This window comes from Streptomyces sp. NPDC021012 (assembly GCF_044333355.1).
GTDB lineage: Bacteria > Actinomycetota > Actinomycetes > Streptomycetales > Streptomycetaceae > Streptomyces.
In genome coordinates this window covers 247,443-476,057 of record NZ_JBIRQU010000001.1, presented here as the reverse complement: position 1 = coordinate 476,057, position 228,615 = coordinate 247,443, and the positions used below count along the sequence as shown (strand labels likewise).

Here is a 228,615-nt window from a genome sequence, read left to right as displayed (position 1 = left end):
CCGGACGTACTTAATAGTTGGCTCCATTGAGCTCGGGTCAATGGGTCACGCACTGTGGGGAGTGCCGACTCACGAGCACACTCGGGGCACTTGAGTCCAAAGCCGTCAGGGGTGTCGGCGAAACTCGAAGTGCCCCTCTTGTAGTGACAAAGTGGACTCATGAGGAGGAACCCATGCGCGGTGCCAAGAGCGCCAAGTGGGTAACGGGCGCGATCATCGTCGCCCTTGCTGCGACCGCCTGTGGCGGGGGTAAGAGCGACGGCGGCAGCGACGCCAAGGCTGTTGACCCGAACGGAATCTTCTCCATCGAGCTGGGCGAGCCCGAGAAGCCCCTGCTCACCGGCGACACGATGGAGTCCAACGGCTCCGCCGTCATGGCCGGCCTGTTCTCGACCCTGGTCGACTACAAGGCCGACGGCTCGCTGACGATGGTCAACGCCGAGTCGGTCACCACGACGGACTCGAAGACCTGGACCGTCAAGCTCAAGCCGGGCTGGACCTTCCACGACGGCACCCCCGTCACCGCCAAGTCCTACGTGGACGCGTGGAACTGGAACGCCAGCCTGAAGAACGCCCAGGGCCTCGCGTCCTGGTTCGCGGACATCAAGGGCTACGACAAGGTCCACCCGGAGGCCGAGGGCGCCAAGCAGACCTCCGACAAGCTGGACGGTCTGAAGGTCGTCGACGAGAACACCTTCACGATCGAGCTCTCCAAGGCCGTCCCGTACTTCGGCCACAAGCTCGCGTACATCGTCTTCGCGCCGCTCCCGGAGTCCTTCTACAAGCTCGACGCGAAGAGCCGCGGCGCGGCCCCGATCGGCAACGGTCCCTACAAGTTCAAGAGCTGGGACCACAAGAAGAAGATCGAGATCGTCCGCTACGACGGCTACAAGGGCCCGAACAAGGCGAAGAACGGCGGTGTGGTCTTCAAGAACTACACCACCCTCGAGGCCGCGTACGAGGACCTGAAGTCCGGCAACGTCGACGTCCTGCGTCAGATCGCCCCGAAGGACCTCCCGGTCTACCGTCAGGACCTCGGCGACCGCGCCGTGGACCAGGCGTACTCCGCGATCCAGACCCTCGCCGTCGCCTTCTACGCCGACCAGTGGAAGAAGCCGAAGCCGGTCGACCCGCGCGTCATCCAGGGTCTGTCCATGGCGATCGACCGCGCCACCATCACCAAGACGGTGCTGAACGGCACGCGTGAGCCCGCGACCGGCTGGGTCGCCAAGGGCGTCCTGGGCTTCCAGGAGGACGGCGGCGACGGCGTCACCAAGTACGACCCGGCCAAGGCCAAGGAGCTCATCAAGGCCGGCGGCGGCGTCCCCGGCAACAAGATCTCCATCCAGTACAACGCCGACGGTGGCCACAAGGAGTGGGTGGACGCTGTCTGCAACTCCATCCAGCAGGCCACCAGCGTCCAGTGCGTCGGCGACGGCAAGCCGGACTTCCAGGCCGACCTGACCGCTCGTAAGACGAAGCAGGTCAAGTCGTTCTACCGCTCCGGCTGGGTGCTCGACTACCCGGTGAACGCCAACTTCATCTCGGACCTGTTCCGTACGGGTGCCGGCGGCAACCAGGGCGACTTCTCCAACAAGGAGCTGGACGCCAAGATCGCGAAGGCCGACTCCGCCAAGACCCTTGACGAGTCCGTCAAGGCCTACCAGGCGATCGAGAAGGACCTCAAGAACTACATGCCGTCCATCCCGCTCTGGTACTACAAGGTCAACGCGGGCTTCTCCGAGAAGGTTTCGGGTGTCGCCTACGGCCAGGACGGCGACCCGATCCTGACCGGCGTCGAGGTCAAGAAGTAATCACCCAAGCGTAGTCCGCACGCCGTCACGGGACTTGGCGGATCGTCAAGTCCCGTGGGGGCGCCTTACGCAGCGGCTGGGGGGCCCTTCCACGACATCACCGTGCCCGGATCCGGGCATGGTGTCGGGGGAGGGCCCGTCGGTTGCGCTGTCACATCTCAACGGAGGCATGATGGGGCGTTATGTCGCACGACGACTGCTCCAGATGATCCCGGTTTTCCTCGGGACGACCCTGCTGATCTTCGCCATGGTGCACCTTCTGCCCGGTGACCCCGTGCTTGCCATGTTCGGCGACAAGGGCGCCGACCCGGCGACGCTCGCCGCGAAGCGCCATGAACTCGGCCTCGACAAGCCGGAATGGCAGCAGTATCTCTTCTACATGCGGGACATGATCCTGCACCTGGACTTCGGTACCCAGATCCGCAACGGACGACCGGTCACCGAGGTGCTGGGCGACGCGTTCCCCATCACCCTCCAGCTCGCCGCTCTGGCCTTCGCCATCGAGCTGATCTTCGGCATCGGCCTCGGCATCATCGGTGGTCTGCGCGCCGGCCGGCTCGCCGACAACCTGATCCTGATCTTCACCCTGCTGATCATCTCGATCCCGGTCTTCGTCCTCGGCTACATCATCAAGATGGTGTTCGCCTTCAACCTCGGCTGGATCGCCCCGAACGTCAGCACCGAGCCGGTCCTGAGCGAGATGATCGCCCCGGCCGTCGTGCTCGGCGGACTCTCCCTCGCCTACGTGGCGCGCCTCACGCGCACCTCGATGGCGGAGAACCTGCGCGCCGACTACATGCGCACGGCCGTCGCCAAGGGCCTGCCGCGCCGCCGCGTCATCGGCGTCCACCTGATGCGCAACTCGATGATCCCCGTGGTCACCTTCCTCGGCACCGACATCGGCGCCCTCATGGGCGGCGCGGTCGTCACCGAGGCGATCTTCAACATCCACGGAATCGGCGGCGTCATCGCCGACTCGATCTCCCGGCGCGAGGGTTCGACCCTGGTGGGCCTCGTCACCATCCTGGTGATCGTCTACCTCGTCACCAGCCTGCTCATCGACCTGCTGTACGCGGTCCTGGACCCGAGGATCCGGTATGCCTGACGTGACCAAGACCGCTGCCGCCGTCGAGGACGCCGTCGCCACCCCCTCGGTGGACGCCTCCGCGCCCGCGGCCAAGCAGGAGAAGGCCCGCAGCCTCTGGGGCGACGCCTGGGTCGACCTGCGCCGCAACCCGTACTTCATCGTCTCGTCGACGCTGATCGTGCTGCTGCTGCTGATCTCGGCGTGGCCGACCCTCTTCACCAGCGCGTCCCCGACCGCCGGTGACCTGGTCCACCACTTCCTCGGCAAGCCGGAGCTGGGCAAGATCGGCTCGGCCGAGTGGCTGGGCTACGACGGGCAGGGCCGCTCCGTCTACTCCCGCCTGATCCACGGCACCCGCGCCTCCGTCACCGTCGGCATCGCGGTCACCGCGATCGTCACGATCGTCGGCGGCATCACGGGCATGATCGCCGGTTACTTCGGCGGCTGGGTCGACACGGTCGTCTCCCGGATCACCGACATCTTCTTCGGCATCCCGTTCCTGCTCGGCGCCATGGTCGTCCTGCAGTCCTTCACCGACCGGACCGTCCTGGTCGTCGTCTTCGCCCTCGCGTTCCTCGGCTGGACCCAGATCACCCGCGTCATGCGCGGTGCCGTGATCACCGTCAAGCAGGCCGACTACGTCCACGCGGCCAAGGCCCTCGGCGCGGGAACCAACCGGATCCTGTTCAGGCACATCCTGCCGAACGCCATGGCGCCCGTGATCGTCGTCGCCACCATCGCGCTGGGCGGCTACATCTCGGCCGAGGCCACCCTGTCCTTCCTCGGACTCGGCCTCGCCGCCCCGACCGTCTCCTGGGGTGTCGACATCTCCGCGGGCGTCGCCCAGATCCGAGTGGCCCCGCACATCCTGCTGTGGCCCTCGATCATGCTGAGCCTCACCGTTCTGGCGTTCATCATGCTCGGCGAAGCCGTCCGCAACGCCCTCGACCCCAAGCTGCGCTGAGGAGGGCGTAACAGATGAGCATCACTGACAAGACCGCGGCCGTCCCGGCGCCGCGCGGCGGTTCCGACCACACCGGTCCGCTCCTCGAAGTCAAGGACCTGCACGTCGAGTTCCACACCCGTGACGGTGTGGCCAAGGCGGTCAACGGCGTCAACTACTCGGTGAACGCCGGCGAGACCCTCGCCGTCCTCGGCGAGTCCGGCTCCGGCAAGTCCGTCACCGCCCAGGCCATCATGAGCATCCTCGACATGCCTCCCGGCAAGATCCCGCAGGGCGAGATCCTGTTCCGCGGCGAGGACATGCTGAAGATGTCCGAGGAGGAGCGCCGGAAGATCCGCGGCCGGAAGATCGCGATGATCTTCCAGGACGCGCTGTCCTCCCTGAACCCGGTCCTCAACGTCGGCTACCAGCTCGGCGAGATGTTCCGGGTGCACCACGGCATGTCCAAGAAGGACGCCAAGGTCAAGGCCATCGAGCTGATGGACAAGGTCAAGATCCCCGCCGCCAAGGCGCGGGTCGACGACTACCCCCACCAGTTCTCCGGCGGCATGCGCCAGCGCATCATGATCGCCATGGCGCTCGCCCTGGAGCCGGACCTGATCATCGCCGACGAGCCCACCACGGCTCTCGACGTGACCGTCCAGGCCCAGGTCATGGACCTCCTCGCGGAGCTCCAGCAGGAATACAACATGGGCCTGATCCTGATCACCCACGACCTCGGCGTCGTCGCCGACGTCGCGGACAAGATCGCCGTGATGTACGCCGGCCGGATCGTCGAGCAGGCGCCGGTGCACGAGCTGTACAAGCGCCCGGCCCACCCGTACACCCGCGGTCTCCTCGACTCGATCCCGCGCCTGGACCAGAAGGGCCAGGAGCTCTACGCGATCAAGGGCCTCCCGCCCAACCTGCTCAAGGTGCCCACCGGCTGCGCCTTCAACCCGCGCTGCCCCAAGGCCGACGACATCTGCCGCACGGAGATCCCGGCCCTGGTGCCGGTCACCGAGCAGGACGGCGCGGACCTCCCGGGCCGTAAGAGCGCCTGCCACTTCTGGAAGGAGACGATCCATGGCTGACCTCAGCAACAACGACGAGGCCGTGGCCGCCGCCATCGAGGCCCCCGTGGCCGCCGGCGAGCCGATCCTCCAGGTGCGCAACCTGCAGAAGCACTTCCCGCTGACGCAGGGCATCCTCTTCAAGAAGCAGGTCGGCGCGGTCAAGGCCGTGGACGGGGTCTCCTTCGACCTCTTCCAGGGCGAGACCCTCGGCATCGTGGGCGAGTCCGGCTGTGGCAAGTCCACGGTCGCCAAGCTCCTGATGAACCTGGAGCGGGCCACCGCCGGCGAGGTCTTCTACAAGGGCCAGGACATCACCAAGCTGTCCGGGCGCGCGCTGAAGGCCGTCCGCCGCAACATCCAGATGGTGTTCCAGGACCCGTACACCTCGCTGAACCCGCGCATGACGGTCGGCGACATCATCGGCGAGCCCTTCGACATCCACCCCGAGGTGGCCCCGAAGGGCGACCGGCGCCGCAAGGTGCAGGAGCTGCTCGACGTCGTCGGTCTGAACCCGGAGTACATCAACCGGTACCCGCACCAGTTCTCCGGCGGTCAGCGCCAGCGCATCGGCATCGCCCGAGGCCTCGCGCTCAACCCGGAGATCATCATCTGCGACGAGCCGGTCTCGGCCCTGGACGTCTCCGTCCAGGCGCAGGTCATCAACCTGATGGGGAAGCTCCAGGACGAGTTCAACCTCTCCTACATCTTCATCGCGCACGACCTGTCGATCGTCCGGCACATCTCGGACCGCGTCGGCGTCATGTACCTCGGCAAGATGGCCGAGATCGGTACGGACGAGCAGATCTACGAGCACCCGACGCACCCGTACACGCAGGCGCTGCTCTCCGCGGTGCCGGTGCCGGACCCGGAGGCCCGCGCGCACCGCGAGCGGATCATCCTCACCGGTGACGTCCCCTCGCCGGCCAACCCGCCGTCGGGCTGCAGCTTCCGCACCCGCTGCTGGAAGGCGCAGGAGAAGTGCTCGCAGGAGGTCCCGGTCCTCGCGATCCCGCAGCGCTTCCAGGGCCAGGACACCCCGGCCGCCCACTCCTCGGCGTGCCACTTCGCCGAGGAGAAGCAGGTCGTCCCGGTGAGCTGACGCACCGAGCGCGCACCGACCGCAGAAGGGCGCCCCCGTTCCGTACGTACGGAACGGGGGCGCCCTTCTGCATGCCGCCCGGCCGGTGGGCGTCCGTCCGGGCGTCGTAAAAGTGCACCTCCGTCAATATCGGGTGATATTGGGGCCTAAGTAAGACCCAGGACATACGGGAGGCACTCCATGCGCGGAGCCACGCACGCCAAGTGGGCCGCACTGGCCACCGCCGTCGCCCTCGCGGCGACGGCCTGTGGTGGCGGCGACAGCGGCGGTGGTGGTGGAGGGGCCGACGGCATCGTGAGTTCCTCGTGGGGCGACCCGCAGAACCCGCTGGAGCCCGCCAACACCAACGAGGTCCAGGGCGGCAAGGTCCTCTCCATGATCTTCCGCGGGCTCAAGCAGTACGACCCGAAGACCGGCGAGGCCAAGGACATGCTCGCCGAGAAGATCGAGACCACGGACTCGCAGAACTTCACCATCACGGTCAAGTCCGGCTGGACCTTCTCCAACGGCGAGAAGGTCACCGCGAAGTCCTTCGTCGACGCCTGGAACTACGGCGCCAGTCTGAAGAACAACCAGAAGAACGCGTTCTTCTTCGGCCAGATCGAGGGCTACGACAAGGTCCACCCCGACAAGGGCGAGCCCACCGCCGAGACCATGTCCGGCCTCAAGGTGACCGGCGGCCAGACCTTCACGGTGAAGCTCACCCAGAAGTTCTCCACCTGGCCCGTCACCCTCGGCTACGCGGCCTTCTCGCCGCTTCCCCAGGTCTTCTACAGCGACCATGCCGGCTGGCTCTCGAAGCCCGTCGGCAACGGCCCGTACACCGTCGACTCCTACTCCAAGGGCTCCCAGATGTCCCTGAGGAAGTGGGACGCCTACCCCGGCCCCGACAAGGCCCAGAACGGCGGCATCGACCTCAAGGTCTACACCGACAACAACACCGCCTACACGGACCTGACGGCCGGCAACCTCGACCTCGTCGACGACGTGCCCGCCTCCCAGCTCAAGAACGTCCAGGCCGACCTCGGCGGCCGGTACATCAACGTCCCCGCCGGCATCATCCAGACCCTCTCCTTCCCGTTCTACGACCCCGCGTGGAACAAGCCGGGCCAGGAGAAGCTCCGGCAGGGCCTCTCCATGGCGATCAACCGCCAGCAGATCACCGAGACGATCTTCCAGAAGACCCGCACCCCCGCCGTCGACTGGACCTCCCCGGTGCTCGGCAAGGAGGGCGGCTACAAGGACGTCTGCGGCGACTTCTGCAAGTACGACGCGGCCCAGGCGAAGAAGCTGGTCGCCGAGGGCGGCGGCATCCCCGGCGGCACGATGACGATCTCGTACAACGCCGACACCGGCTCCCACAAGGAGTGGGTGGACGCCGTCTGCAACTCCATCAACAACGCACTCGGCAACAACAAGGCCTGCGTCGGCAACCCGATCGGCACCTTCGCCGACTTCCGCAGCCAGGCCAGCACCCAGAAGCTGAAGGGCCCGTTCCGGGCCGGCTGGCAGATGGACTACCCGCTCATCCAGAACTTCCTCCAGCCGCTGTACTACACCGACGCCTCGTCCAACGACGGCAAGTACTCCAACCCCGAGTTCGACAAGCTGGTCAACCAGGCCAACGCCGAGTCCGACATCGGCAAGGCCGTCGGGCTCTTCCAGCAGGCCGAGGGAGTCCTCCGCGACGACATGGGTGCCATCCCGCTCTGGTACCAGAACGGCAGCGCCGGCTACTCGGACCGGGTCACCAACGTGACCCTGAACCCCTTCAGCGTCCCGGTCTACGACCAGATCAAGCTCAAGTGACGCCGTAGCAGTCCGACGGTGCACGGCCCGGGCCGCGGATCCCCGCGCCGGGCCGTACACCGTCCCGCAACCCACCCTGGAGGCCTCCCGTGGGTCGATACGTGATCCGGCGGCTGCTGCAGATGATCCCGGTCTTCTTCGGCGCCACGCTGCTGATCTTCCTGATGGTGAACGTGATGGGCGACCCCATCGCCGGCCTCTGCGGCGACCGCGCCTGCGACCCGGCCACCGCCGCCCAGCTGGAGAAGGAGTACGGCCTCGACAAGCCGGTCTGGCAGCAATACCTGACGTACATGGGCAACGTCTTCACCGGCGACTTCGGCACCGCCTTCAACGGCCAGCCCGTCACCGAGCTGATGGCCGACGCCTTCCCGGTCACCATCCGGCTCACCATCGTGGCGATCCTCTTCGAGATCGTCATCGGCATCACCCTGGGCGTCCTCACCGGCCTCAAGCGCGGCCACCCCGTCGACACCAGCGTCCTGCTGCTGACCCTGGTCGTCCTGTCCGTCCCCACCTTCGTCACCGGCCTGCTCATCCAGTACCTCCTGGGCGTCGAATGGGGCTGGATCAATCCGGCCGTCTCGCCCGAGGCGCCCTTCAACGAACTGATCGTCCCCGGCCTCGTCCTCGCGTCCGTCTCACTCGCGTACGTCACCCGGCTCACCCGGACCTCGATCGCCGAGAACAAGCGCGCCGACTACGTCCGCACCGCCGTCGCCAAGGGCCTGCCCCGCCGCCGGGTCATCAGCCGCCACCTGCTGCGCAACAGCCTCATCCCCGTGGTGACCTTCATCGGCGCCGACGTCGGCGCGCTCATGGGCGGCGCCATCGTCACCGAACGGATCTTCAACATCCACGGCGTCGGCTTCCAGCTCTACCAGGGCATCGTCCGCCAGAACACCCAGACGGTCGTCGGCTTCGTGACCATCCTCGTCCTGGTGTTCCTGCTGGCCAACCTTCTGGTCGACCTCCTGTACGCCGTCCTTGACCCGAGGATTCGCTATGCCTGAGCCGCTTGAACCCCTTGAGTCGTACGGAGAGGAAGGGCGCGCCATCGCCTCCACCGGAGCCGGGGGAGCGGCCGATCTCGGCACCCAGGAGGCCGAGACCCTGGAGAAGACGCCGGGCGGCCCCGAAGGAACCGGAGCCGACAAGAAGCCCCGCTCCCTCTGGTCCGACGCCTGGCACGACCTGCGCCGCAACCCGATCTTCATCATCTCCGCGCTCGTCATCCTCTTCCTGGTGGTCATCTCCATCTGGCCCTCGCTGATCGCCTCCGGAGACCCCCTCGACTGCGACCTGGCCAAGGCCCAGGAGGGCTCCCAGCCCGGCCACCCCTTCGGCTTCAACGGCCAGGGCTGCGACGTCTACACCCGGGTCGTCTACGGTGCCCGGACGTCCGTGACCGTCGGCGTCCTCGCCACCCTCGGCGTCGCGATCCTCGGCAGCGTCCTCGGCGGCCTGGCCGGCTTCTTCGGCGGAGCCTGGGACGGCCTCCTCTCCCGCATCACCGACGTCTTCTTCGCCATCCCCGTCGTCCTCGGCGGCCTGGTCCTGCTGTCCGTGGTCACCAGCGCCACCGTCTGGCCCGTCATCGGCTTCATGGTGCTCCTCGGCTGGCCGCAGGTCTCCCGCATCGCCCGCGGCTCCGTCATCACGGCCAAACAGAACGACTACGTCCAGGCCGCCCGCGCGCTCGGCGCCTCCAACTCCCGGATGCTGCTCCGGCACATCACGCCGAACGCCGTCGCCCCCGTGATCGTCGTCGCCACCATCGCCCTCGGCACGTACATCGCGCTCGAAGCGACCTTGTCGTACCTCGGCGTCGGACTGAAGCCGCCGACCGTCTCCTGGGGCATCGACATCTCCTCGGCGTCGCAGTACATCCGCAACGCGCCCCACATGCTGCTCTGGCCGGCCGGCGCGCTCGCGATCACCGTGCTCGCCTTCATCATGCTCGGCGACGCGGTGCGCGACGCCCTCGACCCGAAGCTGAGGTAGTCGCCCATGCTGCTCGAAGTGAAGGACCTGCACGTCGAGTTCCACACCCGGGACGGGGTGGCCAAGGCGGTCAACGGGGTCAACTACTCCGTCGACGCGGGGGAGACCCTCGCCGTGCTCGGCGAGTCCGGCTCCGGCAAGTCCGTCACCGCCCAGGCCGTCATGGGCATCCTCGACATCCCGCCGGGGAAGATCAGCGGCGGCGAGATCATCTTCCAGGGCCAGGACCTCCTGAAGCTCAAGGAGGACGAGCGGCGCAAGGTCCGCGGCGCCAAGATGGCGATGATCTTCCAGGACGCGCTGTCCTCCCTCAACCCCGTCATCAGCGTCGGCGACCAGCTCGGCGAGATGTTCCAGGTCCACAAGGGGATGTCCCGCAAGGACTCCCGGGCCAAGGCCGTCGAGCTGATGGACCGGGTCCGCATCCCCGCCGCCAAGGAGCGCGTCGGCCAGTACCCCCACCAGTTCTCCGGCGGCATGCGCCAGCGCATCATGATCGCGATGGCGCTCGCCCTCGAACCCGAGCTGATCATCGCGGACGAGCCGACCACCGCCCTCGACGTCACCGTCCAGGCCCAGGTCATGGACCTCCTCGCCGAGCTCCAGCGCGAGCTCAACATGGGCCTCATCCTCATCACCCACGACCTCGGCGTCGTCGCCGACGTCGCCGACAAGATCGCCGTCATGTACGCGGGGAAGATCGTCGAACAGGCCCCCGTGCACGAGATCTACAAGGCGCCCGCCCACCCCTACACCCGGGGCCTGCTCGACTCCATCCCGCGCCTGGACCAGAAGGGCCAGGAGCTCTACGCGATCAAGGGCCTGCCGCCCAACCTGCTCGCCATCCCGCCGGGCTGCTCCTTCAACCCGCGCTGCCCGCTCGCCCGGGACCGGTGCCGCACCGACGTGCCCCCGCTGTACGACGTGACCGAGTCCCCGGTGCCGCGCGCCAGCGCCTGCCACTTCTGGAAGGAGTGCCTCCATGGCTGAGGCGATTCTCGAAGTCCGGGACCTCCACAAGCACTACCCGCTGACCCAGGGCATCCTCTTCAAGAAGCAGGTCGGCGCGGTCAAGGCCGTCGACGGCGTCGACTTCGACCTCGCCGCCGGCGAGACCCTCGGCATCGTCGGCGAGTCCGGCTGCGGCAAGTCGACGGTCGCGAAGATGCTGGTCAACCTGGAGAAGCCGACCTCCGGGACGATCCGCTACAAGGGCGAGGACATCACCAAGCTCTCCCCGCGCGCGCTCAAGTCCGTCCGCCGCAACATCCAGATGGTCTTCCAGGACCCGTACACCTCGCTCAACCCGCGCATGACCGTCGGCGACATCATCGGCGAGCCGTACGAGATCCACCCCGAGGTCGCGCCCAAGGGCGACCGGCGCCGCAAGGTCCAGGACCTCCTGGACGTCGTCGGCCTCAACCCGGAGTACATCAACCGCTATCCGCACCAGTTCTCCGGCGGCCAGCGCCAGCGCATCGGCATCGCCCGCGGCCTCGCCCTCCAGCCCGAGATCATCGTCGCCGACGAGCCGGTCTCGGCGCTCGACGTCTCCGTCCAGGCGCAGGTCGTCAACCTCCTCGACAACCTCCAGTCCGAGTTCTCCCTCTCGTACGTCTTCATCGCCCACGACCTGTCGATCGTCCGGCACATCTCCGACCGCGTGGGCGTCATGTACCTCGGCCGGATCGTCGAGATCGGCACCGACGCCGAGATCTACGACCACCCCACCCACCCCTACACGCAGGCGCTGCTCTCCGCCGTCCCCGTCCCCGACCCGGAGGCGCGCGAGCACCGCGAGCGGATCCTCCTCACCGGCGACGTGCCGTCCCCGGCGAACATCCCCTCCGGCTGCCGTTTCCGCACCCGCTGCTGGAAGGCCCAGGAGCGCTGCACCCTCGAAGTCCCGCTCCTCGCCGTCCCGGCCGTCTTCCGCCTCACGGACAGCCCCGCGAAACACGACTCGGCCTGCCACTTCGCGGAGGAGAAGCAGGTGGTGCCGCCGGAGGAGCCGCAGGAGCCGTAACTCGCGGGCAATCCGCCGGAATTGGATCCGATATACGGACATTGGACAGTGGAGCTTGTACGGCCGTGCGGGTGCCGTGAAGCCGGCCGGGGCGCGCCATGTCGCCCCGGCCGGCTGCCACACTCCGTTCATGCGGAACGGCTTGTTTCGTCGCGTCGCGACCGTGAGTATCGGGGCCGTGACTGTGACACGACCGGCACGTCTCACCGGCGCCGCGCTCTGCGCCGCGCTCGCCCTCATCGCCGCCGTGTGGATCCTCCAGGACCTCGCCGCGCTCGGCTCGCCCGCCGACCTCGCGTGGTACTGGGCCGGGGACCACCACTTCCTGATCCGGGGGCGGTCCACCACCTCCCTGGTCGACCCCGTCCTCCTCGCCGCGTACGCCGCCTGCGCCGTCGCCGCGCTCCGCTCACGGCACGCGGCCTCCGCGCTCGCCGCCGCCGGCACGGTCACCCTCGCCCTGCGGCTGCCCGGGCTCTGGGCGCCCGGGACCGGCGCCCTCGTCACCGCCCTCCTCGGCCTGGCCCTCGGCGCCGGACTCGTCCTCACCGCCGCCGTGGGCCGCCGCCCGGCGGACGCCCCGTACGAGCAGGAGCCCACCCGCCCCCGCACCGGCCCCGCCGTCACCGCCGGGCTCCTCCTCGCGGCCGCCGCGCTCGTCGTGGCCCTGTGGGAGCTGTACTGGGCCGGGGAACTGCCCCTGGACCTCACCGTCGACCGGTTCACCCGGGGCCGCTCCGTCGCCAGACCCCTCCTCGCGCCCCCGCCCGGCTGGCTCTCGGTGATGGTCGTCGGGCTGTACGGCACGGCCGCCGTCTCCTGCTTCGCACGGGCCCGCCACAGCCGGGCCTTCGGGCTCCTCGCCGCCCTGCTCCTGACGGCGGCCGGCCTCGGCGGGGTCGCCCGCGCCGTCCGTTACGAGACCCTCACCCAGCTCGGCGCCCTCGTCGGCAGGGACGCGGCGGACGCCCTCACCTCCGTCTTCGAACTGCTCGCCGGCCTCGCGCTGCTCGTGCTCCTCGCCGGGCGCGGCGCCCCCGCCGCCGCGCCCGGACCGTTACCGCCGGTCCGGGTGCCGGCCCCGCCCCACCCGAAACCGCCCGGCTGGTGACTCAGCCCTTCAGGCCGAGCGACCGCTTCAGGAAGTCCACCTGGAGCAGGAGCAGGTTCTCCGCCACCCGCTCCTGCGGCGTCATGTGCGTCACCCCGGACAGCGGCAGCACCTCGTGCGGCCGGCCCGCCGCGAGCAGCGCCGAGGAGAGCCGCAGCGCGTGCCCCACCACCACGTTGTCGTCCGCGAGGCCGTGCACGACCATCATCGGCCGGGCCGGCTCCTCCGGCGCGGACAGCCCGTCGTCGGTCAGCAGCGACTGCGCCGCGTACACCCCCGGGTCGTCCTGCGGGGTGCCGAGGTACCGCTCCGTGTAGTGCGTGTCGTACAGCCGCCAGTCCGTCACCGGCGCCCCGACCACGGCCGCGTGGAAGACGTCGGGCCGCTGGAGCACCGCCCGCGCCGCCAGGTAGCCGCCGTACGACCAGCCGCGGATCGCCACCCGGTCCAGGTCGAGCGGGAAGCTCCCGGCCAGCGCCCGCAGCGCCTCCACCTGGTCGTCGAGCGTCGGCGTGAGGTCCCGCAGGACCGACTTCTCCCAGGCGGGGGAGCGGCCCGGCATGCCCCGGCCGTCCGCCACGACCACCGCGAAGCCCTGGTCGGCGAACCACTGCGAGGTCAGGTGCGGATTGTGCGCGGCGAGCACCCGCTGCCCGTGCGGGCCGCCGTACGGATCCATCAGGACCGGCAGCGGCCCGTCCCCCTCCGCGTACCCCGAGGGCAGCAGCACCGCGCACGGGACGCGCCGGGCCCCCGCCTCCGTCAGGCGCACGCGCGCGGAGACCACCGGCCGCTGGGCGTACGAGGCCACCACCGCGACCTGTTCGCCGTCCCGCAGCACCCGCGCCACGCTCCCCGGCTCCTCCGGCCGCGCCGACACCAGGACGGTCACCGCCCCCGAGCGCACCGCGCCGTGCACGCCCGTGCCCTCGGACAGCCGCTCGGCGCCCCGCGACGTCACCCGGTACACATGGATCTCGCCGGTCTCCGGCTCCGCCGCCGCCTCACCCGCCGAGGCCGACACCAGGACGTCGTCCGCCCCGATGTCCAGGACCGCCCGGACGTGCAGCTCCGCGCCCGTCCACGCCTCCTCCCCGACGGCGAGGGCCCGCGCCCCGCTCTCGTCCGTGATCCGTACGAGCCCGCCGCCCGGCCCCCGGGCCGGCACCCCGTGGTGCAGCTCCAGCCACGCCGGGTCCGCCTCCGCCCGTACGGTCGAGGTCTTCCCCGACTCCGGGTCCACCGCCAGGACCAGCTGCTCCCGCTGGTCCCGCGCCTGCACGAGCAGCAGCGGCGCCCCGGCCGCCGACCAGTGCACCCGCGCCAGGTACGGATACCGCTCGCGGTCCCACACCACCTCCGTACGGGAGCCGTCGAGGCCGTAGCAGTAGAGCCGCACCTCCGCGTTGGCCGTGCCCGCCGCCGGGTACCCGACCCGCTGCGGCTCCCGCTCCGGGTGCGCCGGGTCCGCGATCCACCAGCGCGTCACCGCGCGGTCGTCCGCCCGCGCCACGAGGAGCCGGTCCGAGGCGGGCGACCACCAGTAGCCGCGCTCCCGGCCCATCTCCTCCGAGGCGATGAATTCGGCCAATCCGTAGGAGACGTGCTCGTCCTCCGGGACGGCCAGCGCGCGGTCGCCCTCGCCGTCCGCGCCCACCACCCGCAGGGCGCCCTCCGCCACGTACGCGACGAACCGCCCGTCCGGCGAGGGACGGGGATCGAGCACCGGCCCCGGAACCGGAAGCTCCCGCGCCGTCCCCGCCCGCAGCTCCGCCGCGAACAGCCGCCCCGACAGCGCGAACGCCGCCAACTCCACGGCCGCGTCCACCGCGTACGCCACGATCCCGGCCGAGCCCTCCCGGCTCCGCTCCCGGCGCGCCCGCTCCTGCGGGGACAACTCCTCCTCCGCGCCCGCGAGCAGCACCGCCGGGTCGGCGGCCGTCCGCTCCCCGGGCTCGCCGTCCCGGGGCAGGTCGAGCACCCAGAGCCGGTGGGAACGGTCCGTCCCCGAACCGGACCTGACGAACACCACGCGCTCCCCGTCCGGGGAGACCGAGAAACCACGCGGGACCCCCAGGGTGAACCGCTGGGTCCGGGCGTGCTGACGGGGGAAGGAGAGCCCGGCCGAGGGTGTGGCCGGCTGCTGCGAAGACAAGGTCATGCGGCTGAAACTAGCGCTGTGCGCCCCCCTCGTGCCTCCGTCCGCCGATCGATGCGGCCGCACGGATAGTTATGATCCGTAGCGCTAGGTGGGTATGCATCGGACTGGCATGCCCTCTGGCACATGCTGATCGACCGAACCGCTCGAATATCCGACCGAAGGTGGAGGTGAACCGCCGTGGCACTCTCGATCTCCGTGGTGGTGCTGCTGGCGATCGTCGTCTTCCTGCTGATCCGGAAATCCGGGCTGAAGGCTGGACATGCGGCGGTCTGCGCGCTCCTGGGGTTCTACCTGGCGAGCTCGTCCATCGCCCCGTCCATCAGCACCCTCACCACGAACGTGGCGGGCATGATCGGCGGTCTCAAGTTCTGACCTCGTAGGGTGGGGGCATGTCCGATCTCCCCGCCCGCCGTCTGCTGCTCGTGCACGCGCACCCGGACGACGAGTCGATCAACAACGGCGCCACCATGGCCAGGTACGCGGCCGAGGGCGCCCTCGTCACCCTGGTCACCTGCACGCTCGGCGAGGAGGGCGAGGTCATCCCGCCCGACCTCGCCCACCTGGCCCCCGACCGGGAGGACCGGCTCGGCCCGCACCGCGTCGGCGAACTCGCCGCCGCGATGGCCGAGCTGGGCGTCACCGACCACCGCTTCCTCGGCGGCCCCGGGCGCTTCCGCGACTCCGGAATGATGGGCGCCGAGCAGAACAAGCGCCCCGGCGCCTTCTGGAGCACCGACGTCGACACCGCCGCGGCCCACCTGGTCGAGGTGATCCGCGAGACCCGCCCGCAGGTCCTGATCACCTACGACCCCGACGGCGGCTACGGCCACCCCGACCACATCCAGGCCCACCGGGTCGCCACCCGCGCCGCCGAACTCGCCGAGGACCCCTCGTACCGCCCCGACCTCGGCCCGGCCCACACGATCGCCAAGGTCTACTGGAACCGCGTCCCGCGCCCCGTCGCCGAGGCCGGATTCGCCCGGCTCCGCGCCGAGGGCTCCGCCTTCCCGGCCGTCGCCGAGATCGACGACGTGCCCGGCGTCGTCGACGAGGACCGGATCACCACCGAGATCGCCGCCGACCCCGCGTACGCGGCCCGCAAGACCGCCGCGATGGCCGCGCACGCCACCCAAGTCGCCGTCGACGGCCCCTTCTTCGCCCTCTCCAACGACCTCGCCCAGCCGATCTTCACCACCGAGTACTACGAACTCGTCCGGGGCACCTCCGGCGCCCCGGCGGGCGAGCGCGAGACGGACCTCTTCGCGGGGGTGACGGCATGAGCGACGCCCCGGTCCCCCCGGGCGCCCGGTACGCCTGGTACGGCGTCCTGCTCGTCCTCGGCGCCCTCGTCGGCACCGCCGGGTCCCTCGTCCAGGCGGCCTGGTTCCCCGGCGGCCTGCTCCTCGCCCTGCTCGCCGTCGCCGGCCTCTGCTACGGGGGGCTCCGCGCCACCGGCACCCAGCTCGGCGTCGCCTGCGCGGGCGGCGGCTGGCTCGTCTCCGTCGTCCTGCTCAGCCTCGGACGCCCCGAGGGCGACGGGGTGTTCGGCGGGGGCGGCGGCGAGCTGCTCTTCCTCTTCGGAGGCATGGCGCTCACTGTGATGTGCGCCACGCTGCCCAGGCTGCCGCGACCGGCCCCGTGAACAGCAGGACTTGAGACCGGGGACGTCCCGACTTCGGCCGGATTGCCCGTCGTCCGCAGCCCGGGGGTCGGGTATGAGCCGTCGGCGTTCAGTATGGTGGTGCGCGCCGCCGAACCGCCCGGGTCAACACGAGCATCAGCAAGAGCGGGCGGTGGAGCCAACCGGGAGATCCTGCTTTGAGTCGTGAAACTGGTCGAGAGACTGACAGTTCGTCCTCCGGCGCCCAGGGGCGCGGTGGAGCCGCCTACCCCTCGGGTACCCCGCCGTACGGATCCCGCCAGTATCCGTCGCTCCACCCCACGCAGGACGCGCCGGAGGAGACCTCCGCGCCCGCGCTGCCGGAGGAGCCCAAGACCGAGACCACGCTGACGACCCGGATCCGGATCAACATCCCGGGTTCGCGTCCGATTCCGCCGGTCGTGGTCCGCAAGACGGTCAACGAGGCGTCCGCCCCGGACCCCGAGCCCGTCGTGGAGCCGGAACCGGAGCCCGAGCCGGTGGCCGTGGCCCCGGAGCCGGTGGCCGCCGCTCCGGAGCCGCCGAAGGCGAAGGAGACGAGCGACTGGTTCGCCCCCCGCAAGGCGGCGGCCCCCAGCCCGTCCCCCGCCCCCGCGCCGTCCCCGGCCCCCGCGGCCGCCAAGCCCGCCCCGGCCGGACCGGACGCCCCGGGCACGGGCTTCGCGGGCTCGGCGACCTCCGGCGTCCCGACGGTCGGCACCACCCCGTCGAGCCGCCCGGTCACCGCGACGGCCCAGACGCCGCCGGGCAACCCGCTGTACGAGACCGGCACCCCGGCGTACGACGGCACGCCCGCGGGCGGCACGCCGATGTACGACGGGACCCCCGCGGGCGGCACCCCGATGTACGACGGGACCCCGGCAGGCGGTACCCCGATGTACGACGGCACGCCCGCCGCCGGCACCCCGATGTACGACGGGACCCCCGCGGGCGGCACCCCGGCGTACGACGGCACGCCCGCCGCAGGCACCCCGATGTACACCGGCACCCCGGCCTCCGGCACGCCCGCGTACCGCGGTCCGGGCCGTCCCGGTGGCCCGGCTGCGCCGACCGGCCCCACCACGGGCCCGGTCACCGGCACCGCCTCCCTCGGCGGCACCACCGCGACCGCCCCCTTCGGCGGCGGCCAGGGCGGCGCGGGCTCCCCGTTCGCGGGCGGCGCGCCCCGCATGTCGGACGACACGGCGGTCCTGACGCCGCAGCAGCCCGCTCCGGCGCCGCAGCCCGGACCGGGCGCGGCGGCCGACGGCGGCGCCCACATCTCCGGGGACACGCTCACCAGCGGCATCCCCGTGGTCCCGCCGAAGGCGGCCCGCCCGGACCTGACCCCGCGCATCGAGGAGCGCGCGACCCCGGCCCCCGCGCCGGCGCCGCGCCAGGCACCGGCGGCCGACCGGGCCCCGGCGAAGAAGGGCCGCTCCAAGCTGGTCCTCGCCGCCGTCGCGGTCGTCGGCCTCGCCGGCGTCGCCTACGGCGCCGGGCTCCTCCTCAACCACTCCGACGTCCCCAAGGGCACCACGGTGCTCGGGGTGGACATCGGCGGCGGTACGAAGGAGGAGGCCGTCGACAAGCTGGACGCGGCGCTCGGCAAGCGGGCCACCGCCCCGCTCCAGCTCAGCGTCGGCGGCAAGAAGGTCCAGCTGGCCCCGGAGAAGGCGGGCCTGGCGCTCGACAGCCAGGAGACCGTCCGCGCCGCCGCGGGCAGCGACTACAACCCGGTGTCGGTCATCGGCTCCCTCTTCGGCGGCGAGCGGGTCGCCAAGCCGGTCTTCCCGGTCGACAAGGAGAAGCTCGCCGTCGCCCTGACCGACCTGGCCGGCTCGTCGGCCTCGGCGACCGAGGGCACGATCCTGTTCGCCCCGAACAAGGTCACCCCGGTCGAGGGCAAGCCCGGACAGGGCCTGGACGTCCAGCGCTCGATGATCTCGGTGCAGGACGCCTTCCGCGCCCAGGTCGAGACGGGCCAGGGCAAGCTGGTCGAGCTGCCGGTCACCACCGTCCGGCCGACGGTCACCAAGGCCGAGCTGGACCGGGCGATGAAGGAGTTCGCGACGCCCGCCATGTCCGGTCTGATCCGGATCCAGGCGGGCGGCCGGCACATCGACTTCGGCCCGGCCCGGTCGCTGCCGCAGATCCTCTCCATGAAGGCCGTCGACGGCCGGCTGGTCGAGGTCTACGACAAGAAGGCGATCGAGCGGCTCCTCGACGGGACCTTCAACGGCGTCATGGTCACCAAGGGCGACGGCAGCAAGCACCAGGTCTCCGCCGACGACGTGGCCTTCGCGATGCGCGACGCCCTGATGGGCAAGACGCTCGCGGAGCGCACGAAGACGATCGACCTCACCGGCCAGGGCTGACGGCCCTCACCGCACGGCCGAGCCCCCGTCCCCGGTGAGGGACGGGGGCTCGCGCGTGCCGCGGGACCGTCAGCGCATGTCGGCGGGGCGGGCCGTGCCCTCGAAGGGGAAGCGGCGGCGGAAGTCGTCGGCGGCGTCCTCCAGGGTGCAGAAGCTGACGCCGGCGTGCCCCGACACGTACTCGATGAACCGTTCCAGCATCAGCAGCACCTGCGGCCGGCCGCTGACGTCCGGGTGCAGGGTCACGGGGATGACCGCGTAGTCCAGCTCCCGGTACACCCAGTCGAACTGGTCGCGCCAGTCCTGCTCCAGGGCCCGGGGGCTGACGTAGCCGTGGCTGTTGTGGGCGTGCTTGTTGAACATCATGGGCGGCAGGTCGTCGACGTACCAGTTGCCGCAGAACTCCACCAGGTCGACCTCGTGGCCGTGGACCAGCGGCTTCATCCAGTCCTTGGCCTCCTTCGAGTAGTCGATCTTCGTCCAGCTGTCGCCCACGCGCGCGTAGAACGGGGTGAAGTCGCGGTAGTTCTGGCTGTGGTCGTACGAGAAGCCGTACTTGTGGAGCAGGGCGGCCGTGTGCGCCGACATCTCCCACCAGGGCGCCACGTAGCCGCGCGGCCTGCGGCCGGTGTACTCCTCGATCAGCTCGACCGAGCGGGCGAGGACGTCCTCCTCCTGCTGCGGGCTCATCGCGATCGGGTTCTCGTGCGAGTAGCCGTGCGCGCCGACCTCGTGGCCCGCCTCCACGACCATCCGGGTCTGCTCGGGGAACGTCTCGATGGAGTGGCCCGGGATGAACCAGCTGGTCCGGATCCCGTACCGCTCGAACAGCCTGAGCATGCGCGGGGTGCCGACCTCGCCCGCGAAGACACCGCGCTGGATGTCGTTGGGGGAGTCCTCGCCGCCGTAGCTACCGAGCCAGCCGGCCACGGCGTCGACGTCGACGCCCAGGGCGATCCTGATGTCCTTCGCGGTCATGCGGAGTGAGCCTTTCCGTACGTGTCGAGCAGGTGGTGCACACGGTCGACGGCGGCGGCCATCACGGCCTGGTCGGCCGCGCCCCACTCCCGCCCGGTGAGGCTGTGGGCGGAGATCCAGCCCGTCATGTCCGCGCCCCGGACGACGGGGAAGAGCAGCTGCGCGCGCACGCCGTAGACGTCGATCAGGGCCTGCGGCGGCTTCGGGTCGTCCCGGAAGTGCGGCTGGACGAGCGGGACGCGGTGCCGCTCCAGCCACTCGACCGTGTTGAGCCGGCGCTGGTCGAGACCGGCGTCGCGGCGGATGGAGCGGACGCCCGGGCCGAGCGCCTCGCCCGCCGTGAGGTCCACGTGCAGCCCGTACGCCGGCAGGTCGAGGCGCAGGGTGGTGCGGTCGGCGCCGATCGCCTCGCGCAGGTCGCCGAGCGCCCGCTGGAAGCCGGCCCGCAGACCGCCGGAGCGCAGCAGGTCGCCGTGGCCTTCGAGGGCGGGGTGCGCGCCGGCCAGGTCGAGAGCCTTCCAGAGCGTCGCGGAGACGCTGTCGAAGACCGGTATGCCGAGGGCGGCTTCGAGTCCGGGGGCGGCGCCCGCCCCGTACACGTTGGTGCAGACGACGGCGACCGCATGCGCGTCACCGGCGCCGGCCTGCTCGACCTGCCGGGCCACCTCGGGCTCGGGGATCCGGGCGAAGGCCTCGTTGTCGTCGATCCCGAACGGCTCGGCGAGCGAGCAGTCCAGGCCCTCGGCGGCGTACGTGGTGACGATCCGCTCGGCGACGTCCCGGGTGTAGGGGACGGCCAGGCCGAGCCGGGTCACGCCGTACGCGGCGCAGGCGTCGAGCAGCGCGAGCGTGGAGGTGGTCGCCGGGATGCCGGTCTCCGCGGTGATCGCGGCGGCGAGCCGCCGGTCGTGGTCGACGCCGAGCCAGGACCCGGAGGTGCCGTTCCAGGCGATGACGTCGACCCGCGCGTCGGCGAGCTGCCGCGCGGCGGCGAGCATCGGCTCGAAGGCGAACTGGGCGTCGGAGCCGCCGTCGAGGGCGATCCGGGTGACGGGTACGCGCGCGAAGTGGGCGCTCGCGAGGTCCCGGGCACCGTCGAGGAGGCGGTAGGTGACCGGCTCCAGACAGGTGTTGGAGGACGGGGTGAGCATGCCGATACGGATCATCGGACGGCGAGCCTCCTGCTGTAGTCGATGACGAGGGACGAGACGGTGAAGAGGACACCCGCGCCGACGAAGTAGAGCAGCGCCCAGGTGTACGAGCCGGTGCCGCCGACGATGTAGCCGACCGCGATCGGGGTGACGATGCCGGCGATGTTGCCGGCGAGGTTCATCGCGCCGCCGACGATGCCGGCGTTGGCCCGGCCGGCCAGGGTCGACGGGAGGGACCAGTAGAGGCCGGCCCAGCGCAGGAAGAACATGACGACGGAGAGCAGGGCGACGGCGGTGATCGGGTCCGGTACGAGGACCACGCCGAGCAGTCCGGCGACGACGGCCGCGCCGGCGACCCCCATCATCGTGCGCATCACGGCGTTGGCGCCCGCGCCGGCGGCCTTGCGCCGGTCGGAGATCCAGCCGCCGGTGAGCTCGCCGACGAAGCCCGCGCCGAAGATGACCAGGGTCGACCAGCCGATGGTCTTGATGTCGAAGCCCTTGGTCTCGGACAGGTACAGCGGGCCCCAGGTGAGCAGTCCGTAGAAGACGCCGTTGAAGCCCGTCCAGCCCAGGCACATCGCCCAGAACGAGCGGTGCCCGAGGTACGGGCGCAGGCCCGTGCGCTCGTCGGCGGGGCCGGCCGCGTCCTCCTCGGCGTGCGCGCTCTCGATGTACGCGGCCTCGGCGTCGTTCACGCCCGGGTGCTCGCGCGGGGTGTCGCGGACGTACCAGGCGGCGAACAGGCCGATGAGGACGGTCAGCACCCCGGCGATGACGAAGCTGGTCCGCCAGCTGCCGGTCCAGGCGATGAGCGCGGAGATGAGGATGCCGCCGAGCGCGGCGCCGAGCGGGGCGCCGCCGTCGAGGAGCACGGCGCCGCGGCCGCGCTCCTTCGCGGGCAGCCACTGGGCGTTGAGCTTGCCGCCCGCGGGCATGACGGGGGCCTCGACGGCGCCGAGGAGCAGGCGGTAGCCGAGCAGGGAGCCCGCGCCGGTGGCGGCGGCGGTGAGGGCCTGGGCCACGCCCCAGCCGACACAGGCGCCGGAGACCATCCTGCGGGGGCCGAAGCGGTCGGCGAGCCAGCCGCCGGGGATCTGCATCAGCGCGTACGTCCAGAAGAACGCGCTGAGGACGAAGCCGGTGGTCTCCTTGGAGAGCCCCAGGTCCTTGGTGATCAGGGGCAGGGCGACGGAGACGGAGCCGCGGTCGATGTAGTTGAGCGCGACGACACCGAGCAGCAGGACGAACATCTTCCAGCGGACCCGGCTGGGACGGCCGCCGGAGGGGGTGGCGGCCTTCGCCTGGGGGACGGTCTCGGGGACCGGTGGGGTACTCACGGACAAACCCTCGATTCACAGATCGCACAGGGTGAGACGTCGAAGCGCGGCGGGGCCCCGAGCCGCGTTTCGGTATACCAAAGCAGTGCACTGGGAGGGCGTCAAGCGTTTGGTATACCGTGATTGCATCGATACGGGGAGGGCGCATGACCGAGACCGAATCCGCCGTCACACCCACGAACGGCGGGGGCTGGCTCCGCGACCAGGTGTGCGAGGCCTTGCGGGACCGCATCATCGACGGCAGGCTGCGGCCGGGGGACCGGCTCGTCGAGCGCGACGTCGCCGAGGAGTTCGGCGTCTCCCGCGTCCCCGTCCGCGAGGCCATCCGCATCCTGCTCGGCGAGGGCTTCCTGTACGCCCTCTCGCCGCGCCGGATCGTGGTCCGGGAGCTCTCCGGGCAGGACGTGGAGAACCTCTTCGACCTGCGCGAGGCCCTGGAGGTACTGGCCGCGCGCAGGGCCGCCGAGCGCCGCACCGAGGCCCAACTCGCCGAACTCCACGCGCTGTTGGAGGAAGCGCGCAAGGTGACCCTGGTCGGCCGTCCGGAGCGCGTCTCGCGCGCCAACGCCGCCTTCCACCACCACATCGTGGAACTCGCGGGCAACGACATGCTCGCCTCGGCCCTGGGGTCCCTGGAGGGCCGGCTCCGCTGGCTCTTCCAGCAGATCGACGACCCCGGCTCCCTCTGGGCCGAGCACCGCACGCTGTACGAGGCGATCGCCGCGGGCGACGCCGACGCGGCGGCCGCCTGCTCGCTCCAGCACATCCGCCACTACCGCGACGTGGCGCTCGGGCTGCTCTTCGACGGCGGCACGGAAAAGGACTCGCCGTCCTGACGGGCTGTCGCCTAGAGTCCCTCGCAAGGGCGGGGTCGTAGCACAGAGGTAATGCGCCGCGATGACATCTCGGAGGACGCCGGTTCGAATCCGGTCGCCCCGCCCCCTTTCTCCTCTCCCCCCCCCCGGGCCCTCAGGCCTGCGGCATCACCGTGATCGCCGCCTCGGAGATCTTCACCGCCTCCTGCTCACAGGTGGCCGCCGGGTGCTGCTCGCCGCCCAGGGACACGTACACCACCAGGTTCCCCTTGCGGACGTCCAGCGTGCACGTGGTGTGCGCGTCGGTGGAGGTGCTCCAGAAGGCCTCGTCGGCGAAGGGGATGCCCGTCGCCGGGCGTCCGTCCTTCGCGTCGTCCGCGAACTCGCTCTTCTGGACCGCGGTGCCGTTCTCCTCGGTGCCGGCGCTGCGGCGCAGGTCCCAACGGACCACCGCGTGGGCGTAGTAGTTCCAGCCGTCCGCCTGCGGTTCGTCCTTGCCGACCCAGAAGCAGGTGGTCTCGGCGTGATCCGTGTTCTCGGTGTAGGAGTCCCGGCTGGTCTGCCGCTCCGCGGCCGGCAGCGGCAGCCGGCCGGCCGCCTCCGCGCAGACCGGCATCGTCACGTACAGGTCCGGCCGGTCCTCCGGACCGTCCCGCAGGGCCCACCAGGCGCCCGCGCCGAGCACGCAGAGGGCGACGGCGGCGGCGACGGCGACCGGGCCCCGCCGGCCGCGGCGGGCGGGCGCGTCGACCTGGGTGACGACGGCCGTCGGGGAGGCGGCGGGCGGTGCGGCCACGGCCGTCGGGGCGGTGACGGCGGGCGGCGCGACGACCGTGCGCTCGGGGTCCCCGTCCGGGTCTCGGTGGAGGAGCGCCTCGACGGTCTGCCGCTGCCCGGCGATGAGCGCGTGGACGGCGGGCGGCCACTGCCGGGCGGCCGGGGCCGCCGGGCCGAGCGCGCCGAGGAGCTGCGCGGGCGTCGGGCGGCCCGCCGGGGCCTTCGCCAGGCACCACGCGACCAGGCCGCGCAGCCCCTCCGGTACGGCGTCGAGGGCGGGTTCGGTGTGGACGACGTTGTACAGCGCCTGGAGCGTCGAGGGGCCCGCGAACGGGCTCGTACCGGTCGACGCCAGGGCCAGGACCGAGCCCAGCGAGAACACGTCGCTCGCCGGCGTGAGCTCCTTCCCCTCGGCCTGCTCGGGCGACATGAAGGCCGGCGAGCCGATGACCAGACCGGTCTGCGTGAGGCCGGTGAGGTCGCTCCCCGCCCCGGCCGCGCGCGCGATGCCGAAGTCGATGACGCGGGCGCCGTCCTCCGACAGCAGGACGTTCTCCGGCTTCAGGTCGCGGTGGATGAGCCCCGCCCGGTGGATCTCGTCGAGGGCCGTCGCCAGCTGCACGGCGAGCCGCCGCACGGTCTCGGCGGGCAGGGTGCCGGACCGTTCGACGGCCGCGCCGAGGGAGGGCCCGGCGACGAAGACGGAGGCGAGCCAGGGCGACGGCGCGTCGGCGTCGGCGGCGAGCACGGCCGCCGTACAGGCCCCGGACACCTTCCGGGAGGCCTCGACCTCGCGCCGGAACCGGGCCCGGAAGCCCTCGTCGTCGGCGAGCCGGGCATGCACCCGCTTCACGGCGGCGAGCCGCCCGTCGGGCCCGGCGCCGAGGTAGACGCGCCCCATGCCGCCGCGGCCGAGTTCGGCGAGGAGCCGGTACGGGCCCGCCTCGCGCGGGTCGGAGGGGCCCAGGGGCCGGGTCACGGGGTCGCCGCCTTCTTCGTGATCAGGCCGATGGCCTGCCGGGTGGTGGACTCGGTCAGGGCCTCGCACCTGCCGACGGGGTAGCGGGGGCCCCTGACCAGGACGAACAGGTCCAGGTTCACGTCCCGGGAGTACAGCACGCAGCGGTTGCCGTCGGGCTTGTACCAGAGCGCCTCCTCCGCGAAGCCGAGCGTGAAGACCCGGCGGGTGGCGCCCCGGATGTACATGCCCTCGTGCTGCTTCTTCGCCTGTTCGGCGCCGGTGGGGCCGCCGCTCTTCGACCGGTACAGGTCCCAGATGACGGTGATCTCGTCGCCGGAGCGGCTGTTCCAGACGCACTGGTTCGTCAGCTGGCCGCCGTTCGGGTCGGTCCGGGCCGGCCCGCCGTCCTGCGCGAGCCGCTGCTCGAACCCGGCGGGCACCTTCAGGCGCGGGTCCGCCTCCCGGCACGAGGGGACGGTGCCCGTGTACGCGTCGGCCACCTTGTCCAGCGGCACGTTCCCGGGCGTCGGCACGGGCTCGTCCGCGATCGCGTAGCGCACGCTGTCCGGCAGGCCCGTCACCGCGAGCACCGCGCCGCCGACGGCGAGGACCCCGGCGACGACGCCGGCCGCGATCCACCGTCGGCGCCGCCGGTCCCGCGGCCGCCGGACGGCGGGCTCGGTGACCGGCCCGCCGGGGCCGGGCGATCCGGCCTGCGCGGGCGGCGCCGTCCACGCCGCCCCGAGGGAGCCCCTGAGACGCTCCGTCTCCGCCCGCCGCTCCCCGATCAGCCGGTGCACCCCCTCCGGCCAGGGCCGCGCCGACGGCGCCACCGGCCCGACCAGGGCGAGGAGGTCCCGGGGCGAGGGCCGCAGGCCGGGGTCCGGGGCGAGGCAGGCGCCGATGAGCCCCCGCAGGCCGGGCGGTACGGCGGCGAGGTCGGGCGCCTCGTGGGCGACGGCGTACAGGAGCGCGGGGACCGAGTCGCCGTGGAACGGCGCCCGCCCCGTGCAGGCCACGGCCAGGGTCGAGCCGAGCGCGAAGACGTCGGCGGCGGGCCCCGGGGTCTCGCCCCGGATCTGCTCGGGCGCCATGAACGCGGGGGAGCCGACGAGCGCGCCCGTGTGCGTCAGCTTCGTCAGCTGGTCCCCGGCCCGCGCGATGCCGAAGTCGATCACCCGGACGCCGTCCGCCGTGAGCACGATGTTCGAGGGCTTGAGGTCCCGGTGGACGAGGCCCACCCGGTGGATGTCGGCGAGCGCCTGCGCGAGACCCGCCGCCAGCTGCCGTACCGCCTCCTCGGGCAGGACGCCCCCGGCGACGGCCTCGCTCAGCGTGGGGCCCTCCAGGAACAGGGAGGCGAGCCAGGGCTCCGGCGCGTCCGCGTCGGCGTCGACCACCGGGGCCGTATAGGCGCCGGAGACCCGGCGGGAGGCGTCCACCTCGCGCCGGAACCGGGCCCGGAAGCCCTCGTCGTCGGCCAGGTCGGCGTGGATCTGCTTGACGGCGACGAGCTGCCCGCTCGCCGACGCGCCGAGCAGCACCCGGCCCATCCCGCCCTGCCCGAGCACACCGATCACCCGGAACGGCCCCACCCGCTCGGGGTCGTTCGGCCCGCGTGCCTGCATCTCGTCCCCTTCCCCCGTGAACGCGGAAGGGATCCTAATCGGTGGCCGCCGCGGTCAGTTGAGCATGGCCCTCGCCGCCTGCGCCCGCCGCCGGATCGCCGTCGCCGACTCCGGGTCCACCGCGTCCATCACCTGCGCGTACGCCTCCATCTCGACCGCGCCCGTCAGGAACTCCCCGCGCTGGACGAGCAGCTCGGCCCGCTCGTAGCGGAGCCTCGCCGGGTGGGAGGGGAGCAGCAGGGCGAGCTCCACGGCCCACAGGGCCACGTCGGAGCGCTCGGGACGGGAGGCGGCCCAGGCGCGGATGTTGTTGAGGATCCGCAGGACGATCGCGCCCGGCTCGGCCGGCCGGAGCATCGAGCGGTCGAGGGCCTCGCCCGTCGCGCTCGCCACCAGGAGCTCGGCGTCCGTGGCCGTCATGGCCCGTCCGCCGGAGAACGGGTCGGCGAGGTCCAGGTCGGCCGGGTCGCCGAAGCCGACGACGAAGTGGCCGGGCAGCCCGAGCCCGTACACCGGGGCGCCGGCCCGGCGGGCGACCTCCATCCAGACGACGGAGAGCAGGATGGGCAGGCCCCGGCGGCGCCGCAGCACCTCGTGCAGGAGCGAGGACTCCAGGCGCTGGTAGTCGGCGGGCACGCCCTCGAAGCCCTCGTGGCGGCCGAGGAGCACGGCGAGTTCCGCGGCCCAGTCGCCGGTGATCCGGGTCGCGTACGGGACGAGCCCGGCGAGCCGGTCGAGTTCGATCTCGGCCTCGTCGATCTCGCGCCGGGTGACGGAGGGGTCGGCGACCGCCCCGATCAGCAGGCAGAGCCGGGCGAGGTCGGGGCGCTCGGCCCGGGCCTCCTCGGCGAACTCCCGCCGCCAGTCGGGCGCGTCGACCGCTGGTTCGTCCTCGCTCACGCCTCCGCCCATCGGTAGTGGTGGTAGTGGTGGTGGGGCGCGAAGCCCATGCCGTCGTACAGCGCCCGCGCGCCGTCGTTGTCCGCCTCCACCTGGAGCCAGGCCGCCGACGCGCCCTCGTCGAGCGCCTGCCGGGCGAGCGCCGTCATGACGGCCGTCGCCAGGCCCCGGCGCCGCTGCCCGGGGTCGACCTCGACCGCCATGAAGCCGGCCCAGCGGCCGTCGACCACACAGCGTCCGATCGCCGCCGGCACCCCTCCGGTGCCCGCGACGGACGCGAACCACACGCTCGGACCGGACGCGAGGACGGACCGGACGGCCGGGCCCGCCTCCTCGTCGCCGGAGAAGCGCCGGTAGCGGCGCAGCCAGGCCTCGTCGGCCGTCCGGGAGAGGCGTACGGCGGAGACGTCGGCGTCCAGGTCGCCGATCGGGGCGAGGGCCCCGATCCGCACCTCCGCGGAGACCTCGCGCCGCCAGCCGTGCCGATCGAGGGCGGCGCACAGCAGCTCCTGGGTGCCCTCGGCGCCGGTCGCGGCCTGGACGTACGCGGGGAGCTCCCGGGCCGCGTACCACGCGCGCACGTGCGTCAGGGCCTCGCCGACGGGCATCCCCGGATCACCGAGCGGGAGGGCGGAGTTGGCGCGCCGCGTGAAGCCCACCCGTCGCCCGACCGCCACCCCTCCGGGACGCCCTTCGGGCGGCACCTCGTAGAACGCCGCCCGCAGCGTCCACTCGCCCAGGGCCTCGCTCTCCACCGGCTGCCACGCGCGCGCGGTGGCGCGGGCGAGTTCCGCGAAGGTGGCCGAGGGGCCCCGGCGGCGGGCCGGTGCGGCCGGGACGACCTTGCCCGCGACCAGCGCGGATTCCGCGATCCGGACGCTCTCGCCGCTCTTTCGTGTGATCAGCAGCACACCGGCATCCCATGATGTGAGAACCCCGACCGCGTCGGTGAACTTCTCGCCAGGTTCCGCCGAGTCCGTCACGTACCGAACGGAGACACGTTTTCCCACGTCAGCGCTGGTGATGCGCACTTCAAGGCGCCCTCCGCCGGTGATTTCCACAGCTTCTCCGCCCCTCCTGTTCGGATCGCCCCCAAGAACGGAGATACTAGGTGCGGGCATCGACGACGCCGCGCTCCCGCGCAGACCAGCCCTATCGAGGAGGAACGACAGCGTGACCTACGTCATCGCGCAGCCTTGTGTCGACGTCAAGGACAAGGCGTGCATCGAGGAGTGCCCCGTCGACTGCATCTACGAGGGCAAGCGGTCCTTGTACATCCACCCGGACGAATGCGTCGACTGCGGGGCCTGTGAGCCGGTCTGCCCGGTCGAGGCGATCTTCTACGAGGACGACACCCCGGAGGAGTGGAAGGACTACTACAAGGCGAACGTCGAGTTCTTCGACGAGCTCGGTTCGCCCGGTGGTGCCTCCAAGCTCGGCGAGATCGAGCGCGACCACCCCTTCATCGCCGCCCTGCCGCCGCAGAACGGCTGATCCATCCGCCCTCGGTCCCGTACGGCCTCGCCGCTGTACGGGGCCGAAGCGTTTTCCGTACGTACGAGGAAGTGAGCCAACCCGTGAGCGCAGTCTCTTCGCGCCTGCCCGTCTTCCCCTGGGACAAGCTGGAGCCGTACAAGAAGACGGCCGTGGCGCACCCGGACGGGATCGTGGACCTCTCCGTCGGCACGCCCGTGGACCCGGTCCCCGCGCTGATCCAGGAGGCCCTGGTCGCGGCGGCGGACTCGCCGGGCTATCCCACGGTGTGGGGGACGAAGGAGCTGCGGGACGCGCTCACCGGCTGGTGCGAGCGGCGCCTGGGCGCGGTGGGCTTCGCCCACGAGAACGTGCTGCCGGTGGTCGGCTCCAAGGAGCTGGTGGCCTGGCTGCCGACGCAGCTGGGGCTCGGCGCCGGTGACGCGGTGGCGTACCCGCGGCTGGCGTACCCGACGTACGAGGTCGGCGCGCGGCTGTGCGGCGCGACGCCCGTCGTCTACGACGACCCGGTGGCGGACCTGGACCCGGCCGCCGTCAAGCTGCTCTGGCTCAACTCCCCGTCCAACCCGACCGGCAAGGTCCTCGCCAAGGACGAGCTGACCCGGATCGTGGCCTGGGCGCGCGAGCACGGGATCCTCGTCTTCTCCGACGAGTGCTACCTGGAGCTGGGCTGGGAGGCCGACCCGGTCTCGGTCCTGCACCCGGACGTCTGCGGCGGTTCGTACGAGGGGATCGTCGCGGTCCACTCGCTGTCCAAGCGCTCCAACCTGGCGGGCTACCGGGCCGCGTTCGTCGCGGGCGACGCGGCCGTCCTGGGCGAGCTGCTCCAGATCCGCAAGCACGGCGGCATGATGACCGCGGCCCCGGTGCAGGCGGCGACGGTCGCGGCGCTCGGCGACGACGCGCACGTGGCCGAGCAGCGCGAGCGGTACGCGGCCCGCCGGGCGGCGCTGCGGGCGGCCCTGGAGGCGCACGGCTTCCGGATCGAGCACAGCGAGGCGAGCCTGTACCTGTGGGCGACCCGTGACGAGCCGTGCTGGGACACCGTGGCGTACCTGGCGGAGAAGGGCATCCTGGTGGCCCCCGGCGACTTCTACGGCGAGGCCGGGGAGCGGTTCGTGCGGGTGGCGTTCACCGCGACGGACGAGCGGGTCGAGGCCGCGGTCAAGCGCCTGGGCTGAGCCCCTGAGACACCGGAGGGCCCGGGGAGCGTGTGCTCCCCGGGCCCTCCGTGTGTCGCGGTGCGGGTCAGCCGCCGATCGGCAGGCCGCCGAGGGTCTGGCCGGTCGGCAGGCCGCCCAGGCCACCGCCCAGGGCGCCACCGGTCGGGCCCTCGGCGCTCTCGGCGGCGGCGCCGGCGGTCTGGCCGACGACCTCGCCCGTGCTGCCGGCCGTCTTGCCGACGACCTGCTGGGCGGCGGGGGCGGCGGTCTTGCCGGCCGTGCCGATGGTCTTGCCGGCGGCCGGGACGGCGGTGCCGACGGCCTTGCTGCCGGTCTCGCCGACCACGCCGGTGGCGGTCTGCGAGGCGCCGTCGAGGGCGCTCCCCGCGCCGGCGGCGTCCAGGGCGGTCACGCCACCGAGGGCGCCGGTCGGCGCGAGGCCCTGGTCGAGGGCGCTCGCGGAGCCGGCCGCACCGACCACGGGGGCTGCTCCGGCCGCGAGCAGGAGGGCGGCGCGGGCGATCCGACGGGTCAGGGGGAGGGACATGGTGCTCCTTCGGCGAAGAGGACGATTACGCGGTGACAACCGGCCCTGGGGCGGGGGAGGTTGCGGCGACCGAAGGTAAAGAGTTGGCAATGCGTCGTATTGTCGGGTGGGGAGGAAAACGGACGAACGTGTCATTGTGCGAAGCCCTGCCGAACCGTCACTTCCCTTGTGGCGCAAGGGAAGCGAGGGGGAGGGGTGACGTACGGGGAAAGCGGCCCCCGCGCCTCTCGAATTTCTTCCGGCCGGGACCGGCGCCATGCCACGCCCGGGTGACGGACCGCACGGGTGCTCGGGCCCGGAAAGCTACGGGGCGAGCCGCATGCGGACGGAGTCCCCGACCCCGGCAGCGCCCCCGGCGGCCGCCCCCGGGAGCGTCGACCAGCCCCCGTCGGCCTCGCCCGCGCGCCACACCCGGTCCCCGAACGAGACCTCCGTGATCCGCAGCGTGTCCGCCCGCGCCACCGCCCACTGCGCCAGCTCCCAGCCGCGCCGCTCGTCCGAACCGGCCCCCGGCGCGCTCCCCGCGCCCGTCGCACCCCGGACCGGCACCACGAGCACCGGCGGCTCGGCGGCCGAGCGGCCCGCGCTCGGACCGCCCGTCACCGCCGTCGGCGCCGCCTTCTCGCCGAAGGCCCGCACCAGCTCCCCGCGCACCTGCGCCGGATCGCCCGGCCGGCCCTTCGCCACGGCCGTCGTACAGGTCAGCGCCGCCGGCGACCGGCCCGTCAGCGCGGCCGAGAGCAGCGTGGCGTCCGGCTCGTGCTTCGCGTACGCCTGCGGGAAACCGCTCCGCTGCACCTTCTGCGCCGCCACCGTCAGCGGCAGCCGCGAATACCCCGGGACCTTCTCCAGGCCCTCGTAGAACTTCCCCGCCGAGTACACCGGGTCCATGATCTGGGCCTCCGTACCCCAGCCCTGCGAGGGCCGCTGCTGGAACAGCCCCAGCGAGTCCCGGTCGCCGTGCTCGATGTTCCGCAGCGCCGACTCCTGGAGCGCGGTCGCGAGCGCGATCGTCACGGCCCGCTCCGGCATCCCCCGGGTGGTCCCCACCGCCGCGATCGTCGCCGCGTTGGACGCCTGCTCCGGAGTGAACTCGTAGCGGTTGTCCCCACTGCCCACACCGCACCGGGGCGCACCCGTGCTGCCCGTCATCTGGTGGAACGCCACATAGGAGGCGAGGCCGAGAAGCGCGGCGAAGGCGGCCGCGGAACGGGCGAGGCGGCCGCGGCGGCGGGGACGGATGGGCTCGGACACGGGGCCCACCGTACTGGAGGCCGAGTTAGGGTCGGCACATGGCAGACATCACCCCGCTCGACGGCCCCATCGACCTCTCCCTCGACGGGGCGGCGCTCACCGCCGCCCTCGTCGACTTCCCCTCCGTCAGCGGGACCGAGCAGCCGCTCGCCGACGCGATCGAGGCGGCCCTGCGCGCCCTGCCGCACCTCACCGTCGACCGCCTCGGCAACAACATCGTCGCCCGCACGAACCTCGGCCGCGACGAGCGGGTCGTCCTCGCCGGCCACATCGACACCGTGCCGATCGCCGACAACGTGCCCTCGCGCCTCGACGAGGACGGCATCCTCTGGGGCTGCGGCACCTCCGACATGAAGTCCGGCGTCGCCGTCCAGCTGCGCATCGCCGCCACCGTCCCCGAGCCCAACCGCGACCTCACGTTCGTCTTCTACGACAACGAGGAGGTCGCCGCCCACCTCAACGGCCTCGGGAAGATCGCCGACGCGCGCCCCGAATGGCTGGAGGGCGACTTCGCCGTCCTCCTGGAGCCCTCCGACGGCCAGGTCGAGGGCGGCTGCCAGGGCACCCTCCGCGTCATCCTGCACACCGCCGGCGAGCGCGCCCACTCCGCGCGCGCGTGGATGGGCTCCAACGCCATCCACACCGCCGCCCCGATCCTCGACCGCCTCGCCGCCTACGAGCCGCGCAAGCCGGTCATCGACGGCCTCCAGTACCACGAGGGCCTCAACGCCGTACGGATCGAGGGCGGCGTCGCCACCAACGTCATCCCCGACGCCTGCGCCGTCACCGTCAACTACCGGTACGCCCCCGACCGCTCCCCGGCCGAGGCCCTGGCGTACGTCCGCGAGTTCTTCGACGGCATCGCGATCTCCGAGTTCGTCGTCGACGACGAGAGCCCCGGCGCCCTGCCCGGCCTCTCCCACCCCGCGGCCGAGGCCTTCATGAAGGCCGTCGGCGGCAGCGCGCAGCCCAAGTTCGGCTGGACCGACGTCGCCCGCTTCAGCGCCCTCGGCGTGCCCGCCGTGAACTACGGCCCCGGCGACCCCCTGTACGCGCACAAGCGCGACGAGCACGTCCACGTCGACCGCATCCACCACTGCGAGGCGCGGCTCCGCGACTGGCTGACCGCCCGTCTCCCGTAATTTCGGATTTCGTCACCTCAGTGGTCCTACGCTGACCCCACCAGAAGATCGTCGGTTCGACGGAGGGAGCAGGCCATGGGTATCCCCGAAGGGGAGGCGAAGCCCGAGGAGCAGCGGCTGGGACCGGTGCTCAGGCGCAGGGACCAGGTCCAGCCGGGCACCACGGACCAGAGGCTGCTCGACACCGAGGGCGACTCGGAGTGGGTGCACACCGACCCCTGGCGGGTCATGCGCATCCAGTCCGAGTTCGTCGAGGGCTTCGGCGCCCTCGCCGAACTGCCGAGCGCGATCAGCGTCTTCGGTTCGGCCCGCACGAAGCCGGACTCCCCGGAGTACGAGGCGGGCGTACGGATCGGCAAGGCGCTCGTCGAGGCCGGCTTCGCGGTCATCACGGGCGGCGGCCCCGGCGCCATGGAAGCGGCCAACAAGGGAGCCCGGGAGGCCAAGGGCATCTCGGTGGGCCTCGGCATCGAGCTCCCCTTCGAGCAGGGGCTCAACCCGCACGTCGACATCGGCGTGAACTTCCGCTACTTCTTCGTCCGCAAGACGATGTTCGTGAAGTACGCGCAGGGCTTCGTCGTCCTCCCCGGCGGCCTCGGCACCCTCGACGAGCTCTTCGAGGCCCTCACCCTGGTCCAGACCCGCAAGGTCACCCGCTTCCCGATCGTCCTCTTCGGCACCGCCTACTGGAAGGGCCTCGTCGACTGGCTCCGCGACTCCGTCGTCGCCGGCGGCAAGGCCAGCGAACGCGACCTCCTCCTCTTCCACGTCACGGACGACGTGGAGGAGGCGGTGGCGTTGGTGACGAAGGAGGTCGGCCGCTAAGGCCGACCGCGCCGGTCGGTTGTGGGCAATCGTTCCGCGGGGCGGAACGGGTGGGCACAACCGACCACCGGCCCGCAGACGCGGGTCTAGGCCAGCCCCCGCCGGGCCACGGCGGGCGCGCGGTGCCCCGCGATGGACGCCACCATGTCCAGCACCTGCCGCGTCTCGGCGACCTCGTGCACCCGATACACCTGGGCGCCCAGCCACGCCGACACCGCCGTCGTGGCCAAGGTCCCGAGCACCCGCTCCTTGACCGGCCGGTCGAGCGTCTCCCCGACGAAGTCCTTGTTGGACAGGGACACCAGCACCGGCCACCCGGTCGCCGCCATCTCCCCGAGCCGCCGCGTCGCCTCAAGACTGTGCCGCGTGTTCTTCCCGAAGTCATGGCCGGGATCGATCATGATCCCGTCCCGCCGCACGCCCAGCGCGACCGCCCGCTCGGCGAGACCCACCGTGACCCGCAGGATGTCGGCCATCACGTCCTCGTACTCGACCCGGTGCGGCCGCGTCCGCGGCTCCGCGCCGCCGGCGTGCGTGCAGACGAGCCCCGCGCCGTACTTCGCGGCGACCTCCGCGAGCCGCGGGTCGACCCCGCCCCACGCGTCGTTCAGGACGTCCGCCCCGGCTTCGCAGACCGCCTCGCCGACGTCCGCCCGCCAGGTGTCGACGCTGATCACCACGTCGGGGTGGCGCCTGCGGACCTCGGCGACGAAACCGACCGTGCGCCGCGCCTCCTCCTCGGCCGTCACCTCCTCGCCGGGGCCGGCCTTCACCCCGCCGATGTCGATGATCGCGGCCCCCTCGGCCACGGCCTGCTCGACCCGGGCGAGGGCCGGTTCGTCGCGGAAGGTCGCGCCCTGGTCGTAGAAGGAGTCAGGGGTCCGGTTCACGATCGCCATGATCACCGGCTCGTGCGGCCCGAATTCACGCCGTCCCAAGCGCAGCATCCCTTTTGTCCTCCCTCGCGTCCGTTCGCCTGTGACCCTAACCGTCAGTGGCGCATGGCACGATCGGCACGGGACGTTTTCCACTCCGGGGAGAGGCGCGCAGGTGTTCTGGTTTCTGCTCATCACGATGGTCGTGGTCGTGGCCGCGGTGACCCTCGCCGTGGTCGGCGGCGGCGACAGCGAGGTGCTGCCCGAGGTGGCGCCCGAGCAGCTCGTCGACCCGCTTCCGCTCGCCCGGCCGGTGGACCGCGCCGACGTCGAGGCGCTCCGCCTCCCCGTCTCCGCCCGCGGCTACCGGATGGCCGACGTGGACGACGTCCTCGTACGGCTCGGCGCCGAGCTCGCGGAGCGTGACGCCCGCATCGCCGAGCTGGAGGAGGCGCTCGCGGGCGCGGCCCCCGGCGGCGACGCCGGGACGGAGGGCGGGGAGAAGTGACGGGCGAGGCGATCCCCGGGCCCGACGGGCGGCTGCGCTGCCCCTGGGGCCTGTCGACCGAGGACTACGTCGCGTACCACGACGAGGAGTGGGGCCGCCCGGTCCACGGCGACGACGCGCTGTTCGAGCGGCTCTGCCTGGAGGCCTTCCAGTCGGGCCTGTCGTGGATCACGATCCTGCGCCGCCGCGAGGGCTTCCGGAAGGCTTTCTCCGGCTTCCGGATCGCCGAGGTGGCCCGCTTCACCGAGGCCGACCGCGAGCGGCTCCTCGCCGACGAGGGCATCATCCGCAACCGCGCCAAGATCGACGCGACCATGGCCAACGCGAAGCTGCTCGCCGAGTGGTCCCCGGGCGAGCTCGACGCCCTGATCTGGTCCCACGCCCCGGCGCCCCGCCGCGCCGTACCGCGCACGATCGCCGACGTCCCGGCGGTCACCGACGAGTCGACGGCCCTCTCCAAGGCCCTCAAGAAGCGCGGCCTCCGCTTCATCGGCCCCACCACGGCCTACGCCCTGATGCAGGCCTGCGGCCTGGTCGACGACCACCTGAAGGGCTGTGTGGCCCGGGGCGGGAACTGACCCCGGACCACACACCCGTCCACAGCCGGCCGGATCCCACGGATCCGCCCGCCGGTCGTGCGAACGGGTTCCGCCCGAGGTCAGCGGCCCAGGTACCGCGGCTTCTCCTTGGCGATGAAGGCGCGGACCGCGATCGTGTGGTCCTCCGAGGCGCCGGCGAGGGTCTGGAGCTCCTCCTCCTTGTCGAGGGCCTCGGTGAGGGAGTGGCCGGCGCCGTAGGCGAGGGACTCCTTCAGGGCCGCGTACGCCACGGTCGGGCCCTCCGCGAGCTTCCGGGCCACCTTCTCCGCCTCGGCGGCCAGGTCGGCGGCCGGGACCAGACGGTTCACGATGCCGAGCTCGTACGCCTCCTGGGCGGAGATCGAGCGCGGGAAGAGCAGCAGGTCGGAGGCCCGGCTCGCGCCGATCAGGCGGGGCAGCGTCCACGACACGCCCGAGTCGGCGGTGAGCGCGACGCCCGCGAAGGCGGTGTTGAAGGAGGCGGTGTCCGCGACGACGCGGTAGTCGGCGGCGAGCGCGAAGCCGAAACCGGCCCCGGCGGCGACGCCGTTCACCCCCGCGACGACCGGCTTCCGCATCCCGGTGAGCGCGCGCACGATCGGGTTGTAGTGGTCGCGGACCGTGTTCATGGTCTCGCTCGTGCCGGACTCCTGGTCCGCCGCCAGCAGCCCGACGTGCTCCTTCAGGTCCTGGCCCACGCAGAACGCCCGGTCGCCCGCCGCCGTCAGGAGCACCGCCCGTACGGCGGTGTCGGCCGAGGCCGTCTCCGCGGCCTCCCGGAGGGCGACCTTCGTCGCGATGTTCATCGCGTTCATCGCCTCGGGCCGGTTGAGCGTGATGGTGGCGAGTCCGTCGCTCACCTCGTACAGCACCGTGTCGGCCATCGGGATCCCTTCGCCTCATTGCGTGGTTGACCAGCACAGCATGGCGGAGATCACCCGTGCCGCCCATGTGAGCTGCGTCAAAGAACGAAGGCGGGCGGTGCGAGATCGAGTGGCGAAGTATCGCAGGCCGATCCCCGAAATGTGGGGTTTTGCGGGAGCGCGTTGCGCAAGCGATGCCGATCGATGTTGGTCATCGGGTCCTGCCATGCGGGATAATGACCTGGAAGCAATGTGTTCGAAGCCGGTGACGCGTGCTCCACACCATGGAGCTGCCCGGCTGACAATGAGCTGGTTTCAGGAAGGGGAACAAGCATGGCGGCCATGAAGCCGCGGACGGGTGACGGCCCGCTCGAGGTGACCAAGGAGGGGCGGGGCATCGTCATGCGCGTTCCGCTCGAAGGCGGCGGTCGGCTTGTCGTCGAGCTGACTCCGCAGGAGGCCGAGGAACTGGGCGAGGCCCTCAAGAAGGTCGTCGGCTGACCCTCTTCTCCACGATTCCTGAGCGCTGCCCCGGTACGGTCCGCCGTCCCGGGGCAGCGGTGTCTCCGGGGCCGGGGCCCGTGTGACCGGGAGCGGTCAGCCGCGCCGTACCGCGCAGAGCAGGCCGTCGCCCACCGGCAGCAGCGACGGGACGAGCTCCTGGCTCTCCCGCACCGCGCGCAGCAGCTCGCGGACCCGCTGGACCTCCGGCGGCTGGGCCCCCGCGTCGATCGTGCGGCCGTCCGCGAAGACGCCCTCGAAGCAGACGAGGCCCCCAGGTCGCAGCAGGCGCAACGATTCAGCGAGGTAGTCCAGGTACTCGAGCCGGTCGCCGTCGCAGAACACCAGGTCGTACCCGCCGTCCGCGAGCCGCGGCAGCACGTCCAGGGCGCGGCCGGGGATGAAACGGGCCCGGTTGCCCGCGAAGCCCGCCGCCCGGAACGCCGTCTTCGCGAGCTGCTGCCGCTCCGGCTGGAGGTCCACCGTCGTCAGGACGCCGTCCGGCCGCATCCCGAGCAGCAGATAGATCCCCGACACGCCCGTGCCGGTGCCGATCTCCGCCACCGCCTTGGCGTCCGCCGTCGCGGCGAGCAGGCGCAGCGCCCCGCCGGTGCCCGGCGACACCGAGGGCAGCCCTGCCTCCCGGGCCCGCTCCCGGGCCCAGCGCAGAGCTTCGTCCTCGGCGACGTAGGCGTCGGCGAACGACCAGCCCGTCTGCCGGTTGGCGGTAATGGCCCTCTCCTGTCCCCGTAGTTGACGCAACGGTGACTGTATCCGCTGTCAGCGGGAACCCGCAGATGGGACCGGGCGTTCACCAGGGGAAGGAAGCGACAGGAGGCAGCCGGGCGAGCCGGTTCCAAATTCGCGTAAAGATTCTTATCCGGAGCTAACGGGCGAGGTGGCTATGGTAGGGGCTCCACTGGACACCACCAGAGCCGACAGGGGAGGTGCGGCTGCGCCTGTGGATCGGGGAGGAGTGCTTCGGCGTCTTCTCAGGTCGGCGGGTGAGCCGAAATCCGTGACCGACACAGCTGACCGTTTCCGCACCACCGACTCCGCTCCCACCACCGCGACCTTCGCATCGGATGCGGAATCGCAGGCGTGGACCCCTCCCACCTGGGAGGAGATCGTCAGCACCCACAGCGGCCGGGTCTACCGCCTCGCCTACCGCCTGACGGGCAACCAGCACGACGCCGAGGACCTGACGCAGGAGGTCTTCGTCCGCGTCTTCCGCTCGCTGTCGACGTACACCCCGGGCACCTTCGAGGGCTGGCTGCACCGCATCACCACCAACCTCTTCCTCGACATGGTCCGCCGCAAGCAGCGCATCCGCTTCGACGCGCTCGCCGACGACGCGGCCGAGCGGCTCCCGAGCCGCGAGCCCTCGCCGCAGCAGGCGTTCAACGACACGCACTTCGACGCCGACGTGCAGCAGGCCCTGGACACCCTCGCGCCCGAGTTCCGCGCCGCGGTCGTCCTCTGCGACATCGAGGGCCTCTCGTACGAGGAGATCGCCGCGACCCTCGGCGTGAAGCTCGGCACCGTCCGCAGCCGCATCCACCGCGGCCGCTCCCACCTGCGCAAGGCCCTCAAGCACCGCTCGCCCGAGGCCCGGGCGGAGCGTGCCCTCGCCTCCGTCGGATGGGAGGCAGGGACAGCGTGAGCGGCACACGTCCCACGTCACCGACCCCCGCGGAGCACCACCTCGGGGACCGGCTGGCCGCGCTCGTCGACGGCGAACTCGGCCACGACGCCCGCGAGCGGGTCCTCGCCCACCTCGCGACCTGCGCCCGCTGCAAGGCCGAGGCCGACGCCCAGCGCACCCTGAAGAGCGTCTTCGCCTCGGCGGCTCCGCCACCGCCCTCCGAGGGCTTCCTCGCCCGGCTCCAGGGCCTCCCCGGGGGACCCGGCGAGCCGGGAGGACCCGGTGGACCGCGCGGCCCCCTCGAAGAGCTCCTCGGCGCGGGCGGAGTGAAGTCCGACGGCTTCGCCACCGCCGCCGTCGTCACCCCGCACCCCGGCACCCGCGGGGCCGGCTTCCGCATCCACGAGGTCGGCTACCGGCCCTCCGGGACCTCCGGGCGCGGCCGGCGCTTCGCCTTCGCGGCGGCCAGCGCCGTCTCGTTCGCGGCGATCGCCCTCGGCGGCACCCTGCCCCTCGAAAGCTCGGTCACCGCGAGCGCGCGCGGCGGCCAGGGCACCGGCAGCGCCATCACCCCGCTGCGCGCCTCCACCGCGGCGGGCGGCGGCGCGGGCGCGACGTTCGGGCGCGGCACGCGCTCCGGCGAGCGTTCGGGCGCCCAGTCCGTCGACGAGGCCGAGCCGCTCGTCGCGGTCACCCCGGCCGGCGTCCCGCAAGGACCCGTCGCGCCCACGGCCCAGGGCACCGTCCCGTCGGGCGCGGTCCCGCCGGACGCGGTGCGCTCCGCCGCCTCGCCGCTGGTGGCCGTACAGCTCAGGAACCCGGCCCAGCAGTCGCTCCTGGCCCTCTCGCCGTTCATACGGCCGACTGCCCCGGCGCTCCGACTGGCCTTCACCCCCGGGCCCGGCCCGACGGCGAGCCCGACGGCCACACCGCTCGGCTCCCACCGCTGACCCGCGACCTGGTTGAATCCAGGGACACGGGCGCCCGACCCAGGGGCGCGGACGGGTCAGCGGTTGCGGGGAGAGCATGGACAACGGGAAGCCGAACTGGTGGAGCCGGCCTTCGAGCGCACCGGAGGCGGCGCGCATACCCACCCCGCCGTCGACCGACGAGGCCGACGGCGACTTCCCCCTGCCCGCACCCCGGCCGAGCCAGGAGCCCACGCCCGCGGCAGCCACCGGGGCACCTGGGCAGGGCGCCGAGCCTCCGGCAGCGGCCCCCGCGCCGGCCACCGAGCCCGAGGCGCCCGCACCGGCCGTGGGGCTGACGAAGCCGGCGCCCGAGCCGGCTCCCGTGGCGGCACCGGCAGCCGCCGAGCCCGAGGCGGCCGCGCCCGCGCCGGCCGTCGAGCTGACGAAGTCCGTACCCGCGCCGGAGCTCGCACCCGTACCCGCACCCGCGCCCCCGGCGGAGCCGGTTCCCGGGCCCCCCGCGCCGCAGCCCCTGCACGCCCCCGACGAGTACCGGACGCCGCCCTACGGCGAGCCGGGGCCGTGGGCGCCCGCGCCGCCCGTGCAGCGGCCGCCCGCCCCCGTACCGCCGCAGGCGCACCACCAGCCCCACCTGCACCCGCAGCCGCAGCAGCAGGCCGGGCCCGCGCCCTGGGAGCAGTACGACCCCTGGGGGGTGGCCGAGGCCGGGGTGGCGCCGGTGGCCGCCAAGAAGTCGCGGAAGGGCCTCGCGCTCGCGGGCGCGCTGGTCTTCGCGCTGATCACCGGCGTCATCGGCGGCGGCGTCGGCGCGTACGTCGAGCGGAACGGCGGGCTCACCACCGTCGAGCTGCCGCAGGCCGAGCCCGGGGACACCGGCCGCGCCCCCGACAGCGTCGCCGGGATCGCCGCCAGCGCCCTGCCCGGCGTCGTCACCCTGCACGTCAGGGGCAACGGCTCCTCCGGCACCGGCACCGGCTTCGTCCTGGACACCAAGGGCCACATCCTCACCAACAACCACGTCGTCGACGGGGCCGCGTCCTCCGAGGACATCTCGGTGACCTTCTCCAGCGGCGAGACGGCCCGCGCCAGGCTCATCGGCAAGGACACCGGCTACGACCTGGCCGTCGTCCAGGTCACCGGCGTCTCCGGCCTCAAGCCGCTCCCGCTCGGCAACTCCGACAACGTCCGCGTCGGCGACCCCGTCGTCGCCATCGGCGCCCCCTTCGACCTCTCCAACACCGTCACCTCCGGCATCATCAGCGCCAAGGAGCGCCCGATCACCGCCGGCGGCGAGAAGGGCGACGGCAGCGACATCAGCTACGTCGACGCCCTCCAGACCGACGCCCCCATCAACCCCGGCAACTCCGGCGGCCCGCTGCTCGACTCCAAGGCCGCGGTCATCGGCATCAACAGCGCGATCCGCGCCGCCGGCGGCTCCGGCGAGGGCGAGGGCGGCGGCGCCAGCCAGCCCGGCTCCATCGGCCTCGGCTTCGCCATCCCGATCAACCAGGGCAAGCGCGTCGCCGAGGAGCTCATCAACACCGGCAAGGCCACCCACCCCGTCATCGGTGTGAGCCTCGACATGCAGTACCAGGGCGACGGCGCCCGCGTCGGCGAGAAGGGCAAGGACGGCACGGCCTCCGTCACCCCCGGCGGCCCGGCCGCCAAGGCGGGACTCCGGCCCGGGGACGTCATCACCCGGGTCGACGGCCAGCGCGTGCACAGCGGCGAGGAGCTCATCGTGAAGATCCGCGCCCACCGCCCCGGCGACAAGCTGGAGCTCACCCTGACCCGGAACGGCAAAGAGCTGACAAAGACCTTGACGCTCGGATCCTCGCAGGGCACCTGAGCGCCATGTGGCGGACCCCCGGAGGTACCCGCCCGGCGGTTTCGGCGGGTACCGTGGACCGGGCCCTGGACCGGCGTGAAGGAGCTACTAGGTGTTCAGCGACATAGGCGCACTCGAGCTGGTGACGCTCGTGGTCCTCGCCGTGCTCGTCTTCGGGCCGGACAAGCTCCCGAAGGTGATCCAGGACGTCTCGCGCTTCATCCGGAAGATCCGTGAGTTCTCCGACAGCGCGAAGGCGGACATCCGCAGCGAGCTGGGCCCGGAGTTCAAGGACTTCGAGTTCGAGGACCTCAACCCGAAGACGTTCCTCCGCAAGCAGCTGGAGAGCAACGAGGACCTCAGGGAGCTGAAGGAGCTGCGCGGCACGTTCGACCTCAAGAAGGAGATGAACGAGGTCGCCGACGCCGTCCACGGCCGGGAGACCGCGCCCGTGCCCACGTCCGCCCCGGCGGCCGTCAACGGCTCCCCGGACCTGCTGAAGAAGCAGGACAAGCGAGACGATCAGGGCGCTGCTGAGCGTCCTCCGTACGACTCCGACGCCACCTGACGACGCCCTGTCACCGAACCGCTGCTCCCCGGTGGCTATCCTCCCTCTGTTGACGGAACGAGGAGGCGGCCGGAATGAAGACGACGAGTCGGGTGGAAGCCGACGGCTTTCTGCGCGCACCCTTCGCCTGGTACGGGCTCGACGAGGCGTTCACCGGCCCGCGCCGGCTGATGCAGATCGGCACGGCCGCGGACGGCACGGTGCAGCACGGCTCGATGGGCCACGGTGACGAGCCGTCGATAAAGTCCGAGGCCGGCGGCGCGGAGAAGGAGCGTTTCGCCGTCGTCGTGACGGTCGCCGCGAACCCCGTGCGCCGCACCGGGGACGGCACCGGCGTCCTCGACGCCACCACGGTCTCCTCGGCCGCCTGGCTGGCCGGCTCCGGGCTCCTCGCCCACACCTGGCCCGCCTCGCTCGACCACGCGCTGCGCGACAACTGGCTGGACCAGCAGACCGAGACCGCCTTCGAGCTCGCCGACGACCTCGACGGACCGGAGTGGTCCACGCTGTCGCTGCCGGTGGACGGGGTGCCGGTGCCGTTCCACTACCGGGAGTCCGAGTTCGGGTGGGTGCTCGCCGGGTCCGCCGGGGACGTGCACATCGGGGCGTACGGGCGGGGGATGAGCGCGTACGGACTCGGGTTCTCGCGGGTGAAGGACCTCGGCGCGTACGCCTGACGAGGCCCGTACGCCTGACGACACGACGAAGGGCGCCCCCGGTGGGGGCGCCCTTCGTCGTACGGTCTCAGAACTTGTTGCGCGGCGTGATGCCCAGGCTCATGCCCGAGAGGCCGCGCTGGCGGCCGCCGAGCTTGCCGGCGATGGCGCGGAGGGCCGCGCCGGCGGGGGAGTCCGGGTCGGAGAGGACGACCGGCTTGCCGTCGTCGCCGCCCTCGCGGAGGCGGACGTCGATGGGGATCGAGCCGAGGACGGGGACCGTCGCGCCCGTGGTCTGCGTCAGGCCGTCCGCGACCTTCTGGCCGCCGCCGGTGCCGAAGACGTCGACCATCTCGTCGCAGTGCGGACACGGCAGGCCCGCCATGTTCTCGACGACGCCGACGATCTTCTGGTGGGTCTGGACGGCGATCGAACCGGCCCGCTCGGCGACCTCGGCCGCGGCCTGCTGCGGGGTGGTGACGACGAGGATCTCCGCGTTCGGGACGAGCTGCGCGACCGAGATCGCGATGTCGCCGGTGCCCGGGGGCAGGTCGAGCAGGAGGACGTCCAGGTCGCCCCAGTACACGTCCGCCAGGAACTGCTGGAGCGCGCGGTGCAGCATCGGGCCGCGCCACACCACCGGCGCGTTGCCCGGGGTGAACATGCCGATGGAGATGACCTTCACGCCGTTCGCGGACGGCGGCATGATCATGTTCTCGACCTGGGTCGGACGGCCGTCCGCGCCCAGCATCCGCGGCACGCTGTGGCCGTAGATGTCGGCGTCGACGACACCGACCTTCAGGCCGTCGGCGGCCATCGCCGCCGCCAGGTTCACGGTCACGGAGGACTTGCCGACGCCGCCCTTGCCGGAGGCCACCGCGTACACCCGGGTCAGCGAGCCCGGCTTCGCGAAGGGGACCTCGCGCTCGGCGCTCGTGCCGCGCAGCGCGGCCGCCAGCTCCTTGCGCTGCTCGTCGCTCATCACGTCCAGCGAGACGTCGACGCCGGTGACGCCCTCGACCCGGGAGACGGCGTCGGTCACCCGCTGCGTGATGGTCTCGCGCATCGGGCAGCCGGAGACCGTGAGGTAGACCGTGACGGCGACCTTCCCGTCCGGTTCGATCTCCACCGACTTGACCATGCCGAGCTCAGTGATCGGCTTGTTGATCTCAGGGTCGTTCACCGTCGCCAGTGCTTCGAGCACCGCGTCTTCCGTAGCCATACCGACGATGGTACGGCGCGGACCACGGCCCCATGAAAGGGCTGTCAACGGTCGGGTACGTCACTTCCCCGGTCCTCGCCGGACGGGAATAGATCCCGGCGCTCGTCCAGGTCCTTGAGCAGGTCCTGGAGCTCCGAGCGGATCCAGTCGCGGGTCGCGACCTCGCCGAGGCCCATCCGCAGCGCCGCGATCTCCCGCGTCAGGTACTCGGTGTCCGCGATCGACCGCTCGTTCTGCTTCCGGTCCTGTTCGAGGTTGACCCGGTCCCGGTCGTCCTGCCGGTTCTGGGCGAGCAGGATCAGCGGAGCCGCGTACGAGGCCTGGAGGGACAGGGCCAGCGTCAGGAAGATGAAGGGGTACTCGTCGAACCGCAGCGACGCCGGGGCGAAGACGTTCCACCCGATCCAGACGACGACCGTCAGCGTCATCCAGACGAGGAAGCGGCCCGTCCCCAGGAAGCGGGCGATCCGCTCCGAGAGCCGCCCGAAGGCCTCGGGGTCGTACTCCGGAAGCAGCCGGGTCCGCCGCTCGCGCGGCAGGTCGAGGCGGATGCGGGGCACGGACCGCTCCCGGTCCTGGGTGCGCTCAGCGGCCATGTCCGGACCCCTCCTCGTGGAACTCGGTCTCCCGCCAGTCGTCCGGCAGCAGATGGTCGAGCACGTCGTCGACGGTGACCGCGCCGAGCAGCGAGCCGCTCTCGTCGACGACGGGCGCGGCGACCATGTTGTACGCGGCGAGGTAGCTGGTCACGGCCGGCAGCGGGGTGTCCGGGCCGAGCGGCGGCAGGTCGCTGTCCACGATCGAGCTGACCAGCGTGAACGGCGGGTCGCGAAGGAGCCGCTGGAAGTGCACCGTGCCCAGGTACTTCCCGGTCGGCGTCTCGTCCGGCGGCCGGCACACGTACACCTGCGCGGCGAGCGCCGGGGACAGGTCCTGCTGGCGGACCCGGGCGAGCGCGTCCGCGACGGTGGCGTCCGGGCGCAGCACGATCGGCTCGGTCGTCATCAGACCGCCCGCCGTGCGCTCCTCGTACGCCAGGAGCCGGCGCACATCGGCCGCGTCGTCCGGCTGCATCAGGGTCAGCAGCCGCTCCTGGTCCTCCTCGGGCAGCTCGGACAGCAGGTCGGCGGCGTCGTCGGGGTCCATCGCCTCCAGGACGTCGGCGGCGCGCTCCTCCTTCAGCTTGCCGAGGATCTCGACCTGGTCGTCCTCCGGCAGCTCTTCGAGGACGTCGGCGAGCCGGTCGTCGTCGAGGGCGGCGGCGACCTCGACGCGCCGCTTGGGGGAGAGGTGGTGCAGGGCGTTGGCGAGGTCGGCGGGGCGCAGCTTCTCGAAGGTGGCCAGCAGGTTCTCGGCGCCCTGCCCGTGCTCCTCCAGGGAGAAGCCCGTGACGGCCGACCACTCGACGGTCAGCGTCTCGCCCTTGCGGCTCAGTACCCCGCCCTTCCCCTTGCGGACGAAGACCTTGTCGATCTCCCAGTCCCGGCGGGCGGGCAGCTGCTGGATGGCGACGTCGAGGACGGTGACCTCCTCGCCCGACTCGACCAGCGTGACGCGCCGGTCGAGGAGCTCGCCGAGGACGAGCCGCTCGGTGGGACGCCGCTCGAAGCGCCGCATGTTGACGACGCCGGTGGTGATGACCTGGCCCGAGGCGACGCCGGTGATCCGGGTCATCGGGACGAAGACCCGGCGGCGGCTCAGCACCTCCACGACCATGCCGAGCAGCCGGGGCGGCCTGCGGCCGACCCGGAGCATGGCCACGAGGTCGCTGACGCGGCCGACCTGGTCGCCGACGGGGTCGAAGACGGGGACTCCGGCGAGATGGGAGACGAAGATCCTGGGGGCGCCTGCCGCCATGCCACGCGCCTCCTCCGTGCCGCACGATTCGAGTCGCCGAAGCGAGTCGCCGATGCGCGCTGTCGATGCGAGTCGTCGATCCGGTCGCAGAGCTTTGCCGGGGATTGCAGAGCTTTGCCGGGTTCAGGCTAGCCCGTGCCGTTCCGCCCCGCTCCGGCAGCGACTCCGTACGGCTGCCTGCGGGGCCCGTCATCTCGCCCGGGTACGCTGCGGTCTGCCGTTCCCCCCCATCGGCCCCGGCACAGGACCCGGCCCTTCCGCCCGTCCGGAACGCGGCCGTCCCCCCCCGGCATCCCCCACGACACGAGAGGCAGCGCAGATGACCGTCCGTACCCCGTCATCGCGTATCCGCAGGGCCGTCACGCCCCTGGCGCTCTGCGCCGGACTGACGGTGGGACTCACGGCCTGCGCCGCCGACCCGGACGAGGGGACGAACGGGGTGGGGAGACTCTCCGCGCCCGAGATCGAGGGCAAGGCGCAGACGGCGGCGGACGCGGCGAAGGCCGTACGGCTGTCCGGCACCCTGGTCAGCAAGGGCGGCACCTACAAGCTGAACATGCGGCTCAAGCAGAACGGCGCCACCGGCTCGGTGACGACGAAGAACAGCACCTTCGAGCTGCTGCGGGTCGGCGACGCCCTCTACCTGAAGGCCGACGCGGGCTTCTGGTCCCACGACGACAAGGCGACCCACACGCCCACGGACGCGGGCAGCGAGGCCGCCGACACGCTCGACGACAAGTACGTGAAGATCCCGCAGGGCGACCCCTCGTACAAGCAGCTGCGCGGCTTCACCGACATGGGGCCGCTCCTCGACGGGCTGCTCGGCCTGCACGGCGAGAAGGTCAAGGGCGACCGGGACCAGATCGGCGGGGTCCGCACGATCAAGGTCAAGGGCGGCGCCGACGGCGAGGGTGGCACGCTCGACGTGTCCCTGGACGGCGAGCCGTACCCCGTGCAGTTCGCGCGGGGCGGGGGAGCGGGCGTCGTGGTGCTCTCCGAGTGGAACAAGGACTTCCCGCTCACGGAGCCGTCGAAGGAGGAGACCCTCGACTACGGCAAGCAGCTGCCCCGCACCTAGCGCTTCTTCTTGCGGAACAGCAGCTTGGGCAGGCCCGCCGGGATCGGCCGGCGGGTGTTCGCCGCCGTCGGCAGCGGTACGGCGGCCAGGGAGCCGTCCGGCAGCTCCGTGGTCGAGGACCGGGGGTCGAGCCGCACCACCCGGCACTCGCGCGCCCAGCGCTCCGGCATGGCCTCGCCGTCGGGGGCGTTGAGCCGCTTCCCCTTCAGCTCGGCGACCGCCGCGTCCCACTCCTCCGTACCGGGGGCGAGTTCGCGGACGGCGGCGGTCCAGGCGACGAGCCGGCCGCCCTTGTCCTTGCTGCGGACGGTCACCTCGGCCGTCCCGCCGTCGACCAGCCCCGGCAGCGGCTGCTCGCCGGGACCGTCGCCGACGAGGTGTGCGGCACCGTCGTGCCAGACGTGCCAGAGCGCGCGGGCCGGGCCGGTGCCCCGTACCCAGACGAGGCCGGACTTCTTGGTGGCCTCCTCGACGAGGGCGCCGGTGAGCAGCGTGTCGGTCATGGCCGAAGCCTATCTACAGCCAGCCGTTGCGCTTGAGGGTGCGGTGGATGGCGAAGCAGATGACGGCGATGCCGCCGAGGACCATCGGGTAGCCGTAGCGCCAGTGCAGCTCCGGCATGTGGTCGAAGTTCATGCCGTACACGCCGCAGACCGCCGTGGGGACGGCGACGATGGCCGCCCACGAGGTGATCTTGCGCATGTCCTCGTTCTGCGCGACGGTCGCCTGCGCCAGGTTGGCCTGGAGGATGGAGTTGAGGAGCTCGTCGAAGCCGACGACCTGCTCCTGGACGCGGGCGAGGTGGTCGGCGACGTCCCGGAAGTACTTCTGGATGTCGGGGTCGACCAGCCGCATCGGACGCTCGGAGAGCAGCTGCATCGGACGGAGCAGCGGGGTCACGGCCCGCTTGAACTCCAGTACCTCGCGCTTGAGCTGGTAGATCCGGCCGGTGTCGGCGCCGCGCGTGGAGCCCTTCGCGGCCGGCGAGAAGACGTCGATCTCCAGCTGGTCGATGTCCAGCTCGACGGCGTCGGCGACCGCGATGTAGCCGTCGACGACGTGGTCGGCGATGGCGTGCAGGACCGAGGAGGGGCCCTTGGCGAGGAGTTCCGGCTCGCCCTGGAGGCGGTGGCGGAGGTTGCGCAGGGAGCCCTGGCCGCCGTGCCGGACGGTGATGACGAAGTCGGGGCCGGTGAAGACCATGACCTCGCCGGTCTCGACGACCTCGCTGGTGGCGGTGAGTTCGGCGTGCTCGACGTAGTGGATGGTCTTGAAGACGGTGAAGAGTGTGTCGTCGTACCGCTCCAGCTTGGGCCGCTGGTGGGCGTGGACGGCGTCCTCGACGGCGAGCGGGTGCAGCCCGAACTCGGCGGCGATACCGGCGAATTCGGCCTCGGTCGGCTCGTGGAGCCCGATCCACGCGAAGCCGCCGCTCTCCCGCACCTGGCGCATCGCGCCGCGCGGCGTCAGGCAGGCGCGGTCGTCGACCCGGCGCCCGTCGCGGTAGACGGCGCAGTCGACCACGGCGCTGGAGGCCGAGTGGTCACGGGTGGGGTCGTACGAGGTGTACGTGGTGGGGGTCTTGCGCAGGCTGTGCCGGAAGCTCGGGCGGACGGCGGCGGTGAGGTCACGGATCATCGACACGGGCGTGCTCCTTCACGGATCGGCCGTCGGCGCGGAGCATGGCACAGCCCGGAATGGGGACGTGGAGGTACGTCGTCCACAAAGCGGGCGGCACCGAAGGAGCGCGGAGACGGCGGTCGCTACAGACAGGGAAAAGGCGAGAGATGCTCTTCCGTCGAGCGAGATGCCGGAGGCACGGGTCCATGGCGGACCCGGACGTCACCGGGAGGAGCGCACCGGGCGGGGGTGCGAGGCGGCGGAAGAGCGGCTGGTACTGCCCGATCGACTTCGGTCCATCGCAGTCCCACCTCCTCCGGCCGGTCCCCTGTCGGGGATGACGTGTGACGAGCAGTCGGGAATCCCGACCAGTGGCCAACACTATCAGCCGACAGAGGGTCAATCCCTTCCTTTGCCCGTTCCATACGCGATCTATGCTCCCCGCATGGGAGAAGTTCTTGCACTGGTCGAGGCCCGGCTGCGGACGGCGCTCGGCGAACCGGACGCGCGGGCCGCGGTGACCTTCCTCGGCACGGACCGGATCGAGGTGCTGCGCTTCGTCGACGGCGACCTCGTGCGGTACGCGACCCTCGGCATGTCCGCGCAGCCGATGGCCGATCCGACCTCCGCGCTCGCCGACCCGGTGAAGGGCCCGCGCGCGGAGCTCGTCCTGACCGTACGGGGCGGACTGGCCGACACCGACAAGGTGCTGCGCCCGCTCGCGGTCCTCGCCGCCACCCCGCAGGTCGAGGGCGTCGTCGTGGCCCCGGGCGCCTCGCTCGACGTCGGCGACCCGCTCTGGCCCGGCGCCGCCTTCAGCTCGGTGCTCGTCGCCGAGTCGGGCGGTCTGGTGGAGGACCTGGAGCTCGACGCGCCGATGGACCCCGTCCGCTTCCTGCCGCTGCTCCCGATGACCTCGAACGAGGCCGCGTGGAAGCGGGTGCACGGGGCGAAGGCCCTGGAGGAGCGCTGGCTGACGCAGGGGACGGACCTGCGCGATCCCCTGCGCAGGTCCGTGAACCTGGACTGAGGACCCGGGCCGGGCGCTCCGGAACGGGGCGCCTGCCCACCGTGGGTGAACCCTCCGGGCCGGACGGGTGATGGTGCGCGGCCGTTCTTGACGCGGGGCGGAAGAGCTAGGACCGTTGAGCCCTATGAGGGGCGAACCCAGTTGTCCGAAGTGCGGTGGCCGGGTCAGGGCGCCCGGTCTCTTCGCCGACTTCTGGCAGTGTGACGTGCACGGCTCGGTGCACCCGCTCCAGCCCGTGATTCCGCCCAGCGTCGAAGGCCTCGGGGTCGTGGTGCACAGGTCCCACGTCCCCGTGTGGATGCCGTGGCCCCTCCCCGTCGGCTGGCTCTTCACCGGGGTCGCGTACGCCGGGGACGACCGCAGCGGCGGACGCGCCACGGCCGTCGCCTGCTCCGGGCCCGGCCCGCTCGGCGGGATCGGCGAGCTGCTGCTCGTCGCCGAGGAGCTCGGCGTCGGCCTCGGTGCCCGGTACGCCGGCATCGACGGCCTCGATCCCGGCTCCGGCATGGCCATCGACAAACCGCCGCAGGCGAAGGTGCTCGCCGCCGGGCGGCCCACCCCGCTCTGGCACGTCACCGGCTCCCCGCAGGACCGCGCGGTCTTCGCGGGCGAGGCGCGCGGCCTGTGGCTGTGGGCCATCGTCTGGCCCGAGCAGTCCGGCCTCCTCATGTACGACGAGCTGGTCCTGACGGACCTGCGCGACGCGGGCTCCGAGGTCGACCTGCTGCCCTGCGGCGCGCTCACCCCGAGGCTGCTCACATAGGTCCGCCCGGTGACGTTCCGTACGGACGTGTTCGATTCGCCCGTTATGCTTGAGCGTCCCTCGTCCGTGCCGAGCCCCTGGAGTCCCGCGCCGTGCGCATCGATCTGCACACCCACTCCACGGCCTCCGACGGTACGGACTCCCCGGCCGAGCTCGTCCGGAACGCGGCCGCGGCCGGTCTCGACGTCGTCGCGCTCACGGACCACGACACCACCCGCGGTCACGCCGAGGCGATCGCCGCCCTGCCCGAGGGGCTGACCCTCGTCACCGGCGCCGAGCTGTCCTGCCGGATGGACGGCATCGGGCTGCACATGCTCGCGTACCTCTTCGACCCGGCGGAGCCCGCGCTCCTCGCCGAGCGCGAACTCGTCCGCGACGACCGGGTGCCGCGCGCCCGCGGCATGGTCGCCAAGCTCCAGGAGCTCGGCGTCCCCGTCACCTGGGAGCAGGTCGCCCGGATCGCCGGCGACGGCTCCGTCGGCCGCCCGCACGTCGCCGAGGCGCTCGTCGAGCTCGGGGTCGTACCGGACGTGTCCGGCGCGTTCACGCCCGACTGGCTCGCCGACGGCGGCCGGGCGTACGTCGACAAGCACGAGCTGGACCCGGTCGACGCGATCCGCCTCGTCAAGGCGGCCGGCGGCGTCACCGTCTTCGCCCACCCGCTCGCCGTCAAGCGCGGCCAGGTGCTGCCCGAGGCCTCGGTGGCCCGGCTCGCCGAGGCCGGACTCGACGGCATCGAGGTCGACCACATGGACCACGACGAGGCGACCCGCGCCCGGCTGCGCGGACTCGCGAAGGAGCTCGGTCTGCTGACCACGGGCTCCAGCGACTACCACGGCAGCCGCAAGACCTGCCGCCTCGGCGAGTACACCACCGACCCCGAGATCTACGGCGAGATCACCCGCCGCGCCTCGGGCGCCTTCCCGGTCCCCGGCGCGGGGGGACCCACCGCCTGAGGCCTTCTCGGACGGGCCCGGGCCCCACGGCCCGACGCCGGACACCCGGCCCCGCAGGGGCACCGGCCGCCGGTCACCCGGCGGGCGTGCTGCTCCGGCCGGTCGGGGGGACGTACTTTCCCGGTCGCCCGGCGGGCGCACTGCCCCGGTCGTCCGGTGGACGTGCTGCTCCGGTCGTCCGGGGACGCGTTGCCCCGGTCGTCCGGGGGCGCGCTGCTCCGGTCGTGCGGCGGGCGCGCTGCTCCGGTCGTTCGGTGGACGTGCTGCTCCGGTCGTGCGGCGGGCGCGCTGCTCCGGTCGTGCGGCGGGCGCGCTGCCCCGGTCGTTCGGTGGACGCGCTGCCCCGGTCGTCCGGGGGCGTGCTGCCCCGGTCCTCCGGCGGACGCACCGCCCCGGTCGGTCCGCGGCGCGTGTCGCGTCCGGTTCGCCGGTGCGGGCGTCCGTGTCGTCCCGGTCCCGCTCCCGGCCCTTTTCGCTTCCTGGTCCGCCCTCGTACGGCCGCGCGCCGTGCGCGGGGCGGTACTCCTCCTGCCCTGGCGGCGGAATCTCGGATTCCGCCCCGCAGGGACACACCCCACCGTTCCACCTCTCCGCAAGGCACCCCACCGTGTTCGACGTCGCCGTCTTCGGCTCGCTGTTCCTCACCCTCTTCGTGATCATGGATCCCCCGGGGATCACCCCGATCTTCCTCGCCCTCACCTCCGGCCGCCCGGCCAAGGTGCAGCGGCGGATGGCCGGGCAGGCCGTCGCCGTCGCCTTCGGCGTCATCACCGTCTTCGGCATCATGGGCCAGCAGATCCTGGCGTACCTGCACGTCTCCGTCCCCGCGCTGATGATCGCGGGCGGTCTCCTGCTGCTGCTCATCGCGCTCGACCTGCTCACCGGCAAGACCGACGAGCCCAAGCAGACCAAGGACGTCAACGTCGCCCTCGTTCCGCTCGGCATGCCGCTGCTCGCCGGGCCGGGCGCGATCGTCTCGGTCATCCTCGCCGTGCAGAACGCCGACAGCGTGGCCTCGCAGGTCTCCGTCTGGACCGCCATCGCCGCCATGCACATCGTGCTCTGGCTGACCATGCGGTACTCGCTGCTGATCATCCGCGTCATCAAGGACGGCGGCGTCGTCCTGGTGACCCGGCTCGCCGGCATGATGCTCTCCGCCATCGCGGTGCAGCAGATCATCAACGGCATCACCCAGGTGATCCAGAACGCCTGACCCCCGGCCCCGGACACCACTGCGCCCCCGTACGGATTCCGCTCTTGCGGAGTCCGTGCGGGGGCGCGGTGCGTATGGTGACCCGACCTGTTACGAGGCCGAGGTCTCGGCGGGGCGGATCCAGATGCGCTGGCCGATCGCGGCGGCCTGCTGCACGATCCGATTGACGGAGGCGGCGTCCACGACGGTCCGGTCGACAGGCGTGCCGTCGATGTCGTCGAGTCGCAGGATTTCGAAGCGCACGGGCTTCTCCCTTCGTCTGAGTTGATCCTCCACATGGAGAACTGCGTTGCATAGGGGTCCAACGACGTGCACCCTGCAAATGTTCCCTACGCTAAAGAAAATTTTTGGATGGCTAACGACCTGCGGGACGAGGGGTGTGGCGGCCGGGTCCCGGGCGGCGGACAATGAGCCCCGTATGAACGACGCAGACACCCCCGCCCCGGTGACCGAGACCGACACCCGCCCCCACGCCCTGGAGGCCCTGAACGCCCGCCTGGAGCGCACCAATGAGCTCCTGCAGCGGATGCTGGCCGAGGTGGCGAAGACCCCGTCCACACACGCCATCTTCGTCGACGCAGGTTACGTCCATGCTGCGGCCGGGTTGCTGGTGACGGGCACCGAGGACCGGCGCTCCTTCGACCTCGACGCCGAGGGCCTGATCGAGGCCTTCATCGACAAGGCCCGCACGATCTTCGCGGACAGCAGACTGCTCCGCGTCTACTGGTACGACGGGGCCCGCCGCCGCATCCACACCCCCGAGCAGCAGGCCATCGCCGAGCTCCCCGACGTCAAGGTCCGGCTCGGCAACCTCAACGCCAACAACCAGCAGAAGGGCGTCGACTCCCTCATCCGCACCGACCTGGAGTCCCTCGCCCGCCACCGCGCCATCAGCGACGCCGCCCTCGTCGGCGGCGACGAGGACCTCGTCTCGGCCGTCGAGGCCGCCCAGGGCTACGGCGCCCGCGTCCACCTCTGGGGCATCGAGGCCGCCGAGGGGCGCAACCAGGCCGAGGCGCTGCTCTGGGAGGTCGACAGCCAGCGCACCTTCGACCTCGACTTCTGCCGCCCGTACGTCACGCGCCGCCCCGTCACCACGTACGAGAACGAGGGCGAGCCGCCGCCCTCCCGCGAGGAGGTGCGCTTCGTCGGCGCCCAGATCGCCGCGACCTGGCTCGCCGAGCGCGGCCGGGACCGGCTCGCCGAGCTCCTGCCCGGCGCGCCCTATCTGCCCGGGCCGGTCGACCAGGACCTGCTGGTCGAGGCGGAACGCCTGCTCAGCCGCTCGCTGCGCGGCCACGCCTCGCTCCGGCGCTCGCTGCGCGACGGCTTCTGGCAGCACCTCAAGGCGCAGTACTGACCCCGGTGGGGGCGTCCACGCGCTCCCAGAAGCCGACGAGGCGGTCGGTCAGCTCCCGCGGGTGCGACACGTTGGGGGAGTGGCCGGCGCCCGCGACCACCGTGTGGTGCGCGCCGGTGCGGGCGGCCGCCGCGGAGAGGTCGGCCGGCGACCAGACCATCTCGTCCGACCCGTACGCGAAGTGCAGCGGCAGCGGCAGGGCGGCCAGCTGCTCCGTACCGTCCTGACGGTCGAGCAGCAGGCGCCCGGCGCCCGCGAGTTGGGCGATGCGGGTGCGCATCCAGCGACGCCGCAGGAAGGCCGTGAGCTCCGGGGTGTCGCCCGTGTCCGGCTCCTCGCCCCTGCTGTCCAGCCAGCACATCGCCTGCCACACCCGCTCCTTCGACAGCACCGCGAGCGCGGCACGCAGCACCCGCACCCGGATCCGCTGCGGGCGGGCCACGCGGGCGGGGCCCGAGGAGAGCAGGGTCAGGGAGCGGAAGGCGCCCGGCGCGAGGGCGGCCGCCGCGCGGGCCACCAGACCCCCGAAGGAGTGCCCGACCAGGTGCACGGGCCCGTCCCCGAGGGCCGCGGCCTGCGCCACCGCGTCGAGCGCGAGCGCCTTCCGGCGGTAGCCGGCCCGCCCCCGGGGCCCCGGCGTGTCGTTCTGCCCCCGCCCGTCCACCGCCACCGCCCGGTACCCGGCCTCGCTCAGCGGCCCCAGCAGCGCGAGGAAGTCCTCCTTGCTCCCGGTGTACCCGGGCAGCAGCAACACCGTCCCCCGCCGCCCTCCCACCGGCTCCACGTCGAGCACGGCGAACCACCCGCGCGCGGTCTCGATACGGCGGGCACGGGCGCGGGGAGGCAGGACGAGGGAACGGGGCTTGCTCATATCCGGACTGTAACGGGACGGGCCGGGGTCCCGTCGGGCCGTACGGCCGAGGGGGCCGGGCCCCGCGGGGGGGCCGCCGCCCCGCCGGGGGGGGGGGGGGGGGGCGGTGGGGGGGGGGCGCCCCCCGCCTGGTGGGGGGGCGGGGCGGGGCCCGGGGGGGCGGGGGGGGGGGGGGGGCGGGCCGGGGGGGGCCCCCCCCCCCCTCGGCCGTGGTGGGGCGGGGTCAGCTTTCGGGCTGGGCCGCCGCCTTCTTCGTGGTGCGGCGGCGCGGGGCGGCCTTCTTGGGGGCCTCCTCCGTCGCCGGAGCCTCGGCCTCGGCGGCCGCGGCCTTCTTGGTGGTGCGGCGGCGCGCCGGGGTCTTCGGCGCGGAGGCGTCCGGGGCCTCGGCGGCGACGGCCTTCTTGGCCGTGCGGCGACGGGGAGCCTTGGGAGCCTCCTCGGCCGCCGGCGCCTCGACCGCCTCGACGGTCTCGGCGACCGGCTCGGCGACGGCCTTCTTCGCCGTGCGGCGGCGCGGGGCGGCCTTCTTCGGGGCCTCCTCCACGACGGGCTCGGCCACCGGAGCGGCGGCCGGGGCGGCGATGACGATGACCTCGGCCGCCCCGGCGGTCACCGGGGACCCGGCGGGCCGGGTGGCCGCACGGCGGCGGCGCGGCGCGGGCGCCTCCGCGACCGGAGCGGCGACCGGCTCGGCGACCGGGGCCTCGGCCACCGGCGCCTCGGCGGTCACCGGCGAACCGGCGGGCCGACGGGCGGTGCGGCGACGACGCGGTGCGGGGACCTCGGCGACCGGGGTCTCGGCGACCGGGGCGGGCTCCGCCACGGGGGCGGCCTCCACGACCGGCTCGGCGACGGCCTTCACGACCGGTTCGGCGACCGGCTCGGCGACGGCCTTCTTCGCCGTGCGGCGGCGCGGGGCGGCCTTCTTCGGCTCCTCGACGACGACCGGAGCGGCCTCGACGACCGGAGCGGCCTCGACCGGAGCGGCCTCGACGACGGGCGCCTTGACGGAGCGCTCGGCCATCAGCGCGACCGCGGCGGACTCGGGCGTCTGGAACGTCACGGTCTCCTCGACCCGACGCGCCACGGCACGGCGGCGGCGCGGGGCCGGAGCCGGGGCGGCAGCCGGCGCCGCCGGGGTCCGGTCGACCGGAGCGGCCTCCGGACGGGCGGCGGCACGGGTCCGGCGACGGGGGGCCTTCGGCTCCTCGACGACCGGGGCCGGGGCGGCCGGGGCCTCGACGACGGGCGCCTTCACGGCGGGCGCCTCGGCGGCGGCCGGCTCCGTGAAGACCGGCGCCTTGACGGCCTGCGCCTTGACGGCGGTCTGCGCCTTCACGGCGGTCTGCGTCGTGACGGCGGCCGGGGCCTCCGCCTTCGGCTCCTCGACGACCGGGGCCGCCTGGGCCGCGACCGGCACGCCGGCCGGGGCGCCGACGCGGGTGCGGCGACGGCGGCGCGGGGTGCGCGGGGCGGTCTCGTCGCGGGGCTCGTCCGCCGGGGTCTCGACGGCGGGGGCCGCCGCCACGGGGGCGTCGGCGGACTCGCCGCCGCCACGGGTGCGGCGACGCTGACGCGGGGTCCGCGTGCGCTCCGGGCGCTCCTCGGTCTTCTCCGCGGCCTTCGGCCCGCGGCCACGGCGGCCGCCGGGCTCGCCCAGGTCCTCCAGCTCCTCCGCGTTCAGACCCGCGCGGGTCCGCTCGGCGCGGGGCAGGATGCCCTTGGTGCCCGCCGGGATGTCCAGCTCCTCGTAGAGGTGCGGGGACGAGGAGTACGTCTCGACCGGGTCGTGGAAGTCCAGGCCGAGCGCCTTGTTGATGAGCTGCCAGCGCGGGATGTCGTCCCAGTCGACCAGCGTCACCGCCGTGCCCTTCGCGCCCGCGCGGCCGGTGCGGCCCACGCGGTGGAGGAAGGTCTTCTCGTCCTCCGGCGACTGGTAGTTGATGACGTGGGTGACGCCCTCGACGTCGATGCCGCGCGCGGCGACGTCGGTGCAGACGAGCACGTCGACCTTGCCGTTGCGGAAGGCGCGCAGCGCCTGCTCGCGGGCGCCCTGGCCGAGGTCGCCGTGGACGGCGCCGGAGGCGAAGCCGCGGCGCTCCAGCTGCTCGGCGATGTCGGCCGCCGTGCGCTTGGTGCGGCAGAAGATCATCGCGAGCCCGCGGCCGTTGGCCTGCAGGATGCGGGAGACCATCTCCGGCTTGTCCATGTTGTGCGCGCGGTAGACGTGCTGCTTGATGTTGGCGACGGTCACGCCCTCGCCGTCGGGCGAGGTGGCCCGGATGTGCGTGGGCTGCGACATGTAGCGGCGGGCCAGCCCGATGACCGCGCCCGGCATGGTGGCCGAGAACAGCATGGTCTGGCGCTTCGCCGGAAGCATGTTCATGATCTTCTCGACGTCGGGCAGGAAGCCCAGGTCGAGCATCTCGTCGGCCTCGTCGAGGACGAGGACCTTCACGTGCGACAGGTCCAGCTTGCGCTGGCCGGCCAGGTCGAGGAGACGGCCGGGGGTGCCGACGACGACGTCGACGCCCTTCTGGAGCGCCTCGACCTGCGGCTCGTACGCCCGGCCGCCGTAGATGGCGAGCACGCGGACGTTGCGCACCTTGCCGGCGGTCAGGAGGTCGTTGGTGACCTGCTGGCACAGCTCGCGGGTGGGGACGACGACGAGCGCCTGCGGGGCGTCGGTCAGCTCCTCGGGCTTGGCCCGGCCGGCCTCGACGTCCGTCGGGACGGTGACGCGCTCCAGGATGGGGAGGCCGAAACCGAGGGTCTTGCCCGTGCCGGTCTTGGCCTGGCCGATGACGTCGGTGCCGGTGAGGGCGACCGGGAGGGTCATCTCCTGGATGGGGAAGGGGGTGACGATGCCGACGGCCTCCAGGGCCTCGGCCGTCTCAGGGAGGATTCCGAGTTCTCGGAAAGTCGTAGTCAGGGTGCTGCCTCTTCTGTGAGACGCGGTGCGAGGCGAACGAAGGGGGTCTCACCGTGCCGGGATCCTCCGGGGGGATCGTGGAAGATCACCGCCGGGTGGCACGGGACCACTGCCGTCGCTCGAGCGTCGTACCGCTGAGGGTGACCCTTCCGCGGGTCCGCCGGAAGGGCTGTCGGGCCGGAGCCGATCGGGCCACCGACCGGGCATCCTCATTCATGAGTCGGCCCACCGGGTACGTCCGAACGTGCGAAAGCATGTCCGCATACTCAGCAGGCGCCTTATCACTGTACCCCGGATTCGCGCATGTGTGTTGGGGGAAAACGTGATGAGGGCACGGTCACAGTGACTGACCAGGGCCTTCCGGGGCCGCGCGAGCGGGCTATTGTGCGCTTCATGGAGACGCCTGACAACGCCACACCCACCGGGATCGCCGCCAAGGACTGGGCGGAGGCTTCCGCCGAGCCGCAGTACCGCGCCGCCGTGATCGACCTCCTCGGCGCCCTCGCCTACGGAGAGCTCGCGGCCTTCGAGCGGCTCGCCGAGGACGCCAAGCTGGCGCCGAGCCTCGCGGACAAGGCGGAGCTGGCGAAGATGGCCTCGGCCGAGTTCCACCACTTCGAGCGGCTCCGGGACCGCCTCGCGGCCGTCGACGCCGAGCCGACCTCGGCCATGGAGCCCTTCGCGAAGGCGCTCGACGACTTCCACCGCCTGACCGCGCCGTCGGACTGGCTGGAGGGCCTGGTCAAGGCGTACGTGGGCGACTCGATCGCCAGTGACTTCTACCGGGAGGTCGCGGCCCGCCTCGACAGCGACACGCGCGCGCTCGTCCTCGCGGTGCTCGACGACACCGGCCACGGCAACTTCGCGGTGGAGAAGGTCCGCGCGGCGATCGAGGCCGACCCGCGCGTCGGCGGCCGGCTCGCGCTCTGGGCGCGCCGCCTGATGGGCGAGGCGCTCTCCCAGGCCCAGCGGGTGGTCGCCGAGCGCGACGCGCTGTCGACGATGCTGGTCGGCGGCGTGGCGGACGGCTTCGACCTCGCGGAGGTCGGCCGGATGTTCTCCCGGATCACCGAGGCGCACACCAAGCGCATGGCGGCGCTGGGTCTCGCGGCCTGACGCCCTCCGGGCGGGTGCGCCGGTCAGGCAGCGGCTGATCGGCGCAGCCGGCGCGGGGCCGGGCGGATCAGCAGCGAGAGCAGCACCGCCGCCACCGCCACGGCGCCGATCAGGGTGGCGAGGAAGTGGCCGGGGCCGAGCGCCCCGTGGGTGACGAGCGCACCGAACACCCCGCCGAGCGCGCCGGTGGCGAGGACTCTTCCCCGGACGGGGAGGCGGTCGGCAAGACGCTGGACGGCGGCCCAGGCCAGGGCGAAACCGAGCAGCGCGGAACCGAGGGCTTCCAGGATCACGGCGGATCACCTCGCGAGGGGTGCGGGGCGGGTGGTGCGGTCATGGCCGTCCTACCCCCGGCATCCGGAAAGCAATCCTCCCGTACGCCCTGACGTGGGACTATCAGGACGACGAGCAGACGAGAGGCCCGGTGGACCGAAGCGGTCCACCGGGCCTCTCCCGTCAGATCCCGGGGTTCAGAGCGCGCCGAAACCCACGCGGCGCACGGCGGGCTCGCCGAGCTCCACGTACGCGATCTTCGCGGACGGGACGAGGACCTTGCGGCCCTTCTCGTCCGAGAGGCTCAGGAGCTCCGTCTTGCCGCCCAGCGCGTCGGCGACCGCGCGCTCGATTTCCTCGGCGGACTGCCCGCTCTCCAGAACGATCTCCCGGGGTGCGTGCTGCACGCCGATCTTGACCTCCACGGCTATGTCCCTCCGAACGGTCAGCGTTGCGCGAATACCCGCGCCGTACGCTGCACACATTAGCCCGGTGAGGGGACCCGCACGGGTCAGCCGCCGCACGCCAGGAGCGAACAGCCTCCGGGAATGCTCAGTGGCCCTCGGCGCTGAGCTGACCCTCCACCGGGTGCAGCGGGAAGCCCGCGATGCCGCGCCAGGCGAGCGAGGTGAGCAGACCGACCGCCTTGTCGCGGGGGATGCCCGACCCGCTCGACAGCCAGTAGCGGGCCACGACCTGGGAGACGCCGCCGAGACCGACGGCGAGCAGCATGGACTCGTCCTTCGACAGGCCGGTGTCCTCGGCGATCACGTCGGAGATGGCCTCGGCGCACTGGAGGCTGACCCGGTCCACGCGCTCGCGTACGGCGGGCTCGTTGGTCAGGTCGGACTCGAAGACGAGACGGAACGCGCCGCCCTCGTCCTCGACGTACGCGAAGTACGCGTCCATCGTCGCCGCGACCCGGAGCTTGTTGTCCGTGGTGGAGGCCAGCGCCGTGCGCACGGCGAGCAGGAGGGACTCGCAGTGCTGGTCGAGCAGGGCGAGGTAGAGCTCCAGCTTTCCGGGGAAGTGCTGGTACAGCACCGGCTTGCTGACGCCGGCCCGCTCGGCGATGTCGTCCATCGCGGCGGAGTGGTACCCCTGGGCGACGAAGACCTCCTGGGCCGCGCCGAGCAGCTGGTTCCGTCGGGCACGTCGCGGCAGGCGCGTGCCCCGAGGGCGTGCTGCCTCTGTCTGCTCGATGGCGCTCACGCGGCCTCCCAAAAATCGATCCATGCGCACTGTCGCGACGCGCCGCCATCGTACTTTTGGGTAACCCGGCTGTGCGCGGTGCGAACGCAGAATTTCACGGACCGGACGCCTTGGTCGACAGTCACTTCAAGATTAAACCGAACAAATCAGCGGGAGCCGCCTGCTCAGCGGTAGTCGTCCTCGTCCAGGGCGACCACCCGCGCCTGTTCGGACGCGTCGGCCTCGTTCGCCGAATCGCGCTCCAGATGGGTGGGCTGCTCGTCCTCGCGCTGCTGCAGTTCGGTGTGCTGTTCGGCGGCGTCCGCCTCCGGGATCTCCTGGTCCAGCACGACGTCCTCTTCCTCGGTGAATGTGTCCGGCTCGCTCGGATCGGCAGTCATGGGGTTCCTTCCGGGGACGCGGGTCGCGGTGCTCCCGATGGCCCTCTCTCCGAGCCTAGGAGCGAACGCGCCATGCCGCACACGCACCTGTGACCGCACCCACACGCGTCGGCGCGTGATCGTCTCGTAATATTGCGGCCATGTCCTCGACCGAGCTGCCGGAAACCCGGACCGCCGACGCACCGACCGCGTCGCGGGCCCGCGCCGTACGGGTCGCCGACGGCGAGGAGCTCCGCTCCGTCGCGCTGCCCGGACTCACCCTCACCGTGCGCGCCCGTCCGGGGAACCGGCCCGGACTGCCGCCCGCGCTGTACGTCCACGGCCTCGGCGGCTCCTCGCAGAACTGGTCCGACCTCATGCCGCTGCTCGCGGACGTCGTGGACGGCGAGGCGGTCGACCTGCCGGGCTTCGGCGACTCCCCGCCGCCGGACGACGGCAACTACTCCGTCACCGGGCACGCCCGCGCCGTCATCCGGCTCCTGGACTCCGCCGGCCGCGGACCGGTCCACCTCTTCGGCAACTCGATGGGCGGCGCCGTCGCCACCCGCGTCGCCGCCGTCCGGCCCGACCTGGTCCGCACCCTCACCCTCGTCTCCCCGGCCCTGCCCGAGCTGCGCGCCCAGCGCACCGCCTGGCCGACCGCGCTGCTCGCGGTGCCGGGCATCGCCTCCTTCTTCGCGAAGCTCACCAAGGACTGGACGGCCGAGCAGCGGGTCAGGGGCGTCCTCTCGCTCTGTTACGGGGACCCTGGCCAGGTCACCGAGGAAGGCTTCCGGCACGCCGTCGAGGAGATGGAGCGGCGCCTGGAGCTCCCCTACTTCTGGGACGCCATGGCCCGTTCCTCGCGCGGCATCGTCGACGCGTACACCCTCGGCGGGCAGCACGGGCTGTGGCGGCAGGCCGAGCGGGTCCTCGCCCCGACGCTCCTCGTCTACGGTGGGCGCGACCAGCTCGTCTCGTACCGGATGGCCCGCAAGGCCGCCGCCGCCTTCCGCGGCTCGCGCCTGCTGACCCTCCCCGAGGCGGGGCACGTGGCGATGATGGAGCACCCGGAGACGGTCGCCCAGGCCGTCCGGGACCTGATCGCCGACAGCGGCGGGAGCTGATCCGGGGCGTGGGACGACATAGCCGCAAGGGCTCCGCGCCCTCGACGCCCGACACCGGGCCCCCGCCGGCCCCCGCCCCGGCGACCCCGCCCCCCGGCACCGGCCGCCGCCGCAGGCCCCCGACCGCCCCCGGCCAGGAGACCACCTCGACGACGGGGTACGGCACCCCGGCGTACGGCACCCCCGCGCACGGCACCCCCCAGTACGGGACCCCGGCGAAGGGGACCCCGGTGTACGGCACTCCCGCGCACGGTGTCCCGCAGTACGGGGCTCCGGCGAAGGGGGCCCCGGGACACGGCACCCCAACGCAGGGCTCGCCGGCCCAGGGCACCCCCGGGTCCCGCGCGCCGCGCCACGCGACTCCCGCGCACGGTGTCCCGCAGTACGGGGCTCCGGCGAAGGGGACCCAGGGACACGGCACCCCGGCGCAGGGCGCGTCGGCCCAAGGCGCCCCCGGGTCCCGTCCCCCGCGCCATGCGACTCCCGCGCACGGAACCCCGCAGTACGGGACCCCCGCGCACGGAACTCCCCAGTACGAGGGCACCCCCGCGTACGTCGGCGGGGCCTCCCGTGCGGTCGGTGCCCCCGCGCGCGGTGTTCCCGGCTACGGGACGTCCGTGCGGGGTGGGCATCCGCAGCATGACGAGGTGTCCGGTGTGCGGCCCGGGCCGGTGGGGCCGCGGCGGCGGGTCGCCGAGGTCGAGGTCGGAGGCGAACAGGCCGATGTCCAGGCGCCGTTCATTCCGGGGCCCCGCCGGGAGGACGAGCCCGAGGCGGAGGCGCAGGGGGGCCGGGGTGGGCTCGGGCGGACGTTGACCGGTGTGGCGGCGGCCGCCGTCGCCACGGTGCTCGCCGTGGTCGTCGCGGGGCAGGTCGCCGGCCGGGAGGAGAAGCCGTCCGCGGCCCGTGCCGCGGAGGGGGCGGCCGAGCGGCCGACGGACGACACGGGCGCGTCGCGCTCCGACGACCGGGCCGTCGTCCCGGTGGAGCCGGCGCCCGCCGTCACCCCGCCGACGTACGAGCAGCTGATGACCCGGCAGTTCCCGATCGACCCGAAGCTGAAGGGCTCCGGGGAGTTCGAGGCCGTGCCGGGCCTGGCGAAGGCGCCCGGCAAGGGGCGGCTGATCCGCTACCGGGTCGACGTCGAGAAGGGGATCGGTCTCGACGGGAAGCTGTTCGCCGACGCCGTGCAGAAGACCCTCAACGACAAGCGCAGCTGGTCCGGCCGGGGCGAGATGACCTTCGAGCGGATCTCCAGCGGCGAGCCGGAGTTCGTGATCACGCTCGCCAGTCCGGGGACGACCGGCGAATGGTGCAAGAAGTCCGGGCTCGACACCACCGTCGACAACGTCTCCTGCGACTCGGCCTCCACCGAGCGCGTGATGATCAATGCCTTCCGCTGGGCGCAGGGCTCGGTCACCTTCGGTCCGAAGGCGATGTACGCCTATCGCCAGATGCTCATCAACCACGAGGTCGGACACCGGCTCGGGCACGGGCACGTGAGCTGTCGCACCGAGGGCGCGCTCGCTCCCGTGATGCAGCAGCAGACGAAGTCCCTGGACATCGACGGGATCAAGTGCCGACCCAACCCCTGGGTGTATCCGACGAGTTGACGGGCCGTCCGAAACCCTCGTGTCCACATTTCGGGACGGGCGTCTCAGAATGACGGGCATGCGCGTTGACATCGCTCACGCGTTCGTCCATATTTCTCGGCATGTCGCACCGCCACGCCGTTTCCGATAGCGCCGCCCTTGAGCTGGCGCTCTTCGGCGTGACCGGACACACCGTCGCCGACATTCTCTGTAGCTGACGCCGCCCGAGCGCTCGTCGGCCTTTTCCTTTTCTCGCCGCGCCCGGGTTTTCTCGCTCCCGCAGGCGCCGGCCTCCCTTTCGGGTTTTTCCCGTGCCTGCGGAATTCTCTTTCCCTTTTCCGCAGTTCACCCCGAGAGGTCTCCTTCCGATGCGTCATTCGTCCGTCATCTCGCGCCGCGTGGCAGCGGCCGCCGTCAGTGTCGTCCTGGCCTCGGGCGCCGCCGCCTGCGGCCCCGAGGACGCCGGCGCCAAGGGCGGTACCTCCGGCAAGGCCGCGGAAGCCCCGCAGAAGGGCGGCACGCTCACCGTCCTCAACAAGGAGGCCCAGAGCGACTTCGACCCGGCCCGCCTCTACACCTCCGGCGGCGGCAACGTCCCCTCCCTCGTCTTCCGCACGCTCACCACCCGCAACCGCGAGGCGGGCGCCGCCGGCACCCAGGTCGTCCCCGACCTCGCCACCGACATCGGCCGCCCCAACAAGGACGCCACCGAGTGGACGTACACGCTGAAGGAGGGCCTGAAGTTCGAGGACGGGACGCCCATCACCAGCGCCGACATCAAGTACGGCATCGAGCGCTCCTTCGCGGCCGAACTCTCCGGCGGCGCCCCCTACCTGCGCGACTGGCTCGTCGGCGGCGACACCTACCAGGGCCCGTACAAGGACAAGAAGGGCCTCGCGTCGATCGTCACCCCCGACGCCCGGACCATCGTCTTCAAGCTGAAGAAGCCCGAGGGCGAGTTCCCGTTCCTCGCCACCCAGACCCAGTTCGCCCCCGTCCCGAAGGCCAAGGACGCCGGCGCGAAGTACGAGGAGCACCCCGTCTCCTCCGGCCCGTACAAGGTCGTGAAGAACGAGAACGACGGCGAGCACCTCGTCCTGGAGCGCAACGAGCACTGGGACCCGAAGACCGACGAGGAGCGCAAGGCCTACCCGGACAAGATCGACGTCAGGTCCGGGCTCGACGAGGCCGTCATCAACCAGCGCCTCGCCTCCTCCTCCGGCGCCGACTCCGCCGCCCTCACCACCGACACCAACCTCGGCCCCGCCGAACTCGCCCAGATCGGCTCCGACAAGGAGCTCGCCTCCCGCGTCGGCACCGGCCACTTCGGCTTCACCAACTACATCGCCTTCAACCCGAAGGTGAAGCCCTTCGACAACCCGAAGGTCCGCCAGGCCATCGCGTACGCGGTCAACCGCACCAGCGTCGTCAACGCCGCCGGCGGCTCCGCGCTCGCCGAGCCCGCCACCACCTTCCTGCCCGAGCAGAAGGCCTTCGGCTACACGCCGTACGACCACTTCCCGGCCGGGAAGACGGGCGACCCGGAGAAGGCCGAGCAGCTGCTCAAGGAGGCCGGCTACCCCAACGGGCTGACCGTCACCCTGCTGCACTCCACCGCCCAGAACCGCACCACCAGCCCCGAGATCGCCACCGCCGTCCAGGAGGCCCTCGGCAAGGCCGGCATCACCGTCAAGCTCGACGGGCAGGAGCCCAACTCCTTCAACGAGAAGCGGTGGAGCGTCAAGGACGCCCCCGGCTTCTTCCTCTCCCGCTGGGGCGCCGACTGGCCGGCCGGCGGCCCGTTCCTCGCGCCGATCTTCGACGGACGCCAGATCGTCACCAACGGCTCCAACTACAACCACGCGCAGCTGAACGACCCGGCGGTCAACAAGGAGATCGACGAGATCAACAAGCTGACCGACCACACGGCCGCCGCCGCCCGCTGGGGCGCCCTCGACAAGAAGATCGGCGAGCTGGCCCTCGACGTGCCCCTCTTCCACCCGGTCTACAAGCAGCTCGTCGGCAAGGACGTCAAGAACGTCGTCATCAGCGACTGGACCGGCGTCCTCGACATCTCGCAGGTCGCGGTCAAGTGACCGCGCTGACCGACGCCCCGGCGCCCGTGGCGGGCCTCCCCGCCACGGGCGCCGCCCGGCAGGTGTGGCGACGGCTGCGCACCCGCCCGGCCGCCCTCGCCTCCGCCGCCGTCCTCCTCCTGCTCGTCCTCCTCGCCCTCGCCGCGCCGCTGCTCGCCGCGCTGGAGGGCCAGGACCCGCACGCGTACCACGACGACCTCGTCGACTCCGCCCGGGGCGGCGTCCCGTACGGCGCCTTCGGCGGGGCGAGCGCCGACCACTGGCTCGGCGTCGAACCCGGCACCGGCCGCGACCTGTTCGTCCGGCTCCTGTACGGCGCCCGGATCTCGCTGCTCGTCGCCGTCGGCGCCACCGCCGTCCAGATCCTCATCGGCGTCCTCGTCGGCCTCGCCGCCGGGCTCGGCAGCCGGTGGCTCGACGGGCTCCTCAGCCGCCTCACCGACGTGCTCGTCGCCCTGCCGATGCTGATCCTCGCCCTCGCGCTGACCGCGGTCGTCCCGCGCGACTTCCCCCGGCCGCTGCTCCTCGTCCTCGTCATCGGGCTGCTCGGCTGGTCCTACGTCTCCCGGATCGTGCGCGCCCAGACCCTCACCCTCAGGAGCCTCGACTTCGTCGCCGCCTCCCGGCTCACCGGCTCCGGGCGGTGGCGGACCGCCCGCAGGGAACTGCTGCCCTCGCTCGCCGCGCCCGTCATCACCTACGCGGCGATCTCCTTCCCCACCAACATCGTCGTCGAGGCCTCCCTCTCCTTCCTCGGGGTGGGCGTCACCCCGCCCACCCCCTCCTGGGGACAGATGCTGTCGACGGCCCAGACCTGGTTCCGGGCCGACCCCGCGTACGTCCTGCTCCCCGCCGGACTGCTCTTCGTCACCGTGCTCGCCTTCACCGTCCTCGGCGACGCCGTCCGCACGGCCCTCGACCCCCGCGAGGCGAGCCGGCTGCGCGTGGGCACCCGTAAGGAGACCGACCGATGACCCGCTTCGTCCTCAAGCGGCTCGCGGGTGCCGCGCTCGTCCTGCTGACGCTCTCGGTCCTCGTGTACGCCCTCTTCTACCTGGCGCCCGGCGACCCCGCCCGGCTGGCCTGCGGCGAGCGCTGCAACCCCCAGCAGATCGCCCAGGTGCGCGAGCAACTCGGCCTGAAAAGCAGCGTGTTCAGCCAGTACCTGCACTTCCTCCAGGGCGTGTTCGCCGGCCGCGACTACTCCACCGGCACCGCCGTCGTCCACTGCGACGCGCCCTGCCTCGGCCTCTCGTACCAGAACGACCAGCAGGTCACCCAGCTGATCCTGGAGCGCCTCCCGGCCACCGCGTCCCTCGCGCTCGGGGCCATGGTCGTCTGGCTCCTCGTCGGCGTCGGCACCGGACTCCTCTCGGCACTCCGGCGGGGCGGCATCACCGAGCGCGCCCTGACCGTGCTCACCCTCGCCGGGACCGGCACGCCCGTCTTCATCCTCGGGCTGCTGCTCCTCATGGCCGTCTGCGCCTACCTCCAGTGGCTGCCCTTCCCCTCGTACGTGCCGTTCGGCGACGACCCCGAGCAGTGGGCCTGGAACATGCTGCTGCCCTGGGTCACCCTCGGCTTCTTCGAGTCCGCCAAGTACGCCCGTCTTACCCGGAGTTCCACCCTGGAGACGCTCGCCGAGGACCACATCCGCACCTTCCGCGCCTACGGGGTGGGGGAGCGGTCCGTCGTCACCCGCCACGCGCTGCGCGGCGCCGTCCCGCCGGTCATCGCGGTCAGCGCCGTCGACCTCGGCTCGATGTTCGGCGGGGCCGTGCTCACCGAGTCCCTCTTCGGCATCCCCGGGCTCGGCAAGACCCTCCTCGACGGGGTCCGCACGATCGACCTGCCCGTGGTGGTCGGCGTCGTCCTGGTGATGGGCGCGACCGTCGTCCTCGCCAACGTCCTCGCGGACCTGCTGTACGCGGCCGCCGACCGAAGGGTGGTCCTGGCGTGACCACGTCCCCGCTGGTGGAAGTCAGCGACCTGACCGTCGAGTTCGAAGGCGGCACCCGGGCCGTCGACGGGCTCTCCTTCACCCTCGGCGAGGGCCGCGCGCTCGCCCTCGTCGGCGAGTCCGGCAGCGGCAAGTCCACCGTCGCCGGCGCCCTCCTCGGCCTCCACCGGGGCACCGGCGCGCGGGTCGGCGGCACCGTGCGGGTCGGCGGCATCGACGTCGCCACCGCCGGCCCCGCCGAGCTGCGGCGGCTGCGCGGCGGGGTCGCGGCCATGGTCTTCCAGGACCCGCTGTCCGCCCTGGATCCGTACTACGCCGTCGGCGACCAGATCGCCGAGGTATATCGGATCCATCATTCTGGATCCGATATCCAGCAGCTTGGATCCAACATCCATAAGCCTGGATCCAAGCTTCATAAGCCTGGATCCTGGATCCACCGTCCTGGATCCAGGAAGGCCGCCCGCGCCCGCGCCATCGAGGCCCTCGACCGCGTCGGCATCCCCGACGCGGCCCGCCGCTCCCGCTCCCGCCCCCACGAGTTCAGCGGCGGCATGAGGCAGCGCGCCCTCATCGCCATGGCCCTCGCCTGCGAGCCGAAGCTCCTCGTCGCCGACGAACCCACCACCGCCCTCGACGTCACCGTGCAGGCCCAGATCCTCGACCTGCTGCACGAACTGCGGCGCGAGACCGGCACCGCGCTGCTCCTCGTCACCCACGACGTCGGCGTGGCCGCCGAGAGCGTCGACGAGGTGCTCGTCATGCGCGACGGACGCGAGGTCGAGCGCGGACCCGTCGCCGGGGTGCTCGGCGCGCCCTCGGAGCCGTACACGCGCGCGCTGCTCTCGGCCGTGCCCCGGCTCGACGGACCGGCCCGGACCCCCTCGGCGCAGGGGAAGGGGGAGACCCTGCTCGAAGCGGTGGACCTGCGGCGGGAGTTCGGGCGGGGCAAGGGCAGGGTGACCGCCGTCGACGGGGTCTCCCTCACCGTCCGCGCCGGCGAGACCCTCGGCGTCGTCGGGGAGTCCGGCAGCGGCAAGACCACCCTCGGCCGGATGCTCGTCCGGCTCCTCGACCCCACCGGCGGCGAACTCCGGTACGGGGACAAGGAGATCGGCGCCCTGTCCGAGCGGGAGCTGCGCCCGTACCGCCACGAGCTCCAGATGGTCTTCCAGGACCCGGTCTCCTCCCTCAACCCGCGCCGCTCCGTCGGCGAGTCGATCGCCGACCCGCTGCGCGTGGCGGGGGAGCGGGACGAGACCCGGATACGGGGACGGGTGCGGGAACTGCTCGACCGGGTGGGGCTCGACCCCGACCGGTACGAGGCCTACCCGCACGAGTTCAGCGGCGGCCAGCGCCAGCGCGTCGGCATCGCCCGCGCGCTCGCCGCCGAACCGCGCCTGATCGTCTGCGACGAACCCGTCTCCGCGCTCGACGTCACCACCCAGGCCCAGGTGACCGCCCTGCTCGCCGAGCTCCAGGCCGAACTCGGCCTCGGACTGGTCTTCATCGCCCACGACCTCGCGGTCGTCCGCCAGGTCAGCGACCGGGTCGCGGTCATGCGCGGGGGCCGGATCGTCGAGCAGGGCACCGTCGGCGAGGTGTACGGGGCGCCCCAGGACCCGTACACCCGGCAGCTGCTCGCCGCCGTCCCCTCGCTCGACCCGGTCCTCGCGGCGGAGCGCCGGGAGCGGCGCCAGGAGCTGGCCGCCGCCTGACCCTCCGTGAGCGTTCCGCCGCGTAGCGCGACAGAACGCGACCGGGGTGGGAAAGTTACGTGCATTCACCCCTTCCGGTGGTGCGACGGACAACCGTCCGTCGCACCACCGGTGTCTCCGCTTACGTTCCTCCCGATGCGAGTCACCGGGCCGACGGTGACCGCCGGCAAGGGAGATCGGGGGTGCGCGCGTGCGGATCGGACTGCTCGCGGAGGGTGGCTACCCGTACGCCACCGGTGAGTCCGGACGGTGGTGCGAGCGGCTCGTACGCGGGCTCGGGCAGCACCAGTTCGACCTCTACGCCCTCGGCCGGACCGGCACCCCGCTGCCCCTGCCGCCGAACGCCCGCGTCGCCGGCGCCGCCTCGGAGCGGCAGGGACCCGGTGAGCACCGCACCTCCCGCCGGGCCTACGGACGCCACGAGCGGCGCCGCTTCGTCGAGGCCTACCACCGGCTCGCCACCGGCCTCTGCGCCGAGGACGACGAGCCTTCCCACGGCGACGGACCTGAGACCTCCTCCACCGGGGCCCCCTTCACCGGCACCTCCCCCGCCGCCGCCTCCTTCGCCGACGGTCTCTACGCCCTCGCCGAACTCGCCCGCGAACGCGGCGGACTGCCCGGCGCGCTCCGCTCCGACGATGCCGTCCGCGCCCTGGAGTCCGCCTGCCGTGCGCCCGGCGCACGCCGGGGCGCGGCCGCCGCCGGACTCCGCGACCACCTCGCCTTCGCCGAGCACCTGGAGCGGGCCCTGCGCCCCCTCTCCCTCGACTGGTACGGGGAGGAGGCGCTCGGCGCGGCCGACCTCTGCCACGCCGCCGCCGGAGGCACCACCGCCCTCCCCGGCCTGCTGGCCAAACGCTTCTTCGGCACCCCGCTGCTCGTCACCGAGTACGGCGTACCGCTGCGCGCCCACTACCTCTCGGCAGCCGGCGCCGACCGCTCCGCCCCCCTCCGCACCCTGCTCGCCGCCCTCCACGGCCGGCTCGCCGCCGAGATCTACGGGCAGGCCGCCCTCCTCACCCCCGGCAACGCCCACGCCCGCCGCTGGCAGGAGAAGTGCGGTGCCGACCGGGCCCGCATCCGCACCGTCCACCCCGGCATGGCCGCCGACCGCTTCGCCGAGGTCGGCGAGGACGAGGAGAGCGGCGACCCCGCCACCCTCGTCTGGGTCGGCCGCGTCGAACCCGCCAAGGACCTCATCGGCCTCCTCCACGCCTTCGCCGAGATCAGGGCCCGGCAGCCCGACGCCCGGCTGCGGATCGTCGCCGTGCCCGCCCGCGAACCGGCCGCCGGCGCGTACCTCACGTACTGCAAGGGGCTCGCGGCCCAGCTCTTCCCCGACGAGGCGGCCGGGGCGCACGCCGTCGGCGAGAACCCCGTCACCTTCGAGGAGCTCGGCGGCCCCGAGGCGCCCACCCTGGAGGACACCTACGCCTCGGGCGCGCTCGTCGTCATGTCGAGCCTCGTCGAGGGCTTCCCCGCGAGCCTCGTCGAAGCGATGTTCTGCGCACGGGCCACCGTCTCCACCGACGTCGGCGCCGTCGTCGAGATCATCGGCGGCACCGGCCTCGTCGTCCCCCCGCGCAACCCCCGGGCGCTCGCCGACGCCTGCCTCGCGCTGCTCCGCGACCCCGAGCGGCGCCACCGGCTCGGCGCCGCGGCCCGCGCCCGCGCGCTCGAACTCTTCACGGTCGAACAGAACCTCGCCGCCTTCCGCGGCATCTACCTCGAACTCCTCTCCCGCGCGCCGGTGCGCCACCGCCCCGGGGACGGCGTCCCCTTCGCCCACCCGGCCGAGGCCCATGTGCCGGGCAGCTGGGCGCCCAAGGCCGTGACCGCGGGGACAGGAGCCCCCGATGCCTGAAGGAGGCACCCCCATGCGCGGCTCCGCCGCCCCGACGAGCCCCGGAGCCTGGGACGCCCGCTCCGAAGCCCTCCTCGGCACCCCCGCCCTCACGCCGTCCGGCACCCTCGACCTGCGCGCCCCCGCCCCCGAGGACCCCGTCGAGGCCGCCCCCTCCGGGATAGCCCCGACCCCGGGGACGGCCTGGACCGCCCCGGAACCGACGCCGGACACCCCGGAACCGGCGGATGCCGTGGTGGGTGCCGCGCCCGGCGCGGGCGGTGAGCCGGAGGCGGCCGCGGCGCACGCCCCGGGACCCGCCCCCGCCGCCCGGCCCTCCGTCTCCGTCCCCGCGGCGCCCGGCCCCGCTCCCACCGCCTCCCGCCCCCGTCGCGGAACCGCCGACCCCGTGAAAGTCCTCATGCACCGGCACCGGGAGCTCTGCGAGCGGGCCGTCGACCCGCTGGAGATCGCGGCGGGGCTTGAGGCGCAGGGGTTCACCGACCGGACCGCCGCGCGGTTCCGGCACCGGGACGTGTTCTCGCTGGCGGAGGAGCTGTACGCGCGCGTGCCGCGCGGGCAGGAGAAGCCCGCGGCCGCCGCGGAGCCGGAGGGGGCGCGGGCGCCCTGGGTGCTCGCCTCGCTCGCTCCCGGCGGGGTCGCCGGGCTGGCCGGGATCGGACTCGCCCTCAGCTACGGGCCGGTGCGCCTCGCCGTGGGGGCGGCCGGGGCGCTCGCCCTCGGCGGGGCACTGGTCCTCGCCGTCCGCCGGGGCCCGCTGCGCGCCCCCGACGGCGGGACCGTCCCCGCCGCCGGGCTCTGGACCCTCTGGCTCCTGGCGTACGCGGCCGGCGGCGACGGACTCCTGGAGGAGGTCCTCAGCGGCGGCCCCGACGGGCCCTGGCGGCTCACCCCCGCCCCCCTCCTGGCCCTCGCCCTCGCCGTCGCCCCCGCCGCCTGGGGCGCCCACCTCTTCGCCCGCCGGGCCCGCCGCCGGATCGCCGACAGCCGGGGCCTCGCCGACTTCGCCGCCGCCACCCGGCCACTGCTCCTCGGCACCGTGACCCTCCAACTCCTCGCCCTCACCGCCCTGCTCGCCCTCACCGGGTTCAGCCCCGGCGCCCTCGCCCTCGGCGCGCTCCTGCTGCTCGCCCGGCTGCTCACCGTCCACGGCTTCCCCGAGACGGCCTCCGCCGCCCTCGGCGCGGCCAGTGCCGGCGAGGCCCTCGCCCTCGCGAGCGTCCTCGCCGCCCGCCTGCCCCTCCCCGGCTTCGACGCGCTCGCCACCCCGGCGCGCGCCCTCGTCGCGGCCTGGGGCCCCGGGGCCGTACCCACCCTCGTCTGCGGCGCCGCCGCGCTCGGCCTGCTGGCCCACGCGACCGGCGCCCTCGCCCGGGCCTCCGCCCACGTCACGCCCTGAACCACCCGCCCACCCGCGGAGCCGACGCCGCGGGCGTGCCCGTCACCTCTCTCTCATCACCGCAAGGAGACCGAAGACCATGACCCCTCAAGCCCAAGCACCGGCCGGTCGGCACGTAGGGGCCGCACGATGAGGGTGCTACTGCTCGGAGCCAACGGCTTCATCGGCCGCTTCGTCGCCGACCGGCTGCTCGCCGACCCGGCCGTCCACCTCACCGCGCTCGGCCGGGGCGACGACGCCGACGTCCGCTTCGACCTCGCCTCCGGCAGCCCCGGCGCGCTCACCCGCTTCCTGGACGCCGTCCACCCCGGGGTCGTCGTCAACTGCGCCGGAGCCACCCGCGGCGGCGCCCGCGAGCTGACCCGGCACAACACCGTCGCCGTCGCCACCGTCTGCGAGGCCCTGCGCCGCAGCGGCTGCGGGGCCAGGCTCGTCCAGGTCGGCTGCGCCTCCGAGTACGGGCCGAGCCAGCCCGGCTCCTCCACGGCCGAGGACGCGATCCCGCGCCCCGGCGGCCCGTACGGCGTGTCCAAGCTCGCCGCGACCGAACTCGTCCTCGGCTCCGGGCTCGACGCCGTCGTCCTGCGCGTCTTCTCCCCGGTCGGCCCCGGCACCCCCGCCGGCTCCCCGCTCGGCCGCCTCGCCGAGGCGATGCGCCGCGCGATGCAGGCCGGGGACGGCGAGCTCAAGCTCAGCGGCCTCGGCGTGCAGCGGGACTTCGTCGACGTACGGGACGTGGCGCGGGCCGTCCACGCCGCCTCCCTCTCCGCCGCCCAGGGCGTCGTCAACATCGGCACCGGCCGCGCCGTCCGGCTCCGGGACGCCGCCGCCGTCCTCGCCAGGGTCGCGGGCTACGCCGGCAACCTGCACGAGCTGGACGGCCCGCACGGCATCCCGCAGCGGCCCATGATCGGAGCCCCCCGCACCGAGGGGACCATCGCCGACCAGCTGGCCTCCGCCCCGTACCCGTACCCCGACGGCTGCGGACCCTGGCAGCAGGCCGACGTCCGCACCGCCCGCGACCGGCTCGGCTGGCGGCCCCGGATCAACCTGGAGGAGTCCCTCGCCGACATCTGGATGGAGGCGGCGTGTCGCATCTGACGACGCCCACGGCCACCGGGGCCGTCCGGGCGCTGGGCTTCGGCGTCCCCGGCTACGCCCATCCGCTGCTCGCCCCCGTCGAATGGGCCGAGCTGACCCGCCCCGGGACCCCCCTGCACTGGGCGGTGCTCAACGTGGCGGAGGGCCCGGGGACCCGGCCGGACCCGCACTGCCTGGAGGCGGCCGGGAAGCTCCGTGACGCCGGGGTCAAGGTCCTCGGGCACCTGGACCTGGCGTACGGCTCCCGGCCCTTCGGGGAGCTCGTCTCGGACGCCCACCGCTTCCTCGACTGGTACAAGGTCGGCGGCTTCTACCTGGACAGGGCCCCCGCGGACCGGGCGGACCTGGCCGGGACGCGGCGGCTGACCGCGACCCTGGAGGCCGTCCTCGGCGGCGAGGCCCACCTCGTCCTCGGCCACGGCACCCACCCCCACCCGGGGTACGCCGAGACCGCCGACCAGCTGGTGACCTTCGCCGGCTCCTGGGCGGACTACCGCTGGTCGCAGGTGGCGGAGTGGACCGCCGCGTACACGGAGGCCAAGTTCGTCCACCTCGTCCACGGCGTCCCGCGCACCCACCTCGACGAGGCCCTGCGGATCGCACGCTGGCAGGGGGCGGGGACGATCTTCTTCACCGACCGCGCCGGCCGCCCGGGACAAAACGACCAATTCCATACCCTGCCCGGCTACTGGGACGAAATCGTCTCGCGGATTGGACCGGGTGTCTCGGAATGAGAAGGGGCGTGGCAGTGTTACGGGGAGAACAACCGTACTGACATACCGACCACCGGAGTCCCCGTGTCGCTGCCACCCCTGGTCGAGCCGGCTGCCGAGCTCACCGTAGACGAGGTCCGCAGGTACTCCCGCCACCTGATCATCCCGGACGTCGGGATGGACGGGCAGAAGCGGCTGAAGAACGCCAAGGTGCTGTGTGTGGGCGCCGGCGGCCTCGGTTCCCCGGCCCTGATGTACCTGGCCGCCGCCGGCGTGGGCACGCTCGGCATCGTGGAGTTCGACGAGGTCGACGAGTCGAACCTCCAGCGCCAGATCATCCACAGCCAGGCCGACATCGGCCGCTCCAAGGCGGAGTCCGCGAAGGACTCGGTCCTCGGCATCAACCCGTACGTGAACGTGATCCTTCACGAGGAGCGGCTCGAGGCCGACAACGTGATGGAGATCTTCGGCCAGTACGACCTGATCGTCGACGGCACCGACAACTTCGCCACGCGCTACCTGGTGAACGACGCCTGCGTGCTGCTGAACAAGCCGTACGTCTGGGGCTCCATCTACCGCTTCGACGGCCAGGCCTCCGTGTTCTGGTCCGAGTACGGCCCCTGCTACCGCTGCCTCTACCCGGAGCCCCCGCCGCCGGGCATGGTCCCCTCCTGCGCCGAGGGCGGCGTCCTGGGCGTGCTGTGCGCGTCCATCGGCTCCATCCAGGTCACCGAGGCCATCAAGGTCCTGGCCGGCGTGGGCGACCCGCTGGTCGGCCGCCTGATGATCTACGACGCCCTGGAGATGCAGTACCGCCAGGTCAAGGTCCGCAAGGACCCCAACTGCGCGGTCTGCGGCGAGAACCCGACCGTCACCGAGCTCATCGACTACGAGGCCTTCTGCGGCGTCGTGTCCGAGGAGGCCCAGGAGGCGGCGCTCGGCTCGACGATCACTCCCAAGCAGCTCAAGGAGTGGATCGACGCCGACGAGAAGATCGACATCATCGACGTCCGCGAGCCGAACGAGTACGAGATCGTCTCGATCCCGGGCGCGCGCCTGATCCCGAAGAACGAGTTCCTGATGGGCAACGCCCTCCAGGACCTCCCGCAGGACAAGCGGATCGTCCTGCACTGCAAGACGGGTGTCCGCAGTGCGGAAGTCCTCGCGGTGCTCAAGTCCGCGGGCTTCGCGGACGCGGTCCACGTCGGCGGCGGCGTGATCGGCTGGGTGAACCAGATCGAGCCCGAGAAGCCGGTCTACTAGGACGGTGTGACGGAAGGCCCCGGACCTGAGGTCCGGGGCCTTCCGCCGTCTCCTGGCGTCACTTGCAGACCGTGGCCGAGGCCGGGACCTTCCCCGCCAGCAGGTAGTCGTCCACCGTCTTCTTCACGCACTTGTTGCCGCTGTTGTACGCGCCGTGGCCCTCGCCCTCGTACGTCACCTCCACGCCGACCCCCTTGCCGAGCGCGTTCACCATCGACCGGGCGCCCTCGTACGGCGTCGCCGGGTCGCCGGTGTTCCCGACGACGACGATCGGCGCCGAGCCCGGGGCCGAGACGTCCGGGTGCTCCCAGCCCCCGGGCACAGGCCACTGCGAGCAGCTCGCCAGCGACCAGCCCATGAAGTCGCCGAAGACGGGGGAGGCCTCGCGGAACTGGCCGAGCCGCTCCTTCGCCTGCCCCAGGGTGTAGCGCTCCTTGAAGTCCACGCAGTTGATCGCCGCGTTCGCCGCCTGGATGTTGCTGTACGAGCCGTTCTCGCCGCGCCCGTTCATCGAGTCGGACAGGGAGAGGAGCAGTGCCCCGTCGCCGCCGTCGGCCGCGTCGAGCCCCTGCTCCAGATACGGCCAGAACTCCTTCGAGTACAGGGCCTGCGCGATGCCGTTGGTGGCCTGCGTCTGGGTCAGTTTGCGGTCGCCGATGCCGGCGATCGGTTCCTTGTCGAGGGCCGTGAGGAGGTCGGTGATCCCCGCCTCGATCTCGGCGACGGTGCTGCCGGGCAGGGCGCACTCGTCGCCGCGGTCCACGCAGTCCTGGGCGAAGTTGTCCAGCGCGAGCTGGAAGCCCTTCGCCTGGCCGAGGGCGCCGTCCTCGACGCCCGCCTCCGGGTCGACGACCCCGTCGAAGACGGCCCGGCCCACGTTCTTCGGGAACATGTGGGCGTAGACGCCGCCGAGCTCGGTGCCGTACGAGATGCCGAAGTAGTACAGCTTCTCGTCGCCGAGGACCTGGCGCATCAGGTCCATGTCCCGGGCCGCGTTCTCGGTGCCGACGTGCGGCAGGGACGCGCCCGCCTCCCGCTCGCAGCCCTTCGCGTACCGCTTCTGCGCGTCCGACAGCGTCCGCTCCTCCGCTGCGTCGTCGGGCGTGAAGTCCAGGGCGTAGTAGGCGTCGAGCTCCTTGTCGGTGGCGCACTCGACGGGGTCGCTGCGGCCGACCCCGCGCGGGTCGAAGGAGACCAGGTCGTAGCGGCCGCGCAGGGTCTCGTAGTCGGTGGCGAAGCCGGGCAGAGCGGTGACGCCGGAGCCGCCGGGCCCGCCGAAGTTGAAGACGAGCGAGCCGATCCGCTTCGCGCTGTCACGGGCCCTGGCCCGGATGAGGGCCAGCTCGATGGTCTCGCCCTCCGGCACCGACCAGTCGAGCGGCGCCTGGAGGAAGGAGCACTCCCAGACGGTGCCGCCGGGCAGCGCGGAGGGCGCGGCCCCGCCGCCCTCCGCCGCCGACGGGGCCGGGCAGGGGGCCCAGGACAGCTTCTGCGCCGTCAGCGCCGGGCGCGCGGGCGAACCGGTCGGGGTCACCGCGTCCGCCGCCTTGTCTCCCCCGTCCGAGCATCCGGCGGCGAGCAGCACGGTGGCGGCGGTGAGCAGAGCGGCGCGCTGGGCGGCGGAGATCGGCATAGGCCCATCGTGGGCCGCCGCCCCCGCCCCCGCGCGGGACGGGGGGCCAAGCGGGTGGTCGGCTACAGGGCTTCCCGCTTCGTCAGCCAGTTGAAGCAGATCCATCCCGGCAGCACCGGGATCCACAGCGTGAGCAGGCGGTACAGGAGCACCGCCGGGGTCGCGACCTCGATCGGCAGGCCCACCGCCACCAGGCCGAGGGTGAGCGCGCCCTCGACCGCGCCGACGCCGCCCGGGGTCGGCGCCGCCGAGCCGAGCGCGTTGCCCGCGAGGAAGACGACGGCCACGCTCGCGTAGCTGAGCGTCGTGTCCCCGTGCCCGAAGGCCCGGATCGAGGCGTCCAGACAGAGCACGAACGCTCCGGTCAGCAGCAGCATCCCGCCGATGCCGGTCGCCAGCTTCATGGGCCGCTGGAGCACGTCCAGCATGCGCGGCACGACACCGGCGAAGAGCGAGCGCAGCCGTGTCGACACGAACTTGCGCATGAACGGGATCGCCGTCACCACCAGGACGAGGACCGCGACCGTCAGCAGGCCCGCGATGACGGTCCTCGACGGGGTGAAGGACTGCGACTTCTCCGTGCCCGTCAGATAGCCGAAGGAGAGCAGGAGCGTGATGTGCACCCCGAGCTGGACGAGCTGCGAGGCGCCGACGCTCGCCACGGCGAGTCCCGGGCGGACGCCCGCGCGCTGGAGGAAGCGGGTGTTCAGGGCGACGCCGCCGACCGCCGCCGGGGCGACGATCTTCACGAAGGACCCGGCGACCTGCGCCGCCGTCGTCCGCCAGAATCCGACCCGCTCCGGCACGAAGCCCAGCAGGCTCATCGCCGCCGCCACGTAGCTGAGCGCCGAGAACAGCACGGCGGCCGCCACCCAGCGCCAGTCCGCCTCGCTGACCGTCGACAGCGGCGTACGGGCGATCTGCGAGAGCAGGAAGTACGCGGCGACCGCGCCCGCGATCAGGCTGACCAGGGTCCGCGGCTTGATCCGCTCCAGGCGGACCGGCTCCACGGGGGCCTGCGGGCGGATCAGCAGCACCTGCTGCCGGATCTGCGCGAGCAGGTCCTCCTCGCGGGCCTCGTCGAGGGCGGTGTCGAGGGCCCGCTTCTCGGCCTTCTTGTCCGCCTTCTTCTCGGCCTTCGTCTCCGCCCGTACGGCCTTCCGGCCCGCCGCCGCCTCGGCCTTGGCGAGCTCCCGCTCGTGCTTGGCCGCCTCCGAGGCCGCGAGCACGGCCTCCCGCTCCCGCGCCGACCGCTCTCGGGCCCGCTTCCGCAGCGTCGCGCGCGTGGAGCGGCTCAGCGCGATCGGCTGGAGCAGCGGCAGGCAGTCGGCGACGGCGTCCGGACCGAGCACCTCGACGGCCGCGGCGACCGCCCGCTCCGCCCCGATCCGCAGCCCCAGGGTGGTGAGCAGCTGGGCGATGTCCATCCGCAGGACCAGGTCGCCGGCGGCGATCTCGCCGCCCCGCAGATCGGTGAGGACGACCTTGCCGGAACGATCCACCAGGATCGCGTCCCCCGTGAGCCTGCGGTGCGCGATCCGGCGCGACTGCAGCGCCCGGACCTGCCGCCAGGCGCCGTGGACCAGTTCGTCGGTGATCTCGGAGTCGTCGAGGGAGTCCAGGCTCCGGCCGCCGATGTGCTCGTACACGAGCATCACCGCGTCCGGACCGAGCTCCGAGGTGGCGATCAGCTTCGGCGCGTTCGCCCCGGCGGCGATCGCCGCGTACGCGAGGAGCGCCTCCTGCTCCAGGGCCTGGCGCAGCGAGACGATCGAGCGGCGGGTGGTGATCGTCCGCAGGGTGATCCGCCGCCAGGCGCGGTAGAAGAAGCCGTGCGCCTGCTGCTCGCGGTCGACGACGGTGACGTCGAGCGGCGGCCCGTCCTCCAGGGTCACGATGTACCGGCGGCCCCGGTCCCCGCTGTCCGCCGAGTCGGGCACGCCCTCGGCGCGCAGCGCGGTCACCGGCCGGAAGCCGACCCGGCGCAGGCCGGCGAGGAGGGTCTGCCCGGTGGGCCGGACGTTCGGCGAGCCGACCGCGTACAGCGTGCCGTACGCCACGGTCCAGCCGATCAGGACGGTCAGGATGATCGAGAGGGCGGTGGTGTAGCCCGCCACCAGCATCGTGAAGGCGTCGAGCAGCAGCACCACCCAGAGCGACACCCGCCAGCGTGGCCTGCGGGCCATGCCGACGGCGGTCATGTACGCGATGACCGGGGCGAGGTAGTTGTGCACCGGGTCCGTCAGGCCGCCGCCGGACTGCGGCTGGGTCAGCGCGTCCTGGATCGTGCCGGGCGCGGCCTGGGCGACCCAGAGGTCGGTGGCGAGGGTGACGCCGTGCGCCAGGACGGCGGCGAGGACGCCGTCCGCGATGCGCAGCCCGTCGCGTTTGATCAACCGCTCGATGGCGAAGGCGACCGGCACGAGCAGGACGGCGATGGAGGAGACGAGACCGGCGATCTTGACGAAGACGTCCGGGGCGCCGACCGCGCCCTTGTTGATGTCCTGCTCCAGACCCGAGGTCGTGCCGTGGGCGAACGCCGCGACGGCGATGACGAGCCCGATGGCGAGCAGACCGCCGAGCAGCCGCATCAGGTCGGAGGGCCGGTGGACGCGGGCGGCGAGCAGCGGCTCGTCACCGGAGACCTTCTCGGGCACGTCGGGCCGGGCCCCCTCAGGAGGCTGCGTGTCCTGCCCCATCACCATGTCCGTCTCTGCATGCGCGTCTTGTCGATCTCGTTCTTGTTCTAGCTCTTGTACGTGTCGCTCTTGATCTCGTATCACCAGTCACCGCCCGGACGATGGTGGCACGAAGAGCTCCCGGGCGGAGGCATCAGGGCCATGTCGGTGCGGTGAGGCAGGATGGGGCGGATGAGCGAGGAGGAAGCCATGGGGGAGACCGCCGGGGGCACCGCGGGGGACGTCGTCGAGGGCACCGGAGAGCTGCCCGAGTACGCGGAGCGGGTGCTCGACGTCGCCGACGCGATCCCTCCCGGCCGCGTCATGACCTACGGCGACGTGGCCGAGTGGCTGGGCGAGGGCGGACCGCGCCAGGTCGGCCGGGTCATGGCCCTGTACGGCGGGACGGCCCCCTGGTGGCGCGTGGTCCGCGCCGACGGCACGCTGCTCCCGGGCCACGAGCTGCGGGCCCTCGACCACTACCGCGAGGAGGGCACCCCGCTGCGCGCGGCGGGCCCGGCGGCCGAGGGGCACGTCCCCCGGATCGACATGCGGCGGGCGCGCTGGGACGGCGGCGCGGCCTCCGGAGAAGGTGCGGGAACTCACATCTGAGGGTCCCGCCCCGGTCGGCCCGGGCGGGAGGGGCCCGTGGGGGTGGAGGCGGTGCGGAGTACGGCTCGTCGGCGTCCCGCTTCGCGTAACGTCGTCGTTCGCTTCTTCCGAGGCGGCGGCCACGGCACACGGCCGCCTCACCCGCACCACCACACCCACCAGGACCGGCGAACCACGTGAGCTCCTCCTCCACCACCCGGCATACGCCGCCGCACCAGGGACAGCCGTACCCGGGTCCGGGACGGCAGCGGACCCCGGGCGCGTACCGACTGGTGCGCACCACGCCGGCCCCGCTGGATCCCCCTCAGCTGGACGCAGTCCAGCGGCAGGTGGTTGACCACACCGGCGGACCTCTCCTCGTCCTCGCCGGACCCGGCACCGGCAAGACGACCACGCTGGTCGAGGCCGTCGCCGCCCGCATGGAGAAGGGCGCCGACCCCGAACGCCTCCTCGTCCTCACCTTCAGCCGCAAGGCCGCCGTCGAACTCCGCGACCGCATGGCCGCCCGGCTCGGCGGCCGCCGCCCGCCGCAGGCGACCACCTTCCACTCGTACTGCTACGCCCTGATCCGCGCCCACCAGGACGCCGAGCTCTTCGCCGAACCCCTGCGGCTCCTCTCCGGACCCGAGCAGGACCTCGCCGTCCGCGAACTCCTCGCCGGCCAGATCGACCTGGAGAAGGCGGGCCTCGGGGGCGTCCGCTGGCCCGACGAACTCCGCGCCTGCCTCACCACCCGGGGCTTCGCCGACGAGGTGCGGGCCGTCCTCGCGCGCTCCCGCGAGCTGGGCCTCGGACCGGACGCCCTCGCCCGCTTCGCGGACCGGGTCGGCCGCCCGGACTGGAAGGCGGCGGCCGGCTTCCTCGCCGAGTACCTCGACGTCCTCGACCTCCAGGGCGTCCTCGACTACGCGGAGCTCGTCCACCGGGCCGTCCCGATCGCCCGGGACACCCGCCTGCCCGCGTACGACGCGATCTACGTCGACGAGTACCAGGACACCGACCCCGCCCAGGTCCGGCTGCTGCACGCGCTCGCGGGCGGCGGCAGCGGCACGGTCGTCGCCTTCGGCGACCCCGACCAGTCCATCTACGCCTTCCGCGGCGCCGACGTGAACGGCATCCTCGACTTCCCCGCCACCTTCGGCGGCTCGGACGTCCACGTCCTCCGCACCTCCCGCCGCTCCGGTGCCGGGCTCCTCGGGGCGACCCGCCTCCTCGCCCAGCGGATGCCGATGCCCCGGCTCCCCGCCGACAAGGTCCGCGCCCACCGCGAACTCGCCCCGGTGCGGGACGGCGGCCGGGCGGAGGCGTACACCTACCCCACGGCCTCGGCGGAGGCCGAGAACATCGCCGACCTGCTGCGCCGCGCCCACCTGGAGGACGGCGTCCCCTGGCAGGACATGGCCGTCCTCACCCGCGCCTCCTCCACGCTCCCCTCCCTCCGCCGCGCCCTCACCTCGGCGGGCGTCCCCGTGGAAACGGACGCGGCGGACACCCCGCTGCGCCACGAACCGGCGGTGGCGCCACTGCTGCTCGCGCTTCGTGCGGTGGCGGGCACCGCCGGCAACCCGGTTGTGGGCAGGCGTTCCGCGGGGGCGGAACGGGCGGGCACCACCACCCACGGCGCCGCACCCGCCCCGGACGCCGAGCCCGACGCGCAGCCGGACGACCCCACGGACTGGCTCCCCGTGGAGACCGCCCTGGAACTCCTCGCCTCCCCCCTCGCCGGAGTGGACCCCGCCGACCTCCGCCGCCTGGGCCGAGCCCTGAGGGACGAGGAGCGCGCCGCCGGCAACAAGGTCCCGCCACCGTCCGACGTCCTGCTCGCCCAGGCGCTGGCGCAGCCGGAACGCCTCGCCGTCCACGACCCCGCCTACACCAAGGGCGCCCACCGCCTCGGCCGGCTCCTCCAGGAGACCCGCACCCTCCTCGACGCCGGCGGCACCGCCGAAGAGGCCCTCTGGGTGCTCTGGAAGGGCACCCCCTGGCCCGGCCGCCTGGAGCGCGCAGCCCTCCGCGGCGGCCCCGCGGGACGCAATGCCGACCGTGACCTCGACGCCGTCTGCGCGCTCTTCGAGACCGCCGCCCGCGCCGAGGAGCGCGTCGGCGGCCGGGGCGTCCTCAACTTCCTCGAAGAGCTCGACGCCCAGGACATCGCGGCCGACACCCTCACCCGCCGGCACATCCGCCCGGACGCGGTCCGCCTCATGACCGCCCACCGTTCCAAGGGCCTGGAGTGGGGCTTCGTCGTCGTCGCCGGCGTCCAGGAGGGCCTCTGGCCGGACCTGCGCCGCCGGGGCTCCCTCCTCGAAGCCGACCGCATCGGCCGCGACGGCCTCGCCGAACCGCTCACCCCCGGCGCCCTCCTCGCCGAGGAGCGCAGGCTCTTCTACGTGGCCGCCACGCGCGCGCGTGACCGGCTCGTCGTCACCGCCGTGAAGGCCGCCGCCGAGGACGGGGACCAGCCGTCCCGGTTCCTCACCGAGCTCGGCGTCGAGCCGAAGGACGTCCCGGGCCGCCCCCGCCGCCCGCTCGCCGTCTCCGCGCTGGTCGCCGAGCTCCGCGCCACCACCGTCGACCCGGAGGCCTCGCCCGGGCTCCGGGAGGCGGCCGCCGAGCGGCTCGCCCGGCTGGCCGCGCTCACCGACGAGGACGGCCAGCCGCTGGTGCCGGCCGCGCACCCGGACCGCTGGTGGGGCCTGTTCGAGCCGACGCGCAGCCCGGCGCCGCTGCGCGAGCGCGACCGGCCGGTGGCGCTGTCGCCGAGCTCCCTGGAGAACCTCGTCGGGACGTGCTCCCTCCAGTGGTTCCTGGGCCGCGAGGTCAAGGCGTCGGCCCCCGCCACCGCCGCCCAGGGCTTCGGGAACGTCGTCCACGTCCTCGCCGACGAGGTCGCCTCCGGGCGCACCCCGGCCGACCTCGACGTCCTCATGGCCCGGCTCGACTCCGTCTGGGACGCCCTCGCCTTCGACGCGCCCTGGAAGTCGGCGCAGGAGAAGCAGCACGCGCGCGTGGCCCTCGAACGCTTCCTGAGCTGGCACGTCATGGACCGCGGCGGCCGCACCCCCGCCGCCTCCGAGCACGGCTTCGACGTGACCCTGGAGGCGGGGGAGTACGAGGTCCGCATCCGGGGCTCCATGGACCGCGTGGAGACCGACGAGCACGGGCGCGCGTACGTCGTCGACTTCAAGACCGGGAAGTCGGCCCCCACCAAGGACGAGGTCGCCCACCACCCGCAGCTCGCCGTCTACCAGCTCGCGGTGCGGGAGGGCGCCCTCGACGAGGTCTTCGGCGGCGCCCGCCCGGAGCCCGGCGGCGCCGAGCTCGTACAGCTGCGGCAGGCCGCCCCGAAGAAGGAGGGCGGCGACGCCCTGCCGAAGGTCCAGGCGCAGGAGCCGCTGACCGGGGAGTGGGTCGGCGAGCTGCTCGCGAACGCGGCGGGCCGGGTCCTCGACGAGCGGTTCGCCCCGAGCACCGGCCAGCACTGCGCGACCTGCGCCTTCCGGGCCTCGTGCAGCGCCCAGCCGGAGGGCCGCCAGGTCGTCGACTGACACCCTCCCGGTGCCGGGCGCGGAGTAGCGGGCACGCGCGCGCGGGGCGACCCTGGTGGGCAGGGGTGTCGGGAACGCGAGGAGGCTCGCATGGCGTCCCACCGAAAGCTCCGCGCCGCGGCAGTGGTCTGCGCCGCCGTCGTCGTCACAGGGCCCGCGCCGCTCGCGGCCCGGGCGGCGACCGCCCCACCCGGCGCGGTGGCACCCGCCCCCGCCTCCACCCCCTCCCCGGATCCCTTCGCGGGCCTCACCCCCGACGAGATCGGCGAGCGGGCCGTGACCGCCACCCGGTCCGCGACCTCCCTGCGCATGACCGGGAAGCTCGTCAGCGAGGGACAGCCGCTCGGCATCGACTTCGCCGTCAACGACAAGGACGAGTGCACCGGCCTGATCAAGATCGAGGACGGCGCCGCCGAACTGCGCCGGCTCGACCACATCACCTACCTGAAGGGCGACGAGGCCTTCTGGCGGGCCTCCATGACCTCCCAGGGCATGTCGGAGCCGCAGATCACGGTCACCATCGAACTGATCAAGGGCCGCTGGCTGAAGATCGCCCCCGGACAGGCGGGCAGCCAGGACCTCGGCGGCGTCTGCGACCTGAAGTCGCTCCTCGCCGACCTGGACAAGGACAAGGAGCAGCGCAGGGGACTGACCCGGGGACCGGACGGCAAGGTCGGCAAAACCCCCGTCGCGACCCTCGTGAAGAAGAAGGCGGACGGCGAGACGACCACCGTGTCCGTCTCCGAGCGGGGCAAGCCGTACATCCTGAAGATGGTCAAGACGGGCGGTGACGAGCCCGGCGCGATCGTGCTCTCCGACTACGACAAGCCGGTGGACGTGAAGGTCCCGCCGGCCGACGAGACGGTCGACCTCTCGAAGCTGGACAGCGGCCAGCCCGCGTGACACCCCAGGTCAGGGCCGTACGGGACAGGAATGTCAGCCGGCCCCATTAGCCTCTTCGGGGTGACCGCACACCTCACCGACCCCGAGCAGCTCAAGGAGCTCCTCGGCATCCCGTTCACCCCGGAGCAGACGGCCTGCATCACCGCGCCGCTCGCCCCGCAGGTCGTCGTGGCCGGAGCCGGCTCCGGCAAGACGACGGTGATGGCCGCCCGGGTGGTCTGGCTGGTCGGCACGGGCCAGGTCGCCCCCGAGCAGGTCCTCGGCCTCACCTTCACCAACAAGGCGGCCGGCGAGCTCGCCGAGCGCGTCCGCACCGCCCTCGTCCGCGCCGGCGTCACCGACCCCGACGTCATCGACCCGGACGACCCCCCGGGCGAGCCCCGGATCTCCACGTACCACGCCTTCGCCGGGCAGCTCCTCACCGACCACGGCCTCCGCATCGGCCTGGAGCCCACGTCCCGGCTCCTCGCCGACGCCACCCGCTACCAGCTCGCCGCGCGCGTGCTGCGCGAGGCCCCCGGCCCGTACCCGGCGCTCACCCGCTCCTTCCCGAACCTCATCACCGACCTGCTCGCCCTCGACGCCGAGCTCGCCGAGCACCTCGTACCGCCCGAGCGGCTCCTCGCGTACGACTCCGAGCTCCTCGACGCCCTCGCCGGAGCCAAGCTCAGCAACGCCGAGCTGCGCAAGGTCCCCGAGGCCTCCGCCGCCCGCCGCGAGCTCCTCGACCTCGTCGTCCGCTACCGCGCCGCCAAGCGCTCCCGCGACCTGCTCGACTTCGGGGACCAGATCGCCCGCTCCGCCGAGCTCGCCACCACCCGGCCCGAGGTCGGCGCGATCCTGCGCGAGGAGTTCAAGGTCGTCCTCCTCGACGAGTACCAGGACACCTCCGTCGCCCAGCGGCTGCTGCTCTCCGGGCTCTTCGGCCAGGGCCCGAGCGGCCGGAGCACCGGACACGCCGTGACCGCCGTCGGCGACCCCTGCCAGGCCATCTACGGCTGGCGCGGCGCCTCCGTGGCCAACCTGGACGACTTCCCCGAGCACTTCCCGCACGCCGACGGCAGCCCCGCGAGCCGCTACTCCCTCTCCGAGAACCGGCGCAGCGGCGGCCGCCTCCTGGACCTCGCCAACGGGCTCGCCGCCCCCCTGCGCGCCATGCACGCGGGCGTGGAGGCGCTGCGCCCCGCCCCGGGCGCCGAGGCCGACGGCAGCGTCCGCATCGCGCTCCTCCCCACCCACGCCGAGGAGATCGACTGGCTCGCCGACTCCCTCGCCCACCTCGTACGGACCGGCCGCGAGCCCGGCGAGATCGCCGTCCTGTGCCGTACCGCCACCGACTTCCCCGCCATCCACGCGGCCCTCGTCGCCCGTGACGTGCCCGTCGAGGTCGTCGGCCTCTCCGGCCTCCTCCACCTGCCCGAGATCGCCGACCTCGTCGCCGTCTGCGAGGTCCTCCAGGACCCGGGGGCCAACGCCGCCCTGGTCCGCCTCCTCACCGGCCCCCGCTGGCGCATCGGCCCCCGCGACCTCGCCCTCCTCGGCCGCCGCGCCCGCCTCCTGGTCCACCGGGGCGGCGAGGAGGCCGACCCCGAGCAGCGGCTCGCCGCCGCCGTCGAGGGCGTCGACCCGGCCGAGGTCGTCTCCCTCGCCGACGCGCTCGACACCTTCCTCGACTCCGGCGGCGCCGCCGACGACGGCCTGGCCTTCTCCGCCGAGGCCCGGGTCCGCTTCGCGCGCCTCGCCACCGAACTGCGCGCCCTGCGCACCTCCCTCGCCGACCCCCTCATGGACGTGCTCCACCGGGTCCTCAACGCGACCGGCCTGGAGGTCGAGCTCTCGGCCTCCCCGCATGCGCTCGCGGCCCGCCGCCGCGAGACCCTCGGCCACTTCCTCGACATCGCCGCCGGCTTCGCCTCCCTCGACGGCGAGGCCAGCCTCCTCGCCTTCCTCGGCTTCCTGCGCACGGCCGTCCAGTTCGAGAAGGGCCTCGACACCGCCCTGCCGGGCGGCGAGAACACCGTGAAGGTCCTCACCGCCCACAAGTCCAAGGGCCTCGAATGGGACGTCGTCGCCGTCCCCGGCCTGGTCACCGGCCAGTTCCCGAGCGCCCGCGCCCGCGAGTCGTGGACCGCGCAGCCCCAGGTCCTCCCGCACGCCCTGCGCGGCGACGCGGCCACCCTGCCGGACATCGACACCTGGGACGCCAAGTCCCTCACGTCCTTCAAGAACGCCATGCGCGACCACCAGCACACCGAGGAACTCCGCCTCGGCTACGTCACCTTCACCCGCCCCCGCTCCCTCCTCCTCGGCTCCGCCCACTGGTGGGGCCCCTCCCAGAAGAAGCCCCGAGGCCCCTCGGACTTCCTCCAGGCCCTGTACGACCACTGCGCCGCGGGCCACGGCGACATCGAGGCCTGGGCGGAAGAACCGGAGAAGGACGCGGAGAACCCGTCCCTGGCGGAGACGGGGGAGGACCGGGCCTGGCCACTGCCGCTGGACGAGGAGTCGTTCAAGCGCCGGAAGGAGGCGGCGGAGGCCGTCGCCCGCCGGTTGTGGGCATACGTTCCGCAGGGCGAGGGGGGGCACCACCCCGCCAGCGCGGCACCCGGCTCCCAGGACCCGCACCCCGAGGACCTCTGGCCCGACGAGGACGAACCCGTCTGGGACGAGGAGACCCTCCCGGAGGACACCCACGCGGACGCGATCCCGGCCCCCCGCCAGGAGGCGCACCCGGAGGAGCCCCACCCCCCGGAGCCGTACGAGGAACTCACCCCCGAGGACTCGAAGACCATCGCCTCCTGGGACAGGGACCTCACCGCCCTCACCACCGAACTCCGCCGCACCCGCGCCACCACCCGCGACGTCCTCCTCCCCGCGTACCTCTCCGCCTCCCAGGTGCTCCGCCTCGCCGCCGACCCCGACGGCTTCGCGCAGGAGCTGGCCCGGCCGATGCCGAAGGCGCCGCAGCCGGCGGCCCGGAGGGGCACCCGGTTCCACGCGTGGGTGGAGTCCCGCTTCGAGGAGCTCCCGCTGCCGTTCCTCGGCCCGGAGGAGCTGCCCGGCGGCGAGGAGTTCGCGGGGGAGCCGGAGATCCTCGACGAGCGGGACCTCGACGAGCTGAAGGAGGCCTTCGCCCGCACCCCGTACGCCCACCGCACCCCGTACCGCGTCGAGGTCCCCGTGCACCTGTCCCTCGCGGGCCGGGTCGTCCGGGGCAGGATCGACGCCGTCTACCGGGACCCGGACTCCGGCGCGTACGAGATCGTCGACTGGAAGACCAGCCGGGACCGCTCGGCGGATCCGCTCCAGCTCGCGATCTACCGGCTCGCCTGGGCCGAGCAGCACGGCCTCGCGCCGGAGGAGGTGGCCGCCGCGTTCGTGTACGTCCGGACGGGTGAGGTGGCCCGTCCCACCCGCCTGCCGGGCCGGGCGGAGCTCGAAGCCCTCCTCCTTGACGGGGCACCCCCGGACGCCGGATAGGCTCGGGGCATGAGCGAGACCCCGGACAGCGCCGTCCGCACCGTACGCACGTACGTCGAGCAGCACCGTGACGCCTTCCTCGGCGACCTTGCCGAGTGGCTGCGGATCCCTTCCGTGTCGGCCCAGCCGGACCACGCCGGGGACGTGCGGCGCAGCGCCGAGTGGCTCGCGGCCAAGCTCACGGAGACCGGTTTCACCACGGTCGAGGTCTGGGAGACGGACGGTGCCCCCGCGGTCTTCGCGGAGTGGCCCTCCGGGGAGCGGGACGCCCCGACGGTGCTCGTCTACGGCCACCACGACGTGCAGCCCGCGGCCCGTGAGGACGGCTGGCACACGGACCCGTTCGAGCCGACGGTGGTCGACGGCCGGATGTACGCGCGCGGGGCGGCGGACGACAAGGGGCAGGTGTTCTTCCACACCCTCGGTGTCCGCGCGCACCTCGCCGCCACCGGCCGCACCGCGCCCGCCGTCAACCTCAAGCTGCTGATCGAGGGCGAGGAGGAGTCCGGCTCCCCGCACTTCCGGGAGCTCGTGGAGGCGCATGCGGACCGCCTCGCCGCCGACGCCGTGATCGTCTCCGACACCGGCATGTGGTCCGAGACCACCCCGACCGTGTGCACGGGCATGCGCGGGGTCGCCGACTGCGAGATCGAGCTGTTCGGACCCGACCAGGACATCCACTCCGGTTCCTTCGGCGGCGCCGTGCCGAACCCGGCGACCGTCGCGGGCCGGATCGTCGCCGCCCTCCACGACGAGCACGAGCACGTGGCGATCCCCGGTTTCTACGACGGGGTGACGGAACTCACCGAGGCCGAGCGGGCCCTCGTCGCCGAGCTGCCCTTCGACGAGGAGGCCTGGCTGCGTACGGCCAAGTCGCACGGCACCCTCGGCGAGGCCGGCTTCACGACCCTGGAGCGGGTGTGGGCCCGGCCGACCGCCGAGGTCAACGGCATCGGCGGCGGCTACCAGGGCCCCGGCGGCAAGACGATCGTCCCCGCCGGCGCCCAGCTCAAGCTGTCGTTCCGGCTGGTCGCGGGCCAGGACCCGGCCAAGATCGAGCTCGCGGTACGGGACTGGCTCGCCGGACTCGTCCCCGCCGGCATCCGGTACGAGATCGTCTTCGGCGCCCCGACCCGCCCCTGCCTCACCCCGCTCGACCACCCCGCCCTCACGGCGGTGGCCGGGGCCATGAGCAGGGCCTTCGACGGCGCCAAGGTCCGCTACACCCGCGAGGGCGGCTCCGGACCGGCCGCCGACCTCCAGGACGTCCTGGGAGCGCCCGTCCTGTTCCTCGGCATCTCCGTCCCGTCCGACGGCTGGCACGCCCCCAACGAGAAGATCGAGCTCGATCTCCTCATGAAGGGCGTCGAGACGACCGCTTACCTGTGGGGCGACCTGCCCGCCGCCCTCGCGCGCTGAACCCACACACCGATCCGGGGGAGTTGGAAGCACCTGTGAGCACCTTGAAGAACGCGTCAGCGGACCGCCCGATCTCGCTCACCGCCCCGAGCGGCATCGACCGCGCCGCCCACCACCGCCTCGACGAGGCGTGGCTGGCGGCGGCCTGGAGCCACCCCACGACCCGGGTCTTCGTGGTGTCGGGCGGGCAGGTGCTGATCGACGACACCCCCGACGGGCGCACGGAGATCGTCATGACCCCGGCGTTCGAGGCCCCGGTCACCGAGACCCACCGCTACTTCCTGGGCACGGACGCCGAGGGCGTCTCGTACTTCGCGCTCCAGAAGGACTCCCTGCCCGGCCGCATGGACCAGTCGGCGCGCCCGGCCGGGCTGCGCGAGGCGGGTCTGCTCCTCTCCGACCGGGACGCGGGCCTCATGGTCCACGCCGTGGCCCTGGAGAACTGGCAGCGCCTCCACCGCTTCTGCTCGCGCTGCGGGGAGCGCACGGTCGTCGCGGCCGCCGGTCACGTCCGCCGCTGCCAGGCCTGCGGCGCCGAGCACTACCCGCGCACCGACCCCGCGGTGATCATGCTGGTCACCGACGAGCAGGACCGGGCGCTCCTCGGCCGCCAGGTGCACTGGCCGGAGGGCCGCTTCTCGACCCTCGCCGGGTTCGTGGAGCCGGGCGAGTCCATCGAGGCGTCGGTGGCCCGCGAGGTCTTCGAGGAGGCCGGCGTCACGGTCGGCGAGGTCGAGTACATCGCCAGCCAGCCCTGGCCGTTCCCGTCCAGCCTGATGCTGGGCTTCTTCGCCAAGGCGACCTCCTCCGAGATAAACGTGGACGGCGAGGAGATCCACGAGGCCCGCTGGTTCTCCCGCGAGGACCTGGCCGCCGCCTTCGAGTCCGGCGAGGTCCTCCCCCCGTACGGGATCTCCATCGCCTCCCGCCTCATCGAGCGCTGGTACGGCAAGCCCCTCCCGAAGCCGGGCGACGCGGCCTGAGCACGCACGGCGGAGCCCCCGGCCGTTCGGCCGGGGGCTCCGTCGCGTCTCGTGGGGCTCGGACGCCTCGTGGGGCTCAGACGCCGATCTTCTGCTTGACCTGGGCGAGGCTCGGGTTCGTCAGGGTCGAGCCGTCCGGGAAGAGGACGGTCGGGACCGTCTGGTTGCCGCCGTTGGCCTTCTCGACGAACGCGGCCGAATCAGGGTCCAGCTCGATGTTGACCTCGGTGTACGCGATGCCCTCGCGGTCCATCTGGCTCTTCAGCCGACGGCAGTAGCCGCACCACGTGGTGCTGTACATCGTCACAGTGCCCTGCATGGCCAGGCGCTCCTCTTGTTCGCGGACGGGTGCCGAGGAGGAGAACGTACGCCCTCTCCGCACCATTCCCGGAATTCGTATGACCGGCAGCACGTGGCTGTGGACAGTTCGTATGACCGGCGGCACGTGCCTGTGGACGGTCCTCCGCACCGACCCCGGTCGACCTGGCAGCATGGCGGGGTGACAGCAGCAACGCACTCCACTCTCTTCCCGCAGGTCCCGGAGACGGCCGACGCGGTGCTCGACGGGCTCGACCCCGAGCAGCGCGAGGTCGCCCTTGCCCTGAACGGACCGGTGTGCGTCCTCGCCGGAGCCGGTACGGGCAAGACGCGGGCGATCACCCACCGCATCGCGTACGGGGTGCGGGCGGGCATCCTGCAGCCCGCCAGTGTGCTGGCCGTCACGTTCACCAACCGCGCCGCCGGCGAGATGCGCGGCCGGCTGCGGCAGCTCGGCGCGGGCGGCGTCCAGGCCCGTACGTTCCACTCCGCGGCCCTCCGCCAGCTCCAGTTCTTCTGGCCGAAAGCGGTCGGCGGCGAGCTGCCCCGGCTCCTGGAGCGGAAGGTCCAGGTCGTCGCCGAGGCCGCGGCCCGCTGCCGGATCAGGCTCGACCGGAACGAGCTCAGGGACGTGACCGGCGAGATCGAGTGGGCCAAGGTCACCCAGACCGTCCCCGCCGACTATCCGGCCGCCGTCGCCAAGTCCCTCAGGGACGCCCCCCGCGACCCGGCCGAGATCGGCCAGATCTATTCCATGTACGAGCAGCTGAAGCGCGACCGCTCGGTGATCGACTTCGAGGACGTGCTGCTGCTCACCGTCGGCATCCTCCAGGACCGGCACGACATCGCCGAGCAGATCCGCCGCCAGTACCAGCACTTCGTCGTCGACGAGTACCAGGACGTCTCCCCGCTCCAGCAGCGGCTGCTCGACCTGTGGCTCGGCGACCGCGACAACCTCTGCGTCGTCGGCGACGCCAGCCAGACGATCTACTCCTTCACCGGCGCCACCCCCGACCACCTGCTGAACTTCCGCACCCGGCACCCCGGCGCCACGGTCGTGAAACTGGTCCGCGACTACCGCTCCACCCCGCAGGTCGTCCACCTGGCGAACGGGCTGCTCAGCCAGGCCCGCGGCCGGGCCGCCGAGCACCGCCTGGAGCTGATCTCCCAGCGCGACCCGGGCCCCGAGCCGGTCTACACGGAGTACGCCGACGAGCCCACCGAGGCCGAGGGCACCGCCCGCCGGGTCCGCGACCTCATCGCCGCCGGCGTCCCGGCCGGCGAGATCGCCGTCCTCTACCGGATCAACGCCCAGTCCGAGGTCTACGAGCAGGCCCTCGCCGACGCCGGAGTGCCCTACCAGCTCCGCGGCGCCGAGCGCTTCTTCGAGCGCCAGGAGGTGCGGGAGGCGGGCATCGCCCTGCGCGGCGCCGCCCGCGCCGGGGGCAACGACTCGCTCCTCGACGACGCCGAGGGCCTCCCCGCGCAGGTCAGGGCCGTCCTCTCCACCAAGGGCTGGACCAGCACGCCGCCCGCCGGCTCGGGCGCCGTCCGCGACCGCTGGGAGTCCCTCGCCGCCCTCGTCCGGCTCGCCGAGGACTTCGACCGCGCCAGGCCCGGGGCCACCCTCTCCGACCTGGTCGCCGAGCTCGACGAGCGGGCCGCCGCCCAGCACGCCCCGACCGTCCAGGGCGTCACCCTCGCCTCGCTGCACGCCGCCAAGGGCCTCGAATGGGACGCCGTCTTCCTGGTCGGCCTCACCGAGGGCATGATGCCGATCACCTACGCCAAGACCGACGAGCAGGTCGAGGAGGAGCGGCGCCTGCTGTACGTGGGCGTCACCCGGGCCCGGGTCCACCTCACGCTCTCCTGGGCGCTCTCCCGCTCCCCGGGCGGCCGCGCCAACCGGCGCCCCAGCCGCTTCCTCAAGGGGCTGCGGCCCGGCTCCGGCTCCCTCGGCACCGTCGGCTCCGCCATCGGCTCCGGCTCCGTCGAGCGGGGGACCGGCCCCGTCCGGCGCAAGCCGCGCGGCCCCGTCCGCTGCCGGGTCTGCGGCACCACCCTCACCGAGGCCGGCGCGATGAAGCTGATGCGCTGCGAGGACTGCCCCTCGGACATGGACGAGGCCCTGTACGAGCGGCTGCGGGACTGGCGGTCGGAACAGGCCACGCAGCTCGGCCAGCCCGCCTATTGCGTGTTCACCGACAAGACGCTCATGGCGATCGCCGAGCGCGTCCCCGCCACCGGCGGGGAGCTCTCCTCGATCTCCGGCGTCACGGCCCGCAAGCTCGACCGCTTCGGAGCCGAGGTCCTGGCCATCTGCGCAGGTCAGGAGGGTCCGACGGACGGCGGCGAGGGCTGAGGAAAACTCGTCGGAAAAATAGTTTGCGCCCGCCCCGTCAAGCCCCATAGGTTCTTAACCACGGAAACAGTGCTTCTTCGAAGCCCTGTCTTCGTGCTGTACTTGTCCAAATAAACATGAGGGTCCGGCTCGCACCCGAGCCCTCCGAGACGCCGAGAGGAGGCGATTCCAGTGATCAGCTACACCATTCAGACCAGCAGCATCAGCACCGCCGCTCTCGTCGGCATGGCCAAAATGACCGATCGCTCGGTCGTCTCCGCCTGCTCCCTCGGCCTCTCCGCCTCGGCTCTCATTGGCACCGGTCTGCCCGTCGCCGGCCTGCCCGTCACCGGTCTTTCCGGTCTCGGCGTGGCCGCCGTGGCTCCGCGCAATGAGCGACCGACCAAGGCACTGGAAGCAGGAGACGCGGGCAAGGCCAAGGCCTATGGCTTCGCGGCGACCGGTGCCGGAACCCAGCAGCAGACGACGACGCACCACCACATGATGTGGGCCTTCCGTGGGCTCGAACCCTGGAGTGATCCAGTCTGATCCATGATCAGACCGGCGCCTTCAGGGCCGCGGAACCCCACCCGGGATCCGCGGCCCTTCTGTTTGTCCCCGAACGGGGACGGCGGAGCGAAGGGGCCTCGGGAAAGACACCGCCCGGTACCAGCCGAAACCCCGGCCAACAGGCCGGAACGACCAGACGAGGAAAGACCACCGTGCAACTCGAAGCGCACGCCCCGTCCGTACCGCCTTCCGAATCGATCCCCCTGCCCGGCCGCTCCACGGAGGACCCCGCTTTGACCCCCCTCACCGCGCTCACCGCGCTCGACGACGCCATCGAGAACCTCGGCGTCCCCGTCCCCTGTCGTGCCTACGACCCCGAGGTCTTCTTCGCCGAGTCCCCGGCCGACGTCGAGTACGCGAAGTCCCTCTGCCAGACCTGCCCGCTCGTGGCCGCCTGCCTCGCCGGCGCCAAGGAGCGCCGCGAGCCCTGGGGCGTCTGGGGTGGCGAGCTCTTCGTCCAGGGTGTGGTCGTCGCCCGCAAGCGGCCCCGTGGCCGCCCGCGCAAGAACCCGGTCGCGGCATGAACGCCACCGGAACCATCGACCGTCCCCTCACGCACGATCCCCAGAAGCAGGCCCCGATGACCTCTTCCACCAGCGAGCCCGTCGGCTCCGCGACCCCGGTCTTCTCCCCCGCCGCCGCGCACACCGCGCGTCAGAACAGGACCCGTGAAATGCAACTCGCCCCAGAAGCCCTGGCCCGTGCCCATATGCACGAACGACAGCGTGAGGCCGACGCGGAACGCCAGGCCGTGCGCCTGGTCGCCGCCCGGCGCATGCAGCGCCGCGCCGAGCGCGTCTCGCTGCGCGCCCGCCGCGCGCTCGCCATGGCCGTCATGCACTGAGCATCGCCGTGATGCCTCCGCGGGGGCCGGTCCGAACGGACCGGCCCCCGCGGCGCGTTGCCCCCTTGCGCCCCCGCGCCGGGTTATCGTCGTCAGGGTGAACGAAGCCCGCGTCCCCCAGGAGACCGTCACCTGCGCCCGCTGCGGCAGGACCGCCGACACCCTCCCGCTGACCTGGACCTGCTCCGTCGAGAACGGCCGCCGGGAGTACTTCTGCGAGGAGTGCGCCCGCGAGAACATCCGCTCCATCGAGGGCCGCCTCGACTCCTCCTGGTGGTGAGCCGCCCCGCCTGTGATGGACTGCCGCGATGGCAGCCCTCACGGATCGCGTCCTGCGCGCACTCGAACGGTTCAACGCCGCCCACCCCTGGGACCACAACGCCCACTACCACCGGTGGATCCTGCGGCAGCTGCCGCGCCGCCTCGACCGCGCCCTGGACGTCGGCTGCGGCAGCGGCGACCTCGCCCGGCTCCTCGCCACCCGCGCCACGTCCGTCCGGGCCGTCGACGCCGACCCGGCGATCGTCGCCCGCGCCCGCGAGCTGACCGCCCCGGGCACCCGGGTGGCCTTCGCCGTCGAGGACGCCCTCGCCGACACCGGGGACGACGGCTTCCACACCGCCGTCACCTGCCTCGCGACCCTCCACCACCTGCCGCTCGCCGAGGCGCTGACAGGGTTCCGGGACCGGCTGGCCCCCGGGGGAACCCTGGTCGTCCTCGGCCTCTCCCGACCCGACACCCCGGCCGACCACCTGCTCGGCCTGCTCTCGATCCCCCTCAACGCCGCCACCGGCTGGCTCCGGAACCGGGGCCGCCCGGCGCCCCGGCCCGTGGCGATGACCGCGGCGACCCGCGACGCCGAGGAGACCCTGGCCGAGATCGCCCTCGTCGCCGGCAGGATCCTCCCCGGCGCCCGGATCCGCCGCCGGCTCTTCTGGCGCTACACCCTCGTCTGGCGCAAGCCCGACCCCGGCTCCTGGACGGGATCCGGTTCCTCGAAGCCCGGGAGCCACTCGGCGAGCTCGTCCCGCAGGCGTACCGTCGCGTTCAGCTGGCAGAGCACCCCGATGGTGCTCAGGGTCACGCGGTGTATCAGCAGGTAGGCGGGGGGCAGGTTCAGCTGCTTGCCCAGCTGGTGGGCGGGGGAGCGGGGGTCGGCGATGCGGGCCGCCTGGGTGCGGATCCAGGCGCGGGTGAAGACGAAGGCCTCGACCTCGGCCGGTTCGATGATCGGCAGCAGGTACTCCAGGACCGCGTCGGGGTCGAGCGCGACGGACTCCTTGACGAAGCCCTCCGCGCGCAGCAGCTCGTAGACCGTGTCGGCCTCCCCGGCGACGGCCATCCGCAGACAGGTGCCGATCGTCTCCGGCAGTCCGCCCGGCAGCCGGTCCACGGTGCCGAAGTCGAGGACGCCGAGCCGCCAGCCCTCCGGCCCCTCGTCCTCGCCGGCGCCGGGCAGCAGCCGGAAGTTCCCCGGGTGCGGATCGGCATGCAGCAGACCCGTGCGCGCGGGGCCGGAGAAGAGGAAGCGGGCGAGCAGCTGCCCCGCGCGGTCCCGCTGTTCCTCGGTGCCGTCCGCGATCACCTCCGAGAGCGGGACCCCGTCCATCCACTCGGTCACGAGGACCTGGTCCGACTGGTGCACCACCGCGGGCACCACCACGTCGGGATCGTCCGCGAACTCCTCCGCGTGGATCCGCTGGGCCTCCGCCTCCAGGGCGTAGTCCAGTTCCTCGGAGACCCGCTCCCGCATCTCGGCGATCAGCGGCTTGATGTCCATGCCCGGGACGAGCGGGCCGAGCAGCCGGGCGAAGCGGCTCAGCTGCGCCAGGTCCGAGAGCAGTGCCTCCCCCGCGCCCGGGTACTGCACCTTCACCGCGACCTCGCGCCCGTCGTGCCACACCGCCCGGTGCACCTGGCCGATCGAGGCGGCCGCCGCCGGCTTGTCCTCGAACTCGAGGAACAGCTCCCGCCATTCGGCGCCGAGCCGCTCCTCCAGGACCGTGTGCACCGTGCGCGTCGGCATCGGCGGGGCCGCTTCCTGAAGCTTCGTCAGCGCCGCCCGGTACGGCCCGGCGACCTCCTCGGGAAGGGCCGACTCGAAGACCGACAGCGCCTGACCCATCTTCATGGCGCCGCCCTTGAGCTCGCCGAGCACCTTGAACAGCTGCTCGGCCGTGCGCTGCTGGAGCTCGCGGGCGACGAGCTCGGCCGATCTGCCGCCGATCCGCTTGCCCAGACCCCAGGTGGCCCGGCCCGCGAAGCCCAAGGGCAACGCGGCCAACTTGACGGTCCGGGTGACCGCCTTCCGGGGAAGATCAGACATAAGCCCCTCCAAAACCCAGACTGCCGTGCCGCGCAGGGCCGTTACCCCGCCATTGTGTCGTGCGGGTCGCCGGCCGCCGAGGCCCGCTCCCCTTCTGCTCCGCGCGCCGCCCCGCAGGGGCAGGCCGGGTGCGGTCTCAAGCGTTCCGCCCGCCACTCGAGCAGCGGTAGTGAGGTCTCCCAGCGGGTGCCCGTGCTCGCCGGAAGGTCCCCGTCCAGGAAGGCCAGCGCGTGCGCGGCCGCCAGTCCGGCCACCGCCGTGGCGAGGCCGAGGTCGCAGGCGGGCAGCGGGTGCGGGGCGCCGGACCTCCACTGGGCGAGCAGCCGGGGCGTCAGCGGATCCCGGTCCGTCCGCTCCTCCTGGAGGCACCGCGCGCAGGCCGTGCCGCCGGGCAGCACGAGCGGCCCGACCGTCCCCGTCGCCTCCAGGACGCCCGCGTACAGATGAGGGGTGCCGGTGGTGATCCACGGCTCGGCGGGCACCGGATCGGGGACGTACGCGCCGAGACCGTCCCGGGGCGTCACCACGACGAGTGACAGCCCCGGCTCCCGAGGGGCTTCACCCGATCCGCGCTCCCTCGTCCAGCGGCCGACCAGGCGCCGGGCCGCCGTCGCCCGGCGCTCGCCGACGGCCTCGGCCGGGAGGCCGCCCGGGGCCGTCTCCCAGGGGTCGACCCGGCCCGAGTCGAGGACCTCGACCGAGCCCACCCCCGCCGCCGCGAGCAGGGCCGCCACCGTCGCCCCGACCCGCCCCGCGCCCCGGACCTGGACGCGCAGGGCCCGCCGGGCCGTCAGGGCCCGCGCCGCCCGCTCCGGTTCGGGATGGACCACGGAGAGGGAGGCCAGATCGGCGCGGAGCGGATCGAGGGCCACGTCCACCGCGCCGGCGGACGGCCCCGCCTTCCCGGGCCGTCCGCTCCCCGCGTCGGTGAGGAGTCCGGCCGATTCGAGGCGTCCCAGGAGCGCGTCCAGGCGTCCGTCCGGGAGGCCGAGCGCCCGCGCCTCGGCCCGCAGCAGCGCGGTCCCGCGGGTGCCGTCGAGCAGCCCGAGCACCGCCCCCGTCGCCTGGTCGACCGGGCCGAGCACCACCGCGTGCGCCGGGGCGACGCCGAACTGGACGGACCGCAGACTCCGCCATGCCCGCCGCAGTGCCGGTTTCACCATCGGATGCATTTCCCCGCCCCCGTCCGTCTGCATGTCCGTCCTCGCCCGTGACCGCATTCATGATCGACAACGCCATTCGTGTCGTCCTGGAGCGAGAATGCCCCGCCGCCGTGACCGCCGCCGAAAGTTGTCCACAGGCCAGGGGGATTAGTCATTCAAATGGTGCGCGGTCGGGCCGGATCGTTCCCGAAACCACTCCCGGGGCGGGACTTCCCCCGCCGGCAGCGGGTAACGTCGGGGCCGTGCCCGCCGACCCACAGCGCAGCGTGACCAGCGAACCGCCCCGCGGGGCGGGGACGAGCGCGGTCGAGGTCCGCAGAAGCCCTCGGCGGAGCAGAACGGTCTCCGCCTACCGCGAGGGCGACCGCACCATCGTGCTCATCCCGGCCCGCATGTCGGAGGCGGAGGAGCGCCGCTGGGTCGGCGTCATGCTGGACAAGCTCGCCGCCCAGGAGAGCAGGAGCGTCCTCGGCGACCGCGAGCTCACCGAGCGCGCGCTGCGGCTCTCGGAGCAGTACCTCGGCGGCCGGGCCCGCCCCCGCTCCGTCCGCTGGGTGACCAACCAGAACAGCCGCTGGGGCTCCTGCACCCCCTCCGAGGGCAGCATCCGCCTCTCCCACCGGCTGCAGGGCATGCCCGAGTACGTCGTCGACTACGTCCTCCTGCACGAGCTGGCCCACCTCCTCGTCCCCGGGCACGGCCCCCGGTTCTGGCGGCTCCTGGAGGCCTATCCGCGCACCGAGCGGGCCCGCGGCTATCTGGAGGGCGTGGCCGCCGCGGCACGCCTGCCGCACCTTCCGGCGGCCCGCGAGGAGTGACGGCGCGGCCACGCGCGCGTGTTTCCCGATTTCGTACCGAATACGACCTGGCCTGTCTCGATGTCGTACGCAGCGGTTAGCCTGGCGCGAGCATTCGCCATTCGGGATGGGGGACGGTCGTTACGCATGGCCAGGGAATTCCAACGCGGCCACAAGGCCAAGATCAGTGATCTGACCGCGGGAACCGATCTGTACGTCGGTGTGCAGATCGCGGCGCCCGGACTGACTTTCGACATCAGCTGCTTCGGACTCGACGCCGAGGAACGGCTCTCGGACGACCGCTACTTCGTCTTCTTCAACCAGCCGAAGTCGCCCGAGGAGTCCGTCCAGCTGCTCGGCGCGCAGTCCGGTGACACCGAGTCCTTCCGCGTCACCCTCGACCGCATCCCCGCGCACATCCACAAGCTGTCCTTCACGGCGACGATCGACGGCGCCGGCCAGATGTCCCAGATCGGCCCCGGTCACCTGCGGATCGTCGCGGGCGGCGAGGAGGTCGCGCGGTACGCGTTCACGGGCGCGGAGTTCTCCACCGAGCGCGCGGTGATGCTCGGCGACTTCTACCTGAAGGACGTGTGGCGCTTCGCCGCCGTCGGCCAGGGCTTCGACGGAGGCCTGGAGGCGCTCCTGCGGAACTTCGGCGGCGAGGTCGCCGAGGAGGAGCCCGCCGCCCCGCAGCAGCAGGTCGCGGCCCCCGGCTTCGCCCCGCCGCCGCAGGCCGCCGCGCCCCCGGCCTTCGGCGCACCCCCCGCGCCGGCGCCCGCCTTCGGTGCCCCCGCCGCGCCCGCCCCGGCCCCCGCGTTCGGCGCGCCGCCGGTCCCGCCCGCGCCCGCCGCGCCGGCGCAGCCGGTCCACGCGCAGCCGACGATGGTCGCCCCGCTGGCGCCCGCCCCGGTCCCGCCGCCCGCTCCGGCGCCGCCGGCCCCGACCCCGCCGTACGGCCAGCCCGCGGCGCCCTACGGCCAGCCGCCGCAGCAGCCCCCGTACGGCCAGGTCCCGGGCCAGCCCCCCGGCCAGTACCCCGGGCAGGTCCCGGGCCAGTACCCCGGCCAGGGCCAGCCGCCGCAGGCCCCGTACGGCCAGCCGCCGCAGACACCCCCGTACGGGCAGCCCACCCCCGCCCCGTACGGGCAGCAGCCCCCGGCGTACGGGCAGCAGCCCGGCGTCCCCCAGGGCGTCCCGGCCGCCGGAGCGGGGCTCGCCGCCGCGCTCGCGCCGTACAAGGAGACCGCCACCGGCGCCCGCTGGACCCCGCAGAACCAGCAGCTCATGCGGGTCGACCTCGCCATGGGCGGCACCCCCGTCCTGGCCCGGCAGGGCTCCATGGTCATGTACCAGGGCAAGGTCGACTTCGGCTACAAGGGCGCGGGCTTCGCCGGCCGGATCGTCGGCAACGCCACCGGCCAGGAGATGCAGCTCATGCGCTGCAGCGGCCGCGGCCAGGTCTTCCTCGCGGAGAACGGCACGCACCTGCACCCGATCGAGCTCCAGGGCGACGGCATCTGCGTCTCCGCTGAGAACGTCCTCGCGTTCGACGAGTCCCTGCACTACGAGGTCCGCCGCATCGAGGGCCACGGCATCCCCGGCGGCGCCCTGTTCACCATGCAGTTCCAGGGCACCGGCACCGTCGTCGTGAAGACCCACGGCACCCCCGTCGTCCTGCCCGTCACACCGACGACCTTCGCCGACTGCAACGCCGTCGTCGCCTGGTCGTCCGCGTCCCAGGTCGTCCTCTCCAGCCAGGTGCGGCTCCGCCGCAACGCCTACCCGGGCCACAGCGGGGAGACCGTGAACCTCCAGTTCCGGGGAGCCCCCGGCAACTTCATCGTCGTCCAGCCCTACGAGGTCTGAGGGAGCCCGTCATGAACCAGCAACTCGCGGGCTACGCCCCGACCCCCGTCGCGGCCCGCATGGAGAACCACGGCCGCACCATGCTCAAGGTCGCCATGGCCTCCGGCCAGGACCTGTACGCCCGGACCGGCGCGATGGTCGCCTACGAGGGCTTCATCACCTACGAGCCCAACCCGCCCGCCGTCCGCCAGTACGCCCAGCAGTGGGTCACCGGTGAGGGCGCGCCCCTCATGAAGTGCTCCGGCGACGGACTGCTCTACCTCGCCGACTACGGCGCCGACGTCGTCGTCATCAACCTCCAGAACGACTCGATCTCGGTCAACGGCACCAACGTGCTGGCCTTCGACGCCCACCTCCAGTGGGGCGTCGAGCGGGTCAAGGGCCTCGCCAAGTTCGCCGGCCAGGGCCTGTTCAACGTGGAGATCTCCGGCACCGGCTGGGTCGCGCTCACCTCGCGCGGCACGCCGATCGTCGTCGACTGCGGCCGCGGCGAGGACGAGACGTACGTCGACCCCGACGCGCTCGTCGCCTGGTCGCCCGCGCTCAAGGTCAAGGGCAAGCGCAGCTTCAAGGCCTCCTCCCTCATCGGGCGGGGCAGCGGCGAGGCCTACCAGATGGCCTTCTCGGGCCAGGGCATCGTCGTCGTACAGCCGAGCGAGGACAGCACCGACCGCCTGCGGGCCCGGGGCTGAGGGGGAGCGAGAACACACCATGCAGAGCCCGCTTTTCAACCACGCCGAACAGCAGAGCCAGGAGCGGTACGTCATCCAGAACCCGCAGCTCCTGCGGGTCAGCCTCACCGGGCAGGACGACGTCCTCGCCCGCAAGGGCGCCATGGTCGCGTACCAGGGACTCATCGACTTCGACGGCGAGTACCAGACCCCGAACCAGCGCCGGGCCCGCGCCCGCACCGGTGAGGGCCTGGACCTGATGCGCTGCTCCGGCCAGGGCACGGTCTACTTCGCCAACCTCGCCCAGCACGTCCACATCGTGGAGGTCGAGCAGGACGGCCTGACCGTCGACAGCGCCTACGTCCTGGCGCTCGACTCGACCCTCCACACCGAGGTCATCGCCGTCGACAGCCAGTACGGCATCTCCGGCTCCGGCAAGTACCAGCTCAACATCACCGGCCGCGGCAAGGTCGCCCTGATGACCTCCGGGCAGCCGCTCATGATGCAGGTCACACCCGAGAAGTACGTGAGCGCCGACGCCGACGCGATCGTCGCCTGGTCCACCGGGCTGCGCGTCCAGATGCAGGCGCAGACCACCAACTCCAGCGTCCGCCGCCGCCGAGGCAACACGGGAGAGGGCTGGGAGCTCAGCTTCCTCGGACAGGGCTTCGCGCTCGTCCAGCCCAGCGAGGTCATGCCCCCGCAGAACGCCGCCATCGGACAGGGCATCGCCGCCCAGTTCGGCGCCGGCCAGCACGGCTCCCACGCCCAGAACCAGAACAACGCCTGGAACTGAGCACCCGCGGCCGAGGGGCGGTCTCCACCGGAGACCGCCCCTCGGCCGTGCTCACGCCAGCCGGGCCAGCGTGCCCTTCAGCAGCTCCACCACCGAGGTGTCGGCCACACCCGCCACGTCCCCGTACGCGAACCAGCGCAGGTCCAGCGACTCCTCGCTGATCTCCGCCACCGCGTCCGCCGGGGCCAGCGCCGCGTACTGCACGTCCAGGTGCCAGTGGCAGGGCGCCGGGATCGGATGCCGGTCGAGGCGCACCGGACCGCCCGGCAGCAGGGTCAACCCCGCGATGCCGGACTCCTCGGTCGCCTCGCGCAGCGCCGCCGCCTCCACCGTCGGGTCACCCTGCTCGCAGTGACCGCCCATCTGCAGCCACATGCCCAGCTTCTTGTGCAGGGTCAGCAGCACGCGCCCGCGTGAGGGGTCGATCACCAGCGCGCTGGAGGTCAGGTGCCCGGCCCCGCACGGCTTGTACATGCCGTCCGGATGCTCGGCGAGATGGTCCAGGTAGACATCGCGCAGCTCGGGCTGGTCCTCGTACCCCTTCAGGACGAGGACCGCGTCGTCGTACAGGCTCACTTCTCGGCGTCCCCGTCCTCCGGGCTCTCGCCCTTGGCCGCCTCGCCGAGCATCTTGTCCAGCTCGGAGAAGTCCAGGTGCTCGCGGTGCACGAAGCCGTCGGGGTCGTCCAGGTCCGTCGCCGTCGGCAGCATGTCCGGGTGCTCCCACAGCCCGTCCCGGCCGTCGACCCCGCGCGCGTCGGTGAGCGAGGCCCACAGGCGCGCCGCGTCCCGCAGCCGCCGCGGACGCAGCTCCAGACCGATCAGCGTCGCGAAGGTCTGCTCGGCGGGACCGCCCGAGGCCCGGCGCCGGCGCAGCGTCTCACGCAGCGCGTCCGCCGAGGTCAGCCGAGACTTGGCGGCCTCGTGGACCACCGCGTCCACCCAGCCCTCGACCAGCGCGAGCGCCGTCTCCAGACGGGCCAGGGCCGCCTTCTGCTCCGGGGTGTCCTCCGGCTGGAACATGCCCTGCTGGAGCGCCTCCTGCAGCTGCTCCGGATGCGTCGGGTCGAGCTGACCGACCGCCTCCTCCAGCTTCGAGGTGTCGACCTTGATCCCGCGCGCGTACCCCTCGACCGCACCGAACAGGTGCGCCCGCAGCCACGGCACGTGCGCGAAGAGACGCTGGTGCGCGGCCTCGCGCAGGGCCAGGTAGAGCCGCACCTCGTCCGAGGGCACGCCCAGGTCCTTGCCGAAGGCCTCGATGTTCAGCGGCAGCAGCGCGGCGCGCCCGGCCGGGCCCAGCGGCAGACCGACGTCCGTGGAGCCGACGACCTCACCGGCCAGCGCGCCCACGGCCTGCCCGATCTGCTGGCCGAACATGGCGCCGCCCATGGAGCGCATCATGCCGATCAGCGGGCCGGCCATGGCCTGCATCTCCTGCGGCAGGACGTCGCCCATCGCCGCGCCGACCCGCTCGGCGACCGGGTCCACGAGCTGCTGCCACGCCGGCAGGGTCGCCTCGACCCACTCCGCGCGGCTCCACGCCACGGCCGTGCCCGCGCCCGAGGGCAGCGAGGTGACCTGGTCCAGCCACAGGTCGGCCAGGCGCACGGCCTCCTCGACCGCGGACTTCTCGGCCGGGCCCACGCTCGCGTCCTTGACGCCGTCGGCGGTGCCCTGGGCCACCACCTGGCGGGCGATCTGCTTGGCCATGTCCCAGTTCACGGGACCGCCCTCGTAGCTCAGCATCTGCCCGAGCTGCTGGAAGGCCGCGCCCAGATCGTTGGGGTTCAGGTTGCCGAACATCGCGGCGAAGGGGTTGTCCGCGCCACCGGGACCGCCCATGCCGGGCAGCCCGCCGAAGCCGAACGGGTTCGCGCCGAACGGGTTGCCGCCGGACCCCTGGCCACCTCCGGCGGGGTCCTTCTTCTTGCCCTCGTCGCCGTTCTCCGGCTCCTCCGGCGGAAGGCCGAATCCGAATGGGGTGTCACTCACAGGTTTCCTCGGCTCGTAGGGCCGCCGGCCTCCTGCCGACGGCGACTGCCCGACCAGGCCTGTCAGACAGACCCGCACACCACCAGCGTAGACATCCGGGCCCGGAATCGGGCTCAGTGCTCCGCCCGGCCGTGCCCTGCGGCAGGATGGACGCCACCTGGTCCGTACGCGTCATGCGCGTGCGTACTGAAGACAACCGCTGGAGACGCCCGGTGAGTTCCCCAGATCCACAGGTTCGCGGAGCGCGAAACCCCTCAACCCGGTCCGCCGTGCGCGGCCCCGTCGTCGCGGTCACCGGTGCCGCTTCCGGCGTCGGTGACCTGCTGACCAGGCGCCTCGCCGCCTCCGAGGAGATCAAGCGGGTCGTCGCCATCGACGAGCGCCGGGGCGAGGTCGCCGAGGCGCAGTGGCACATCCTCGACGTGCGCGACCCGGCCATCGCCGAGAAGCTGCGCGGCGCGGACGTCGTCGTGCACCTCGCCGTCGACCTCGACCTGGAGACCGACCCCGCCGCCCGGACGGCCTACAACGTGCGCGGCACCCAGACCGTGCTGACCGCCGCCGCGGCGGCCGGGGTCCACCGGGTGGTGCTCTGCACCTCCGCCATGGTCTACGGCGCCCTGCCCGACAACGACATCCCGCTCTCCGAGGACGCCGAGCTCAGGGCGACGGCCGAGGCCACCGGCGTCGGCGACATGCTGGAGATCGAGCGCCTCGGCCGCCGCGCCCCCCGCGCCCACCCCGGCCTGAACGTCACCGTCGTCCGCCCCGCCGTCCTCGTCGGCGGCACGGACACGGCGCTGACCCGCTACTTCGAGTCGCCGCGGCTGCTCGTCGTCGCCGGATCCCGGCCCACCTGGCAGTTCTGCCACGTCGAGGACCTGGTGAGCGCCCTGGAGTACGCGGCCCTGGAGAAGGTCGACGGGGAGTTCGCGGTCGGCTGCGAGGGCTGGCTCGAACAGGAGGAGGTCGAGGAGCTCTCCGGGATCCGGCGCATGGAGCTGCCCTCGGCGGTCGCCCTCGGCACGGCCGCCCGCCTCCACCGGATCGGACTCACCCCGTCGCCGGCGGGCGACCTCGCCTACACGATGCACCCGTGGGTGGTGAGCGTCGGACGGCTGCACGACGCCGGCTGGCGCCCGAAGTGGACGAACGAGGAGGTCCTCGCCGCGCTCCTGGCGGAGGTCGAGGGCCGCCACACGGTCGCCGGACGCCGCCTGGGCCGCAAGGACGCGACGGCTGCGGGCGCGGCCGGCGCGACGGTGGCACTGCTCGGCACGGCGGCCCTGGTCCGGCAGATGCGGAAGCGGCGCGGGCTGTAGCGGGCGATTTGCGGACGATTTGTAGGACCCTCCTACGGAGGGTCCCGTCCACAGGTCGAAAGATCCCCTACCCGATGTCAGAGCCGTGCGGCACCATGGAGCGCATGGCGCAGACGTACGACCACCCCGGCGAGCAGGCCGCGGACGACCCGATCAAGCTGCTCGCGATCCGTGACACCCCGCTCTCGGTCGACGAGGTCTTCCGGGCCGTCGGAGACGACGCCTCGGGCGGCACGACCCTCTTCGTCGGCACCGTGCGCAACCACGACGGCGGCGCGGACGTCGACGCGCTGGGGTACTCCTGCCACCCGACCGCCGAGGCGGAGCTGCGCCGGGTCGCCGAGAAGGTCGTCGCGAACTACCCGGTCCGTGCCCTGGCCGCCGTCCACCGCGTCGGCGACCTGCGCGTCGGCGACATCGCGGTGGTCGTCGCCGTCTCCTGCCCCCACCGCGGCGAGGCCTTCGAGGCCTGCCGGAAGCTCATCGACGACCTCAAGCACGAGGTCCCGATCTGGAAGCACCAGACCTTCTCGGACGGCACCGAGGAGTGGGTGGGTGCCTGTTAGGTCGGCAAGGCGGCGCGCCGACAGGGCGTAGTCGAACGCCCGATTTGCGTAACCGCCCCCCAGGCGCCAGCGTTGATCCCACAGATGACACAGTCTGCTGATCAACTCACTGGGGATGGGAGGTCGGGATGGCAGCGCTGGCCTGGTTGCTGATTCCGCTTTTCGCAGTCGTCGGCGCGGCGATATGGGGAAGCTGGGCTTCGAGGAACAAGACCATAGGTGACGTGGCCGAACTCGCCGGCTACGCACGCTTCCGGGACGCGATGGAGCGGACCCACACCACGACCGCCGATTCCGTCCGTCCGGAGCGCGAGCCCGCCGCGACGGCCTCCGCGGTCAGCACCTCGCCGTCCGGCTGACGCGGGCCGCCTCGTACGGACCGCCCCAGGGGTGCACTCACAGGCGAGTCCCGTACTGTCGTTCCATGCCACGCCGCACCGCGACGATGCTCGCCTCCACCCTGGTCCTGATCTGTCTGCTCATCGCGGGCGTCCTGATCCCGGTGCCGTACGCGGAGATGAGCCCGGGCCCCACGGTCAACACCCTCGGCGAGGCCAGGGGGGAACCCGTCCTCCAGATCTCGGGTCACAAGACCTACCCGACCGACGGTCACCTCAACATGACGACGGTCCGCGTCACCAGCGCGGACTACAAGATGAACGCCGTCGAGGCCGTCTACGGATGGCTCGCCCACGACAACGTGGTGGTGCCGCACGACACCCTCTACCCGGACGGGAAGACCGAGGAGGAGTCGAGCCAGGAGAACGCCGAGGAGTTCAGCCAGTCCCAGGAGAGCGCCAAGGTGGCGGCCCTCAAGGAGCTGGGCATCCCGGTGGTCTCCCGGGTCGTCGTCGCCACCGTCGTCAAGGGCGCCCCGGCCGAGGGCAAGCTGCACGCCGGGGACGTCATCAAGGCCGTCGACGGCGTGCCGATCAAGGACCAGGGTGACGTCGCCCGGCAGGTGACGAAGCGGAAGCCCGGCCAGGACGTCGAGTTCACGATCGTCCCCGCCAAGGAGGCGGCCGCCGCCGAGAAGGCCCGCAAGGAGCCCACCGTCACCCGGAAGGTGGTCATCAGGACCACCACGTCCGAGGAGGGCGACCGGGCCGTCGTCGGCATCCAGGCCGGCACCGACCACGTCTTCCCGTTCACGATCGACATCAACCTGGCCGACGTCGGCGGCCCCAGCGCCGGTCTGATGTTCGCCCTCGGCATCGTCGACAAGCTCACCCCGGAGAGCCTCACCGAGGGCCGGTTCATCGCCGGCACCGGCACCATCGACGACAAGGGCCAGGTCGGCCCGATCGGCGGCATCGAGATGAAGCTGGTCGGCGCGCGCAACGCCGGCGCCGAGTACTTCCTCACCCCGGCCGACAACTGCCAGGCGGCCGCCGCCGACACTCCCGACGGGCTCACCCTGATCAAGGTGAACACCATCGACGACGCCACGAAGTCGCTGGAGAAGCTCCGCAAGGGCGACACGAAGTCGCTGCCGAGCTGCTCGAAGAGCTGAGCCCAGAGGCACGAGTCAGAGGAACGCGCCAGAAGTACGCGAAGGGGCGCCCGGTCACCGACCGGGCGCCCCTTCGCACACGGGAGAGGCTCAGCTCTCGAAGGTCGCCGCCAGCGCCTCGGCGAGGCCCGGCACCAGGTCGGGGCCGGTCAGCACCTCGGTCGCGGAGTCCTTCTCGCGCAGCCGGATCGCGGCCTCGCGGGCGCCGTCCCGCAGCACCGCCACGGTCATCCGGACCTCCTGGCGGTCCGGGTGCCCGGCGACCCACTTGGCGAGCTGCTTCTCGCTCAGGCCCTGCGGGACCTGGGCCTCGGCCGACGGGGGCAGCATGAGCCGCTCCACGGTCAGGGCGCAGCCGGCGACGGCGTCGGGCCAGGCGATCGTGCCGAGGAACTCGTCGAGGGCCTTGCCGCGCGGCAGCTTGTCCTGCTCGATCGGGGTGTAGGCGGTGGCGTCGTCGCCCAGGTTGAGCTGGGAGGCGAGCTTGGGCTCCTGGGCGCGCAGCCGTGCGGTGTCGACCAGGGCGAACAGGCGGGCGGGCTGGTCCCAGCCGAGGCCCGACGCGTACTCGTCGATCTCGAGCACGGCGCGGGTGAGGGGGCTCGACGCCATGGGCGGGCCGGAGGGGGAAAGGTTGGACATGAGCAATATCCTGCCTCCTCTTCGCCGGAAGTCGGGAACTAGGTAAAGCCTCAGTAAGTTGCACCAGTGGGCTCTACGATCGCGGGGCCTGCTTTCAGACGCATCAACATCGAGGGGCGCACGTTGGCTTTCCAGATGCCGGACCGTGGCCAAGGCCCGTCCGGGCCGAGGGTGAGAGTCGGCCGGCCGTCCCGGCGGGCCCGCACCCTGCTCATGACACTCGGGGTGCTGGCCGTCCTCGCCATGGCGTTCGTGATGTTCGCCGGGTTCTGGACGGACTGGCTCTGGTACCGCTCGGTCGAGTACTCGTCCGTGTTCACCACCACCCTGTGGACCAAGATCGGCCTCTTCCTGGTCTTCGGCCTGCTGATGGGCATCGCCGTCGGCTTCAACATCTGGCTGGCGTACCGGCTGCGGCCGCCGCTCAGCGCGATGTCCCTGGAGCAGCAGAGCCTCGACCGGTACCGGATGGGTCTGGCCCCGTTCAAGAAGTGGGTGCTGCTCGCGGTCACCGCGCTGGTGGCGCTGATCGCCGGCGCGTCCGCCTCCGGCCAGTGGCGCACCTGGCTCATGTGGGTCAACGGGGTGAAGTTCGGCCAGAAGGACCCGCAGTTCGGCCTCGACGTGTCGTTCTACGCCTTCGACCTGCCCTGGTACCGCTTCCTCCTGGCCTTCGGCTTCGCGGCCGCCGTCCTGTCGCTGATCGCCGCCGCGCTCACGCACTACCTGTACGGCGGACTGCGGCTCACCAGCCCGGGCGCGCGGGCCACCGCCGCGGCCACCGGGCACCTCTCGGTGCTGCTCGGCCTCTTCGTCGCGCTCAAGGCCGTCGCGTACTGGCTCGACCGGTACGGCCTGGCGGTGAAGTCCAGTGACTTCAAGGCCACGGGCAACTGGACGGGCCTGCGGTACGTCGACGCCAACGCCTTCCTGCCGGCGAAGACGATCCTGTTCTGCATCGCCGTCATCTGCGCGCTGCTGTTCTTCGCGACGATCTGGCGCCGCACCTGGCAGCTGCCGGTGATCGGCTTCGGCCTGATGGTCCTCTCCGCGATCCTGATCGGCGGCCTGTACCCGGCGATCGTGCAGAAGTTCCAGGTCCAGCCGAACGAGCAGGCCAAGGAAGCGCCGTACATCCAGAAGAACATCGACGCGACCCGCCAGGCGTACGCGATCGACGGGACGAAGGCCGAGAACTACTCGGGCAAGTCGACGGTCAAGGCCAAGGACCAGCTGCGGGCGGACTCCGACACGGCGGCGAGCTACCGCCTCCTCGACCCGAACATCGTGTCGCCGACGTTCCAGCAGCTGGAGCAGAAGCGGAAGTACTACCAGTTCCCGACGACCCTGGACGTGGACCGCTACCAGGGCAAGGACACCGTCGTCGGTCTGCGCGAGCTCAACATCAAGGGCATCCCGAAGCGGAACTGGATCAACGACCACTTCACCTACACCCACGGCTACGGCGCGATCATGGCCGCGGGCACGCAGACGGACGCCAACGGCTCCCCGGTCTTCACCGAGTCCGGACTGCCGACGACCGGCATGCTGGGCACCTACCAGCAGCGGATCTACTACGGCGAGAAGACCGACCAGTACTCGATCGTGGGCGGCCCGCAGAAGGAGCTGGACTACGAGGAGAACGGCGAGAAGACCACCAGCTACAAGGAGAAGAGCGGCGTCAGCCTCTCCAGCACCTTCAACCGCGCCGCGTACGCGGTGGCCTTCAGCGAGCCGCAGATCCTCTACTCGGGAGCCATCGGCGAGGGTTCCCGGATCCTCTACAACCGCACGCCCAAGGAGCGCGTCGAGGCCGTCGCGCCCTGGCTGACCATCGACGGCGACGCCTACCCGGCGGTCGTCGACGGCCGGATCCAGTGGATCGTCGACGCCTACACGACGACCAACGGCTACCCGTACGCCTCGCGCACCACGCTCGGCGACACCACGGCCGACTCGCTGACCGTCGGCAACCAGCAGCGCGCGGTCGTCGCCCAGCAGAACCAGGTCAACTACATCCGCAACTCGGTGAAGGCCACCGTCGACGCCTACGACGGCACGGTGAAGCTCTACGAGTGGGACACCCAGGACCCGGTCCTCAAGACCTGGATGAAGGCCTTCCCGGACACCGTCCAGCCGAAGTCCGAGATCAAGCCCGACCTGCTGGCGCACCTGCGCTACCCGCAGGACATGTTCAAGGTCCAGCGCGAGCTGCTGACCCGCTATCACGTCACCGACCCCGCGCAGTTCTACAGCGGCTCGGACGCCTGGCAGGTGCCGGACGACCCGACCAACAAGGACGGCAACGCGGTCCCGCCGTACTACCTGAGCCTGAAGATGCCCGGGGACACGGCGCAGCGCTTCTCGCTGACGACGACGTTCACGCCGAACGGGCGGCCCAACCTGGGCGCCTTCATGGCGGTCGACGCCGACGCCACCAGCAAGGAGTACGGCCGGCTGAGACTGCTGCGGGTCACCGAGGACGTCCCCGGCCCGGCCCAGGTGCAGAGCAAGCTCAACGGCCTGCCCTCCGTGGCCACCTTCGTCCGGGACATGAAGGGCGCCGACTCCGACATCCAGTACGGCAACCTGCTGACCGTGCCGCTCGACGGCGGGTTCCTGTACGTGGAGCCGGTGTACGCCCAGGGGCGCAACGCGCTCTATCCGCTCCTGAAGAAGGTCGCGGTGTCGTACGTGGACGCGGACCAGCCGGACGGTGACACCACCAAGGACACCACGGTGTTCGAGGACAACCTCACCAAGGCGCTCAACGCGGTCTTCGGGGTGGAGGCGCCCACCGCGCCGACGACCCCGCCGGGCACCACGCAGCCGCCGGGCACGACCCAGCCGCCCGCCTCGAACGACGCCGCTCTGAAGCAGGCCATCGCCGACGCCCAGAAGGCGTACGACGAGGGCCAGACCGCGCTGCAGAAGGGCGACTGGACCGCGTACGGCAAGGCCCAGGAGGACCTCCAGGCGGCGCTCCAGCGGGCCGCGGACGCCGAGGCGAAGATCACGAAGCCCGGGTCGGGCGGCTGACCTGAGCTTTTCCGTCCCCGCGTCGTGATACGGTGGTTTCACCGACGCGGGGTGGAGCAGCTCGGTAGCTCGCTGGGCTCATAACCCAGAGGTCGCAGGTTCAAATCCTGTCCCCGCTACTCAGAGGGCAAGGGCCCGGATCCATAAGGATCCGGGCCCTTGTCGTGTGTCGTCGTGCCGGGGGGTGCCGAAGAGCGGTAGGGAAGGGGCGAGTTGGCGTGAGTCGTGTTTGACTTGTCTCTCTGTGGGCATGTCGACAAAACGCTGAGTGACCTCACTGGCTGCGGTATACCAGGTGTGCTCGGGTTGCGGGTGGTGCGACGATGGTATTTATGGGGGACAGGGCAACTCTGTTGGAGACAGGGCGGTTTGTGCAGCGGCACGCCAGAAACGCCGCAGACGAGATCATCGAGGCAGTAGGGGCCGTCGATGCGGCCGTCGACACCACCGCCGAGACCGACGCCGAGAACGAGACCGAGACCGAGACCGAGGCCCGGCACCGACGGGCGGCCGAGCGCGGTGACCTCGCCTCGATGAGCGCGCTCGGCGCGCTGCTGCTGCGCCGCGGCGACCTCGACGGCGCCGAGCCGTACCTGCGGGGCGCCACCGCCGAGGGGGACCGGGCCGCCGCCAACAACCTGGGCGTCCTGCTCCACCAGCGCGGATACGCCGACGAGGCGGCCGGCTGGTGGCGGGTCGCCGCCGTCGCCGGCTCCGCGCCCGCCGCCCACGCGCTCGGACGCCACCACCGCGAGCGCGGCGACGAACCGGCCGCCGAGTACTGGCTGCGCCAGGCGGCCGAGCAGGGCCACGCCCTCGGCGCGTACGCCCTCGCCGACCTCCTGGAGCACCGCAGCGACGTCGGCGCCGAGCGCTGGCTGCGCGCCGCCGCCGAACAGGGCCACCGCGAGGCCGCCTACCGCCTCGCCCTCGCCCTGGAGCGCCGCGCCACCGAGACCACCCGCGGACCGCACGAGACCGGCACCCGGCTCCGGGTGCCGGGCACCGCCGCGATCGTGCCCGCCGGCACGCCCGCGACCGGCACCCCGGGCGCCGTGCCCGGACAGCCCGGCGGCGAGGGAGCGGGCGCGGCCGCCGAGGCCGAGCAGTGGTTCCGGCAGGCCGCCGCGCGCGGCCACCGGCGGGCCGCGTTCCACCTCGGCGCGATCCTGGAGCAGCGCGGCGAGCTCAAGGAGGCCGGCCGCTGGTACCTCAGCTCCGCCCGGGAGGGCGAGGCGAAGGCCGCCTGCGCGCTCGCCTTCCTGCTCCGCGACGCGGGCGACGAGGAGAGCGCCGCCGTGTGGTGGCTGCGGGCCGCCCAGGACGGCGACGGCAACGCGGCCAACGCGCTCGGCGCCCTGCACGCCGCCCGGGGCGAGCAGCAGACCGCCGAGCGCTGGTACCGGGCCGCCATGGACGCCGGCGACGTCAACGGCGCCTACAACCTCGGGCTGCTCTGCGCCGCCCAGGACCGCATCCCGCAGGCCGAGCAGTGGTACCGCCGCGCCGCCTACGCGGGCCACCGCGAGGCCGCCAACGCGCTCGCCGTCCTGCTCCTCCAGGCCGGCGACGCCAACGGCGCCGAGCCCTGGTTCTCCAAGGCCGCCGAGGCCGGCAGCGTGGACGCCGCCTTCAACCTGGGCATCCTCCACGCCGGCCGGGGCGACGACCGCACGGCCCTCGTCTGGTACGAGCGGGCCGCGGCCGCCGGGCACACCGAGGCCGCCCTCCAGGTCGGCATCGCCGCCCTCCGGGACGGTGACGAGCAGACCGCCGAGCGGCACCTGCGGTGCGCGGCCGGCGGCGGCAGCGCCGAGGCCGCCTTCCGGCTCGCCTCGGTGCTCGACGCCCGCCGCCCCGAGCCCGGCCCCGCCGTGCTCGGCGCGCCGCGCGAGGAGAAGTCCGAGTGCGAGGAGTGGTACGAGCGGGCCGCCCAGCAGGGCCACCGGCGCGCCCAGGTGCGGGTCGGGATGCTCGCCGCCGGGCGCGGCGACCTCGCCGAGGCCGACCGCTGGTACCGCGAGGCCGCCGAGGCGGGCAGCCGCAACGGCGCCTTCAACCTGGGGCTGCTCCTCGCCCGCGAGGGCAGCGAGCGGGAGGCCGCCCTCTGGTGGACCCGGGCGGCCCGGGCCGGCCACGGCCGCGCCGCGCTCCGGCTCGCGCTGCTCGCGGCGCGCCGGGGCGAGCTCACCGAGGGGCGCCGCTGGTGCGACCGCGCGGTGGAGCTGGGCCCGGCGGAGGTCGCCGAGCGGGCGGCCCGGCTGAGCGAGGCACTGCACCAGGAGCTCACGGCGTAACGGATTTGCCCTGCTCCGAAGGGTCCCGTAAGGTGGTGTTCACCGACGCGGGGTGGAGCAGCTCGGTAGCTCGCTGGGCTCATAACCCAGAGGTCGCAGGTTCAAATCCTGTCCCCGCTACTCAGTAGCAACGAAGGCCCGGATCCAGTCACTGGATCCGGGCCTTCGTCGTTGACGCCCGAGGGCGTACGGAAAAGGCCCCCGCCGGAGCGGGGGCCTTTTCGCGTGGTCAGGCGGTGGCGGCGCAGTTCGGGCAGAGGCCCCGGTACGTGACCTCGACGTTCGAGATGGTGAAGCCGAAGCGCTCGGTGTCCGGGAGGTCCGCCAGCGGGTCGCCGGCCGGGTGCACGTCGCGGATCGCGCCGCAGCGGCCGCAGACCAGGTGCTGGTGGGGCCGGTGGGCGTTGGGGTCGTACCGCTTGGCGCGGCCGTCGGTCGCGACCTCGATGACCTCACCGAGGGTGACCATCTCACCCAGCGTGTTGTACACGGTCGCGCGCGAGATCTCGGGCAGCTTCGCCACGGCGCGCGCATGCACCTCGTCGGCGGTCAGGTGCACATGGTCCCCGTCGAGGACCTCGGCCACGACGCGCCGCTGCGCGGTCATCCGCCAGCCGCGTCCGCGCAGTCGTTCCAACAGGTCACTCATGAGGGCCAGCCTAACAGTCGGGGGGTGAAGGCCCCGAACAGGTGTGACTTTGGATGTCTCCGTAACTTGGATTAAGTCTATTGTAGGCTTGGGTCCAGAACAGGACAGGGCGACAAAGAACGCAGGAGGCGCACGTGACGCAGGGACCGCTCACCACGGAGGCCGGAGCTCCGGTCGCCGACAACCAGAACAGCGAGACCGCGGGCGTCGGTGGTCCGGTCCTCGTCCAGGACCAGCTCCTCCTGGAGAAGCTCGCCCACTTCAACCGCGAGCGCATCCCGGAGCGCGTGGTCCACGCGCGCGGTGCGGGCGCCTACGGCACCTTCACGGTCACCCGTGACGTCACGCGGTGGACGCGCGCGAAGTTCCTCTCCGAGGTCGGCAAGGAGACCGAGACCTTCCTGCGCTTCTCCACCGTCGCGGGCAACCTCGGCGCGGCGGACGCGGTGCGCGACCCCCGAGGCTGGGCGCTGAAGTTCTACACCGAGGAGGGCAATTACGACCTCGTCGGCAACAACACCCCGGTGTTCTTCATCAAGGACGCCATCAAGTTCCCCGACTTCATCCACACCCAGAAGCGCGACCCGTACACGGGCTCGCAGGAGGCGGACAACGTCTGGGACTTCTGGGGCCTCTCCCCGGAGTCGACCCACCAGGTCACCTGGCTCTTCGGCGACCGCGGCATCCCCGCCTCGTACCGCCACATGAACGGCTACGGCTCGCACACGTTCCAGTGGAACAACGAGGCCGGCGAGGTCTTCTGGGTCAAGTACCACTTCAAGACCGACCAGGGCATCAAGAACCTCACCCAGGAGGAGGCCAACCGCCTCGCCGGCGAGGACCCGGACTCGCACCAGCGCGACCTGCGCGAGGCCATCGAGCGCGGCGACTTCCCGAGCTGGACCGTGCAGGTCCAGATCATGCCCGCGGCCGACGCGGCGCACTACCGCTTCAACCCGTTCGACCTCACCAAGGTGTGGCCGCACGAGGACTACCCGCCGATCGAGATCGGCAGGCTGGAGCTCAACCGCAACCCGGAGAACATCTTCGCCGAGGTCGAGCAGTCGATCTTCAGCCCCGCGCACTTCGTGCCGGGCATCGGGCCCTCCCCGGACAAGATGCTCCAGGGCCGTCTCTTCGCCTACGGCGACGCCCACCGCTACCGCGTCGGCATCAACGCCGACCACCTGCCGGTGAACCGCCCGCACGCCACCGAGGCGCGCACCCACTCCCGTGACGGCTTCCTCTACGACGGCCGCCACGGCGGGGCCAAGAACTACGAGCCGAACAGCTTCGGCGGCCCGCGCCAGACGGACCGGCCGCTCTGGGCCGGCTCGGCGGTCACCGGCGTGACCGGCGACCACGCCGCCCCCTCGCACGCCGAGGACGACGACTTCACGCAGGCGGGCGACCTCTACCGCCTGATGTCCGAGGACGAGAAGGGCCGTCTCGTCGCGAACCTGGCCGGCTTCATCGCCAAGGTCTCGCGCGAGGACATCGCCGAGCGGGCGATCGGCAACTTCCGCCGGGCGGACGAGGACTTCGGCAAGCGGCTGGAGGCCGCGGTCCAGGCCCTGCGCGGCTGAGGGCGCTTGCCGTAGGGAGGGAGCGGGCCGGACTTCCGCACGGAGTCCGGCCCGCTCCCGCGTCAGCCCGCGGCCACGCTGTGCACCGGGATCCAGCAGCGGATGATGTCGCGCACGGAGACGATGCCGACGGGGCCCCGGTCGTCGAGGACGACGAGGTGGCGGAAGCCGCCGCGGGTCATCGCCTCGGCCGCCTCCGCCAGGGTCCAGGTCGGCGCGGCGAAGACGACGTCACGGGTGGTGTGGGAGCCGGCGGTCTCCCGGTCGGGGTCCTGGTCCCGGGCGAGGGAGTTGAGGATGTCGCGCTCGGTGATGATCCCGAGCCCGCCGGCGTCGGCGTCGAGGACGACGGCCGCGCCGACGCGCCGCGCCGCCATCAGCCGGGCTGCCTGCCGGAGGGTGTGTGCGGGGCCGATGGTGAGGACCACGGTGCTCATGGCGTCACGGACGAGCATGGGCGGAGCCACCTCCTTGGTGAACCGCTCCCGCCTTCAACGAGAACCGATTCACAAGTTCACAAGCGGGGGACTCTCAGGGTGGCAGCGAGGTGAGGGGCCGGGCAAGGGGCGTGCGGGAGTGCGTGCGGCTCGGAAGGGGCGCCACTCACCCTTGCCGGGGTCCGGGGGCCTGCGGCGGAGCCGCTGATGTCGCTGCCCCGGGAGATGCAGTACCGGCGGGGGACTCTCGGAGTCGCACCGGGAGACCTGACAAGGGGGCGCGCGAGGCGCCCCCGGGGGAGCGGCGGGGGCGGTCGGCTCTCCTGGGCGGCGGGGCGCTCGGCCCCGCGCGCTCAGCCCTCCTGGTTCAGGTAGCTCAGCAGCTCGCCGTGGAGCAGGCCGTTCGAGGCCGCCGCGTTCCCGCTGTGCGGGCCGTGCCGGCCGTCCAGGCCCGTGTAGGTGCCGCCGGCCTCCTGGACCACGATCGCGACCGCGGCCATGTCCCACAGGGACAGCTCCGGCTCCGCGCAGATGTCCACGGAACCCTCCGCGACCATCATGTACGGCCAGAAGTCGCCGTACGCCCGGGTCCGCCAGCACGCGCGCGTGAGGTCGAGGAAGCCGTTCAGGCGGCCCCGCTCCTCCCAGCCGCTGATCGAGGAGTACGCGAAGGAGGCGTCCGACAGGGACGCGACCTTCGAGACGCCGATCCGGCTCGCCGAGGCCAGGCTGCGGCCCGTGTACGCGCCGAGGCCCTTCGCCGCCCACCAGCGCCGGCCGAGCGCCGGGGCGGACACCACGCCCACCACCGGCTGGAAACCGGTCTCGCCGGCCTCCATCAGCGCGATCAGGGTCGCCCAGACGGGCACCCCGCGCACGTAGTTCTTCGTGCCGTCGATCGGGTCGATCACCCAGCGGCGCGGGCCCGAGCCCTCCACGCCGTACTCCTCGCCGAGGATCGCGTCGCGCGGCCTGGCGCGCTGGAGCTGTCCGCGGATCAGCTCCTCCGCCGCCTTGTCGGCCTCGCTCACCGGAGTCATGTCCGGCTTCGTCTCGACCTGGAGGTCGAGCGCCTGGAATCGGTCCATGGTGGCCGCGTCGGCGGCATCCGCGAGGACGTGGGCGAGACGCAGATCATCGTGGTAATCGGCCATGGTCGGAACTCTATCCCCGAGGCGAGAACGCGCGCGGAACCGTCCACAGGAGCCCCCGGCGCCGTCCCGCGCCGCCCCTTGACAGGGTGTGGGCACCTGTCGACGCTGAGCGGAGACCCGTTCCCTCCCGGAGGTGAGGATGGCGAACGCCCGTGAGGCGCTGCTCGACGCCGCGCTCGCCGCGCTCGTGCACCGCCCCTGGTCCGCCGTGCGGATGGCCGACCTCGCCGCCGCGGCCCGGGTCTCCCGGCAGACCCTCTACAACGAGTTCGGCTCCAAGGAGGGCCTGGCCCGCGCCCTCGTACGGAGGGAGGCCGACGCCTACCTCCACGGCGTCCGGAACCTGCTCGCCGCCCCCGCCCCGCCCGAACGGAACCTCGTCGCCGTCGCCGAGTGGATCGTCGCCCGCGCCGCCGTCCGCCCGATACTGCGGGCCCTGCTCACCGGCGCCTGGAACGAGCGGCTGCCCCAGCCCCGCCCGGTCCGCCCCGGCGCCCGGCCCGCCCCCGTCCCCGCCCAGCGGCGCGCCGACGCCGGGCCGCCCGCGCCCGGCGAGCTCGTGGCGGAGGCGGCGGCCTCGGCGGGGGAGCGGTGGGCGGCCGGCTGCGAACTCGCCATACGGATCGCCCTCAGCCACGTCGTCGCACCGGTCCCGCCGGTGACGCCTCAGTGCGCGGAGCCGGAGAGCTGGAGCCCGATGACGCCCACGATCACCAGACTGATCGAGACGATCTTGAGCGTGGAGACCAGGTCGCCGAGGAAGACCATCCCGTAGATCGCCGTCCCGGCCGCGCCGATCCCCGTCCACACCGCGTACGCCGGACCCACGTCGAGCTTCCGCAGCGCGAGGGTGAGGAGACCGAAGCTGCCCAGGGCGAAGGCCGCGAAGGCGATCGTCGGCCACAGCCGGGTGAAACCGTGCGAGAGCTTCAGGCAGACCGCGAACCCCGTCTCCAGGATCCCCGCGATCACCACCAGCAGCCACGCCATCGTCAGTGCCTCCCACGCCGTCGGTGACTGCTTCGTCGCACTTGGTGCGATTATGCACTTACCGGCGGTGAGGGGGCGTAAACGCCGACGGCTCAGTCGCCCTCGCGTCGCTCCCGGGTCGCGAGCAGCCGCCGCAGCGAGAACAGCCGCGCCGGATCGGCGTGCCCCTCCGCCACGTACGCGTCGAGCGCGCAGTCCGGCTCGTCGTGGCTGCAGGCGCGCGGGCAGTTCTCGGTGCCCGGCTCCAGGTCGGGGAAGGCGTGGATGACCCGGGACGGGTCGACGTGGTGCAGGCCGAAGGAGCGCACGCCCGGGGTGTCGATGACCCAGCCCTCGGCCGCGTCCAGGGGCAGCGCGAGCGCCGAGGTCGTGGTGTGCCGGCCGCGGCCCGTCACCGCGTTCACATGCCCGGTGATCCGCCGCTTCTCCTCCGGCACCAGGGCGTTGACCAGCGTCGTCTTGCCGACGCCGGAGTGCCCGACGAAGGCCGTGACCCGCCCGTCCAGGTACTCCCGCACCCGGTCGGCCGCCCCGCCGTCGTACAGCTCCTCGCGGTTCACCACCACGTGCGGGATGTCCAGGTCGCCGTACAGCTCCAGGAGCTTCTCGGGCGGGGCCAGGTCCGACTTCGTCATCACGAGGAAGGGTTCGAGCCCGCCGTCGTACGCCGCCACCAGGCAGCGGTCGATCAGCCGGGGGCGCGGCTCCGGGTCGGCGAGCGCGGTGACGATCGCCAGCTGGTCGGCGTTGGCGACGACCACCCGCTCGTACGGGTCGTCGTCGTCGGCCGTGCGCCGCAGCACCGAGCTGCGCTCGCCGATCCGCACGATCCGGGCCAGCGTGTCCTTCTCGCCGGAGAGGTCGCCGACCAGGGAGACCCGGTCGCCGACGACGGCGGCCTTGCGGCCCAGCTCGCGGGCCTTCATCGCCATCACGGCCCGGTCGCCGACCAGCACGGTCAGCCGGCCCCGGTCGACGGTGAGGACCATGCCCTCGACGGCGTCCTCGTGCTTCGGGCGGATCGTGGTGCGGGGACGGGTGCCCTTGCGGTTGGGCCGCTGGCGGATGTCGTCCTCGTCGGTGTGCTTGCCGTAGCGCCGCATGGTTCAGACCCCGAGCATTTCGGTCCACATCGTCGGGAAGTCCGGCAAGGTCTTGGCCGTCGTCGCCACGTCCTCGATCTGCACGCCCTCGACCGCGAGGCCGATGACCGCGCCCGCCGTCGCCATGCGGTGGTCGTGGTACGTGTGGAAGACGCCGCCGTGCAGCGGGCGCGGGCGGATGTGGAGGCCGTCCTCGGTCTCGGTCACGTCGCCGCCGAGCTCGTTGATCTCCTTGGTGAGCGCCGCGAGCCGGTCCGTCTCGTGCAGCCGGAGATGGGCGACCCCGCGCAGCGTCGAGGGGGAGTCGGCGAGGGCCGCGACCGCCGCGATGCCGGGGGTCAGCTCGCCGACCTCGCCGAGGTCCACGTCGATGCCGTGGATCCGGCCCGTGCCGGTGAAGGTGAGGCCCGCGTCGGTGAGCTCGCAGGAGCCACCCATCTCGGTGAAGATCCGGCGCAGCTCGTCGCCCGGCTGGGTGGTCCGCTCGGGCCAGTCCGGGATCGTCACCCGGCCGCCGGTCACCAGGGCCGCCGCCAGGAACGGCTGCGCGTTCGACAGGTCGGGCTCGACGACCAGGTCCCGGCCGCGCAGCGCGGAGGGCGCCACCCGCCACACGTCCGGCTCGCCGCCGTGCTCCGGCTCGTCGACCCGGGCGCCGACCGCGCGCAGCATGTCGACCGTCATCCGGATGTGCGGCATCGAGGGGAGCCGGCCGCCCACGTGCCGCACCTCGACGCCCTGGTTGAAGCGGGGCGCGGAGAGCAGCAGGGCACTGACGAACTGGGAGGACGAGGAGGCGTCGATCTCGACCGTGCCGCCGTCCAGGCCCCCGGCGCCGTGCACGGTCATCGGGAGCGCGCCCCGGCCGTCGTCGTCGACGCGGGCGCCGAGCGCGCGCAGCGCGTCGATCACGCCGTGCAGCGGGCGCTCGTGGGAGCGGGGGTCGCCGTCGAAGCGCACCGGGCCGTCGGCGAGGGCCGCGACCGGGGGCAGGAAGCGCATGACCGTGCCCGCGTTGCCGACGTCGACCGCGGCGGGGCCGCGCAGCTTGGAGGGGATGATCCGCCAGGCCTCACCGGAGCCGTCCGGGCCCACCCCTTCCTCGATCTTCACGCCGAGGGTGCGGAGCGCCTCGGCCATCAGGAGGGTGTCGCGGGAGCGCAGCGGGCGGCGCAGCCAGCCGGGCTCGGCGGCGAGCGAGGCGAGGACCAGGGCACGGTTGGTGACCGACTTCGATCCGGGCACGGTGACGGTCGCGTCGACGGCGCCGCTCGCGTACGGGGCGGGCCAGAGGTCGGTGGACGGATCGGTGTGCGCGGAAGCTGCTGCGGTCATGGACTCACTGTACGGGGGAGTCAGATGCCCAGGAGCCAGCGACCGCCGCCGATCAGGGCGGACAGCGCGACCGTGTGGAAGAAGAGGAGCCACACCCCGGCGGGCACCTGGGTGAGCCGCGAGAGCTGGTCCGCGTCCGAGTCGGGCGCGCCGCCGCGGCGCCGCTTCGTCTGGAGCTCGAAGGCCGGCCGGACGCCGCCGAGCAGCAGGAACCAGACGGCCGCGTACGCGAACGCGGACTGGACGTCGGGACCGGTCAGCCGGGAGACGAGGAGGAAGGCGGCGCCCGTGAGGACGACGGTGAGGATCCCGTACGCGTTGCGGACCATCACCAGGAGCGCGAGCAGCAGTCCGGTCGCGATCCACAGCAGCAGGGTGACGTGGCCGGTGCCGAGCAGGGCGGCGCCGCCGAGACCGAGCAGCGGGGCCGCCGGATAGCCGGCCGCGAGGGTGAGGACCACGCCGAGGCCGGTGGGCCGGCCCCGGGACACGGTCAGCCCGCTGGTGTCGGAGTGCAGCCGGATCGACTGCAGGCGGCGCCCGGTGGCGAGGGCGACGAGCCCGTGGCCGCCCTCGTGGGCGATGGTGATCGCGTTGCGGGCCGGGAGCCAGAGCCGCCGGAACACGACCAGGGCCAGCGCGCAGGCGCCCGTGGCGTAGACGATCCACTGGTCCGGAGCGGGCTGGGTGCCGAGGATCTGGGTCATTTGGCGGACGGCTCCTCGGGTGCGGGCGGGAACGTGGCAGTGTGGCACGTATGTGCGGACGGTATGCATCGAGTCGGCGGCCCGAGGACCTCGTCGAGACCTTCGGGGTCGAGAAGTGGGAGCCGGAGGAGACCCTGGCCCCCGACTGGAACGTGGCCCCCACCAAAGAGGTCTGGGCCGTGCTGGAGCGTCCTCTGAAAGACGCCGGATCCCCGCGGCCGGTTCGCCAGCTGCGCGCGCTGAGATGGGGGCTCGTGCCGTCCTGGGCGAAGTCGCCCGAGGGCGCCGCCCGGATGATCAACGCGCGCGCGGAGACCGTCGACGAGAAGCCCTCCTTCAAGCGCGCCTTCCGGGCGCGCCGGTGCATCCTGCCCGCCGACGGCTACTACGAGTGGGTGACCGGGACCGCCGAGCGCGACCTGGAGGTCGAGGGGAAGAAGAAGCGGCCCCGGAAGCAGCCGTACTTCGTGACCCCCGCCGACGGCTCCGTCTTCGCGATGGCCGGACTGTACGAGTTCTGGCGGGACCGCACCCTGCCCGACGGGGACCCCTCCGCGTGGTGGGTCACCTGCTCGGTGATCACCACCGAGGCCGAGACCGGCCCCCTCGGCGTCGCTCCCGCCGAGGGACCCCGCTCGCTCCACGACATCCACCCCCGGATGCCGCTGATGCTGACCGAGGACCGCTGGGACGCCTGGCTCGACCCGGCCCGCACCGACCCCGAGGAGCTCCGCGGGCTGCTCGCCCCGCCGCCCGGGGGCCTGATGCGCGCGTACCCGGTCGCCACCGCCGTCAGCAACGTCCGCAACAACGGCCCCGAACTCCTGGAGGAGCTGTCGGGACCGGAGGTCGGCACGCTGTTCTGACGTTTCGTGAGGGCGGGGCGGCAGGATGGGGACGTGACACAGTACGAGAACGTCCCCACCGGCGCCGGCGAGGCACGCATCACCTGGCACCCGGGCACGAAGCCGTGGGCCGTCCTCGCCCTCGGCCACGGCGCCGGCGGCGGCGTCGAGGCCCGCGACCTCCAGGCCCTCGCCGCGGCGCTGCCCGCCCACGGCGTGACCGTCGCCCTCGTCGAGCAGCCCTGGCGGGTCGCCGGCAAGAAGATCGCCCCCGCGCCGAAGACCCTCGACACCGGCTGGCGCGGCCTCTGGCCGAACCTCGCGAAGCCCGGCCTCCCGGTGATCGCGGGCGGCCGCAGCTCCGGCGCCCGCGTCGCCTGCCGCACCGGCCGGGAGCTCGGCGCGCTCGCCGTCCTCGCCCTGGGCTTCCCGCTCCACCCTCCGGGCAGGCCCGAGAGTTCCCGCGCCGACGAGCTCCTCGGCACCGGACTGCCCACCCTCGTCGTCCAGGGCGGAAACGACCCCTTCGGGCGCCCGGAGGAGTTCCCGGAAGGCCCGTACGGCCTCGTGGAGGTCCCGTACGGGGACCACGGCTTCGCCGTGCCCAAGCGCGCGCCGCTGACCCAGGGCGAGGCCCTCGCCGGTCTCGTCGACGGCGTCACGCAGTGGATCGCCGCCCTCCGCTGACTTCACCGCGTGCACCGGGAATGCGACGCCGGTGACCACTGTTGTGGAGAGCGTCGGTGTGAGAGCAAGGAATGAGGGAGTCCGTCGCATGGGTTCGACCATCTGCCCACAGCGCGCGCAGGCCGCTGACCTCGACTGGACAGTGCTGCCCGCGCCCAGGACCGCCACGATTCGGGCGGCGGGCGGAGCGGTTCCTCGTCTATCCTCCGAAACGAGCGGGTCCGCCCTCGGGCTCGCCGCCGCGCTGGAGGAGGTGGGTCCGGTCACTGGGACCGACACAGGGACCGACGACGGCCCCGAGGAGACGACCGAGGAGCGCAACGCGCGCTTCGAACGGGATGCCCTCGGCTACCTCGACCAGATGTACTCGGCCGCGCTGCGCATGACGCGCAACCCCGCGGACGCGGAGGACCTGGTGCAGGAGACCTACGCCAAGGCGTACGGATCCTTCCACCAGTTCCGTGAGGGCACGAACCTCAAGGCCTGGCTGTACCGGATCCTCACGAACACCTTCATCAACTCGTACCGCAAGAAGCAGCGCGAACCCCAGCGGAGCGCCGCCGAGGAGATCGAGGACTGGCAGCTCGCCCGGGCCGAGTCGCACATGTCGACCGGTCTGCGCTCGGCCGAGTCGCAGGCGCTCGACCACCTCCCGGACTCCGACGTGAAGGAAGCGCTCCAGGCGATTCCCGAGGAGTTCCGCATCGCCGTCTATCTCGCCGATGTCGAGGGCTTTGCGTACAAGGAGATCGCGGACATCATGGGGACACCCATCGGCACGGTGATGTCCCGACTGCACCGGGGTCGCCGCCAGCTGCGCGGAATGCTCGAGGACTACGCCCGCGACCGCGGGCTCGTACCCGCGGGCGCCGGAGAGTCGTCGCACGATCTGAAAGGCTCGGGCTCATGAGCTGCGGAGATCCGCACGAGACGGACTGCTCGGAGGTCCTGGACCATCTCTACGAGTTCCTCGACCGGGAGATGCCCGACGGTGAGTGCACCAAGTTCGAGGTGCACTTCGAGGAGTGCTCCCCGTGCCTGGAGAAGTACGGCCTGGAGCAGGCGGTGAAGAAGCTCGTCAAGCGCTGCTGCGGCAGTGACGACGTCCCCGTCGACCTGCGCGCCAAGGTCATGGGCCGCATCGACCTGATCCGCGCCGGACACCTGGTGCCCGAGCAGGACATCACGGTGAGCGCCCCGGCGACACCGGCCCCACAGGAGTAGCGCCCCCTCCCGTACAGCCGTATCAGGGGAGCGAACGGCCGCCGCGATCCGATCGCGGCGGCCTCGCGTATATATCAGCTTGTATCACCCGATGGTGCGAATCACTCCGACCGCGCCGTCCCGCACCGCCCAACTCGCTAGCGTGGCAGCCGTGATGGGCGTGAAGGTCATTCCGCGCGCGGCCCGCGTGTACATCGGCTGCGCCCTGCTCGGCGCCGGGGCCTGCGCCCTGCCCGCGCTGCGCCCCGGCGCCGCCGTCCCCTGGGGCACGGCCGCACTCCTCGCCGCCCTGTACGCGCTCTGCGAGCTGCCCGCCCGCTGCCGGCTCATCGGCCGCGCCCTCGGCGGCTCCGTCCCCCTGGGCACCGGCTCCTTCTTCCCCGTGCTCCTCGCCTCCGCGCTGCTCCTGCCGCCCGCCGCCGCCGCGCTCACCGCGATCCCCGGCAGCCTCCTCGCCCGCGTCGAGGAACCCCCCGCCGCGCCCCGCCGCGCCTGGCGGGCCGCCGCCACCGCCCTCGCCGTCTGGGCCGCCGCCCGCACCGCCGGCGCCCTCGGCGGCCCCGCCGCCCTCGGCCACGGCCCCGACGCCCCCGACCTGCCGTACGCGCTGCTGCCCGCCGGCGCCGCCGCCCTCGCCTTCTGCCTGGCCCTCACCGCCCTCGACGGCGGCATCCGGGCCACCGCCGGAGGACTTCCCCTACGGGCCGCCTGGCGCGGCCTCCTCGGCCGGGCCCTCGCCCCGCACACCGTCCACGGCCTCGCCGGACTGATGATGGCCGTCCTCTGGCGCAGCACGTACGGCCCGGTCGCGGCGCTCTTCGTGCTCCTCCCCATGTACATCTCCTGCTGGGTCTTCGCCCAGTACCACCGCGAGCGCGCCGCCCACCAGGCCACCATCCGCGCCCTCGTCCAGGCCGTCGACATCAAGGACCGGTACACCCGCGGCCACAGCGAACGCGTCGGGCACGCCTCCGTCCTGATCGCCCGTGAGCTCGGCATGGCCGAGGACCGCCTCGACGTCGTCCGCTTCGCCGGCATCCTGCACGACGTCGGCAAACTCGGCGTGCCCACCCGGGTCCTCCGCAAGGACGGTCCCCTCACCCCCGAGGAGCGCCGGGTGATCGAACTCCACCCCGAGTACGGCCACGAGATGGTCCGCGGCATCGGCTTCCTCGGCGAGGCGCGGGCCGCGATCCTCCACCACCACGAACGCATGGACGGCAGCGGCTACCCCTACGGGCTCCACGGCGAACAGATCCCCGAGTTCGCCCGGGTCGTCGCCGTCGCCGACGCCTTCGACGCCATGACCTCCACCCGCTCCTACAGCCGCGCCCGCCCCGTGCCCACCGCCCTCGCCGAACTGGAGCGCTGCGCCGGCACCCAGTTCGACCCCCGGATGGTCACCGCCCTCGTCCGGGCCCTGGACCGGCACGGCTGGCAGCCCGCCGTCACCGCAGACGAACCCGCCCCGCAGCCCGTCCCCCCGCCGCGCGGACCCCTCCCCGCCCCGGCCACCAGGGAACCCGCGTGAGACCCGGCGCCCCCACCGTCGGCGCCGTGCGCGGCGCCGCACTCCTCCTCGGCCTCGCCGGCTTCGCCCACACCCTCTGGCACGGCATCGACGAACCCGGCAACGCCCTCGCCTTCGGCACCCTCGTCGCCCTCGGTGAACTCGCCCGCTGGGGCGCCGCACCCGGCGAACGCGAGCCCGCGCCGCTCGCCGCCGCCGGAGCCCTCGCGTACGCCCTGCTCGGCACCAGCGCCGGCACCGCCACCACCCACGGCGTCCTCCAGACGGTCGCGGTCGTCGTCGCCGCCTGCCTCGCCGGGATCGTCCCGCACCTCGCGCGCGACCGGGGCCCAGGCGCCGACCACCTCGCCCGCCGCGTCCTCACCGCCGGCTTCGCCGCCCTCTGCTTCCAGCCCCTCTACAACTCGGGCGCCGTCACCGAGCACCTCGGCCAGGGCCCCGCGTACGCCCTCTTCCTGCTCCTCCTGCTCGTCCTGACCGCCCTCTGCGACGCCGTCCTCGCCGCCCTCGTCCTGCGCGCCCGTACGGGATTCCCGTACGGCTCCCTCCTCCACGACGAACTCCGCGCCTGCCTCGGCATCTCCTCCGCCGTCTGCGCCACCGGCACCGTCATGGCACTCGGCGTCGCCGCCGCCGGACTGTGGGCCCTGCCCGTGCTCGCCGTCCCGCTCCTGCTCACCCAGGTCTCCTTCCGGCGGTACGCGGCCGTGCGGACCGTCAACCGGCAGACCACCGCCTCCCTCGCCCGCGCCACCGAGATCGCCGGCTGCACCCCGCCCGGCCACGCCCGCCGGGTCGCCGCCCTCAGCACGGCCGTCGGGCGCGAGCTGGGCCTCTCCGGGACCGAGCTGACCGTCCTGGAGCACGCGGCACTCATGCACGACATCGGACAGCTCTCCCTCGTCGACCCCGTCGCCGGCGGCGCCACCGCCCTCCTGCCCGCCGAGGAGCAGCGCCGGATCGCCCTCCTGGGCGGCGAGGTCGTCCGCAGGACCGGGGTCCCCGAGGCCGTCGCCGTCGTCGTCGAGCGGCAGGCCGACCCGTACCGGGAGCAGCCGCCGGCCGCCCGGATCGTCCGCGCCGTGAACGCCTACGACGACCTCGCGGGCGAGCTCGCCGGCGGCGGCGCGGGCGCCGCCCTCGACGCCCTGGAGCGGCTCCGGCTCGGCACCGCCCGCGACTACCACCCGGACGTCGTCGAGAGCCTGGCGAGGGTCCTGGCACGGGGTGGGGCTCCCGGGATGACCTCGGGGATCCCTGGGTAACCCATGGGTAATGAGCGCGCGTCCGACCGGGCATGGTTGGATGCGAACAAGAGGGTGAAGCGACCGGCAGGCGGGAATCGTGAAGATCTTCGGGAAGGTACGGCATCGGCCCTCCGCCTCATGGCGGCAGGCCACCGACCGCGCGTTCACGCTGATCGGCGACGGCCGGTACGAGGACGCGGGCGCACTCCTGACGCGCGCGGCGGATCTGGAGCCCTGGCTCTCCGAGTCCTGGTTCAATCTGGCGCTGCTGCACAAGTTCCGGCACGACTGGGAGCAGGCGCGGGCCGCCGGGCTGCGCGCCGTCGCGCTCCTCGACAAGGAGACCGGAGCCCCCGACTGGTGGAACGTGGGCATCGCCGCCACCGCCCTCCAGGACTGGCCGCTGGCCCGCCGCGCCTGGCAGGCGTACGGACTGAAGGTCCCCGGCGCCGCCGCCGGCACCGGCGAGCCCGCCGGCATGGAGCTGGGCAGCGCCGCCGTGAGGCTCTCCCCGGAGGGCGAGGCCGAGGTCGTGTGGGGCCGGCGTCTGGACCCCGCCCGGATCGAGGTCCTCTCCATCCCCCTGCCCTCCTCCGGCCGCCGCTGGGGCGAGGTCGTCCTCCACGACGGCGTGCCGAACGGCGAGCGGACCACCACCGCGGGCCCCTCCTACCCGGTCTTCGACGAGATCGAGCTGTGGGCGCCCTCACCCGTCCCCACCTGGGTCGTCCTCCTGGAGGCCGCCACCGAGGCCGACCGGGACGCCCTGGAGCAGCTCGCCGCCGAGGCCGGATTCGCCGCCGAGGACTGGTCGTCCTCCGTACGGCTGCTCTGCCGCGCCTGCTCCGAATCGACCATGCCGAGCGCCGAGGGCGAGGGCGAGCACTCCGACCCGCACGACCACAGCGAGCCCGGCCACCCCGGGCCGCTCGGCCACCGCTCGCCCGGCGAGCTGTGGGTCCCCGAGCGGGAGTGCGGCATCGCGGCCCCGCCGGGCCTGGTGCGGGGCCTCCTGGACGGCTGGGTGGCGGACAGTCCGGACTCCCGCGAGTGGCGTGATCTCGAAGAGGTCTGCTGAGCGTCCGCCCCTGGCCCCGTAGGCTGTCCTCGACGGAATCGGGTTTTCAGAAGGGCGCGGCCTGACATGGCGCAGCAGGACACGGACGAGCAGACGCAGATCAACGACGGCTACGTCGTCGACACGGAGGACTGTGAGGCGCGCGAGCTCGCCTACCGCGAGCGCGGCACGGCCCGCCCGATCACGGTCGTCGGCAACCCCGTGCTCCACCGCGAGTGCAAGGACGTCACCGAGTTCGACGACGAGCTCGCCCAGCTGATCGACGACATGTTCGCCAGCCAGAAGGCCGCCGAGGGCGTGGGCCTGGCCGCGAACCAGATCGGCGTCGACCTCAAGGTCTTCGTCTACGACTGCCCCGACGACGAGGGCGTCCGCCACACCGGTGTCGTGATCAACCCCGTCCTCCAGGAGCTCCCGGCCGAGCTCCGCGTCCTGGACGAGTCCAACGAGGGCTGCCTGTCCGTCCCGACCGCCTACGCCGAACTGGCCCGCCCCGACTACGCGGAGGTCCACGGCCAGGACGCCCAGGGCAACCCGATCAAGGTCCGCGGCACCGGCTACTTCGCCCGCTGCCTCCAGCACGAGACGGACCACCTGTACGGCCGCCTTTACATCGACAGGCTCTCCAAGCGCGACCGCAAGGACGCCCTCCGCCAGATGGCCGAGGGCACCCCGCGCTACGAGACCGTCCCGAACGACTGAGCACATGACGAAGGGCCCGCACTCCGAGGAGCGCGGGCCCTTCGCCGTACCGGCTTAGAAGTCCTCGTCGAGGTCCACCGAGCCCTCGACCGCCACCTGGTAGGCGGACGGGCGGCGCTCGAAGAAGTTGGTCAGCTCCTGGACGCCCTGGAGCTCCATGAACGCGAACGGGTTCTCGGAGCCGAAGACCGGCGGGAAGCCGAGGCGGACGAGCCGCTGGTCGGCGACGCACTGGAGGTACTCGCGCATCGACTCGGTGTTCATGCCCGGCAGGCCGTCACCGCACAGGTCGCGGCCGAACTGCAGCTCCGCCTCGACGGCCTCCTTCAGCATGTCCGTGACCTGCTGCTGGAGCGCGTCGTCGAAGAGCTCCGGCTCCTCCTTGCGGACCGTGTCCACGACCTCGAAGGCGAAGTTCATGTGCATGGTCTCGTCGCGGAACACCCAGTTGGTGCCGGTCGCCAGACCGTGCAGCAGACCGCGCGACCGGAACCAGTAGACGTACGCGAAGGCGCCGTAGAAGAACAGGCCCTCGATGCACGCGGCGAAGCAGATCAGGTTCAGCAGGAAGCGGCGGCGGTCGGCGGCCGTCTCCAGCTTCTCGATCTTCTCGACCGAGTCCATCCACTTGAAGCAGAACTGCGCCTTCTCGCGGATGGAGGGGATGTTCTCGACGGCGGCGAACGCGGCGGCGCGGTCGTCCGGGTCGGGCAGGTACGTGTCCAGGAGGGTCAGGTAGAACTGGACGTGCACGGCCTCCTCGAAGAGCTGGCGCGACAGGTACAGGCGCGCCTCCGGGGAGTTGATGTGCTTGTACAGCGTCAGGACCAGGTTGTTCGCCACGATCGAGTCGCCCGTCGCGAAGAACGCGACCAGACGGCCGATCATGTGCTGCTCACCGGGGGTGAGCTTGGCGAGGTCGGCGACGTCCGAGTGGAGGTCGACCTCCTCGACGGTCCAGGTGTTCTTGATGGCGTCCCGGTAGCGCTCGTAGAAGTCCGGGTAGCGCATGGGGCGGAGCGTGAGCTCGAAGCCCGGGTCCAGGAGGTTCTTCTTCTCGGTACTCATTACTGGCAGGCCTCGCAGGACTCGGGGTTCTCAAGGGAGCAGGCGATGGCGTCCGCGTCGGGGGTCGCCTGCTGGACGGGGATCGGGGCGGCGGCCTGGGCCGCGCGGGCGATCCGGGTCGCGGGGCGGGAGCGCAGGTAGTACGTCGTCTTCAGGCCCTGCTTCCAGGCGTACGCGTACATCGACGACAGCTTGCCGATCGTCGGCGTCTCCATGAACAGGTTCAGGGACTGCGACTGGTCCAGGAACGGGGTCCGGGCCGCCGCCATGTCGATCAGGCCGCGCTGCGGGATCTCCCAGGCCGTGCGGTACAGCTCGCGCACCTCGGCCGGGACCCAGGTGAAGCCGGCCACCGAGCCGTTGGCGTCGCGCAGCGCCTCACGGGTCTGCGCGTCCCACACGCCGAGCTTCTTCAGCTCGTCGACCAGGTACGAGTTGACCTGGAGGAACTCGCCGGACAGCGTCTCGCGCTTGAACAGGTTGGAGACCTGCGGCTCGATGCACTCGTAGACGCCCGCGATCGAGGCGATCGTCGCCGTCGGGGCGATCGCCAGGAGGAGGCTGTTGCGCATGCCGGTGGAGGCGATGCGCTCGCGCAGCGCGGCCCAGCGCTCCGGCCAGTTGAGCTCCACGTCGTAGTGGTCGGGGTGCAGGACGCCGCGGGCGGTGCGGGTCTTGTCCCAGGCCGGGAGCGGGCCGCTGCGCTCGGCGAGGTCGGCGGAGGCCTCGTACGCCGCGAGCATGATCCGCTCGGCGATCTTCGTCGACAGGGCGCGCGCCTCGGCCGAGTCGAACGGCAGCTTCAGCTGGAAGAAGACGTCCTGGAGGCCCATCGCGCCCAGGCCGACCGGACGCCACTTGGCGTTGGAGCGGCCCGCCTGCTCGGTCGGGTAGAAGTTGATGTCGACGACCCGGTCGAGGAAGGTGACGGCCGTGCGGACGGTCTCGTCCAGGCGCGCCCAGTCGATGTCCCCGCCGGTGACGAAGGCGCCGAGGTTGACCGAACCGAGGTTGCAGACGGCCGTCTCGCCGTCGTTGGTGACCTCGATGATCTCGGTGCAGAGGTTCGAGGAGTGGACGACCGTGCCCGGCTCGGCCGTCTGGTTGGCCGTGCGGTTCGAGGCGTCCTTGAAGGTCATCCAGCCGTTGCCGGTCTGCGCCAGGGTCCGCATCATCCGGCCGTACAGGTCGCGGGCCGGCATCGTCTTGCGGGCCAGCCCGGCGGCCTCGGCCCTGCGGTAGGCGGCGTCGAACTCCTCGCCGTACAGGTCGACGAGCTCGGGCACGTCCGCCGGGGAGAACAGCGACCACTCGGCGTCGGCGTTGACGCGGCGCATGAACTCGTCCGGGATCCAGTGCGCCAGGTTCAGGTTGTGCGTACGGCGCTGGTCCTCGCCCGTGTTGTCGCGGAGCTCCAGGAACTCCTCGATGTCCGCGTGCCAGGTCTCCAGGTAGACGGCGGCGGCGCCCTTGCGGCGGCCGCCCTGGTTCACCGCGGCGACGGAGGCGTCGAGGGTCTTCAGGAACGGCACGATGCCGTTGGAGTGCCCGTTGGTGCCGCGGATCAGCGAACCGCGGGCGCGGATGCGGGAGTACGACAGGCCGATGCCGCCCGCGTGCTTCGAGAGGCGCGCGACCTGGTGGTAGCGGTCGTAGATGGAGTCCAGCTCGTCCTGCGGGGAGTCCAGGAGGTAGCAGGAGGACATCTGCGGGTGGCGGGTGCCGGAGTTGAAGAGCGTGGGGGAGGACGGCAGGTAGTCCAGGCGGCTCATCAGGCCGTACAGCGCCGCGACTTCGTCGAGCGCGCGGGCCGAGTCGTCCTCGGCGAGGCCGCAGGCGACGCGCAGCATGAAGTGCTGCGGGGTCTCGATCACCTTGCGGGTGATCGGGTGGCGCAGCAGGTAGCGCGAGTAGAGGGTGCGCAGACCGAAGTAGCCGAAGCGGTCGTCGCCGGCCGGGTCGATCGTGGCGTCGAGCCGGGTCGCGTGCGCCGCGACGAGCTCGGCGGTGCGGTCGGCGATGAGGCCCTCGCGGTGACCGACGGCGACGGAGGCCGAGAAGGAGACGGCGCCCTGGCCGGCCGCCTCGTCGGCGATCGTGATGGTGAGGAGCCGGGCGGCGAGCCGGGAGTACGCGGGGTCATCGGCGATCAGGCCGGCGGCCGCCTCGGTGGCCAGCTCGCGCAGCTCCGCCTCGTCCGACGTGGCGCTGCGGCCGCGCAGCGCGGCGGCGGCGACCTTGCCGGGGTCGGTGTCCGGGAGGTCGGCGGTGAGATCGGTCAGGGTCCGCAGGAGTACGGTCCCGGGGCCGTCGGTCTCGATCGCTGCGGCCGGATCGGCGGGCGCGATGGTCACGTGGGGGCTCTCCCTCGCTCGGCTCGGGGCCATGGCGGGGGGAGGCGGGCAGGCGGGCACCCGTACGCGCGGGCGCGCCGCGTCCACCGGCCCACTCCGCGAGGCCCGGACGTCTGTGACACCCGGAACGGACGGACCGGGTGCGCTGCCGGCAGGTCCTCGGACTCGCTCCGTACGAAGAACGAAACCTCACGAAGCACACCGTTGCGGGACAGTTCCGGATTCGCGCCGGATTTCCCTGCGTCGACAGCGAGGACGAGCATACATGTGGGGGGCGCCGCTCATTGCACCCCCCACATGTTGTGTCGGTCCCGGGAGTTACAACTCCAGGGCGTACGTGCGCAGCGAGTGATCGGGGACCGGCTCCCAGTCCCGCTCGGGGGTGCGGACGAAGCCGAGCCGCTCGTAGATCCGGTGCGCGGAGACCATCAGACCGGCCGTGGAGAGCACCAGCCGCGCACACCCGGGAAGGGCCCGCGCCCGGTCCACGCAGGCGCGGACGAGGGCCTCTCCGACGCCCCTGCCGCGCGCCGCCGGAGCGACCACGAGCATCCGGAACTCGGCCTCGCCGGGGACAGCGATGTCCGCCCAGGGGGTGCCGCCGGGGGCGAAGGTGACCCCGCCGACGATCCCGCCGTCGGCGTCGACGGCGACGAGCACCTCGCTCTCGCGGGCCCGGCGGGCCGTGTCGCGGAGCACGTCCAGGTAGAAGTCGTCCTCTCCGTGCAGCAGCAGCCCGTCATTCAGATAGGTGAACCCGGTGAGGTCGCCGAGCTGCTCGTACTCCTCGGGCCGTACCGCCCTGATCGTGAAGTCCATGCCCGCCAGTCTGCCGCGCCCGGTCATGCGGAGGGGCCCGGGTTTCTCCTGGTGAGATCCCGGGCCCCTCTTCGACGTGTCCGTGGGTCAGTGCGCTCCGGCGCCGACCTTCGGGAGGTCGCGGACACCGGCGTCGCCCGCGTCCGCCGTGTAGTCCTCCGGGGAGGTCTCGTCGACGCCCTCGGGGGCCTTGACGGCCTTGAGGACGAAGGTCAGGACGACCGTGACGAGGACGTTGAGCACGAAGGAGGTGAGGCCGATGTAGCCGATCTCGCCGATGCCCGGGATCTCGGCGGCCGAGCCGCCGAAGTGCTTCTGGGTCGGGCTGGCGACGCCGTACGCGGCGGCCGTGCCGTAGACCATGCCGACGGCCCAGCCGGCGAGCAGCGCCCAGCGGTGGAACCAGCGGGTGAACAGGCCGCCGACCAGGGCCGGGAAGGTCTGCAGGATCCAGATGCCGCCGAGCAGCTGGAAGTTGATGGCGACCGTCTTGTCCATGGTGAGGACGAAGATGAGGGCGCCGACCTTCACCAGGAGGGAGACCAGCTTGGAGACCTTGGTCTCCTGCTCGGGGGTCGCGTCCTTCTTGATGAAGTCCTTGTAGATGTTGCGGGTGAAGAGGTTGGCCGCGGCGATCGACATGATCGCGGCCGGGACGAGCGCGCCGATGCCGATCGCGGCGAACGCGACGCCCGCGAACCAGTCCGGGAACATGTCCTCGAAGAGCTGCGGGATGGCGAGCTGGCCGTTCTTGACCTTGATGCCGGCGGCGATCGCCATGAAGCCGAGCAGCGCGAGCAGGCCCAGCATCAGCGAGTACAGCGGCAGGATCGTGGTGTTGCGGCGGATGACGTTGCGGCTCCGGGACGACAGGGTCGCCGTGATGGAGTGCGGGTACATGAAGAGCGCGAGCGCCGAGCCGAGCGCCAGCGTCGCGTACGTCCACTGGCCGGCCTCGCCGGGCACGAGCGCGCCGCGCGGCTTGCCGGTCGCCGGGTTGATCGTCTTGTACGCCTCGGCCGCCTTGCCGAAGATCTCGTCGAAGCCGCCGAGCTTGATCGGGATGTAGATGATCGCCACCGCGATGACGATGTAGATCAGCGTGTCCTTGACGAACGCGATGAGCGCGGGCGCGCGCAGGCCGGACGAGTAGGTGTACGCGGCGAGCACGCCGAACGCGATGAGCAGCGGCAGGTCCTTCACGAACCAGTTGGTGTCCTCGCCGCCGCCCACGCCCATCACGTCCAGGACGGCCTGGATGCCGACGAGCTGGAGCGCGATGTACGGCATGGTGGCGAGGATGCCGGTGACGGCCACCGCGAGCGACAGGCCCTTGGAGCCGAAGCGGCCGCGCACGAAGTCGGAGGTGGTGACGTATCCGTGCTTGTGCGAGACCGACCAGAGGCGCGGCAGGAAGGTGAAGATGAGCGGGTACACGAGGATCGTGTACGGGACGGCGAAGAAGCCGGCCGCGCCCGCCGTGTAGATGGCGGCGGGGACGGCGACGAAGGTGTACGCCGTGTAGAGGTCGCCGCCGAGCAGGAACCAGGTCACCCAGGTGCCGAACGACCGGCCGCCCAGGCCCCATTCGTCGAGGCTGTGCTCGTTCTCGGCCTTGCGCCAGCGCGCGGCGAGGAAGCCCATGACCGTGACGGCCAGGAAGAAGAAGACGAAGACGCCGAGCGCCACGCCGTTCACGCCGTCCTTCATCGCGCGTCACCTCCCTTGCGGGCGCGCTGGTCCCGCTGCCACAGCTTGTACGCGAGCATGGTGAGGGCCGTGGAGATCAGCACCCAGAGCATCTGGTACCAGTAGAAGAACGGGATTCCGGCGAAGAGCGGTTCGACCTTCGCGTACGAGCTCACCCAGAGCATCGCCACGAACGGGGCGAACAGGCAGAGCGCGATCACCACCCGCAGGGGGGTGATGGTCGGTTGTTTCCCTTGTGTCACATCTGACGCTTCTGGCATGGCGATTCCGTCCCCTCGCTGATCACCTCGGTAATGCTGGGGAAATCTAGGGGACGGTTCTCGTGCTGGGAACCCCCGTCCGCATAACGGATGGGACTTTGTCGGAGCCGGCCTCGAAGACGGCCTTTTTCGCCCGGGAAATGCCGAACGGCCGCACCGGTGGGGTGCGGCCGTTCGTCTCGTACGGGAAGCTCCGTACGGGAAGTCCCGTACGCGTAGTTCAGTCGTTGGGGCGCTGGAGGCGGGCGACGAACTTGTACCGGTCGCCCCGGTAGACGGACCGGACCCACTCGACCGGCTCGCCCTGGGCGTCCAGGGAGTGGCGGGAGAGCATCAGCATCGGCAGGCCGACGTCGGTGCCGAGCAGTCCGGCCTCGCGCGGGGTGGCGAGGGAGGTCTCGATGGTCTCCTCGGCCTCGGCGAGGTGCACGTCGTAGACCTCGGCGAGGGCCGTGTACAGCGAGGTGTACTTCACCAGCGAGCGGCGCAGGGCGGGGAAGCGCTTCGCCGACAGGTGGGTGGTCTCGATCGCCATCGGCTCGCCGCTCGCCAGCCGGAGCCGCTCGATGCGGAGCACCCGGCCGCCGGCCGAGATGTCGAGCAGCCCGGCGAGGGTGTCGTCGGCCGTGACGTACCCGATGTCGAGGAGCTGGGAGGTGGGCTCCAGGCCCTGGGCCCGCATGTCCTCGGTGTACGAGGTGAGCTGGAGGGCCTGGGAGACCTTCGGCTTGGCCACGAAGGTGCCCTTGCCCTGGATGCGTTCGAGGCGGCCCTCGACGACCAGCTCCTGGAGCGCCTGGCGCACGGTGGTGCGCGAGGTGTCGAACTCGGCGGCGAGGGTCCGCTCCGGCGGGACCGGTGTGCCGGGCGGCAGGGTCTCCGTCATGTCGAGCAGGTGCCGCTTCAGTCGGTAGTACTTGGGCACGCGCGCGGTACGGGTGGCGATCCCGCCCTCTGTCTCCGTGCTGCCCCCGTCCGTGGTCATGGCCTGCCTTCCCGACTCCTGTGCTGCTGCCGTCACCGGCTCCTCCGAATGTCGCGGCTCACATGGTGGCACGCTTCGTGTGCCATCACGTCTTCTCCTGCCGATATGTGCCGGTTCGGCGAGGAGGAGTCGTCCTCCTGCTTCTTATACACCGAGAGATCCCTCGTTGGTCTAGGCCATTCGGAGGGAGAGGAGCGCCCTTGCGCCGGGTGCGGCCGTCGCCGTCCGCGCGGGTCGTCGGAACGGTGAAGTGCCGGGTCCTCACGGTGCGTACGGGGCTGTCGGGGGTGGCCGGATGAGGTGAGGTGTCGGTCCGATAACGGACGCCGTTACCCCTCTTGCACACCCTTGACACCCCAAAAGGTCTAGGCCAAGCTCCCGGTACTGGTCTAAACCATTAAAGACCAGGTCCCAGCCCCACGAGCATTACCCGACGTATGTCTTCGCGCGGTGGGCAGGGGGGTTGCAGGCATCCCTGAGGAGGGTGGCGTGAAGCGCAAGCTCATCGCGGCGATCGGTGTCGCGGGCATGATGGTCTCCATCGCGGCGTGTGGTGGTTCCGACAAGGGCGGCGACAAGGCCGCCGGCGGCAACGACGCCAAGGAGCTCACCGTCTGGCTGACGGTCGACGCCCAGAACAACTGGCCCGAGCTGGTCAAGGCCGCCGACGACGCGGTGACCAAGAAGCACCCGGGCATCAAGATCAACCACGAGTACTACGGCTGGCCGGACAAGAACACCAAGCTCGACGCGGTGCTCGCCACGGACAAGGCCCCGGATGTTGTCGAGATGGGCAACACCGAGATGATCAGCTACATGGCCAAGGGTGCCTTCGCCGAGGTCGACGCGTCGAAGTTCGAGAACTCCGACAAGTGGCTCGACGCCCTCAAGGACTCGGTCACCTACAACGGCAAGACCTACGGCGTCCCCTACTACGCCGGTGGCCGCGTCGGCACCTGGCGCAAGGACATCGCCGCCGAGGCGGGCGTCAAGGCCGCCCCGAAGACCTGGGCCGAGCTGACCGCCGCCCTCGACGCCATCCAGAAGAAGAAGGGCGACAAGTTCAGCGCCTGGTACCAGCCGTCGCCGGACTGGTACGCCGCGATGTCCTTCGTCTTCGACGCCGGCGGCTCCATCGCCAAGCAGGACGGCGAGACCTGGAAGGCCAACCTGTCCTCGCCGGAGTCCATCAAGGGCCTCAACGAGTACAAGAGCATCCTCGACAAGTACATGCACGGCGACAAGACGAAGGACGAGTCCGACCGTCCCGTCGTCTTCGGCCAGGGCAAGTCCGCGACGATCTTCGCCGCCGGCTGGGAGGGCGCCACCGCGGCCGACCCGAAGAGCGACAAGGTCGGCGGGCTGAAGGACAAGCTCGAGAACTTCGTGATGCCCGGCCCGTCCGGCAAGCCCCTCCCGGTCTTCCTCGGCGGCTCGGACCTGGCCATCCCGGTCAAGTCCAAGGCGCAGGGCGTCGCCGGCGAGTGGATCGCCGCCTTCACCGGCGCCGAGGGCCAGAAGGGCCTCATCGCCAAGGGCAACCTGCCCAACAACAAGGCGGACCTCGCCCCGCTGAAGAGCGACCCGGCCACCGCCGTCCCGGCGACCGCGGCCGAGCTGAGCTACTTCGTCCCGACCGCCCCCGGCTGGGGCCAGGTCGAGAAGGCCCAGATCCTCAAGACGATGCTCATCGACATCGCCAAGGGCAAGTCCGTGGAGGAGGCCGCCAAGGCCGCCGACACCGCGATCGACAAGGTCATCAACACCAAGTGACCTAGCGCAGGGCCCCGCCGCGCCGGCGGGGCCCTGCTGCCCGCACCACGAGAGGGATCGCTGAGGAGCACGGGATGAGTGCCGCAGACACAACCACCGCGAAGGTGCCGCCGGTGCGGCAATCGCCACCCTCCGGCTCCACAGCCGGTGGCCCGGGGAAGCCCGGCAAGAAGTCGGACGGCGGGGCAGGCGTCCCATGGCTGCTGCTCGCGCCATGCCTCCTGGTGCTCCTCCTGGTCCTTGGCTATCCGCTGGCCCGGCTGGTCATCCTCTCGTTCCAGAACTTCGGGCAGCCCCAGCTGTGGGGCTTCCAGGAGGCGGAGTGGGCCGGCTTCGACAACTTCACCAAGATCCTCGGTGACGGCGAGTTCTGGACCGTCGTGCTGCGCACCGTGCTGTTCGCGGCCGGCGCCGTGATCGTCACCATGGTCCTCGGCATGATGATCGCCCTCCTGCTCCAGCGCGTCTCGGGCTGGGTCAAGACGCTGATCAACATCGTGCTCGTGGCGAGCTGGGGCATGCCCATCATCGTCGCCACCGCCATCTTCAAATGGCTCTTCGACGCCGACTACGGCGTGCTCAACTGGCTGCTCAGCCGCATCCCCGGCGTCGACATGATCGGCCACAACTGGTTCGCCAGCGGCCCACAGGGCCTCGCCGTGATCATGCTGCTCGTCGTCTGGGGCGCCGTCCCCTTCGTCGTCATCACCCTGAGCGCCGGCCTCACGCAGGTGCCCAAGGAGCTCGAAGAGGCCGCCCGCCTCGACGGAGCGGGCGCCTGGGGCGTCTTCCGCTTCGTCACGCTGCCCATCCTCAAGCCCATCATCGTCATGCTGACCACGCTGTCGGTGATCTGGGACATGGGCGTCTTCCCGCAGGTCTACGTGATGCGCAACGGCCACCCCGAGCCCGAGTTCCAGCTCCTCACCACGTACTCCTTCGACCGGGCGTTCGTCGTCAACGACTACGGCACCGGCTCCGCGATCGCGCTCGTCACGGTCCTGCTGCTGCTCGGCGTCGTCGCCGTCTACATGCGCCAGATGCTCAAGATCGGAGACGTGGAGTGAGCGCCGCCAACGCCACGGCAGCCCCGGCCGAGTCGCCGGCCCCCGCCGTCACCCACCGCCGCAAGTCCAAGCTCGGCTGGAACCTCCTCGGCCTGCTCGTCGTCCTCACGGCCGGCTTCCCGGTCTACTGGATGATCAACACGGCCTTCAAGCCGGCCAAGGACGCCATCGACCCGGACCCGCACTTCTTCCCGTCGACCTTCACGCTGGAGAACTTCAAGCGCGCCCTCGACATCGCGGACTTCTGGGGCCCCGTCGGCCGCAGCCTCGTCGTCTCGCTCGTCGTGGTCGTCATCGGCATCGCGGTCGGCCTGCTCGCCGCCCTCGCGATCTCCCGCTTCTCCTTCCGCGGACGCAAGGCCGTCATCGTCGGCATCCTCGCCGTCCAGATGGTCCCGCTCGTCGCCATGATCATCCCGGTCTTCCTGCTGCTCAACGACCTCGGGCAGTACGACAGGCTCAGCGGGCTGATCATCACCTACCTGACCTTCATCCTCCCCTTCACGGTGTGGACGCTGCGCGGCTTCATCGTCAACATCCCGAAGGAGCTGGAGGAGGCGGCCATGGTCGACGGCTGCACCCGCACCAGCGCCTTCATCCGCGTCGTCTTCCCGCTGCTCGCCCCGGGCATGGTGGCCACCTCCGTCTACGCCTTCATCCAGGCGTGGAACGAGTACCTCTACGCCCTGATGCTGATGAGCCAGCAGAACCAGACGGCCACCGTCTGGCTCTCCAACTTCATCACCAAGAACGGCACCGAGTACGCACCGATGATGGCCGGCTCCACGATGATGGCCGTCCCCATCGTGATCCTCTTCCTCCTCGTCCAGCGCAAGATGGCCGCCGGCCTGACCGCCGGCGCGGTGAAGGGATAACGACTCCCCATGACCACACTCGTACACGGCTCGGACACCCTGACCCGTGACGCGCTCACGGTCCTCCAGCCCGGATTCGTCGGCACCACCGCCCCCGACTGGCTGCTCCGCCGCATCGGCGAGGGCCTGTCCTCGGTCGGCCTCTTCGGCCGGAACATCGTGGACCCCGCGCAGCTCGCCGCGCTCACCGCGCAGCTGCGCGCCGAGCGGGACGACGTCCTCGTCGCCATCGACGAGGAGGGCGGGGACGTCACCCGCCTGGAGGTCAGGCAGGGCTCGTCCTTCCCCGGCAACTACGCGCTGGGCAGCGTCGACGACGTCGAGCTCACCCGGGCCGTCGCCCGCGAGCTCGGCCGCCGGCTCGTGGAGTGCGGCGTCGACCTGAACTGGGCGCCCTCGGCGGACGTCAACTCCAACGCCGAGAACCCGGTCATCGGCGTCCGCTCCTTCGGACCGGACCCGGACCTGGTCGCCCGGCACACCGTCGCGTACGTCGACGGGCTCCAGGGCGCCGGGGTCGCGGCCTGCACGAAGCACTTCCCCGGACACGGCGACACCAACGTGGACTCCCACGACGCGCTGCCCCGGATCGATGTGGACCTCGCCACACTGCACGCCCGTGAGCTGGTACCTTTCCGCGCGGCCGTCGCCGCGGGTACCAAAGCGGTCATGAGCGCGCATATCCTGCTCTCCGCGCTCGACCCCCACCGTCCGGCCACCCTGAGCCCGCAGATCCTCACCGGTCTGCTGCGCCAGGAGCTGGGCTTCGAGGGGCTGATCGTCACCGACGGCATGGAGATGCAGGCCGTCGCGGCGACGTACGGCATCGAGCGCGGATCGGTCCTCGCCATCGCCGCGGGCGCCGACGCCATCTGCGTCGGCGGCGGGCTGTGCGACGAGGACACCGTGCTGCAACTGCGCGACGCGCTGGTGAACGCGGTACGGACCGGTGAACTGCCCGAGGAGCGGCTGGCCGACGCCGCGGCGCGCGTGCGCGCCCTGGCGGCCTGGACCCAGGCGCACCGGGCCAGGGGGGCTGTGGCGGTGCCGGGCGTGGCATCACAGGAGGGGACCGCGCCCGGCACCGACATCGGACTGGTGGCGGCCCGCCGCGCCCTGAAGGTGACCCGGGGGGAGCGGCCGTACACGCCGATGACCGGCGCCCCCTACGTGGCCGCCTTCACCCCGGTCGCGAACTTCGCGGTCGGCGACGAGACGCCCTGGGGCATCGCGGCCGAGCTGGAGCGCCTGCTGCCCGGCACGGAGACCGGCTCGTACGACGAGCCGTCCGTGGACGCCGTCCTGGCCGCGGCGGGGGAGCGGCGGATCGTCGCGGTCGTACGGGACGCCCACCGGCACCCGTGGATGATCGCGGCCCTGGACGGCCTCCTCGCGGCCCGCCCCGACACCGTGGTGGTCGAGATGGGCCTCAACGAGGCGGAGCCCCGCGGGGCCCTGCACATCGCCACGCACGGCGCGGCCCGGGTCTGCGGCCGCGCGGCGGCGGAGGCCGTGGTCGGCACCGGCGCCTGAGGGCCTTCCGTACGAGGCGCACGAGGCATACGAAGAGGAAGGGCCCCGCACCTGACCAGGTGCGGGGCCCTTCCTCTTCGGCGCCTAGATGCCCTGCCAGGCGGGCTTGGCGGCGAACGTCTGGCGGAAGTAGTCCGCGAGCTTCAGCTTGGAGGCGGCCGCCTCGTCCACGACCACCGTGGCATGCGGGTGCAGCTGGAGCGCGGAGGCCGGCACGAGCGCCGCCACCGGGCCCTCGACGGTCTGCGCCACGGCCTCGGCCTTGCCCTCGCCGGTGGCGAGCAGCACCAGGTGGCGGGCCTCCAGGATGGTGCCGATGCCCTGGGTGATGACGTGGTGCGGGACCTGCTCGATGTCGTCGTCGAAGAAGCGGGCGTTGTCGACCCGGGTCTGCTCGGTGAGCGTCTTGATCCGGGTGCGGGAGGCGAGCGAGGAGCACGGCTCGTTGAAGCCGATGTGCCCGTCGGTGCCGATGCCGAGGATCTGCAGGTCCACGCCGCCGGCCTCGGTCAGCGCCCTGTCGTACGCCTCGCAGGCCGCCTGGACGTCCTCGGCGGAGCCGTCGGGGCCCATGAAGGCCTCCGGGGAGAGCCCGAGCGGCTCGACGACCTGGCGGAGCACGGTGGAGCGGTACGACTCCGGGTGCCCGGCGGGCAGGCCGACGTACTCGTCCAGCTGGGCGATCCGCGCCCGGGAGGCGTCCACGGCGCCGGCCTTCACCTGGGCGACGAGGGCGTCGTAGATCGGGATCGGGGTCGAGCCCGTGGCCACGCCGAGCAGCGCGTCGGGCTTGCGGCGCAGGAGGTCGGCGATGCCGTCCGCGATGAGCTCGCCGCCGGCCTTGGCGTCCTTGACGATGACAACTTCCACGCTGTGCCTGCCGATCTGGTGAGGGTCCGGTGGTATAGACCAATCTAGGAGTAAATCTAGCAGAGGGGAGCCCTCCCGCTCATGCCGTTCACGGGGTCGTCCCGCCCTCTGGGACGGCGCTCGGGGCGGCGCTCTTCTCATCGTCGGCCGCTGCCGTACGGGGAGCCACCCGGGGCCGGGGGAGGGGCGCCGGGGCGCGGGGGCGGGGCGCGGAAAGGCCCCGGAAAGACCCGCGGGCCGCGGCGCCCGGCGGGACCCTCAGCCCGCCCGGCACCGCAGCCCGGAGTTGCCCGGCCGAGGGTGTGCGGTCCCGCGGCCGTGTGGGAGGTCTCGGCGCAGTCAGGGCAGAGAGCGCCGGTTCCTCGTCCATCCTCCTGTGCGGGGAGGATGGAGGTTCTGTTGCGTTCATTGTGGACTAGACCATTCTTGTCTGTCCATCCATGGGAACGCGGTCCTTCCCGGCCCATCCTCCAACACGGAGCCCCTGAGATCCAGGTTCACCGCCCCTGTAATTCCGCAGGTACGCTCGCACCGTGCCCTCCATGAACGACCTCGTCCGCCAGCACACCGCCCTGAGCGACTCCGACCTCGAGTGGCTCCATCTGCTGGTGTCGGAGTGGCAGCTGCTCTCCGACCTCTCCTTCGCCGACCTCGTGCTCTGGGTCCCGACCCTCGACGGCACGCGGTACGTCTCCGTCGCCCAGATGCGGCCCAACACCGGCCCCACCTCCTACCAGGACGACATGGTCGGCCACCTGGTGCCGCGCGGCCGCCGCCCGCTGCTCGACGCCGCCCTCGACGAGGGCCGGATCGTCCGCGAGGGCGACCCGGAGTGGCGCGAGGAGGTCCCGGTGCGGGTCGAGTCCATCCCCGTGCGCCGCGAGGGCCGGGTCCTCGGCGTCATCGCCCGCAACACCAACCTGCTGACCGTCCGCACCCCCTCCCGTCTGGAGCTCACCTACCTCCAGTCGGCCTCCGACCTCGCCCAGATGATCGCCGCCGGAACGTTCCCCTTCCCCGGCGAGCAGGTCGACATGGACTCCTCGCCGCGCGCCGGCGACGGCCTCGTCCGCCTCGACGCCGAGGGCGTCGTCCAGTACGCCTCGCCGAACGCCCTCTCCGCGTACCACCGGCTCGGCCTCGCCGCCGATCTCGTCGGCCAGGACCTCGGCCAGATCACCGCCGAGCTCGCCCCCTCCCGGGGGCCGGTGGACGAGGCCCTGGTCAAGCTGGCCTCCGGCTACGCGCCCCGCGAGTTCGAGGTGGAGGGCAACGGCGGGGTGATCCAGCTCCGTGCGATCCCGCTCAAGCCCAAGGGCAGCCGCATCGGTTCGCTCGTCCTCCTCCGGGACGTCACCGAACTGCGTCGCCGCGAGCGCGAGTTGATCACCAAGGACGCCACCATCCGGGAGATCCACCACCGGGTGAAGAACAACCTCCAGACGGTGGCCGCGCTGCTCCGCCTCCAGGCCCGCCGGATGGACTCCGACCGCGGCCGCGAGGCCCTCAACGAGGCCGTGCGGCGCGTCGGTTCGATCGCCATCGTCCACGAGACGCTGTCCCAGAACCTGGACGAGCGGGTGCAGTTCGACGAGATCGCCGACCGGGTCATCGCGATGGTCGCCGAGATCTCCCCGGGCAAGGTCACCTGCCGGCGCAACGGCCGCTTCGGCATCCTCGACGCCGAGGTCGCCACCCCGCTCTCCATGGTCCTCACCGAGATCCTGCAGAACGCGCTGGAACACGCCTTCGCCCAGGGGGAGCAGGGCACGGTCGAGGTCAGCGCCGTCCGCGGCGAGACCCGGGCGGACGCCCGCCTCCTGATCACGGTCCAGGACGACGGCCGCGGCCTGCCCGAGGGTTTCGACCCGCAGCGGGCCGGCAACCTCGGCCTCCAGATCGTGCGGACCCTGGTGGAGGGGGAGTTGGGCGGTTCCTTCGACATGCTGCCGGGCGCCGGGCGCGGCACGAAGGTGGTCCTCGACATTCCCGTACGGCCGCAGAAGTGAAGTGCCGCAGGAATAAAGCGCCTTAGGAACAAGGCGAGTTCACAGCAGCGAGCCCCGGACCGAAGGGAATTCGGTCCGGGGCTCGAATGCTGTGGGTTACTGCTGCGCGCTGCGGCTCGGGGCGGTGATTGCGTACGCGGTGTACGCGCCGCTTGCCTCAGGCTGTGCAGGTGGCTCAGGCGCTGGCGTTACGCGCCCGGTTGCGAGCGGCACGGCGCTTCATGGCGCGGCGCTCGTCCTCGCTGAGGCCACCCCAGACGCCGGAGTCCTGGCCGGACTCGAGCGCCCACTGCAGGCACTGCTCCATGACGGGGCAGCGGCGGCAGACGGCCTTGGCTTCCTCGATCTGCAGCAGCGCAGGACCGGTGTTGCCGATGGGGAAGAACAGCTCGGGGTCTTCCTCACGACAAACGGCGTTGTGACGCCAGTCCATGGCTGCTACCTCTCTCAGTGTTACGTGCGAGTTGCTTGTGAATGTGAACGCTTTCACGAATCCCTCCGCAAGGGAAGGGCCGACTGCCAGTTGCACTGGTGTGGTCCTGTTGCTTGGGGTGGGGTTCTGGCTCTCAGTGGAGGCCGGTGTTGCGGGCCGTCCCGATCGCCAAGAAGAGACTCCCAAACCCCAGGGGCGGATACAACCCCTTCCGGAAAGTTTTTTTTGATTCCTCGGTGTCGGCTAGGTCACAGCCGTACTTCTAAGGGGTGGATGCGCGCCTAAACGTTCGAGTGAAAGGACTTTGGGCCCTTCCACTCACACAATCACACGCAGTGCACGGCGTACGCCTGTGAACGTCACGCTCGTACGCAGTCCGAGGTGGTCTCCGTCCATCTGTAGAGGGAGGGGAACCTTCGAATGCAAGGTGAAGTCGGTCAGATCGTGCAGAGACACGGCATGCTTGCCGCGAGGGCCCCGCTCCGGGGTCGAAGTGAGCAGCTGGGTGGCGTAGCGGGCCACCGCCGGAGTGGAGAGCCGGCGCAGTCCGAGCACGTCGAGCGCGGTCTCGAAGGAGGCCTCCGGGGACGCGTACACCGGACGATTGCCCAGGTAGGTCCAGGGGGAGGTGTTGCAGATTATGGAGAGGACCAGATCCTCCACCGGCTCCTCGCCGGGGCGCTCCAGGGTGATCGTGCCGTGGCGGCGGTTCGGCTCCTCCAGGAACTGGCGCACCACCTGGCGCAGATAGAGGGCATGGGTCGATCTCTTTCCGCGCTCGCGCTGCTGTTCGACCCGGCCGATGACGCTCGCGTCGAAGCCGAGACCGGCACAGAAGGTGAACCAGCGTTCGGGTACGGACTCGTCCTCCGTGCCCGGCGTCCCGGACGCGAGCCCGAGGCTCACCGTCCGTGTCCGCCGCTCACGCAGCGCGTCGAGCAGGGCGCCGGTCGCCTCCACGGCGTCGTTCGGCAGTCCGAGGGCGCGGGCGAAGACATTGGTCGAGCCGCCGGGGACGACCGCGAGACCGGGCAGCCGGTCCGGATCGGGTCCCTCGTGCAGCAGTCCGTTGACGACCTCGTTCACCGTGCCGTCCCCGCCGAGGGCCACGACCAGGTCGATGTTCCCGGCCTCGGCGGCCTGCCGCCCCAGGTCGCGGGCGTGCCCGCGGTACTCGGTGGTGACCGCCTCCAGCTTCATCTCACTGGCCAGCGCGTGGATGAGCACATCGCGGGTACGGGCGCTCGTGGTGGTGGCTGCCGGGTTGACCACGAGGAGTGCGCGCATGACCGCCAGCGTACCTACCCGGCGGTACCGGGCCCAGTCCGGGCCGATCCGCGGACACCTCCGACGGGGCCGGGGCCCGGCCCCGCATCCCCGGCCCTCCCCGTTACGCTGCCCTGCATGAGCAGTACGGAGCAGACCCCCCGCCCCGCCCGCCTGGCCGCGGCAGCGGGCGTGACCCTCGTCGAGGCCCTCGGGCTCCTCGCCGGAGGCATCTACATGCTGGTGCGCGTCCTCGCCGACGGGGGAGACGTCACCAGCGGGGCGACGGGCGGTGTGACCGTGATCGCACTGGGACTGATCCCGCTCGCCGCCGCCCGCGGCCTGTGGAAGATGCGCTCCTGGAGCCGCGGGCCGGCCGTGATCACCCAGATCCTCGCCCTGCCGGTCGCCTGGCAGATGCTCCAGACCGACGGCGTGATCCCCTACGGGATCGCCCTCGCCGCCCTCGCCGTGACCGGTCTCGTCCTCCTGGTGAACCCGGCCACGACCGAGGCGCTCGGCATCAGGCGCCCCGGTCAGGGCGCCTGAGGGACTACTCCTCCACGAGGAGCTTCTCCCGCAGCTGTGCCAGGGTCCGGGCCAGCAGCCGGGAGACGTGCATCTGGGAGATGCCCACCTCCTGCGCGATCTGCGACTGCGTCATGTTCCCGAAGAAGCGAAGCAGCAGGATCCGCTTCTCCCGGGGCGGCAGGTCCTCCAGGAGCGGCTTGAGCGACTCGCGGTACTCGACCCCCTCCAGGGCCTCGTCCTCCGCGCCCAGCGTGTCCGCCACCGCCGGCGACTCGTCGTCGGTGTCCGGGACGTCCAGGGAGAGCGTCGAGTAGGCGTTGGCCGACTCCAGCCCCTCCAGGACCTCCTCCTCGGAGATCCCCAGCCGCTCCGCCAGCTCGTGCACCGTCGGCGAGCGGCCGTGCAGCTGGGAGAGCTCCGCCGTCGCCGTGGTCAGCGAGAGCCGCAGCTCCTGGAGCCGGCGCGGCACCCGGACCGCCCACCCCTTGTCGCGGAAGTGGCGCTTGATCTCGCCGACGACCGTCGGCGTCGCGTACGTGGAGAACTCCACCCCGCGCTCCGGGTCGAAGCGGTCGACCGACTTGATCAGGCCGATCGTCGCCACCTGCGTCAGGTCGTCCAGCGGCTCGCCGCGGTTGCGGAAGCGCCGGGCCAGGTGCTCCACCAGCGGCAGGTGCATGCGCACCAGCCGGTTGCGCAGCTCCGCCTTCTCCGGGGAGCCCTCGGGCAGCTCGCGCAGCTCGATGAAGAGGGCGCGGGCGCCGCTGCGGTCGTGCGGGTCCGGGACGGCGCCGTCCTCGCCGCCGTCCTCGGACTTCTCCGCCGCCCCGGCGGCCCCGGTCGCCCCGGCGTCGTCGGGCGTCGGCGCCTCGGGGGCCTCCGCGGCCCCCGGTGTCTCGGGAACCTCGGGGTGCTGCTCGTGCTCGCTCATCTGGTCCGCCTGCTCCGTAGCGACCCTGTTCGGCCGCGCCTGCTGCTCAGGGATGCCGGCCGTCGCGTCCCCGCTCCTCACGCCGGGCCTGGCCCCGCGCCGCGCTGTTTGTACAGGCTGATCGAGACCGTACGGTCCTCGGCCACCGACGACTCCACCTTCCCGGCCAGCGCCGACAGCACGGTCCACGCGAAGGTGTCCCGCTCGGGCGCCCTGCCGTCGGTCGTCGGGGCGGAGACGGTCACGTCGAGGGAGTCGTCGACCAGCCGGAAGACACAGCTGAGGACGGACCCCGGCACGGCCTGCTGGAGCAGGATGGCGCAGGCCTCGTCGACGGCGATCCGCAAGTCCTCGATCTCGTCGAGGGTGAAGTCCAAGCGCGCCGCGAGACCGGCCGTGGCCGTACGCAGCACGGACAGATAGGCACCCGCAGCGGGCAGCCGGACTTCCACGAAGTCCTGGGTCCCGGGCTCGCCTGCGATCTGGGACACCCTCACCTCCAAGGTGGCACAAGCTCATTCGGGGTCCGGGGGCAGAGACCTCCGGACCGGGCGGTACGCAGGGAGCCTGCGCGGTCCGCCGTGACGCTATCGCGATCCATCCTGCCCTGTCGCCGCGAGCCCTGAAGACCAGGTGATCCCCCGCCGCCGGCAGCCGCGGAGAACCCGCGGAGGGGTGACGTACCCAGCCGTAGGACGGTCGAACCGTCCGGGCCGCACCCGCCCGTCAGACGATCGAACCGTCGACGAAGCACCAGCGCCAGGCCTCGCCCGGCTCGAAGGTCCGCATCACCGGGTGCCCGGTCGTGGAGAAGTGCCCCGTCGCGTGCCGCCCCGCCGAGGAGTCGCAGCAGCCCACGTGCCCGCAGGTCAGACAGAGCCGCAGCTGGACCGGGTGCGTGCCGTCGGCCAGGCACTCGGGGCAGGTGTCGGCCAGCGGGGCCGGTTCGGGGCGCGGCATTTCGGCTACGTGCGGGCACTCGCTCATGATGGCCAGGTTACGTTGCGGCACGGGACGGGGTCGGGGAATGGACGCACTTCAGCTGGTGGGACTGGTGGCGGTGAGCGCCGCCGTGGCGGGGTTCGCCCGCCGGAGCCCCGTGCCCGCCCCGCTGCTCCTGGTCGCCGTCGGCCTCGCCGCCTCGTACGTGCCGGGGGTCCCCGACTACACCCTCGACCCGCACGTCGTGCTGCCGCTGATCCTGCCCCCGCTCCTCTACACGGCCGCCGTGGAGTCCTCCTACCTCGACCTGCGGGCCAACATCAGGCCCGTGGCGCTGCTCTCCGTCGGGTACGTCCTCTTCGCCACCGTGGCCGTGGGCTGGCTCGCGTACGTCCTCGTGCCCGACCTGCCGCTCACCGCCGCGCTCGTGCTCGGCGCCGTGATCGCCCCGCCGGACGCGGTCGCCGCCACCGCCATCGCCCGCAGGCTGGGCCTGCCGAACCGGATCACCACGATCCTCCAGGGCGAGTCCCTCGTGAACGACGCCACCGCGATCACCGCGTACAAGGTCGCCCTCGCGGCCGCCGTCGGCGCGGGCGTCAGCTGGGCCGGCGGCCTGGGGGAGTTCGTCCTGGCCGCGGTCGGCGGCATCGGCGTCGGCCTGGTCCTCATGGTGCCGATCCACTGGCTCCGCACCCACCTCACCGAGGCCCTGCTCCAGAACACCCTCTCCCTGCTCATCCCGTTCATCGCGTACGCCGCCGCCGAGGAGGTCGGCGCCTCCGGGGTCCTCGCCGTCGTCGTGGTCGGCCTCTTCCTCGGCCACAAGGCCTGGAAGGTCGACTTCGCCACCCGGCTCCAGGAGGAGGCCGTCTGGAAGATGGTCGCCTTCGTCCTGGAGTCCTCCGTCTTCGCCCTGATCGGCCTCCAGCTGCCGTACGTCGTCAAGGGGCTCGGCCGGTACGGCATGGGCGAGGCGGCCTGGTACGCGGTCGGGGTCTTCGTCGCCGTGGTCGTCGTCCGCTTCGTCTGGGTCTACCCGGCGACCTTCCTGCCCCGCTGGATGTCCGCGGGCATCCGGGAGCGGGAGCCCGAGGTGGACTGGCGGGCGCCGCTCGTCGTCGGCTGGGCCGGCATGAGGGGCGTGGTCTCGCTGGCCATCGCCTTCTCCATCCCCGTGGTCACCGACGGGGTGGAGTTCCCGGCCCGCAACCTCGTCCTGTTCCTCACCTTCACCACCGTGATCGGCACCCTCGTGGTGCAGGGCCTCACCCTGCCGCCCCTCATCCGGCTCCTGAAGCTCCCCGGACGCGACCGGTACACCGAGACCCTCGCCGAGGCGCAGGCCCAGAGCGAGGCCTCCAGGGCCGCCGAGGAACGCCTCGACGCGCTCCTCGCCGACGAGCGCAACGCCCTGCCGAAACCCCTCGCCGACCGGCTGCGCACGGTCATGGAACGGCGCCGCAACTCCGTCTGGGAACGCCTCGGCGCGGTCAACGAGGTCACCGGGGAGACCGTGGACGACACCTACCGCCGCCTCTCGCGCGAGATGATCGACGCCGAACGCGAGGTCTTCGTCCGGCTGCGCGACGCCCGCCGGATCGACGACGAGATGATGCGCACCCTGCTCCGCCGCCTCGACCTGGAGGAGGCGGCGGCGTACCGCGAGACCGATTAGGGCGCGCCCGTGATCACGGCGGCGAGCCGGGTGCCCGGAGGGAAGGCGCCCTCCTCCGCGAGGGCCGTCAGGCCGTACAGCATTTTGGCGACATACAGCCGCTCGATGGCGAGTCCGTGCCGCGCCTCGAAGTCCTGTGCGAAGGACTCCAGGGCAGGGGGCACGCGCGCGTAGCCCCCGCCGTGGAAGCGCTCGTCCAGGGTCCAGTCGCCGCGCGGCCCGCCGAAGGCCGTCTCCTGGAGGGCGCGGACCTCCCCGCCGAGGAAGCCGCCCCTGAGCACCGGGACGCCGAGGGTCCGGCCCTCGAATCCGGCCGCGAGCCCCGCCAGGGTGCCGCCCGTGCCGCAGGCGACCGCGGCGACGTCGGCGAGGCCGGCGAGCTCGCGACCCAGCTCCACGCACCCGTGGACGGCGAGCGCGTTGCTGCCGCCCTCCGGGACCACGTACGCGCCCGCGGGGGCCCGTTCCAGGAGCCCCGCGAGCGTGCCCGGGTCGTTCTTCGCGCGGTACGTGGCCCGGTCCACGAACTCCAGCCGCATCCCGTCCGCCGCGCAGCGCGCGAGCGAGGGGTTGAGCGGCCGCCCGGCCAGCTCCTCGCCCCGGACCACCCCCACCGTCGGGAAGCCGAGCAGCCGCCCGGCGGCGGCCGTCGCCCGCAGGTGGTTGGAGTACGCCCCGCCGAAGGTGAGCACGGGCCGGCCTGCCGCCTCGCGCAGGTTCAGCGCGAGCTTGCGCCACTTGTTCCCCGGCAGGTCCGGGTGGATGAGGTCCTCGCGCTTCAGGAGCAGCACGAGGCCGCGCCGGGCGAAGCGCTCGTCCTCCACCGGCTCCAGGGGCGAGGGGAGCCGGGGCCGCAGACGGGAGAGGTCGAACGCGTTCACCCGGTCATTGTGGGCCCCGCCGCGGGGCCAGGGCGCCCGCCCCCTAGCGCAGCAGGTCGGCGACGCGTTCCCGCATCGAGGCCATCGTGAAGCCGCGGGGGTCCACCTTGCCCGGCTGCCACTCCAGGTGGCCGATGACCGAGCGGTGTGTCCAGCCGTGCACCCGGCAGACGGCGGCGGCCGCCTTCGCGATGGCTTCCAGCTGGACCTTGGGCCAGGGGTCCTCGCCGTCGCCGAGGTTCTCGCACTCGAAGCCGTAGAAGTGCCGGTTGCCGTCCGTGGTGGCCTCGTCGTCCGGCGGCAGGCGCCGCTCGGCGATGACCGCCCGGAGGACCTCGTCGTCGCCGAGCCCCGCGTGGTTGGCGCGCCCGTAGCCGACGAGGTGGACCGTGCCGTCCTTGGCGATCACGCCGTGACAGAGGGGGCCCGGGAGGGACTCGTAACCGTCCCGGCAGATCCGGACGGTCCGGGCGGTGCCGCGGGTCACGGTGTGGTGGATCATCACGCCGTGCACCGGGCCCCAGGGGCCCTTGTGGTTGCGGTTGTGGGTGGACCAGGCGCCGACCTGGACGACCGCGAGGCCCTCGCCGCGCAGCGCGCCGAGGAACCTGCTCGCGGACATGGGTGAGCTCATGACCGACTCCTTCCGGAGGACGGGGGAGCTTCCGGAGTACCGGAGTCCGCCCCTCCGCCGCCATCCGTTCGGACCGTGTGCGAGCCGATCCGGACATATGGCCGGGAGGCGGGTGGGGCTGCGCTGTTCGGATGGAAATCGCGTGACATGCCCCGAAGATCGTCGAACAGTCCCACCCGAATGTGTAATGGCGCCGACACGTTCCGTGCTGAAAGGCTTCCTTCGCAACTCAGTCATACGAGAGGGAGTTCCATGTCCGTTGGTTCGGTTGACGGCGAGGTCCGCGCGGAGCAGCAGGCCCCGCAGCAGAGTCTCGGGACCGCCGCCGCGCGGAACCTCGCCACGACCACCAAGTCGGCCCCGCAGATGCAGGAGATCACCTCCCGGTGGCTGCTGCGGACGCTGCCGTGGGTCCAGGTGCAGGGCGGCACGTACCGGGTGAACCGGAGGCTCAGCTACTCCGTGGGTGACGGCCGCGTCACCTTCGTCCAGACCGGAGAGCGCGTCGCGGTGATCCCCGCCGAACTCGGCGAACTCCCGGCACTGCGCGGCTACGAGGACGAGAGCGCGCTGACCGAGCTCGCGGCCCGCTGCACCCAGCGGGAGTACGCGGCGGGCGAGGTCATCGCCGTGTCGGGCGCCCCCACCGACCGGGCGTACCTCCTCGCGCACGGCCGCATCGAGCAGATCGGCGAGGGCCCCTACGGCGACGAGGCCGTGCTCGGCGTCCTCGCCGACGGCGCCTACCTCGGCGAGGACGCGCTGCTCTCCGAGGACGCCACCTGGGACTGGACCGCACGCGCCGCCACCGCCTGCACGGTCCTGGAGCTCACCCGGGACGACGTGCGGAACCTCGCGGACCGGGTCGGCTCGCTCGCCGCCCACCTCGCGGGCGTGGCCTCGGCCCCCGACCGCAGCACCAACACCTACGGCGAGGCCGCCATCGACCTCTCCGCCGGCCACGTCGGCGAGGCGGTCATCCCGCACACCTACGTCGACTACGACGCCTCGCCCCGCGAGTACGAACTGAGCGTCGCCCAGACCGTGCTGAAGGTGCACAGCCGCGTCGCCGACCTCTACAACCAGCCGATGAACCAGACCGAGCAGCAGTTGCGGCTCACGGTCGAGGCGCTCCGCGAGCGCCAGGAGCACGAGCTCGTCAACAACAAGGAGTTCGGCCTCCTCGCCAACTGCGACTACGGGCAGCGGATCCAGCCGCACGACGGCGCCCCCGGCCCGGACGACATGGACGAGCTGCTCTCCCGCCGCCGGGGCTCCAAGATGTTCCTCGCCCACCCGCGCGCCATCGCCGCCTTCGGCCGCGAGCTCAACAAGCGCGGACTTGTCCCCGAGACCATCGAGATCGCCGGCAACCGCATCCCGACCTGGCGCGGCGTGCCGATCTACCCCTGCAACAAGATCCCGGTCACGGACGCCCGGACCACCTCGATCATCTGCATGCGTACCGGCGAGGCCGACCAGGGCGTGATCGGTCTGCACCAGACCGGCCTCCCCGACGAGATCGAGCCCAGCCTCTCCGTCCGCTTCATGGGCATCGACGAGCAGGCGATCATCTCCTACCTGGTCACGGCCTACTACTCGGCGGCGATCCTCGTCCCGGACGCGCTCGGTGTCCTGGAGAACGTCGAGGTCAGCCGCTGGCGCTGAGCCGTCGACGCCCGGGGGCGGGCACCGGACCCGTCCGCCCCCGGGCGCTCCCCGGCCGACCGCCGCCGACCGCCGCGAAGGATGCGAAGGAAATGACCGTGACCATGACCAGCGTGGACGCCGTAGCCGACGGCCAGGGGGCCGTGACGCTCCTGGACCGGACGCGCGCGGCCGTCAACCCCCGACTCCGCTCGACCGTCGAGTCCCTGCCGGACTCGATGCGGCGGGTGGCGATGTACCACTTCGGCTGGGAGCGCGCCGACGGCAGCCCGGACACCGCGCAGCCGGGCAAGGCGATCCGGCCCGCCCTGGTCCTCGCCGCGGCCCGCGCCCTCGGCGCCGACGAGACCCGGGCCGTGAGCGCCGCGGCGGCGGTGGAGCTCGCGCACAACTTCACGCTGCTCCACGACGACATCGTCGACGAGGACACGACCCGACGGCACCGGCCCACCGCCTGGACCGTCTTCGGCATCCCGGACGCCCTCATGGCCGGTGACGCGATGAGCGCGCTGGCCCTGCGGCTGCTCGCCGAGGACCCCCACCCCGCCTCCGCGGCGGCCTCCGCGCGCCTCGCCGCCTGCGTCATCGAGCTCTGCGCGGGCCAGCAGGCCGACTGCGCCTTCGAGCGGCGCGACCCGTGCGAGGTCTCCCTCGACGAGTGCCTGGCCATGGCCACCGCCAAGACCGGCGCCCTGCTCGGCTGCTCCTGCGCCCTCGGCGCGCTCTACGCGGGCGCGGGGGAGGAGGAGGTCGCGGCGATGGACGCCTTCGGCCGGGAGGCGGGCCTCGCCTTCCAGCTGATCGACGACCTCATCGGCATCTGGGGCGACCCGGACCGCACGGGCAAGCCGGCCGGCGCCGATCTCGTCGCCCACAAGAAGTCGCTCCCCGTGGTGGCGGCGCTCACCTCCGGCACGCCCGCGGGGGAGGAGCTGGCCGAGCTGTACTCCCGTCCGACGCTCGACGCGGCGGCGGTACGGGCGGCGGCGGACGCCGTCGAGCGGGCCGGCGGCCGCGACTGGGCGCAGGCCCAGGCGGCCGAGCGCATGGGCCGCGCCGTCGAGCACCTGGCCCAGGCGGTGCCGGACCTGGCGGCGGCGGAGGACCTGCTCGCCCTCGCGGAGTTCGTCACGCGGCGCACGCGCTGACCACGCCCCCGATCCGGGTCCTCACACGTCCGGGACGATCCGGGTGACCACGGTCTCGATCATGTCGTCAAGCTCCCGGTCGCCGAGGACCCCGGGCACGGTGAAGTGGTCGAGGAGCAGTCCGGTGAGGGCGAAGTAGAGCAGCCGGACCGTGTCCGCGTCGCCGGGCATCCCGGCGGCGAGGTGCCCCTGGATGTTCGCGTCCAGGTCGGCGCGGAGCACCTTGGTGAGCTGGGACCTCAGCTCGGGCCGGCGGACGGCTTCGAGGCGGAGCTCGAAGAGCCCGAGGTAGCAGGTGCGCTCGGCGGCGAGCCGCCGGGCGATCCAGCGCATCAGGTCGAGCAGCAGCTCCCGGCTGGGCGCGGGCCGCATGGCGGCCGCCGCGTCCTCCGGGTCCGGTGTCAGCCGGACGAAGATCCGGTCGCCGACCTGGGAGAGCAGCTGGTCCCGGTCGTTGAAGTAGTTGGACGAGGTGCCCGTGGGGACCCCCGCCCGGGCGTCGACCGCCCGGAAGGTCAGCCCGCGGGCGCCTTCGTCCGCCAAGACCTCGATCGCGGCGTCGAGCAGTGCCGTACGACGTTCCGGATTCCTCGCCACTCGAACTCCTTCGAATAAAGATCTTGCGCAACCACTACAGGTGAAGCACTATAACTGTCGTGGTTGCGATCGCGGCCGCATCCCCAGGACGAAGAGGACCGGTTTGCGCAAGCTCACGTACTACATCGCCTGCACCATCGACGGCTTCATCGGCGACCCCGAGGGCGATGCCACCTCCATGTTCAAGTACACCGACGGGGCGTACATGGCCTGGATGGGTGCCGAATACCCGGAGACCATTCCGACGCAGGGCCGGGAGATGCTCGGCGTCGACGGCGAGAACAGGCACTTCGACACCGTCGTCCAGGGGCTGGGCTCGTACCGGCTCGCCCTCGACATCGGCGTCACCAGCCCGTACAGCCACCTGCGCGAGTTCGTCGCCACCCGCTCGCTCACCGAGTCGCCCCACCCCGACGTCGAGCTGATCGCCGACGACCTCGTCGGCCGGATCCGCGAGCTCAAGGCCGAGGACGGCCCCCTCGACATCTGGCTCTGCGGCGGCTCCACCCTCGCGGGCGAGCTCATCGAGGAGATCGACGAGCTGGTCATCAAGACCTACCCCCAGGTCTACGGCACCGGCATGCCGATGTTCGGCGCCGGCTTCGAGCCCCGCGACTTCGAGCTCGGCGACGTCCGCGCCTTCGACAACGGCGTGCTCGTCCGTACGTACACCAGGAAGCGGTGACAGGCGGCACTGCGCGGGGCGGCCTACCCTGGACGCATGGGTGACGAGGCGCCCCGCACGACGCGGGACCCCCTGGCCGAGCGCCACTGCCCGGCCTGCGGCGAACCGCTCGGCGTGCTGGCCACCCGGCACAAGGTCCTCGGGGCCTGGGTGCCGGAGTGGGAGGTGCAGCCCTGCCGCAATCCGCGGTGCCCGCTGTACGGGGGTGCGGAAGCCGCTACCACGCACGTGACCGGCAAGAACGGCGAGATCGGGAGAAGTCCGGCCACAGGGTGACCGGACGCGCGGCGGAGCCGGTCAGACCGCTACAGTCCGCGCATGTCATCGGAGTCGACAGAAGTCTGGACCGGCTGGTACCGGGACCGCAGCGGCGCGGAAGCGATCGTCATCACGGCCGACGGGCGGCGCGTCGCCACCCGCATCAGGGGGACCGAGTACGCGGGCGAGGGCTTCGCCGCGCTCGCCGCCACCGACGGGGGCGGGCAGGCCCTCACGGGCTGCGTCCTGGAGTGGGACCTGCCGCTCCCCGTCGTCGTCGGCGACACCGCCCAGCAGGCCACGCTGGCCTGCCTGCTGACGCTCGGTGAGCGCGCCGACCTCAGCCTGACCCTGCACTACGGCGGTGCCGCCTTCGAGGCATGCGTCGCCGGGGGCGACTTCGAGGAGGCCCTCGACCGGGTGCGGAGCCAGCTGCCCGCCGGCGCGGACTTCGGCCGCAGGCTCCTCCAGGCCGCCTGAGACCGGGGCGGCGGCGCCCCGGGGAGGGAGCGCCGCCGCCGTGTACGGGGCCTTGCGTCAGCTCTTGAAGGCGGGGCTCTTGAAGGCGGAGGCGAGGCCGTAGCGCCACAGCTGGTCGACGCGGGACCGCTCCTGCGCGTTCGGCTGGGCGTTCTGGCAGGACGTGCCGGGACCGCCGCCCGACATCAACTCGCTGCACGGGCCGCTGTAGTGGTCCGGGAGCCCGAGGACGTGCCCGGTCTCGTGGGCGGTGACCCGGGTCGAGTTGTACTGCTGGTTCTGCCGGTAGTCGAGGAAGATGTAGCCGCTGCCGTGGCCGTCGGTGCTGGCGTACGAGCCACGGGAGTCGTTGCCCTCGTAGTACGCGAAGTCGGGGTTGCCGCCCTCCACGAGCCGGACGTTCGCCACCGAGCTGTTCCATATCTGCGCGGAGCGGGCGATCTGGGTGCGGAAGCTCGGCGCGTCGGCCGTGCTGTAGACGACGGTGACGGCGGTCGCGCCCGGGGTCGCGGCGCGCTTCTTCGCCACCGACTTCACGACGGCCTCGAAGAAGGCCTGGTTGGCCTTGGCCTCCTCGGCCGAACCGGCGTACCCGTGCGTGACGGTGCCCGTGCCGACCGCTGCCGCCGGGGCCGTACCGAGGGAGGCGGCGAGACCGAGACCGAGGGCGGCGGTCAGCACGGAGGTGAGGACCTTGGGGTGGGGCATGGGGGGCTCCTCCTGTTGGGTTTCGGAGAGAGTCTCGGGGCAGCCGACCCCCGCGCGGATGATGCCAACCCCCGATAACCCGAACGCATCACGCGACCAACTCCCTTGGAATGCAAGGTGATTGAGGGGATCCGGGCGTCTGGTGCGACTCCGGGAGCCGCCCTACCCTCGGGGCATGGAGCTGGAGGTGAGACATCTGCGCGCGCTCTGCGCCATCGCGGACACGGGCAGCCTGCACAAGGCGGCCCGCCAACTGGGCATGAGCCAACCCTCGTTGACCACCCAGCTGCGCCGCATCGAGAACTCCCTCGGCGCCGAACTCTTCTCCCGCGGCCGCACCGGCTGCCGCCCCACCCCGCTCGGCCGCTCCCTGCTCAGCCGGGCCCGGCCCCTCGTCGCCGACATGGCCGCGCTCGTCACCGAGACCCGGGCCGCGGCCGCCCGCGCCGACGGCCCCGGACTCCGCGTCGGCTCCACCGCCAGCCGGGCGCTCCCCGGCTGGCTGCGCCGGCTCAGGCAGCGGCTGCCCGGCACGGACGTCGGCCTCCGGGTGGAGGTCTCCGCCAACGCGCTGCTGCGCACGGTCGCCACCGGACAGCTCGACGTGGCCTTCGTGCACGAGGTGGAGGGCTGCCCGTTACGGGTCCCCGAGGGCCTCACGGGCCGGGTCCTCGTCGCCCGCGAACCCCAGTTCGTCTCCATGGCCCCCGACCACCCCGCCGCCGCCCGCCCCGTCGTGGACCTCGCCGACCTCGCCGCCGACCACTGGATGGTCGACCCGACCGTCGACGGCGAATGGGACGGCCTCCGGAGGGTCCTCGGCGCCGCCGGCATCGACCCGCCCCTGCTGCACGGCGACTACCACACGGCCGCCGCGCTCATCGCCCTCGGCGAGGCCGTCGCCCCCTGCCAGCCCACCTCGGGCCCGCGCGAGGACATGGCCATCCGCCCCCTGCGCGGCGACCCGCTGGGCGTACGCCTCCTGCTCTACGCGCGCCCCGGGACGCCCCTGGACGTCCCGTACGCCGAACTCGCGGCGGCCTACCGGGAGGTGGCCCTCCGCGCGGCCCCGTACCGCGAGTGGCTCCGCCGGCAGGGCGCGGCGGCTTTGCTGTCGGTGGGGCCGTGCATGATGACCGTATGAGCGCACGCGAGGCAGAGGTACGGCACGCCCACCCCGAGGACCTGCCCAGGATCGTCCAACTCGTCACCGAGCACGCCGCGTACGAGAAGGCCGCACCCCCGGCCCCCGGCCTCGCGGACCGCCTGGCGGGCCTCCTCTTCGGCACCGAACGGCCCCGCCTCCGCTGCTTCGTGGCCGCCCTCCCCGACGGCACCCTCGCGGGCTACGCCACCTGCGCCCCGGAGCTCTCCACCTGGGACGGCGCGGAGTACCTCCACATGGACTGCCTCTACCTCACGGAGACCTCCCGCGGCCACGGCCTCGGCCCCCTCCTGATCGCCGCCCTCCGCACGGAGGCCCGCACCCTCGGCCTCCCGGAACTCCAGTGGCAGACCCCGGCCTGGAACGAGGACGCGATCCGCTTCTACGACCGCCTGGGCGCCACCTCCAAGGAGAAGCGCCGCTACACCCTCCCGACGGAGGCGGCCCCCGCCCCCTGAACGTGTGGGCCGCGACCCCCGGGGGTGAGTGGCCCCGGTGTGGTGCCCGGGCGCCGCGGGCGGCGCGTGGGCCAATGAGGAGATGACCGAGAGGCCGAGAAGCGGACGACTCCACCAGCTCCTGCGGCGGCGCGACGCGCGGCGCCCCGGCCCGGGACGGGGCGAGGCCGGCGGCCGGCCGCCCTCCCGGATCTCCCTGCTGCTCCTGAGCCTGCCCGGCCTGGCCGCCGTGGCCGCCCTGCTCTTCACCTGGCTCCAGGTGAACCAGACGGGCAAGGAGCTGCGGATCACCGAGCAGGGGCAGATCACCACCCGCTTCAACACCGCGATCGTGAACCTCGGTTCCGGCTCCGTCGACGTGCGGCTGGGCGGGATCTACGCACTCGAACGCATCATGAAGGACTCGCCCCCGGACCAGGGCAGCGTGGTCTCCGTGCTCTCCGCGTACCTCCGACGGCACTCCCCGGTCAGGCCCGGAACCGAGACGTCCGAGACATCCGAGCCGTCCGTCGACGCGAGCGCCGCCATGGAGGTGCTCGTACGGCGACGCCCCGAGTACGACCAGGGCCTCACCGTCCTGCTCACCGGCGTCGACCTGCGGGGCTGGACCCCCGCCCACCCGGTCGCGGCCCGCGGACAGCACGTCATCCACCTCCGCGAGGCGGTGCTCACCGGCTCGGACCTCCGCGGATCCGACTTCACCGCCGCCGACCTGCACGGCGCCCGACTGGACCGCGCCGACCTCGGCGGCGCCTTCGTCATGTTCGCGGACCTCGCGGAGGCCTCGCTCGCCGACGCACGTCTGCAGGGCGCGACCTTCCACGGCTCCGACCTCAGGGACGTCGAGTTCTGCAACGGCCGCTGGGACTGCGCGGACACGACCGAAACCGACTTCTCGGGCGCCGACCTGACGGGCGCCTCCTTCTCCGGCGCCGACCTGCGCAAGGCCTCCTTCTGCACCGACGTCTTCCTCCAGCCGGCCGGCCGCGAGGACCTGACGACCGAGAACCGCTGCGCCCTCCTGAGAACCGCCGCCCTGTCCGGTACCGACCTCACCGGCCTGGACCTCAAGAGCGCCGACCTCACCGAAGCGGACCTGACGGAAGCGAACCTCACCGGCGCCGACCTCACCGACGCCAATCTCACGAACGCCGACCTCACCAAAGCCGACCTCACGCACGCCAACCTCAAGAACGCCAAACTCACCGGCGCCACCCTGACCGGCACCCGCGGCCTGCCCCCGTCCCTCCGCAAGGGCTGACCCCCGTGCCCGGACACACGAAGGGACCCGGCCGCGACGGCCGGGTCCCTTCAGGTGCTCGGGGAGCGAAGGTCAGGCCTTCTTGGTCTCCCAGAAAATGCGGTCGATCTCGGCGATGAGCTCCAGCGCCTTCTCGCCCGTCTTCGGGTCGGTCGACGCCTTGGCGGCCGAGAGGGCCTTCAGGGTGTCGTTGACCAGCTGGTTGAGCTCGGGGTACTTCTCGAAGTGCGGGGCCTTGAAGTAGTCGCTCCAGAGCACCGAGACGTGGTGCTTGGCGAGCTCCGCGCGCTGCTCCTTGATGACCGTGGCGCGGGCACGGAAGTGCGGGTCCTCGTTGGCCAGGTACTTCTCCTGGACAGCCTTGACGGACTCGGCCTCGATGCGGGCCTGGGCCGGGTCGTACACGCCGCAGGGGAGGTCGCAGTGGGCGCTGACCTTGACCTTGGGGGCAAACAGGCGGGAGAGCATTGAGCCGTCCTTCCTCGTGATCGTCTTCTCAGGTGGGAGATTACTCGGTGAGAAGGGCGTTTTCGCGGGCGCCCCCTGGGGCTTAGGTCAAAAGTCCAGGGTCAGGATGGGACGCGTGTACGAGTGGACGAGTGGATCGGGAGGTGCCGGATGGCGCGGTCGGGGCGGGAGCAGGTGGGGGAGGCCGGTGCGCCGTTCGGGATCGCCGAGGTGACGGGCGTCTCGATGGTGCCCACGCTGTTGCACGGCGACCAGCTGCTCGTGCACTACGGGGCGCGGCTGCGGGCCGGGTGCGTGGCCGTGCTGCGGCACCCGCTCCAGCAGGATCTGCTCATCGTGAAGCGGCTGATCGAGCGACGTGACGGCGGCTGGTGGGTGCTCGGTGACAATCCGGACGCCGAGGGGGACAGCCGGGTCTTCGGGGCCGTACCGCCCGAGCTGGTTCTCGGGCGGGTGCGGGCGCGGTACCGGCCGGTGACGCCGGGGCGTCAGCGTTCGGCGGGAGTGGTGATCTCCTGGCTGGTGTCCGCGGTGAGGCCGGTCCGGTCCGTCCGCTCGGCCTCCTGGCGCTTGCGGGCCCGGTAGGCGGCCACGTTGGCGCGGGTCGCGCAGCGGTCCGAGCAGTAGCGGCGGGAGCGGTTCGTGGAGGTGTCCAGGTAGGCGTTGCGGCAGGGCGGCGCCTGGCAGAGGCCGAGCCGGTCCGCGCCGAACTCCGTCAGGTGGAAGGCGAGGCCCATCGCCGAGATGGCGGCGTAGCCCGTGGTCGCGTTCGAGGAGTGGTCGGCGAGGTGCATGTGCCAGCGGGGCCGGCCCTCCTCGTCGAGGGTCTCGTGGCCGGAGATCTGCGGGCTGACCGGGAACTCCAGGAGGAGGGAGTTGAGGAGGTCGACCGCCCCCGTGTGGTCGCCCTCGTCGGCCGCGGCGAAGACAGCCCGCAGCCGGGCGCGCACCGCGCGGAAGCGCGGCAGGTCGGCCTCGGTGACCCTGCGGGCCATCTGGGTGGCGGGGCCGAAGAGCTCCCGTACCACCTCGACGGAGGTCAGGGTGTCCTTGCCGCGGGCCGGCTCCTCGGTGTTGACCAGGCGTACGGCGAAGTCCGAGTAATGGGCCAGTTCCACTTGTAGTCCTTACTTCGGCGGGCTAGTGTCTCGACCGGAGGGGGTAACGGCTGTTTCCCCTTCGAGGGTATTACGAATGGTAGGACCGACGCGGGGAGGAACGACCATGACCGGAACCGACTGGGCGGGCTGGCAGCGGAGCTGGGACCGTCAGCAGGAGTGGTACATGCCGGACCGTGAGGAGCGGTTCCGCGTGATGCTCGACATGGTCGAGGCGCTGGTGGGGCCGAAGCCCCGCGTCCTCGACCTCGCGTGCGGTACGGGAAGTATCACGAGCCGGCTGCTCCGGAGGTTCCCCGACGCCACCAGTGTCGGTGTCGACCTCGACCCGGCCCTCCTCGCCATCGCCGAGGGCTCCTTCGCGGGCGACGAGCGCGTCACCTTCGTCACCGCCGACCTCAAGGACCCCGCGTGGGCCGCGAGCCTGCCGTACGACACGTACGACGCCGTCCTCACCGCCACCGCCCTCCACTGGCTCCACAGCGGGCCCCTGGAGGCCCTCTACGGGCAGCTCGCCGGTCTCGTGCGCGAGGGCGGGGTCCTCATGAACGCCGACCACATGATCGACGAGAGCACGCCCCGCATCAACGCCGCCGAGCGCGCCCGGCGGCATGCCCGGATGGACCGGGAGAAGGCCGCCGGGGTCCTCGACTGGGCCGACTGGTGGGCCCTCGCCGCCGCGGACCCGGTCCTCGCCGGGCCCACCGCCCGCCGCTTCGAGATCTACGGCGAGCACGCCGACGGCGACACGCCCTCCGCCCGCTGGCACGCCGACACGCTCCGCGCCGCCGGCTTCGGCGAGGCCCGTCCCGTCTGGGCCTCGCCCTCGGACACCCTCCTCCTCGCCGTGAAGTAGCCGGGAGGGAAGGGGAAGGGAGAGGGGCGGTACGGGAGATCCCGTACCGCCCCTCTCCGCGCGCCTTACAGCACCTTCGACAGGAACGCCTTCGTCCGGTCGTGCTGCGGGTTCGTCAGGACGTCCCGCGGGTTGCCCGACTCGACCACCACGCCGCCGTCCATGAAGACCAGCGAGTCGCCGACCTCACGGGCGAAGCCCATCTCGTGCGTGACGACGACCATCGTCATGCCCGACTCGGCCAGGTCCCGCATGACGTCGAGGACGTCGCCCACGAGCTCCGGGTCGAGCGCCGAGGTCGGCTCGTCGAAGAGCATCAGCTTCGGCTCCATCGCCAGCGCGCGGGCGATGGCCACGCGCTGCTGCTGGCCGCCGGAGAGCTGCGAGGGGTAGTTCCCCATCTTGTCCCGCAGGCCGACCCGGTCGAGCAGGCGCTCGGCCCGCTCGCGCGCCACCGCCTTGGACTCGCCCTTCACCTGGATGGGCGCCTCCATGACGTTGGCCAGGGCCGTCATGTGCGGGAAGAGGTTGAAGCGCTGGAAGACCATGCCGATGTCACGGCGCTGGACCGCGACCTCGCTGTCCTTCAGCTCGTAGAGCTTGTCGCCCTTCTGCTTGTAGCCCACCAGCTGGCCGTCGACGGACAGGCGGCCGCCGTCGATGCGCTCCAGGTGGTTGATGCAGCGGAGGAAGGTCGACTTGCCGGAGCCGGAGGGGCCGACGAGGCAGAAGACCTCGCCGTTCTGCACCTCCAGGTCGATGCCGCGGAGGATGTGGGCCGCGCCGTAGGACTTGTGGACGCCTTCGGCCTTGACCATGGGTGCGCCGGTCATGCCATACCCCCGGGGGAACGCTTGAAGGTGGTGATGTTCGCCTTGACCCGCTGGAACGGGGTGGGAGGCAGGTTGCGCGTCGCACCGCGGGCGAAGCGGCGCTCCAGGTAGTACTGGCCGACGCTGAACACGCTGGTGAGCGCGAGGTACCAGATGGAGGCCACGAAGAGCATCTCCATCACGGCGCCGGCCGTGTTGCCGATGTTCGACGAGGCGCGCAGGAGCTCGGTGTACTGCACGGCCGAGACCAGCGAGGAGGTCTTCAGCATGTTGATGAACTCGTTGCCCGTCGGGGGCACGATCACCCGCATGGCCTGCGGCAGGACGATCCGCCACATGGTCTTCGTCTGCGACATGCCGAGCGCGTGCGCCGCCTCGGTCTGGCCCTCGTCGACCGACTGGATGCCGGCGCGGACGATCTCCGCCATGTAGGCGCCCTCGTTCAGGCCGAGGCCGAGCAGGGCCACCATGAACGGCGTCATGACGTCCACGGTCTCGTCCTTGTAGATCGGACCGAGGTTGATGTAGTGGAAGATCAGCGACAGGTTGAACCACACCAGCAGCTGCACGTACACCGGGGTGCCGCGGAAGAACCAGATGTAGAGCCAGGAGACCGCGCCGGTCACCGGGTTCTTGGAGAGCCGCATCACGGCGAAGACGATGCCGAGGACGAGGCCCAGTGCCATGGCCGAGACGCTGATGATGATGGTGTTCCACATGCCGCTGATCACGGACGGGTCGAACACCTTGTCCCGGACCGTGGCCCAGACGACGTCGCCCTGCGAGAAGGCGTAGACGAGCCATCCGAGGAGGGCCACGACGATCACGCCGCTGACCCAGCGGCCGTAGTGCCGCACGGGGATGGCCTTGATCGCCTCGTACGGGACGCCCGAGGGGGTGGGACCGGCCGGAGCGGCGGCCGGTTCCTTGCTGATCTTGTCAGTCATGACGACTGCCCTTCAGTGGTACGAGGAGAGGTCACTTGCCGGCGTTGACGGTGGCCGACTTGACCGCGCTGTCCTCGACGTTCCACTTCTTCAGGACCTCAGCGTACGAGCCGTCCTTGATGATGGCGTCGAGCGCTTCCTTGACGGCGTCGCGGAGCTGGGTGTTGTCCTTCGAGACGCCGATGCCGAAGAGGCCGACGTCGCTCTGGTTGCCGGTGACCTCGAAGTCCTTGCCGCCGCCCGAGGTCTTCGCGATGTACGAGGCGACCGGGTAGTCGTTCAGGTCGGCGACCGCGCCGCCCGCCTTCACACGGGTCTGGGCCTCGGCGTCGGTGTCGAAGGCCTGGATGGTCAGCTTCTTGTCGCCGCACTTGGCGGCCTGCGCCTTGAAGGTGTCCTCGTAGATCGTGCCGCGCTGGACGGCGACGGTCTTGCCGCAGAGGTCGTCCAGGGAGTTGATGCCCTGCGGGTTGCCCTTCTTGACCAGGAGGGAGACGCCGGAGCTGAAGTAGTCGACGAAGTCGATGCCCTTGCCGATCTTCTTCCCGCTGTCGTCCAGGCCCTCCTGGCGCTTCTTGTTGTCCGTCATCGCGGACATGATCAGCTGCTGGCGGCCGGTGTAGATCGAGGTGATCAGGCCGTCGAAGGTGCCGGAGACGAACTCGAACCTGACGCCGAGCTGCTTGCTGAGGGCCTCCCCGAGATCCGGGTCGATGCCGACGATCTTGCCGCCGTCGGTGTACTCCATCGGGGCGTACGAGGCGTCCGTGCCGACCTTGATGACACCCGACTTCTGGATGTCGGCGGGGAGCTTCGAGAAGAGCGGGGCCTTGCCGGCGGAGGCCGAGCCGGTCTCCTTCGGCGTGTTCGCGCTCTCGGTCTGGTCGCCGCAGGCGGTCAGAAGCATCGAGCCGGCGACCGCGATGGCGGCGACCGCGGCAAGACGGGACGTGCGGGTCTTGGCGGTCGTACAACGCGTGGAGCGTGCGGTCATGGTCGGGTTCCTCCGGCGTGTGAAGTGCTGCCAGGTGGTCGCGTACACATCTTCGAGTGTCGCGACCTCGTGTGATTACGGCATCTTGCCATTCGGACTGCCACAAACCGACGGCCTCGGATGTCAAAATCGGATAACGGGTGACCCCGAAATCGCTACAGGCCGGTACATCAAGGCCGGATCTTCTTCGGAATCCTTTCCCCGTCGCCGGAAAATCTGCGGTTCATCTCGCCATTCGGACGATGGGAAGGCCGCCAATCGGGTGCGGAAAGCATCTATCGGGACATCGGGTGACGTGTCGTTCTCCGTCCGCGTCCGGATGCGCTCGGTATGAGTCGCGTCACCGAATGGTTATGGACTCGTCTGCGGTGCCGTCCGTCCGGTAAGAAGGATCCTTACACCCCTCATCCGGGGCTCAGGGCGCGTTGTGCGGCGCGCCCGCGCGGCTGCCAGACACGGCGGCCGCGGGACCCGCCCACCGCTCCGCATCAGGAGCGGCCAACCCTCAACTGAAGCAGACTTAAGGGGTCAACCCAATGGCAGCGGAGATCGTCAATCCTCGCAATGACAGTGGTACGGAAGGAGCTCCCGAGGAGCCCTTCGATCCTGTCTTCGCCCTTCACCGGGGCGGCAAGATGGCCGTGCAGGCCACCGTTCCCGTCCGGAACAAGGACGACCTGTCCCTCGCGTACACGCCCGGCGTCGCCAAGGTGTGCACCGCGATCGCGGAGCAGCCCGAGCTGGTCAACGACTACACCTGGAAGTCCCAGGTCGTGGCCGTCGTGACCGACGGCACGGCGGTGCTCGGCCTCGGCGACATCGGCCCGGAGGCCTCCCTCCCGGTCATGGAGGGGAAGGCCATCCTCTTCAAGCAGTTCGGCGGCGTGGACGCGGTCCCGATCGCCCTGGCCACCACGGACACCGACGAGATCGTCGAGACCGTCGTCCGCCTCGCCCCGTCCTTCGGCGGAGTGAACCTGGAGGACATCTCGGCCCCGCGGTGCTTCGAGATCGAGCGCAAGCTCCAGGAGCGCCTCGACATCCCGGTCTTCCACGATGACCAGCACGGCACGGCCATCGTCACCCTGGCGGCCCTCCGCAACGCGGCGAAGCTGACCGGGCGGACCCTCGGTGACCTGCGCGGTGTCATCTCCGGCGCCGGCGCGGCCGGTGTGGCCATCGCCAAGTTCCTCCTGGAGGCCGGCCTCGGCGACGTCTGCGTCGCCGACCGCAAGGGCATCGTGAGCCGCGACCGCGAGGACCTCACGGACGTCAAGCGCGAGATCGCGGAGCTCACCAACAAGGCGGGCCTCAGCGGCTCCCTGGAGAGCGCCCTGGCCGGCGCGGACGTCTTCATCGGCGTCTCCGGCGGTACGGTCCCCGAGGCGGCCGTCGCCGCCATGGCCCCGAACGCCTTCGTGTTCGCCATGGCCAACCCGAACCCCGAGGTCCACCCCGACGTCGCGCACAAGTACGCGGCCGTCGTGGCGACCGGCCGTTCGGACTACCCGAACCAGATCAACAACGTCCTCGCGTTCCCCGGCATCTTCGCCGGTGCGCTCCAGGTCCGGGCCTCCCGGATCACCGAGGGCATGAAGATCGCCGCGGCCAACGCCATCGCGGACGTGATCGGCGACGAGCTCGCCGCCGACTGCGTGATCCCGTCGCCGTTCGACGAGCGGGTCGCCCCGGCCGTCGCGGCCGCGGTCGCCGCCGCCGCCCGCGCCGAGGGCGTCGCGCGCCGCTGACGCGCTCTCCGTACGCCGAAGGGCCCCGTTCCTGTCCCCCGCAAGGGCAGGGCGGGGCCCTTCGGGCTGTACGGGGGTGGTGGTACGGGTTGTGGGGCGTTCTCGTACGGGGACGGGGCGCGGGGCGTTGGTGCGGGGGCGGGGCGCGGGGCGTTGGTGCGGGTGGGGCGCGTGTCACCGGGTGGGGCGCGTGTCGCCAGGTGGGGCGCGCGTCACAGTGGGGTGCGGTTCCGTCACGCACCCGAGGGCCCCTAGGGTCGGGGCCATGTTCGCTGCCTACGCTGCCCGAATCGACCGCGACCAGCCCCTGAACGGCCTTGAGTTGGGCGAACGCCCCGAGCCCGAGGCGCGTCCCGGCTGGACCACCGTCACCGTCAAGGCCGCCTCGCTCAACCACCACGACCTGTGGTCGCTGCGCGGGGTCGGACTGCCCGAGGAGAAGCTGCCGATGATCCTCGGCTGCGACGCCGCCGGCATCGACCAGGACGGCAACGAGGTCGTCCTGCACTCCGTCATCGGCCAGACGGGCCACGGCGTGGGGCCGGACGAGCCCCGCTCCATCCTCACCGAGCGCTACCAGGGCACCTTCGCCGAGCGGGTCACCGTGCCCTCCTGGAACGTGCTGCCCAAGCCGAAGGAGCTGTCCTTCGAGGAGGCCGCCTGCCTCCCCACCGCCTGGCTGACCGCGTACCGCATGCTCTTCACCAACGCCGGCGTGCGGCCCGGGGACTCCGTGCTCGTGCAGGGCGCGGGCGGCGGTGTCGCCACCGCCGCGATCGCCCTCGGCAAGGCGGCCGGCCTGCGGGTCTTCGCCACCAGCCGCGACGAGGCCAAGCGCAAGCGGGCCGTCGAGCTCGGCGCCGTCGAGGCGTACGAGCCGGGCGCGCGGCTCCCGCAGCGGGTGGACGCCGTCATCGAGACCGTCGGCGCCGCCACCTGGTCGCACTCGGTCAAGTCGCTGCGGCCCGGCGGCACGATCGTCATCTCGGGCGCCACGAGCGGCGACCGCCCCTCGCATGCCGAGCTGACCCGGATCTTCTTCCTGGAGCTGAAGGTCGTCGGCTCGACGATGGGCTCCAAGGACGAGCTGGAGGACCTGCTGTCCTTCTGCGCGGCCACGGGCGTCCGGCCGGTGATCGACGAGGTCCTGCCCCTGGGCCGGGCCCGGGAGGGCTTCGAGAAGATGGCCTCCGGCGAGCTCTTCGGGAAGATCGTTCTGAAGACCTCGTGACGACCTCTTGATACGGGTCGGTCGACCTGATGAGATCTCCGGCACGCGAAACGTGAACATCTCTCACCTTGTCGTGCCGGAGGTCCACCTTGTTGCGCACCACCCTCGCGGCGACCGTCGTCGTCGCCGCTCTCCTCGCCCCGACCGCCGCCCGAGCGGAGACCGGTGGTGACGCGATCCCCGCCCTCACCGACGCCCGCGGCCGGGTCCTCACCCTCCGCGGCTGGAACCTCGCGGACAAGTCGCACAGCGGCGACGCCGCCCTCTCCGCGATCACCGAGAAGCACTTCCGGGACATGCGGGCCAAGGGCTACAACACGGCCCGGCTCCTCGTCTTCTGGGACGACCTGGAACCCCGCCCCGGTCAGTACAGCCAGTCCTACCTCCGCAAGATCGAACGGGTCCTCGACTGGGCCGCGAAGTACGACGTCAAGGTCGTCCTCGACGCCCACCAGGACGTCTTCGGGCCCGCCTTCGGCTCGCGGGGCATACCCGCCTGGGCCACCAGGACCGACGGGCTGCCCTTCACCCCGCACCCCGACGACTGGTTCTCCGAGTACTTCGAGCCCGCCGTCCAGCGCGCCTTCACCCACCTGTACGAGGACGAGGACCTCCAGCGCGCCCAGGCCCGCATGTGGCGGGTGCTCGCCGCCCGCTTCGAGCACCACCCGGCCGTGCTCGGCTACGACCCGATCAACGAGCCGATGGGCGAGTTGCGCGAGGGCGAGGACCTGGCGACGGCCGCCCGGCGCATCGAGCGGGACCAGATCACCCCGATGTACAACCGGATCGCGGACCAGATCCGTTCGGTCGACAAGGACGGGTGGATCTTCGTCGAGCCGACCCCGATCGTGGGCGAGGGCGTGCCCACCGGGCTGGGGAGGATCGACGACCCGAAGGTGGCCTACGCCCCGCACTTCTACAACGGCGTGATGGAGGCGGGCGGCGACTACGACCCGTCGGCCCGCTGGATCGAGAACTACGAGGCGGCGGTCACCCAGTACCCGAAGGAGTACAAGGTCCCCGTGGTCGTGGGCGAGTGGGGGCCGCTCAACAACTCCCTTCCGAACATGAACCGTTTCTACCGCGAGGCCATGGCCTCGCTCTCCCGCTACAGCTCCGGCTGGACCGGCTGGGAGTGGTGCTACGGCGGCGGCTACTGCGCCGTGGACGCCACCGGGGCCTTCCGCGCGAACAAGGAGCTGACCGCCGAGCCGTACGCGGAGGCGGTAGCGGGCACGGTCCGCTCCGCCGCGTACGACCCCGGGGCCGGGGTCTACCGCCTGTCGTACGACGCGGCCGGCCCGCGCGGCTCCCGCGTCACCGAGCTCTCCCTGCCGTCCGGCGACTGGCGCGTGACCGCCCGCGGCGGCGCCCTGGTCCTCCGCAAGGACCGCACCCGGGCCTGGATCCTCGCGACCCCGAACGCCCATGTGACGGTCACCGCCACCCGCGACTGACGAACCCGCCCCGCGACCCGTCACCGGGGCCGGGCCCGGTGACGGTGCGGTCTGGATTGGTCCCGTGGCCGGTCTCCCGGTCGGGCCCCGGTCGGTCCCGCGGTCGGTCTCCCGGTCGGGCCCAGATCGGTCCCGGTCGGGTCCAGTGCCCTGGCCCGGGGCCGTCACCCTGGCCGGGTTCGGTGGGCCCGGTCGGTCGGGCGGACGGCCTGGGGCGGGTTTCAGGCCCGGCCGGTCAGGCCTTCCGCTCGGAGTTCAGGAGGCCCGTGATGCGGAGGGCCGCCGTCGACAGGTGGTGGCGGGTCTCGGTCAGCTGGTCCTCGGTCACCCCGTGGTCGCGGGCCGCGTCGCGGATCTCGTCGCGGAAGCGGTCGAGGAGCCGGTCGAGGTCGCGGGCCGGGTCGCCCGTGCTCGCCGCGTCCCGCGCCCACTCCGGTGCCTCGCCGCCCGTGCCCGCCGTGTCCCGCGCCCATTCCGGCGCCCCGTCGGTCGGGGTCTTCGTGAACGGCGAGTCCTGGGAGGCGGCCTTCGGGTGGGTCGTGCCCGCCACGAGGTCGCCGAGCTGGGCCGTGATCCCCGAGATGCCCTCCCAGACGCCCTTGGGCCAGTCGCCCCGCAGGAACCGGTCCTGGACCTCCTCCTGCACCTGCTGGGCGACCCGCTGGAACTCCTTCGCCTGGCGCCGCGCCGATCTGGCCTCCTCGCGGGCCTCGCGGGCCTGCTGCTTCCACTCCTGCTTGAACCGGCGCATCTCCTCCTTGGCCTCGGCGAACGAGGGGGGATCCACCGTGCGGCTCTGTCCCGCCGCGGCGCGCATCTCGCTGCGCACCCGCCCGGCCGCGCCCCGCACGTCGTCCCGGATCTCCGCCGCCAGCTCCGAGACCGACTCGCGGATCTCCCGCTCCAGGTCCTCCAGTTCGGCGCCGCGCGCGGCCACCTCGGCGCGGCCGGCGTCGGTGATCGAGTAGACCTTGCGGCCCCCCTCGCTGGCGTGGGTGACGAGGCCCTCGGCCTCCAGCTTGGCGAGGCGCGGATAGACCGTGCCGGCCGAGGGCGCGTACAGCCCCTGGAAGCGCTCCTCCAGGAGCCTGATCACCTCGTACCCGTGGCGGGGGGCCTCGTCGAGCAGCTTGAGCAGGTAGAGGCGGAGGCGTCCGTGGGCGAAGACGGGCGGCATGTCAGAGCACCTTTCCGGTCGCGGAGGAAGTGGACGAGGAGGCGGACGGGGCGGCGGCGTCGCCGTCCTCCTCGGGCTCGGGGCGGCGGAGCAGGGCGATGGAGCCGGAGACGGTGGTCGCCTTGAGCGTGCCCCGGCCCGAACCGAGCGTGCCGGTGATGGACTTGGCGCCCCACTGGCCGCCCACCCGCAGGTCCTCGAAGGCGTTCGACACGGCGCCGCTCGTCGTGCTGGCCTCGACGCGGGCGTCGGCCGGGTGCGGCAGCCGGATGGCGACCTCGCCGGAGACGCTGGTGAGCCGGATGTCGGCGGGCGGCCCGTCGAGCCGGGCCGGGTCGAGGTCGATGACCATGTCGCCGCTGACCGTGTCGGCCTTCACGGAGGAGCCCGCGCCCTCGATCACCGTCACGTCGCCGGTCACCGAGTTGACGCGCAGGGCTCCGGTGACCGACTGGGCCTCCAGGTTCCCCGAGACGCTCTCGGCGCGGACCGGGCCGGAGAGCCCGAGGAGGGTGGTGTCGCCCGTGACCCCGCGCACCTCCGTACGCCCTCTGATCCCGGTGACGACCGCCTCGGCGCCGACCACGCCCACCTCGACGTCGACGCCCGCGGGGACGGCGACGGAGACGACGGCCTTCCGGCGCCGGTACTCCTTGCGCTCGAACCACTTGAGGATGCCCTTCCAGTGGAGGTCCTCGTAGGTCACGGTCAGGGTGGAGCCGTCCTGCGTCACGATCAGCGGCGGACCCTCGATCTCGGAGATCTCCAGCCGGGTGGAACTCTCTTCCGTCCCCACCACGTTCACCGCGCCGTTGACGATGCGGACCTGGAGTCGTGTCACCGGCTCGGTCGGAGCCAGCTTCGTCGGCTCGGTGACGGACCACTCTGTCATGGTGCTGACCTCCCGTATCGGCAACGCAACATATCGCGTCTCTCGATAGACACGATATATCTCGGTTCGATGGAGTCAACCCTGACTCTTCCCTGACGGGGTGGGGGGTAATGTGCGACTTAACTGGACAAAATGTCCTAGCGTAAGGCCCATGAACGCGACATCCGGACCGCACCCCGCCGGAGCCCTGCTGCTCTGCCGTGCCGAACCCCAGGCGGTCCGGCCGCCCGCCCACCTCCTGCGGGAACAGCTGCTCCTCGCCCCCGCCGGAGCCGAATGGAGCGTGCTCGTACCGGAGGGGAAGCCCTGGCTGCACGGCGGGGAACCCGTCGAACAGGTCGTCACCGGCTGGGCCACCGCCCTCGCCGTCTCGGCCGCGGGGTGGCCCGTCGTCGCGCTCTGGTGGGACCGCGACCGGGCCGGCCTCACGCTCGCCGTCGGCTTCCGCCGTACGGTCGGCTACACCTGGCTCGCGGACGGCACCCCCGTCGGCGAGGACGAGGCCATGCGCACCTTCGCCGCCCGGCTCGCCCTCGACCCCGTCCTGGACGTACAGGCCCTCGAACCGCTCACCGCGCCCGACCCGGACGCCGACGCCCACACCCGGCTCCTCGGCGTCGTCGCGGTCCTCGCCCGCGCCGGACTCGCCCTGCCCACCGGAATCGTCCCCGGCGAGAGCGCCGACCGGCTCCGCTCCGTCGCCCTCGCGCAGGGCGCCGAGCAGCTCGAATGGTCGGGCTGGAGAGACGCCGTGCGCGCCGAGCTCGACGTCGTGGAGGGCGGTCCCCTAGGCCCGTACCTGCGCGGCCCCAAGGCGCGCGTACTGAGCGGGGCGCAGCTCCTCGCGGGGGTGCCGCTGCTGCTCTGGGGCGCCGGCCGGCGCAGCGGCGGCTGGGCGACGGCCGGGGCGCTGCTCGTCGCGCACGGCGCGCTCGGGCTCGCCTACGACCGGCTGCGGGAGCGGTGACCCCGCAGCCGGGGAAGGTTCCTACTCGTCGTCGTCCTCGTCGTCGTCCAGACGGGCCAGCCAGGTCGCGAGGCGCTCGACCGGCACCTCGAAGTCGGGGTTGAGATCGACGAAGGTCCGCAGCTGCTCGGCGAGCCACTCGAAGGTGACCTCCTCCTCGCCGCGCCGCTTCTCCAGTTCCTCGATGCCACGGTCGGTGAAGTACATGCGATCAGGATAGGCCGTACCCCTCCCGTCCCCTGTCGCCCGTCAGTCCCACCGATTAGCCTTCTGGATCCAACATCGCTTCGGGGAGCGGGGGCCGCTGTGGCACACGGGATCGCTCGGATTCGACTGGACGACGGCACGCCCGTCTGGGCACGGGTCAGCGACGCGGAGGAGCTCGGCAGAGGCGGCGGCTTCCAGGACACCGGAGTCAGGGACCGGGTGGTCTCGATGGCCGGCGGGCTCACGGACGTGGTGCGCGGGGTCGTCGGCTCCCTGCGGGCCGGCCTCGACCCGGAGGGGTCGGTGGAGGTCGCCGTCAGCTTCGGCATCGAACTGTCCGCGCAGTCCGGCAAGGTGATCGGCGTCCTCGCGGACGGCGCGGGCAAGGCCTCCGTGAACGTCTCCCTCACGTGGACCGAACCGGGCCGTACGGCCGCACAGGAGACAGCGGCTGCTCAGACGGCCACGGATCCACAGGCGGCAACGGCTGCGCAGACGGCAACGGATTCACAAGCGACGACGGCTTCCCGGACGGAGCAGGACGGATCCGTGGCGGTGTCCGCACCCGAGGGCGCGGAACCGCGCTCAGGCATCGGCCCGCAGCGGCGCCCGGCGGCCGATGGCGCCGCATGAGCGCCTTCGACGCTCTCGTGCGCCCCGCACTCGTACGCATCGGGGCTCCTGACAGCGGGTATGACCGGGACGGCGACCGGTTCTGGGGCACCGGCTTCTTCATCGCCCCCGGATGGGTGCTGACCTGCGCCCATGTCGTGGCCGAGGGGGGTGGAGCGGTGTGGAGGAATGAGCCGGCCGTCGGCATCACCTGGCAGGACGGCAGGGACACGCGCCGGTCCAGGGGCACGGTGGTGCTCGCCCTGCCCCGGCCCGAGGACCCCGACGTGCGCCCCGAGCCCTGGGGCTTCCCCGACGTCGCACTCGTGCGCGTGCCCGGCACGCACAAGGCCTCCTGCGTCATGCTCGCCGACCGGCCTCCGGACCTGACCACCAAGGTGGGCCTGCACGGCTGGTCCCGGGAGACCGGGGAACTGGGCATCCGTCAGGTCCACGGCGAGCTGAGCGGTGTGGACGCCCACGCCCTCGTGACGAAGGAGGTGCTGCCCGTCGAGGGCTGCTCCGGCGGCCCGGTCGTCGACGACGTCACGGGCGCCGTGATCGGCTTCAACAAGGGGCGCTGGTCCCACCAGGGGGCCCTCGTCCCCCTCGCCGTACTGCGCCGCCTGCACGACGCGCCGGGGGGCGAGCACTGGGCCGAGGCCCTGCGTGACCACGACCGCCACCACCTCGACCACTACCTCCATTCGCTGGACTACGAATCCGACTGGACGCGCGTGCAGGAACGGGAGCGGGAGCGGCTCGGCACCCCGCAACCGCTGAGCCCGAAACTGCGCATCCGGCTGCGGGGACAGCTCGCCGCGCTGCCCCCGCCGATCAACCCCGGCGAGATCATGGACCTGGTCGACCGGGTCAAGGCCTGGATCAGGAACACCACCGCCCCGGACGCGTTCGAGGACGATCCGCGGACGTGGAGCGAGGGCGCCGCCCTGCTGTACAGGCTGCGCGCGCCCGACCGCGGCGATCCGGGCGATCCCGGCCTCGACGCCGTGCTCCTGTACGCCGCCCATGTCGTCCGGCGGGTCTCCGGGCGCCCCGGCGGTCTCGGCGGCGCGGCCGACTTCCGGAAATGGATCATCGACCTGGCCGCGGACGCGGGTCCGTACCTCCGCCGCGAGATCGACGACCTGATCGGCCCCGGCAGTTCGGCGGCCCTCGCCCACGTACGCGAGCGCCGGGCACGCGCGGACGTGCTCCTGGAGATCGACACGCCCCGCTGGGACCGGCGCTACCCGTGGCGCGTGAAGCTGCTCCGCGACGGGCACATGGTCACCCCGCTCCACGGCGACGACCGCGGCGTCGAGCGGGCCCAGCTCAAGGAGACCCTGCGCGGGCCGCTCGCCGAGGCCCTCCGGCTCGGCGACAACGGGCCGCACCTGGCCTCCGTGGAGGCCGTGCTGCCGCGCGAGCTCTTCGACGAACCGCTCGACACCTGGCGGCTCGACCCCCCGAAGGGCCCCGACGAGACGTGGGGGCCCACCACCCTCGGGCAGCGCCGCATCGTGGTCATCCGGGACGCCCGGCGCCACGGCAAGGAGCCGTCGCCCGAGTGGCGGGCGCGCTGGGAGGCCGGGGAACGAGGGCCGCTGCGCGCGGCCCCGCTGCGCGCCGAGGTGCCCGGTGCGGGCCCGGACGCCCACACCGCGCGCGTGCGCCGGGAGAGCCCGGACGAGACGCGCGAGCGGCTCCGCCGGGCCGAGGGCGGCACCGTTCCCGTCTACTGCGGCCCGGTGGGCAGCGGGGACGGGCTCATGGCGATGAACGCGGCCCTGGCCGCCGGCCATCCGCTGGCCCTCTGGCGGACCGGTGCCCACGACCACACCGACTGCGCGGCCTTCCACGTGGAGGCGGACTGGCTGCTCGCGGACGCGCGCACCGCCCACGGGCTCGGCGAGCCCATCCGCTCCCTGCGCGCCCTGGTACCGGAGCGGCCCGACCTCGCCTGGGCGGAGACCATCGCCGTCCTGTACGACCCGCCCGACCGCCCCCCGCACGCCGGCCGCCTGGAGGTCCCGCCGCTGCTCGGCGAGGAGGACCCGTGACGCCGGCCCGGCACGCCCCGACCGCGCCCCGGCACGCCCCGACCGCGCCCCGGCCACCGAGCCCGTCCGGCCCGGCCCGTCCCATGGGCCCGGCTCCCGCACACGGCCCGTCCGCCCCGGTCCGTCGTACGGCCCAGGTTCCCGCAGACCGCCCGTCCGCCCCGGTCCGCCGTACGCCCCCGGCCCCGGCACACGGCCCGTCCAGCCCCGTCCGCCCCGCGCGCACGGGCCCGTCACAGCCTCCGTCCACCCTCGTTCGTCCCGTGGGTCCGGCAGTTCACGACTCCGTCGGGGACGACCGGAATGGGGGTCGGCAGGGGTGGTGCGCGGGCGGTACGTTCGACGGGCCCGGCCGGGACATCACAGCCAGGAGGAGTCCATCGTGAACGATTGGCGGATCTACCGTGGGGCCGGGCATCCGCACGACGAGATACGGCGGTTGCCCGCTCCGCCGCCCTGGCGGGACTTCTCGGCGGGGGGCGCGGACGACACCCTGGCCGGCTCGGACCGGCGGCTCGGCGTCAAGCGGAGGCTGGTCCAGAACCACCACCCCCGGCCCGCGGAGACCGACGCCGTCAACGCCGCCCTGTACCTGCGGCGGCCGCTCCTGGTCACCGGCAACCCGGGCACCGGGAAGTCGACCCTCGCGCACGCCGTCGCGCACGAGCTGCGGCTCGGCCGGGTGCTGCGCTGGCCGATCGTCAGCCGTTCCACCCTCCAGGACGGCCTCTACCGGTACGACGCCATCGGCCGCCTGCAGGACGTCCAGTTGGAGCGCGCCCAGGCCGGCGCGTCCGACTCCGCCGCCGCGGCCCCGGCCGGGATCGGCTCGTACATCCGGCTCGGACCGCTCGGCACCGCGCTGCTCCCCTCCGAGCAGCCCCGCGTGCTGCTCATCGACGAGCTGGACAAGAGCGACCTCGACCTGCCCAACGACCTCCTGAACGCCCTGGAGGAGGGCGAGTTCGCCATCCCCGAGCTGGAGCGGCTCGCCGACCGGGAGCCCGTCGTCGAGGTGCTCAGCGACGACGGTCGCAAGGTGCCGGTGTACGGCGGCCGGATCCGCTGCACCACCTTCCCCTTCATCGTGCTCACCTCCAACGGCGAACGGGACTTCCCCGCCGCCCTGTTGCGCCGCTGCATCCGCCTGGAGCTCGAACCGCCCGGCGAGGAGCAGCTCGGCGCCATGATCGAGGCCCACCTCGGGCCCGACGCCGTCGCGGGCGACGGCGAACAGGGCCTCGTCCAGCGCTTCCTGAACCGGGAGCCGGGCGAGGTCATCGCCACCGACCAGCTGCTCAACGCGCTCTACCTCACCCAGCACGCCTCCCGCGCCGAGCGGGTGACCAGGGAACGCATCGCGGAGATGCTCATGCAGCCGCTCGATCAGCCGAGGTGATGACCGGATGCCCCGGACGCCCCGGATGCCTCTGGAGGAGCTGACCCGCAGACTCCGGGCGGGCGGCGCGGACCCGTCCGCCGAGGCCGTCGCGGACGCGCTCTGGCTTTCCCAGTGGCTGCCGGAACCGGAGGATCCTGATCCGGAACCGCCGTCCCGCGCGGACGGCGGGAACGCGGACGGCGGGGGCACGGGGACCGCCCGACCCGCCGACGAGGGGCTAGATCCGGCCAATCGCGAGGAGAAGCCCGGACGCACGCCCGCGCGTACCGGAGGCGGCGAGTCCGTCGGCATCCACATGCGCGGCGGAGCCGCCCCGGCGGACGGAGCGCGCGGCGGCGTCGACGGGGGTACGGGGCGGGGCGCGGCCCTGCCCGTCCGCGCGCCCGGCGCCAACGCCCTGCCCGGACTCCTCGGCCTCCAGAAGGCCCTGCGCCCGCTGCGGGGGTACGCGCCCGCCCCGCCGCGCCCCGGCGAGGGGACCCTCGACGAGGAGGCCACCGCCGAGCGCAGCGCCGCCGCCGGCATCCTCACCCCGGTCCTGCGCCCCGCCGCCGGCCGCCGCCCCGACATCCAGCTCCTCATGGACACCGGCCCCGCCATGGTCGTCTGGGACCGCATGGTCGAGGAGCTGCGCCAGGCCTGCCAGCAGTCCGGCGCCTTCCGCGACGTCCAGGTGCACCGGCTGTACGACACCGGCGAAGGGCCGCCGCTCGTCACCACCACCAGCGGCACCGACGGCAGACCGCGGCTCCGCCCCGTCGACCAGCTCCACGACCCCACCGGACGCCGCTTCACCCTCATCGTCAGCGACTGCGTCGGCCCGCTCTGGCAGCGCGGCGCCGCCCAGCGCTTCCTGCGCCAGTGGCCCCGCCACTCCCCGCTCGCCCTCGTCCAGCCGCTGCCGCCGCGCCTCTGGCCGCGCACCGCGCTCCCCGCCGAACCGGGCACCTTCCAGCGTTCCGCCGCCTCCCGCGGCCCCGCCGCCTTCCGCTCCGACGACGAACCCTGGGCGGCCCCCGACCCGGCCCGGCGGGCCGTGCCCGTGCTCACCCCCACCCCCGAGGCCTTCGCCTCCTGGGCCCGCCTCCACACCGGCCACGGCGGCGACACCGTCCGCGGCTGGGCCGCCCGGCTCGCCCCCGAGCCGGCGCGGCCGCAGCCACCGCGGCAGCCGCAGACACCCCGGGCGCCCCGCACCCCCCGCGCCGACGAGGAACTCCTGCACGCCTTCCGGGCCGGCGCCTCGCCCGGCGCGCTCCGTCTCGCCGTCCACCTCGCGGCGGCCCCGCTCACCCTCCCCGTCATGCAGCTCGTCCAGCGCGCGATGCTGCCCGACACCGGACCCATGGAGCTGGCCGAGGTCCTGCTCAGCGGGCTCCTGCGCCGACTGCCCGGCCCCGCCCCGTACCCCTGCTTCAGCTATCCGCCCGGCATCCAGCAGTTCCTGCTCGGCTCGCTCGATCCCGGCGCCGCCGCCCTCGTCCTCAAGCACTGCTCGGAGTACGTGGAACGCAACTTCGGCCAGGGCACGCGGAACTTCCCCGCGCTCGCCGCCGCCCGGCTCGCCGGCCACGGCCACGGCGCCGGAGAGGGCGGACCCGGCCTCGCCGCCCAGCCCGACGGGACCGACGACCCCCACGGCCCCGAGGACGCCGAGGCGGAACTGTTCGCCCGCATCCCCGCGCGCGTGCTCCGCTTCTACCACCCCGACCTCGTCACCCCCGACCCCCTCACCGAGGCCCGCCGCCTCCTCGACCAGGGACGCGCCCAGTCCGACCCCGCCCTCCTCGCCGCCGCCCGCGAGCGGGCCGAGGAGGCGCTGCCCACCGCACCCGTCGAGGCCCGGATCCTCCTCGGCCGCATCCTGTACGCGGAGGCGGGCACCGGGGCCGTCCGGCGCGCGGGCCGCCGCCCCGAGCTCCTCGGCCAGGCCGCCGACGCCCTCGTCCACGCCGGGAGTCGGGCCCGGCCCGGAGACGACGGGTGGGCCGAGGCCCGCCTCGAACGGGCCGTCGTCCACCACGCCCTGTGGCAGGAGACCGGGGACCCCCGGCAGCTCGACACCGCCCTCGCCGCCCTCGCCGGGGACGCGGACCAGTGGCCCCCGGCCGCCCGGCCCACCCTGCACCTGCGTCGGGGGCGGCTGCTCCTGGCGCGCGGCGACGGCGCCGCCGCGGCCGAGGAGCTCACCGTCGCCCTCGCCCTGGGGGAGAGCGCCGCCGTCCTGCTCGACCTCGCCGACGCCCTGTACCTCGCCAAGGCCGGACCGGACCGCGTCGCCCCCGTCCTCGACCGGGCGGAGGCCCTCCTCGGCGACGGCCACGCCCTGAGGCTGCGTCACGCCGTCGCCCGCGCCCGCCTGTACGAGGCCACCGGCGACGGAGCGGGGACGGACCAGGCGTACGAGGAGGCCACCCTGCTCGCACCCGCCGGGAGCGCGCAGCGCGGCGGGCTGCTGCTCGCCTGGGGCGAGTCCCTGCTGCGCCGCGCCGCCGCCGGCACCGGGACCCGGCCGGTCGACCGCGCCGAGTCCGTGCTGCGCGAGGCCCTCACCTGCCTCCCCGCCAGGGCCGCCGCCCGCGAGCGGGCCCGGATCCTCATCGGCAGCGTGCTCGCCCTGCGCTTCGACCGCGCGGGCTTCCTGCCGGACCTGTACGAGAGCCGCCACCTCCTCGACGAGGCCGTCCGCGCCACCCCCGACCCCGCCGTCCGGGCCGAGGTCCGGCTCCAACTGGGCTGGACGCAGCTGCAGCTGAGCGAGGCGGCGAGGGACGGGCAGCTCGTCGACGCCCTCACCGCCTTCCGCCTCGCGGCCGACGACAGCCGCGCCGCCCACGGCGACACCCCCGGCACGGTCACCCTGGCGCGGGCGCTCCACGCCCAGGGGGCGGTGCTGTACCTGATGGACCGCGTCGGCCACGCCGTGACCGTCCTGGAACAGGCCGCCGAGCAGTGGCGCCGCCTCGACGGCATGCTGGTGCCCGTCGACTGGGCGGACGTGGAACGGACCAGGGCCCTGCTCGCCGAGGCGAACGCCGACCCCCGCCCGCGACCGGACCGCCTCTCCCGCGAGGAACGGCGCCGGATCGCGCCGCCCTGGTGGGCCTGGCGCGAAGGGGAATCGGAACGGCTTGATAACGGGGGCGCGCATGGGCGCAGTTGAGTCGAACGGGTTTCTGGCTTTCGGACGTCGGGAAGAACCGCTCCGCCGCTACGACCGTGGGGGACAAGGGCCGGTGAGGAGGAGCCGAGGGTGTTGGAGCACACGAAGCGGGTCGCAGGCGTCGACCGGGGCGGCGAGCGGCCATGGGGCCTGCCCGACCTCGTCGGCGTGGACCTGCGGACCTTGCGCTTCATGGACGATCCCGAGCTGGCGGCCGCCGTCGAGCGGGTGCTCTGGCATCCGCAGGAGCTGGAGCCTTCCTGGTTCGTCGAGAGCGGCGGGGACAAGGTCGACGGCTGACCTCCGGTGCAGCGGCCACGCCGACCGCCCCTTTTCGGTCAGATGCGCGCCACCCGCCGCAGGCCCACGGAGGCGGGAGTGAGCGTCGCCCCTCTGCCCGCGCCCGTCGTCGCCCGACTGGCCCGGCTCAGCCCGGCCCCGGCCGGGCTCACGCTGCTGCGGTCCGCCCTGCACACCCGGCGGTTGCTGCTCCTCAAAGCGCTCCTGGTGCGCGTCCACCGGCACCGGGCTTCCGTCGAGCCGGGCGCGCTCGGCCGGTTCGAGCGCGCCTGGGACCTGCTCGAACGGGTCGAGCGGCGCCATCCCGCCGTGGTCCGTGACGTCCTCGACTACCCGACGACCGGGGCCTGGCTGACCGGTGCGCTCGCCGAGCCCGCCGGGCCGGCCTTCGACAGGCTGCTCGGCCACCTCGACAACCTCGCGGTCACCGCCGCCCTGCGCGCCGGCGGCGCACTCGATCTGACCGTGGAGACCCCGGACGGCCTGCTCCCGCTGCCCGGCGTGGGCCGCCTGGGGGTGGCCGCGGACCGCGTCCGGGTCAGCGCCGGCGAACGGACCGTACGGTTCCACCCGGACGGTGCTCGCCATGCCGCACCCGCCGTCCTGACCCTGGCCGATGGGCGCCGGGGCGTCCTCACGGGCCGCGGGCCCGGCTGGCGCGCGGTCCGCCCGCTGCACGGCAGCGCCGCGCGCCTGGACGATCTCGACCCGTACCGTGTGCCGTCCGGAGCGGGCGGCAGGGTGGTCGTCGCGGCCGACCCCGCCGACACCGACCACGCCGCCTGGTCCGCGACCTGGCGCGCCGCCCAGGACCTCCTGGCCCGCACGGACCCCGGCCGGGCGGCCGAGGTGTCCCGTGGTGTCCGTGCGGTCGTCCCCGTCCTTCCCCGAGGGCCCCGGCACCTGGGGGCCACGCTGAGCGCCGCTCCCGGAGCCGTACTGACCTCGCTGCCCGCCGAGGGGCGGGGGATGGTCGAAACGGTGGTGCACGAGCTGCATCACAGCAAGCTGGCGACGCTCCATGAACTCATGCCGTTGTACGGGCCCGGGCGGGACGCCGTGCACCAGGTCGGCTGGCGGCCGGACCCGCGGCCCATCGCCGGCGTGCTGCACGGCGCCTACGCGCACATGGCCCTGACCGATCTGTGGTGGCGCGCGGTCACCGCCGACGGGGTGCCGGCGGCCTGGCGCCACGCTGCCGGGCAACAGTTCGACGACATCCACGATCAGGTGGGCGCGGCCCTGCTGATCCTGCTTGAATCCGATGAACTGACCGTGGAGGGGCGGGAGTTCGTGCACCAAATGAGGCAGCACCATGCGAGCCTCGGCGCGGCCCCCCTGGCCGCTGGGTAACACTGTGCCCACGGCACATGACACTGCGTTGCGCGGGAGCGGGACGGGAGACACGACAGATGGCGGAACAGCGATCGGGCGGTGCGGCGGATCACGGAGCCAGGAGCGCGCCGGAACACGTCCTCGTGGTCTTCCCCGGCTACAACCGTCCGTGGGCCACCTGGATCAACCAACGGCTCGACGCGTACGGGGTGCGCGCGAGTCTCCAGCGCTGGGACCCGCCGCGCGAGATGCCCCTGGAGGACTCGCTCGGCGACCTGCTGCTCGCCCGCGGCCAGGTGCTGCTCGTCCTGGACGACTGGTTCTTCCAGCTCGGCCCGCGCGCGGCCGGTGAGTGGAACGACGTCCTGCGCGGTTTCGTCGCCGCCCACGCCGAGCGGTTCGCCGCGGTCAACCTCACCAACCGGACCCTGCTCCCGGCCACCGCCGTCCTCGAACCCGTCAGCCTGTGGGGCGTCGGCGAGGAGGAGGCCGAAGTCCGGCTGCTCAGCAGGCTCGCCATCGAACCCCGCCGCGCCACCGGCCGCCGGCTGCCCCCCGGATCACTCGTCCGCTTCCCGGACACCCCTCCCGAGATCTGGGGCGAGATCCCGCGCCGCAACCCGCGCTTCACCGGCCGGGACGACCTGCTCACCGAGCTCCAGGAACGGCTCATGGACGCCGAGCGCGGCAACGCCGCCTGCACCCTGCTCGGCATGTCCGGCATCGGCAAGACCCAGATCGCCGCCGAGTACGCCCACCGCTTCAGCTCCGACTACGACGTCGTGTGGTGGGTCAGCTCCGACGACCGCAACGTGCAGCGCGACCGCTTCGGCGAGCTCGCCGCCGAACTCGGCCTGACCACCGGCAACGAGCCCGGCGAACGCATCCGCGCCGTCCGCGAGGCACTGCGCCGGGGCGACCCGCACTCCCGCTGGCTCGTCGTCTTCGACGGCTGGGACGACACGGACGGCGCGAACGTCATGCTGCCGCACGGACCCGGCCACGTCCTCGTCACCTCGCGCAACCGAGGCTGGGGCGACTACACCGACATCCTGGAGATCCCCGGCTTCGACCGCGCCGAGTCCACCGGCTATCTGATGCGGCGCGCCCCGCACGTCACGGCGCCCGAAGCCGACGAGGTCGCCGCCGAGTTCGGGGACGTCCCCCTGCCGCTGGTCCAGGCCGCGGCCTGGCTCGGCGAGTCCCGCATGGACGTCTCCGAGTACCTGCACATGGTCCGCGAAGGGCGGATCTCCGCCGTCGAACCGTCCGGCGACGGCTTCCCCCAGGCGTCCCTGACCTCCTGGTCGATACTGATCAACCGGCTCCGACGCGCCCAGCCGCAGGCCATCGACGTGCTCAGCCTGTGCGCCTCCTTCGCCCCCGGCCGCATCCCGCTCGGCCTCATCCGCGCCTATCCGCAGGCGGACCTCCCCGAGGACCTGCGCTGGATGGTCACCGACCTCGCCGCCTGGTCCCGGGCCCTGGACACCCTGGTCAACTACTCGGTGCTCACCCGCGAGACCCGGGGCCCCGTCAACAACGCCGAGGTCGGGCCGCACCAGGAGTCCGTGCACATGCACCGGCTCGTCCACGACATCGTCGCCCGGCTCACCGAGGGCGACCACCGCGCCGCCCACCGCCAGGCCGTCCGCACCCTGCTCGCCGAGGCCGACCCCGGCAACCCCATGGACAGCCGGCACTGGCCCCGCTACGCCGAACTCCTGCCCCACCTGGAACCCTCCGGCGCGCTGCTCAGCCGCAACCCGCGCACCCAGACCGCCGTGCTCAACTGCCTGCGCTACTGCTTCCGCAGCGGCGAGTTCAAGGCCGGCATCCAGCTCGCCGAGAAGATCCGGGACAACTGGTCCACCTTCATGGAACCGCTGGACCAGCCCATGCTGGACCTGACCACCCAGCAGGGCAACATCCTGCGCTCCTTCGGCCGCTTCCGCGAGGCGTACGACCTCGACCTCGCCCAGCGGGAACGCCTCGCCGCCGCCCAGCCCCCCAACGAGCTCGGCACCCTGCTCTCCAGCAGCGCCATCTCCAGCGACCTGCGCTTCCTCGGCCAGTACAAGGAGTCGGAGCGGCTCCAGCGCACCGTCCTCGCCGACGCCGAACGCCTGCTCGGCGGCAGCGAGTTCTCCACCCTCGTCGCCCGCCACAACCTCGGCGTCACCCTGCGGCAGCTCGGCCGCTTCCAGGAGGCGTACGAGTCCGACGCCGAGACCCTCGCCCACAGCGAGCGGGTCCTCGGCAAACGCCACTCCCAGACCCTCAACTCCAGCAACGCCCTCGCGCACGACCTGCGGCTCCTCGGCCAGTACCGCGAAGCCCTCGCCCGCCAGGAGGCCAACGTCCTGCGCCATGTGCAGGTACTCGGCCCGCAGCACCTGCAGACCCTGTACGCCCGCACCCAGCTGGCCCTGTGCCGGCGCCGCGAGGGCGGCTTCCAGCAGGACCTCGGAGCCACCATGGCCAGCCTGCTCGACCAGCTGGAGCAGGTGCACGGCCGCACCCACTACGTGACGCTCTCCTCCCTCAACAACTACGCCAACTTCCTCCGCGAACACGGCGACCTCGACCACGCCCGCGAGCTCATCCACGAGGCCGAGGCCGGCTACCGCGCCCTCCTCGGCCCCGCGCACCCGGTCGCCACCGGCGTCCTCGCCAACACCGCCCTCGTCCTCCAGGCGTCCGGCGAACGCGCCGACGCCCTGGCCATCCTGGAGGCCGCGCTCGCCGGGCTGACCGCCTCGCTCGGGCCCGACCACCCCTGGGTCCTCGGCTGCGCGCTCAACACCTGCGCCGCCCGCAACTTCAACGGCCGGGTGCAGGACGCCGCCGAGCTCAGCCGGGACACCCTGCGCCGCGCCCGGCACACCCTGGGCAACGAGCACCCGCTCACCCTGTCGAGCCAGGTGGCCCTCGCCACCGACCTGCGCGGCCTCAGGGAGAACGAGGAGGCGGGCAAGCTGGAGGAGGACGCGCTGCTCACCCTCACCCGGACGCTCGGCGCCCAGCACCCGCACACCCTGTCGGCACGGCAGCGGAACAGGCCCTACTGGGACTTCGAGGCCAACCTGGGCTGACCGCCCGTACGAGCACCGGAAACGCCGGAGGCCCGGCACCCCGAGTGGGGTGCCGGGCCTCCTTCCGTACGCGTACGGAGTGGTCGATCAGGCGTCGAAGACCTCGTTGACCAGCTGCTGCTGCTCCGCCTGGTGGCGCTTGGCCGAGCCGACCGCCGGGGAGGAGGAGTGCGGACGCGAGATCCGGCGCAGGCGCTCGCCCGCCGGGATGTCCGCGCCGACCGCCAGGTCCAGGTGGTCGATCAGGTTGAGCGCGATGAACGGCCAGGCACCCTGGTTCGCCGGCTCCTCCTGCGCCCAGATGTACTTCGCGGCGTTCGGGTACTTGGCGATCTCGGCCTGGAGCTCGGCACCCGGCAGCGGGTACAGGCGCTCCAGACGGATGATCGCGGTCTCCGTGTCGCCGCGCTTCTGACGCTCGGCCTCCAGGTCGTAGTAGACCTTGCCGGCGCAGAAGACGACCTTGCGGACGTCGGCCGGGTTGACCGTCGTGTCGCCGATCACCGGGCGGAAGCCGCCGGTGGTGAACTCCTCCACCTTGGACGCCGCGGCCTTCAGACGCAGCATCGACTTCGGGGTGAAGACGATGAGCGGCTTGTGGTGCGGGTTGTGGACCTGCCAGCGCAGCAGGTGGAAGTAGTTCGACGGAAGCGTCGGCATGGCGACCGTCATGTTGTCCTGGGCGCACATCTGGAGGAAGCGCTCCGGGCGCGCGGACGAGTGGTCCGGGCCCTGGCCCTCGTAGCCGTGCGGCAGGAGCAGCGTGACGCCGGAGGTCTGGCCCCACTTCTGCTCGGCCGAGGAGATGAACTCGTCGACGACGGTCTGCGCGCCGTTGACGAAGTCACCGAACTGGGCCTCCCAGATGACCAGGGAGTCCGGGCGGGCCAGCGAGTAGCCGTACTCGAAGCCCATCGCCGCGTACTCGCTGAGCAGCGAGTCGTAGACGTTGTAGTGGGCCTGGTCCTCGGCCAGGTAGAGCAGCGGGGTGTAGTCCTCGCCGGTCTCCTGGTCGACGAGCACCGCGTGGCGCTGGCCGAAGGTGCCGCGGCGGGAGTCCTGGCCCGACAGGCGGACCGGGGTGCCCTCCATCAGCAGGGAGCCGATGGCGAGGGTCTCGCCGAAGCCCCAGTCGATGGTGCCGTCGTCGATGGAGGCGGCGCGGCGCTGCATCTGCGGGAGCAGACGCGGGTGGACCGTGATCCGCTCCGGGATGTTGACCTGCGACTCGGCGATCCGCTTCACGACCTCCTGGGAGACCGCGGTGGTGACGGCGACCGGGAACTCGGCCTGGGCGTCCGGGACGGTCGTCGCCGACGGGGCGGCGGTGGCCTCGCGGACCTCCGCGAACACCTTCTCCAGCTGCCCCTGGAAGTCCTGGAGCGCCTGCTCCGCCTCTTCGAGGGTGATGTCGCCGCGACCGATGAGCGACTCGGTGTACAGCTTGCGCACCGAACGCTTCTTGTCGATCAGGTTGTACATCTGCGGGTTGGTGAACTGCGGGTTGTCGCCCTCGTTGTGACCGCGGCGGCGGTAGCAGATGAGGTCGATCACGACGTCCTTGTTGAACGTCTGGCGGAACTCGAAGGCGAGCCGCGCGACGCGGACCACGGCCTCCGGGTCGTCGCCGTTCACGTGGAAGATCGGCGCCTCGATCATGCGGGCCACGTCGGTCGCGTACATCGAGGAACGCGAGGACTCCGGGGCGGCGGTGAAGCCGACCTGGTTGTTGATGACGATGTGGACCGTGCCGCCGGTGCGGTAGCCCCGCAGCTGCGACATGTTCAGCGTCTCGGCGACGACGCCCTGGCCGGCGAAGGCCGCGTCGCCGTGGAGGGCGACGGGCAGGACGGTGAAGTCCGTGCCGCCCTTGTTGATGACGTCCTGCTTGGCGCGGACGACACCCTCCAGGACCGGGTCGACCGCCTCCAGGTGCGAGGGGTTGGCGGTGAGCGAGACCTTGATCTGCTCGCCGTCGAGGCCCGTGAAGGTGCCCTCGGCGCCCAGGTGGTACTTGACGTCGCCGGAGCCGTGCATCGACTTCGGGTCGAGGTTGCCCTCGAACTCGCGGAAGATCTGCGCGTACGACTTGCCGACGATGTTCGCCAGGACGTTCAGGCGGCCGCGGTGGGCCATGCCGATGACGACCTCGTCGAGGCGCGACTCGGCGGCCGAGTCGATGACCGCGTCGAGCAGCGGGATGACGGACTCGCCGCCCTCCAGGGAGAAGCGCTTCTGGCCGACGTACTTCGTCTGCAGGAAGGTCTCGAAGGCCTCCGCCGCGTTCAGCCGGCGCAGGATCCGCAGCTGCTCCTCGCGCTCCACGCGGGAGTGCGGGCGCTCGACGCGGTCCTGGATCCACTTGCGCTGCTTCGGGTCCTGGATGTGCATGAACTCGACGCCGGTGGTGCGGCAGTACGAGTCGCGGAGCACGCCGAGGATGTCGCGGAGCTTCATCATCGACTTGCCGGCGAAGCCGCCGACCGCGAACTCCCGCTCCAGGTCCCACAGGGTGAGGCCGTGCTCGGTGATGTCCAGGTCGGGGTGCTTGCGCTGCTTGTACTCCAGCGGGTCGGTGTCGGCCATGACGTGGCCGCGGACCCGGTAGGAGTGGATGAGCTCGAAGACGCGCGCGGCCTTGGTGACGTCGTCGTCGTGCGAGGCGTCGATGTCCTTGAGCCAGCGGACCGGCTCGTAGGGGATGCGCAGGGCCTTGAAGATCTCGTCGTAGAAGCCCTCCTCGCCGAGGAGGTAGTTCGCGACGATCCGCAGGAACTCGCCGGAGGCGGCGCCCTGGATGACGCGGTGGTCGTACGTCGAGGTCAGGGTCATGACCTTCGAGATGCCCAGCTTGTTCAGGGTGTCCTGGGAGGTGCCCTGGAACTCGGCCGGGTAGTCCATCGAGCCGACGCCCATGATGACCGACTGGCCGGGCATCAGACGCGGGACGGAGTGGACGGTGCCGAGGCCGCCGGGGTTGGTCAGGGAGACCGTGACGCCGGTGAAGTCCTCCATCGTCAGCTTGCCCACGCGGGCGCGCTTGACGATGTCCTCGTAGGCCTGCCAGAACTCGAAGAAGTTGAGCGTCTCGGCCTTCTTGATGCCCGCGACGACGAGCTGGCGGTCGCCGTTGGGCTTGACCAGGTCGATCGCGAGGCCGAAGTTCACGTGCTCCGGCTTGACCAGGGTCGGCTTGCCGTCCTTCTCCGCGAAGGAGTAGTTCATCGACGGCATGGCCTTGATCGCCTGCACCATCGCGTAGCCGATGAGGTGCGTGAAGGAGATCTTCCCGCCCCGGGCGCGCTTCAGGTGGTTGTTGATCACGATCCGGTTGTCGAAGAGCAGCTTCACCGGGACGGCGCGGACGGACGTGGCCGTCGGCACCTCCAGGGAGGCGTTCATGTTCTTCGCGACCGCGGCGGCGGGGCCGCGCAGCGTGATCAGCTCGGGGCCGGCGGGGGCCTCGGTGGACTCCTTGGCCTTGACCGGCGCCGGAGCGGCGGCGGCCGGCTTCGCGGCGACCGGCGCGGGGGCCGCGGCGGGCTTCACGGGAGCCGGAGCAGGGGCCGCGACCGGGGCGGGCGCGGGGGCCGGAACGGCCGCCGGAGCCGAAGGCGCGGCCTGTGCGGGGCCCGCCTGCGGCGCGACGGGCGCGCTCGGAGTGGTGGTGGCGGCCGGGGCGGACGGGGTCTCCGACGCTCCGGGCTTGTAGTCGGCGAAGAAGTCCCACCAGGCACGATCGACTGAATTCGGGTCCTGGAGGTACTGCTGGTAGATCTCGTCGACGAGCCACTCATTGGCACCGAAGGCGGCTGCGGGGCTCACGCCCTGCCCGTCTTGGTCGGCCGGGGAGCTCGGGGTACTGGGGGACTGAGACGACACGGCGGCAACCGCCCTCTTCCGCTTCGCAAGGTGATGGACAGCGGAAATAAAGGCTACGCCTGTCCGGCCGAGAGGTGCAGGCCAGGCAGTCCAACGTTGCGCAAGTCACACTTGACAGCGTGTTTCGATGCCTTGAATGGCGGGAAACAAGCGTGGTTCCGCATGTGTGAGGGTACGGAAAAGCGCGAGCACGGCCCACTTCGACCGCACCCCTGACCACGTCCCGCTCACGTGAACGCAGCTTCTGCCCACGTACACGCAGAACGCGTGCTTCCGGTTCGAACCCTACGTCAATCCCGCGGGGGGAGACTGCCCGGAAGAGTGACTCTGATGCGGCAGCCACGTGACGATTCGGCCACTCCGATCCCGCCGCCGTGCAGATCCACCGCCCACCGCGCGATCGCGAGCCCGAGCCCCGTCCCGCCGTCGCTGCCCGGACCCTGCCGATCCGGGGCCACGCCCCGGTTGAAGCGCTCGAAGACCTTGTGCCGCTCCGACTCCGGGATGCCGGGGCCCTCGTCCTCGACCTCCAGCTCCAGCGAGTCCGGATACGGGCCGCGCCGGGCCCGGACCGTGACCCGGCCGTGCGGCGGGGAGTGCTTCACCGCGTTGTCGATCAGGTTCGCCATCACCTGGTGCAGCCGCTCCGCGTCCGCGTGCGCGACCAGCTCGGGCGGCGACACGTCCAGGTGCAGATGGACGTCCGTACGGCGGTGCAGGCCCGAGGTGGACGACAGGCCGCGCTGGGACGCCGCCAGGTTCGCCTCCCGCAGGACCCCCGACAGATACGGCCAGACCTCGAAGCGGCTCGCCCTGAGTGCCACGACACCGTTGTCAAGACGTGACAGGTCGAGCAGCGTCTCCACCAGCCGGCCGAGCCGCTCCGTCTGCTTCAGCGCCGACCGCATGGTCTCCGGATCGGCCTCGGACACCCCGTCCACCACGTTCTCCAGGACGGCCCGGAGCGCGGCGATCGGCGTGCGCAGCTCGTGCGAGACATTGGCCACCAGCTCCTTGCGGTGCCGGTCGACGGCCTCCAGGTCGTCCGCCATGCGGTTGATCGTCGACGCGAGGTCGCCCAGCTCGTCCCGCCGGTCCGCGCCCCGCACCCGGCGGCTGAAGTCGCCGCGCGAGATCGACCCGGCCACCGTGTTCATCTCGTCGAGCGGCGCCGTCAGGGACTGCGCCACGAACTGGGTGATCAGGAGGGTCGCGATCATCGCGAAGATCGTGATGTACCGGAACTCCGTGGACGTGCGGATCGCCACCAGGGCCAGTCCGGAGGTCAGCAGCACCGCCCCGACGACCAGGGCGCCCAGCTTGGTCTTGATCGAGATCACGATCCGGCGGGGCCGGCGCCCTCCCCGTCCCGTGTGCGGCCTCCCGGGGCCCGGCGGGTTCACGGCGCCGGGGTCTCCAGCGCGTAGCCGACTCCGTGGACCGTACGGATCCGCTCGGCCCCGATCTTCCGGCGCAGCGCCTTGATGTGGCTGTCCACGGTCCGGGTGCCCGAGGCGTCCGCCCAGTCCCACACCTCGGCGAGCAGCTGCTCGCGGGAGAGCACCGCGCGCGGGGTGCTGGCCAGGCAGACGAGCAGGTCGAACTCGGTCGGGGTCAGGTGCACGTCCTCCGCGCGGACCCGGACCCGGCGCTGCGCGTGGTCGATCTCCAGCTCGCCCAGGCGCAGGATCCCGCTGCGCGGGGTGACCGCCGCGAGCGCGGCCCGCTCCACCCGGCGCAGCAGCACGTGCACCCGGGCGGCCAGCTCGCGCATCGAGAACGGCTTCGTCATGTAGTCGTCCGCGCCGACGCCGAGGCCGACCAGCATGTCGGTCTCGTCGTCGCGGGCGGTCAGCATGAGGACCGGGACGGGGCGCTGGGCCTGGACCCTGCGGCACACCTCCAGGCCGTCGAAACCGGGCAGCATCACGTCCAGGACCATCAGGTCGGGCTGCCAGGCCTCGGCGGCGTCGACGGCCGCGGGGCCGTCGGTCGCGGTCTGGACGAGGAAGCCCTCGGCGCGCAGCCGCGCGGAGATCGCCTCCACGATCGTGGCGTCGTCCTCGACCACCAGGACGCGCCGCTGGGCCCCCGGAGTGGCCGCCGCACCGTGGTGAGTGGTGTGTGTCTGCTCCATTGCCCCGCCTCGCGTCGCCGATGTCGGTGCAGCAGCCTAGAGGTACCGACGGCGTCCCGGCTATCCAGGAGCTACGCGGGACGGACCGCGAGGTGGACCACGTCGGGGACGCCCCGGGCAACGGGGATCTCTTCCGTCCGTACCCCGCTGAATCCGGCATTCCGCAACGACTCTTCGAAATCCGCGGACGGCCGGGCCGACCACACGGCGAGGATCCCGCCCGGGTTCAGCCGGGCCGCGCAGGCCGCCAATCCCTCAGGTGAGTAAAGGGATTCGTTGTCCTCGGTGACCGTCCAGTCGGGGCCGTTGTCGATGTCGAGGCAGAGGGCGTCGTAGGTGTCGGTGGTGGTGCGGAGGTGGGCCACGAGGTCCGTGTGCAGGATCACGGTCCGGGGATCGGCGAGCGCGGCCCCGGAGATCGCGGAGAGGGGCCCCTGGCGATGCCAGTCGATGATCGCCTCCTCGCGCTCGGCTACCGCGATCCGGCCCCAGCGGGGGTCGGCGGCGGCGTGGGCGAGGGAGAAACCGACGCCGAGGCCGCCGACGAGGACGGAGGCGCCCTCACGGGAGCCCTCGGGGAGGGCGGCCAGGGCCGCGTCGATCAGCAGCCGCTCGGAGCGCCCGTCGGAGGTGTCCATCAGGAAGGTGCCGTTGGCGATGATCTCGTAGTGCTCGGCGCGGCGGCGGAGGACGACTTCTCCGTACGGCCCTTCTCGGCGGTCGAGGGTGACGGGGCTGGTCATGATCACTCCGTTGCTCGTGTGCGTACGGTTCGTTATGCGTTTGTCCCGGCCATCCTCGCCAAGCGGCGACGGCCGGGACAAACGCATAACGAGCGTGACGGGTCACGGGCCTTACGGGCTTTACGGGCGCGGGGCCTCGTGCTCCACGTACCGCTCGATCGCCTTCAGCTCGCGGCGGGCGCCTACCGGGACTCCGTAGGTGCGGTCGGCGGTGATCGGGGCCACGGCGATCCGGCCGTCGCGGAGCAGGGCGGTGGAGTCGGCGTTCCGGGCGGTCTCGGTGCAGGGGTCGCCCGGGGTCTCCTCGCAGAAGCCGAGGCCGATCTCGAAGGAGTCCTCGCCGGTCCGGTCGTAGGCGTGCCAGACGACCTGTCCGTCGCCGACGCGCGTCCAGACCGGGGCCCCGGCCCGCTGCCCGGCGCTGACGTCGGGGTAGTCGACCTTGAGGGCGAAGGCGGAGGTGAACAGGCCGCGATTCCTGAGGCCGGCGACGAAGCGGGCGCCGAACTCGGCGTTGGCCCGGTAGTTCACCCGGGGGAAGCTCGTGTTCGTCTCGTCGCCGGAGGAGGAGAAGGCGATCGCGGGCACGTCCTGGTCGATCGCGGCGAGGGCCGCGCCGACGGTTCCGGAGTCGTTGACCTGGGCGGAGACGTTGGGGCCGGAGTTGATGCCGGTCACGACCAGGTCGGGGGCCCCGGTCCAGCCGGCCTTGGCCTCCAGGCCGGCGCGCAGGGCGAGCTTGACGGTGTCGGCGGGGGTCGCGGACGGGGAGTTCTTGGTGCAGGGGCCGTCGGCCAGGCAGACGCCGTAGACCGCGCCGCCGGAGGGCGCCTGGGCGCAGTCGTCCTCGTACCCGGCGGGCAGGGCGGTGCGGCGCTGGGCGGTCAGGACGCCGCCGTTGGTGACGGCGGTGCCCTTGCCGGACTGGACCTGCCAGGGCGCCATCACGACGACGTCGGCACCGGCCGCGCACATCGCCCGGCGCAGCTCGTACAGGCCCAGCCCGTCGGAGTTGCTCGCCTTCGCCGCCTGCATCGAGTCGTCGTTGGAGATCAGGATCCGCATCCCCGCGAGCGGGCGGGAGTCGGTGGTGCTGCCGGAGGTGGTGGCGTACGCGGTGGCGCCGGCGGCGGCGAGTACGGCGGCTGCCGCGGACAGCGCGAGGTACGTGCGCATACGTGCGATCCCTTCATGAGCATGACATGCGGGTGGGGAGGAGGGGATCCGGGGCCCGGCCCCCCACGGGCGGGCCCCGGATCGTGCGCGGGGTCGTCAGATGCCCCGCGGTCTGTGGGTGGATTTCGGATCCAATATCCGAATCATGGATATTGGATCCGGTATTCGAATATTGGATCCGGGATCCCGGATCCAGAATTCGGGTATTGGATCCCGGACCTTGGATCCCGGGCCCTGGATCCCGGACCTTGGATCCCGGGCCCTGGATTCCGGGCCCTGGATCCAGGCCCCCCGGCTCAGATCTCCAGGCCGTGGCCGTGCGGGAACACCGGATCCACCGTGTCGTTCGGTACGTCCGGCCGGGACGCCGCCACCGCCGCCATCGAGCGCGGCAGCTCGAAGGGCAGCCGGCCCTCCGCCTTGGCGCGGCCGAAGGCCACGTCGAGGAGGGCGTCGTCGCCGGCGCCGTAGTCGGCGATCAGTGCCGCCCCGTGCTCGGCGATCTCGGGCAGGACGGCCGGCCGCTCCAGGTTCACGCAGACGACCGTGGGGGTGGCGGTGAGGAGGGCGAGGATCCTGTCCAGCTCCTCCTGGCCGAAGGCGAGGCTGCCGGAGTGGAAGAAGGACTCGAACTTGTTCGGGCGCTCCTCGTACGGGGTGCGGAGCCGCAGGACCGCGAGGTCGGCGTCGGCGGGGTCGGTGACGATCTCGCCGTACGCGGCGGCGACCGCGGGGTCGACGTTCTCCACGTAGAGCCTCGGCCGTCCCGAGAGGGGGAGCGGGCCGTCGGTGAGGACGGTGAGCGAGCGGCGCTGGGCGGCGGCGCCCGCGGCGGTGAAGTCGGCGCGGCCGACCGTCTCGGCGGCCTCGTCGGGGTCGACGTACCGGCGCTCGTCGAAGAGGCCGAGGAGGAACTTCTCCCGCAGCAGCCGCCGCACGGAGGCGTCGATCCGCGCCTCGGGGATCCGGCCCGCCCCGACGAGCTCCACGATCACCTCGGGGCACTCCTCGCCGCCGAACTGGTCCGCGCCCGCGTCCAGGGCCTTGGCGGCCCGTTCGGCCACGCTCAGGTGCTCGACGCCCCAGGCGCGGGCCTCGTGCATCTCGCCGAAGATCGGGGCGTCCGTCAGGAGGCCCCAGTCGGTGCAGACGATGCCGGTGAAGCCGAGTTCCTCGCGGAGCAGGCCCGTGATGACGCCCTTGTTGAAGCCGAAGCCGACCTCCTCCCAGTCGGTGCCGACGGGCTGTCCGTAGTACGGCATCATCTGCGAGCAGCCGGCGGCGATGGCGGCTTTGAAGGGCTCCAGGTGGTAGTCGCGCATCCCGCCCGGGTAGACCTGCTCCTTGCCGTGCGGGAAGTGCGGGTCCTCGCCGTCCTTCTGCGGGCCGCCGCCGGGGAAGTGCTTGACCATCGCGGCCACCGACTCCGGGCCGAGCTCGGGGCCCTGGAGGCCGCGCACGTACGCCTGGACCAGCTCGCTCGTCAGCTTCGCGTCGGAGCCGAAGGTGCCGGTCTGGCGGGACCAGCGGGGTTCGGTCGCGAGGTCGATCTGCGGGTGGAGCGCGGTGCGGAAGCCGACGGAGAGGTATTCGCGGCGGACGGTGTCGGCGAAGCGGAAGACCAGCTCCGGGTCGCCGATCGCGGCCAGGCCGAGCGCCTCGGGCCAGGCGGAGAAGGCGCCGGAGTTGAAGGAGGCGCCGATGTTGTCGGTGAAGGAGTGGCGGGGGTCGGTCGAGAGGGAGACCGGGATGCCGAGCCGGGTGCCCTCGGCCATCTCCTGGACCGCGTTGTGCCAGAGGGCCGTCTCGCGGGCGCCGTAGGTGCCGAGCAGGTTGAAGTGGGTGAGCTTCAGGTCCTGGACGAGCTGCGGGGTGGTGAGTTCCAGGTCGTCCCCGTCGGCCTCGGTCACCGGGGTGCCGTCGGCGTTCATCGTGAGCATGGTGTGGAAGAGCTGGCCGGCCTTCTCCTCCAGCGTCATGCGCGAGAGGAGGTCCTCCACGCGCGCGTCGACGGGGAGGGCGGGGTCCTGGTACGGGTGCATGGGCGGCTCCGGGGCTACTCGACCGAAGGCCGTGGGGAGGGTCCGTCGGTCAGGGGCCGGCGGAGGTGCCGACCTTGGGCGCCCACAGGCTAAGCGTGAAAACTGAGTGACCACTAGGTTTCTGTATTGTGTCCTGGGTCACACGCCGGAAACCCTTTTCCGGGCGCGGCTAAGGTGGCCGCATGGCGGAGAACACGGAGCGGACGCCCCGCAAGAGCGCAGGCAGGGGCAGTTACGCGGTCGGCGACGCGCGCCGCCAGAAGATCCTGGACACCGCCGTCGACCACTTCGGGCAGTGGGGCTTCAACGCCTCCTCCCTCGCCCGCATCGCCCGCGACTGCGGGATCACCCAGGGCGGTCTGCTGCACCACTTCCGCAGCAAGGAGGACCTGCTCCTCTCGGTCCTCGCGCAGAGCGAACAGCACGACGTGGAGCGGCTGTTCAGTGTCGAGCCCGAGTCGTACGCGGCCTATCTGGAGACCCTCGTCGCCCTGATCGAGGAGAACACCCGGCGCCCCGGCATCGTCCGGATGTTCAACGTCCTGGTGGGGGAGTCCGGCAACGCCGACCACCCCGCCCACCAGTACTTCAAGGAGCGCTACGCGCGCGTGCTCCGGAACACCGTCGAGCTCCTGGAGCAGGCCGTGCGGAGCGGCGAACTCCGCCCCGACACCGACTGCCTGGGCGTCGCCCAGGAACACCTCGCCGTCATGGACGGCCTCCAGATCCAGTGGGCCCTCGACCCTTCCTCGATGGACATGCCGGCCCGGGTGGGCGCGTACCTCCGGCGCCAGTACACGGAGATCGCGGCACCGAAGGAGTGACGCGCGCCCCGTTCACGCGCGCGCCCCGTTCACGCGCGCCCCGTTCACGCCCTCACCGGTCCGTCGGCGGGCCGCCTCCCGGCAGGGCGGCGAAGACGCGCTGGAGGGCGGGCGGGCGTTCGCCGTCGTCCGCGACGACCAGGCGGCCGCGGTGGGTCAGCCGGTACTGGAAGCCGTCGGGGATCGGGCTGCCCGTCGGGCGCTCGGGGACGAGGGCGAACGCGGGGTCCTCCAGGGCCGCCCGCAGTTCGGCGGCCTCGGCGGGGGTCTGCCGGCCGGTCCGGGGCGGCTTGGTGCCCGAGGTGCTGGTCCAGCTGCCGTCGTAGTGGACGACGAGCTGGTTGTGGACGCCGGCGAAGCCGCCGGTGACGACGACCTCGACGAGGACCTCCGTCGGCCGGGGCTCCGCGGTGGGCGTGGCGGGCTGCGTGGTGGCGCTCGGCACGGCCGGGGCGCTCAGGCTCGACGACGGTCCGCCGGGCGCGGACGGCACCCCGGGGCCGCAGCCGCTCAGGCCGCCGGCCAGGGCCCCCGTGAGCAGCAGGGTCCCGCACCACGTCCACGCACTCCGTACGTCTCGCACCATGGACCGAGCATGCCCCGTTCCGGGCCCCGCGCGCAGCCGGACGGCCGCGATTCCACCCCTCAGTGGTCTTCCGGTCCCGTCCGTACGATCCCGGTGACCGGGCACCGGTAGCGCCAGTCGAGCGCGTCGTACAGGGCGAGGCCGTCCGTGGTCGCCGCGAGCACCCCGGTCCCGGCGCCCGCCTGGGCGGCGGCGGCCTCCAGGGTGCGCACGACGTTCGCGCCGAGGCCGCGGCGCCGGTGCGCGGGGTCGGTCTCGATCTGGTCGGCGACGGCGGTGGAGCCGGTCGGGGCGATCTGGCCGCGGGCGGCGAGGGTGCCGTCCGGGGCGAGGATCCGGACCCGGATGACGCCGTCCTCGACCTCGGTGGTCCTGGCGTACCCCTCGGGCGGCGCGGGGCGGGCGCCGGGGTCCAGCGGCTTGACCATCATGAAGCCCGGGTCGTCGGGGACGGTCCAGCCCTCGGTGATCCACCGCCCGGCCTCCTCCGGGCCCGCCATCACCTTGAGCCAGCTGTACGGCGTGGTCAGCCGGGCGCAGAGCGCGCCGACGGAGGCCGCGTCGGGGGCGGGCAGGACGTGCCGTACGACGTGCCGGGGCAGGCCCACGTCGATCCGGTGGCCCCAGGGCTCGGCGACGGCGGGCGGGGTGCCCCGGGAGACGGTCCAGCCCGCCACCCAGGCTTCCGTAAGGGATGCTATATCCATGGAGGTATTACATCGGCTCCATGCGGGCGCATGCGGGAGTGATCGCTCAGAGCGAACGGGCGTCCGGGAACATCCCCGGGCTCACAAGCATTGAGTGCGTATAGCTCAACTTGACTGCCGAAGGGGAGATCATGGCTTCTGAGTCCATGGCGTCCGTGCCGCTCACTCTGCCTGTGCTGCCGCTCGACGACGAGGTCGTGCTGCCCGGCATGGTGGTGCCGCTGGACCTGTCGGAGAACGACGTACGGGCCGCCGTCGAGGCCGCCCAGGCCGCCGCCCGCGGCGGCGCGGGCAAGCCCCGCGTGCTGCTCGTGCCGCGGATCGACGGGACCTATGCCGGCACCGGCGTCCTGGGCATCGTCGAGCAGGTCGGACGGCTGTCCGACGGCGATCCCGGCGCACTCATCCGCGGCCTCGGCCGCGTCCGCATCGGCGCCGGTACGACCGGCCCCGGCGCCGCCCTGTGGGTCGAGGGCAGCACCGTCGAGGAGGCCCTGCCCGACCCGCTGCCCGGCTCCGTGACCGAACTGGTCAAGGAGTACAAGGCACTTGCCACCAGCTGGCTCAAGAAGCGCGGCGCCTGGCAGGTCGTCGACCGCGTCCAGCAGATCGACGGCGTCGGCGCCCTCGCCGACAACTCCGGTTACTCGCCCTTCCTCAGCGTCGAGCAGAAGGTCGCGCTCCTGGAGACCTCCGACCCGGTCGCCCGCCTCAAGCTCGCCACCGCCCAGCTCCGCGAGCACCTCGCCGAGCAGGACGTCGCCGAGAGCATCGCCAAGGACGTCCAGGAGGGCGTCGACAAGCAGCAGCGCGAGTTCCTGCTCCGCCGCCAGCTCGAAGCCGTCCGCAAGGAGCTCCGCGACCTCAACGGCGAGACCGAGGGCGACGAGTCCGACGACTACCGCGCCCGCGTGGAGGCCGCCGACCTGCCCGAGAAGGTGCGGGAGGCCGCCCTCAAGGAGGTCGAGAAGCTGGAGCGGTCCAGCGACCAGTCCCCCGAGGGCTCCTGGATCCGCACCTGGCTCGACACCGTCCTCGAACTGCCGTGGAACGAGCGGACCGAGGACCGGTACGACATCCGGGGCGCCCGCGCGGTCCTGGACGCGGAGCACGCCGGCCTCGACGACGTGAAGGAGCGGATCACCGAGTACCTGGCGGTGCGCAAGCGGCGCTCCGACCGCGGCCTCGGTGTCGTCGGCGGCCGTCGCGGCGGCGCCGTGCTCGCCCTCGTCGGGCCGCCCGGCGTCGGCAAGACCTCGCTCGGCGAGTCCGTCGCCCACGCGATGGGCCGGCAGTTCGTCCGGGTCGCCCTCGGCGGCGTACGGGACGAGGCGGAGATCCGCGGCCACCGGCGCACGTACGTCGGCGCCCTGCCCGGCCGGATCGTCCGCGCCATCAAGGAGGCCGGGTCCATGAACCCGGTGGTCCTGCTCGACGAGATCGACAAGGTCGGCTCCGACTTCCGCGGCGACCCCGCGGCGGCCCTCCTCGAAGTCCTCGACCCCGCGCAGAACCACACCTTCCGCGACCACTACCTGGAGGTCGAGCTCGACCTCTCCGACGTGGTCTTCCTGGCCACGGCGAACGTCCTCGAAGCCATCCCCGAGGCGCTCCTCGACCGCATGGAGCTGGTGCGCCTGGACGGCTACACGGAGGACGAGAAGGTCGTCATCGCCCGTGACCACCTGCTCCCGCGCCAGCTGGAGCGGGCCGGTCTGGAGACCGGCGAGGTCGTCCTGGAGGAGTCCGCGCTGCGGAAGCTGGCCGGCGAGTACACCCGGGAGGCGGGCGTCCGCACCCTGGAGCGCTCGATCGCCCGGCTGCTGCGGAAGGCCGCGGCCCAGCACGAACTGGGCGACCGCGAGCTGCCGTTCACGGTCGGGGCGGACGATCTGCGGGAGCTCATCGGGCGCCCGCACCACGTGCCGGAGTCGGCCCAGGACCCGGCGGAGCGGCGGACGGCCGTGCCGGGTGTCGCCACCGGGCTCGCCGTGACCGGCGCGGGCGGTGACGTCCTCTTCGTGGAGGCCTCCCTCGCCGACCCGGAGACGGGCGCCGCCGGGCTGACCCTCACGGGCCAGCTGGGCGACGTGATGAAGGAGTCGGCGCAGATCGCGCTCTCCTTCCTCCGCTCGCACGGCGCGGAGCTGGAGCTGCCCGTCACCGGCCTCAAGGACCGGGGCGTGCACATCCACTTCCCGGCGGGCGCGGTGCCCAAGGACGGGCCGAGCGCGGGCGTCACCATGACGACCGCCCTCGCCTCCCTGCTGAGCGGCCGGCTCGTCCGTACGGACGTGGCCATGACCGGCGAGGTCTCCCTCACCGGCCGGGTGCTGCCGATCGGCGGCGTGAAGCAGAAGCTCCTCGCCGCGCACCGGGCGGGCATCACGACGGTCGTGATCCCCAAGCGGAACGAGGCCGACCTGGACGACGTCCCGGCCGAGATCCTGGAGAAGCTGGAGGTCCACCCGGTGACGGACGTCCGCCAGGTCCTGGAGATCGCCCTCGCCCCGGCGGTGGTGCCGGTGGACGTGGCCGCGTAACTCCCCGTCCACGGGAGCGGGGTGCCGATCGGGCACCCCGCTCCCGCGCGTTCGGATCTCGTTACCCGGATGTCGGTCGGGACTGGCATCCTCGTACGCATGAACGACGACGCCTTCTGGGCTCTCATCGACGAGTTGAGCCGCCGGACCGGTGACCGGGACGAGCGACTGGAGTGGCTGCGGGAGGAGTTGCTCCGGCGTCCGGCGGCCGAGAGCGTGGAGTTCCAGGTGTGGCTGGAGCGGGCGACCGAGCGCGCCGACACGCGCGCGGTGTGGGCGGCGGCGAACCGGATCGAGGGCGGCCACTGCACCGAGGACGGCTTCCACTACTTCACGCTCTGGCTCGTGGGCCAGGGGCGGAAGGCGTACGAGTCGGTCCTCGCCGACCCGGACGCCCTGGCCGACCTGCCGGGGATACGGGCGCTCGTGGGCCGGCACGAGGACGAGTGGGACGACGACGAGTGGCCCGAGTGGGAGGAGCTCGACTACGTCGCCCAGGACGCGTGGGACGAGCTGACGGGCCAGGAGGGCGACGACGGCGAGGAGTTCCTCGACGCCGTCGAGGAGGCGGAGGACGCCGCGGAGGCGGCGGGGGAGTGGGAAGAGGGCGAGCGGCCTCGGGCGTCTCGGCCGGAGGGGTCGGCGATGCCCCGGCTCACCGCCCTCTTCCCCGTCGGTGCCTCCCGCTCCTAGGCGGGGACGCCTAGGAGGCGGAGGAGTTGCGGCGGCGGCCCAGGAGCAGGCTGCCGCCGGCGAAGGCGGCGAGGGCGCCCGCGCCCGCGAGGGCCGTCGGGAGCGGCGAGGAGGAGGCCCCGGCGGTCTCGGCGGAGAGGGCCGGGGGCTGCTCGTCGCCGCCGTGGCCCGCGTGGCTCACGGTGGACAGCTCGGCGCCCGCGGCGATCTTCGCCTCGGTCGGGGCCTGGGCCCCGGCCGTCGTCGCGGAAGCCGTCGCCGCCCCGCCGAAGGTGACGTCCGAGCAGCTGTAGAAGGCCTCGGGGCTGTCGTTGCGCTGCCAGATCTTGTAGACGATGTGGCGGCCGGTGCGGGCCGGGAAGGTGCCCTTGAAGTTGTAGTAGCCGTCGGTCGCGGTGCGGGCGGTGTCGTAGACGGCGACGGGCGTCGGGTCCAGGTCCGACCACTTCAGGGGCTTGGTCGGGTCGAAGCCGGCCTTGGTGATGTAGACGGTCATGGTGCCCGAGTGCGGGGCCGTCACGCGGAACTTGAAGTCGAAGGAGCCGGCGGCGACGGCCGTCGCCGGCCAGTCGGTGCGCGCCCAGTCCAGGGCCCGGTACTTCTCGCGGTTGGCCGAGCAGAGCTTGCCGTCCGGGATGAGGGCCTGGTGCTGTCCCGCGGCGTTGGCGATGTTGACCTCGTTCCAGTCGTAGAGCGGCTGGGTGCCGGAGTCGGCGACGAGGTCCTTGCACACCTGCGACTTGGGCGTCTCGGGGCCCTCGGCGTAGCAGGCCGCGATCCGGCTGACGGGGTTGAAGACGGCCCCGTGGGCGCCGGCCGCCGTGGGGGTGAGGCCGACGAGGGCGGCGGCTGACAGGGCGGCGGCGGAGACGGTGGCGGTGCGGCGGTAGGAGGCCATGCGGGGGCTCTCTCTCGTGCGTGGGGGAGTACGGGACGAGCAACGCGCGCTGGGCGTACGGAAGTTGCGTTCCGGGCGGCCGCGGTAGAGCGTCGCATTGGTCCATACCAATGAGCAAGAGGGTGGGCGGAAAAAGCCGAAGCGGCCCCCCGGGGTGCCGTGGGCCCGGGAGGCCGCCGTGGAGCGGGGAGCGCGGGGTCAGCCGTTCGCGAGCGCCTGCACGCGCGAGTAGTCCCCGTTGAAGTGGTCGTGGTCGCCGACCGTCGGGCCGGAGGAGGTGTACTGCCAGATCGTGTAGTACGGCCAGCCGGCCGGGAGTTCGCCGACGTCGGAGGCGTACCGCGCGATCCACAGCGGGTTGGTGGAGGAGAAGGCCGCGGAGTTGCCGGTGCACTGCTTCCACCAGCTCGTGGCCGTGTAGATCACCGGGTCGCGGCCCGTCCGGTACTTGTACCGGTTCACGAAGTCCTGGATCCACGCGACCATCCCGGACGCCGTCTTGCCGTAGCAGGTCGCGCCGTACGGGTTCCACTCGATGTCGAGCACGCCCGGCAGCGTCTTGCCGTCCCCCGACCAGCCGCCGCCGTTGTTGACGAAGTAGTCGGCCTGGGCGGCTCCGGTCGTGGTGTCCGGGGTGGCGAAGTGGTACGTGCCCCGGATCATGCCGACGTTGTAGGAGCCGGTGTACTGCTGGTTGAAGGAGGTGTTCTTGTAGTAGGTGCCTTCCGTCGCCTTGACGTAGGCCCATCTGACGCCGCTGTTCCACAGGGTGGACCAGTCCACGTTGCCGTTGTGGCTGGAGACGTCCACGCCCTCCGTCTGGGTGGCGAGGATCGACGCGGGGCCGGTCTTGGGGCCCTGGCCGTCGTGCGCGATCACGCCCATGCCCATGTAGGCGGAGCCGCGCGCGGGGGTCGCCTTCCGGGCGCCCGGGTCCTGGGCGGCGGTGGCGGTGCTGGAGAGGCCGAGGGGGAGGAGGAGGGCCAGGGCCGCGAGGCCGGCGCCGGCGAGGGTCGTTCCGGATCTGTGCACACGCATTGCGTGCCTCCGAAAGGCTTGGCGGGGATGTCGGCACGTCCTGGAATGGACATGTCATTCAGGGCTTCCGGAGAAGACGCTACGCACGTAGACCCACCGGCGGAAGAGGGACTGGTCGCCGCCGTTGGTCTACGCCTGCGAAATACTGGGGGAGCTGCGGCGATGGACGCCCCGGTAAGAAACTTTCAGCGACCGGAAAGCGCGCGGGAGGTGCTGACGTGCACGGAAGCGGTACGGGACATGAAGGCCGGGCCACCACCGGCGGTGGTGTGGACCAGGAGTTCCTCGCCCTGGAACGGGAGCTGGCGGTCTTCCTCCGCCGCGCCCGCGCCCAGTCCGGCGAGATGGCCCGCGAGGTCCACCCCGAACTGGAGCCCGCCGCGTACGGCCTCTTCGTACGCCTCGACGACGCCGGACCCCAGCGGGCCACCGAACTCGCCGGGTACTTCGGCGTCGGCAAGGCCACCATGAGCCGCCAGCTGCGCGCCCTGGAGGACCTCGGGCTCGTCGCCCGCGACCCCGACCCCGCCGACGGCCGCGCCTCGCTCGTCCGCCTCACCGAGGAGGGCCGGGACCGCTTCCGCAGCGTCCGCGACGCCCGGCGCGAACGCTACGTCCGCAAACTCGCCGACTGGGACCGCGCCGAGGTGGCCGAACTCGCCCGCCTCCTGCACCACTTCAACGTCCGCTCGGAGGGCTGACCGGCAGGCCGGGGGTTCGGAGGGCTGAGGGGCCGGGGAGTACAGAGGGCCGAGGGGGCGGAGGGCAACGGCGGAGCCCGAGGGGCTCAGCGCTCCGACAGCTCCGCGTACACCGCCGTCGCGTCGTCGTGGAGCTTCCAGCGGTGCGCCCCGCCGGCCCGCGCGTCGGCCGCCTCCAGGGACCGCACCCTGCGCAGCAGACCGGCCGGGCCCTCCTCGCGCAGGACGCCGAAGCAGTCCGCCCAGTCGCCCTCGCCGAACAGCTCCACCCAGCGGCTCGCCCCGTCCGTGAGCGCCGCCAGGGCCCGCACCTCCGCGCGCGGGCTCCTCCCGGTCACCGCCCGCCCCGCGACCGCGGGGTCGGCCGCCGCCGTGAAGAAGCCGCCCTCCCGGTTCCGCAGCCGGTCCGTCGCCGCCAGGGAGCGCCGCACCTCGTCCGGCACCCGGTCCAGCCGGTCGTCGAGCACGGCCCGCACCGCCCCGTCCGGAGACTCCAGGAGGAGTACGGAGTCGGAGAGGACCAGGTGCTCGACCGACGCCCCGTCCCAGCGGGCGAGCACCACCGTCGCCTGAGGCGTTCGCACGTGAGAAAGGTCACAGGTGTCGCGGTGGGCGTCCGCGGTGCGCCGGATGGCCAGGGACAGGATCTCGGACAGGGTCAGGTCCCGGCGGGAACCGGACAGTTCGGTCAAAGCCCCGCCCAGTCGCGCGGTGAACCACGGGACCGTGTGCACACAACCGTCATCACCGGCGGGAGGTGTGACGCCGTCGAGCAGGACGACCGTCCCCCCGCTCCCCGAGGCGGGCAGAGCTGCGGCCACCCAGTCCTCGTTGGGGCGTTCGGGGCTGCCGGGAAGAGAGGCGGCTTCGCTGCGCATGGCGTCCAGTGTGCCCGCCCCCGCGCATTCCCCGGCGGACTCCTTCACCGGACCTGCAAATGACCGGAAAAGGCCTGTACCAAGCCTGCGGAAGCGGCGCGAGCGGCGGAACCGCCACCCCCGGGAAGCTGCGGGCGCGCATACTGCCAAAGCCCGCCCGGAAGATCCAACCGGCGCTCCGCGCGGGCCCCCGGAGCCCACCTCCGGAAGTTGTTCGCCAACTACTGAGTGTTGTTCACTCGTTCGGGTGGCGGAGCGGCCGATGCCCGTCCCCTTGCCGGAAGCGCTGGAATGGTCGGAAGCCGTACCAGGGGTGGGGGCGCGCTCCAGTGACCGGCCGTCACCTCTGCTTCATCGGCGGACGAATCAAGAATGCGAGCACCGGTGCAGAAGAAGCGGCCTCGGAGCAAGAACGGCACGCAGAGCGAGACCCCCGGTGTGCCGCAGGCCCCCGTCGGCCGGCCCAAGCGCGTCCGCAACCGGCTGGTCGCCGGCGTCGCCCTCGTCGGCGTCACCGTCCTCGCCGCCGGAGCCCCGGCGGTCCTCACCGCCTCCGCCGAGCTCACCGAGTCCCAGCGCCTCGTCACCCTCGCCGAACTCGACCGGCAGGCCGTCACCCTCGCGCACTCCCTCGCCGACGAGCGCGACGAGGTCGTGGCGTACATCGCCGCCGGACGCGACGAGCAGACCGGCGACGCCAAGCACAAGCGGCAGATCACCGACGCGCGCTCCACCCGGGTCGACCGCCAGATCGACGAGATCCGGCCCGCCGCCCCCGCCGAACTCCGCCGCGACCTCGCCGGCGTCCCCTCCGTCCGCCGCACCGCCCTCACCGGCAAGGGCACGGCCCTGGAGGCCCACAAGGCGTACACGGACGTCATCGCCAAGCTCCAGGCCCTCGCCGACGAACTCGCCGACAAGACCCCGGCCCGCGCCTCCGACGCCGCCCTGACCGAGGCCACCCGCGCCCCCGCCGCCCTCGGCCGCGCCGTCGAACAGGCCTCCGCCACCCGCGGGCTGCTCGTCGCCGCGCTCAGCGTGCCGCAGCCCGAGCCCAGCGGGAACGTCCACTACGACCCCCAGACGGGCACCTACGTCACCGACGAGCCCGAGGGCGCGGCGGACGCCGACCGGGCCCGCGACGGCCTCACCGCCGCCGCCCAGCAGGCCCGCGTCCGCGAACTCGCCGCCCTCGGCGACTTCGACCAGGCCGCCGGTGCCACCGCCCGCGACTCCCTCGCGGCCACCGTCACCGGTCCCGACGTCAAGAGCGCCGAACTCGCGCTCGCCTCCCTCACCGACCAGCCCAAGCTGACCGAGGCCGAGCGCGGCACGGACCCGGCCGCCCTGGAGTCCGCCCTCTCCGCCCGCATCGAGCAGATGCGCGGCGTCGAGTCCGCCCTCGCCACCGAGCGGGTCGACCGCCTCTCCGCGCTCCGCGACGACGACGTCGAAGCCCTCGAACTGCGCATCGCCTTCCTCGGCGGCTGCCTCCTCGTCGCGATCGGCATCTCCACCTACGTCGCCCGCACCCTCACCCGGCCGCTCGCCGTGCTCCGCCTCGGCGCCGCCCGGCTCGCCGCCGCCCCCGAGCCGCAGGCCGAGGAAGCGATCCGCTTCACCGGCCGCAACGACGAGTTCGCCCAGGTCGTCCGCTCCCTCAACGCCCTGCACGGCAAGCTCGCCGGCCTCGCCGCGCAGACCGAGCGGCTCACCGACGAGCGCACCGACCTGGCCGCCGAGAAGGACGCCGTCGCCGCCGAGCTCGCCGCCCAGCGCGCCGACCTCCAGGGCCGGGTCGCCCTCCTCACCGCCGACCTCGAACGGCTCAGGAACTCGGTCCACCACACCTTCGTCAACCTCTCGCTGCGCAGCCTCGGGCTCGTCGAGCGGCAGCTCGGCGTCATCGAGAAGCTGGAGGAGCGCGAGCAGGACCCGGACCGCCTCGCGACCCTCTTCAAGCTCGACCACATGGCGACCGTCATGCGCCGCCACAGCGAGAACCTCCTCGTCCTCGCCGGCCACGAGCACGTCCACGGCCACGCCGGGCCCGTCCCGCTCGTCGACGTGCTGCGCGCCGCCGTCAGCGAGATCGAGCGGTACGAGCGGGTCACCATCCAGTCCCTGCCGCCGCACGCCCAGGTCGCCGGCTTCGCCGCGGACGACCTGAGCCACCTGGTCGCGGAACTCCTGGAGAACGCCACCTCCTTCTCGCCGCCCGACGCCGAGGTCCAGCTCTCCGGCTGGCTCCTGGAGACCGGCGAGGTGATGCTCTCCGTGCAGGACTCGGGCATCGGCATGACCCCCGCCCGGTCCGCCGAGCTCAACGCACGCCTCGCCGAGGCCGACCCGGAGGCCTTCGAGGGCGAGGGCCTCGGCATGAGGGTCGTCTCCCTGCTCGCCGCCCGCCACGGCGTCCGCGTCGAACTGCGCGAGCAGAAGCCGGGCGGCACCGCCGCCGTCGTGGTCCTGCCGCTGCCCCTGCTGCCCACGGCCCCGCCGACGGCCGTGACGGAGCCCGTACGGATCGCGGGCGCCGCGCCGGCGATCCAGCTCCCCGGCTCCGCCGCCGAGGCCAACTCCAACACCCTGCCGTCCCGGCACCGCGACCCCCTCGTGGAGGCGGCGGAGGCCGCGTTCCTGGCGGCGGAGACGGAAGCGGAAACGGCTCAGGAACAGGCCCAGGCGCAGCCCCAGGAGCACGAGCAGGCACCCGAGCCGGAAGCCGCCCCCGAGCCGGAAGCGTCGTACGAGACGCCCGAGGAGCCGTACGAGCCGACGCCCGAGCCGTACGAATCCGTCTCCGAGACCACGCTCCAGGTCCGGCTGCCCGACCCGCCGCCGGAGCCGGACACCCACGAGCGCGCCGCCGACGGGGAGCCGACCCTGACGGAGGTCCCGGCCCCGGTCGAGGTCCCGGCCCCGGTCGAGACCCCGGCCCCGGTCGACGCCCCGGCCCCGGTCGACGCCCCGGCCGCCGAAGACGCGCCGGTTCCCGGACCGCGCGTCGGCCAGTGGGAGCGGGTCACGGACAAGGGCCTGCCCAAGCGCACCCCGCAGGTGGTCCGCAGGGCCGGAGCCACCACCGCGCCCCGCCAGGGAGGCGTGGACGCGGAGGCCCTGCGCCGTCGGCTCGGCGGCTTCCACCAGGGAGCCAAGGCCGGGCGCCGGGACGTGGAGGCGGAGCTGGACACGGCACGCATAGAAGCCGCGAGGACTGCACGTACAGAGGAGATGACGGGGGACACAGTCGAGGAGGCACGCAGTTGACTGCGACGGGAACGTTCGGACTGAGCACGGAAGCCCGCAACCTGCAATGGCTGCTGGGGAATCTGGTGGAGGAGGTCCCGGGCGTCCGCTCGGTGGCCGTGGTCTCCTCCGACGGCCTGATGCTGCTCTCGTCGGACCCTGCCACCCAGCAGGCCGCGACGAGCGCCGCCGAGACCGGCCGTCCCGGCGGGCCGCGCGGCTCCAGCGCCGATCTGGCGACCATCGTCTCCGGCATCGGCAGCCTCACCATCGGCGCCGCCCGGCTGATGGACGGCGGCGGGGTCAAGCAGACGATGGTCGCGATGGACGAGGGCAGCGTCTTCGTCATGTCGATCAGCGACGGTTCGCTGCTCGGCGTGCACGCCACGCCCGACTGCGACATGAGCGTGGTGGCGTACCACATGGCGCTCTTCGTGGGCCGTGCCGGTCACGTACTCACCCCCGAAGTCCGCAGCGAGCTGCGTAAATCGATGGAGAGCACCCGGTGACGGCCATGTCCTCGGCTCAGCACGCCTTCAAGCTGCCGGTACGGGGGGAGAACCGCCGCCCCGCGCGCGTGCGCCCGTACTCGCTGACCGGCGGCCGCACCCGCTTCGGTCACATCCTGCTCGTCGAGACCTTCGTGGCGGCGCTCGAAGCGCCCGCCGCCCGCAAGGTCCTGACGGACGGCGGACCGGCCCCCCGCGGGCTGATGCCGGAGATGCGGGCCATCGTCGAGATCTGCCGCCGGATGCGGACGGTCGCGGAGATCTCGGCGCTTCTGAAGATGCCGTTGGGGGTCGTCCGGGTGCTGCTCAGCGACCTGGCCGACCAGGGAAAGATCCGTGTGTACGGGACCGGTCACGGCACCGGCCAGCCCGACCGCGCGCTCCTCGAAAGGGTGCTGAGTGGACTCCGTCGTCTCTGACGCCACCGCCGTCTCCGAAACCCCGGCGGTCGCCGGGATTCCCGCCCAGCCGGGGCCCCAGGATCCCGTGCTCGACGCCGAAGAGGGCGCGCAGGACTGGCAGCTCGACCATTCCCGCGCCCCGATCGCCACGAAGATCGTGGTCGCGGGCGGCTTCGGCGTCGGCAAGACCACCTTCGTCCGCGCCGTCTCGGAGATCACCCCGCTCCAGACCGAGGCGCTGATGACGCAGGCGAGCGAGGAGACCGACGACCTCACCGCCACCCCGGACAAGCTCACCACCACGGTGGCGATGGACTTCGGCCGGATCACCCTCGACAACGACCTGGTGCTGTACGTCTTCGGCACGCCGGGACAGCAGCGCTTCTGGTTCATGTGGGACGACCTGGTGCGCGGGGCGATCGGGGCGATCGTGCTCGCCGACACCCGGCGGCTCACCGACTGCTTCCCGGCGCTCGACTACTTCGAGAGCTGCGGGCTGCCGTACATCGTGGCCGTCAACCACTTCGAGGGCACGGAGCTGTTCGAGGCGGACGACGTACGGGAAGCTCTGACCGTGCCCGCGCACGTGCCCGTGGTGGTCATGGACGCGCGCAAGCGGTACAGCGTCATCGAGACCCTGCTCGCGATGGTCGCGCACGCACTCGACGCCACCCCCGAATAGTCGGCCCCGAACAGCGCCAGGAGCACCACCCATGCGGAAGATACTCATAGTCGGCGCAGGCCAGTCCGGCCTGCAGCTCGCCCTCGGACTCCAGTCGCAGGGGTACGAGGTCACCCTCATGTCCAACCGGACGGCCGACGAGGTCCGTACCGGCCGGGTGATGTCCACCCAGTGCATGTTCGACACCGCCCTCCAGCACGAGCGGGACCTCGCGCTCAACTTCTGGGAGTCCCAGGCCCCGAGGATCGAGGGCCTCGGCGTCTCCGTCGCCGCCCCCGACTCCTCCCGCGCGATCGACTGGGTCGGCAGGCTCGGCGGATACGCCCAGTCCGTGGACCAGCGCGTGAAGATGGCCGGCTGGATGGACACCTTCGCCCAGCGCGGCGGCCAGCTGGTGATACACGGTGCGGCCGTCGGCGACCTGGACTACTTCTCCCGCAGCTACGACCTGACGCTCGTCGCGGCCGGCAAGGGCGAGCTGGTCTCCATGTTCGGCCGGGACGCCGCCCGTTCCCCGTACAGCGAGCCCCAGCGCGCCCTCGCCGTCGCGTACGTCCACGGCCTCGGCCCGCGCCCCGAGCACCCCGACTTCGACGCGGTCCGCTGCAACATCGTCCCGGGCGTCGGCGAGCTCTTCGTCATGCCGACCCTCACCACCGGCGGCCGCGCCGACATCCTCTTCTGGGAGGGCGTCCCCGGCGGCCCCGTCGACGCCTTCAAGGGCGTCAAGGACCCCTCCGAGCACCTGGCCCTGACGCTGGAGCTCATGGAGAAGTTCCTGCCCTGGGAGTACGCGCGCGCCACCCGGGTCGAGCTGACCGACGCGGGCGGCACCCTCGCCGGCCGGTACGCGCCGACGGTCCGCAACCCCATCGGCCGGCTTCCCGGCGGCGGCCTGGTCCTCGGCGTCGCCGACGTCGTCGTCGCCAACGACCCGATCACCGGCCAGGGCTCCAACTCGGCCTCCAAGTGCGCCGCCGCCTATCTCGCCGCCATCGTCGAGCAGGGCGACAAGCCCTTCGACGAGGAGTGGATGCGGGGCGCCTTCGACCGCTACTGGAAGACGGCCCAGCACGTCACCAAGTGGACGAACGCGATGCTGGCGCCCCCGCCGGAGCACGTCCTGAACCTGCTCGGCGCGGCCGGACAGCTCCAGCCCGTCGCCGACCGCTTCGCGAACGGCTTCAACGACCCGGCGGACTTCGAGAACTTCTTCTTCGAGCCCGAGAAGACGGCCGCCTACCTGGCCGAGGTCTCCGGGAGCTGACCGGGGCGACCCCCGGCGACTGGTGTTCGACGACTGACGGCCGGCACCCGAGCGGGTGTCGGCCGTCGGAATCCGGTCGAGACGGCGCTTTCCAGTGCCCGATCATGGAGCCATGCCCCCGTCTCTGACCCTCGCCCGCGTGGACGCGGACCTGGCCGCCGGCCGTGTGCCGATGGCGCGCCAGCGGCTGCGCGGACTCGTCTCCTCCTTCCCGTACGACCTGACCCTGCGCCGCCGGCTCGCCGAGGTGTACCGGCTGTACGGCGACGCGGCGGAGGCGGGGCGCTGGATGTACCTCGAAGAGGACCGGGACCCGGACGAGACCGCCGCCTTCGAGGAGCGGTACGGGTCCTCCGCCCGCCGCATGAAGGCCCTCGCCTGGCGCGGGCCCGAGGCGCTGGCGGCGACCGCCTGCGCCGAGGAGCGGCTCGTGACGCTCCGTACGGCCCGCGCCGAGGAGCGGGGACGGCCGGTCGACTGGGACGATCCCGCCTCCTACGCGGAGGACGCGGACGAGGAGCACGTCCCGGAGACCGGCGGCCTGACGGTCGGCGGCGTCCTCATCGGGTTCGGCTGCCTGGTCGGAACGGTCGCGTTCATGTCGGTCTGGGTGGTCGGCGTCGTCGCGCTCTTCGAGTGACGCGACTCCGCGCGGCGGACCGCGAACGGGACCAGGAGGCCCGTCAGGGCGAAGAGGGCGCCCACGGCGAACCAGCCGGGGCGGCCCCAGCCGATGCAGAGCGCGATGAGGAGGCCGGGGCCGAGGGCCTCGGAGAGACCGGCGCCCAGACCGAAGACGCCCAGGTACTGGCCGGTGGCGTGGGGCGGGGCGAGCGCGTACGACACCTCGAAGCCGCCCGCCGCGTGCCACAGTTCGCCGACCGTGTGGACGACCACGGCCGCCATGAGCAGGACGACCGCCACCGCGACGGGCGTCCCGGCGGAGAGCGAGACGAGGGCGCAGGAGACGAGGAAGGCCGCTCCGGCGCGCCGGTAGGCGCGGCCGCCGGCCCGGGGCGAGTCGACGCCGCGGCTCGCCCGCACCTGGAGGCCGACGACGAGGACGGTGTTGGCGAGCATGGTGCCGGAGACGAGCCAGTGCGGGGCGGTGGTGGACCCCACGAGCCAGAGCGGGATCGCGACGGTGAGCACCTTGAACTGGACCGCCATCACGCCGTCGAGCGCGGTGAGCGCCAGGTACGGCCGGTCCCGCAGCGCGATCCACCGGGGGCCCCGGGCGGCGGGCGCGGGCGCGACGGGCGGCAGCAGGAACAGGACGGCGGCGGAGGCCGCGAACGCGCAGGCGTTCCCGGCGACCAGGACCTGGTACGCGCCGAGCGTGCCGACCTGGACCGCCCACCCCGCGAGGAGCGCGCCGAGGGAGATGCCGACGTTGGTCACGGCCCGCAGATAGGCGCGGAACTCCTGCGGCCTGTCCCCTCCGTGGTGCCGGATGAGCGGCGCCCGGGCGGCGAGACCGGCCGTCTTGGCGCCGGTGGCCGCGGAGACGGCGAGGACGAACGGCCAGAAGCTGTCGGCGAGCACGAAGGCCGCCGTGGCGAGCGCCTGCACGGCCAGGGTGGTCACGTAGACCCCGCGCGCGCCGCGCCGGTCCGCGAGGTGGCCGACGGCGATGCCCACGGCGAGCGAGAGGAGTCCGGCGATGCCGAGGCCGAGTCCCACGGCGGCGGCCGGGAGGCGCACGGCCTGGGTGAAGTACAGGACGCCGGCGGTCAGGAAGAGCCCGCTGCCGACGGCGTTGACGAAGTTCGAGGCGGCGAGCGCGCGTCGGGGTCGGGTGTCCGGTAAGAGTCCGGGCGTGACGGGGCTGGGCATGGTGGGGCTGGGCATGGCGGGCTCCGTGTCCGGGGTCGGCGATCGACCATCGGTAAGGACCCGTAAAGCTTGTTGGATGTTACGCGTGAGGGCAAGGGGTGCATCGGGGACGGCAGTTCAGCTCTTGTCGTAGCCCTCGTCCGCGCCGTCCTTCGCCCCCGCCGGGAGCGCGGGCGGGGTGTACGCCTTCAGGGCCGTTCCGCCCGGATCGGGCCGTACGGCGCCGAGCAGCGGGTTCGCCGCGATCGGCGAGACCTTCACCTTCCCGCCGGGGCGCGGGGCCTGCACCACCAGGCCCTCGCCGAGGTAGAGGGCCACGTGGGTCGCGCCCGGGAAGTAGACCACCAGATCGCCGGGGCGCAGCTCGGACAGCGGCACCCGGGGCAGGGTCGCCCACTGCTCCTGGCTGGTCCTGGGCAGCTCCCGGCCGGCCGCCGCCCACGCCTGCTGCGTGAGACCCGAGCAGTCGTACGCCTCCGGGCCCTCCGCCCCCCACTCGTACGGCTTGCCGATCTGACCCACCGCGAAGCGCAGCGCCTCCGCGCCCGCCCGGGACGGGGTGCGCGCGCCCTCCAGGACGCCGGAGTCGAGCAGTTCGCGCTGCGCGCCGGCGGTCTGGACGTGTTCGAGCGCGGTCAGCCGGGACAGCTGGTCCGGCGACAGCGCGGCGAGCAGCTTCTCGACCTCCAGGAGCTTGGCCCGCACCTCGTCCCGCCGCTTGCGCTGCGCGGCGGCGAGCCCCTGCTGCCGGTCCAGGGCCTTGCGGGAGGCGCTCGCGAGGCTCCCGGCCTGCCGCTCGGCGCTCGCCAGCCGGGAGAGGGCGGTGGCCCGGTCGCGCGCCACGCGGTCCATCAGATGCCCCTCGTCCAGGGCCGACTGGGGGTCCGGGGCGAAGAGCAGCTCCACGTAGGAAGAGAATCCGGACCTGCCCTGGTACTGGTCCCGGGCGATCCGCCCGGCGGCGGCACGGCCCTGCGCCAGCGCGGTCCGGGCGGCGCCGAGCCGGGCGGTGACCTTCTTGGTGTCGGCGTCCTGGAGCTTCAGCGCCTCCTCGGCGGCGTTGTACCGCTCGGTCGCCTCCTCGGCCTGCCGGTAGAGCGTCCGCAGCCGCGTGAGCAGCCCGCCGACGGAGTCCCCGCCGGGGGGCGGGAGCGCGGAGGCGTCGTCCTGGGCGGGGGGAGCGGGGGGTGTTCCGGGTTCCGCTGGTCCGGCTGGGTCCGTGACGGGGTCCGTGGCTGAGGTCGCCGGCTCTGTGGCCGGGGGTGCGGCTGGGGTTGCCGGGTCCGCGGCGGGGTCTGCGGCCGGGGGTGCGGCTGGGGTCGCCGTCGGGTCCACCGGCCCGACCGGTTCCGCCGTCGGGTCCACCGGCCCGACCGGTTCCGCCGTCGGGTCCGCCCAGGCGATCGGGGCCTCCGCCGGAGGGTCGGCGGGCGGGTCCGGGGCGGCGCTCGCCGAGGGGAGCACCCCCGTGAGCGCCGTCGCCGCGGCGAGCGCCCCCGTGCAGACCGTGCGCAGCAGCCTTCGCGACACGTCATCACCTCCACGGGGATGATGACGGGTCACTTCATCCGATTAACGCACAAATCAAGGCGCGTCTTGTGGCGTCACTCGTTCGGCTTCGACTTCGGCTCCGGCTCCGGCTTTGACTTCGGCGTCGGCTTCGACCACGGCCACTTCAGTTCGCGCCGCTCCCGCCCCTCGGGTGCGTACACGTACACCCAGCCGCGCTGCAGTCCGAGCCGCTTCGTGTAGCCCGAGGGCTCGCGCCGGTACGTGTGCAGGGTCGGCGGGTGCCCGTCGTGCGCCGGGACCGGGATCTCGTACCACTTCGGAGGGTGGCCGGTCGGGCCGACCAGGATCGGCAGGGCCCGGCCGTCGAGGGGGCCGCCGCGGAAGGGGGTGTTCTCGCTTCTCACCCCCACAGTCTCCCCCGGCACCCGCCTCACAGCAGGCGGGCCGCCCCGCCCAGCACCGGCGCCACCCGGCGGGCCAGCGTCGCCACCGGGCCCTCGGGGGTCTCCTGCGCGAGGAGCCGCTTCACGACCTCCGCCGTCTCCGCGTCGCTCGCCGCGGTCGCCGCGAGCAGGGCGACGAGATGGTCGACGAGCCAGTCCCGCAGCTCCCGCGCCGAAGGCTGCTTCCCCTCGTCGAGCCAGATGAGCGAGGCCGCCTCGACGGCGGCGATCCACGTCCGGACGAGCATGCCGAACCGGGGGCCCGGCCGCTCCACCCCGAGGTGGACGAGGATCTGCTCGGCGGCGGCCCGCCGCACCTCGTCCACGATCGCGGAGGTCCGGGAGGTCTCGGCGACGCTGCCGCCCCGCAGCAGGGCGCTGAACCCGGTGCCGTGCTCGTCGACGAAGGCCAGGTAGCGGTCGAGCACCCGGCCGAGCCGCTCGGTCGGCGGCCCGGCGGGCGGCTCGGCGAAGCAGCGGTTCAGGGCGTCGGCGTTGGAGCGCAGGGCGGCCTCGTACAGCTGCTGCTTGCCGCCGGGGAAGTACCGGTAGACGAGGGGCCGCGAGACGCCGGCCGCCTCGGCGACGTCGTCGAGCGAGACGTCCTCGGGCGCCCGGTGGGCGAAGAGCCCCAGCGCGACGGCGAGGAGCTGCCCGCGCCGTTCCTCGACGGTGAGCCTGCGGTACGCGGGGGTGGCGGCGCTCGTCATGAACCGCAGCGTAACCGCGTCCGACTTGTTGACGATCCGTCTACCACCGTGTGAGCCTGCTGGAAACGGACGGTAAGGAGTCGCCAGTGTCGACGCACGACCTGTACGTGAACGCCCCCGCCGCACCCGGCTGGCAGGTGCCCGCCACCGGCGCCGCCCGCTTCTCCTGGGACTACGACGACGGCCGCGAGCGGCTCCTCGCCCTGTACCAGAAGGGCAAGGACAAGCAGTGGGACGGTGCCACCCGCATCGACTGGGGCATCGAGGTCGACCCGTACGACCCGCTCGGCACCCCCGACGAGGTCCTGACCCTCCACGGCACCCGCCACTGGGCGAAGATGACCGAGAAGGACAAGGGCGACCTGCGCCGGCACTACTCCTCCTGGCAGTTCAGCCAGTTCCTCCACGGCGAGCAGGGCGCCATGATCTGCGCCGCCCGGATCGTCGAGTCCGTCCCCGACCTGGACGCCAAGTTCTACTCGGCCACCCAGACCATGGACGAGGCCCGGCACGCCGAGATCTACGGCCGCTTCCTCCACGAGAAGATCGGGATGCTGTATCCGATCAACGACAACCTCAAGGGCCTCCTCGACGACACCCTGCGCGACTCCCGCTGGGACATGCCCTACCTCGGCATGCAGGTCCTCATCGAAGGCCTCGCCCTCGCCGCCTTCGGCATGATCCGCGACACCACCGACAAGCCGCTGCCCAAGCAGATCCTCGCGTACGTCATGCAGGACGAGGCCCGGCACGTCGCCTTCGGCCGGATGGCCCTCCGCGACTACTACAAGCAGCTCACCGACGCCGAACTCCGCGAACGCGAGGAGTTCGTCATCGAGGGCTGCTACCTGATGCGCGACCGGCTGCGCGGCGTCGAGGTCCTGGAGAACTTCGGCATCCCGAAGAAGGAGGCCGAGGAACTCAGCGAGCAGAGCGAGTTCCTGCACCTCTTCCGCAAGCTCCTCTTCAGCCGGATCGTCCCCTGCGTCAAGGACATCGGCCTCTGGGGCCACCGCCTCCAGAAGGCCTACCTCGACATGGGCGTCTTCGACCTCGGAGACTCCAACCTGGACCTGCTGATGAGCCAGGACGAGGAGATCGCGGAGGCCCTGGACCGCGAGCGCTTCGCGACGGAGGAGGCCGAGCGGGTCGCGGAGGTGGAGGCGGCGATCGCGGAGGGCGAAGCGGTGTCGTGACGGGATGTCGGATCCGGGATCCCATATTCGGATCCAACCTCCTGGATCCAACGTCTGGGATCCAACGTCTGTGATCCAACGTCTGGGATCCAACGTTTGGGCTCCGAGCTTCTGGATCCAACATCCTGGATCCACGGTCCGGATCCAGGATGTTGGATCCGGGATACAAGCTGCGGACCCTGGATCCTGGATCCGTGATCCGGGCTACGGATTCCGCGCCTCCGCCTCCAACCGCAGCGCCTCCTCCATCACCGCCTTCGCGATCGGCGCCGCGCTGCCGCCCCCGCTGATGTCGGTACGGGAGGCCTCCGCGTCCTCGACGACGACGGCGACCGCGACCGCGGGCTGGGCCGCGTCGTCGGCCTGGGCCCAGGCGATGAACCAGGCGTACGGGGTGCCGGTGTTGCCGAAGCCGTGCTGGGCGGTGCCGGTCTTGCCGCCGACGCGGGCGCCGGGGATGGCCGCGTTGGTGCCGGTGCCCTCCTCAACGGCCCGGACCATCAGGCGCTGGAGCTGCATGGCCGTCGCGGGGTTCATGGCCTGGCGGTAGCTGCGGCGGGCGGTGCGGTCCACGGTGGTGCCGCCGGAGGTGGTGGTGCGGTCGACGAGGTAGGGGTAGGCGATCTCCCCGTTGTTGGCGACGGCCGCCGCGACCAGGGCCATCTGGAGCGGGGTCGCCGTCGTGTCGAACTGGCCGATCGACGACAGGGCCAGCTGGTCCGGGCTCATCCGGCGGTCGAAGTTGGACTTCGCCACCCAGGAGGGCACCCGGAGCGCCGTGTCGTTGAAGCCGAAGCGTTCCGCCGCGTCGACCATCCCGTCCAGGCCCACCTTCACCCCGAGCCCGGCCATCACGGTGTTGCAGGACCACTGGATCGCGGCAGCGAGGGAGGCGTCGCCGCAGCCCGTGGCCTCGTTCGGCAGCACCTGGCGGGTGCCGGGCAGGACGAACGGGTCGGGGGTGTCGGTCGGCGCCTCCGGGTCCCGCACCACCCCCGCGTCCAGCGCCGCGGCGGCCGTCACGATCTTGAAGGTGGAGCCCGGCGGGTAGGTCTGCCGCAGCGCCCGGTTCAGCATCGGCTGGTTGGGGGAGGTGGTGAGGCGCCGCCAGGCGTCCTTGACCCCCTGCCCCGTACCGGAGAGCATCCCCGGGTCGTACGAGGGGGAGCTGACGAGCGCCAGGATCCGGCCGCTCGACGGCTCGACCGCGACGACCGCGCCCCGCTTCCCGTCGAGCCCCCGGAAGGCGGCCTCCTGGAGGGGGGCGCGGATGGTGGTCACCACGTCGCCGCCGGGCTGCCGGCCGCGGGTGAGGTCGTTCCAGAGGGGGAGCGGCGCCAGCTTCGGGTCGGTGCCGGCGAGGATGCCGTCCTCGGCGTGTTCGACGAGCGTCGTGCCGTACGTCTGGGAGGCGTAGCCGGTCAGCGGCGCGTACAGCGGCCCCTGCCGGTAGGTCCGTTCCCAGCGCAGCTGCTGTCCGCTGTCCCGGGAGCCGGTCACGGGCTTGCCGTCGACGACGATCTCGCCGCGCGGCTTCGCGTACCGGTCGATCGCGATCCGCCGGTTGGCCGGGTTGTCGTCGAGGGAGTCGGCCTCGAAGACCATCACGCGGGCGGCGTTGACGAGCAGCGCCACCAGGAGGACGAGGCAGAGCGCCGCGGCGCGCCGGATGTACCGGATCAACGGACCTCCCGGATCCTGGCGAGTTCCCCGGTGTCGGCGGCGTCCGGCTGGGGGGCGCGGGCCGAGTCGCTGACCCGGATGAGGAGCGCGACGATCACCCAGTTGGTCACCACGGAGGAGCCGCCCTGCGCCAGGAACGGCATCGCCATGCCGGTCAGCGGGATGAGCCCCATCACCCCGCCCGCGATCACGAAGACCTGGAGCGCCACGATCGAGGCGAGGCCGATGGCGAGCAGTCGCCCGAAGGGGTCGCGCAGCGAGAGGCCGGCGCGGTAGCCGCGGGCGACGAGCAGCGCGTACAGCAGGAAGAGCGCGGTGAGGCCGACGAGCCCCAGCTCCTCGCCGGCCGTCGCCAGGATGAAGTCGGACTTGGTGGCGAAGCCGATGAGGACGGAGTGGCCGAGGCCGAGCCCGGTGCCGAGCATCCCCCCGGCGGCGAAGGCGAACAGCGACTGGGCGAGCTGCCCGGGACCGTCTCCGGCCCGGATCGAGGCGAAGGGGTCGAGCCAGTCCTGGACCCTGCTGTGCACGTGGGGTTCGAGCGAGCCGACGAGGAAGGCGCCCGCGGAGGCCAGGACGAGACCGACCGCGATCCAGCCGGTCCGGCCGGTCGCCACGTACAGCATGATCACGAAGAGGCCGAAGAAGAGCAGCGAGGTGCCCAGGTCGCGTTCCAGGACGAGGACGCCGACGCTCAGCAGCCAGATCGCCACGATCGGCCCGAGGACGCGGCCCGTCGGGAACTGGAACTTCCAGATCCGGCGGCCGGTGTAAGCGAGCGCGTTGCGGTTGGCGGCGAGGTACGCGGCGAAGAAGACGGCGAGCAGGATCTTGGCGAACTCGCCCGGCTGGAAGGAGAACCCGCCGAGCCTGATCCAGATCTTGGCGCCGTTCACCGCGGGGAAGAAGATCGGCAGGATCATCAGGCCGAGCGCGGCGGCCACCGACACGTACGCGTACCCCTGGAGCGTCCGGTGGTCGCGGAGCAGCAGGACGACCACGATGAACAGCGCCACCCCGAGCGTCGACCAGACCAGCTGCGTCGTCGCCGCCTGGTCCTTCGGCGTCTCCAGGTCGAGGCGGTAGATGAGTACGAGGCCGAGGCCGTTGAGGAGGACGGCGATCGGCAGCAGCAGGGGATCGGCGTAGGGGGCGCGGAAGCGGACCGCGAGATGGGCGAGGAGCGCGAGCAGCCCGAGCCCGGCCCCGTAGCGGGCGGCGTCGGGAGGGACGGCGCCGCTGCGGGCGAGGCCGACCTCCGCGTAGCCGAGGACGGAGATCAGGACCGCGCCGATCAGGAGCGACAGCTCCACGCCGCGCCGCTTCGGGACACGGATGCCGGGCGGGGGCGCGTCCGGGCTCCGGGGCCGTGGTGCGGGTGCGGTCATGGTCCGCAACGTAGCAAGCGGTATGCCCTATGTCCCTTTTGTGTGACGGTGTGCCGTCACTCCTCGGATCCGGGGGCGTCGAGCCGTACGTACTCCGGCAGCCGCAGCCGGGCCTCCGCGCCCCCGTCCGGGGCGGTCGCGAAGACCAGTTCGGCGCCGATCACCTCCGCCTGGCCCACCGCGATGGTCAGCCCGAGGCCGTGCCCCTTGCCGCCGCTCTCGGTGCGGAACCGCTGCGGCCCCGACTCCAGGAGGTACGCCGGATACCCCGGCCCGTGGTCCCGTACGGACACCACCGGGCCGTCCACCGTCACCACCACCGGCGGCGCCCCGTGCCGGTGCGCGTTGGCCACCAGATTGCCGAGGACCCGCTCCACGCGCCGCCGGTCCGTCTCCACCGTGGCGTCCCGGACGATCCGCACCTCCGTGGCGGTGCCCGAGGCGCGCACCACCCGCTCGGCGAGCGGCCCGAGTTCGTGCACCGCCAGGTCCACGGTCTCGGTGCGGGCGTCGAGCCGCGAGATCTCCAGGAGGTCCTCGGTGAGTCCGCGCATCGCCCGCACCCTGTCCCGTACGAGTTCCGAGGGCCGCCCCTCCGGCAGCAGCTCGGCCGCCGCCGAGAGCCCGGTCAGCGGGGTCCGCAGCTCGTGCGCCACGTCGGCGGTGAACCGCTGCTCGGTCTGCAGCTTGCGCTGGAGCGAGGAGGCCATGGTGTCGAGCGCCCCGGAGACGGTGGCCACCTCGTCCTGGGGCCGGGTCGGGTCCTTCGTACGGGGATCGTCCACGCGCGCGTCGAGGTCGCCGGCGCTGATCCGGCGGGCCACCTGCGCGGTGAGGTGCAGCCGGCGGGTGACCCGGGTGACGGCGAAGGCGCCCACGAGCAGGGTCACCCCGATCGCCAGGACGGAGGAGCCGAGGATCGAGCGGTCGAGCGCGTCGATCGTCTCGGCGCTCTGGGTGTAGTCGAGGCGTACGGCGAGGGCGTGGCCGTCCGCCGGGCCCGCCGCCCACATCGTCGGCCGGCCCTGGTGCTCCGCGACCACCGTGCCGCGCTCCCCGCGCAGGGCGAGCGCCCGCAGCGAGGGCGGCAGCCCGGCAGGGTCCACGCCGGCGAACCGGGGGAGCGGCTCGCCCGCCTCGTACAGCCCGGTGACCTCGGTGAGCCGCGCCAGGGCCTTGTCCCGGGAGTCGCTCACGGTCTGCCCGGTCACCGAGACGTGCACGAGCGCGCCGAGCAGCGCGGCGAGCGCGCAGCACATCACCGCGATGAACAGCGCGGCCTTCGAGGTCAGCGTCGCGGTCCAGGCGGGCCGCCGGGGCGCCCTCACGGCGTCGCCTCCGGGGGGAGCGGTACGGGCCGTGCCGGGGCGGCCTCCGGGAGGGGCGGCACGGGCTTCACCGGGCCCGTCTCCGACGGGAGGAGCGGTACGGGGCTCGCCGGGGTCGCCTCAGGGAGGGGCGGTGCGGGCTGTGCCGGGGTCGGCTCCGGGAGGGGCGGTGCGGGCTGTGCCGGGGTGGCCTCCGGTGGGAGCGGTGCGGGCCTCACGGCGTCGCCTCCGGGAGTGTGGGTGCGGGTGCGTTCGTCGGGGTCGGCGTGGGGCTCACCAGGCGGGGGGCGGGGACCGTCGAGGGTCCGGTGCCGGGCGGCTTCACCCGGACGATCTCGTCCCGGGTGGGCAGCATGCTGCGCTGCTGCTCGTCCCAGGTCCAGGCGGTCCGGTACTCGTACCCCGGGATGCCGGCCGAACCGACCCGCAGGATCAGGGCCCGGCCCGCCAGCTCCACGCTGATGACCTGGTCGACGGTGGACATGATCCGGGTGAGTCCGCCGTTCTCGGCGAGATAGACCCGCACCCCGACCTGCTGGTCCGGCATCCGGATCCCGACGATCAGCTCGTCCCGGCCGTTGCCGGTGAGGTCGCGGTAGTACGGCCGCAGGACCGGGCAGGCCGCCGGCGCCGTGCCGCAGGCCTCGATCGCCCGGGCGGTCACCTGGTACAGGCCGTCCGGGCCCGTGTACGTGTCGGGGTGGGCGCGTACCTCGGCCTGGACGACCGCCACCGCGTCGACGGAGTGCACGTCGTTGTCGGGGACCTCGACGCCGGGGACGCGCTGGGTGTCGGACTCGCCGTAGTCGATCGGCGGGTTCGTGGCGGGCGGCAGGTCGGGCCAGAGCCGTACGGGCCCCACGGCGGTGGGCGTGGGACCGGCGCTCTTGAGCGCGCCCTCGCGGCCCCCGCAGCCGGTGAGCGCGAGCGCGAGGCCGAGGACGCACAGGACGCCGCCGGCGGCGCTCCGGACTCCGCGCGGTCTCACGCTGCTCCTGCTCCTCGGTCGGTGGGGGTCGGGCTCCCTGTAGACCTTATGCGGAGTGAAGTCCTTTTTGTCTCATCGGCTGATGATCGCCGCCCTCGGAGGGGCCCGGACAGGCCCGGACAGGCCCTAGAACGTCCCCCGCTCCATCCGCGCCAGCGCCGCCCGGCACAGGGTCAGCAGCTTCTCGTCGAGGTGGATGTCATGGCTGCCCGAGCCGTCCTCGCGCGCGTTGTGACGGCGCCTGCGGGTCAGCTCGGTGAGGATCACCAGCTGCGCGCCCGAGGCCGCCGGGCCCATCTCCGCCAGGCACTCCGCGATGTCCACGCGCGCGTGCCGGTTCTCCTCCCAGGCCGCGAGCAGCACCGGGAGCGAGTCCGCGGCCTCGCCGGACACCCGCCACAGCGCCGCGGCGCTGCGGACCCGCACCCACAGGTCCCGCGAGGCCAGACCGGGCCGGAGGGCCGGGGCCAGCGCGGCCGCCGCCGGGCCGATCTCGCCGAGGGCCCGCGCGGCGGCGCACCAGTCCGCGCCCGACGCGTCCGGCCGGAGCCACCGCTCCAGGGCCGGCAGCACGTCCCCGCGATCCCCCTCGGCCGCCCACAGGGCCCGGGCCGCCGTCGTGGCCACCGCGGCCGACTCGGCGGCCAGCAGTCTTCGCATGTCCGGCACGGCCTCCGCGGCGGCGGGCCCGAAGGCCGCCAGGGTCCGCAGGGCGGCCTCCCGCACCCAGTCGCGCCGGTTGGCGGGCGCCCCGCGCAGCACCCGCAGCACCTCCGGGACGGCCTGCCCGCCCCGTACGGACGCCAGCGCGTACAGCAGCGGCGCCGCCCGGTCGTACAGCCGCTCGTCGAGCTCGACCTCGGCGAGCCTGCGCCGCAGCAGCGGGGCGAGCATCGCCGCCGAAGGCCCGAGCCCGTCCATCGCGTACAGCAGCTCGCGCCGCACCTCGGGCTCCTCCAGGGCCCGGGCCAGCAGCGGAACCGCCCGCGTGTCCCCGGCCCTGGCCAGCGCGAGCAGCGCCCCGTCCCGCCCGGACCGCCCGACGAAGGCATGCCCGGAACAGGGGGTCGCACTGAGCCCGGAGGCCGCGAGGCCGGGCGCGGCCGCGTCGCCCGGACCGGCCGGGACACCCGGACCGGCCGCGTCGCCCGGACCAGCCGCGTCGCCCGGACCGGCCGGGACACCCGAGCCCGCTGCGCCGCCGGGCGCGGTGGAGGCGCCCGGATCGGCTGGGCCGCCCGGGTCGGCAGAGGCGCCCAGCTCGGTCGCGTCGCCCGGCGCGGTGGAGGCGCCCGGCCCCGTCGCGTCGCCCGTCCCGCCGGAGGCGCAGGCCCCCGCGGCGGCGTCGGGGCCCGGTGTCACGGCCAGGCGGGCCGCGAGCGCGTCGGCGGCGGGTGCACCCAGTTCGAAGAGCCGTTCGAGCAGGGAGGTGGCGGCGTCCCGGAGACGTGGCTCGGGGTCCCGGAGCTGCGCGCCGACGAGCCGGACGACCTCCTCGTACCGCCCGCGCCAGACCCGTATCAGACCGCCGCACAACCAGATCGCGTCCGAACGCTGCCCCCAGTCCGGGCTGCGCAGCTGCGCGAGGATCAGCGCGATCCGGTCGTCGACCCGGTCGTCGAGCGCGGCATGCAGGGTCCGCAGCAGCTCCTCGGTCCACGGGGCCGGCCGCCCGGCGGCGTGCTCCTCCAGGAGCTCGCGGACCTGCCCGATGAGGGTCGGCGTCGCGGCCCGCTCCGTACCGGGGGCGTCCGGACGGTTCGCCGAGGTCCTGATCTCCTCCAGGAGTCCGGTCACCCACGGCACCACGTCGTCCGGGATGTCGGCGGGCGCGCAGCGCGCCCGCTGGACGAGCGCCGCGAGCCGGAGTCCGGGGTCGTGGGCGGCGCGGGCGAGCCAGCCGAGCCATTCGACGGTCTCGGCGTGCAGCGAGGCGTGCCGCAGGGCGATCCGCCCGACGGCGGCCACCAGGGTGAGCCGCACCTCGGTGTCCCGCTCGACGGTGAGCCGCTCCCGCAGCAGGGTCAGCACCCGGGCGGGCTCGGGGTGCAGCGAGGCGAGCGCGCAGGGCGCGGCGAGCCGCACCTCGGGGTCGGGGTCCGAGACGAGCCCGAGGAAGACGTCGGCCCCGGCGGCGATGGCGGCGGCGGCCATCGCGTAGTTGGCGGCGGGGATGGACTCCTCGTCGTCGACGCCGAGTTCGTCCAGTTCCTCGTCGTCGTCGAGCTCGATCCCGCCGATGCTGGTGAGCAGCTCGATGATGCAGCCCCGGTCCTGGACGTCGGGGTCGGCGACGAGTTCGAGGAGGAAGGGGATGCAGGCGAGCGTCGAGTCGTAGACGTCGCCCTGGTGGTGCACGGCGCCGTACATGCCGTCGAGGGCGGTCTCGCGCTCCGCGGGGTCGGCGGAGGCGAGTCCGCGGAGCAGCTCCGGCACGTCGTCCGCGGGGCCGTACGCATGCCCCAGCGAGGCCCAGTCGACCTCCTCGATCCCCGTCAGCATTGCCGGCCGCCTTCCCCGTGAGCGCTGTGCCAGGCAGCAAGTGTGCACCACGGGAGGGGCAACAAAGCCGAACCGGCGGCACCTGTCGCGCGGGGGGCGTCCGTTGCGGCCTCTTTCCGCCATGTACGGTACGGAGCAAGGCAGTTGCGCTCGGTGCCCGAACGCCCGATACGTCGACGCCGGGTGAAGCGCGGGTGGCCGCCCCGCGCCCCGGAGGCCGCCCCCGCCCCTCCCGTCCCTCCTCTCACCCCTCCGACCGCCCCCGGACGGGCGAGGTCGCCCCGCGACCTGACGCGGTTCGACCGGGGGTGGTCGGGGCAAGGTGATCGGGGTGCGGCGGGCCGGTGAGCCGGCCTCCCGCGGGGCCGGAGGGTAGCCTGCCCGTCGTCCGTCCCGGGGGAGCAAAGGCCCCGTACCGCTCCAGACGTGGCGCGATGTCACCCATCAGGGGGCGGCCCTTCGGGAGGGCCTCGCGGGCGTACGGCCCGAGCCCCAACTCCCTTGAAGTGCCGGCAAGTAGCTCAATCAATCGCAAACACCCCAAACCGCCCGGCGATCCCTCCGGGAGGCTTGGTTCTGCCCGAATCTGGGCAGAGGGGAACGCGATCCTCCCCTAACTCGCCGCATAACGAACAGAGTTATCTGTCCTTCGGACAACAGCTGGTCAAATCCTTGTTGCAGACCTGTCAAACAGACTCTTTCGCTGGCACTCTCACACCCGCAACACCCACCCCCACAACCCCCCGCTTTTCAGCGAAGGAGCCCGCGTGACCCGCCAGCAGTCCTCGCACCGCCGTACCACCGCCCGCGCCGCCGCCCTGCTCGCCTCGGCCGCCATGGTGGTCGTCGGTGTCCAGACCGGATCCGCCAACGCCGACGCCCAGCGCGAGGCCGGCGCCACGGCGCTCAAGCTGACCGGTGCCCAGCGTGCCGCCGCCATCCACGAGGCGCAGGGCGAGGCCGCCGCCACCGCCCAGGCCATCGGCCTGGCCGCCCAGGAGAAGCTGGTCGTCCGCGATGTCGTCAAGGACGCGGACGGCACCGTGCACACGCGCTACGAGCGCACCTACCAGGGCCTCCCGGTCCTCGGCGGCGACCTCGTCGTCCACCAGAAGAAGTCGGGCGCCCGCTCCACCACCAAGGCGACCTCGGCCCGCATATCCGTGGCGACCACGACGGCCGCCGTCTCGTCCGCCACCGCCGGCAAGGCGGCCCTCGCCTCCGCCGCCGACACGAACGAGAAGGTCGCTTCCGCCCGCAAGGTGATCTGGGCGGCCACCGGCAAGCCGGTCCTCGCCTGGGAGACGTACGTCACCGGCGTCCAGAAGGACGGCACCCCGAGCCGCCGCCAGGTCGTCACCGACGCCACCACCGGCAAGGAGCTCTCCTCCGTCGAGACGATCGAGACCGGCATCGGCAACACGATGTACTCCGGTCAGGTCGCCCTCGGCAGCTCGGGCTCCGGCACGTTCACCCTCAACGACGCCGCGCGCGGCGGCCACAAGACGTACGACCTGAACGGCGGCACGTCCGGCCAGGGCACGCTCTTCACCAACTCCACGGACACGTGGGGCAACGGCCTCGCCTCCAACCGCGAGACCGCGGCCGCCGACGCCCACTACGGTGCGGCCGTCACCTGGGACTTCTACAAGAACGAGCTCGGCCGCCTCGGCATCCGCGGCGACGGCGTCGCCGCGTACTCCCGCGTCCACTACGGCAGCGCGTACGTGAACGCGTTCTGGGACGACTCCTGCTTCTGCATGACGTACGGCGACGGCATCAGCAACACCCACCCGCTCACGTCCCTCGACGTGGCCGGCCACGAGATGTCCCACGGCCTGACCTCCTCCACCGCGAACCTCCGCTACAGCGGCGAGTCCGGCGGCCTGAACGAGGCGACCTCCGACATCCTCGGCACCTCGGTCGAGTGGTACGCCAACAACGCCTCCGACACCGGTGACTACCTCATCGGCGAGGAGATCGACATCAACGGCAACGGCACGCCGCTCCGTTACATGGACAAGCCCAGCAAGGACGGCAGCTCCGCCGACTACTGGTCGAAGACGGTCGGCCGCCTCAACGTCCACTACTCCTCGGGCCCGGCCAACCACTTCTTCTACCTGCTGTCCGAGGGCAGCGGCACGAAGACGATCAACGGCGTCACCTACAGCTCGCCGACCTACGACGGCTCCACGGTCACCGGCATCGGCCGCCAGGCCGCGTACAAGATCTGGTACAAGGCCCTCACCACCTACATGACCTCCACCACGGGCTACGCCGGCGCCCGCACGGCCACCCTCTCGGCCGCCGCGGACCTCTACGGCACCGGCAGCACCCAGTACAACGCGGTCGCCAAGGCCTGGACCGCGATCAACGTCAAGTAACCCCCGGGTCCCGCAAGGGGAAGACCCCGTCCGCAGTGTTCCCACTGCGGGCGGGGTCTTCCTGCGTACCGCCGCCGGCGGCCGGTCAGCCGACGATGGCGACCGGGGCGTCCCAGGCGTTGCGGTCGACGGTGATGGTGTACCCGCCGCGGGTCTCCCTGCTGTTGGCCTTGTACTGGTGGCCGCGGCTGTGGCCGGTGTACAGCCTCGGGTCCCAGGGCCAGTCCCCGGTGGTGGTCTCCCGGCCGTTCCACAGGGCGTACCAGAGGTTGCCCGGCAGGTCGGTGCGGTTGCTCGCGGTGGCGATCGCCTTGGCGCTGGAGCTGCTGAAGCCGTAGAGGCCGGCGCGGTAGGTCTTGGCGCGCAGGGTCCTGGTGAAGGAGCGCACATAGGTGAGGGTGGCGTCGTTGCAGGCCTTGTCGGCGACGTCGTACGACTCCATGTTGAGGTAGACCGGGCTGCCGGGCTTCATGCCGAGCGCCGCGGCCTTGGCGACCGCGTCACCGGCGTCGGCTGCACCGACCGAGGCGGCGGTGGCCGCGGTGAACCGTTCCTTGCTGAGGCTCTTCTGGCAGAACGGCTGGGCACCGACGTACAGGGGGATCACCCGCCAACCGAGCGTGTCGACCGACTTCACCCAGGACCGGGTCAGGTTCGGCTGGGCGCAGCCCCGGTTCCTCCCGCCGATGTAGACGGCGACCCCGCCGTAGTAGGCGTCCTTCTTCCAGGCCTTCATCGCCGTGAGCGAGGGCGCCGTACAGGCGTCGAACGCCCGGCCCGTGTAGGTCTTCTGCGCCGGCCACACCGTGGCCGCCGTCGAGGTCTGCGCCGCCACCCCCGCACCCGCCACGACGACGACCCCCGTCGCCCCCATGGCGATGTAACGGCCCTTCCTCGACATCCGATGCTTCGGCAATTCCCCACCCCACACGCGATCAGCCCCCGACCCTCCGGAGCCCGCCCAGCCTATGCAGCGCCACTCTCCCCCCACCGCCCGGCCCTGCCCGCACATGCAACAAGACCCCGTGTCCAGCGTTTCCGCTGATCACGGGGTCTGTGTGGCACTTCTGCGAAGTGCCCCCGGCAGGATTCGAACCTGCGCACACGGCTCCGGAGGCCGTTGCTCTATCCCCTGAGCTACGGGGGCTTTCGTCGCGCTTGGTGGCGACGGGTAGAACCCTACCAGCTCTCCGGGGGTGGCTGTGAACAGGTATTTCCGGGGCGTCACCGGGGGGTGGGTCCCCCGCACGGGTCAGAAGTGGGCAAAACCCGGACGGGGGGCTTCGGGGCGGCCTACTCTCGTTCGTGTGTCAGGCGTGTCCGGTCGGGTGCTCGTTGTCGATGACAACAAGGTGATCCGCCAGTTGATCAGGGTCAATCTCGAACTCGAGGGGTTCGAGGTCGTGACCGCGGCCGATGGTGCCGAGTGTCTGGATGTCGTGCATCAGGTCTGTCCTGATGTCGTCACCCTGGACGTCGTCATGCCCCGCTTGGACGGGATCAAGACCGCCGAGCGGCTGCGGGCCGACCCGCGGACCAGCCATCTGCCGGTGGCGATCATCAGCGCCTGCGGCGAGCACGAGGTGGGCGGGGCCCCCTCCGGTGTCGACGCCTTCCTCGCCAAGCCCTTCGAACCCTCGGACCTCGTCCGTGTGGTCCGGCAGTTGATGCACCGTGAGCGGCGGGAGCGTCCTGACGCGGCCGGGCATGACGGGGGAGAGGAGCCGGCCGCAGTCGACGGAACGCAGGAGCGGGACGTCCGGCGCGAGGACTCCCGGCCTCAGGGCGTCCGGTGTGAAGACCCCTGGTCCCAGGGCGTCCGGTGTGAAGACCCCCGGTCCCAGGACGTTCGCCGTGAAGACCTTCGGCCCCAGGGGGACCGTCGCGAAGATCATCGGTCCCAGGACGTTCGCCGTGAAGGCCCCCGGTCCCAGGGGCCCCGCCCCCAAGACGCCCGACCGCAGGATTCCCGGTCCGGAGGGGGTCGTCAGCAGCAGGAATCCCGGGTGGGGGGCTCTCGGCCGGAGGACGTTCGGCAGGAGGGGGCGGGGCGGGCTCGGAGTGGGCGGGGGGTGGGCTGAGGGGGGTGCCCGCATGGCGAAACCGGTTCGCGTTCTGACCCCCCTCCTCCCCTAGGCTTGTCCCGTGACCCCCGCGGACCTCTCCCTCACCGTGCAGCACGCCGTGCGCCGTGCGGTCGATGACGGTGCGCTGCGGGTCGAGGTCCCTCCGAGGGTCAAGGTGGAGCGGGCGAGGCCCGGGGGGACCGGGGAGTACGCCAGTAGCGTCGCGCTCAGTCTCGCCAGGCCCGCGGGGCGCAGTGCGCTCGATGTGGCCGGGGTTCTCAAGGAGCGGCTCCAGGGAGCCCCCGGGATCCTGGCCGTGGACATCACCGGGCCCGGCTTCC

204 protein-coding genes, 4 tRNA genes, 2 pseudogenes and 1 riboswitch (1 of these 211 cut by a window edge) are annotated in these 228,615 nt (G+C 72.6%); of the genes and pseudogenes, 124 read left to right on the top strand and 86 right to left on the bottom strand.

Annotated elements, in window-relative coordinates; genetic code table 11:
- The first annotated feature begins 173 nt into the window (after positions 1-173).
- The 11 genes from ACH4TP_RS02160 (at position 174) to ACH4TP_RS02110 (ending at position 12,969) form a co-directional block, all read left to right on the top strand.
- Positions 174-1,814 carry an ABC transporter substrate-binding protein gene (locus ACH4TP_RS02160; RefSeq protein WP_389231795.1) on the top strand — a complete coding sequence of 547 codons (1,641 nt, stop codon included), beginning with the start codon at positions 174-176 and terminating at the stop codon, positions 1,812-1,814.
- A 172-nt stretch (positions 1,815-1,986) separates the two neighbouring features.
- Positions 1,987-2,919, top strand: coding sequence for an ABC transporter permease (locus tag ACH4TP_RS02155; RefSeq protein ID WP_389231974.1), 933 nt, complete (start codon positions 1,987-1,989; stop codon positions 2,917-2,919).
- On the top strand, positions 2,912-3,865 hold the full coding sequence (locus tag ACH4TP_RS02150; RefSeq protein ID WP_389231792.1) for an ABC transporter permease: 954 nt from the start codon (positions 2,912-2,914) through the stop codon (positions 3,863-3,865). Before ACH4TP_RS02155 ends, ACH4TP_RS02150 begins: the two co-directional genes overlap by 8 nt.
- Positions 3,866-3,879: 14 nt before the next feature.
- Positions 3,880-4,938: an ABC transporter ATP-binding protein gene (locus tag ACH4TP_RS02145; protein WP_398435264.1), complete on the top strand. Its 1,059-nt coding sequence runs from the start codon at positions 3,880-3,882 to the stop codon at positions 4,936-4,938.
- Positions 4,931-6,019 (top strand): ABC transporter ATP-binding protein, encoded by a 1,089-nt coding sequence (locus tag ACH4TP_RS02140; RefSeq protein ID WP_389231786.1) that lies wholly within the window; start codon positions 4,931-4,933, stop codon positions 6,017-6,019. The genes ACH4TP_RS02145 and ACH4TP_RS02140 overlap by 8 nt, the downstream gene beginning before the upstream one ends.
- Positions 6,020-6,199: 180 nt before the next feature.
- Complete coding sequence (locus tag ACH4TP_RS02135; RefSeq protein ID WP_398186672.1) at positions 6,200-7,828, top strand: ABC transporter substrate-binding protein; 1,629 nt, start codon at positions 6,200-6,202, stop codon at positions 7,826-7,828.
- Between the two features lie 89 nt (positions 7,829-7,917).
- On the top strand, positions 7,918-8,841 hold the full coding sequence (locus tag ACH4TP_RS02130) for an ABC transporter permease (protein ID WP_389231780.1): 924 nt from the start codon (positions 7,918-7,920) through the stop codon (positions 8,839-8,841).
- On the top strand, positions 8,834-9,832 hold the full coding sequence (locus tag ACH4TP_RS02125) for an ABC transporter permease (protein WP_389231777.1): 999 nt from the start codon (positions 8,834-8,836) through the stop codon (positions 9,830-9,832). Before ACH4TP_RS02130 ends, ACH4TP_RS02125 begins: the two co-directional genes overlap by 8 nt.
- A 6-nt stretch (positions 9,833-9,838) precedes the next feature.
- On the top strand, positions 9,839-10,822 hold the full coding sequence (locus tag ACH4TP_RS02120) for an ABC transporter ATP-binding protein (RefSeq protein ID WP_389231774.1): 984 nt from the start codon (positions 9,839-9,841) through the stop codon (positions 10,820-10,822).
- A complete protein-coding gene (locus ACH4TP_RS02115) occupies positions 10,815-11,858 on the top strand; it encodes an ABC transporter ATP-binding protein (protein ID WP_398435261.1) in 1,044 nt (347 codons plus the stop codon). The genes ACH4TP_RS02120 and ACH4TP_RS02115 overlap by 8 nt, the downstream gene beginning before the upstream one ends.
- A 178-nt stretch (positions 11,859-12,036) precedes the next feature.
- Positions 12,037-12,969, top strand: a complete 933-nt coding sequence (locus ACH4TP_RS02110) for a hypothetical protein (protein ID WP_398435259.1) — start codon at positions 12,037-12,039, stop codon at positions 12,967-12,969.
- Between the two features lies 1 nt (position 12,970).
- On the opposite strand, the gene ACH4TP_RS02105 is transcribed toward ACH4TP_RS02110, so the two are convergent.
- Positions 12,971-15,130 (bottom strand): prolyl oligopeptidase family serine peptidase, encoded by a 2,160-nt coding sequence (locus tag ACH4TP_RS02105; RefSeq protein ID WP_398435257.1) that lies wholly within the window; start codon positions 15,128-15,130, stop codon positions 12,971-12,973.
- Between the two features lie 177 nt (positions 15,131-15,307).
- Here ACH4TP_RS02105 and ACH4TP_RS02100 point away from each other — a divergent pair, with 177 nt between their 5' ends.
- From ACH4TP_RS02100 to ACH4TP_RS02085, 4 genes are all read left to right on the top strand, one after another.
- Positions 15,308-15,502: a hypothetical protein gene (locus ACH4TP_RS02100; protein WP_015035959.1), complete on the top strand. Its 195-nt coding sequence runs from the start codon at positions 15,308-15,310 to the stop codon at positions 15,500-15,502.
- A gap of 17 nt (positions 15,503-15,519) precedes the next feature.
- Positions 15,520-16,410, top strand: coding sequence for an N-acetyl-1-D-myo-inositol-2-amino-2-deoxy-alpha-D-glucopyranoside deacetylase (gene mshB, locus ACH4TP_RS02095; protein WP_398435255.1), 891 nt, complete (start codon positions 15,520-15,522; stop codon positions 16,408-16,410).
- Positions 16,407-16,772 carry a DUF6113 family protein gene (locus tag ACH4TP_RS02090; protein WP_389231759.1) on the top strand — a complete coding sequence of 122 codons (366 nt, stop codon included), beginning with the start codon at positions 16,407-16,409 and terminating at the stop codon, positions 16,770-16,772. The genes mshB and ACH4TP_RS02090 overlap by 4 nt, the downstream gene beginning before the upstream one ends.
- Before the next feature lie 176 nt (positions 16,773-16,948).
- Positions 16,949-19,147, top strand: a complete 2,199-nt coding sequence (locus tag ACH4TP_RS02085; RefSeq protein WP_398435253.1) for a hypothetical protein — start codon at positions 16,949-16,951, stop codon at positions 19,145-19,147.
- A 69-nt stretch (positions 19,148-19,216) separates the two neighbouring features.
- On the opposite strand, the gene ACH4TP_RS02080 is transcribed toward ACH4TP_RS02085, so the two are convergent.
- From ACH4TP_RS02080 to ACH4TP_RS02070, 3 genes are read right to left on the bottom strand one after another with little or no spacing between them, the layout of a single operon-like run.
- Complete coding sequence (locus tag ACH4TP_RS02080; protein WP_398435251.1) at positions 19,217-20,125, bottom strand: polysaccharide deacetylase; 909 nt, start codon at positions 20,123-20,125, stop codon at positions 19,217-19,219.
- Entirely contained in the window at positions 20,122-21,291 is a 1,170-nt protein-coding gene (locus ACH4TP_RS02075) for a hypothetical protein (protein ID WP_398435249.1), read from the bottom strand. Before ACH4TP_RS02075 ends, ACH4TP_RS02080 begins: the two co-directional genes overlap by 4 nt.
- On the bottom strand, positions 21,288-22,616 hold the full coding sequence (locus ACH4TP_RS02070; RefSeq protein WP_398435247.1) for an MFS transporter: 1,329 nt from the start codon (positions 22,614-22,616) through the stop codon (positions 21,288-21,290). The genes ACH4TP_RS02075 and ACH4TP_RS02070 overlap by 4 nt, the downstream gene beginning before the upstream one ends.
- Before the next feature lie 146 nt (positions 22,617-22,762).
- Between ACH4TP_RS02070 and ACH4TP_RS02065 the strand changes: the two genes are divergently transcribed.
- Positions 22,763-23,452 (top strand): GntR family transcriptional regulator, encoded by a 690-nt coding sequence (locus ACH4TP_RS02065; protein WP_398435246.1) that lies wholly within the window; start codon positions 22,763-22,765, stop codon positions 23,450-23,452.
- A 29-nt stretch (positions 23,453-23,481) separates the two neighbouring features.
- Positions 23,482-23,556: transfer RNA gene (locus tag ACH4TP_RS02060), tRNA-Val, on the top strand.
- A 29-nt stretch (positions 23,557-23,585) separates the two neighbouring features.
- Here the strand turns inward: ACH4TP_RS02060 and ACH4TP_RS02055 are convergent.
- The 4 genes from ACH4TP_RS02055 to ACH4TP_RS02040 are packed head-to-tail and all read right to left on the bottom strand — an operon-like array spanning position 23,586 to position 28,758.
- Complete coding sequence (locus tag ACH4TP_RS02055; RefSeq protein ID WP_398435244.1) at positions 23,586-25,187, bottom strand: serine/threonine-protein kinase; 1,602 nt, start codon at positions 25,185-25,187, stop codon at positions 23,586-23,588.
- The gene (locus ACH4TP_RS02050; RefSeq protein WP_398435243.1) at positions 25,184-26,797 is read right to left on the bottom strand and encodes a serine/threonine-protein kinase; all 1,614 of its coding nucleotides are present in this window, start codon (positions 26,795-26,797) and stop codon (positions 25,184-25,186) included. Before ACH4TP_RS02050 ends, ACH4TP_RS02055 begins: the two co-directional genes overlap by 4 nt.
- A gap of 54 nt (positions 26,798-26,851) precedes the next feature.
- On the bottom strand, positions 26,852-27,709 hold the full coding sequence (locus ACH4TP_RS02045) for a tetratricopeptide repeat protein (protein ID WP_398186643.1): 858 nt from the start codon (positions 27,707-27,709) through the stop codon (positions 26,852-26,854).
- Positions 27,694-28,758 carry a GNAT family N-acetyltransferase gene (locus ACH4TP_RS02040; RefSeq protein WP_398435241.1) on the bottom strand — a complete coding sequence of 355 codons (1,065 nt, stop codon included), beginning with the start codon at positions 28,756-28,758 and terminating at the stop codon, positions 27,694-27,696. Before ACH4TP_RS02040 ends, ACH4TP_RS02045 begins: the two co-directional genes overlap by 16 nt.
- A gap of 112 nt (positions 28,759-28,870) precedes the next feature.
- On the opposite strand from ACH4TP_RS02040, the gene fdxA reads away from it, so the two are divergent.
- Complete coding sequence (fdxA, locus tag ACH4TP_RS02035; RefSeq protein ID WP_015035968.1) at positions 28,871-29,191, top strand: ferredoxin; 321 nt, start codon at positions 28,871-28,873, stop codon at positions 29,189-29,191.
- An 83-nt stretch (positions 29,192-29,274) separates the two neighbouring features.
- A complete protein-coding gene (locus ACH4TP_RS02030) occupies positions 29,275-30,372 on the top strand; it encodes a bifunctional succinyldiaminopimelate transaminase/glutamate-prephenate aminotransferase (protein WP_389231734.1) in 1,098 nt (365 codons plus the stop codon).
- A 67-nt stretch (positions 30,373-30,439) separates the two neighbouring features.
- Here the strand turns inward: ACH4TP_RS02030 and ACH4TP_RS02025 are convergent, their stop codons facing one another.
- A complete protein-coding gene (locus ACH4TP_RS02025; RefSeq protein WP_389231731.1) occupies positions 30,440-30,901 on the bottom strand; it encodes an ATP-binding protein in 462 nt (153 codons plus the stop codon).
- A 303-nt stretch (positions 30,902-31,204) separates the two neighbouring features.
- Positions 31,205-32,164 carry a hypothetical protein gene (locus ACH4TP_RS02020; RefSeq protein WP_398435239.1) on the bottom strand — a complete coding sequence of 320 codons (960 nt, stop codon included), beginning with the start codon at positions 32,162-32,164 and terminating at the stop codon, positions 31,205-31,207.
- Between the two features lie 29 nt (positions 32,165-32,193).
- Between ACH4TP_RS02020 and dapE the strand changes: the two genes are divergently transcribed.
- On the top strand, positions 32,194-33,297 hold the full coding sequence (gene dapE, locus ACH4TP_RS02015) for a succinyl-diaminopimelate desuccinylase (protein ID WP_389231725.1): 1,104 nt from the start codon (positions 32,194-32,196) through the stop codon (positions 33,295-33,297).
- 75 nt (positions 33,298-33,372) lie between these two features.
- Positions 33,373-34,122 (top strand): TIGR00730 family Rossman fold protein, encoded by a 750-nt coding sequence (locus ACH4TP_RS02010; RefSeq protein WP_398435237.1) that lies wholly within the window; start codon positions 33,373-33,375, stop codon positions 34,120-34,122.
- Positions 34,123-34,208: 86 nt separating this feature from the next.
- On the opposite strand, the gene folP is transcribed toward ACH4TP_RS02010, so the two are convergent.
- A complete protein-coding gene (gene folP, locus ACH4TP_RS02005) occupies positions 34,209-35,069 on the bottom strand; it encodes a dihydropteroate synthase (protein WP_389231719.1) in 861 nt (286 codons plus the stop codon).
- Positions 35,070-35,172: 103 nt separating this feature from the next.
- On the opposite strand from folP, the gene ACH4TP_RS02000 reads away from it, so the two are divergent.
- Complete coding sequence (locus tag ACH4TP_RS02000; protein ID WP_389231716.1) at positions 35,173-35,505, top strand: hypothetical protein; 333 nt, start codon at positions 35,173-35,175, stop codon at positions 35,503-35,505.
- The gene (locus ACH4TP_RS01995) at positions 35,502-36,083 is read left to right on the top strand and encodes a DNA-3-methyladenine glycosylase I (protein ID WP_398186629.1); all 582 of its coding nucleotides are present in this window, start codon (positions 35,502-35,504) and stop codon (positions 36,081-36,083) included. The genes ACH4TP_RS02000 and ACH4TP_RS01995 overlap by 4 nt, the downstream gene beginning before the upstream one ends.
- Positions 36,084-36,163: 80 nt before the next feature.
- Here the strand turns inward: ACH4TP_RS01995 and ACH4TP_RS01990 are convergent, their stop codons facing one another.
- On the bottom strand, positions 36,164-36,967 hold the full coding sequence (locus tag ACH4TP_RS01990; protein WP_398186626.1) for an enoyl-CoA hydratase/isomerase family protein: 804 nt from the start codon (positions 36,965-36,967) through the stop codon (positions 36,164-36,166).
- Positions 36,968-37,279: 312 nt separating this feature from the next.
- Between ACH4TP_RS01990 and ACH4TP_RS01985 the strand changes: the two genes are divergently transcribed.
- Positions 37,280-37,447 (top strand): DUF3117 domain-containing protein, encoded by a 168-nt coding sequence (locus tag ACH4TP_RS01985; RefSeq protein ID WP_086831452.1) that lies wholly within the window; start codon positions 37,280-37,282, stop codon positions 37,445-37,447.
- Positions 37,448-37,543: 96 nt separating this feature from the next.
- Here the strand turns inward: ACH4TP_RS01985 and ACH4TP_RS01980 are convergent, their stop codons facing one another.
- Entirely contained in the window at positions 37,544-38,209 is a 666-nt protein-coding gene (locus tag ACH4TP_RS01980; RefSeq protein WP_389231706.1) for an O-methyltransferase, read from the bottom strand.
- A 142-nt stretch (positions 38,210-38,351) separates the two neighbouring features.
- Here ACH4TP_RS01980 and sigE point away from each other — a divergent pair, with 142 nt between their 5' ends.
- The 5 genes from sigE (at position 38,352) to ACH4TP_RS01955 (ending at position 43,097) form a co-directional block, all read left to right on the top strand.
- Positions 38,352-39,110: an RNA polymerase sigma factor SigE gene (gene sigE / locus ACH4TP_RS01975; protein ID WP_078908486.1), complete on the top strand. Its 759-nt coding sequence runs from the start codon at positions 38,352-38,354 to the stop codon at positions 39,108-39,110.
- A complete protein-coding gene (locus ACH4TP_RS01970) occupies positions 39,107-40,042 on the top strand; it encodes an anti-sigma factor family protein (RefSeq protein WP_398186621.1) in 936 nt (311 codons plus the stop codon). The genes sigE and ACH4TP_RS01970 overlap by 4 nt, the downstream gene beginning before the upstream one ends.
- A gap of 76 nt (positions 40,043-40,118) precedes the next feature.
- Positions 40,119-41,873 (top strand): trypsin-like peptidase domain-containing protein, encoded by a 1,755-nt coding sequence (locus tag ACH4TP_RS01965; protein WP_398435234.1) that lies wholly within the window; start codon positions 40,119-40,121, stop codon positions 41,871-41,873.
- Between the two features lie 91 nt (positions 41,874-41,964).
- Positions 41,965-42,420, top strand: a complete 456-nt coding sequence (locus ACH4TP_RS01960) for a sec-independent translocase (protein WP_398186616.1) — start codon at positions 41,965-41,967, stop codon at positions 42,418-42,420.
- 74 nt (positions 42,421-42,494) lie between these two features.
- On the top strand, positions 42,495-43,097 hold the full coding sequence (locus ACH4TP_RS01955; protein ID WP_398435232.1) for a hypothetical protein: 603 nt from the start codon (positions 42,495-42,497) through the stop codon (positions 43,095-43,097).
- Between the two features lie 67 nt (positions 43,098-43,164).
- Here ACH4TP_RS01955 and ACH4TP_RS01950 read toward each other — a convergent pair whose 3' ends face one another.
- Genes ACH4TP_RS01950 through ACH4TP_RS01940 form a run of 3 tightly spaced genes read right to left on the bottom strand, consistent with a single transcriptional unit; the run spans position 43,165 to position 46,155 of the window.
- Positions 43,165-44,298, bottom strand: a complete 1,134-nt coding sequence (locus ACH4TP_RS01950; protein ID WP_389231691.1) for an Mrp/NBP35 family ATP-binding protein — start codon at positions 44,296-44,298, stop codon at positions 43,165-43,167.
- 44 nt (positions 44,299-44,342) lie between these two features.
- Positions 44,343-44,894, bottom strand: coding sequence for a DUF1003 domain-containing protein (locus ACH4TP_RS01945; RefSeq protein ID WP_389231688.1), 552 nt, complete (start codon positions 44,892-44,894; stop codon positions 44,343-44,345).
- Positions 44,884-46,155, bottom strand: a complete 1,272-nt coding sequence (locus ACH4TP_RS01940) for a magnesium transporter MgtE N-terminal domain-containing protein (protein WP_116158998.1) — start codon at positions 46,153-46,155, stop codon at positions 44,884-44,886. Before ACH4TP_RS01940 ends, ACH4TP_RS01945 begins: the two co-directional genes overlap by 11 nt.
- A gap of 319 nt (positions 46,156-46,474) precedes the next feature.
- Between ACH4TP_RS01940 and ACH4TP_RS01935 the strand changes: the two genes are divergently transcribed.
- Positions 46,475-47,233 (top strand): hypothetical protein, encoded by a 759-nt coding sequence (locus ACH4TP_RS01935; protein WP_398186608.1) that lies wholly within the window; start codon positions 46,475-46,477, stop codon positions 47,231-47,233.
- Here ACH4TP_RS01935 and ACH4TP_RS01930 read toward each other — a convergent pair.
- Positions 47,230-47,736, bottom strand: coding sequence for a hypothetical protein (locus ACH4TP_RS01930; protein ID WP_389231682.1), 507 nt, complete (start codon positions 47,734-47,736; stop codon positions 47,230-47,232). The genes ACH4TP_RS01935 and ACH4TP_RS01930 overlap by 4 nt on opposite strands.
- A gap of 13 nt (positions 47,737-47,749) precedes the next feature.
- Positions 47,750-48,877, bottom strand: coding sequence for a magnesium and cobalt transport protein CorA (locus ACH4TP_RS01925; RefSeq protein WP_389231679.1), 1,128 nt, complete (start codon positions 48,875-48,877; stop codon positions 47,750-47,752).
- A 421-nt stretch (positions 48,878-49,298) separates the two neighbouring features.
- On the opposite strand from ACH4TP_RS01925, the gene ACH4TP_RS01920 reads away from it, so the two are divergent.
- The 4 genes from ACH4TP_RS01920 (at position 49,299) to ACH4TP_RS01905 (ending at position 52,815) form a co-directional block, all read left to right on the top strand.
- Positions 49,299-49,883, top strand: coding sequence for a suppressor of fused domain protein (locus ACH4TP_RS01920; protein ID WP_389231675.1), 585 nt, complete (start codon positions 49,299-49,301; stop codon positions 49,881-49,883).
- 124 nt (positions 49,884-50,007) lie between these two features.
- Entirely contained in the window at positions 50,008-50,646 is a 639-nt protein-coding gene (locus tag ACH4TP_RS01915) for a DUF6758 family protein (RefSeq protein ID WP_389231672.1), read from the top strand.
- 92 nt (positions 50,647-50,738) lie between these two features.
- Positions 50,739-51,602 carry a PHP domain-containing protein gene (locus ACH4TP_RS01910; protein ID WP_389231669.1) on the top strand — a complete coding sequence of 288 codons (864 nt, stop codon included), beginning with the start codon at positions 50,739-50,741 and terminating at the stop codon, positions 51,600-51,602.
- A gap of 607 nt (positions 51,603-52,209) precedes the next feature.
- Complete coding sequence (locus tag ACH4TP_RS01905; protein ID WP_389231667.1) at positions 52,210-52,815, top strand: MarC family protein; 606 nt, start codon at positions 52,210-52,212, stop codon at positions 52,813-52,815.
- Positions 52,816-52,905: 90 nt separating this feature from the next.
- On the opposite strand, the gene ACH4TP_RS01900 is transcribed toward ACH4TP_RS01905, so the two are convergent.
- Positions 52,906-53,058: a hypothetical protein gene (locus ACH4TP_RS01900; protein WP_086823662.1), complete on the bottom strand. Its 153-nt coding sequence runs from the start codon at positions 53,056-53,058 to the stop codon at positions 52,906-52,908.
- 283 nt (positions 53,059-53,341) lie between these two features.
- On the opposite strand from ACH4TP_RS01900, the gene ACH4TP_RS01895 reads away from it, so the two are divergent.
- Complete coding sequence (locus ACH4TP_RS01895) at positions 53,342-54,175, top strand: NYN domain-containing protein (RefSeq protein WP_389231971.1); 834 nt, start codon at positions 53,342-53,344, stop codon at positions 54,173-54,175.
- Here the strand turns inward: ACH4TP_RS01895 and ACH4TP_RS01890 are convergent.
- On the bottom strand, positions 54,159-55,046 hold the full coding sequence (locus ACH4TP_RS01890; protein ID WP_398435231.1) for an alpha/beta fold hydrolase: 888 nt from the start codon (positions 55,044-55,046) through the stop codon (positions 54,159-54,161). The two genes, ACH4TP_RS01895 and ACH4TP_RS01890, sit on opposite strands and share 17 nt — an antisense overlap.
- A 223-nt stretch (positions 55,047-55,269) precedes the next feature.
- A complete protein-coding gene (locus ACH4TP_RS01885; RefSeq protein WP_398435230.1) occupies positions 55,270-57,885 on the bottom strand; it encodes a DEAD/DEAH box helicase in 2,616 nt (871 codons plus the stop codon).
- Between the two features lie 486 nt (positions 57,886-58,371).
- Between ACH4TP_RS01885 and ACH4TP_RS01880 the strand changes: the two genes are divergently transcribed.
- Positions 58,372-59,094: a ferritin-like fold-containing protein gene (locus tag ACH4TP_RS01880; protein ID WP_389231658.1), complete on the top strand. Its 723-nt coding sequence runs from the start codon at positions 58,372-58,374 to the stop codon at positions 59,092-59,094.
- A 23-nt stretch (positions 59,095-59,117) separates the two neighbouring features.
- Here the strand turns inward: ACH4TP_RS01880 and ACH4TP_RS01875 are convergent, their stop codons facing one another.
- From ACH4TP_RS01875 to ACH4TP_RS01860, 4 genes are all read right to left on the bottom strand, one after another.
- Positions 59,118-59,387, bottom strand: a complete 270-nt coding sequence (locus tag ACH4TP_RS01875) for a hypothetical protein (protein ID WP_398435229.1) — start codon at positions 59,385-59,387, stop codon at positions 59,118-59,120.
- A 177-nt stretch (positions 59,388-59,564) separates the two neighbouring features.
- Positions 59,565-59,792 (bottom strand): DUF3107 domain-containing protein, encoded by a 228-nt coding sequence (locus tag ACH4TP_RS01870; RefSeq protein ID WP_388844763.1) that lies wholly within the window; start codon positions 59,790-59,792, stop codon positions 59,565-59,567.
- 127 nt (positions 59,793-59,919) lie between these two features.
- Entirely contained in the window at positions 59,920-60,579 is a 660-nt protein-coding gene (locus ACH4TP_RS01865; protein ID WP_389231652.1) for a TetR/AcrR family transcriptional regulator, read from the bottom strand.
- A gap of 164 nt (positions 60,580-60,743) precedes the next feature.
- Entirely contained in the window at positions 60,744-60,959 is a 216-nt protein-coding gene (locus ACH4TP_RS01860; protein ID WP_389231649.1) for a hypothetical protein, read from the bottom strand.
- Between the two features lie 140 nt (positions 60,960-61,099).
- Here ACH4TP_RS01860 and ACH4TP_RS01855 point away from each other — a divergent pair, with 140 nt between their 5' ends.
- The 12 genes from ACH4TP_RS01855 (at position 61,100) to moeZ (ending at position 75,768) form a co-directional block, all read left to right on the top strand.
- Positions 61,100-62,065, top strand: a complete 966-nt coding sequence (locus tag ACH4TP_RS01855) for an alpha/beta fold hydrolase (RefSeq protein WP_398435228.1) — start codon at positions 61,100-61,102, stop codon at positions 62,063-62,065.
- A gap of 8 nt (positions 62,066-62,073) precedes the next feature.
- A complete protein-coding gene (locus ACH4TP_RS01850; protein ID WP_398435227.1) occupies positions 62,074-63,678 on the top strand; it encodes a DUF3152 domain-containing protein in 1,605 nt (534 codons plus the stop codon).
- A gap of 101 nt (positions 63,679-63,779) precedes the next feature.
- Positions 63,780-63,875, top strand: coding sequence for an Ms4533A family Cys-rich leader peptide (locus ACH4TP_RS01845; RefSeq protein ID WP_312883206.1), 96 nt, complete (start codon positions 63,780-63,782; stop codon positions 63,873-63,875).
- Positions 63,876-64,025: 150 nt separating this feature from the next.
- Positions 64,026-65,753 carry an ABC transporter substrate-binding protein gene (locus ACH4TP_RS01840; RefSeq protein WP_398435226.1) on the top strand — a complete coding sequence of 576 codons (1,728 nt, stop codon included), beginning with the start codon at positions 64,026-64,028 and terminating at the stop codon, positions 65,751-65,753.
- A complete protein-coding gene (locus ACH4TP_RS01835) occupies positions 65,750-66,727 on the top strand; it encodes an ABC transporter permease (protein ID WP_389231637.1) in 978 nt (325 codons plus the stop codon). Before ACH4TP_RS01840 ends, ACH4TP_RS01835 begins: the two co-directional genes overlap by 4 nt.
- Positions 66,724-67,713 carry an ABC transporter permease gene (locus ACH4TP_RS01830; RefSeq protein WP_398435224.1) on the top strand — a complete coding sequence of 330 codons (990 nt, stop codon included), beginning with the start codon at positions 66,724-66,726 and terminating at the stop codon, positions 67,711-67,713. The genes ACH4TP_RS01835 and ACH4TP_RS01830 overlap by 4 nt, the downstream gene beginning before the upstream one ends.
- Positions 67,710-69,428: an ABC transporter ATP-binding protein gene (locus ACH4TP_RS01825; RefSeq protein WP_398435222.1), complete on the top strand. Its 1,719-nt coding sequence runs from the start codon at positions 67,710-67,712 to the stop codon at positions 69,426-69,428. The genes ACH4TP_RS01830 and ACH4TP_RS01825 overlap by 4 nt, the downstream gene beginning before the upstream one ends.
- Positions 69,429-69,618: 190 nt before the next feature.
- A complete protein-coding gene (locus ACH4TP_RS01820) occupies positions 69,619-71,292 on the top strand; it encodes a glycosyltransferase (RefSeq protein WP_398189384.1) in 1,674 nt (557 codons plus the stop codon).
- 13 nt (positions 71,293-71,305) lie between these two features.
- On the top strand, positions 71,306-72,691 hold the full coding sequence (locus ACH4TP_RS01815; protein ID WP_398189381.1) for a hypothetical protein: 1,386 nt from the start codon (positions 71,306-71,308) through the stop codon (positions 72,689-72,691).
- A gap of 129 nt (positions 72,692-72,820) precedes the next feature.
- Positions 72,821-73,792, top strand: a complete 972-nt coding sequence (locus tag ACH4TP_RS01810) for an NAD-dependent epimerase/dehydratase family protein (RefSeq protein ID WP_389231622.1) — start codon at positions 72,821-72,823, stop codon at positions 73,790-73,792.
- Positions 73,780-74,526: a spherulation-specific family 4 protein gene (locus ACH4TP_RS01805; RefSeq protein ID WP_389231619.1), complete on the top strand. Its 747-nt coding sequence runs from the start codon at positions 73,780-73,782 to the stop codon at positions 74,524-74,526. Before ACH4TP_RS01810 ends, ACH4TP_RS01805 begins: the two co-directional genes overlap by 13 nt.
- Before the next feature lie 63 nt (positions 74,527-74,589).
- Positions 74,590-75,768, top strand: a complete 1,179-nt coding sequence (gene moeZ, locus ACH4TP_RS01800; protein WP_398189375.1) for an adenylyltransferase/sulfurtransferase MoeZ — start codon at positions 74,590-74,592, stop codon at positions 75,766-75,768.
- Positions 75,769-75,826: 58 nt separating this feature from the next.
- Here moeZ and ACH4TP_RS01795 read toward each other — a convergent pair whose 3' ends face one another.
- On the bottom strand, positions 75,827-77,401 hold the full coding sequence (locus tag ACH4TP_RS01795; RefSeq protein ID WP_398435220.1) for an alpha/beta fold hydrolase: 1,575 nt from the start codon (positions 77,399-77,401) through the stop codon (positions 75,827-75,829).
- A 62-nt stretch (positions 77,402-77,463) separates the two neighbouring features.
- Positions 77,464-80,106: a lysylphosphatidylglycerol synthase domain-containing protein gene (locus ACH4TP_RS01790; protein ID WP_389231610.1), complete on the bottom strand. Its 2,643-nt coding sequence runs from the start codon at positions 80,104-80,106 to the stop codon at positions 77,464-77,466.
- 156 nt (positions 80,107-80,262) lie between these two features.
- Here ACH4TP_RS01790 and ACH4TP_RS01785 point away from each other — a divergent pair, with 156 nt between their 5' ends.
- The 6 genes from ACH4TP_RS01785 (at position 80,263) to nudC (ending at position 91,024) form a co-directional block, all read left to right on the top strand.
- The gene (locus ACH4TP_RS01785; RefSeq protein ID WP_389231607.1) at positions 80,263-80,691 is read left to right on the top strand and encodes an MGMT family protein; all 429 of its coding nucleotides are present in this window, start codon (positions 80,263-80,265) and stop codon (positions 80,689-80,691) included.
- A 176-nt stretch (positions 80,692-80,867) separates the two neighbouring features.
- Entirely contained in the window at positions 80,868-84,239 is a 3,372-nt protein-coding gene (locus tag ACH4TP_RS01780; RefSeq protein ID WP_398435218.1) for an ATP-dependent helicase, read from the top strand.
- Between the two features lie 90 nt (positions 84,240-84,329).
- Positions 84,330-85,142 (top strand): hypothetical protein, encoded by an 813-nt coding sequence (locus ACH4TP_RS01775; RefSeq protein ID WP_398189365.1) that lies wholly within the window; start codon positions 84,330-84,332, stop codon positions 85,140-85,142.
- Between the two features lie 60 nt (positions 85,143-85,202).
- Positions 85,203-88,622: an ATP-dependent helicase gene (locus ACH4TP_RS01770; protein ID WP_398435216.1), complete on the top strand. Its 3,420-nt coding sequence runs from the start codon at positions 85,203-85,205 to the stop codon at positions 88,620-88,622.
- 9 nt (positions 88,623-88,631) lie between these two features.
- A complete protein-coding gene (locus ACH4TP_RS01765) occupies positions 88,632-90,041 on the top strand; it encodes a dipeptidase (RefSeq protein WP_389231595.1) in 1,410 nt (469 codons plus the stop codon).
- Between the two features lie 35 nt (positions 90,042-90,076).
- Positions 90,077-91,024, top strand: coding sequence for an NAD(+) diphosphatase (nudC, locus tag ACH4TP_RS01760; protein ID WP_389231592.1), 948 nt, complete (start codon positions 90,077-90,079; stop codon positions 91,022-91,024).
- 76 nt (positions 91,025-91,100) lie between these two features.
- On the opposite strand, the gene ACH4TP_RS01755 is transcribed toward nudC, so the two are convergent.
- Positions 91,101-91,343: a mycoredoxin gene (locus ACH4TP_RS01755; protein WP_369146392.1), complete on the bottom strand. Its 243-nt coding sequence runs from the start codon at positions 91,341-91,343 to the stop codon at positions 91,101-91,103.
- 180 nt (positions 91,344-91,523) lie between these two features.
- On the opposite strand from ACH4TP_RS01755, the gene ACH4TP_RS01750 reads away from it, so the two are divergent.
- The 6 genes and pseudogenes from ACH4TP_RS01750 to ACH4TP_RS01725 form a co-directional block, all read left to right on the top strand.
- Positions 91,524-93,704 carry an ATP-dependent DNA helicase UvrD2 gene (locus ACH4TP_RS01750; RefSeq protein ID WP_398435214.1) on the top strand — a complete coding sequence of 727 codons (2,181 nt, stop codon included), beginning with the start codon at positions 91,524-91,526 and terminating at the stop codon, positions 93,702-93,704.
- Positions 93,705-93,875: 171 nt separating this feature from the next.
- Complete coding sequence (locus ACH4TP_RS01745) at positions 93,876-94,232, top strand: hypothetical protein (protein ID WP_398189354.1); 357 nt, start codon at positions 93,876-93,878, stop codon at positions 94,230-94,232.
- A 173-nt stretch (positions 94,233-94,405) separates the two neighbouring features.
- The gene (locus ACH4TP_RS01740; RefSeq protein ID WP_388844810.1) at positions 94,406-94,777 is read left to right on the top strand and encodes a WhiB family transcriptional regulator; all 372 of its coding nucleotides are present in this window, start codon (positions 94,406-94,408) and stop codon (positions 94,775-94,777) included.
- Positions 94,774-95,097 (top strand): hypothetical protein, encoded by a 324-nt coding sequence (locus ACH4TP_RS01735; protein ID WP_389231582.1) that lies wholly within the window; start codon positions 94,774-94,776, stop codon positions 95,095-95,097. Before ACH4TP_RS01740 ends, ACH4TP_RS01735 begins: the two co-directional genes overlap by 4 nt.
- A gap of 97 nt (positions 95,098-95,194) precedes the next feature.
- Positions 95,195-95,377 carry a hypothetical protein gene (locus ACH4TP_RS01730; RefSeq protein WP_389231579.1) on the top strand — a complete coding sequence of 61 codons (183 nt, stop codon included), beginning with the start codon at positions 95,195-95,197 and terminating at the stop codon, positions 95,375-95,377.
- 28 nt (positions 95,378-95,405) lie between these two features.
- Positions 95,406-96,059, top strand: a pseudogene (locus ACH4TP_RS01725) (class I SAM-dependent methyltransferase); the annotation flags it as partial.
- On the opposite strand, the gene ACH4TP_RS01720 reads toward ACH4TP_RS01725, so the two are convergent.
- Together ACH4TP_RS01720 and ACH4TP_RS01715 are read right to left on the bottom strand one after the other, a co-directional pair.
- Positions 96,038-97,423 (bottom strand): ABC1 kinase family protein, encoded by a 1,386-nt coding sequence (locus tag ACH4TP_RS01720; protein WP_398435212.1) that lies wholly within the window; start codon positions 97,421-97,423, stop codon positions 96,038-96,040. The pseudogene ACH4TP_RS01725 and the gene ACH4TP_RS01720 sit on opposite strands and share 22 nt — an antisense overlap.
- A gap of 41 nt (positions 97,424-97,464) precedes the next feature.
- Positions 97,465-98,595, bottom strand: a complete 1,131-nt coding sequence (locus ACH4TP_RS01715) for a TOMM precursor leader peptide-binding protein (protein WP_398435210.1) — start codon at positions 98,593-98,595, stop codon at positions 97,465-97,467.
- Positions 98,596-98,828: 233 nt separating this feature from the next.
- On the opposite strand from ACH4TP_RS01715, the gene ACH4TP_RS01710 reads away from it, so the two are divergent.
- The 4 genes from ACH4TP_RS01710 (at position 98,829) to ACH4TP_RS01695 (ending at position 102,719) form a co-directional block, all read left to right on the top strand.
- A complete protein-coding gene (locus tag ACH4TP_RS01710; RefSeq protein WP_389231568.1) occupies positions 98,829-99,404 on the top strand; it encodes a SprT-like domain-containing protein in 576 nt (191 codons plus the stop codon).
- A 126-nt stretch (positions 99,405-99,530) separates the two neighbouring features.
- A complete protein-coding gene (locus tag ACH4TP_RS01705; protein WP_398435208.1) occupies positions 99,531-101,252 on the top strand; it encodes a TerD family protein in 1,722 nt (573 codons plus the stop codon).
- A gap of 11 nt (positions 101,253-101,263) precedes the next feature.
- Positions 101,264-101,944 (top strand): AIM24 family protein, encoded by a 681-nt coding sequence (locus tag ACH4TP_RS01700; protein ID WP_389231561.1) that lies wholly within the window; start codon positions 101,264-101,266, stop codon positions 101,942-101,944.
- 19 nt (positions 101,945-101,963) lie between these two features.
- On the top strand, positions 101,964-102,719 hold the full coding sequence (locus tag ACH4TP_RS01695) for an AIM24 family protein (protein WP_398189335.1): 756 nt from the start codon (positions 101,964-101,966) through the stop codon (positions 102,717-102,719).
- 51 nt (positions 102,720-102,770) lie between these two features.
- On the opposite strand, the gene ACH4TP_RS01690 is transcribed toward ACH4TP_RS01695, so the two are convergent.
- Entirely contained in the window at positions 102,771-103,295 is a 525-nt protein-coding gene (locus ACH4TP_RS01690) for an NUDIX hydrolase (RefSeq protein WP_398435205.1), read from the bottom strand.
- On the bottom strand, positions 103,292-104,713 hold the full coding sequence (locus tag ACH4TP_RS01685; RefSeq protein WP_398435203.1) for a zinc-dependent metalloprotease: 1,422 nt from the start codon (positions 104,711-104,713) through the stop codon (positions 103,292-103,294). The genes ACH4TP_RS01690 and ACH4TP_RS01685 overlap by 4 nt, the downstream gene beginning before the upstream one ends.
- Before the next feature lie 212 nt (positions 104,714-104,925).
- On the opposite strand from ACH4TP_RS01685, the gene ACH4TP_RS01680 reads away from it, so the two are divergent.
- From ACH4TP_RS01680 to ACH4TP_RS01665, 4 genes are all read left to right on the top strand, one after another.
- Positions 104,926-106,035: an SDR family oxidoreductase gene (locus tag ACH4TP_RS01680; RefSeq protein ID WP_389231550.1), complete on the top strand. Its 1,110-nt coding sequence runs from the start codon at positions 104,926-104,928 to the stop codon at positions 106,033-106,035.
- 104 nt (positions 106,036-106,139) lie between these two features.
- Positions 106,140-106,601, top strand: coding sequence for a molybdenum cofactor biosynthesis protein MoaE (locus ACH4TP_RS01675; protein ID WP_352028161.1), 462 nt, complete (start codon positions 106,140-106,142; stop codon positions 106,599-106,601).
- 224 nt (positions 106,602-106,825) lie between these two features.
- Positions 106,826-106,960, top strand: a complete 135-nt coding sequence (locus tag ACH4TP_RS01670; RefSeq protein WP_389231977.1) for a hypothetical protein — start codon at positions 106,826-106,828, stop codon at positions 106,958-106,960.
- Between the two features lie 65 nt (positions 106,961-107,025).
- A complete protein-coding gene (locus tag ACH4TP_RS01665; RefSeq protein ID WP_389231547.1) occupies positions 107,026-108,114 on the top strand; it encodes a PDZ domain-containing protein in 1,089 nt (362 codons plus the stop codon).
- Between the two features lie 90 nt (positions 108,115-108,204).
- Here the strand turns inward: ACH4TP_RS01665 and ACH4TP_RS01660 are convergent, their stop codons facing one another.
- The gene (locus ACH4TP_RS01660) at positions 108,205-108,756 is read right to left on the bottom strand and encodes a PPA1309 family protein (RefSeq protein WP_389231545.1); all 552 of its coding nucleotides are present in this window, start codon (positions 108,754-108,756) and stop codon (positions 108,205-108,207) included.
- A 135-nt stretch (positions 108,757-108,891) separates the two neighbouring features.
- Between ACH4TP_RS01660 and ACH4TP_RS01655 the strand changes: the two genes are divergently transcribed.
- From ACH4TP_RS01655 to ACH4TP_RS01640, 4 genes are all read left to right on the top strand, one after another.
- On the top strand, positions 108,892-111,795 hold the full coding sequence (locus tag ACH4TP_RS01655) for a UPF0182 family protein (protein ID WP_398189328.1): 2,904 nt from the start codon (positions 108,892-108,894) through the stop codon (positions 111,793-111,795).
- 45 nt (positions 111,796-111,840) lie between these two features.
- Positions 111,841-111,914: transfer RNA gene (locus ACH4TP_RS01650), tRNA-Met, on the top strand.
- Positions 111,915-112,118: 204 nt separating this feature from the next.
- Complete coding sequence (locus tag ACH4TP_RS01645; RefSeq protein ID WP_389231539.1) at positions 112,119-114,092, top strand: tetratricopeptide repeat protein; 1,974 nt, start codon at positions 112,119-112,121, stop codon at positions 114,090-114,092.
- A 46-nt stretch (positions 114,093-114,138) separates the two neighbouring features.
- Positions 114,139-114,212: transfer RNA gene (locus tag ACH4TP_RS01640), tRNA-Met, on the top strand.
- 109 nt (positions 114,213-114,321) lie between these two features.
- Here ACH4TP_RS01640 and ACH4TP_RS01635 read toward each other — a convergent pair.
- Positions 114,322-114,741: a Fur family transcriptional regulator gene (locus ACH4TP_RS01635; protein WP_389231536.1), complete on the bottom strand. Its 420-nt coding sequence runs from the start codon at positions 114,739-114,741 to the stop codon at positions 114,322-114,324.
- A gap of 134 nt (positions 114,742-114,875) precedes the next feature.
- Between ACH4TP_RS01635 and ACH4TP_RS01630 the strand changes: the two genes are divergently transcribed.
- Positions 114,876-116,327: a catalase gene (locus ACH4TP_RS01630; protein WP_398189324.1), complete on the top strand. Its 1,452-nt coding sequence runs from the start codon at positions 114,876-114,878 to the stop codon at positions 116,325-116,327.
- A 62-nt stretch (positions 116,328-116,389) separates the two neighbouring features.
- Here the strand turns inward: ACH4TP_RS01630 and ACH4TP_RS01625 are convergent, their stop codons facing one another.
- Both ACH4TP_RS01625 and hisN read right to left on the bottom strand, forming a co-directional pair.
- A complete protein-coding gene (locus ACH4TP_RS01625; protein ID WP_389231530.1) occupies positions 116,390-116,782 on the bottom strand; it encodes a cyclic nucleotide-binding/CBS domain-containing protein in 393 nt (130 codons plus the stop codon).
- A 335-nt stretch (positions 116,783-117,117) separates the two neighbouring features.
- A complete protein-coding gene (hisN, locus tag ACH4TP_RS01620; RefSeq protein ID WP_389231527.1) occupies positions 117,118-117,918 on the bottom strand; it encodes a histidinol-phosphatase in 801 nt (266 codons plus the stop codon).
- Between the two features lie 139 nt (positions 117,919-118,057).
- Between hisN and ACH4TP_RS01615 the strand changes: the two genes are divergently transcribed.
- Positions 118,058-118,693 (top strand): TetR/AcrR family transcriptional regulator, encoded by a 636-nt coding sequence (locus tag ACH4TP_RS01615; protein ID WP_389231524.1) that lies wholly within the window; start codon positions 118,058-118,060, stop codon positions 118,691-118,693.
- Here ACH4TP_RS01615 and ACH4TP_RS01610 read toward each other — a convergent pair.
- The 4 genes from ACH4TP_RS01610 to ACH4TP_RS01595 form a co-directional block, all read right to left on the bottom strand.
- Entirely contained in the window at positions 118,585-118,908 is a 324-nt protein-coding gene (locus ACH4TP_RS01610) for a multidrug efflux SMR transporter (protein WP_078908492.1), read from the bottom strand. The genes ACH4TP_RS01615 and ACH4TP_RS01610 overlap by 109 nt on opposite strands.
- A 92-nt stretch (positions 118,909-119,000) precedes the next feature.
- Entirely contained in the window at positions 119,001-120,011 is a 1,011-nt protein-coding gene (gene rsgA / locus ACH4TP_RS01605; RefSeq protein WP_398435198.1) for a ribosome small subunit-dependent GTPase A, read from the bottom strand.
- Positions 120,012-120,014: 3 nt separating this feature from the next.
- Complete coding sequence (gene aroA, locus ACH4TP_RS01600) at positions 120,015-121,346, bottom strand: 3-phosphoshikimate 1-carboxyvinyltransferase (protein ID WP_389231518.1); 1,332 nt, start codon at positions 121,344-121,346, stop codon at positions 120,015-120,017.
- A 20-nt stretch (positions 121,347-121,366) separates the two neighbouring features.
- Complete coding sequence (locus ACH4TP_RS01595) at positions 121,367-122,053, bottom strand: M50 family metallopeptidase (RefSeq protein ID WP_398435196.1); 687 nt, start codon at positions 122,051-122,053, stop codon at positions 121,367-121,369.
- A 50-nt stretch (positions 122,054-122,103) separates the two neighbouring features.
- Between ACH4TP_RS01595 and ACH4TP_RS01590 the strand changes: the two genes are divergently transcribed.
- From ACH4TP_RS01590 to def, 8 genes are all read left to right on the top strand, one after another.
- Positions 122,104-122,919, top strand: coding sequence for an SOS response-associated peptidase (locus ACH4TP_RS01590; RefSeq protein WP_398435194.1), 816 nt, complete (start codon positions 122,104-122,106; stop codon positions 122,917-122,919).
- A gap of 33 nt (positions 122,920-122,952) precedes the next feature.
- A complete protein-coding gene (locus ACH4TP_RS01585) occupies positions 122,953-123,585 on the top strand; it encodes an alpha/beta family hydrolase (protein WP_398435192.1) in 633 nt (210 codons plus the stop codon).
- Between the two features lie 253 nt (positions 123,586-123,838).
- A complete protein-coding gene (locus tag ACH4TP_RS01580; protein WP_356072227.1) occupies positions 123,839-124,495 on the top strand; it encodes a sigma-70 family RNA polymerase sigma factor in 657 nt (218 codons plus the stop codon).
- Positions 124,492-124,809, top strand: a complete 318-nt coding sequence (rsrA, locus tag ACH4TP_RS01575) for a mycothiol system anti-sigma-R factor (RefSeq protein WP_389231505.1) — start codon at positions 124,492-124,494, stop codon at positions 124,807-124,809. The genes ACH4TP_RS01580 and rsrA overlap by 4 nt, the downstream gene beginning before the upstream one ends.
- Before the next feature lie 160 nt (positions 124,810-124,969).
- Positions 124,970-126,340 (top strand): HD-GYP domain-containing protein, encoded by a 1,371-nt coding sequence (locus ACH4TP_RS01570; RefSeq protein ID WP_389231968.1) that lies wholly within the window; start codon positions 124,970-124,972, stop codon positions 126,338-126,340.
- Complete coding sequence (locus ACH4TP_RS01565) at positions 126,337-127,605, top strand: HD domain-containing protein (protein WP_398435190.1); 1,269 nt, start codon at positions 126,337-126,339, stop codon at positions 127,603-127,605. The genes ACH4TP_RS01570 and ACH4TP_RS01565 overlap by 4 nt, the downstream gene beginning before the upstream one ends.
- Before the next feature lie 79 nt (positions 127,606-127,684).
- Positions 127,685-128,665 carry a tetratricopeptide repeat protein gene (locus tag ACH4TP_RS01560; protein WP_384896718.1) on the top strand — a complete coding sequence of 327 codons (981 nt, stop codon included), beginning with the start codon at positions 127,685-127,687 and terminating at the stop codon, positions 128,663-128,665.
- 66 nt (positions 128,666-128,731) lie between these two features.
- On the top strand, positions 128,732-129,367 hold the full coding sequence (gene def, locus ACH4TP_RS01555) for a peptide deformylase (protein ID WP_389231499.1): 636 nt from the start codon (positions 128,732-128,734) through the stop codon (positions 129,365-129,367).
- A 54-nt stretch (positions 129,368-129,421) separates the two neighbouring features.
- Here the strand turns inward: def and ACH4TP_RS01550 are convergent, their stop codons facing one another.
- The 6 genes from ACH4TP_RS01550 to ACH4TP_RS01525 form a co-directional block, all read right to left on the bottom strand.
- Positions 129,422-130,435, bottom strand: coding sequence for a ribonucleotide-diphosphate reductase subunit beta (locus ACH4TP_RS01550; RefSeq protein WP_389231496.1), 1,014 nt, complete (start codon positions 130,433-130,435; stop codon positions 129,422-129,424).
- Complete coding sequence (locus ACH4TP_RS01545; RefSeq protein ID WP_398435188.1) at positions 130,435-132,789, bottom strand: ribonucleoside-diphosphate reductase subunit alpha; 2,355 nt, start codon at positions 132,787-132,789, stop codon at positions 130,435-130,437. The genes ACH4TP_RS01550 and ACH4TP_RS01545 overlap by 1 nt, the downstream gene beginning before the upstream one ends.
- Positions 132,790-132,921: 132 nt before the next feature.
- A riboswitch (cobalamin riboswitch) is annotated at positions 132,922-133,065 on the bottom strand.
- A gap of 42 nt (positions 133,066-133,107) precedes the next feature.
- A complete protein-coding gene (locus tag ACH4TP_RS01540; RefSeq protein ID WP_389231490.1) occupies positions 133,108-133,608 on the bottom strand; it encodes a GNAT family N-acetyltransferase in 501 nt (166 codons plus the stop codon).
- An 87-nt stretch (positions 133,609-133,695) separates the two neighbouring features.
- Positions 133,696-135,318: a monocarboxylate uptake permease MctP gene (gene mctP / locus ACH4TP_RS01535; protein WP_398435186.1), complete on the bottom strand. Its 1,623-nt coding sequence runs from the start codon at positions 135,316-135,318 to the stop codon at positions 133,696-133,698.
- Entirely contained in the window at positions 135,315-135,578 is a 264-nt protein-coding gene (locus ACH4TP_RS01530) for a DUF3311 domain-containing protein (RefSeq protein ID WP_389231485.1), read from the bottom strand. The genes mctP and ACH4TP_RS01530 overlap by 4 nt, the downstream gene beginning before the upstream one ends.
- Before the next feature lie 220 nt (positions 135,579-135,798).
- Positions 135,799-136,563 (bottom strand): GntR family transcriptional regulator, encoded by a 765-nt coding sequence (locus ACH4TP_RS01525; protein WP_389231482.1) that lies wholly within the window; start codon positions 136,561-136,563, stop codon positions 135,799-135,801.
- Between the two features lie 489 nt (positions 136,564-137,052).
- Here ACH4TP_RS01525 and ACH4TP_RS01520 point away from each other — a divergent pair, with 489 nt between their 5' ends.
- The 4 genes from ACH4TP_RS01520 (at position 137,053) to ACH4TP_RS01505 (ending at position 141,811) form a co-directional block, all read left to right on the top strand.
- Complete coding sequence (locus tag ACH4TP_RS01520; RefSeq protein ID WP_389231479.1) at positions 137,053-138,336, top strand: extracellular solute-binding protein; 1,284 nt, start codon at positions 137,053-137,055, stop codon at positions 138,334-138,336.
- A 74-nt stretch (positions 138,337-138,410) separates the two neighbouring features.
- On the top strand, positions 138,411-139,403 hold the full coding sequence (locus ACH4TP_RS01515; RefSeq protein ID WP_388844906.1) for a carbohydrate ABC transporter permease: 993 nt from the start codon (positions 138,411-138,413) through the stop codon (positions 139,401-139,403).
- Positions 139,400-140,278: a carbohydrate ABC transporter permease gene (locus ACH4TP_RS01510; RefSeq protein ID WP_389231476.1), complete on the top strand. Its 879-nt coding sequence runs from the start codon at positions 139,400-139,402 to the stop codon at positions 140,276-140,278. The genes ACH4TP_RS01515 and ACH4TP_RS01510 overlap by 4 nt, the downstream gene beginning before the upstream one ends.
- A 9-nt stretch (positions 140,279-140,287) precedes the next feature.
- Complete coding sequence (locus ACH4TP_RS01505; RefSeq protein ID WP_398189293.1) at positions 140,288-141,811, top strand: glycoside hydrolase family 3 protein; 1,524 nt, start codon at positions 140,288-140,290, stop codon at positions 141,809-141,811.
- 84 nt (positions 141,812-141,895) lie between these two features.
- Here the strand turns inward: ACH4TP_RS01505 and nagB are convergent, their stop codons facing one another.
- Entirely contained in the window at positions 141,896-142,681 is a 786-nt protein-coding gene (gene nagB, locus ACH4TP_RS01500) for a glucosamine-6-phosphate deaminase (protein ID WP_389231469.1), read from the bottom strand.
- Between the two features lie 542 nt (positions 142,682-143,223).
- Here nagB and ACH4TP_RS01495 point away from each other — a divergent pair.
- Positions 143,224-144,690: a sensor histidine kinase gene (locus ACH4TP_RS01495; RefSeq protein WP_389231965.1), complete on the top strand. Its 1,467-nt coding sequence runs from the start codon at positions 143,224-143,226 to the stop codon at positions 144,688-144,690.
- Positions 144,691-144,865: 175 nt separating this feature from the next.
- Here ACH4TP_RS01495 and ACH4TP_RS01490 read toward each other — a convergent pair whose 3' ends face one another.
- Positions 144,866-145,123 carry a WhiB family transcriptional regulator gene (locus ACH4TP_RS01490; protein ID WP_003953983.1) on the bottom strand — a complete coding sequence of 86 codons (258 nt, stop codon included), beginning with the start codon at positions 145,121-145,123 and terminating at the stop codon, positions 144,866-144,868.
- Positions 145,124-145,441: 318 nt separating this feature from the next.
- A complete protein-coding gene (locus ACH4TP_RS01485) occupies positions 145,442-146,410 on the bottom strand; it encodes a diacylglycerol/lipid kinase family protein (RefSeq protein WP_389231466.1) in 969 nt (322 codons plus the stop codon).
- Positions 146,411-146,527: 117 nt separating this feature from the next.
- Here ACH4TP_RS01485 and ACH4TP_RS01480 point away from each other — a divergent pair, with 117 nt between their 5' ends.
- The gene (locus ACH4TP_RS01480) at positions 146,528-146,938 is read left to right on the top strand and encodes a hypothetical protein (protein WP_398435182.1); all 411 of its coding nucleotides are present in this window, start codon (positions 146,528-146,530) and stop codon (positions 146,936-146,938) included.
- A gap of 4 nt (positions 146,939-146,942) precedes the next feature.
- On the opposite strand, the gene ACH4TP_RS01475 is transcribed toward ACH4TP_RS01480, so the two are convergent.
- From ACH4TP_RS01475 to ACH4TP_RS01465, 3 genes are all read right to left on the bottom strand, one after another.
- On the bottom strand, positions 146,943-147,851 hold the full coding sequence (locus tag ACH4TP_RS01475) for an RNA polymerase sigma factor SigF (RefSeq protein WP_398189289.1): 909 nt from the start codon (positions 147,849-147,851) through the stop codon (positions 146,943-146,945).
- A gap of 77 nt (positions 147,852-147,928) precedes the next feature.
- Positions 147,929-148,342 (bottom strand): anti-sigma regulatory factor, encoded by a 414-nt coding sequence (locus ACH4TP_RS01470; RefSeq protein WP_015036094.1) that lies wholly within the window; start codon positions 148,340-148,342, stop codon positions 147,929-147,931.
- Positions 148,343-148,577: 235 nt separating this feature from the next.
- Complete coding sequence (locus ACH4TP_RS01465) at positions 148,578-148,838, bottom strand: UBP-type zinc finger domain-containing protein (RefSeq protein ID WP_055598339.1); 261 nt, start codon at positions 148,836-148,838, stop codon at positions 148,578-148,580.
- 40 nt (positions 148,839-148,878) lie between these two features.
- On the opposite strand from ACH4TP_RS01465, the gene ACH4TP_RS01460 reads away from it, so the two are divergent.
- Positions 148,879-150,471 (top strand): Na+/H+ antiporter, encoded by a 1,593-nt coding sequence (locus ACH4TP_RS01460; protein ID WP_389231456.1) that lies wholly within the window; start codon positions 148,879-148,881, stop codon positions 150,469-150,471.
- Here the strand turns inward: ACH4TP_RS01460 and ACH4TP_RS01455 are convergent.
- Both ACH4TP_RS01455 and ACH4TP_RS01450 read right to left on the bottom strand, forming a co-directional pair.
- Complete coding sequence (locus ACH4TP_RS01455; protein WP_389231453.1) at positions 150,468-151,352, bottom strand: 1-aminocyclopropane-1-carboxylate deaminase/D-cysteine desulfhydrase; 885 nt, start codon at positions 151,350-151,352, stop codon at positions 150,468-150,470. The two genes, ACH4TP_RS01460 and ACH4TP_RS01455, sit on opposite strands and share 4 nt — an antisense overlap.
- Before the next feature lie 43 nt (positions 151,353-151,395).
- Positions 151,396-151,986 carry an N-acetylmuramoyl-L-alanine amidase gene (locus ACH4TP_RS01450; protein ID WP_389231450.1) on the bottom strand — a complete coding sequence of 197 codons (591 nt, stop codon included), beginning with the start codon at positions 151,984-151,986 and terminating at the stop codon, positions 151,396-151,398.
- A 252-nt stretch (positions 151,987-152,238) separates the two neighbouring features.
- Here ACH4TP_RS01450 and ACH4TP_RS01445 point away from each other — a divergent pair, with 252 nt between their 5' ends.
- Both ACH4TP_RS01445 and ACH4TP_RS01440 read left to right on the top strand, forming a co-directional pair.
- The gene (locus ACH4TP_RS01445; protein WP_398189280.1) at positions 152,239-153,654 is read left to right on the top strand and encodes a family 2B encapsulin nanocompartment shell protein; all 1,416 of its coding nucleotides are present in this window, start codon (positions 152,239-152,241) and stop codon (positions 153,652-153,654) included.
- A 104-nt stretch (positions 153,655-153,758) separates the two neighbouring features.
- Complete coding sequence (locus ACH4TP_RS01440; RefSeq protein ID WP_398435763.1) at positions 153,759-154,802, top strand: family 2 encapsulin nanocompartment cargo protein polyprenyl transferase; 1,044 nt, start codon at positions 153,759-153,761, stop codon at positions 154,800-154,802.
- Between the two features lie 21 nt (positions 154,803-154,823).
- Here ACH4TP_RS01440 and ACH4TP_RS01435 read toward each other — a convergent pair whose 3' ends face one another.
- On the bottom strand, positions 154,824-155,399 hold the full coding sequence (locus tag ACH4TP_RS01435; RefSeq protein WP_398435179.1) for a TetR/AcrR family transcriptional regulator: 576 nt from the start codon (positions 155,397-155,399) through the stop codon (positions 154,824-154,826).
- Between the two features lie 103 nt (positions 155,400-155,502).
- Between ACH4TP_RS01435 and ACH4TP_RS01430 the strand changes: the two genes are divergently transcribed.
- The 3 genes from ACH4TP_RS01430 to ACH4TP_RS01420 are packed head-to-tail and all read left to right on the top strand — an operon-like array spanning position 155,503 to position 156,822.
- Complete coding sequence (locus tag ACH4TP_RS01430; RefSeq protein WP_389231441.1) at positions 155,503-156,084, top strand: dihydrofolate reductase family protein; 582 nt, start codon at positions 155,503-155,505, stop codon at positions 156,082-156,084.
- A 36-nt stretch (positions 156,085-156,120) separates the two neighbouring features.
- The gene (locus ACH4TP_RS01425) at positions 156,121-156,360 is read left to right on the top strand and encodes a hypothetical protein (protein ID WP_398189274.1); all 240 of its coding nucleotides are present in this window, start codon (positions 156,121-156,123) and stop codon (positions 156,358-156,360) included.
- A gap of 42 nt (positions 156,361-156,402) precedes the next feature.
- A complete protein-coding gene (locus ACH4TP_RS01420; RefSeq protein WP_389231434.1) occupies positions 156,403-156,822 on the top strand; it encodes a DUF6304 family protein in 420 nt (139 codons plus the stop codon).
- Positions 156,823-156,879: 57 nt separating this feature from the next.
- Here the strand turns inward: ACH4TP_RS01420 and snpA are convergent, their stop codons facing one another.
- Positions 156,880-157,530 carry a snapalysin gene (gene snpA, locus ACH4TP_RS01415; RefSeq protein WP_398435176.1) on the bottom strand — a complete coding sequence of 217 codons (651 nt, stop codon included), beginning with the start codon at positions 157,528-157,530 and terminating at the stop codon, positions 156,880-156,882.
- 175 nt (positions 157,531-157,705) lie between these two features.
- Between snpA and ACH4TP_RS01410 the strand changes: the two genes are divergently transcribed.
- From ACH4TP_RS01410 to ACH4TP_RS01400, 3 genes are all read left to right on the top strand, one after another.
- Positions 157,706-158,674: a LysR family transcriptional regulator gene (locus ACH4TP_RS01410; RefSeq protein ID WP_398435174.1), complete on the top strand. Its 969-nt coding sequence runs from the start codon at positions 157,706-157,708 to the stop codon at positions 158,672-158,674.
- Positions 158,671-159,153, top strand: coding sequence for a GNAT family N-acetyltransferase (locus ACH4TP_RS01405; RefSeq protein ID WP_398435172.1), 483 nt, complete (start codon positions 158,671-158,673; stop codon positions 159,151-159,153). The genes ACH4TP_RS01410 and ACH4TP_RS01405 overlap by 4 nt, the downstream gene beginning before the upstream one ends.
- 82 nt (positions 159,154-159,235) lie before the next feature.
- Complete coding sequence (locus ACH4TP_RS01400; protein ID WP_398435170.1) at positions 159,236-160,414, top strand: pentapeptide repeat-containing protein; 1,179 nt, start codon at positions 159,236-159,238, stop codon at positions 160,412-160,414.
- Between the two features lie 72 nt (positions 160,415-160,486).
- Here the strand turns inward: ACH4TP_RS01400 and sodN are convergent, their stop codons facing one another.
- The gene (sodN, locus tag ACH4TP_RS01395) at positions 160,487-160,882 is read right to left on the bottom strand and encodes a superoxide dismutase, Ni (protein ID WP_041131199.1); all 396 of its coding nucleotides are present in this window, start codon (positions 160,880-160,882) and stop codon (positions 160,487-160,489) included.
- A gap of 150 nt (positions 160,883-161,032) precedes the next feature.
- On the opposite strand from sodN, the gene sodX reads away from it, so the two are divergent.
- A complete protein-coding gene (gene sodX, locus ACH4TP_RS01390; RefSeq protein WP_389231392.1) occupies positions 161,033-161,467 on the top strand; it encodes a nickel-type superoxide dismutase maturation protease in 435 nt (144 codons plus the stop codon).
- Here the strand turns inward: sodX and ACH4TP_RS01385 are convergent.
- Positions 161,371-162,000 (bottom strand): CGNR zinc finger domain-containing protein, encoded by a 630-nt coding sequence (locus ACH4TP_RS01385; protein ID WP_398189235.1) that lies wholly within the window; start codon positions 161,998-162,000, stop codon positions 161,371-161,373. The genes sodX and ACH4TP_RS01385 overlap by 97 nt on opposite strands.
- 106 nt (positions 162,001-162,106) lie before the next feature.
- Between ACH4TP_RS01385 and ACH4TP_RS01380 the strand changes: the two genes are divergently transcribed.
- Positions 162,107-162,856 carry a class I SAM-dependent methyltransferase gene (locus ACH4TP_RS01380; RefSeq protein ID WP_389231386.1) on the top strand — a complete coding sequence of 250 codons (750 nt, stop codon included), beginning with the start codon at positions 162,107-162,109 and terminating at the stop codon, positions 162,854-162,856.
- Positions 162,857-162,921: 65 nt separating this feature from the next.
- Here ACH4TP_RS01380 and ACH4TP_RS01375 read toward each other — a convergent pair whose 3' ends face one another.
- From ACH4TP_RS01375 to ACH4TP_RS01365, 3 genes are read right to left on the bottom strand one after another with little or no spacing between them, the layout of a single operon-like run.
- Positions 162,922-163,689, bottom strand: a complete 768-nt coding sequence (locus tag ACH4TP_RS01375; RefSeq protein WP_389231383.1) for an amino acid ABC transporter ATP-binding protein — start codon at positions 163,687-163,689, stop codon at positions 162,922-162,924.
- Entirely contained in the window at positions 163,686-164,636 is a 951-nt protein-coding gene (locus ACH4TP_RS01370; protein ID WP_389231380.1) for an amino acid ABC transporter permease, read from the bottom strand. Before ACH4TP_RS01370 ends, ACH4TP_RS01375 begins: the two co-directional genes overlap by 4 nt.
- A gap of 31 nt (positions 164,637-164,667) precedes the next feature.
- Complete coding sequence (locus tag ACH4TP_RS01365; protein WP_398189230.1) at positions 164,668-165,630, bottom strand: ABC transporter substrate-binding protein; 963 nt, start codon at positions 165,628-165,630, stop codon at positions 164,668-164,670.
- A gap of 536 nt (positions 165,631-166,166) precedes the next feature.
- Here ACH4TP_RS01365 and ACH4TP_RS01360 point away from each other — a divergent pair.
- The 3 genes from ACH4TP_RS01360 to ACH4TP_RS01350 all read left to right on the top strand — a co-directional run bounded on the left by ACH4TP_RS01360 (position 166,167) and on the right by ACH4TP_RS01350 (position 170,069).
- Positions 166,167-167,378, top strand: a complete 1,212-nt coding sequence (locus ACH4TP_RS01360) for an NADP-dependent malic enzyme (RefSeq protein ID WP_389231374.1) — start codon at positions 166,167-166,169, stop codon at positions 167,376-167,378.
- A 265-nt stretch (positions 167,379-167,643) separates the two neighbouring features.
- Entirely contained in the window at positions 167,644-168,609 is a 966-nt protein-coding gene (locus tag ACH4TP_RS01355) for a zinc-binding dehydrogenase (protein ID WP_398435166.1), read from the top strand.
- 89 nt (positions 168,610-168,698) lie between these two features.
- The gene (locus ACH4TP_RS01350; RefSeq protein WP_398435164.1) at positions 168,699-170,069 is read left to right on the top strand and encodes a cellulase family glycosylhydrolase; all 1,371 of its coding nucleotides are present in this window, start codon (positions 168,699-168,701) and stop codon (positions 170,067-170,069) included.
- Between the two features lie 235 nt (positions 170,070-170,304).
- Here the strand turns inward: ACH4TP_RS01350 and ACH4TP_RS01345 are convergent, their stop codons facing one another.
- On the bottom strand, positions 170,305-171,246 hold the full coding sequence (locus ACH4TP_RS01345; RefSeq protein WP_398435162.1) for a helix-turn-helix transcriptional regulator: 942 nt from the start codon (positions 171,244-171,246) through the stop codon (positions 170,305-170,307).
- A 1-nt stretch (position 171,247) separates the two neighbouring features.
- A complete protein-coding gene (locus ACH4TP_RS01340; RefSeq protein ID WP_398189223.1) occupies positions 171,248-172,138 on the bottom strand; it encodes a DUF4097 family beta strand repeat-containing protein in 891 nt (296 codons plus the stop codon).
- Between the two features lie 151 nt (positions 172,139-172,289).
- Here ACH4TP_RS01340 and ACH4TP_RS01335 point away from each other — a divergent pair, with 151 nt between their 5' ends.
- Positions 172,290-173,105: a hypothetical protein gene (locus ACH4TP_RS01335; RefSeq protein WP_398435160.1), complete on the top strand. Its 816-nt coding sequence runs from the start codon at positions 172,290-172,292 to the stop codon at positions 173,103-173,105.
- A gap of 21 nt (positions 173,106-173,126) precedes the next feature.
- Here ACH4TP_RS01335 and ACH4TP_RS01330 read toward each other — a convergent pair whose 3' ends face one another.
- The gene (locus ACH4TP_RS01330) at positions 173,127-173,312 is read right to left on the bottom strand and encodes a DUF6104 family protein (protein WP_024761804.1); all 186 of its coding nucleotides are present in this window, start codon (positions 173,310-173,312) and stop codon (positions 173,127-173,129) included.
- 99 nt (positions 173,313-173,411) lie between these two features.
- Here ACH4TP_RS01330 and ACH4TP_RS01325 point away from each other — a divergent pair, with 99 nt between their 5' ends.
- The 7 genes from ACH4TP_RS01325 to fxsT all read left to right on the top strand — a co-directional run bounded on the left by ACH4TP_RS01325 (position 173,412) and on the right by fxsT (position 185,282).
- A complete protein-coding gene (locus tag ACH4TP_RS01325) occupies positions 173,412-173,945 on the top strand; it encodes a CU044_2847 family protein (protein WP_398435158.1) in 534 nt (177 codons plus the stop codon).
- The gene (locus ACH4TP_RS01320) at positions 173,942-175,987 is read left to right on the top strand and encodes a trypsin-like peptidase domain-containing protein (RefSeq protein WP_389231353.1); all 2,046 of its coding nucleotides are present in this window, start codon (positions 173,942-173,944) and stop codon (positions 175,985-175,987) included. The genes ACH4TP_RS01325 and ACH4TP_RS01320 overlap by 4 nt, the downstream gene beginning before the upstream one ends.
- Before the next feature lie 382 nt (positions 175,988-176,369).
- The gene (locus tag ACH4TP_RS01315; protein ID WP_398435156.1) at positions 176,370-177,386 is read left to right on the top strand and encodes an AAA family ATPase; all 1,017 of its coding nucleotides are present in this window, start codon (positions 176,370-176,372) and stop codon (positions 177,384-177,386) included.
- Between the two features lie 7 nt (positions 177,387-177,393).
- A complete protein-coding gene (locus ACH4TP_RS01310) occupies positions 177,394-180,552 on the top strand; it encodes an SAV_2336 N-terminal domain-related protein (RefSeq protein WP_398435154.1) in 3,159 nt (1,052 codons plus the stop codon).
- 90 nt (positions 180,553-180,642) lie between these two features.
- The gene (locus ACH4TP_RS01305; protein WP_389231344.1) at positions 180,643-180,852 is read left to right on the top strand and encodes a hypothetical protein; all 210 of its coding nucleotides are present in this window, start codon (positions 180,643-180,645) and stop codon (positions 180,850-180,852) included.
- 78 nt (positions 180,853-180,930) lie between these two features.
- Positions 180,931-182,205 (top strand): aKG-HExxH-type peptide beta-hydroxylase, encoded by a 1,275-nt coding sequence (locus ACH4TP_RS01300; RefSeq protein WP_398435152.1) that lies wholly within the window; start codon positions 180,931-180,933, stop codon positions 182,203-182,205.
- Between the two features lie 59 nt (positions 182,206-182,264).
- Positions 182,265-185,282 carry an FxSxx-COOH system tetratricopeptide repeat protein gene (gene fxsT / locus ACH4TP_RS01295; protein ID WP_389231339.1) on the top strand — a complete coding sequence of 1,006 codons (3,018 nt, stop codon included), beginning with the start codon at positions 182,265-182,267 and terminating at the stop codon, positions 185,280-185,282.
- A gap of 87 nt (positions 185,283-185,369) precedes the next feature.
- Here the strand turns inward: fxsT and ACH4TP_RS01290 are convergent, their stop codons facing one another.
- The 6 genes from ACH4TP_RS01290 to ACH4TP_RS01265 form a co-directional block, all read right to left on the bottom strand.
- Complete coding sequence (locus ACH4TP_RS01290) at positions 185,370-189,164, bottom strand: multifunctional oxoglutarate decarboxylase/oxoglutarate dehydrogenase thiamine pyrophosphate-binding subunit/dihydrolipoyllysine-residue succinyltransferase subunit (protein ID WP_398435150.1); 3,795 nt, start codon at positions 189,162-189,164, stop codon at positions 185,370-185,372.
- A gap of 290 nt (positions 189,165-189,454) precedes the next feature.
- The gene (locus ACH4TP_RS01285) at positions 189,455-190,507 is read right to left on the bottom strand and encodes an ATP-binding protein (protein ID WP_389231959.1); all 1,053 of its coding nucleotides are present in this window, start codon (positions 190,505-190,507) and stop codon (positions 189,455-189,457) included.
- Between the two features lie 56 nt (positions 190,508-190,563).
- The gene (locus ACH4TP_RS01280) at positions 190,564-191,301 is read right to left on the bottom strand and encodes a response regulator transcription factor (protein WP_030688813.1); all 738 of its coding nucleotides are present in this window, start codon (positions 191,299-191,301) and stop codon (positions 190,564-190,566) included.
- 71 nt (positions 191,302-191,372) lie between these two features.
- On the bottom strand, positions 191,373-192,044 hold the full coding sequence (locus tag ACH4TP_RS01275) for a spermidine synthase (protein WP_389231332.1): 672 nt from the start codon (positions 192,042-192,044) through the stop codon (positions 191,373-191,375).
- 120 nt (positions 192,045-192,164) lie between these two features.
- On the bottom strand, positions 192,165-193,220 hold the full coding sequence (gene surE / locus ACH4TP_RS01270) for a 5'/3'-nucleotidase SurE (protein WP_398435148.1): 1,056 nt from the start codon (positions 193,218-193,220) through the stop codon (positions 192,165-192,167).
- 296 nt (positions 193,221-193,516) lie between these two features.
- Positions 193,517-195,262 carry a glycoside hydrolase family 3 protein gene (locus ACH4TP_RS01265; RefSeq protein ID WP_398435146.1) on the bottom strand — a complete coding sequence of 582 codons (1,746 nt, stop codon included), beginning with the start codon at positions 195,260-195,262 and terminating at the stop codon, positions 193,517-193,519.
- A 182-nt stretch (positions 195,263-195,444) separates the two neighbouring features.
- On the opposite strand from ACH4TP_RS01265, the gene ACH4TP_RS01260 reads away from it, so the two are divergent.
- Positions 195,445-196,086 carry a TetR/AcrR family transcriptional regulator gene (locus tag ACH4TP_RS01260; protein WP_389231324.1) on the top strand — a complete coding sequence of 214 codons (642 nt, stop codon included), beginning with the start codon at positions 195,445-195,447 and terminating at the stop codon, positions 196,084-196,086.
- 52 nt (positions 196,087-196,138) lie between these two features.
- On the opposite strand, the gene ACH4TP_RS01255 is transcribed toward ACH4TP_RS01260, so the two are convergent.
- Positions 196,139-196,672: a hypothetical protein gene (locus ACH4TP_RS01255; RefSeq protein ID WP_398189188.1), complete on the bottom strand. Its 534-nt coding sequence runs from the start codon at positions 196,670-196,672 to the stop codon at positions 196,139-196,141.
- 59 nt (positions 196,673-196,731) lie between these two features.
- Positions 196,732-197,379 (bottom strand): GNAT family N-acetyltransferase, encoded by a 648-nt coding sequence (locus ACH4TP_RS01250; protein WP_398435144.1) that lies wholly within the window; start codon positions 197,377-197,379, stop codon positions 196,732-196,734.
- Positions 197,380-197,510: 131 nt separating this feature from the next.
- Between ACH4TP_RS01250 and lon the strand changes: the two genes are divergently transcribed.
- Positions 197,511-199,922: an endopeptidase La gene (gene lon / locus ACH4TP_RS01245; RefSeq protein WP_398435143.1), complete on the top strand. Its 2,412-nt coding sequence runs from the start codon at positions 197,511-197,513 to the stop codon at positions 199,920-199,922.
- Between the two features lie 99 nt (positions 199,923-200,021).
- Positions 200,022-200,615, top strand: a complete 594-nt coding sequence (locus ACH4TP_RS01240) for a DUF4240 domain-containing protein (RefSeq protein WP_398189182.1) — start codon at positions 200,022-200,024, stop codon at positions 200,613-200,615.
- A 10-nt stretch (positions 200,616-200,625) separates the two neighbouring features.
- Here the strand turns inward: ACH4TP_RS01240 and ACH4TP_RS01235 are convergent, their stop codons facing one another.
- On the bottom strand, positions 200,626-201,513 hold the full coding sequence (locus ACH4TP_RS01235) for a lytic polysaccharide monooxygenase (protein WP_389236257.1): 888 nt from the start codon (positions 201,511-201,513) through the stop codon (positions 200,626-200,628).
- Between the two features lie 198 nt (positions 201,514-201,711).
- Positions 201,712-202,551, bottom strand: coding sequence for a lysozyme (locus tag ACH4TP_RS01230; protein ID WP_398189176.1), 840 nt, complete (start codon positions 202,549-202,551; stop codon positions 201,712-201,714).
- Positions 202,552-202,769: 218 nt separating this feature from the next.
- Here ACH4TP_RS01230 and ACH4TP_RS01225 point away from each other — a divergent pair, with 218 nt between their 5' ends.
- Positions 202,770-203,252, top strand: coding sequence for a MarR family winged helix-turn-helix transcriptional regulator (locus tag ACH4TP_RS01225; RefSeq protein ID WP_398189173.1), 483 nt, complete (start codon positions 202,770-202,772; stop codon positions 203,250-203,252).
- An 86-nt stretch (positions 203,253-203,338) separates the two neighbouring features.
- Here the strand turns inward: ACH4TP_RS01225 and ACH4TP_RS01220 are convergent, their stop codons facing one another.
- Positions 203,339-204,130, bottom strand: a complete 792-nt coding sequence (locus tag ACH4TP_RS01220; RefSeq protein ID WP_389236251.1) for a hypothetical protein — start codon at positions 204,128-204,130, stop codon at positions 203,339-203,341.
- Between the two features lie 372 nt (positions 204,131-204,502).
- Between ACH4TP_RS01220 and ACH4TP_RS01215 the strand changes: the two genes are divergently transcribed.
- The 6 genes from ACH4TP_RS01215 to ACH4TP_RS01190 all read left to right on the top strand — a co-directional run bounded on the left by ACH4TP_RS01215 (position 204,503) and on the right by ACH4TP_RS01190 (position 210,878).
- Positions 204,503-207,400 (top strand): nitrate- and nitrite sensing domain-containing protein, encoded by a 2,898-nt coding sequence (locus ACH4TP_RS01215; protein WP_398435140.1) that lies wholly within the window; start codon positions 204,503-204,505, stop codon positions 207,398-207,400.
- Entirely contained in the window at positions 207,397-207,888 is a 492-nt protein-coding gene (locus ACH4TP_RS01210) for a roadblock/LC7 domain-containing protein (protein WP_389236247.1), read from the top strand. The genes ACH4TP_RS01215 and ACH4TP_RS01210 overlap by 4 nt, the downstream gene beginning before the upstream one ends.
- A gap of 5 nt (positions 207,889-207,893) precedes the next feature.
- Positions 207,894-208,307, top strand: coding sequence for a DUF742 domain-containing protein (locus ACH4TP_RS01205; protein WP_389236245.1), 414 nt, complete (start codon positions 207,894-207,896; stop codon positions 208,305-208,307).
- Positions 208,288-208,971 (top strand): GTP-binding protein, encoded by a 684-nt coding sequence (locus ACH4TP_RS01200; protein WP_398189165.1) that lies wholly within the window; start codon positions 208,288-208,290, stop codon positions 208,969-208,971. The genes ACH4TP_RS01205 and ACH4TP_RS01200 overlap by 20 nt, the downstream gene beginning before the upstream one ends.
- Before the next feature lie 31 nt (positions 208,972-209,002).
- Entirely contained in the window at positions 209,003-210,238 is a 1,236-nt protein-coding gene (locus tag ACH4TP_RS01195) for a styrene monooxygenase/indole monooxygenase family protein (protein ID WP_389236241.1), read from the top strand.
- Between the two features lie 112 nt (positions 210,239-210,350).
- Entirely contained in the window at positions 210,351-210,878 is a 528-nt protein-coding gene (locus ACH4TP_RS01190) for a DUF6584 family protein (RefSeq protein ID WP_389236239.1), read from the top strand.
- A 5-nt stretch (positions 210,879-210,883) separates the two neighbouring features.
- Here the strand turns inward: ACH4TP_RS01190 and ACH4TP_RS01185 are convergent.
- The 4 genes and pseudogenes from ACH4TP_RS01185 to ACH4TP_RS01170 all read right to left on the bottom strand — a co-directional run.
- Positions 210,884-212,089, bottom strand: a pseudogene (locus ACH4TP_RS01185) (MFS transporter); the annotation flags it as partial.
- Positions 212,090-212,191: 102 nt separating this feature from the next.
- The gene (locus ACH4TP_RS01180; protein WP_398435137.1) at positions 212,192-213,604 is read right to left on the bottom strand and encodes an NlpC/P60 family protein; all 1,413 of its coding nucleotides are present in this window, start codon (positions 213,602-213,604) and stop codon (positions 212,192-212,194) included.
- 74 nt (positions 213,605-213,678) lie between these two features.
- Entirely contained in the window at positions 213,679-213,990 is a 312-nt protein-coding gene (locus tag ACH4TP_RS01175; protein WP_398435136.1) for a hypothetical protein, read from the bottom strand.
- A gap of 26 nt (positions 213,991-214,016) precedes the next feature.
- Positions 214,017-214,739, bottom strand: a complete 723-nt coding sequence (locus ACH4TP_RS01170) for a TetR/AcrR family transcriptional regulator (protein WP_398189153.1) — start codon at positions 214,737-214,739, stop codon at positions 214,017-214,019.
- An 86-nt stretch (positions 214,740-214,825) separates the two neighbouring features.
- Between ACH4TP_RS01170 and ACH4TP_RS01165 the strand changes: the two genes are divergently transcribed.
- Positions 214,826-215,935 carry a ferritin-like domain-containing protein gene (locus ACH4TP_RS01165; RefSeq protein WP_398189151.1) on the top strand — a complete coding sequence of 370 codons (1,110 nt, stop codon included), beginning with the start codon at positions 214,826-214,828 and terminating at the stop codon, positions 215,933-215,935.
- A 204-nt stretch (positions 215,936-216,139) separates the two neighbouring features.
- Here the strand turns inward: ACH4TP_RS01165 and ACH4TP_RS01160 are convergent, their stop codons facing one another.
- The 5 genes from ACH4TP_RS01160 to ACH4TP_RS01140 form a co-directional block, all read right to left on the bottom strand.
- Positions 216,140-217,618 (bottom strand): penicillin-binding transpeptidase domain-containing protein, encoded by a 1,479-nt coding sequence (locus ACH4TP_RS01160; RefSeq protein WP_398435133.1) that lies wholly within the window; start codon positions 217,616-217,618, stop codon positions 216,140-216,142.
- Positions 217,615-219,006 carry an FtsW/RodA/SpoVE family cell cycle protein gene (locus tag ACH4TP_RS01155; RefSeq protein WP_398189147.1) on the bottom strand — a complete coding sequence of 464 codons (1,392 nt, stop codon included), beginning with the start codon at positions 219,004-219,006 and terminating at the stop codon, positions 217,615-217,617. The genes ACH4TP_RS01160 and ACH4TP_RS01155 overlap by 4 nt, the downstream gene beginning before the upstream one ends.
- Positions 219,007-219,062: 56 nt before the next feature.
- A complete protein-coding gene (locus tag ACH4TP_RS01150) occupies positions 219,063-220,334 on the bottom strand; it encodes an ATP-binding protein (protein ID WP_398435131.1) in 1,272 nt (423 codons plus the stop codon).
- A gap of 214 nt (positions 220,335-220,548) precedes the next feature.
- Complete coding sequence (locus ACH4TP_RS01145) at positions 220,549-221,322, bottom strand: hypothetical protein (protein WP_398435130.1); 774 nt, start codon at positions 221,320-221,322, stop codon at positions 220,549-220,551.
- A gap of 126 nt (positions 221,323-221,448) precedes the next feature.
- Positions 221,449-223,824, bottom strand: coding sequence for a PBS lyase (locus tag ACH4TP_RS01140; protein ID WP_398435129.1), 2,376 nt, complete (start codon positions 223,822-223,824; stop codon positions 221,449-221,451).
- Between the two features lie 767 nt (positions 223,825-224,591).
- On the opposite strand from ACH4TP_RS01140, the gene ACH4TP_RS01135 reads away from it, so the two are divergent.
- Entirely contained in the window at positions 224,592-226,208 is a 1,617-nt protein-coding gene (locus ACH4TP_RS01135) for a M4 family metallopeptidase (protein ID WP_398435127.1), read from the top strand.
- Positions 226,209-226,293: 85 nt separating this feature from the next.
- Here the strand turns inward: ACH4TP_RS01135 and ACH4TP_RS01130 are convergent, their stop codons facing one another.
- Both ACH4TP_RS01130 and ACH4TP_RS01125 read right to left on the bottom strand, forming a co-directional pair.
- Complete coding sequence (locus ACH4TP_RS01130) at positions 226,294-227,124, bottom strand: glycoside hydrolase domain-containing protein (protein WP_398435125.1); 831 nt, start codon at positions 227,122-227,124, stop codon at positions 226,294-226,296.
- Between the two features lie 159 nt (positions 227,125-227,283).
- Positions 227,284-227,355, bottom strand: a tRNA-Arg gene (locus ACH4TP_RS01125).
- Between the two features lie 49 nt (positions 227,356-227,404).
- Between ACH4TP_RS01125 and ACH4TP_RS01120 the strand changes: the two genes are divergently transcribed.
- Positions 227,405-228,289 (top strand): response regulator, encoded by an 885-nt coding sequence (locus tag ACH4TP_RS01120; RefSeq protein WP_398435123.1) that lies wholly within the window; start codon positions 227,405-227,407, stop codon positions 228,287-228,289.
- Between the two features lie 64 nt (positions 228,290-228,353).
- Positions 228,354-228,615, top strand: the 5' end (the start) of a protein-coding gene (nrtL, locus tag ACH4TP_RS01115) for an ArgS-related anticodon-binding protein NrtL (protein ID WP_398189128.1). The gene runs 701 nt beyond the window's last position; the window shows 262 of its 963 coding nt (coding positions 1-262); it begins with the start codon at positions 228,354-228,356; its stop codon lies beyond the right edge, outside the window.

Coding starts and splice junctions, on each gene's coding strand:
- ACH4TP_RS02160 (WP_389231795.1), top strand. CDS start 174: ATGCGCGGTGCCAAGAGCGCCAAGTGGGTAACGGGCGCGATCATCGTC.
- ACH4TP_RS02155 (WP_389231974.1), top strand. CDS start 1,987: ATGGGGCGTTATGTCGCACGACGACTGCTCCAGATGATCCCGGTTTTC.
- ACH4TP_RS02150 (WP_389231792.1), top strand. CDS start 2,912: ATGCCTGACGTGACCAAGACCGCTGCCGCCGTCGAGGACGCCGTCGCC.
- ACH4TP_RS02145 (WP_398435264.1), top strand. CDS start 3,880: ATGAGCATCACTGACAAGACCGCGGCCGTCCCGGCGCCGCGCGGCGGT.
- ACH4TP_RS02140 (WP_389231786.1), top strand. CDS start 4,931: ATGGCTGACCTCAGCAACAACGACGAGGCCGTGGCCGCCGCCATCGAG.
- ACH4TP_RS02135 (WP_398186672.1), top strand. CDS start 6,200: ATGCGCGGAGCCACGCACGCCAAGTGGGCCGCACTGGCCACCGCCGTC.
- ACH4TP_RS02125 (WP_389231777.1), top strand. CDS start 8,834: ATGCCTGAGCCGCTTGAACCCCTTGAGTCGTACGGAGAGGAAGGGCGC.
- ACH4TP_RS02120 (WP_389231774.1), top strand. CDS start 9,839: ATGCTGCTCGAAGTGAAGGACCTGCACGTCGAGTTCCACACCCGGGAC.
- ACH4TP_RS02115 (WP_398435261.1), top strand. CDS start 10,815: ATGGCTGAGGCGATTCTCGAAGTCCGGGACCTCCACAAGCACTACCCG.
- ACH4TP_RS02105 (WP_398435257.1), bottom strand. CDS start 15,130: ATGACCTTGTCTTCGCAGCAGCCGGCCACACCCTCGGCCGGGCTCTCC.
- mshB (WP_398435255.1), top strand. CDS start 15,520: ATGTCCGATCTCCCCGCCCGCCGTCTGCTGCTCGTGCACGCGCACCCG.
- ACH4TP_RS02090 (WP_389231759.1), top strand. CDS start 16,407: ATGAGCGACGCCCCGGTCCCCCCGGGCGCCCGGTACGCCTGGTACGGC.
- ACH4TP_RS02080 (WP_398435251.1), bottom strand. CDS start 20,125: ATGACCGCGAAGGACATCAGGATCGCCCTGGGCGTCGACGTCGACGCC.
- ACH4TP_RS02075 (WP_398435249.1), bottom strand. CDS start 21,291: ATGATCCGTATCGGCATGCTCACCCCGTCCTCCAACACCTGTCTGGAG.
- ACH4TP_RS02065 (WP_398435246.1), top strand. CDS start 22,763: ATGACCGAGACCGAATCCGCCGTCACACCCACGAACGGCGGGGGCTGG.
- ACH4TP_RS02050 (WP_398435243.1), bottom strand. CDS start 26,797: ATGCAGGCACGCGGGCCGAACGACCCCGAGCGGGTGGGGCCGTTCCGG.
- ACH4TP_RS02045 (WP_398186643.1), bottom strand. CDS start 27,709: ATGGGCGGAGGCGTGAGCGAGGACGAACCAGCGGTCGACGCGCCCGAC.
- ACH4TP_RS02025 (WP_389231731.1), bottom strand. CDS start 30,901: ATGTCCCTCCCCCTGACCCGTCGGATCGCCCGCGCCGCCCTCCTGCTC.
- dapE (WP_389231725.1), top strand. CDS start 32,194: ATGGCAGACATCACCCCGCTCGACGGCCCCATCGACCTCTCCCTCGAC.
- ACH4TP_RS02010 (WP_398435237.1), top strand. CDS start 33,373: ATGGGTATCCCCGAAGGGGAGGCGAAGCCCGAGGAGCAGCGGCTGGGA.
- folP (WP_389231719.1), bottom strand. CDS start 35,069: ATGCTGCGCTTGGGACGGCGTGAATTCGGGCCGCACGAGCCGGTGATC.
- ACH4TP_RS01990 (WP_398186626.1), bottom strand. CDS start 36,967: ATGGCCGACACGGTGCTGTACGAGGTGAGCGACGGACTCGCCACCATC.
- ACH4TP_RS01985 (WP_086831452.1), top strand. CDS start 37,280: ATGGCGGCCATGAAGCCGCGGACGGGTGACGGCCCGCTCGAGGTGACC.
- sigE (WP_078908486.1), top strand. CDS start 38,352: ATGGTAGGGGCTCCACTGGACACCACCAGAGCCGACAGGGGAGGTGCG.
- ACH4TP_RS01965 (WP_398435234.1), top strand. CDS start 40,119: ATGGACAACGGGAAGCCGAACTGGTGGAGCCGGCCTTCGAGCGCACCG.
- ACH4TP_RS01955 (WP_398435232.1), top strand. CDS start 42,495: ATGAAGACGACGAGTCGGGTGGAAGCCGACGGCTTTCTGCGCGCACCC.
- ACH4TP_RS01950 (WP_389231691.1), bottom strand. CDS start 44,298: ATGGCTACGGAAGACGCGGTGCTCGAAGCACTGGCGACGGTGAACGAC.
- ACH4TP_RS01945 (WP_389231688.1), bottom strand. CDS start 44,894: ATGGCCGCTGAGCGCACCCAGGACCGGGAGCGGTCCGTGCCCCGCATC.
- ACH4TP_RS01940 (WP_116158998.1), bottom strand. CDS start 46,155: ATGGCGGCAGGCGCCCCCAGGATCTTCGTCTCCCATCTCGCCGGAGTC.
- ACH4TP_RS01935 (WP_398186608.1), top strand. CDS start 46,475: ATGACCGTCCGTACCCCGTCATCGCGTATCCGCAGGGCCGTCACGCCC.
- ACH4TP_RS01930 (WP_389231682.1), bottom strand. CDS start 47,736: ATGACCGACACGCTGCTCACCGGCGCCCTCGTCGAGGAGGCCACCAAG.
- ACH4TP_RS01920 (WP_389231675.1), top strand. CDS start 49,299: ATGGGAGAAGTTCTTGCACTGGTCGAGGCCCGGCTGCGGACGGCGCTC.
- ACH4TP_RS01915 (WP_389231672.1), top strand. CDS start 50,008: ATGAGGGGCGAACCCAGTTGTCCGAAGTGCGGTGGCCGGGTCAGGGCG.
- ACH4TP_RS01895 (WP_389231971.1), top strand. CDS start 53,342: ATGCTGGCCGAGGTGGCGAAGACCCCGTCCACACACGCCATCTTCGTC.
- ACH4TP_RS01890 (WP_398435231.1), bottom strand. CDS start 55,046: ATGAGCAAGCCCCGTTCCCTCGTCCTGCCTCCCCGCGCCCGTGCCCGC.
- ACH4TP_RS01885 (WP_398435230.1), bottom strand. CDS start 57,885: ATGACCCTCCCGGTCGCCCTCACCGGCACCGACGTCATCGGCCAGGCC.
- ACH4TP_RS01880 (WP_389231658.1), top strand. CDS start 58,372: ATGGAGACGCCTGACAACGCCACACCCACCGGGATCGCCGCCAAGGAC.
- ACH4TP_RS01860 (WP_389231649.1), bottom strand. CDS start 60,959: ATGACTGCCGATCCGAGCGAGCCGGACACATTCACCGAGGAAGAGGAC.
- ACH4TP_RS01855 (WP_398435228.1), top strand. CDS start 61,100: ATGTCCTCGACCGAGCTGCCGGAAACCCGGACCGCCGACGCACCGACC.
- ACH4TP_RS01845 (WP_312883206.1), top strand. CDS start 63,780: ATGTCGCACCGCCACGCCGTTTCCGATAGCGCCGCCCTTGAGCTGGCG.
- ACH4TP_RS01840 (WP_398435226.1), top strand. CDS start 64,026: ATGCGTCATTCGTCCGTCATCTCGCGCCGCGTGGCAGCGGCCGCCGTC.
- ACH4TP_RS01830 (WP_398435224.1), top strand. CDS start 66,724: ATGACCCGCTTCGTCCTCAAGCGGCTCGCGGGTGCCGCGCTCGTCCTG.
- ACH4TP_RS01815 (WP_398189381.1), top strand. CDS start 71,306: ATGCGCGGCTCCGCCGCCCCGACGAGCCCCGGAGCCTGGGACGCCCGC.
- ACH4TP_RS01810 (WP_389231622.1), top strand. CDS start 72,821: ATGAGGGTGCTACTGCTCGGAGCCAACGGCTTCATCGGCCGCTTCGTC.
- ACH4TP_RS01795 (WP_398435220.1), bottom strand. CDS start 77,401: ATGCCGATCTCCGCCGCCCAGCGCGCCGCTCTGCTCACCGCCGCCACC.
- ACH4TP_RS01790 (WP_389231610.1), bottom strand. CDS start 80,106: ATGGTGATGGGGCAGGACACGCAGCCTCCTGAGGGGGCCCGGCCCGAC.
- ACH4TP_RS01785 (WP_389231607.1), top strand. CDS start 80,263: ATGGGGCGGATGAGCGAGGAGGAAGCCATGGGGGAGACCGCCGGGGGC.
- ACH4TP_RS01775 (WP_398189365.1), top strand. CDS start 84,330: ATGGCGTCCCACCGAAAGCTCCGCGCCGCGGCAGTGGTCTGCGCCGCC.
- ACH4TP_RS01765 (WP_389231595.1), top strand. CDS start 88,632: ATGAGCGAGACCCCGGACAGCGCCGTCCGCACCGTACGCACGTACGTC.
- ACH4TP_RS01755 (WP_369146392.1), bottom strand. CDS start 91,343: ATGCAGGGCACTGTGACGATGTACAGCACCACGTGGTGCGGCTACTGC.
- ACH4TP_RS01735 (WP_389231582.1), top strand. CDS start 94,774: ATGAACGCCACCGGAACCATCGACCGTCCCCTCACGCACGATCCCCAG.
- ACH4TP_RS01720 (WP_398435212.1), bottom strand. CDS start 97,423: ATGTCTGATCTTCCCCGGAAGGCGGTCACCCGGACCGTCAAGTTGGCC.
- ACH4TP_RS01715 (WP_398435210.1), bottom strand. CDS start 98,595: ATGCATCCGATGGTGAAACCGGCACTGCGGCGGGCATGGCGGAGTCTG.
- ACH4TP_RS01705 (WP_398435208.1), top strand. CDS start 99,531: ATGGCCAGGGAATTCCAACGCGGCCACAAGGCCAAGATCAGTGATCTG.
- ACH4TP_RS01700 (WP_389231561.1), top strand. CDS start 101,264: ATGAACCAGCAACTCGCGGGCTACGCCCCGACCCCCGTCGCGGCCCGC.
- ACH4TP_RS01695 (WP_398189335.1), top strand. CDS start 101,964: ATGCAGAGCCCGCTTTTCAACCACGCCGAACAGCAGAGCCAGGAGCGG.
- ACH4TP_RS01675 (WP_352028161.1), top strand. CDS start 106,140: ATGGCGCAGACGTACGACCACCCCGGCGAGCAGGCCGCGGACGACCCG.
- ACH4TP_RS01665 (WP_389231547.1), top strand. CDS start 107,026: ATGCCACGCCGCACCGCGACGATGCTCGCCTCCACCCTGGTCCTGATC.
- ACH4TP_RS01660 (WP_389231545.1), bottom strand. CDS start 108,756: ATGTCCAACCTTTCCCCCTCCGGCCCGCCCATGGCGTCGAGCCCCCTC.
- ACH4TP_RS01655 (WP_398189328.1), top strand. CDS start 108,892: ATGCCGGACCGTGGCCAAGGCCCGTCCGGGCCGAGGGTGAGAGTCGGC.
- ACH4TP_RS01645 (WP_389231539.1), top strand. CDS start 112,119: ATGGTATTTATGGGGGACAGGGCAACTCTGTTGGAGACAGGGCGGTTT.
- ACH4TP_RS01635 (WP_389231536.1), bottom strand. CDS start 114,741: ATGAGTGACCTGTTGGAACGACTGCGCGGACGCGGCTGGCGGATGACC.
- ACH4TP_RS01625 (WP_389231530.1), bottom strand. CDS start 116,782: ATGCTCGTCCGTGACGCCATGAGCACCGTGGTCCTCACCATCGGCCCC.
- hisN (WP_389231527.1), bottom strand. CDS start 117,918: ATGGCCGATTACCACGATGATCTGCGTCTCGCCCACGTCCTCGCGGAT.
- ACH4TP_RS01615 (WP_389231524.1), top strand. CDS start 118,058: ATGGCGAACGCCCGTGAGGCGCTGCTCGACGCCGCGCTCGCCGCGCTC.
- ACH4TP_RS01610 (WP_078908492.1), bottom strand. CDS start 118,908: ATGGCGTGGCTGCTGGTGGTGATCGCGGGGATCCTGGAGACGGGGTTC.
- rsgA (WP_398435198.1), bottom strand. CDS start 120,011: ATGCGGCGCTACGGCAAGCACACCGACGAGGACGACATCCGCCAGCGG.
- aroA (WP_389231518.1), bottom strand. CDS start 121,346: ATGACCGCAGCAGCTTCCGCGCACACCGATCCGTCCACCGACCTCTGG.
- ACH4TP_RS01595 (WP_398435196.1), bottom strand. CDS start 122,053: ATGACCCAGATCCTCGGCACCCAGCCCGCTCCGGACCAGTGGATCGTC.
- ACH4TP_RS01590 (WP_398435194.1), top strand. CDS start 122,104: ATGTGCGGACGGTATGCATCGAGTCGGCGGCCCGAGGACCTCGTCGAG.
- rsrA (WP_389231505.1), top strand. CDS start 124,492: ATGAGCTGCGGAGATCCGCACGAGACGGACTGCTCGGAGGTCCTGGAC.
- def (WP_389231499.1), top strand. CDS start 128,732: ATGGCGCAGCAGGACACGGACGAGCAGACGCAGATCAACGACGGCTAC.
- ACH4TP_RS01550 (WP_389231496.1), bottom strand. CDS start 130,435: ATGAGTACCGAGAAGAAGAACCTCCTGGACCCGGGCTTCGAGCTCACG.
- ACH4TP_RS01540 (WP_389231490.1), bottom strand. CDS start 133,608: ATGGACTTCACGATCAGGGCGGTACGGCCCGAGGAGTACGAGCAGCTC.
- mctP (WP_398435186.1), bottom strand. CDS start 135,318: ATGAAGGACGGCGTGAACGGCGTGGCGCTCGGCGTCTTCGTCTTCTTC.
- ACH4TP_RS01530 (WP_389231485.1), bottom strand. CDS start 135,578: ATGCCAGAAGCGTCAGATGTGACACAAGGGAAACAACCGACCATCACC.
- ACH4TP_RS01525 (WP_389231482.1), bottom strand. CDS start 136,563: ATGACCACGGACGGGGGCAGCACGGAGACAGAGGGCGGGATCGCCACC.
- ACH4TP_RS01515 (WP_388844906.1), top strand. CDS start 138,411: ATGAGTGCCGCAGACACAACCACCGCGAAGGTGCCGCCGGTGCGGCAA.
- ACH4TP_RS01505 (WP_398189293.1), top strand. CDS start 140,288: ATGACCACACTCGTACACGGCTCGGACACCCTGACCCGTGACGCGCTC.
- ACH4TP_RS01495 (WP_389231965.1), top strand. CDS start 143,224: ATGAACGACCTCGTCCGCCAGCACACCGCCCTGAGCGACTCCGACCTC.
- ACH4TP_RS01490 (WP_003953983.1), bottom strand. CDS start 145,123: ATGGACTGGCGTCACAACGCCGTTTGTCGTGAGGAAGACCCCGAGCTG.
- ACH4TP_RS01485 (WP_389231466.1), bottom strand. CDS start 146,410: ATGCGCGCACTCCTCGTGGTCAACCCGGCAGCCACCACCACGAGCGCC.
- ACH4TP_RS01480 (WP_398435182.1), top strand. CDS start 146,528: ATGAGCAGTACGGAGCAGACCCCCCGCCCCGCCCGCCTGGCCGCGGCA.
- ACH4TP_RS01475 (WP_398189289.1), bottom strand. CDS start 147,851: ATGAGCGAGCACGAGCAGCACCCCGAGGTTCCCGAGACACCGGGGGCC.
- ACH4TP_RS01465 (WP_055598339.1), bottom strand. CDS start 148,838: ATGAGCGAGTGCCCGCACGTAGCCGAAATGCCGCGCCCCGAACCGGCC.
- ACH4TP_RS01460 (WP_389231456.1), top strand. CDS start 148,879: ATGGACGCACTTCAGCTGGTGGGACTGGTGGCGGTGAGCGCCGCCGTG.
- ACH4TP_RS01450 (WP_389231450.1), bottom strand. CDS start 151,986: ATGAGCTCACCCATGTCCGCGAGCAGGTTCCTCGGCGCGCTGCGCGGC.
- ACH4TP_RS01445 (WP_398189280.1), top strand. CDS start 152,239: ATGTCCGTTGGTTCGGTTGACGGCGAGGTCCGCGCGGAGCAGCAGGCC.
- ACH4TP_RS01440 (WP_398435763.1), top strand. CDS start 153,759: ATGACCAGCGTGGACGCCGTAGCCGACGGCCAGGGGGCCGTGACGCTC.
- ACH4TP_RS01425 (WP_398189274.1), top strand. CDS start 156,121: ATGGGTGACGAGGCGCCCCGCACGACGCGGGACCCCCTGGCCGAGCGC.
- ACH4TP_RS01420 (WP_389231434.1), top strand. CDS start 156,403: ATGTCATCGGAGTCGACAGAAGTCTGGACCGGCTGGTACCGGGACCGC.
- snpA (WP_398435176.1), bottom strand. CDS start 157,530: ATGCCCCACCCCAAGGTCCTCACCTCCGTGCTGACCGCCGCCCTCGGT.
- ACH4TP_RS01410 (WP_398435174.1), top strand. CDS start 157,706: ATGGAGCTGGAGGTGAGACATCTGCGCGCGCTCTGCGCCATCGCGGAC.
- ACH4TP_RS01405 (WP_398435172.1), top strand. CDS start 158,671: ATGAGCGCACGCGAGGCAGAGGTACGGCACGCCCACCCCGAGGACCTG.
- ACH4TP_RS01400 (WP_398435170.1), top strand. CDS start 159,236: ATGACCGAGAGGCCGAGAAGCGGACGACTCCACCAGCTCCTGCGGCGG.
- sodN (WP_041131199.1), bottom strand. CDS start 160,882: ATGCTCTCCCGCCTGTTTGCCCCCAAGGTCAAGGTCAGCGCCCACTGC.
- sodX (WP_389231392.1), top strand. CDS start 161,033: ATGGCGCGGTCGGGGCGGGAGCAGGTGGGGGAGGCCGGTGCGCCGTTC.
- ACH4TP_RS01380 (WP_389231386.1), top strand. CDS start 162,107: ATGACCGGAACCGACTGGGCGGGCTGGCAGCGGAGCTGGGACCGTCAG.
- ACH4TP_RS01375 (WP_389231383.1), bottom strand. CDS start 163,689: ATGACCGGCGCACCCATGGTCAAGGCCGAAGGCGTCCACAAGTCCTAC.
- ACH4TP_RS01370 (WP_389231380.1), bottom strand. CDS start 164,636: ATGACTGACAAGATCAGCAAGGAACCGGCCGCCGCTCCGGCCGGTCCC.
- ACH4TP_RS01365 (WP_398189230.1), bottom strand. CDS start 165,630: ATGACCGCACGCTCCACGCGTTGTACGACCGCCAAGACCCGCACGTCC.
- ACH4TP_RS01360 (WP_389231374.1), top strand. CDS start 166,167: ATGGCAGCGGAGATCGTCAATCCTCGCAATGACAGTGGTACGGAAGGA.
- ACH4TP_RS01355 (WP_398435166.1), top strand. CDS start 167,644: ATGTTCGCTGCCTACGCTGCCCGAATCGACCGCGACCAGCCCCTGAAC.
- ACH4TP_RS01345 (WP_398435162.1), bottom strand. CDS start 171,246: ATGCCGCCCGTCTTCGCCCACGGACGCCTCCGCCTCTACCTGCTCAAG.
- ACH4TP_RS01340 (WP_398189223.1), bottom strand. CDS start 172,138: ATGACAGAGTGGTCCGTCACCGAGCCGACGAAGCTGGCTCCGACCGAG.
- ACH4TP_RS01335 (WP_398435160.1), top strand. CDS start 172,290: ATGAACGCGACATCCGGACCGCACCCCGCCGGAGCCCTGCTGCTCTGC.
- ACH4TP_RS01330 (WP_024761804.1), bottom strand. CDS start 173,312: ATGTACTTCACCGACCGTGGCATCGAGGAACTGGAGAAGCGGCGCGGC.
- ACH4TP_RS01320 (WP_389231353.1), top strand. CDS start 173,942: ATGAGCGCCTTCGACGCTCTCGTGCGCCCCGCACTCGTACGCATCGGG.
- ACH4TP_RS01310 (WP_398435154.1), top strand. CDS start 177,394: ATGCCCCGGACGCCCCGGATGCCTCTGGAGGAGCTGACCCGCAGACTC.
- fxsT (WP_389231339.1), top strand. CDS start 182,265: ATGGCGGAACAGCGATCGGGCGGTGCGGCGGATCACGGAGCCAGGAGC.
- ACH4TP_RS01280 (WP_030688813.1), bottom strand. CDS start 191,301: ATGGAGCAGACACACACCACTCACCACGGTGCGGCGGCCACTCCGGGG.
- ACH4TP_RS01275 (WP_389231332.1), bottom strand. CDS start 192,044: ATGACCAGCCCCGTCACCCTCGACCGCCGAGAAGGGCCGTACGGAGAA.
- surE (WP_398435148.1), bottom strand. CDS start 193,220: ATGCGCACGTACCTCGCGCTGTCCGCGGCAGCCGCCGTACTCGCCGCC.
- ACH4TP_RS01265 (WP_398435146.1), bottom strand. CDS start 195,262: ATGCACCCGTACCAGGACCCCGCCCTCCCCGTCGACGCGCGCGTGGAG.
- ACH4TP_RS01260 (WP_389231324.1), top strand. CDS start 195,445: ATGGCGGAGAACACGGAGCGGACGCCCCGCAAGAGCGCAGGCAGGGGC.
- ACH4TP_RS01255 (WP_398189188.1), bottom strand. CDS start 196,672: ATGGTGCGAGACGTACGGAGTGCGTGGACGTGGTGCGGGACCCTGCTG.
- ACH4TP_RS01250 (WP_398435144.1), bottom strand. CDS start 197,379: ATGGATATAGCATCCCTTACGGAAGCCTGGGTGGCGGGCTGGACCGTC.
- lon (WP_398435143.1), top strand. CDS start 197,511: ATGGCTTCTGAGTCCATGGCGTCCGTGCCGCTCACTCTGCCTGTGCTG.
- ACH4TP_RS01240 (WP_398189182.1), top strand. CDS start 200,022: ATGAACGACGACGCCTTCTGGGCTCTCATCGACGAGTTGAGCCGCCGG.
- ACH4TP_RS01235 (WP_389236257.1), bottom strand. CDS start 201,513: ATGGCCTCCTACCGCCGCACCGCCACCGTCTCCGCCGCCGCCCTGTCA.
- ACH4TP_RS01230 (WP_398189176.1), bottom strand. CDS start 202,551: ATGCGTGTGCACAGATCCGGAACGACCCTCGCCGGCGCCGGCCTCGCG.
- ACH4TP_RS01220 (WP_389236251.1), bottom strand. CDS start 204,130: ATGCGCAGCGAAGCCGCCTCTCTTCCCGGCAGCCCCGAACGCCCCAAC.
- ACH4TP_RS01215 (WP_398435140.1), top strand. CDS start 204,503: ATGCGAGCACCGGTGCAGAAGAAGCGGCCTCGGAGCAAGAACGGCACG.
- ACH4TP_RS01205 (WP_389236245.1), top strand. CDS start 207,894: ATGTCCTCGGCTCAGCACGCCTTCAAGCTGCCGGTACGGGGGGAGAAC.
- ACH4TP_RS01195 (WP_389236241.1), top strand. CDS start 209,003: ATGCGGAAGATACTCATAGTCGGCGCAGGCCAGTCCGGCCTGCAGCTC.
- ACH4TP_RS01190 (WP_389236239.1), top strand. CDS start 210,351: ATGCCCCCGTCTCTGACCCTCGCCCGCGTGGACGCGGACCTGGCCGCC.
- ACH4TP_RS01170 (WP_398189153.1), bottom strand. CDS start 214,739: ATGACGAGCGCCGCCACCCCCGCGTACCGCAGGCTCACCGTCGAGGAA.
- ACH4TP_RS01155 (WP_398189147.1), bottom strand. CDS start 219,006: ATGACCGCACCCGCACCACGGCCCCGGAGCCCGGACGCGCCCCCGCCC.
- ACH4TP_RS01140 (WP_398435129.1), bottom strand. CDS start 223,824: ATGCTGACGGGGATCGAGGAGGTCGACTGGGCCTCGCTGGGGCATGCG.